We start from the raw sequence: 230,686 nt of genomic DNA on the forward strand, positions 1-230,686 counted from the left end.
AAAAACCGAGATTCAGCAGCGGGTTGCGGAATTGTTGGAGCTGGTCAGCCTGTCTGAACACGCCACTAAATTCCCATCCCAACTCTCCGGCGGTCAAAAACAGCGAGTGGGCATAGCCCGAGCTCTGGCCTGCCGGCCCACCATTTTGCTGTGCGACGAAGCCACCAGTGCGCTGGACCCGCAAACGACCCAGTCAGTGTTGAAACTGTTGGCCGACATCAATCGCGAGCTGGGTCTGACCATTGTGCTGATCACCCACGAAATGGACGTGGTGCGCCGGGTGTGTGACCGGGTTGCGGTGATGGACGCAGGCCGCGTGGTGGAAATGGGGCCGGTGAGCGATGTGTTTCTGCACCCGCAACACCCCACCACTCGCGACTTTGTCTTCGAAAGTGAAAATGTCGATAGCCTGGAATTGCAGCAGGATTTTAAAAAGGCCAAAGGCCGCATTCTGCGCCTGACCTTCAAAGGCGAGTCTACCTACGACCCGTTACTGGGCAGCGTGGCGCGCAAGTCCGGTGTCGATTTCAGCATCATCTCCGGCCGTATTGACCATATCAAAGACACGCCCTACGGCCAGCTGACTCTAGCGCTGGTCGGTGGCGACCTGGCCGTGGCAATGGCGGCGCTGGAAGCCGCAGATGTGCACGTAGAGGTGATGAACTGATGGAAGCCCTGATGCAGGATTTACTAAGCAACGTAGACTGGGTCGAAATCGGCATTGCCAGCTGGGACACACTGATTATGGTGGCCATGTCGCTGCTGTTCAGCGTGGTGATTGGCCTGCCCATCGGCGTGTTGCTGTTTTTGTTTGGTAAACGCCAGCTGCTGGAACAGCCCCTAGCTTACGCAGTGCTGTCGTTTGTCGTGAACGTATTGCGTTCGGTGCCGTTTATCATTCTGTTGATTGTGATGATTCCGTTCACCGTGATGATGATAGGCACCTCCCTGGGCGTTGCGGGAGCGATACCACCATTGGTCGCCGGCGGTGCACCGTTCTTTGCCCGCCTGGTAGAAACCTCGTTGCGCGAAGTAGACCGCGGCATTATCGAAGCCACCCAAGCTATGGGTGCCAACGTGCGGCAAATCGTCTTCGGCGCCTTGTTGCCGGAAGCGCTCCCGGGCATTATCGCCGGCGTTACCGTCACCGCGATTACCCTGGTGTCCTACGCCGCCATGTCCGGCGTGATTGGCGGTGGCGGCCTGGGCGACCTGGCCATTCGTTTTGGTTATCAACGGTTCCAGACGGATGTGATGGTTATTACGGTGGCATTGCTGGTTATCTTCGTACAGTTGCTGCAAATGCTGGGCGATCGTCTAGTTATACATTTCAGTCGTAAATAGCGGCGAATTAACCTTTAGATTCACCCGAGGAGAACACCGATGACCTTCAACAAGACCCTGATTGCCCTGGCTGCAGCGGCCACTTTCTCTGCCGCTGTCAGCGCCGAAGAGCTCAGCATTGCTGCGACTCCGGTCCCCCACGCTGAAATTCTGGAATTCGTTAAGCCGATGCTGGCCGAACAGGGCGTAGAACTAGACATAAAAGTATTTACCGACTACATCCAGCCCAACGTTCAGGTCGACCAGAAGGCCATGGACGCCAACTTCTTTCAGCACCAGCCGTACCTGGACGAGTTTAACGCCGGTCGTGGCACCACCCTGGTGACGGTTGCCGGTGTTCATGTTGAGCCTTTTGGCGCTTACTCCAGCAAAATTAAATCCCTGGACGAATTGAAAGACGGCGGCGTGGTTGCCATTCCTAACGACCCCACCAACGGCGGCCGTGCCCTTTTGCTGCTGCAAAAAGCCGGACTGATCACCTTGAAGGAAGGCAGCAAAATCACCGCGACACCGCGTGATATCGCCGACAACCCGAAGAATCTGGAATTCAAGGAACTTGAGGCCGCTACCCTGCCGCGGATCCTGAATCAGGTAGACGTTGCGCTGATCAACACCAACTACGCGCTGGAAGCTGGCCTGAACCCGACCAAAGATGCGTTGATTATCGAAGGTTCGGATTCACCTTACGTCAACATTTTGGTGGCACGCCCAGACAACAAAGACAGCGATGCGATGAAGAAGCTGTCAGCTGCGCTGACATCTGAAGACGTGAAAGACTTTATTTACGAGAAGTATCAGGGAGCTGTGGTTCCCATTTTTTAAGAGCACATGCATTCTGATGTGTTATTGATATAAAAAAAGGCCGGGCTGCGTTAGCAGCCCGGCCTTTTTGCATTTATAGAAATGCAAACAGCGCTGTTTAATCGCCAGATCAGTTGGAGGTCGGGTCTGGAGTCATATGCAGCTACTCACCGCTGCTCGAAATGCTCTCGCGTCAAACGGAAAACCACGGGGCTCAGCAGCAACAGCGCAATCAGGTTTGGCAGTGCCATCATCGCATTCAGGGTGTCTGCCACCAGCCATACAAACCCCAGATTCAGGGTAGCGCCAACGGGTAATGCCAGAATCCAGGCGATACGATAGGGCACAACGGCGCGGGCGCCGAACAGGAACTCCATACAGCGCTCACCATAGAACGACCAACCCAAAATAGTGGTAAAAGCGAAAACCGCCAAGGCAATGGCGACCACGTAGTTACCGACGCCTGGCAAGGCAGATTCGAACGCCATAGAGGTCAGTTCGGCGCCGGATACACCAGAGGTCCATACACCAGAAGTGATAATCACCATGCCGGTGATGGTGCAAATTATGATGGTGTCAATGAAGGTGCCTAGCATGGCCACCATGCCCTGATTAACGGGGCTATTGGTTTTTGCTGAAGCGTGGGCGATGGGTGCGGAACCCAGACCAGCCTCGTTGGAGAAAATGCCCCGAGCCACACCAAAGCGTAACGCTGCCCATACCGCGGCGCCGGCAAAACCACCCTCGGCGGCAATCGGACTGAACGCGTGCTTGAACACCAGCGCAAAAGCCGCAGGCAGTTCGGCGGCGTTAATAGCCAGCACAGTAAGGCCCGCCATCAGGTAAAAAATTGCCATCAACGGCACCAGGGCACTGGCGACTTGGCCGATACGCTTGATGCCCCCAATCAGCACCATACCCACCAGTACCATCAACACCAGGCCTGTTACCCAGTGGGGTACGCCAAAGCTCGCTTCTATCACGTCGGCCACCGAGTTGGCCTGTACCGTATTGCCAATACCAAACCCGGCAATGGCGGCAAATATCGCAAACAGTACGCCCAGCCAGGCCCAGTTCTTACCCAGACCATTGCGGATGTAGTACATGGGGCCGCCCATATAGACTCCACGCCCGTCAGTTTCGCGGAAACGCACGGCCAGCACGGCTTCCGAGTATTTTGTGGCCATGCCCACCAGCGCGGTCAGCCACATCCAGAAGAGCGCGCCTGGGCCACCCAGAAACACTGCGGTTGCCACGCCGGCGATATTGCCGGTGCCTACAGTAGCCGACAGCGCCGTCATCAGCGCCTGGAACGGCGGAATGTCACCCTCTGCGTCGTCGCCGATGGACTTGCGGCCCTGCCACATCAAGCGGAAACCGGCGCCCAGCTTAAATATGGGCATCAGTTTCAGGCCGAGGCTTAAAAAAAGCCCAACGCCCAAAATCATAATGAGCATGGGCGGGCCCCAAACCAGATTGTTGAGTTGGGACATAAAGGCTTCAATAGCGGGCATTAAGGACTCTCCTGCGAGTGTGCTGTAACTTTTTATTGGGATGGAGGGCATTTTCGTTGGTAGACTATCAACATAAAAAGTTGAATTGCAAGGCAGTGGGCCGTTTGCGTAGGTTGCGTCGGTCTGAGACGAATCTGGGTTCACCACACAGGATTTGATTATGCGTTCAATGAATGTTTCAGACGTAATGTGGAACCACATAGAGCCGGTGCGCGGCGAATGGTTAATCAGTCGCGTGGTTAGTCATTTATCGGAAAATCACGTAACCGGCTTGCCGGTGGTCGACAGTCAGCGCAAATTGATTGGGTTTGTATCTGAGCAAGACTGCATTCATGCGTTGCTGGTAAGCAACTATCACTGCGAAGGCGAACCCGCGGTGCGCGAGGTGATGATCCTCCAACCGGTGACGGTGTCGCCAGACTTGGGCGTTGTCGATCTGGCGCAAAAACTTGGCGCGGGCAAGCCGAAAGTGTACCCGGTTGTGGACAACGGCAAATTGGTGGGCATAGTCACCCGCAGCGCCATTTTAGACCACCTTGTAAAATCAGGCTGTAAGGTGGGTACGCCAAAGTTTGCCAACTCTGATGAATGAGCGTTAGGCTTTTATAAATACTTTGATACAGAGGACACCATGGAACTGCTTTTAACCAATGCCAGCTTTGGCGGCGAGCACCGCCGTTACCGCCACACCGCCGCGACGCTGGAATGCCAGATGGAGTTTTCTATATTCCTACCGCCGCAGTCGCTGGCAGAGCCGGGCCGTAAGGTGCCCGTGTTGTACTGGCTGTCAGGCCTGACGTGTAATGATGAAAATTTCATGCAAAAAGCCGGTGCACAGAAACTGGCCGCTGAGCTTGGCTTGGCGATTGTGTGCCCGGATACCAGCCCGCGGGGCGTCAATTTGCCGGGGGAAGACGACAGCTACGATTTTGGCAGCGGTGCAGGCTTTTATGTGAATGCCACAGAGCAGCCTTGGGCGCCCCACTACCGGATGTACGATTACGTAGTGAAGGAACTGCCCCAACTGGTAGAAAGCGAGTTGCCCGTTAGCGCTGAAAAATCCATCAGCGGCCATTCCATGGGGGGTCACGGAGCGTTGATATGCGCGCTTAAAAACCCGGGGCTTTACCGGTCGGTATCGGCGTTTGCACCCGTTGCCCACCCGGTGGAGTGCCCCTGGGGTCAGAAAGCTTTTGCGGGCTATCTTGGTGGTAACCAAGAGCAGTGGAACCAGTGGGACGCCACCCTGCTTATTGCGGATGCCCAGGAACGCTTGCCATTACTGATTGACCAAGGCACTGCGGACCAATTTCTGGCAGAGCAGCTTAACCCACAGGCGCTGGTGCGGGCTTGCCACAGCGTTAACCATCCGGTAACCCTACGGATGCAGTCCGGCTATGACCACAGCTATTTCTTTATTGCATCTTTTATTGACGATCATCTGCACCATCACGCCGAAGCTTTGGGCTTGGCCCAGCCCCAGTTGTAGCCGAACAGGCGCCAGCCCATTAGTATACTGGCGGAGATCAGCCCGCCGGTAAGACCTAGCCAGAAGCCCGCGGCGCCCATTGCCGGCACCAGAACGCTGGTAAACGCCAGCGCATAGCCCAGCGGCATACCCACCACCCAGAATGAAAACAGCATGATGATCATCGGAATGCGTGTGTCTTTATAGCCTCGCAGGCCACTGATGCAGGTAACCTGAATAACATCCGCCACCTGAAAGAAAGCGGCGTACATCAACAGAGTAACGCTGACCGCCTGCACTTCGGGGTCGCTGGAATAAAGCGCGGCAATGGGCGCGCGGAATACAAACAGCACAATCGCAAACAGCAGCGAAATAAAGGCGGCCAAAATAATCGAACTGCGTGATAGCAGACGCGCAGACTCGGGCGAGCCCGCGCCCACCAGAAAACTCACTCGCAAGGTGATGGCCATGCCCATGCTCAGCGGCAGCATAAACAACAAAGACACCACGTTTAACGCAATCTGGTGCCCGGCCACCACCACTGGCCCTAACGGTGCCAGAAACAGTGCGATCACTGAAAACAGGCTGGCTTCAACAAAGATAGTAAAACCAATGGGCAAACCCAGCCGCAGCACGAAGTGCAGCACCCGCGGATTGGGGCGGGCGACATAGGCCAGCAGACGGAAGTTCTGATAGACCCGGCTGCGATTCAGGTAAACCAGCAGCCCGATCGCCGCGATACCGTTAGACAGTGACGTGGCCCAGCCGCAGCCGACACCCCCCATAGCGGGAATACCCAAACCGCCATAGATAAACAGATAATTCAGTGGCAGGTTGAACAGGGTGCTGATCAGTGAAAACACCATAATTACCCGAGTATGGCCCAAGCCATCCGTCAGCCCGCGCAGAGAGGTCATTAACAGCAGCGCGGGAATACCCCAGGCGAAGGCGTCCAGGTAGCCTTGGGCAATGCCGGCGGTGGCGGGTTCCAGTTTCAGCCGGGTCAGCACCGGGTGCACATTTGTGAGCAAAACAATCATGATCAGCGACGCAGCAGCGGCAATATAAAGCCCTTGCCAAACCGTCGGCATAATTCGCCGAAGTTTGTTGGCGCCTTTATAGCCGGAAATGATCGGCTGCTGGGCGCTTAGAACGCCCCAAAAAAACAGGAACAATGGCATCCACAAGCTGGAACCAATACCCACGGCGGCCAGATCCTGGGCGCTGGCGTGGCCGGCCATGACGGTGTCAATCACGCCGTTTGCCATCTGTGCAACCTGCGCGACCAGAATCGGCCCGCCAAGTACCGCCAAGGTTTTCCATTCCAGCAGTACCCGCGTAGCGAGAGGCTGGCGGACAGCGGGCAGTGGCTGGTGCAGTTCATCCATAACAGTTGTCCGGAATACGGTCGAATTCGGTGGCGGCTCTGAATGACCAGTCAGGGGCCGTCTATCGGGGAGCGGATGTTACCGGATCTGGATGCTCAGGGGCATTGCGCATTATCCGCATAGTTTTTTTGCCTCCTGTAATCGATCGCAAAAGTGGGTAACATGTTGTCCATCATTTTTGCAGGCGTAACGGGCATGGGCTTTCTAGTATTTGTTACTGTTCTCTGGGCATTTTCGTTCAGTTTGATCGGCGAGTTTCTGGCGGGCAGGGTAGACAGCTACTTCGCAGTTCTTACCCGGGTGTTTCTGGCGGCGCTGGTATTTTTACCGCTTACCCGCTGGCGCGGTGTGCCCGCTGGGCTGAAAAAAGGCATTTTGGTCAGCGGTATGCTGCAGTTCGGCATTACCTACGTGTGCCTGTATCAAGCTTTTAGCTATCTGTCGGTGCCAGAGGTACTGTTGTTTACCATCTTCACTCCTCTGTATGTGACCCTGGCGGACGACGCCCTGAACCGACGCTTTTCCCCGGCGGGGCTGGTGGCGGCCGTACTGGCTACCTTGGGCGCTGGCGTTATTCGTTATGATGGCCTGAGTGAAGACTTTATCACCGGCTTTTTATTGCTGCAGGTGGCCAATATCACCTTTGCCGCGGGCCAAGTGGGTTACAAACACGTAATGGCACGCTACCCTTTGCCCATCCCACCTTGGCGCACCTTTGGTTATTTTTTCTTTGGCGCTTTAATTGTGGCGCTGCCATCGTTTCTGATTTTTGGCAACGCTGACAAGCTGCCCGCCACGCCCACGCAATGGGGCATTCTGGTCTGGCTAGGGCTGGCGGCGTCGGGCCTGGGTCTGTTTCTGTGGAACCGTGGCGCTTGCTACGTCGACGCCGGCACTCTGGCGGTGATGAATAATGCTCTGGTGCCTGCCGGTTTACTAGTGAATCTGCTGATTTGGAACCGCGATGCGGATATTCTTCGCCTGGCTGTAGGCGGCGCTATCATTCTGGCGTCTTTGTGGCTGAACTCGTGGCTACGGGCTCGCTGGAGCGGGGCTAGAGGCATAATTTGAGTGATTGGTTGGCATCAGCTGGCCAGTGCTGGCAAAATCCCGTCCCCAGAGCCCTGGCCTGACCCAGGGCGATCCTTTTTAAACGCATTCCTTAGCCCAAAGCACAGGACAAGAACATGACTCAGTCGAAAACGACCTCGGGCAGTAACGCAGGTTTGTCCCGTGGTCTCTGGTCTTCCCGCTTCGCCTTTATTCTGGCGGCAACCGGTTCTGCCGTTGGCCTTGGCAACATTTGGAAATTCCCTTATGTAACCGGTGAGAACGGCGGCGGTGCCTTTGTACTGGTGTACTTATTGTGTATCGCTGTTATTGGTGTGCCCATCATGATGGCGGAGGTGTTCATTGGCCGCAACGGCCGTCACAACCCGATAACCAGCATGCGCCTGGTCGCTGAGCGCAATCTGAAATCGCCAGTCTGGCGCATTTCAGCGGTGATCGGCATGATCGCGGCTTTTGCCATTCTGTCGTTCTATTCGGTGATCGGTGGCTGGGCGGCGTCTTATGTTGGCCATGCGGCCATGGGCGACTTCACCGGCGGCACGGCGGAGTCCATTGGTGATCTGTTCGGCGGCCTGTTGGCCAGCCCTGTGCAGTTGCTGGCTTGGCACACCGTGTTTATGGCGTTGGTGATACTGGTGGTGTCGCAGGGCTTGAAGGGTGGCCTGGAGCGCGCCGTGACCGTTTTGATGCCGGCACTGTTTCTGCTGTTGCTGGTTGCGGTGGGTTATGCGACGACGACCGGCCATTTCGGCGAAGCCGTCAGTTTTCTGTTTACGCCAGACTTTTCCAAGCTGACCATTGAAGGCGTGCTGATTGCTTTGGGCCACGCGTTCTTTACCCTCAGTCTTGGTATGGCCATTATGATGGCCTACGGTTCCTACCTTGGTAACGATGTTCCAGTGGGCCGCACGATGGTTTTCGTAGCGCTGATGGACACCGCGGTCGCCCTGCTGGCGGGACTTGCCATCTTTCCGGTGGTCTTTGCTAACGGCTTGGAGCCCAGCGCCGGCCCCGGGCTGATTTTCCAGACCTTGCCGCTGGCGTTCGGCAATATGCCGATGGGCGACCTGTTTGGCACACTGTTTTTTGTGTTGCTGCTGTTTGCTGCCTGGACCTCAGGCATCTCGCTGCTGGAGCCTGTGGTGGAATGGGCGGAAGAAAATACCAATATGAGCCGCACTGGCAGTGCCATTGTGGTGGGCATGCTGTGCTGGCTGTTGGGTATTGCCTCGATTTTGTCGCTGAACGTGTGGTCAGATGTGACCCCGCTGGGTATGTTCGCAGCGTTTGAAGGCAAAACCATTTTCGACTTGCTGGATTACTTCACCGCCAACTTCCTGCTGCCGCTGTCTGGTTTGTTAACCGCCATCTTTGTAGGCTGGTTTGTGGCGAAAGAGTCGCTGAAAGCAGACTTGAATTTGCACGGCGCCACGTTTGCGTTGTGGCTGAATCTGCTGCGTTATGTAACGCCCATCGCGGTTGTCATTGTGTTTGTTTATAACCTGTTAGGGTAAATAGCGGAAAAGTGAAAAGCCCGGAAGGCAGCGATGCTTTGCGGGCTTTTTTATGCGCTGGAATTAGTCTTCTTGTAAACCGCCAAACATTGGCTTTCTATTGGTGGCCTGCCTGCGTGACGAGTTTGTGACGTTTTCGGGTTAGACTGAAAAATCGTCACTCCTTAGTCCTGCAGTCCAGACAAACGAGCCATAGCACCATGACACGCAGCGTACTGATTATTGAAGACAACCCTGCCATCGCCGAATTGGTGAGTATGCAGGTGAGTGACCTGGGCATGACGCCGGTGCTGGCCAATCGCGGCGACGACGGCCTGGCGCGTTTTCGCCAGGGCGGTATCGATCTGGTGGTTCTGGACCTTATGCTGCCGGGCCTTGATGGCCTGGCGGTGTGCCGTGAAATCCGCACCGCGCCAGATTACGTGCCTGTGCTGATGCTGACAGCTAAAAGCACCGAGTTGGACAGGGTGTTGGGGCTGGAAATGGGCGCCGACGATTACCTGACCAAGCCTTTCAGCGTGGCCGAACTGGGGGCCCGCATAAAAGCCTTGTTTCGCCGAGTGGATGCCTTGTCAGCCCGCGCCACAGCTGCCCCAGAGAACCGTGAAATCGCAGTAGACGGCCTGCGCATAGATCCGCTGCGGCGGCGAGTGTTTGTCAACAATGCAGAGGTAGAGCTGACCGCCCGTGAGTTTGATTTGTTGTGGCATTTCGCCAGCCATCGCGGCCGGGTGTTCAGCCGCGCTCAGCTATTGGATGCGGTGTGGGGCTACAATCATCAGGGTTACGAGCATACGGTGAATACCCACATTAACCGTTTGCGTAACAAAATCGAAACCGATCCCGCCGAACCGCGCTATGTGCAAACGGTGTGGGGTGTTGGTTACAGGTTCCAGGACTGACTATGGCTCTACCTCTGTTGCGAACACTCTATGCCCGTCTGGCCCTGGGTCTGTTTCTGCTGCTGCTGGTGATTGGCACCTTGTTCAGCGCCCTGAGTTTTTACTCAGTCCGTGAATACAGTGCCGCGGTAAACCACCAGCTCAACCGTGATTTGGCCAGTCGTTTAGTCGCTGACCGTAATCTGGTGACCGGTGACCGAATTGACTATGGCGAGCTGGAGCGCCTGTTTGATTTGTACATGAGCATCAATCCCAGCATTGAAATCTACCTGCTGGATTTGCAGGGCCGGATTGTTTCGTTTTCTGCCAATCCCGACAAGATCAAACGTAATCAGGTGTCCTTGCAGCCGATTCAGACATTGCTGACCAACCCTGACATGTACCCATTGCCCGGCGATGACCCCCGCAGCCACGATCGCCGTAAAGTGTTCTCGGTGACGCCAGTGCCCAGTGCCGACAACCCCAGCGGTTACCTCTATGTGGTGCTGCGGGGCCAGCAGTACGATTTTGCCGAAAGCATGGTGCACGGCAACCGCTTGCTAAAAATGGCTGCGGGCGCCCTGACCTTGAGCCTGGCGGTTGGCCTGCTGGCAGGGCTGGTGTTTTTCCGCCTGCTGACCCGGCGGTTGACCCGGCTGACTGCCCGGGTAGAAGGCTTTGAAGCAAAAACAGATAGAGATTCAGAACCGCAGCCGTCGCAGGTGCCCGGCGAGCGGGGTGACGATCTGGACTACCTGAGCTTGCGCTTTGACGCCATGGCACAGCGTATTGCCGGTCAGCTTGAGTTGTTGAAAGATAAAGACCATCAGCGCCGCCAGCTTGTAGCCCAGGTATCACACGATTTGCGCACGCCTTTGGCCGCTGTGCAGGGCTATCTGGAAACCCTAAGCCTCAAGCAAGACTCCTTGGACTTGGATCAGCGCCGCCGTTTCCTGGCGATTGCCCTGGGGGAAACCCGCCGCCTTGGCCAACTGGTTGACGAGCTGTTTGAGCTGGCCGCCCTGGACGCTCGCGAAAAACAGCCCAATCTGGAGCGCTTTATCGTCGCCGAACTGGTGCACGATGTGCTGCAAAAGCATACGCCCGGTGCTGTGCAAAACGACGTCAGCCTGAGCATAGGCGCGATCGAGCCAGCCATTGTGAACGCTGATATCGCGATGACCGAACGGGTGCTGGATAACCTGATCAGCAACGCTATTAGCCACTCACCGGCGGGCACTAAAGTGCGGGTGAGCGTAGCGGCAGACGCAAGCGGTGTGAGTATTCACGTGGCCGACTCTGGCCCGGGAATTAATGAACAGGCTCTGGCACACATTTTTACTCCGTTCTATCAGGCCCCCGGTGCTAACCGCAGCGGCCACGCCGGGCTTGGGCTAGCCATAGCCCGGCGCATGGCAGAACTGCATCAGGGCCGCATTACGGTAAAAAATCGCTCCGCTGGCGGCGCAGAATTTTTATTCTGGCTGCCTTTGGCCGACGAAAAATAATCCATGCCGTTATAAATTCGTAACAATATAGGAACGTTTTGGTGATGCCTCAGGGTTAGGATAATCATCGAACACTACTTTCTAGGAGCTTTTTTATGAATCGCAAATTACAAGCTGTGCTTGTTGCGGTGGTCATAGCGGCCAGCGGCGCGTTTTACGCAGCCTTTGCCTCCGCTCAAAAGAACACCGTCTTAGGCAACCCCTATGCGCCCACCGACTCGAACCTGGCCGTGGCGACTGTGGCCGGTGGCTGTTTCTGGTGCGTGGAAGCGGGTTTCGAGAAAATCCCTGGCGTAGTAGAGGCCGTCTCTGGCTACACTGGTGGTGAAACCACAAACCCGACCTATCGCTCGGTGTCTTCTGGCGGTACCGGTCATACCGAAGCCGTGCAGGTGTATTACGACCCGCAGCAGATTACCTATGAAGGGCTGTTGCAGGGCTTGTGGCGGATGATGGACCCAACTGACGATCAGGGCCAATTTGTAGACCGTGGTACCCATTATCGCCCGGCCATTTTCTACCACAACCAGGAAGAAAAGCAGAAAGCTGAAGCAGCCAAAAAAGCCCTGCAGGAATCCGGCGTTTACGACAACCCGGTGGTGATCGAGATAGTTCCGGCGGGCACTTTTTACCCGGCGGAAGACTACCACCAGGATTACTACAAAAAGAATCCAGTGCGCTATAACCTCTACACCTTCAATTCTGGCCGCTACCAGTTTATTGAAAGCGTGTATGGCAAAGACTACGAGCTGGACTTTAGCCAGTTCAAACCGGCTGTCAGTAGCAATAGCAGCAACGCGGGCGCAGAGCCGAGCGCGGAACAAGCACCTGGCTCGATCGCAGGGTTCAACCCTGCGGCTTTTCTAAAGCCGCAGCAGGACGAGCTGAAAAAGTTGCTTAGCAGCGTTCAGTACAACGTGACTCAGGAAGACGGCACCGAGCGCCCGTTTAACAACGCCTACTGGGATAACAAAGAGCCCGGGCTTTATGTAGACGTGGTATCTGGCGAGCCGCTGTTTTCTTCCCGTGACCAGTACAAGTCTGGCACCGGCTGGCCCAGCTTTACCCGCCCGCTGGCCCCGGAAATGGTGAAGGAGCATGAAGATCGCGCTTTCTTTATGACTCGCGTTGAAATCCGCAGCCGCTATGCAGATTCCCACTTAGGGCACGTGTTTGATGACGGCCCGGCGCCCACCGGTAAGCGTTACTGCATGAACTCAGCGTCTATGCGTTTCATTCCGCTGGCGCTGATGGCCGACGCTGGCTACGGCGATTTTATTGACGCAGTAGAATCCGTTAACTAAGGCTTTCAGCCTGACGTCACCGTCAAGCCTGACCTTAAAACGTGAACTTAAAGCCATAGATCGCTCACCGGTGTTTGCGCACCAAAATGGTGGGCGATTTGTGCCTGTAGCAACTCTGCGGTGGCAATGGCGTCCATCAACGCGTTGTGCGCGGCATAGTGGGGCAACCCATAACGTAAACGGCTGTCTGACAGGCGAATAGAAAGCGGTTTTTTGCCCCGCCAGGTTTGCCAAAAGTTGGGCCGGCGGTTTGGGTGCAGGTGGGCTTCTATGGCCATAGTATCCAGCAGCGGAAACTGAATCCCCTCCTGCAATCGGTGAAGCAAAGCCACATCCAGAAACGGCCGTTCGATATCGCGGTAATGAACCACCGGCAGCCGCCCCGCCAGGCATCCCAGTAGTTCCGGCAAAATGTCGACCAGATCTGGTGCCTGTTCCAGATCAGCGTGGGTAATACCGTGAATCGTCACCGACGTTTGGCGCAAGGCAAGCTTGGGCTTCACCAGCCAGTGGCGGGCGGCGCTGAGCTGAATACCCTCCAGAGTAAACGGCACCAGGCCAACGCTGATGATGGAATGTTCTGTGGCGCTCAGACCGGTGGTTTCAAAGTCTATCGCCACCATCGGCACCTGTGACAAAGGCGTATTCGCGTCGCAGCAGCCGGCCTGGTAAAAAGCCTTCAATAGGGGGTTGCTAGTGGCCTCTGTCAGGGTCTGATAGCGGTCAGGCCAAGGCACATTGGCAAAGGGCTGGGATGGTGGTGTATCCATGTATTCAAGTGGCATTGCGTGCAATCTGGGCGTTATAGCGATATTTCAGAAATTTCTGGGCGTCGCTGAGCACCTGAAAGGCGTCTTTCAGATGGTTCCGCTCGAAAGGCGAAAGATCCTGCGGGCGCACGTTGTTGTCGGGCTCGCGCCCGGCTTCAATGGCCAGCGCCTGATGGCGAATACGCACAATGGCGATAAACTCCAGAGCATCTCGTAGGTTACCAATGCCATCGTCCAGAATCAGGCGGGTTTTGCCGATGGCGTCCAGGCGCTCGAACGAATTCTGAGCCTTGGAGCCACAAGCCAAAGCGTGTATGCGAATAAGGTCTGACAGTGGCGCCGTGCCACGGCGTTTCAGATTGAAGGTCTTGCCGTGCTTGCCGTCTTCTTCCATCACGAAATTACGGAAGAAGCCCAAAGGTGGCGTGCGATTCAGAGCATTGCGCGCCATCATTGCCAAAAAACGCTGGCTGTTTGAAGCCTTTTGCGCCACCAGAGTTTTTAGCTGTTCGGCAAAATCGGTTTCCCCGTAAATACCGTCAAGATCGAAAAAGATATTGCTGTTAAGCAGGGCCCTGGCCTGGGGGTTATCGATCCAGTCGCTGAAGTAGGCTTTCCAGGCCCTCAGTGGCTGGCGCCAGCGCTCATTGGTAGCCATGATGTCACCTGTGCAGTAGGTGTAGTTGCACTCAGCCAGGCCGTCGCTGACAAACTTCGCTAATTCCAGAAAATAGACGTCGTGTTCCTCTGCGACAAAGCTGTCGTCCAGAATCATGGCGTTGTCTTGATCGGTCACCACCAACTGTTCATCCCGCGCCATAGAGCCCAGGGCCATAAAGCAGTAGGGCACGGGCGGCGGTCCCAGCTTCTCCTCACCCAGTTCCAGCAGCCGTTGGGTGAAACTACGGCCAATCCCCGCTAGGGCACTGCCAATCATGTGCGAGTTTGCGTCTTCATTCACCATGCGTACGAAGCTGTCGCGCACTTCCAGGCTGATTTTCTTCAGGCCTTTTACGCTGGTTTGGTGGTAAATGTTGCTGACCAGATACAGGCTGCTTTGGCTTTCATATTTCACGATGTCAGACAGCGCAATCACTCCGCGCACTTCGTGATCGTCCATTACCGGCAAATGGTGCACGTTATTGTGCAACATGGTCAGCATGGCTTCGAAAATATAGTGGCTGGCTGGTATGGTGATCAGCCCTTCGGTCATAATGTCGCTAATCGGTGTTTCTGACGGCAGTGCTTCAGTCAACGCGCGGATGCGCAGATCGCGATCGGTGATAATGCCTTTCAGTCGCGCCTGGTCGCCTTCCCCTTCCATCAGAAGTAGCGCTGACACGCTGTTTTCGGTCATGATTCGGGCCGCTTCCTGCAGCCGAACCGTATAAGGTGCAGACACGGTTTTGCGTGAAATTAGCCGGCTTACCCGCGAGGTCATCAGCTGGTTGGATTTTTCACGCCGCGATACCGCGGAGCGCAAACGGCTTCGGTCTTCAATTTCCACATAGTCCGCAAAACCTTCGTCCTGTTCGAACAGATAATGGAAGGTTTCTGCCGGAATACGGTAAATCAGGCTGTCCTCAAGCACGGTAGCTGGAAAACGCACGTGTTTGTTCATCATCAGGCCAAATTGGCCAAAGATGTCACCCTCACCAATCCGGTTATACAGCTCGCCCGAGCGTCGAAAAATCTCTACTGCGCCGCTGCGCACGTAATACAGGGCCTTGCTGGGATCATTTATGCGCAAAAGCTCGGTGCCGGCACGGGCATAAACGATCTCGATGGTTTCGGTCACACGGTTGACCAACTCCTCTGGCATCTCGTTAAACGGCGAATGCTGTAGAAGATGGTTACGAATGTCGATCAGTTCAGCCTGCATGCAGCCCCCAAAGTGGATTGAATAGTGCTTGGCCAAAACTATAGCAGAAAGCACTCTTTGATCGTGGGTGATAGCGCTAAAGCGGTTGGCGGTGAGGAATACAGCCATAAAATCGCTGTCCTTCGCCGGCTTGAAGCCGGATCGCCTGCCCGATGGAGTCGCACTTCTCGGGCCTGACATTTTCTGGAGGGTCTTGGCGCCAACATCTATTGTTAGGGTTTAGACTAACGCTAGATATGTGTCTGTGCCGTTTAACTTAAAGGCAACCAAATTAGAAGTAGGTTACTTCACCAAGCAGCTACAAGGGATGCTCTCCGTCAGTTGTTTGATTTGAATGAAGTTAGGCAGGCTTGGGCCAAAGCTATTATTAAAGAAAATATGCTGCAAGCAGTATGAAAAGCGATCCCCCGACGTTTCTTCTTAATGGAAGAGCCGCTGAACAGCGCGCTAAAGTAGAATGAATTTGAAGTATATTATCAGCCTAAAGTTGATAAAAAATATGGAAATGCTATTGGCGCAGGGTGTTCTCCAGTAAGTTATTTGCGGAAATATTCATTCGATGTAGTAAAAATAGATCGAAGCTTTGCCAACGGTATAACGCTAAAAAATCAGATTGTGATCTGGCTCAGGGCGACTATTTTATAAACCGATACCGGCTAAAGAACGGATTGATTTTCAGTACCCTGCAAATCGCTCTTAACATCTAAGCCGATAAGACCCACCAGCGGATTGCAGTCCAGCTGTCAGTCGCTGATTAAACCGTGCCCGATCAGGCTTTGAAAACGGCCGTAGCTGGAGGTATTTACCTGAATGCGGCTGCGGCAGGCGTAGGGTGTGCTCAGCCCGGAAAATGCATGCTCCAACGGTATGTGCAGCACATCGGCTGCTATCATCCGCACAATCCCGCCGTGACAAACGATCAACACCCGCTTGCCGGCGAGTTGCTCCTGCCAGTGATACCAACGCGCCACTACCCGAGTCTGAAAGTCGCTGACGGGTTCGCCTGAGGGGGGAGTGTTGGCAACCGGATTGGCCCAGAATTGGCTCAGGCGTTCGCCATCGCTGGCCATGACTTCTTCAGCAGTGCGGCCTTCCCAGTCGCCGAAGCTGATTTCCCGCAGGTCGTCATCAAGGTGCAGGGGGATTTGATAGCGGTCCGCCAGTTCCCGCGCAAAATGAACGCAGCGCAGCATGGGTGAGCTCACAATAACGTCCCAATGATCTGCGCTGGTAATGGCATCGCGCATTTGCTGCCACCCGGCGGTGCTAAGAGGATCGTCTTTACTGCCCCGATACATAGGCCCGCCTTCCGGTTCGCCATGGCGGATTACATCAAAAATTGTGGTGGTGTCAGTCATTGCGGTTGGTCGCTCCGGATTGAGGTGCATCATTCTGGCCAACATTTACGCCCGCGGAGTCAAAACTGGCCATATTATTGTGCAGAGCGCAGGCTGCGCGTATCAACGGAACCGCCACCGCCGCACCGCTGCCCTCGCCCAGCCGCATGCCCATGTCCAAAAGCGGTGTGGCCTTCAATGCATCCAGAATAGCTTGGTGGCCTGGCTCGGCCGAGCGATGGGAAAACAACAGCCAGGCGCGAATATCCGGCTGTTCACTCACCGCGATCAGCGCGGCGACCGACACAATAAAGCCGTCTATCAATACCGGTATGCCCCGGGCAGCACAGCCCGCAATGGCGCCGGCCAGAGCGGCAATTTCGAAGCCGCCAAAGGCTTTAAGTACCGCCATGGGGGTTTGGTCATCGTTGTGGCGTTGCAGCGCCCGAATAATCACTTCGGCTTTGTGCCGCACCCCGGCACTGTCCAGGCCTGTACCCGGCCCGGCCAGGCGTATCGGGTTTTTGTTCAGCAGCGCGCAGGCGATAGCCGCCGCAGACGTGGTGTTGCCAATGCCCATTTCGCCACCAATAAACAGGTGGCAACCAGCGCGAGCCGCGCGTTGGGCGGCCTCATCGCCAAAGTGTATGGCCTTGGTGACCTGCTGGCTGGTCATTGCGTCTATTTCTACAAAGTTACGGGTGCTGGGCGCAATACGAGCGTTAATGACACTCGGTAGATCCGGTGTGTCGGTAACAGTACCCAAGTTGATCACTTCCAGCGTTGCACCTAAGAGTTTTGCCAGCACACTGATGGCGGCGCCGCCGCTGGCGAAATTAGCAATCATTTGAGCGGTGACGGCTTGTGGGTAGGCAGAAATGGCTTCCGCGCAAACGCCATGGTCGCCGGCAAATATGCTGATGTGAATCTTGTCGGCTGTTGGCAGCTCGGAGCCTTGCATGCTGGCCAACTGCGTCGCAATGGCCTCAAGCTGGCCCAATGATCCCGCGGGCTTGGTCAGCGTGTTCTGGCGCTGCATGGCAAGTTCCAGAAAATGGGCGGAAGGAAGCGCGGGAGGGTTGGTCCAACTGACGGGAAATAACATGATAAATACCTGTAAACTGCAAACGCGTAGCGCCACGGAAATGGCCAATAATATAAAAACCGATGTCGAGGCAGCAAAAGTTGGATGATACTCTGAGTCGTCCAGATCCGGTAGAGTTCAAAGTCCACCAGTTTGCCGGCTACCACCTACTTTTCCACCCCGAGGACTGAAACCAACATGCACACTCTGGTTATTGGTGGCGTTCGCTCCGGTAAAACCGCGTTGGCAGAACGCCTTGCCTGCAACACTGACGACGAGGTGGTGTACCTCGCCACCGCCACCGCCGGTGACGACGAAATGCGCAGGCGCATTGATCGCCATCAGCGGCAACGTCCTGTTAACTGGGGCTTAAGTGAAGAGCCATTGGCCCTTGCCTCGGTGCTTGCCCTCTATGCCAGCGCCGGCCAAAAAGCGCCGTGCATACTGGTGGATTGCATGAGCCTGTGGGTGAGTAATCTGTTGCACGCCGGCGAGACGGTTTTTGCGTGGGAGCGGGAACAGTTTTTAACTCAGCTGGCCCAGTACCCGGGCAAGCTGATTATTGTTAGCAACGAAGTGGGGCTGGGTATTATTGGCATGGACCCTCTTACCCGACGCTTTGGCGACGAACTGGGCTGGTTGAATCAGGCCCTGACCGAGCGTTGCGACACGGTGGTTATGAGCGTCGCCGGTTTGGCGGTGACTTTAAAGTCATAATGGCTGCTTTTCTTTCTCCCTTTTTTGCGCCTTTTCTGGTTTGCCTGCTGGGCCTCACTCTGGACCGATTATTGGGTGAACCCCGCCGACTGCACCCACTGGCGGGTTTTGGCGCTCTGGCCAGTGCTTTGGAACGGCTGCTTAACGGCGCGCCACAAAAGGCTTGGCGTAGCCTTATTCTGGGTACTTTAGCCCTGTGTTCACTGGTGCTGCCCCTGTTGCTTTTAACAATCTGGTTGTCTGCTGTGCTCAGCGGCTTTTGGTTGCTGCTGGTCCAGGCTACTGCATTGTACTTTGCGCTTTCTCTCAGGGGCTTGGCAGAACACGGCCTGGCGGTGGCACAGCCGCTGCAAAGAGGCGAGCTGAATGTGGCGAGGGAACAGGTCAGCCGCATTGTCAGCCGCCAGGCCAGTGCGCTGGATCAACAGGGCGTGGCAGCTGCGGCCACCGAGTCTATGTTGGAAAATGGCGCGGATGCGGTGTTTGCCAGCCTGTTCTGGTTTTTAGTGGGTGGTATTCCTGGTGTGATTGTGCATCGTGCTGTAAATACGTTGGACGCCATGTGGGGTTATCGCAACCCGCAGTTTTTATATTTTGGTCGTGCGGCTGCACGGCTGGACGACGTCATGGGCTGGCTGCCTGCGCGGCTTACGGCGCTAACGTACACGCTGCTAGGTAATCGTAAGCTTGCGTGGCGCTGCTGGCGACAGCAGGCGTCCCAATGGGACAGCCCCAACGCTGGCCCGGTGATGGCGGCAGGCGCGGGTGCACTAAATGTTCAACTCGGTGGTCCGTCACCTTATCCGCAAGGCGTAAAGCAGCGCCCGCACCTGGGCGGTACTAACCCGGCCAGTGCCGACACTGTTCAGGCGGCTATTGCACTGGTACGCCACGGCACCTGGCTTTGGTTGGCGGTTATATTCGCCATAAGCGGCCTTGTTGCCGCGGTGGCGGGATTGTGATGCTACAGCACGGCGGGCGTTTGAATGACGCGGTAAAGCGCTGGGGTATTCCCCGTGAACAGTGGCTGGATTTATCGACCGGTATCAACCCATCGGGGTGGCCGGTGCCGGAGTTGCCGGCGGAAGTTTGGCAGCGTCTGCCAGAACAAGACGACGGCCTGGAAGAGATTATTCGTCATTGGTCAGACGCCCCTTTGGCTTCTGGCTGTGTGCCGGTTGCAGGCAGTCAAGCGGCCATTATGGCGCTGCCCGGCTTACGCAAACCCTGTCGTGTAGGCATACCGGTACCTGGCTATCGCGAGCATGGGCACCATTGGCGCTCTGCTGGCCACAAGATTGTTCTCATTGAGCCTGTGCAGACCAAAGGCGGTGCCTCGGGTTGCGATGATCGTTGGTTGGATCAGCTTGACGTGCTGGTATGGATCAATCCTAACAACCCCACGGGTGCAATTATTCCTCCTTCCACGCTATTGCGTTGGCACCGGCGTTTGCAAAAACGCGGTGGTTGGCTGGTGCTGGACGAAGCGTTTATGGACCCTACGCCCGCTTTTAGCCTGGCCTGCCAGAGCGGCCGCCCGGGCCTGATTGTTCTGCGCTCACTGGGGAAGTTCTTTGGTTTGGCCGGGATACGCGCCGGCTTCGTGCTTGCCGATAAGAATGTTGCGGGTGCGCTGACGGAAAAGCTGGGGCCATGGGCGGTGAATGGTCCCGCGCGCCACGTAATGGCGCAGGCACTGCTGGATATAAACTGGCAGCAACAAGCCTGTGCTCGCTTGCAGAACGGCGCTCAAAGGCTAAGAGGCATATTGCATTCAGCCGGATTGAATCCGATGGGTGGAAGCGCGTTGTTCCATACCGTTCGCACCGAAGCCCCAACTTTGTTGGCGGACTGTCTTGCCGCGCAAGGCGTGCTGGTAAGAGTATTCGAACAACCAAGTATGGTGCGCTTCGGCCTGGCGCCAGACGAGAACGAATGGTGCCGCCTGGACAAGGCATTGGCGGGCGCCGTCGGTGATTAATCATTGACCAGACATTAACGCATTGTTAGCCTTGCACTCGTTTTCAGGTGTTGTTCGAGCGTTATCATCATCGCGACAACAGTGAAACGGGAAGCCGGTTAAAGTCCGGCACTGCCCCCGCAACGGTAAGTGAGTGAACGGCTAAGAAAGGTGCCACTGTGCAAACGCATGGGAAGGCTTGCGCCGTTCAGTAATACAGCTCACAAGTCCGGAGACCGGCCTGTCAACACACCGAACGCTGCGGAGGGCAGTTGCGGTGGGTAAACACCGATTCTGTTTCACGGCATTTCCCCACCTTTTGGAAGGCGCCCGCTTTGCTTGCGGCCGGCTTTCGCTTTCCTTTGCAGCACCAAAAAATCAGCCATGCGGGTGCGCGTGGTGTGCCTTTGAGTGCATTTTATGAAAGTTTTTCGCTTTGTTGCCAGCAGTCTGCTGGCGCCTTTTGCATTAAGTCCTCTTTCAATTGCGGTTGCCCAAGAATCTACCGGCGCGACTCTTGATCCGATTGTTGTGACCGCTACGCTTGGCCCTAAAACTGTGGGTGAGAGCCTGGCTTCCTTCACGGTGATTGACGAAGAAGAAATCCGCTCAAAAGCGCCTGCTGATGTTTCCGATCTTCTGCGAGGCCAGCCGGGTATTAACGTGACGGGAAATGGTTCTTTTGGCAAGACAACGAACGTCAATATTCGCGGCGTTCAGAGTGCCGGCACGGTTTTTCTAGTTGATGGCATTAAGCTGCACTCAGCGACCAGCGGAGGGGCCCCTTGGCAGTTTTTTCCGACAGAGCTTATTCAACGAGTGGAAATCGTTCGTGGGCCCAGAAGTTCGCTGTACGGCGCAGATGCTATGGGTGGTGTGATTCAGGCTTTTACGTTGGATCCGAAACAGGGTGAGCGCGGCTGGGTTGAGGCCGGTGCGGGTAACTTTGATACTCAAAAAGTGAATGCGGGTGTCTCCGGATCCGCTGGGAGCACACGTTTCAGTCTGAGTGGTTTGCACAAGGAGACCGACGGCACAGCAGTCCGTAAGAATATTAAAAATCTGGAGCAGGACCAAGAAAAAGGCTTCCGCCAAACTGCCGGGTTGGGCCGGGTTGTACATGAACTAGAAAACGGGGGTGAGGCCAGCGCAATATTGCTGCAGTCTGAAGGAAACACCGAATATGAAGGCGGCAATACGGACTACACAATTCGGACTGTTGGCCTAGGCTTGGTGGCTCCGCTGAGTGATTATTGGCAAACCGGGATCCAGTTTTCAGAGTCACAAGATGACGAGAAAACATTATCGAGCAGTGGTGAGAGTTATTATGACACGCGTTTGCGACAGGCTAGATGGGAAAACACTTTTTCCTACAATGTTCACGAACTGGTTGTTGGTGCAGAGTTGCAGCAAGATGAAGTTGAAAGCACTGAAAAGTTTACTGAAACCAGTAGAACTAATACGGCCATTTTTAGCCAACTACGCTTAAACTTCGGCCCACTTGATACTCAGCTGAGTCTTCGCAGCGACGATAATGAAGCCTATGGAACTAATGAAACTGGTGGTTTAGCGCTGGGTTACAAATTTGATCAATCTCACCGTGTTCGCGCTAGTTATGGTACAGCGTTTCGAGCACCAACTTTTAATGATTTGTACTTTCCGTATATAAAGTATCCAAGTGGATATGAGTACCAAGGTAATCCCAATGTAAAGCCGGAAGAGTCAGAAAGCTACGAATTAGGCGTTAGGGGAAACTACCGGGTATGGTTCTGGGATCTGGCGGTTTATCAGATGGACATTGAAGATCTCATCATTACTGACAAAATTGGGACGATTAATACAAAAATCAATGTTAGCGAAGCCCGAATCCGTGGAGCTGAGTTTGGTGGCGGTTATGAGCTTGATGGTTGGCGAACATCGCTTGGTCTCACTTATATGAACCCGGAAGATCGTGAAACGGGTAATCAGTTAAGACGATTGACAACCAGGACTGCGCGAGTTGATTTGGACAAGACAATCAATAGTTTTGTGGTCGGCGGTTCTGTAATTGCGGAAGGTGATCGTTATGACGACACCAAAAATAAAAATCGGTTGCCCGGTTTTGCTACTCTCGATCTGCGTACCAAGTGGAATTTTGCTCCGAACTGGAGCAGCCGCGTGACCGTTGCCAACGTGTTTGACAAAGAGTATTCCACAGCGAAGAACTACGTCTCGGCGGGCCGAACAGCCATGCTGTCCGTTCGCTATGATATTCAGTAAGTCATAAAGACGGGAGTAAAAACGTGGTTTCTCACTGGCTGAATTTGAGGTTTGCTTTAGGGTTTCTAGTAGCATTCTTGGCGCATCCGATATCAGCCAGCGAGATCCAGCGTTGCGCTGTCGACGACACCGGGAAAAAGCTTTGTCTAGCAGCCCCGGCACAGCGAGTTATCACCTTGTCCCCCGGCGCTACAGAGCTGATGTACGCAGCCGGCGCCGGTGACAAAGTGATGGCCGTAGTCAACTACAGTGACTATCCCCCAGCCGCCCTTGAACTTCCTCTGATCGGCAGCCACACCCGTGTCGACATGGAAGCCTTGATGGCACTCAATCCTGATCTGGTGGTGACCTGGGTAACGGGCAACCCGCCAGCACAGGTTGAGCTGCTTCAAGAGTTGGGCGTGTCCACTTTTGCTATAGAACCCCGCACCTTTGCGGGGGTTTCCAGTGTTATCGAACGGCTTGCCACGCTTGCGGGCACCGAGCCGGAAGGTTTTGCAGAGGCCGAACGCTTCCGTGTTGGCATTGCTGCTTTAACACAGCAGTATGCGGGCGTTGAACCCATACCGGTGTTTTATCAAGTGTGGGAAAAACCGTTAATGACCGTCAATAATGAGCACCTGATTGGCAAAGTGCTGAAGTTGTGCGGCGGTGTGAATGTGTTTGGCGACATGCAAAGGCTAATACCCAGAATCAGCGCAGAAGTTGTATTACAGGCAGACCCCGATGCCATTCTTACCGGCAGCGTTGCCGGTGTTAGCGACGACCAGCTGGATGAATGGAAGAAATATGCAGGGCTGACCGCGGTGGAAAAAAACAATCTGTTTTTCGTGCCTGCGTCGCCTATTTCACGGCCTACGCCGAGATTGCTTGATGCTATTCAAACGGTGTGTGGGAAATTGGCAATTGCCCGTGAGAATTTGGCAAGAGCCCGCGACAAGTTGGAAAGTGCTCGTGAAAATGTGGAAAGTGCTCGTGAAAATTTGTAAGCCAGAGGTCAACGCTCAGGTTCTGAATCAATGACCCGCTCTTTGCTCAGCCTTGGCGTGTTGGCTCTGGCATCCATGGCGCTGGCGCTGGCGCTGGGTAGTGTGACGGTGTCGCCTGGGGATTTATGGCAGGTTATTCAGGGCGAAGGCAGCACGCTGCACCGAACCCTGTTGCTGGATTTGCGCTTGCCGCGCACGCTTGCGGCGTTTGGTACGGGTGGGCTCTTGGCAGTGGCGGGCGCCCTGATGCAAGTGTTGCTGCGTAACCCGTTGGCAGATCCTTACGTGCTTGGGCTTTCAGGCGGCGCGGCGGTTGGCGCACTACTGGCCATGCTGATGGGAATGGGCACGTTGATAATATCGGGCTCGGCCTTTGCTGGCGCCATGCTGGCAACCGTGTTGGTGTTTGGCCTTGCCCACGGCACCGGCAGCTGGACACCGTCACGCCTGTTGCTGACTGGTGTTGTCGTCGCGGCCGGCTGGGGCGCAATGATTACCCTCATGTTGGCCATTACTCCTTCCTACAAACTGCCCGGTATGCTGTATTGGCTGATGGGCGATGTGTCCTACGCCCGCTCGCCCTGGCCGGCAGTGGTGGTGCTGGCGGTGGCCGTGGTGTTGATTATGCCCCTGGCCCGTAACCTGAACGTGCTGGCACGAGGCCCCATGCAGGCGGCGGCGCTTGGCGTGTCGGTGCGACCGCTGGAGTGGACAATTTACGTTCTGGCCAGTTTGTTGACAGCAACAGCGGTAACTACCGCAGGCAGTATCGGATTTGTGGGTTTGATTGTGCCCCACATGCTGCGACTGATTCTGGGCAACGACCAGCGCATAATTCTTCCTGCCAGCGCACTGGCTGGCGGTACCTTGCTGGTATTGGCAGACACCCTGGCCCGCACCATGATTGCGCCCGAACAGCTGCCCGTTGGTGTGATTACCGCTTTATTAGGCGTGCCGACGTTCCTGTACCTGCTGCACCGGAGCCGCTGATGAGTACGCTGAGCACCCGTGATCTGGTCATCAACGTACCTGGCCGCCCCGATGGTTTTGCTTTGAACATGAGCATAGAGCCCGGTCAGATCTGGGGTGTGCTGGGCCCCAACGGCGCCGGTAAAACCACGTTATTGCACACATTGGCCGGATTACTGCCCGCTCGCAGTGGCCAGGTGCAACTAAACAGCGCGCCGCTCACCGCACTGAAACGTCGCGATATTGCCCGACTACTGGGCCTGGTGTTTCAAGATCGCCAGGACAGCTTTCCGGCGACCGTGCTGGAAACCGCTCTGATTGGCCGTCACCCCTGGTTATCGCCCTGGGACAGTGAGCAGGGTGAAGATCAGCGTCGTGCGGAGCAGGCTTTAACCACGCTGGATGTGAACCACCTGTCAGATCGCCTGCTGAACACCCTGTCGGGTGGTGAGCGCCAGCGCGTGGCCATCGCCACCCTGATGACCCAGAACCCTGATATCTTGCTGTTGGACGAACCCACAAATCACCTGGACTTGCACCACCAGGTGAAGGTGATGAATCTGTTGCGCGACCAGGCGGATGCAGGCAAAACCGTGTTTATGTGCCTGCACGATCTGAATTTGGCTGCGCGCTGGTGCACTCACGCACTTTTGCTCTATACCAACGGCGATGCCTGCTGGGGGCCCGCTAAAAACATGCTGGAGCCATCAGCGCTTGAACGGCTCTATAACCAGAAATTAATCACCGTAGAAGCAGATGGTGCACCCGTTTTTGTACCCGTAAGTTTCTAATGAACCATTGGAATCTGGCTGATCAATGACCATAACCGTACCCGCAGTAATGATTACCGCACCCGCCTCCGGGCAGGGCAAATCCTTGGTTACAGCCGCCTTGGCGCGCCTGCATCGCAATGCCGGCCGCAAGGTGCGGGTGTTCAAACACGGTCCGGATTATCTCGACCCCATGGTGCTGGAAGTCGCATCCGGCCAGCCGGTGTATCAGTTACACCCGTGGATGACCGGTGAAAATGAGTGCCGCTGGCGGGTGGCGGAGGCCGCGCAAGATGCCGATCTTATTTTAATTGAAGGCGCCATGGGTTTGTTTGACGGCACCCCGTCCAGCGCCGATCTGGCCAAGCTGCTTGGCATTCCGGCCCTGCCGGTGATTGACGCCAGCGGCATGGCGCAAACCTTCGGTGCCCTGGTGCTGGGGCTGGCAAGCTTTGACCCTGAGCTTTCTGTGTACCAGGTTATTGCCAACAAAGTTGGCAGCCCGCGTCATGGCGACATGCTGAAAGAACGCTTGCCGGATGGCATCAGCCTGCTGGGCGCTATTCCACGGGATGACGCCATGAGCATTCCGGACCGGAATCTGGGTCTAGTGCAGGCGGCAGAGCTGGAAGGTTTGGATCAACAGCTTGATCAAGCGGCCGAAGTGCTCAAAGCTGCGGGCCTCGATGTGTTGCCAAAAGCGGTGGCCATCGCTGCATTAGAGCGCTCAAAACCAGAGGCCTTGCTAGCAGGTGTGCGCATTGCCATTGCCCGCGATCTGGCTTTCAGTTTTATCTATCGCGCAAACACAGAACTGCTGGAAGCGATGGGCGCAGAACTCCATTACTTTTCACCCCTGGTCGATGCGCAGTTACCGCTTGCAGACGCCCTCTGGCTTCCCGGTGGCTATCCCGAGCTGCATGGCAGTACCTTGGCAAATAACACCTCTATGCTGAACTGCATCCGTGCTTTTTATCACGCCGGCAAGCCAATACTGGCTGAATGTGGTGGCTTTATGGCGTGTGCGGAAGAGCTGGCAGACAAGGAAGGCGTTGTGCATTCCCTGCTTGGCTTGATACCGGGTCGCGCGGCCATGGCCAAGCGCTTACAGGGTTTGGGCATGCACAGCCTGACGGCACAGGAAGGCGAACTGCGCGGCCACACCTATCACCGGTCTACCCTTGAAACCTCCTGGAAGCCTGCCGCCCATACCTACAAACAAGCGGGTACCGGCAGCGAAGCTGTATTCTGCGAGAAGGGCCTGGTTGGTAGCTACTTCCACGGTTATTTCCCATCGGCACCCGCATTAGTGGCTGCTGTTTTTCGCGGTCAGCCATTGAGGTTTCCTAGCGCCTCGGAGAAAACTCATGCATGAGGATTTCTGCTGATGCGATATTTGAAGACCTTTTTGATCGCCCTGACGATGTCAGTTTTGGCTCCGCCACTGATGGCTGCCACTGTTATGGGTATTGTTTCGGAGCGTTCAGCTGCGGAAATGGCCGCAGGCGCCCATCGCTTTCTGGATCGAAACCCTGATCACCAAGTGGTGTTACGAACCCCGGAACAGCTTGCCATCCAGAGCGACCAGCACGTGCTTGAGCTGCTTGAGAGCGCAGATGCAGTGGTGCTGGCCGCGGTATTTGGCGATCAGGTCGACCGTCTTGCAACATTAATAGAGCAAGTAGTTGCGGATGACCCCGCCAGGCAGATGCCCGTGTTGGGTATCAACAGTGATTGGCGTATTTCTCGGCTATCGCAGATTAATGGTCGCCAGCCATTGGCGTCGCTGGATGATGCCGGGCTCAGAATGCTGGTGGCTGCGCCAGCAGCGGGTGTTGACGCCAGTGATGACCTGGCAGACCGGCAGGCGGTATTTCCGGACCAGGCCACCTGGCTGGAGGGCAGGGCCTTCTATCAGGGCAGAACGCCACAGCACCTTGATGGTCTGATGCGTTGGCTGTTGGCCCGAGCGGGTCATGATATGGATTATGAAAAGCCCGAACCCCGTGCCAGCATCCGCTACTATCAGAACGGTGAAGCCAACGCTGACGCTTCCCGATTAGAGCTAGCAGACGGCCCTGTGGTGGCGATTCTCGATCTTGATAGCGGTGATCGGCCCGGCGACCGGGATTTGCTGAACGATATGTGTGCAGCTCTGAAAGCCCGAGAACTGCAGTGCTTCGCTATTCTCTCCCGCTGGGGCGGTGCCAGCCTTGACGCCTTAAGCGCCCTGGAAGCGACGATTCAGCCAGCGACGCTGGCGGGCATTGTCAGCCTGCAGGATTTTACCATCGGTGGTGGCGAGGGCCGTCTGCAGGTAACTCAGGAGCTCATTCGCCTCAACGTCCCGGTGATCAAAGGGCTCAGGCTGGCTTCCCGAACCCGCAATCAGTGGCAGTTATCCGTTGACGGGATTCCCGCCGACAAAGTGCATTACAAGCTTGCTATGCCGGAGCTTCAGGGCGTCAGTCAGCCTATGGTGCTGGCAACGGCGGAACCAGAGGTGATTGACACGCTAACAGGTGTTGCACTCACGCTGACACAACCGGTGCCAAACCGCGTTCAAGCGCTGGCCGACCGCCTTAAGCGCTGGCAGGTGCTGCAAACCAAAGCGAACGCTGACAAGCGGGTGGCGATCCTTTACTACAACCATCCCCCTGGACGCCAGAATGTAGGGGCGGACAATCTGGACGTACCGGCCTCACTGTTTGAAATGCTGACCTGGTTGCAAGCTGAGGGCTACAACACCGGCACCCTGCCGGACAGCCCGGAAGCCTTACTCGACCTGATTCAGCAGCGTGGCGTCAGCTTGCCGGATGACCCGCGCGCGCTGCAGGAAATGGCGGGTGAGGTTCCATCGATGAGCGCGGAGACTTACCAGGGTTATCTGCAGTCTCTGCCCGGCGTCGTGCAGCAGGAAATGGTTCATGGTCCTACCGGGTATCTTCATGAACGTCTCGAACAGGCCCATCAACTTGCGGAACAAAGCCTGGCCCTAGGTATTCTGGACCGGGGCGTGAGGGACCTTCGGCATTTGATCGAAAATGTGGAGCACCCCAATCGACCCACAGCCTTGGCCCGTCTTGATGACTACGAAAAATTATGGATCCGCCGGTTGAAAGAAGGCGGCCATAAAAACGAGCTGAACGCTCTGCGAGTGGCACTGACCGATACCGACCTTCCAGGACTGAAGGGTTGGGGTGAGGCGCCAGGGCAGTCGATGGTGGTGAACGATCGCCTGATCTTCCCCGGTCTGCGGTTCGGCAACATCTTTATCGGGCCACAGCCGCCAAGAGGCTGGGAGGTGAATGAAGAACTGCTCCACGCCAACACCACCTTTCCGCCAACGCATCAATATGTGGGTTTCTATCATTGGCTGCGCGATCACTATAAGGCCGATGTGCTGGTGTATGTGGGTCGGCATTCCACCCGTGAATTTCTGCCTCGGCGACGTGCGGGCCTGACCGAGGACGATTATCCGGATCTTCTGGGTGGCGACCTGCCGCTGATCTACCCCTACATTGTGGACGGCGTTGGCGAAGGCATACAGGCAAAGCGTCGGGCGCTGGGCGTGATGATCAGCCATTTGACGCCGCCCCTGGCTGCCACCGAACTGTACGACAATCTGCTTGAAGTAAGGCAGTTAGTGGAGACGTGGCAGTCTGCCACCGAACCCAACAGCCCAACCCGGGAGCGAGCGTTGGCGTTGCTTCGGGAAAAAATAGCGGAACTGGATATTGCCGAAGATATCGAGCATGAAATTGCCAATGAAATGGGTCTTGCGGCCGCCGAGGTCTCGGTCGATGAGTTGTCGCCGGAATTGCTGGTGCATGAAGCCGGGCATTATGTGACGAGCATACAAGAGCATTACATGCCCCTGGGCCTGCACGTGTTTGGTCAGAACTGGACCCCTGAAATGCTGGATACCATGCTGACCTCAATGGCAGGCGACTCCGGTAAACCAAACCCGGGTTGGCGACAGAAGCTGGCCGGTTCGCCGGCGGCGGAACGCAAGAGCTGGCTGAATGCGCTCAATGGTCGTTTTGTGGCACCAGGGCAAGGCAATGACCCGTTACGAACCCCCGAGGTTCTGCCCACCGGGCGAAATTTTCATGCCTTGTCTGACGACCTGATTCCGACACGAGTTGCCTGGTCGCTGGCCGAGGAATTGGTCGCAGAAGCGGAAAAAACCGGTACCCGACAGCGTGATGAAAGTGATGCGTTGGTTCTTTGGGCTTCGGATACGGTGCGCGACGAAGGCGTGATGATCGCTTTTGGTCTGAAACTTATGGGTATCCGGCCGGTCTGGAACAGCCGGGGCATTGTTAACGGCCTGGAGCGGCTGCCGGCCGGGCCGGGCACCGATAACCCGGTGCGGCGTAATGTGGTCTTTACCACGTCCGGGTTGTTCCGGGATCTTTACGGTAGCAAGTTGGAATGGCTGGACCTTGCCTCCCGTTACGCGCTGGCGGGCGCCGCAAAAACGATCGTTAACGACCACCCGGATTTGGCGCCTGCCCTTGATCAGGCGCTGTCGGTGTTGCCGGTTACCCTGCGTGAGCGCGGCATTGAATCGCTTGCAACCAACGGCGTGGCCGCGCGCTGGGTTGCCGATGTTCGGGTTCTGCTGGCGGCCGGGCAGTCGGGGCGCGACGCCGGCACACAGGCGGCCTACCGGGTGTTTGGTACAGCGCCGGGGGCTTACGGAGCCGGTGTTAATACTCTGGCTACGCGCACCGGAGCATGGCAGAGCCGACAACAACTAGGGGATGCCTATCGCCGCCGAATGGGCCATGTTTACGGTAAAGAAAGCAACGGTGAGCCGGCTCACGAGGCGTTTGACCTCCAGTTGCTGTCCGTAGACAAAACCTATCTTGGCCGGTCAAGCCATTTGTACGGCCTGCTTGATAACGACGACGGTTTCGACTTTCAGGGCGGCCTCTCCAATGCAGTGGAGCATCTGCGGGGTGAACCGCCGGAAAATCGGGTTTTGCAGTACGAGGATCCAAAGAACCCGCGTGTCGATTCACTTCAACGCGCGTTGCAGGTTGAACTTCGCGCCCGCAATTTGAATCCGCAGTGGCTGGCACCGTTAATGGAGCATGGTTATGCCGGTGCCCGCACCATGGGCAGCGATTTTCTGGATAACCTTTGGGGCTGGCAGATAACCAGCCCGCAGGTGCTTCGCTCAAGCGTTTGGGATGAGGTTAATGACGTGTATTTTCAGGATCGCCACGGGCTTGGCTTGGATGATTTTCTGGCTGAGGGGCACAACGTCCACGTCAAGACGCACATGCAGGCAATCGCTCTGCTGGCAGCCAAACGTGGGTTCTGGGAGGTGGATATCTTTACCCTGAAACCGCTGTTAAGTGATTTCGCTAACAATATTATCAACCATGGCCTGCCCGGGAGCGGTCATACTCGTCCGGACCACCCGTTGATGGATTGGGTGGCAGGCCAGCTGGATCCGCAACAGCGGGAAGCTTTCGGTTCTGCCCGCAGGGGCGGCACCGCTGCGTATCCGTCCGTGCGTGCGGCGAACGATGACTGCCAGACATCGGTGATCCTGACGCGCTCAGGCTGCCGTTAGTGAATCTGGCCAGGGCCAGACATTTCATCCGTTAACTGAGAAGGAACCATTACATGCGTGAACGCGCCAAAGACCCCGAACGCCACGCCCGCCGTATGGCGGCCAAGCAAAAAATGATGCATGAACGCATTGCCCGCGCCCAGAAAGAACAAGGTGTCTTGCTGGTGCTGACGGGCCCGGGCAAGGGCAAAAGCAGCTCCGGCTTTGGCATGGTTGCCCGCGCCCTGGGCCACGGCATGAAAGTGGGCGTGGTGCAGTTCATCAAAGGTGCTTTCAGCACCGGCGAAGAAGCCTTTTTCCGCAATCTGCCTAACGTGGATTACCACGTGATGGGACAGGGCTACACCTGGGAAACTCAAAACCGGGAACAGGATGTGGCCTCTGCCACGGCCGCTTGGGAGATTGTTGCCACCATGCTGAAAGACGACAGCTACGACATGATTCTGTTGGATGAATTGAACATTGCGCTGAAGTACGAGTATCTGGACCTGGATCGGGTACTGGACGATCTGCAAAGCCGGCCCGAGATGCAGCACGTGGTGGTTACCGGTCGCCATGCGCCGCAGGAACTGATTGACCTGGCAGACACCGTTACCGAGATGGGCGTGGTGAAGCACGCATTCAAAGATCAGGGCATCAAAGCCCAAAAAGGCGTTGAGTTGTAGATTATGGTCACACTGATGATTCAGGGCACCACGTCTGACGCCGGCAAAACCACCGTGGTGGCGGCCCTGTGCCGCTGGCTAGCACGCCAGGGTGTGTCGGTGGCGCCGTTCAAGCCGCAGAATATGGCCCTGAACAGCGCGGTGACCATAGACGGCGGCGAAATTGGCCGCTCGACAGCATTACAAGCGCTGGCGTGTGGTCTTGAACCCCACAGTGATATGAACCCGGTGTTATTGAAGCCACAAAGCGACTGCGGCGCCCAAGTGATTCTGCGCGGTCAGGTGCACGGCAATATGGACGCGCTGGATTATCATGCCTACAAAGCCGAGGCCATGGTGGCGGTTATGGACGCCTGGCGTGCGCTCAGTGAACGCTATGACGTGATCATTGCTGAAGGCGCTGGCAGCCCCGCTGAAATCAACCTGCGCGTCAACGACATCGCCAATATGGGCTTTGCCGAAGCGGCGGATTGCCCGGTGCTGTTGGTCGGTGATATCGAACGCGGTGGGGTGTTTGCCCAGCTGGTAGGCACCCTGGAGTTGGTTTCTGCGAGCGAACAGAACCGCACAAAAGGCTTTATCATTAATCGCTTTCGCGGCGATATTGCTCTGCTGGAACCGGGCCTGGACTGGCTGACCGAACGCACTGGGAAACCGGTCATTGGCGTGCTGCCTTATCTCCACGGCTTGATTGTGGACTCCGAAGACAGCATTGGCACCAGCGGCGTAAGCGAAGCCGGCGCGCTGAATGTCATTGTGCCGGTGCTGCCGCGCATCAGTAACCACAACGATTTTGACCCGCTGCGCCTGCACCCTGGGGTAAACCTGCAATTTATTGGCCCAAACCAAGCCATTCCAGCGGCTGACCTGATTATTCTGCCCGGCAGCAAAAGCACCCGCACGGACATGGCCTTTCTTCACGCTCAGGGCTGGACGCAGGCCATCCAAAAACACCTGCGCTACGGCGGCAAGGTGTTTGGTATTTGCGGTGGTTTTCAGATGTTGGGTGATCGCGTGGATGATCCGGCTGGGCTGGAAGGCAGCAGCGGCACAACCGAAGGCTTGGGCCTGCTGGATATGACGACCACCATGGTCGCCGGTAAACAGCTGAAAAACGTTTGCGGAACACTGACGTTACCAAACCGGAATTCTGGCCAGACAGAGGCGGGTTTCAGCGGTTACGAAATGCACAATGGTGTGAGCGAAGGCGCGGCTCTGGCGCGCCCGTTAGGTCGGATGAACGGCAAAAATGAAGGAGCTATTAGTGCCGACAGTCAGGTAGCGGGTACCTATGTACACGGAATTTTTGATGAGCCTGGGGCTTGTGAAGCCTTGCTGCATTGGGCCGGGCTGGACCACTCAGGTGAAGCAATAGACTATCAGCAACATCGCCTGGCCCAGCTTGACCGGCTGGCGGATCAGGTGGAGCAACATCTTGATACGCACTGGTTGCGCGACTTGCTGGGGCTGGAGTCAGTGACAACCACGCCTGGGCCAACGAGGCAGCCATGAGTGATCCCAATCGTCCTTTCACTGACGAAGAACGCGCGGGCCTGTATCGCGCTATTTTCGAGCGCCGCGACGTGCGCTCCCAGTTTTTGCCAGACCCCATCCCCCGGCCGGTATTGGCTCGGCTGCTGAAAGCCGCTCACCATGCGCCGTCGGTGGGGTTTATGCAGCCTTGGGATTTTATCCTGATCGACAGCCTGGACGTGCGCCAACAGGTGTTGGCCAGCTACCACGAAGAAAACGCCAAAGCGGCAAACAACTACAGTGGTGAGCGGCAGGAAACTTATCGCAGCTTGAAACTGCAGGGCATTATCGAAAGCCCCATGAACCTGTGCATTACCTGTGATCGCAGCCGTGGCGGTAGCCATGTGCTGGGGCGCAGTTCTATTGTCGAGATGGATCTGTTCAGCACCTGCCTGGCGGTACAGAACTTATGGCTGGCGGCGCGGGCAGAAGGCATAGGCGTAGGCTGGGTGAGCATTGTGGATCAAACCAAACTGGCAGGCATTCTGAACCTGCCGGATAACGTGTATCCGCTGGCTTATTTGTGCCTTGGCTACGTCAGCGAGTTTCTGGACCAGCCCGAGCTTCAGGCAAAGGGCTGGCGTTCGCGCCTGCCGCTGACCGAGCTGATGCACGGCAATCGCTGGGGGCAGCCGATGGACGATGAAACGCTTTTGAATGCGCTGAAGTCTTAAAGCCCGGTTGAGCTTAACGCCCACTGTCGCCGCTCACCATTGCGGTATTGTTGCAAAGCGCCGTGCGCGCCGGTAGCCAAAGGCTGACACAGAGCCCGGTCTGGCCGTCGGGTCTCGTGTTCAGGGTCAGTTGGCCGCCGTGGAGTTCGGCAATTCGCCGTGCAATGGCTAATCCCAACCCTGCGCCGCCGCCAATCCTTTGGTCAAGCCGCACAAAGCGGCTAAGCGCCCGCTCCCGGTCCGCAGTTGCAATGCCGGGGCCCTGATCGCAAACAGTAACGTGATAGCCGTCGGCGGAAGGCGCCAGGCGGGTTTCCACCACCGTGTGTTGCGGGCTGTATTGAATCGCGTTGGCCAGAAGGGATCGCATCAGGGTGGTGACCAGGGCGTTGTGGCAACACATCAGGGCTTCGCCGACATCGTCCTGTAAAACCGGCTCAATGTGCTTTTTCAGAGCCAGCGGTGCCACATCGGCAATACTCTGCTCGAGTATCTCAGACAAATTATGATATTGCGGTGAAAAATCGGCGCCCGAGTCGACCCGGTTCAGCAACAACATCTGCTCTACTAAATGAGTCATGCGGTCAACGGATTGGATCAAGGTGTTGAACTGCTGCGGATTGTCATCACAGGCTTTTTCAAGGTTCAGTCGCAGGGCTGCCAGCGGTGTTCGTAGTTCATGGGCGGCATCGGCTGAAAAGCGCCGTTCCCGTTCCAGTGCCTGATTCAGTCGCTTGAGCATACTGTTCACGGCCTGCACCAGGCCTGCTACTTCTTTTGGTGCTTGCCGGTCATCAAGGGGATGGATACGTTCCGGCGCCATATTGCGTATCGGCCGCTCCAGCCTGAGCAAGGGGCGAAGACCAATTTGAATCGCAGCGCTTGCCGCCAATAGCAGTAACGGCAGCGCGACGAGTAAGGGCAGAACGTTACCCAAGGCCAGTTCCTGGCTCAGCTCCTCACGAATTTCCTCGTGCTGGGCGGTGCGGATCCAAAAGCCCGTGGCCGCGTCTTTAAGTGTGAACACCCGCCAACGATAGCCCTGGGAATCGGCCCATGAATAGCCCGGAGCCAAACTTTCGGCGTCATCGGCGTTGAGCGTACTCAGCAGGGGTACGCGGTCGGGCGTCCAAACCTCAAAGGCCAGTTTCTTCTCGTATTTGTGTCCTGCACCGTCGGGCAGAATTTCGTCACCATCTGCTTTTGGGTTGATGTCTTCAGCAACCGATAGTGTCAGCGTTTTGCGCAGGGTTTGCGGTAGCTGCTCCAGTGACTGGGTGTCTGCGAGGTGGCGAACCAGCCCTTGCACAATGCGTGTACTTTGCGCCAGTTCGGCATCAAACAGCTCTTCCAGCTCGTGATTGCTTTCAACATAACTCCAGGTGGCGGCGATAAGAGCAATTAACAGCACCGTTGAGGTGACCAGCAGAGTGAGGGTGCGAGTCAGAGACATTCCGGCACTCCAGAGGCCGCTTGGCTGTCCAGAAAATACCCTACGCCGCGTATCGTTCTGATGGTGGCCTTGCCTACCCGACGCCGCAGATGGTGAATGTGCACTTCCAGGGCATTACTCTCTGCGCCCGGTTCCCAGCCATAGAGCTGCTCTTCCAAGCGCCTGCGGGTGGCAACCTGGTCAGGGTGACGCATCATGTACTGAAGAATTTGAAACTCGCTGCGCGGCAGAGTTGCGGTGCCTGTGCCACAGGTCAGCTGTGCTGAAGCCGGGTCCAGTTTTAGCTGGCCCACAATCAGCTGATCCCGGTTTGTGGATGATCTGCGGCGGGTAACGGCACGAATCCGGGCCTTGAGTTCGGCCATGGCGAAGGGTTTGGTCAGGTAATCGTCTGCGCCTGCATCCAGGCCCTGCAGTTTTTCCTCAAGTTCAGCCCTGGCGGTCAGAATGATAATGGGCAGTTGATTGCCCTGTTGCCGGGTATGTCGAACGATATCGAGGCCGTCTACCCTGGGCAGGGTCAAATCCAGTATGGCCAGGTCAAAATGCTCATCCACCAGGGCATTCAGCGCCTGCTGGCCATCATTCAGCCAGTCTACGGTGTGCTGGTCTGCCCTCAGCATGCCCAGTAGGGTGCTGCCTAAAAGAGGGTCGTCTTCTACCAGTAATATGCGCATCAAGCGGAACCCGTGTTGGGAAAATCGTCAAAACCTTAAGGCAGGTTTAAGAATTCTGCTGCCAGAGCTTAAGGTTGGGTTAAGGCTTGCAGGCTAATCTGATGGCTCACGATGTCGGGCGCCCTGCCCAAAAGCTGTTGGAGAGCGCATATGAGCGACCCACTTACAATGTCCATACACTGCCCACCGGATTCGCCGGAACTAGTTCCGGCTCTTCGTTGTGCCGGGCGCTGGTTGAGCGAGATTACACCCGATACCGCACTGGCGGCTACAGTTGCACAATTTATTCGGCGGCGGTTTTTGCAGGCCTATGGCGCCGAACCTTCGTTGCGGATACCGCTATTGCTGGCGTTGACCTCGGCTCAGGGCACGCTTTTAGCCGCGGTGGGCGTTCGTAGTGCGGCCCGGGAACGCCTTTTTCTTGAAGACTACCTGTCTGTTCCGGTCGAATCGGTCATGCCGTCGGCGGGAATTGCGCGCAGCAAAATTGCAGAGATTGCACACTTGGCCGGAGTAGAGGCCGGTGTCAGCAGACACTTGTTTGCCTCATTGACGGTGTGGCTGCAGGGCGCGGGTTATGACTGGGTAGTGTGTACCGGCACCGATCAGTTGCGTAACAGTTTTCACCGAATGGGCATTGCCACTCAGGTGCTGGCTAACGCGAACCCGGCGAGTTTACCCGATGGTGGCGCTGGTTGGGGTCGCTATTACGATCATCAACCCGTGGTGATGGCGATCAAAGTGGCCGACAGCCTTGGTGCTTTGCAGCAGGTGGGAATGTTACGGCGGATTCAGTCGGCGTCATCCGACCTCGGCTCAGGCGGTTCTGACAGCTTGCAGCAGGGAGATGCTTATGGCCGCCTTGCCTGAATTGCTTAAACGTCAGGCAATGGCGTACCCGTCACGTATAGCCTTACGTGGGCCCGAAGCGGAGTTTAGCTATCAGCAGCTGATGCAGGCGGTAGAAGCGGTGGCCGAACAGCTAAACGTGCGGGGTATAAAGCGTGCCGGTGTGTGCGGCGACAACACCATTGCCTGGGTACTGGCCGACCTTGCCTGCCTGCTGGCGGGTGTGGTTTGTGTGCCAGTACCTGTGTTCTTTTCTGAATCCCAGACCGCCCACCTGATCGAACGGGCGGGCTTGGACGGCTTGCTGAGCAGTGAAGAGGCAAGCGGCAGCGAGCCATTGGGCCAGGGCGTCTGGCTGCGCCCGCTGCCGGCGTTTGCAGCAGTGCCGCCGATGGCTCATCTGCCGCCGATACCGAAAGACACGGCGAAAATTACCTTTACCTCCGGCAGTACCGGCACCCCCAAAGGTGTGTGTCTGTCGGTGGCGCAGATGACCGCAACGACTTTGGCCCTGAAAGAACGGCTGTCGGGTGTCGAATTACAAACGCATTTGTGCATTCTGCCCCTGGCGACCCTTCTGGAGAATATTGCCGGCGTTTACTTGCCGTTGCTTATGGGGGCTACGGTCATGGTGGCGCCGTTGGCGCAGTTGGGTATGACTGGCAGCAGCGGCTTAAACCTGAGCCAACTGGTTGCGGGAATCAATCAACACCAACCCCAATCACTGATTTCGGTGCCGGAGCTGGCGATGGCACTGGTCAGTGCCGCCGAACAGGGGCAGCTGAACAGTCGCTCATTGCGCTTTATGGCCGTTGGCGGTGGCCGGGTTTCTGCCGAGTTGCTGGCCCGTGGCCGCGCTGCTGGCCTGCCACTGTACGAAGGTTATGGCTTGTCGGAGTGCTGTTCGGTGGTGGCGTTGAACGTGCCGGCTGCCGAGTGTGTGGGCAGTGTGGGTAAACCTCTGTCTCATATCGAGATCAAGGTGGATTCGGACGGCCACATTCTGGTTCGAGGCAATACCCATTTGGGCTATCTGGGTGACGAATCGGGGCAGGACGAGTGGTTGGAGACCGGTGACCTGGGTGCGCTCAACCCAAGCGGCTTTCTGTCGGTTAATGGCCGTTCGAAGAATCTGCTGATCACCAGCTTTGGTCGCAATATCAGCCCGGAGTGGCTGGAAAGTGAGCTTGTTCAGAGCTTGGGTATTTGCCAGGCCGTGGTGTTTGGCGACGGTGAACGGCAGCCAATGGCACTGATAATAGTGACAGACGGGCGTTCGTCAGACGAACTTGCCGGCGCATTGCGTCAACTCAATCAACGCCTGCCGGATTACGCCCGCCTGGCCACGGTGTATATCCGCCGCCAGCCGCTGAGCCAGTCCGAAGGTTACATCACCGCAAATGGCCGCCCGGTGCGGTTACACATTCAGACCCATCTGCCGACCCTGTTGGCAAAAGCCTTTTCTTTATCTATGTCGACATCGTTAGCCAACCAATCAGGAGAATTTCACATGGCATTTTTTGACAGATTGCAGCAAGAAACAGCACAAGCACGGGCCCATGTTAGCGGCGCGCCGGTTGTGAAAGCGATTGGCGAAGGCTGTTTCAGCCTGGAGTCCTATACCTGGTTTCTGACCCAAGCCTTTCACCACGTTAAGCACACGGTGCCGTTAATGATGGCTTGTGGCGCAAAACTGCCCTCGCGAATGGAGTTCGTTCGCAAGGCGCTGGTTGAATACATTGACGAGGAGTACGGCCACGACGAGTGGATACTGAATGATCTGGACGCCTGCAACGCCGACAAGGAAACGATTCGCACGGGCAAGCCGGATGTGTCCATAGAGCTTATGGTGGCGTACCTGTATGACCAGATTAACCGGGGCAATCCGGCGGCGTTCTTTGGCATGGTTCAAGTGCTTGAAGGCACCTCAGTAGAGCTGGCCACGCCGCTGGCCGAGCAGATTCAGAAAATCCTTGGGCTTCCGAATCAGGCGTTCAGTTATCTGTACTCCCACGGCGCTCTCGATCAGGACCACTTCGAGTTTTTCCGCAATCTGATGGACGGCATTACCGACCCGACCGATCAGCAGGCCATTATTGATTCTGCACGCGTGGTATACCGGCTCTACGGCGATATGTTGCACAGCATTCCGCTGCCAGTCACGCGCAAGGAGAAGCAGCATGAAGTTGCATGATCGGGTTTTTCTGCTGCTGGGAGGAACCGGGGGTATTGGCAAGGCACTGGTGGAGCCGCTGGTTCGGGCAGGCAGCCGTGTCATCGTAGCCTCCCGCCACCCGGAACGTATTGGCCATCTGGAAGGTGTGTCGCCGGTGTGTCTGGACCTGGCGGCCGTCGATCTGGACCAACAGTTGGCGCGCCTGACGGAGGCCTACCCGGAGATCGACGGCGTGATCCATTGCGCCGGCCAGAATCGCTTTGCCGGATTGGCGAGGATGTCGGTAGACGAGCTCGATGCCCAGCTTAACGTAAACCTGCGTTCGGCCATGCTGGTGGCCAGACATTTTGCCCCCAGGTTCGAGACGGCGGGCAGCGGTGCGCTGGTGTTTGTGGGGTCGACCTTTGGCAGCATAGGCTTCCCCGGCTATACCGCCTATTGCGCCACCAAATTTGGCCTGCGGGGGTTTACCGAAGCTCTGCGCCGGGAGTTGGCGGATACCGCTGTGCAGGTGGTGTACGTGGCCCCCAGGGCCACTGCTACCGACATGAATGCGGAAGCTGTGAACGAGTTGAATCGTGCGCTTGGTAATAGCGTGGATACGCCCCAAGCGGTGGCAGCCGCCATTCTGAAAGCGATGGAAAACGGCGATCGCCGCCGGTTCCTTGGCTGGCCCGAGAAATTGTTTGTGGTGATTAACGGGATACTGCCGCGCATTGTCGATAAAGCGATGCTTAAGCAGCTGCCGGTGATTCGGCGTTTTCTTAATACAAAGGTTGCGTCATGAGGTAATGGACGGTCTCGCCGAAAAAGTCACCTGTATTAACTTTGAAAGGCGATTAATCGTTCTCTTTAAAAGAACATAATGATCTAAAATAACTATTTTTGTTTATGATAAAAGATTCGGATACTAGGAGCACCTAATGGCTATCCGACTCCGAGGTTCAATGAATGGTCGATGTTAAGTTAATCGAGCCACTGTTTTTGATTCTGGTACCGCTGCTTTACTTTATTGGAGCAATCACCAGCTCACTAAAAATCCCGCTTAACAGCTCCCCTGGGAGCCCCCTTAAAAGCCCCTTGATTTGCAATCTTGCCTTTGTCGCAGCCTTGGCAGGTGCCATGAGCGGCTGGCTTTTGCCGGGGTCCGCGAGCTGGCTGAATCTGGCGCCGCTGGCCTATATTATGCTGCTTCTGATTACCCTGTTGGGAGCGGTTCTGGCCCGGTTCTCCATGAGGTATCTTGCGGGTGATCCGGGGCAGAGGCGTTTTATGGTCTGGTTACAGATCATACTGGGAGCCGTTTCTCTGATTGTTACAACCAATCACCTGTTGGTTTTTCTCGCCAGTTGGATTGTGATCAGCATCAGCCTTCACCAGCTGCTGATGTTCTTCCCGGACAGGCCCAGGGCTGCCTTGGCGGCTCATAAAAAGTTCATTTTTGCGAGACTCGCGGAGCTTTGCCTCGGGCTCGGGTTTGCGCTGCTGTATTTTCAGTACAACACTCTCTTTATTGACCAGATTCTTGCCGCTTCAGCAGAGACCGATGCTATTCCGGTTGTGGCGCAGTTTGCAGCGGTTCTGATGGCCGTTGCGGCGCTGCTCAAGTGCGCTCAGTTGCCGTTTCATGGCTGGCTGATGCAGGTTGTGGAGTCGCCCACGCCTGTGTCGGCCTTACTTCACGCTGGTGTTGTCAATCTTGGCGGCTTTTTGATGATCCTGATGGCGCCGTTGATCTCTCAGGTGAGTGCTGCACAGTGGCTTCTGTTGTTGGTTGCTGGCCCAACGGCGGTTTTTGCCAGCCTGGTGATGATGACCCGTATCTCTGTGAAGGTCCGCTTGGCCTGGTCTACCTGTGCCCAGATGGGGTGGATGCTGGTTGAGTGCGCTCTTGGCCTCTATGAACTGGCGCTTTTACACCTGGTTGCCCACTCCGCCTACAAGGCGCACAGTTTTCTCAACGCTGGAAATGCGGTGGAACTGTCTCTCAGAAAACGCCTGGTGGTTATCAAGACCCCTAGCGCAATTCAATGGCTGATTGCGGCGTTTTTGGCCTTTGGGCTTGCCGTAACAAGCGTTGTTGTTTCCGCCGGATCCACGCCTGCGCAGATGTTCTCTTGGGTTGTGCCCGGCATTGCGCTCACTATTTTGTTGTCGGAAGTGTTGGCGGCCGGTGGTGGCAAGCAATCAATTGTTCGGGGTTTGCTGATCGGTGCGGCCTTCTGGGGCATTTATTGGGCCCAGAAATCGGTTTTCCATGTGCTATTGGCGCCACCAGAAAGCCAGGCAGATGCGGTTGCTGTGAGCTTTGTCGCGTTGCTCCTGATTCTCTTGATGACTGGCTATTACCGAGTTCGCTACCAGCGCTACTCACCCTCGGGTGCCAGATTCTACCGGTTCCTTTTTGCTGCCGCCTATCTGGATGAATGGGCAACGCGCTTCACTCTTAAAGTCTGGCCGGCAAAACTGCCCGATGTGGTCAAACCGCATTTTGTTTCGAACCACTTTGAAATCAAGGAGTCTGTCTAGTGTTAGCCTCGAGCGTAAAGGATCTTGATGAAAAAAGCGGCTCCGCACCGGATTGGTTCCGGGCCGTTGCCGATGCGGGTGATCGGATTGCGCCTACTTGGCCTTTGGACCAGATGATCGCCGTTAATCCCTTCTGGGAAATGCGAGGCCTTTCTTTCACCAAAGTGTCAGCACGTATGGCGGCCCTTAACGGTGTTGGCAGCCAAAGGCCATCGGCGCTGGGTGAAAGCCCTGTGGATAAGGCTCCGGCGAAGTTGGCCAGAATGCCGGAGCACTGGCAAAACCTCAGTGCACAGCTTGACCGCCATCGCGATACCTGGCATCAGTTGGGGTGGCAGGATGAGATTGTTCAGCAGATCAGCCAGTTTTGCGGCGATTATTTCCAGCGGCTTGATGCCGGTGAATTCAAAGCCGATGCCCAGCATCTTTATCAAAGCTGGCTTGGGATGACCCGCGCTGATCGGGGCATTGCGATTGTTATGGGCGAGCCAACGCTGACGTCGCAGTTCGATTTGCTGCCGGGTCAATTCGATACGCTTTTATTGGACGCTTTCAACACCTTGGCTCCGCATCCGGCGTCCGCAGCAGATTACGCCCATGCGCTGTTGCTGGATGTTAATGGCTGGGCCTCCTGGGTTGCGTATTTGCGTTGGCAAGATCGGTTGCAAGGCAAAGAAGGTGAAGACGCTGCCGATTTGCTGCCCGGCCTTTTGGCTATTCGTTTGGGTTGGGAACTGGCGTTGTGGCGCCACGTTCAGCACGCGGGCGGTGGTATTTTTGCAGACTTGAAACAGCGCTGGATCAAGCAATGGGAAGATCTGCCAGCGATGCTGGAAATCCACGAGATTTTTCAGCAGCCCGCATGGGCGGCTCATAAAGAGGTGGAAGTAGCGTATCAGGCCGCCATGGCCGAGAAGTTGCTTTCTCGACCAAAACCACAGGCTCCGGAGGAGCAACCTCTTAAGCTGCAGGCGGCCTTCTGTATTGATGTTCGCTCAGAAGTATATCGTCGCGCTCTGGAAGCGCAGGACACGGCCATCCAGACCCTGGGCTTTGCGGGTTTTTTTGGGTTGCCCATCGCTTATCATCCTAAAAACACTGACTTTACGCGGCCTCAGCTACCGGGGTTATTGGCTCCTGCTTTTGATGTAACCGAGCTTGAACCTACCAGTGAATCTGCTCGGCAAGCGCTGGCTAACCAGTCTCATTGGTCGAGGTTCTCCAGTGCCAGCCCGGCGAGTTTCAGCTTTATTGAGAGCCTGGGACTTGCAGATCTGGGTCGCATGGTGAAAAAGACGTTTAGGGGGCAGCCCCGGAATAACCCCGTTGATGGCCTCCATGAAACTCAGATTAACTTCGAGATTTCGAAAGCGGGTGTTCCCTTAACCCTGGAAGAAAAAGCCGAACTGGCGGGTGGCATTCTCAAAGCCATGACGCTAACAGAGCATTTCGCGCCGGTTGTTTTGCTGGTGGGCCACGGTAGCAGTACTCGCAACAACCCTCATGCAGCTGGCCTGGATTGCGGCGCCTGTGGCGGGCAAACGGGTACTGTTAACGTGCGCGTGCTGGCCGGGCTGCTTAACGACCCGAGCGTGCGAGGTGTTTTGGCGGAGCAGGGTTTAGTGATTCCAGAAGGCACCCGATTTATGGGTGCTTTGCATAACACCACAACGGACGACGTCGATTGCGCCGAGCCGATTCCGCAAAACATCAAGGTATTTCTTCAGGCCGCAGGCGCTCGGGCGCGCCGTGAGAGGGCTGTTCGCCTTGGCGTCAGCAAGGCAGCCGACGTGGATCAGGCCGTTAAACAGCGCAGCCAGGATTGGTCAGAAGTGCGGCCTGAATGGGGGTTGGCGGGTAACGCCAGTTTTATTGTTGCACCGCGGTCATTCACCAGGCATCTGGACTTGGGCGGCCGGAGTTTTCTCCATGATTACCGCTGGCGTGACGATGCAGGCTTTCAGATCCTGGAACTGATTATGACCGCTCCCATGGTGGTCACTCACTGGATCAACCTTCAGTACTACGCCTCGGTAACAGACAACCTGCACTACGGCAGCGGCAACAAAGTGCTGCATAACGTGGTTGGCGGTCATCTGGGCGTTTTTGAGGGCAATGGCGGCGATTTGCGAATCGGCTTGCCCTTGCAGTCACTGCATAACGGCGAGCAATGGATGCACGAACCCCTACGCCTGAGCGTTTATCTGGCAGCGCCAAGGGAGGCGATTGCTGACATTGCCCGGCGCCACAGTGCCGTGGGAGATCTGATCGACAACGACTGGCTGTATCTGTTCCGGATTGACGAGGAGAATAAGTCGGTTGAGCAGTTCTATCAGGGCAAGTGGACAACGAAAGCTGAAGGAATCGATTGAGCTGACTGAGGACTACAGCAGCCCAATACTCCGGCCTGTTCGATGATGCCTATGAACAGGCCGGCCTGAAAAGGGGTTTTTTCGGCTTTTTCTTCAATGCCTCAAAGCCAATAATCACATCCATCAATTCGTTGGTGATTTCGGTCTGGCGCACAGAACGCAAATCGCCCGTTACAACGCCAATACGCTCATCCACCGACTGCTCGGCCTGCTGCATCAGCGCCAGGCGCTCAGCGTTCTCAGTCACCATGGCTTCGGCCGAGGCGCGAAATACGCTGGCAAAGATGTGGCTGCGAATCAGCGACGACAGGAGTGCATCAGCGGCCATGGTGTAATCCGGCAGCGCCCTAGAGTTCCAGCGCTTGGTGCTTTGCAACAGTGCCGGTTCCAGTGGCAGCAGGCGCCGGGTGACGGGTTCTCGGGTGCCGTGTTCACCGCGTTGAGTGAACGCCAGGGTAACACCGACGCCTGATAGAGACTGGCCATGGCTGAGAGCGTCAATGCGGCTGACAATGTCGCCGGCCAGACGGCCAATGCCGTCGGCGGAGGCGGGTGGTAGTAACGTGGCTTCCGGTTTCAAGTCCTGATCGGTGAGGGCATCCTGCATTTGCGCGCCAATGCACAACAGGCGCGGCTTGCCAGCGCTTTGGGCGTTCTGGTGCTGCTTCACCAGCTGCGCCAGGCTTTCGTTGTAGTTGCCGCACAGACCGTGGTCTGTGCCAAACACTACGATTAGCTGTTCGGCGTTGGCGTCCTGTTGCAGGCTGAGCCCACCGGTACGGTACGCAAATGCGGCAAAGCCCTGCAAAATAGTCTGGTGGTAGGCCTCTATGGAACGCGCTGCGCGCTCGTAAGGCGAGGCGTTAATGGCCGACAGCGTTTTCATGGTGTGCACAATGCCACGGATGCTGGTCAGCGTGTCGTTGTGGCGCTCCAGCGCTTCAAGAGATTGGGCCATTGCTGTTCTCCAAGTCAGTCCCCAAATCAGCTTCCAGAGCCGCGCGAACCATAGCGATCACCCGCTCGCTGTCCTCTGGCCGTAACTCTTTGTTGTCCGCTATGCGTTGCTCAATCTCCTGCAACTGCTTCTTGGCCAGCGTGCGTATGCGCTGCATGGTATCTACCAGCAGCTGCTCTTCCAAACCGTCAAGTAAGCCTTCCATGGCCGCAATCAGCACTGCAAGTTGCTCAACCGCCGGCATCGGATCGCGCTCGGCCTGGCGCAGGGAATTGCGCACTGCCGCGCCGCGCTTCAGGCGGGCGCGGGTCGCGTCATCCAGCCGCGTACCAAAGCGGGCAAAGTCTTCCAGTTCTTCAAATTGCGACAGAGTCACCCGCAGGTTGCCGGCAACCTTGCGCAGGGCCCGGCTCTGAGCCTTGCTACCCACGCGGGATACCGACAATCCCTGATGCACCGCCGGGAACTGGTTCTTTTGCACCAGCTGTGGTGACAGGTAAATTTGGCCATCGGTGATAGAGATCAGGTTGGTGGAAATGTACGCAGACAGGTTCTCGGCCTGGGTTTCTACCACTGGCAGAGCGGTAATAGAGCCACCGCCTACCTCTTCGGTAAACTGGCCGGCCCGTTCCAGCAGGCGGGCGTGAACGTAGAAGATGTCCCCCGGGAACGCCTCGCGCCCCGGTGGCCGGCGCAGCAGTAACGACAGCTCGCGGTAGGAGCGGGCGTGGTGGGTCAAATCATCAAATATGATCAATACATCGCGGCCCTGATCGCAAAAATACTCCGCCATGGTCATCGCGGCATAGGGGGCGATGTAGGCCAGACCGGGTGTTTCCTCATCGCCGGCGGACATTACGACGCTGCGGGCCATCATGTCGCCTTTTTTTAGCGCGCCGATAACCCGTGACACAGCATCGCCGCGCTGGCCGATCGCGCAATAGATACAAATCACGTCGGACCGTATCTGGTTGAGCATGGTGTCCACTGCGATCGATGTTTTTCCGGTTTGGCGATCACCGATGATCAGTTCGCGCTGGCCCAGGCCCACCGGCACAGCGGCGTCTATGGCTTTGATGCCGGTCGCCAGCGGCTTGAAAATGGCCGAGCGGCTCAACACGCCAGGCGCCTCGGCTTCCACCGGGTGCTCGGCGACCGCCGCGATGACCCCAAGGCCGTCGCGGGGAAGGCCGATGGCACTCACAACGCGGCCCAACAGAGCCGGGCCAACGGGCACGCTGATAACCTTGCGAGTACGCCGCACGTCTTCGCCAAGGCGGATGTGTTCCGACGGTCCAAGCAGAATAACGCCCAGCCGGCCGGGCTCAAGGTCCAGCACAATGCCGCGTACACCGGACGCAAATATCAGCAACTCATCCGCCAGGGCGCGAGCCAGGCCGGTCACTACGGCCACGCCATCGCCCACTTCAATAACGCGACCCACCTCAGTCAGCACCGGTGCGGGTGTCTGTGTGGCCAGCAGGTCTTGCTGCCAGCGCTGGAACTGCTGTTCGAAATTCTGGCTCTGGTCTTGGCTCTGGCTCTGGACCTGAACCCGAGGCTGCGCGCTGGCAGGGATTTGCGCCTGGCTGTTGTTGACGTTGTTGATGTCGCTGCTGCTGTCTCTATCGCTCATAGTGAATCATTCAGCCTCAGCTTGCGCCCGGCCTGAAGCGCCGTCGGTCAGGCGTTGGTTCAGCAAAGCATTAAATTCGTCGGTATAACTGTCAACCGTCCACGCCACCTGGGCGCCGCCCATTCGCAGAATCAGTCCGGGCGCCTGGTCTGCGTCGGCCTCAAAACTCAGTGCCATGGCTGGCAAAAGTTTGTTGAGATCGGTTTCCAGTTGTGATTGCGCGGCTTCTGGCAAGGGCTCGCGGGTGGTCGCGATGGCTTGGATGCTGCCCGCTGCCGCTTTTTTCAATTCGTCTACTAACGGTTCCAGACGTTTGCTCACATGGCGCACAATGGCCTGTTCCAGAGTTTCATCGGCGAGGTCACGAAGGGCTTTGCGGGTGAGTTCTAATAGGGTTTCCTGCCCGGCACGCTGCAGCCTGGCGGCGAATCGTTCCCGCTCCCGTTCCAGGTGTTTGCGCCAGTCTTGTTGTTCCTGCTCCAGCCGGGCGCGGGCTTCGGCCAGCAAGCTGTCGCGCTGGTCTTCAGTATCGCGCAGCGCTTTCTGAATCATGGCGTTTTGGTCAGACATCAGCTGTTTTTTCTGCTGCTGGAAGTCGGCTTGTGCGGCTTGTGCTTTTTGCTGAGCTTCACCGGCGGCGGCCATGCTTTTGGTGATTTCAGCCTCGCGCGCGTCAATACCGTCCAGAATAGGGCGGTACAAGAAGCGTTTCAGCAGCCACACCAGCACCAAAAAGTTGGCGAGTTGTGCCAGAACGGTAATCCAGTCAATGGACATAATGGTTGACCTGTTGGGTGAATCAGCCAAAGGGGAGGCTATCCGGCAGTTACCGTCGCTGCCTTTACCGCCGCATCCCAAAACGGGTTGGCGAAGATAAGAATCATCGCCACGACGAAACAGTAAATGGCGGTGGATTCAATCATCGCCAGGCTGACGAACAGGGTACGGGACAGAGTAGGCGCCGCGTCTGGCTGCTGGGCAATGGCGGCAATAGCGGCCGCGGCCGCGCGCCCTTCAGCCAGGGAAGGCCCTATGCAGCCAATCGCTATGGTGAAACCGGCGGTAAAAATAGAGATTGCCGCGATAATGGCAAGATCGGTCATGATTTTTCCTCGTTGGGGGACGACGGCTGTGTTTGTTTGGGTGACGTTGTGTGCTCTTTATTTAAAGCTGATGGCTCTCTATTCAAAGCTGATGGCTCTTTTTCCGCGGTAGCAGAAGAAATATAGACGGTGGCTAAAATGGCGAAGATGTAGGCCTGGATCATGCCGGTGAGAAGGCCCAACATGTCCATCAGCACCGGGAAGAAAAACGGTGCGACGGTGAGTAGAATGGCGGCAATAACAGCCCCGCTCATCACGTTTCCGTAAAGGCGGATAGCCAGCGAGATACCACGGGAAAATTCGCTGATGATGTTGAACGGCAGCATGATGACCGAGGGTTCAATAAAGGTTCGCAGGTAGCTTTTTACGCCGCCGCTGGCAATGCTGAATACCGGAACGGCGACCAGCACCGACAGTGCCAGAGCCATGGTGGTCGACAACGACGAGGTAGGCGGCGAAAAGCCGGGAATCACCAGCATCAGATTCGACAACGCAATAAACAAAAACAGAGTGCCGGCGAAGTACATCACGTGGCGGGCTGAATTCTGGGTGACTTCCTCAATCTGGCCCTGAATCAGTTTTACGATCACTTCCAGTGCCGTACGCAGGCGGTCGGGCGGCACGTCGGCGCGCAGGTTGCGAGTCACAAACCAGGAAATGCCCACCAGCAACACCATCACAATCCAGGTATTCACGATGGTCGCGTTCAAGCCCCAGCCACCGAGGGTGAGCACAATGATGTTGTCCGGTGAAAACTGCATTACGCGCCCTCTTGTTCTGCTAAAGGTGTGGTGTCGCGTTTTCTGGCCCAAAGCAGCGCAACCATACGCACTAACAGAAATGCCAGGGCGAAACCGGCCATGGGCCAGGCTGTGGCACTGCTGGTGGCAAGCCAGAAACCGACGCCCAGCAGCATGACGATGCGCACGGTTGCGCTGAGCAATAACAGGGCTTCGGGCTGGCGCGAACGCAGAGCGCGTTTCATACCCCAGGCTAGCCCGACAAAAAACAGGCTGCTGACGGCCACCCCTACGGCCAATCCCAGCAGTACAGCTGACCAGTCAACCGTCATGTTTGTCTCCTTCGTTGGCGTCTGTGTGGTTATTATCGCCGCCGGCTTTTGGGGTTTCATTATCAATCCAGTTCCAGGCGATCATGGCGCCCACCACAATACCGCCCAGAATCAGCGCGATGGGCCAGGAAAAATTCTGCGGCGCTACCTTGTTCAGCCACAACCCCAGAAACGCCCCCGCAACGGCAGGTACCGCTACTGACCAGCCAATCATGCCAAAGGCGCCGATGCCTCTTAATGGGCTGGCTCCGGGCTGTTTGCGGGCACGCTGAAGTCGTTCAGTACTGCGCCGGATATCGTCGGCAGAGCGGTCTTTGCGGCTTCTCATAGCGCGGGTTTCCGTAAGTCGCCAAAGCGTCGCACAATGTTGGCTTCCAGCCGTGATAGCGCTGACCGGGCCACCCGCTCTTCTTCGTCTACCTCCACAAAGGCCTTTTGTATGGTGTCGTTCAGGGTGTCCAGACTGTCGCCCTGAACACCCCGACGAATGGCGATGTCTACCTGATGGCCGGTTTTCACCAGCAGGCCCTCGTCGATGCCAAAAAACAGCTCTCCACCGGTTCCGTCCGTCAGAATCAGCACCGACGGCACCAGCGCGGTGACAAAGTCGGTATGGTTGGGCAGCATGCCAAAGGCACCGTTGAAGGCGGTGGCAAATAGCCGCTGTGCGCGGCCTTCGAACAGAGTGCGGGTAGGTAGTCTTAGCGTAACCGTCATCACGTTTGCCAGGCTCATGACGATGACGCCAAATCTTTCAGCGAGCCAATCATGTAATAGTCGCTTTCGTTATCGTTGAATTCAGTCTGGTTGAGTATGGTTTCGCAGTCGTTCAGCGTGTCTTTGATGGGCACTCGCCTGCCGTTGGCGCCGTCGACCGAACCCATAGTGAAAAATGGCTGGGTCAGATAGCGCTCCAAACGTCGCGCCCGCGCCACGACAGCGCGATCGGCGGCCGACAGTTCTTCCATGCCCAGCATGGAAATAATGTCTCGTAGGTCCTCGTAATCGGCCAGGGTACGCCGCACCGCACGGGCGATGTCGTAGTGGCGCTGGCCGACAACCGCGGGCGTCAGCATCACAGAAGCCGAGGCAAGAGGGTCGACGGCCGGGTACAAGCCTTCGCTGGCGCGCTTGCGCGACAGCACCACCGAAGCGGACAGGTGCGAAAAAATATGTGCAGCGGCAGGGTCGGTGAAGTCATCCGCCGGCACGTATACCGCCTGAATAGAGGTGATGGAACCGTTGCGGGTGGAGGTGATGCGCTCCTCCAAGGTGGCCAGTTCGGTGGCCAGTGTGGGTTGGTAGCCCACCCGTGACGGCATACGGCCCATCAAACCGGACACTTCCGAGCCTGCCTGAACAAAGCGAAAAATGTTGTCGATTAGCAGCAGAACGTCCTGCTTTTTATCGTCACGGAAATATTCGGCCATGGTGAGCGCTGTTTTGCCCACCAGAAAGCGCACACCGGGAGCCTCATTCATCTGCCCGAACACCATCACGGTTTTGTCGCGCACGCCGGCGTCGCCCATTTCCCGGTAGAGTTCTTCGGCTTCACGGGAGCGTTCGCCAATACCGCAAAACAGGCTGACGCCCTCGTATTCCTGCACGGTGTTGTTGATCAGCTCGGTAATCAGCACGGTTTTGCCCACACCGGCGCCGCCAAACAACCCGGTTTTGCCGCCGCGCTCGATAGGCGACAACAGATCAATGGCTTTGATGCCGGTTTCCAGAATATCGCTGTGCACCACGCGGTCCTCCAGTGCCGGTGGTGGCTGGTGAATAGAGCGGCGAATGTCGGTAGCAGGGGCGGGTTTGTTATCAATGGGTTCGCCAAAGACGTTCAGCATGCGGCCCAGAACAGCGTCTCCTACCGGAACCTGGATGGGAGCGCCGGTAGCACGCACAGAGACTCCCAGGCCCAACCCGCGTACCGGTGCCAGCGCCATACAGCGCACGGCGCCGCTTTCCAGCAGGGACATGACTTCCAGCGCCAGATTGCCGGCGTAAAGCAAATCGTGAATACGTGGAGAGTCTTGCGGAAAAAGAACGTCAACAACGCCACCGCGAATGCCGACGACCTCTCCATCAAGTTCGCCGTTTGCGAGGTGCTCATTAACAGAAGTAGGCTCCGGGCTACCCTGATCTGAGCCCGAAACAGCTTGATTCAACATGACGAAGCGCCTGAACAGTTAACCGTTGCGAGTGGCTGACGCTGTGATGAGTGTTCCCGCCCGCGCCTCCAGAATGGCAAGCGCATCTTCTAACCGGCCAATGCCGCTAATGCCGCCGGTATCTGCAAAGTCGCAGGCCGCCGTTACCTTTGGCCCCATGGACCCGGCGGGAACGTTCAGCGTTCTTGCCTGGGCCGGTGTAACGGTGCGAACCGGCGTGGCAGTGGATTTACCAAAGTCACGATAGACAGCATCCACGTCGGTCAGTAATAGCAGCGCGTCAGCATCCAACTCCCGCGCCAGCAACGCACTGGCGGCATCTTTGTCGATAACCGCTTCAACACCGGTCATGCTGCCGTCGTTGCGGCGCAGCACGGGAATGCCGCCACCTCCAGTACAAATTATGACCACCTGCTGATCCAGCAGCAGTTTCAGTACCCGCATATCCGGAATTTCTTTGGGTGCAGGGGAGGGCACTACCCTGCGCCACTTGTCGCCATCGGCTGCGATTTGCCAGCCAGCGGCCGCGGCGCGGGATTCCGCTTCTGCCTTATCGTACACCGGGCCAATAAATTTGGTCGGATGGGCAAAGGCAGGATCATTCGGATCGACAACAACTTGGGTGAGCAGGGTTGCCACTGGGCGATCATGGCCCAGAGCATTTTCCAGTTCTTGCTCAATCATGTAGCCGATCATACCTCCGGTCTCGGCACCCAGCACATCCAGCGGGTAGGCTTCTTCAGGCTTATAGGCGGCACCCTGCAACGCCAGCAAGCCCACTTGGGGGCCGTTACCATGGGTAATCACCAGTCGGTGCCCGGCGCGCACCAGTTCCGCCAGGGATGTCGCGGCTTTTCGAACATTGGTGCGCTGGGCTTCGGCGGTCAGTGGTTCGCCGCGTTTCAACAGGGCGTTACCGCCCAGTGCTGCAACAATCAACATCGTGTGTGTCCTTCTTCATCAATCCGCGCCAGAGTCAGGCCCCAAGGGTGGCTACCAGCACCGCCTTGATGGTGTGCATACGGTTCTCGGCCTGGTCGAAAACAATCGATGCCGGGCTTTCAAAAACCTCATCGGTTACCTCCATTGCACTGATTCCGAATTCTGCCTGAATTTCTTTGCCAATGATGGTGTCGGTATTGTGAAACGCTGGCAGGCAGTGCATGAAGCGGGCGCGGGGGTTGCCGGTTTTTTCCATCACCGCCGCGTTCACCTGGTAGGGCATCAACAGCTTTATCCGGTCGCCCCACTTTTCTTTCGGCTCGCCCATAGACACCCAAACGTCGGTGTAAACAAAGTCGACCCCGGCCACCGCCGTATCCACATCTTCGGTAATGGTAATGCGGGCACCGGTTCCCCGCGCGATCGCCTGGGCTTCGTCCTGAATGGATTGCTGAGGCCAGCAGACTTTGGGTGCACACAGGCGCACATCCATGCCCATCTTGGCGCCACCGATCAGCAGGCTATCGCCCATGTTGTTAGCGGCGTCACCAAGAAAAGCGAAGGCAACCCGGTGCAGCGGCTTCTCAACATGCTCTTGCATAGTTAAAAAGTCAGCGAGAATTTGTGTTGGGTGGAACTCGTCGGTCAGGCCGTTGTAGACCGGTACTCCGGCATATTCGGCCAATTGCTCGACAATCTTCTGCCCGAAGCCGCGGTACTCGATGGCATCGTAAACCCGGCCCAGTACTCGAGCAGTGTCTTTTACCGATTCCTTGTGGCCGATGTGGGTTCCAGAGGGCCCAAGGTAGGTAACCCGGGCGCCCTGATCGTAAGCGGCCACTTCGAACCCAACCCGTGTGCGGGTGGAGTTCTTTTCAAAGATAAGCGCGATTTCTTTGCCGGCAAGCTGCGGTACCTCGGTGCCGGCGTATTTCGCCGCCTTCAGATCGGTCGACAGCTTAAGCAGAAAGCTGATCTCACGGGGGGAGAAATCTCGCAGGGTCAGGAAGTGGCGGTTCTTCAGATTAAAAGCCATGGTTTTATCCTTTCCGGTCAGATGGGGTCACGAATCGTGGGGCAGCTCATGCAGCGTCCGCCACCCCGACCACGGCCCAGCTCAGCGCCGGGTATGGCCAACACTTCGATTCCCGCCGCTTTGAGTGCCGCGTTGGTGTCATCATTTCGGTCGTAGCCAATCACCACGCCCGGACTTATGGCCAGCACGTTGTTGCCATCGTTCCACTGCTCGCGCTCGCGCTCGGCCGGGTCGTCGCCACCGGTTGGAACCACTTCCAGGGATTTGTAGCCAAGAACCTCGGCCACTACATCAAACAGCGGCCGTGAGTCCTGGCGGAAAGACAGGTGTTTTTTGCCCTCACCGGCGCGCAAGTCATAGCAGATCACTTCGTCCGCTACTTCTTTGAACGCTGTAACCACGTTGCCGCCGCAGAAAGTGAATATGGTGTCCAGATGCATGGCTGTGCGGGATTTTGGGATCTGGCAGGCAATAACCCGCTCTGCGGTGCCTTTTTCAAACAAAGCGTTGGCTAATTGTCCTACGGCTTGTGGTGATGAACGTTCGCCCATTCCTACAAGCACGGTGCCATTACCCACGGGCATGATGTCTCCGCCTTCGAGCGTTGCCAGGCCATGATTCTTGGTAGGGTCGCCCCAAAGCACATCTGCTTTTCCAGCAAACGTCGGGTGGAAACGGTAAATGCCGGCCATCAGCAGGGTTTCGGGTTTCCTCGCGGCCCAGTGCATGGGGTTAAGTGTGACGCCACCGTAGATCCAGGCACTGTTATCGCGGGTGAAAAGAAAGTTTGGCAATGGCGGCAGCACAAATCCGTAGTGCCCCAAGTGGTTACCAAAAAGACCGGTTGGGTCAAAGGGCAAGTCGGTCACTTCCAGGCCACCCATCAGGTATTCCGCAAGCTTGGAGCCTGGAAGCTCGTCCATCCATGCGCGAAGGTCGGAAATCATCCCGACTCCGATGTCGTTCCAGGTGATTCGATGATCGAGAATCCATTTGCGGGCTTCGGGTATGTCTAACGTTTCTGCCAATAGTTCGTTGACGTCTAAAACCTCAATACCCCGTGACCGCATAAGCTCGGAAAATACGTCATGATCTTTCTGAGCCTGTTTTACCCAGAACACGTCGTCAAATAGCAGGTCATCACAGTTAGACGGTGTGAGCCTGCGATGAGCCAGACCAGGGCGGCAGACAATAACCTGCCGCAGTGTTCCGGCTTCAGAATGCACGCCAAGTGTTAGTTCAGACATGGTTAATCTCCAATGTGTATGGCTTCGTCATTACTTCGAAAGATGTCAAAGTAACGCCGCAGCACTGATGACCACCGAAATGAAAATTGTAAGAATCAGCAACAAGGGCCAGATAAATACGAGCCAGCGGTCGTACGACACTCGCGCAATGGCCAAGCCGCCAATGACAACGGCGAAGGTGGGGTTGATCAGGTTGACCAGACCGTTGGCTGATTGAAAGGCGGTCACAACAAGGTCGCGCCCGACATTGGCGAAGTCCGCCAGCGGTGCAAGAATCGGCATAGACAACACGGCCAGGCCTGAAGACGACGGCACAAAGAAACTCATGCCCACTTCAATCCAGAACATCAGGTTGATAAACGCAAGCTCGGGCAGCCCGCCAAGAGAGTTTTCGGCGCTGTGTAGAATGGTGTCAGCAATCATGCCCTGGTCCATCATAACCACGATGCCGCGGGCCAGTCCGACCACCAGCGCAACACCCAGAAGATCACGAGCGCCATCGACAAAGCTGCTGGCCAGTTTTTTCTCGCCAAGGCGGGCAACAATACCAATCACAATGGCCGAACCAAAAAACAGCGCGCCCATGCGGGCCATCCACCAACCCTGCGAAGACACACCCCAGATCATAAACACAAAGGTTGCAGCGAAAATCATCAGGGCGACAATCTGGGTTTTGTCGAGTGTGGAATCATCAACTCCCTCATGCCGCTTGTTGAGGAAAAGGCGGCGGTGAGCATCCCATTGTTTGGCCACAACAGAGCGGGATGGATCCGCTTTAACGCGCATTGCGTAACGCATGACATACGCGGCACAAATAAGCAGCCCGCCAATCAGCAAAATAAAACGCACCACAATGCCATCGGTAAACGGAATGTCGGCTGCATTGGCGGCGATAACGGTGGCAAACGGGTTGATGGTGGAGCCCAGCACGCCGATACCTGACCCCACCAGAATAATGGCGACCCCGGTGACAGCATCGTATCCGGCTGCCATCATGACCGGAATCAAAATGGCATAAAAAGCCAAGGTCTCTTCGGCCATGCCATAGGTTGTGCCGCCGATGGCAAAAAGGGTCATTAGTATCGGAATCATCCAGATTTCATGGCCCTTGAGGTGGCGCATAGCGCTGCGTATGCCGGTATCAATGGCGCCGGTGGCATTCATTACACCCAGAAATCCACCCAAGAAAATGACGAACAGGGCAACATCTATCGCATTAGCCACGTAGCTGTCCGGATCATAAAACCCGGCGGTGGGCGCGAGCATTATGTCCACGAAACCCTGAGGGTTGGCATCAACAACCTTGTAGGTGCCCGGCACGGCCACGTCGCGGCCGACCTCTTCGTTCATCACCCGGTCGTATTGGCCGGCAGGTATAATCCAGGTCAACGCAGCCACAAATATAATCAGCAGAAACAAAATGGTGTAGGCGGTAGGAAACCGCGTTGCCAGATCGTGTTCCGGATTATTTGAAGCGTTATTTGGAGAGAGATCCGGAGAGTTATTGACAGGATCTGAAAAATCGTCAGAAGGGGCTTTTGGGGGGTAGTTTTTATTGCTCACAGCATTTCTCCTTTATCCACATCGACAGCGATAAATAGAGCCAATGAAAGATCCCGGTCCTGGCTGTGAATGTTTTACCTTTGCCCAGCCGGGTGGGACTTCGGTTTCTGAGTTGTTCGCCCTCACAGTAGTTGAAAAATGGCCAATCGAAATTGAGTTAGGTCAGTCTTAAATGAATGATCCGTTAATTTTCAGCAACCCGTTCACACCCCAGAAGACAAGATGCTATGCGTTTTTCAGAGATTCATGAGCGCGCAATTGCGCGCAAAGGTGGCGTTGAAGAATTAGACGCCCGGTTACCCACGCCGCCGCCGGCCAGCGCGCTGGAACAGCGCAGTGACGATCGCTATTTGGCAGAAATGACCTGCTGTGTGTTTAAAGCGGGTTTTGTATGGCGGGTGATTGATAAAAAATGGCCGGATTTTGAAGTCGCCTTTCACGGCTTTGTGCCAGCCTACTGGCAGCAGGTGCCGCCGGACGTGCTGGAAACCCTGGCCTGCGACGAACGCATTGTGCGCAACCTGCAAAAAATCCGCACGGTGCCGGAAAACGCCCGCATGATTATGGACAAGGTTCACACGCACGGCAGTTTTGGTGCATTTCTACGTCAGTGGCCGTCATCTGACCAAGCCGGACTGCTGCTGTGGTTCAAGCGCCATGGTTCGCGTCTGGGCGGCAACAGCGCCCAGTACTTTCTGCGCCGGGTGGGCTGGGACGGCTTTATTATGTCCAACGATGTCATTCAGGTGCTGCGCCAAGCCAAGCTTTTAGACGCATCAACGAGCAGTAAAAAAGGCTTGTACCAGGTGCAGGAGGCATTCAATGCCTGGCACGAAGAAACCGGCCTGCCTTACAGTCAACTGTCGCGAATAACCTCTTATTCAATCGATGGTTAAGGCAAGTCAATGGATGGTCAAGGCAATGTGTCCCAGCTTTAACGGTGGGTCTTCAGCCAACGATCTATAGTTTGGTGAACACTCAGGAGGACTGTGTCATGAATCGTTTGGGTAAAACCTTTTTTGGCTTTGTATTCGCACTGACGTCCGCCATGGTAATGACCGTTGCGAACCCTGTTCTGGCGGCGAGCGCTGAAGATCTTGACCGCAATGCGATGCAGGCTTTAAATACGTTGTATAAAGTGCATCCGGTGGCTGAAACCCTATCAAAAAGTGCCAAAGGTATTTTGGTGTTCCCCAATATCGTAAAAGCTGGCCTGGTATTTGGCGGCAGCTATGGCGAAGGTGTGTTAATGAAAGGCCCGGCGGTGGCTGATTACTACAATTCCATCACCGGCTCCTGGGGCTTGCAGGCTGGTGCACAGTCGTACGCATACGCGGTGTTTCTGATGACGGATGCCGCTGTGACGTATCTGGAGAAAACCAACGGCTGGGAAATTGGCGTGGGTCCGACTGTTGTCCTGGTTGACGAAGGCGTTGCCAGAAACCTGTCGACTTCGTCCCTTAAAGACGATGCCTATGCATTTATTTTTAGCCAGCAAGGCCTGATGGCCGGGCTGAGTATTGAGGGTACGAAAATATCCCGCATTGACCGCTAGAAGCCAGAGTGGCGTTACTGCAAGCGGCTGCAGTAACGTCAAACTGTCGGCGATTAAATCAGCAGTAACAACACCAGCTCACAAAACACCACGCTGGCCCCGAGCGTATCGCCGGTGTAGCCGCCCAGCTGGCGTTTGAGATACCAACCCCACAGCAGAGCAACCCCGGCGACCGCGATCGGTGCCAGCAGCCATAAGCCTGGCAGCCAGGCGCTGAACACCAATGCCACCAGCAGTGTAAACCCAGTGCTGTACCCGAGCCGCCGGCGGGAAAAGCCTTCAGCCACCGGTTTGCTTTTACTTTTGTCGGGATCGGTCACGTAATTCAGGAATGACATCAACAAAAGTGGTGTTTGCCGACTAATAGCCGGTGCCAGAAGCAGTGCCAGCATGATGTGATGGCTCTCCACCAACAGGGCGACTTTGAGCGCTAACGCCAGCACCAGTGCTACCGTGCCATAGGTGCCAATGCGGCTGTCTTTCATGATTTCCAGGCGCTTTTCAACGGTATAGCCACCGCCAAATGCGTCCACGCTATCCGCCAGCCCGTCTTCGTGAAAAGCGCCGGTAATGAAAAGATGAAAACACAGCACCAGCAGAATGCTGACCAGCGGGCTGCAGAAAAGCCCCAGTAGCGCAAACAGTCCGACGTACAGGGCGCCCAGCAACAAACCGACGAGTGGAAAGTAAACGCTGCACTGGTTCATCAGTTTTTGGGAATAATCAATCGACACCAGCATGGGTATGCGGGTTAAAAATCCGACGGCCAGCCAGAATGCCTGCCACTCGCGGGCAGCGGCTGTTGTGGTCTGTTTATGTGTTGGGTTTGGGCCTGTCAAAGCGAACTCCGTATGTGAGTCAGTCCGGGGATAATACCGGATTGGTTGCGCGGTATGTGGCGTAACGCACGTTGTGGCTGACGAATTGCCTCAGCTTGCGCAGTGCAGCCTGTGCTTGCAGTGGTTAAAAAATGTCGGTGCCTATAACTATGTCATAATCATCAAACGCACGAATGAGATAAAAAACGAGGCAATCCGATGACATTATTTAACAATCGATGGACAAAAACTCTGGCACTGGCACTCGCAGTGTTTGTTTCAGCCGGTGTCGCTCAGGCCGATACGCTTGAACAGCGAATTTCGGAAGGTGAGTCGATTCGCCTGGGTTTTTCTGCAGCACCGCCCTGGGCTTACGCCGGGAACGACGGTACGGCCAAAGGTTTTGTTAACGGCATCGCCATCGACGTGCTCAAGCGCATGGGATACACCAACGTCGAGCCTGTTCTAACCAACTGGTCCAGCCTGATTCCCAGCCTGAAAGCTGGCCGCGTGGACATAGTGACTGGCGGGATGTACATCGTTAAGGCACGTTGTGAAAACATGGATTTTTCAGACCCGATTGGCGCTTTTGGAGACACCTTCGTGGTGCCCAAGGGCAATCCCAAAAATCTTGAAACCTATCAGGATTTGATCGACCAGAATCTGACCATGGTAGCGCCGTCCGGTTACAACACACTGACTGATGCCAGAGACGCTGGCGTCCCTAAGAACAGCATCACGGAAGTACCGGGTACCACGGAAGCCCTGGCTGCGCTGCGTACCGGTCGCACCGATGCCGTTCCCATTAACGTGCTGGAAGCAAAGCACGCCGCAGACCTGGATGATAGCTTTGGCATCTCTGACCCAGAGGCGTTTGTAGGGCGTGCAAAGCAGGTTGTTGGCATCGGTTTCCGACCTGAAGACAGTGCTTTTCGTGCCGAATTCAACAAGGCCCTCAAAGACTATATGGGCTCTGATGAAATGATGGCAACGGTAACGCCCGACGAATACATCAAAGCGTTTTTACCGGGTGAACTGACAACTGAAGACGCCTGCAAATCTAACTAAAGGCCAGAGCAGAGACAGATTTCAAATCTGTCTCTTTTTACCGGGCTTAGTTTGCTTCCAGAACCGCGCTCAGGAACTGCTGGGTGCGTTCGTTCTGGGGGTTGTCCAACAGCATTTCTGGCGACCCCTGCTCTTCAATCTTTCCATCAAAGAACAGGCAGATCCGGTCTGAGATTTCCCGAGCGAAGCCAATCTGGTGCGTTACCATCAGCATGGTCAGGTTGTGCTGATCGACCAGGCGGCGTATTACGCTGGTAACTTCGCTGATGACCTCTGGGTCCAGTGCAGAGGTCACTTCGTCAAACAACATCACTTTCGGGCGCATGGCCAGAGCGCGGGCGATGGCGACACGCTGCTGTTGTCCGCCCGACAGTCGCGACGGGTGCTGGTCGCGTTTTTCAGCCATACCCACCAAATCCAGCAATTCCAGTGCGCGCTCTTCCGCTTCCTGTTTCGACAGACCCAGAACCTGCATCGGCCCCTCAATGCAGTTGCCAAGCGCTGTCATGTGCGGGAACAAGTTGAAATGTTGGAAGCACATGCCGATTTTAGAACGAATTAGCCGCAGGTGGGCAGCGTTGGCGCGGACCAGGCGACCGTTTTTTTCCATGTGAGTTAACGGTTCGCCGTCGACATAGATCACGCCGCTGTCGATGGTTTCCAGCGTCATCAGCATTCGCAGCACGGTGGTTTTGCCCGAACCGGAAGGGCCGATGATGGTGACCATTTCGCCTTCTGCGACATCCAGATTCAGGCCGTCGAGTACTACCAGGCTGCCATATTTTTTAGTCACGTTCTGAAACCGCACCATGGGTACATTGTCGCCCTCTAGTCGTAATGCGTATTGGGTTAGATCCTGTCCCTTGTCGTGTTTCATCTAGTCAGTCCCATTTTGCGGCGTAATGCCGTCTCGAATCGGCGGATGAGCCAAGCGGTTGGCAGTGAAATAGCCAGAAAGATAAGGCCGACGATGGTGTAGGGTTCCAGATAGCGGAAATTCTCCGCACCAATAGAATTGGCGGTGTGCATCAGCTCTGCCACCCCAATCACCGACAGCATTGGGGTGTCTTTAAAGATACCAACCAGATAGTTGCCCATGCCCGCAAGCGCCGGCGGCAGTGCCTGCGGAATGATGATGCGGCGATAGGTTGTGACGGTTGACAAGTTGATAGCCTTGGCAGCTTCCCACTGACCTTTTGGCACGTTTTCAATGCCGCCTCGATACACTTCGGAAAGGTAGGCGGCGTAATGAAGGCCGATAGCGATTAGCCCTGCGGCCCAGGGCGACAGGCGCAGGCCGAACTGCGGGCCCACGTAAAAAATGAAGAAAATCTGCAACAGCAATGGCGTCGAGCGGACAAACTCTACCAGCTCGCGTACGACGAAGGTCAGTGTGCGGGAGCGCGTGCGTTGTGCCAGTGCAAACACCAGTCCCAGCACGACCGCCACAGCGTAACCGCCACCTGCCGCCAGCATTGTGTTGCCCGCTGCGAGTAGCAGGCGGGGCAGAATTTCCCAAGTAAAGTCCATTTTCCAGTCAAGCATGATTTACATTCGTCCGATTTTGCGGGCCATCACCCGTTCTAGCCAGCGCATGACGGGTGTCACCATAAATCGTGCAAAAATATAGTAAATGATAAGCGCGGTCCCAAAGGCCTGGGCTGACAGGTAGGTATTGTTGTTGACCTGGCGTGTTTCAAACATCAGGTCGGCGACTGAAATCAATGCCACCAGAGCGGTGCCCTTCAGGATTTCGATCATAAGGTTGCCCCAGGGTGGCAGTATGGCCACCAGTGCCTGTGGCAATATAATTCGTTGCATGCGCTTTGCCGGTGACATATTCAGTGCCAGTGCGGCTTCCCATTGGCCCCGTGGAACCGACTGGATTGCGCCGCGCACCAGTTCGGCACCGTAGGCCCCATAACACAGCCCGACGGTAAGAAAGCCTACGGTAAACTTTTCCAGGGTGAAACCAAACAGCGGCAGCACGAAGTAAAACCAATAAAGCTGCACCAGAAGCGATGTGCCGCGGAAAATCTCAATATAAGTAATAGCGACAGCGCGCATGGTTTTTGAATGCGCCATTTTCATCAGCCCCGAAACCAGTGCAGCGACAATCGCGACCAAAGCGGCCAGCCCGAACTGACCCAGTGTGATCAGCGTACCGTCAATGAAGCGGCTGCTGTAGGTCATGAGAAAATCTAAATAGGGCATCGTTAGATAAGGCCTCGGGCACGTTGCGGGCTGATTTTGGGGTAGGAGGTAATGAATTATTGTTGCACATATTCGGTGGTGGTAGTGATTGCTCTAATAATTTGATGTCAAAGTTTGCAGTGCGGCAACATTCTTCTTTCAGCTGGGCTGCTTAGAAGAAAACATTACTTCAATATATATTCTATATTAGTATATGCTTAGAGCTTATTCACAGGTTCGATGTTTGCGAATTCGAAAGGAGTTTAGTGATGACCACGACCAATCCAACCGTTCAGCATTTTTTTGACGAGCCTACCAATACTTTCAGCTACGTGGTGCAAGACCCTGCGTCCAACGCCTGTGCCATCATCGACTCGGTACTGGATTTCGATTACGCCGCTGGCAGCACCAGCACGGCCAGTGCAGACGCTATCATTGCTTACGTGCACAAGCACAGTTTACAGGTGGCGTGGATTCTGGAAACTCACGTGCACGCAGACCACTTATCGGCGGCACCTTATCTGCACGAGCAGTTGGGCGGGCAAACCGGCATTGGCGCACATATTTGTCAGGTGCAGGAGATTTTCGGCAAGGCGTTTAACGCCGGATCGGAATTCGCCCGCGATGGCAGTCAGTTCGACAGGCTGTTTAAAGACAACGACAGCTTCGCTATTGGTGGGTTACAGGCTCAGGTCATGCACACACCCGGCCACACACCCGCGTGCCTGACCTATGTTGTCGGCAATGCGGCGTTTGTAGGGGACACGTTGTTTATGCCTGACTACGGTACGGCGCGCTGTGATTTTCCCGGTGGCGATGCCCATGTACTGTATCGCTCAATCCGCCGGGTTCTGGCTTTGCCAGACACAACCCGTCTGTTCCTGTGCCACGATTACAAGGCGCCCGGCCGGGACAGCTACGCCCATGAAACAACGGTTGCGGAGCAACGCGAGTCCAACATTCACGTGCACGACGGAGTCAGCGAAGACGACTTCGCAACGATGCGCAATGAACGTGACGCCACCCTGGACATGCCACGGCTGATTCTGCCTTCGGTGCAGATTAACATGCGCGCCGGCGAGTTTCCGCCAGCGGAAGACAACGGCCAAGTCTACGTGAAAATTCCTTTAAATCTGTTCTGAGCCGCTGATGAACCTATCTCGTTACCTGCCCGTATTACAATGGAGCTGGCGGTATAACCGCCAGCAAGCGGGCAGCGATCTGGTTGCTGCGCTAATCGTGACGGTGATGCTGATACCGCAATCATTGGCATATGCTTTGTTGGCAGGCCTTCCCGCTCAAATCGGGCTGTACGCGAGCATATTGCCGCTGGTTGTATACGCTTTGTTCGGTACCAGCCGCACCTTGTCGGTGGGACCTGTCGCGGTCGCGTCACTGATGACGGCGGCGGCGCTCGCGCCTTTGGCGCAGGCAGGCAGTGCCGAGTATATAGTGGGTGCCGTGGTATTAGCGCTGATGTCCGGGTTGATGCTGGTACTGATGGGCGTGTTACGTCTGGGGTTTTTGGCCAATTTTCTTAGCCATCCGGTTATCTCGGGCTTTATTACGGCTTCCGGCATTGTCATCGCGGCGAGCCAACTTAAGCACGTATTTGGTATAACCGGGTCGGGCCATAACCTGTTTGATATAGGTCGTTCGCTTTGGGCATCGGCGAGTAGCATCAATTTGGCCACCTTGGCCGTTGGTGTGAGTACTTTGGTGTTTTTGGTGTTGGCGCGTACTCGCCTTAAACCTGGCTTGTTGGCGTTAGGAGTGGCGCCGCAGATGGCCGATGTAGCGACCAAAACAGCGCCTATACTGGCGGTAGTGTTGACGACTCTGGCGGCCTGGTTCTGGCAATTGCAGCTTCAGGGCGTAAAGCTGGTGGGGCATGTTCCCTCTGGGTTGCCACAGTTAACTTGGCCACAGGCTGACTGGGCGCTTTGGCAGCAGTTAGCGGTGAGCGCATTGCTGATCAGCGTGGTGGGATTTGTGGAGTCGATATCGGTGGGCCAGACACTGGCGGCTAAACGCCGCCAACGGATTGACCCTGACCAGGAACTGATCGGACTGGGCGCGGCGAACCTCGGTTCGGGTATTTCCGGTGGTATGCCGGTAACCGGCGGGTTTTCCCGCTCGGTGGTGAATTTTGACGCCGGTGCCGAAACGCCGGCGGCGGGCATCTATACGGCGGTGGGCATTGCAGTAGCGACCCTGTTTCTGACTCCGGCTATTGCCTGGTTGCCGCAGGCCACGCTGGCGGCAACGATTATAGTGGCGGTGTCTACGTTGATTGATATTCCGGCACTGCGCCGCACCTTGCGCTATTCACGCACGGATTTCGGTGCGATGCTGGCCACCATTGTGCTTACTCTAGGGCACAGCGTAGAGGCCGGTATTATCACCGGGGTGGCTTTGTCTCTGGGGCTTTTTTTATATCGTACCAGCCGGCCCCACTGTGCCGTGGTTGGACGGGTGCCAGGCAGCGAGCATTTCCGTAATGTGCTACGCCATAAAGTAGACGTATGTCCAACGGTGACATTTTTGCGGGTAGACGAGAGCCTGTATTTTGCCAACGCCCGATTCCTGGAAGAAACGGTGCTAGACATTGTGACCAGCGAACCACAGCTGACAGATTTGGTGTTGGTCTGCCCGGCAGTGAATTTGGTGGATGCATCGGCGCTTGAAAGCCTGGAGGCGATTAATGAACGCCTGAAAGATGCTGGTGTACGCTTACATATGTCAGATGTGAAGGGGCCGGTGATGGACCGGCTGAAACGCACGGAGTTTTGTCAGCACTTGAGTGGTGACGTGTTTTTGAGCGCCCACGAAGGCTGGAAAGCGCTGGTAACGGGCGCCAAAAACGATGATTTATAGCCGATAGAAATCAGCACGGCGGGTGTCCCGATCGCTGCTGACTACGCAGACGGGCCAGACATATGGGCATGACCGAAAACTTGCTTTCTACGACCCAATGGGTGATTACGGCCCTTCTGTTCGCCGTTATTTTGCTGGCGGCTGTGCGCAGTGTTGATTGGCATAAGTTACGGCAAGACACCTCGTTGCAGCACACCTTTTTTGGCGCTGCCGTTGCGCTTGGGTTTTTGTGGCAGTTGCGCGCCGGTATATCACCGGGGCTGTCCATTCACGTTTTCGGCATAACCCTTGTTACGCTGATGTTAGGCTGGGGCCTGGCGGTATTGGCTGGCTTGCTGGCACTGGTGATTATGGTGATTACTGGCCGTGAACCGCTGATCATGTTTGCGGCCAATGGCCTGATAACAGTGATGGTGCCGGCGCTGATCAGTTACGCCATCATGCTGTGGGAGCGCCATCGTGATTTTAATAATTTCTTTGCTTATATTTTTGTCTGCGGATTTTTTGGTTCGGCCATTGCAGTGGCTGTAGCGGGTGTGGTGATGTGCCTGATGCTATGGACCAGTGGCGTATACACTTTCGCCGAACTGGTGCATGAGTATCTTAGCTATCTTCCGCTGTTCATGATTCCGGAGGGCTTTGCCAATGGTGCGTTTGTAACCGGGATGATGGTGTTTAACCCAGACCGCCTGACCACCCTGGATCAGCGTCGTTACCGCTAAATCGCGGTGAAGCGTTCACAAAGAAAACCTGTGCTCAACTGCGCCTTTCTTGCGTTCCCATGAACAGGTCTTGAAGTGCGCAGGGCTTTCCGAAGAGGTAACCTTGATACGCATCGCAGCCCAAACCTTGAAGCATTGCGCGCTGTGCTTCTGTTTCAACACCTTCGGCGATCACACTTAGGTGCATCGCGGTGGCAAGGGTGATTACCGCCTGTGCAATCGCTTGATCGTTGGGGCTATCAATAATATCACTGACAAAGCTTTGGTCGATTTTTAGCTGGTGTATTGGTAGCTGCTTAAGATAAAGCAAGGAGGAGTAACCGGTACCGAAATCATCAATGGAAAAGGTAACTCCGTGGCGCTGCAACTCCAACATCTTGGCTTTAACGTTCTCGACGTCGCTCGCCAGAAGACTTTCGGTAATTTCCAGCTTGAGATTATGCGGTTTGGCGCCCGACGCGTTTAGCGCTTTGAGCACCGTATGAACAATATCCTTTTTATTAAACTGCACAACACTGATGTTGACAGCCATCGTCAAATTAGCTTTTGCTGGATCGGAGGCCCATTGGGCCAGAGTTTCGCATGCCTCGCGTAAAACCCATTCACCAATAGGCACAATAAGGCCGGTTTCTTCCGCTAATGGTATGAACTGTGCAGGAGAAATGAAGCCCTTTGTAGGATGAGCCCAACGCAGAAGTGCTTCAACTCCGATCAGTTGCTCGTGCTGGTCAACCTGTTTTTGGTAGTAAAGCTGAAACTGATTATTCCGAAGAGCTTCATACAGGTCTTGCCGCATCGCTGCACGTAAACTAGCTACAACTTGCATTTGTGGATCAAAAAAATGCACGCTACTACGGTCGGCTGCTTTGGCTTTGTACAAAGCCATATCCGCTTGTTTGAACAAGTCCTCAAGCGGTGAAAGGTTACTATTGAACGTGGTTACGCCAATACTTGCCGATCCGTTGTAAGGAGAGCCGTCTAAATCAAATTCCTGCGTCAACTGAGCATTGATTTTTCCAGCTGTGGCTTCAACCTCAACGGCCGCTTCATTCCGATCGGAACTGAGTCCTTCGATAAGCACCACAAACTCATCACCGCTTAAACGCGAAACCGTATCCCCGTGCCCAACTGACTTAATAAGACGTGCTGCGACCTGGCATAGCAACAGGTCGCCTTTGGTGTGACCTAAGCTATCGTTAAGGCTCTTAAAATTATCCAGGTCCAGAAATAACAGAGCAGCGTGGTGATTTTGCCGAGTACAATTCGCAATAACCTGCTGCAGCCGGTCTATAAGCAAGCGGCGGTTAGGCAGTAGCGTCAACGGATCATAAAACGCCAACTGACGTATCTCGTCTTCACGCTTCTTGCGTTGGGTGACATCCCTTACAATACCAATAAAGTTAATATCGCCCAATTGCTGTACTTCGGTCGTTCCGACTTCGATGGGAAAAACAGTGCCATCTTTATTCAGCGCTTTGAACTCTTGATAGCGGGGGATATCGTTTTCTGTGCTACCAAGCGTATAGTTTGATATATAGTTATTGAGTGCCTCTCGGTACGGTGTATGTATTAACACATTTGCGTCTAGACCTATCACCTCGTCGCGCCCGTATCCAAAAATGCATTCGGCACCATGGTTGAACGTGCGAATTATTCTTTCGTTGCTAATAGTGACGACGCCGTCTTTCATGTTCTCAACAATCGCGTGCATCTGTTTTGATTGTTCATCAAGTTTTTGTCGCGCCGTTACTCGATCATTAATGTCAAAATGTGTGCCTAGTAACCATTCTGCTTTGCTATCTTCAGTGCTGGATAATATTCGACCACGAGTATTTATCCAAACCCACTCGCCATTCTTATGTTTCATTCGAATATCCGCTTCGTATGCGGGTATTTGCCCCGTGGCGTACTTGTCCAAAGCTGAAGTGCAGTAGGCGAGATCTTCTGGGTGAGTTAGGTTTTCCCAGGTTCTACGGTCCGTCGGCATTAACTCATAGAGTTCGTAACCCAGTAAATGTGCCCATTTCTCGTTGATTGTAAGTTCGCCACTCTGCAGGTTAAGCCGCCATGTGCCAATGTTGTTAGCGTCAATCACCGACTTGAGCAAGTATTCATTATAGCTGATCAAATCTGCATCACGTTTTTCTTTTGTAATGTCAGTCTCGATAGCAATGTAGCCTTTAAATTTTCCGTCATCATCCCAGAGAGGATCACAAGCAATTCTGACCCAGTAAGGTGTACCAGATTTTGTATAGTTAAGCACATCAACATTGTAATTTTCACGGCTGGCTGCGGCTTTACGCATTGCTTCTACAGTGGCTGGATCAGTGTCTTTTCCATGAAGTAGGGCGCCAGGCTGGATCCCGATCATTTCATCCGAACTGTGACCCGTAATTTCACTATAAGATTCGTTAATCCATAAAATAAAGCCGCTTTGATCCGTTATAACGACACCGTTTGTGGTTTTTTTGACCACATCTGAAAGGCGGCTAAGCTCGGCACTATTCAAGGTTTGCTCCGTCGTATTGCGGATAACAACCAGCACTTCATTCTGATCAATCTTTACATAGCGCGCTTCAAATGACGCACTCTTCGCGAGGGTATAATTGTGCTGAATCACTTCTTTAGAGCTGAACGCCTTTTGCACATTCATTGTAAGCTGCACACCTAGTTCACCAGGTAGCACTTCTTCAATGGTTTGCCCCAATACCTTGTGCCTCGGTTGTAGCAGGTCTGGATGTTCGTTGCACGCCAGAAAACGAAAGTGGCGATCGATCACAAACACCATATCAGGCATAGCCGCGAGTATAGATGACGCTCTGATCGTGCTGGCGGCCAACCTTTGCTGAGATTCATCAGCTTGACCGATGCGAGCAATTTCGTGCTCAACCATATCCGCAAAGTCACGCAGCGCTTGCTCTTGATCGTCAGAAAAATAGCGAGGTGAGGGATCAAAGATACACAAGGTTCCGATCGGTAGACCACCTGAATCCCGCACCGGCGCACCGGCGTAGAAACGTATGTGTGGAGCACTTGTTACTAATGGATTCGTAGAAAAACGTGCATCCTGAAGCGCATCTGTAACGGTAAGGATCCCACGACCCAATATTGCGTGGCCGCAAAAAGAAATATCGCGACCCAGCTGGTTTTCCTTCAGACCTACTCTGGACTTAAACCATTGCCTGTCTTTGTCCACCAAAGACAGCAAGCAAGTCTCAACATCGAAATAGCGCGCGGCTAGGCGAGTGATGCGATCAAAACGTTCCTCCGGTGGCGTATCAAGAAGTCCTGTACTCTGCAGTGCGCGCAAGCGCTCAGACTCATTAACAGGAAAGGCAGGTGCGCTCACAAGGCCTCCAAAGGTTATTCTGGTTCTTGAGAAAGAATCACGAGGCTCACCAAAAAAGTGAGACTGAGATCGCGCTATTTACCTTTAAATCTTATTGGCATAAAACGTATACGTACTTACACGCATGATGGTTCTGGATCGGAAACGACGGCCTGTTCAGAGCCTGGAGCATGGCGATGCATCGTCAAGAACGTGATGAGGGCGGTTGCCACAACGACAATCCTGATGCGTGCTCCATAAATCATCGACCAATTTCTTGACAACATTGTATAAGGGCTAGCACAAGCGGTTTACCTGGAATGCGACTAATGGATGTTGAACCGTCGTCGCGGTAAGGAGTGTAGAGAGAAAGCCCGTGCTCAGTTGCGCCAGTGGGAGTGCTTCTGCAACTTGCGTTGAAGTGTCCGGCGATGCATGTGCAACGCTCTTGCCGTGGCGGATATGTTGCCGTCGTGCTCGTTGAGAACGCGCTGTATGTGTTCGCGCTCCATTTCCTCCACTGAAGGCGGTTCCGAGCGCACCTCAGGTGCTTTGCTCAAGAACCCAAAACCGGCGATCAGCTGGTTCACCGTTACCGGTTTGCACAAACAATTCACGGCGCCGCGGCGCATTGCCTCAACCGAGGTTGCAATACTGCCGTAACCGGTTAACACAAGAACAGCCAGGTCCGGCTTGCAACTCAGCAACTCAGGCAGCAACTGCAACCCACTTTCGCCAGCTAGGTTAAGGTCTAGAACGCAGTGACTGAAATGGTGGTCGGCAAGCGCTGCGATTGCTTGTTGGGCCGTTTGTGCGGTTGTGGCTTCGATATTCTGGCGCGACAGTGAGCGTTGCAGAACCTGTAAAAACGCTTCGTCGTCGTCAATTAATAACCACAGTGGCTGGTTGCTCATGACGGCTGACCCATCCGGTTGTTCATAAAGAATACTCCGCGGCCGGCAACTCAATGATCATGGTGGTGCCGCGTCCGTTGGCGTCGTTTGGGCGCGCCTTCAGCTTGCCACCAAGGCGGCCGATAGTGGCGTTTGACAAAAATAACCCAACGCCCATGCCGGTTTCTGAATTTACGATATTGGCGCCGGGTGAGTCCAGCAGCGCCGATGCCAAGCCGGCACCCTGATCTTCCACAATGATTTCTACGCAGTCTACGCCGGGGGCTTTTGCGCTGACGGCAACCCACTGCGGGCTGGCAGTAATGGCATTGGCCAGCAGGTTTAGCACGGCCTGGTCCAGAGTGGCATCTACCTGCACGTTAAATGGCGGAAACGGTCGTTGCCAGTGTATGTTTGCTTCTGGCCAGAGCAAGGTTGTGGATTCCTGCAGGCGTTGCAGCCACAGCTCCAGGCTCAGAGTTTCCAGCTGCGACAGTTTGGCCTGCATGGCGGAGGCAGATAGCTGTCGCAAATGTTGGCTGCACAGCGCCAGCTGTGATGACATCAGTTCCAGGTCGGCATTGATATCAGCGTCGGGTGGCAGGGTCTTAAGCTCTTCTACTAGCAGTGATAGCGTGTTCATTGGAGTACCCAAGCGGTGGGCAATAGCGGCGGATGACAGCCCCAGTGAAATAATCTGTTCATCCCGCAGGCGCGTTTCTCGGCTTTGGGATAACCGCAGTTGTTGGCCTCGTAACTGGTGCGCCAAGGTGCCGACTGCCAGCACCAGAATAACCGCGGTCAGCACGAACGTGACCCACATGCCTATTAGGTGCAGCTGGGCCAGGTTTGCACCGTGATTGTGGGCCATGGCAGAGATGGCGCCGGAGCGAGTGGCAAAGATAGTGTCTGAACTGATGGGCTGGTGCCACAGCATTAGCAGGGTGTATATCAACACACTGCCTATCGTCAGGCCAATGGCGTGATTCAGGGGCACCAATACCAGGGCGATAGCCAGTGGCAACAAGAGTAATGATACCAATGGGTTGGTGTAGCCCCCGGTGTTATAAAGCCAGCAGCCTATCAACAACAGATCGAGCCCAAGTGTCATGGTGGCCGGCAGTATGGATTGAGGCGGGCGCCGGGTGAACCAAAGCCAGGCCAGAGTCGCCAGCACGCCATAGGCCAGACATAGCAGCAGGGCCTCGGCTCGGTGGCTCAAGGTTATAAAAGTTTCGGTGACCGCAATGGCCAGTAACATGATGGTCACTATAGCCAGGCGCATACCCAGCAAATAGCGGGCGGCACCTTGAAATCCAGTTTGGGAGAGTGTCAGCCATTCCATAGGGCGTTGGTTACCAGTTAGCGCGTGAAGTCAGTCTTGGCGGTAGCATACCAGAGCCTGGGTGAGCAGATCGCCTGCCAGTTTTCGCCGCGGTGTCATCGCAGCTCTTGTGGATTTCGATCTGATTTCTTCTAGGTGGTTCTAAGATGTAGTCGAAGGCTCAGGAATAGTGCCTGGCCCTCTGCTGCATCTTCAGCCCGAAGGTGGCAACCCCGCCGACGTTAGCCGCTTCACCCAAAAGAGTTACCTCTTTCGAGCTGCGGCAACGTGCCACAGGCGGGCTGGCGCGCAGATGGTTACCATTGGCCGTCAATTTTCAACGCGTGCTGATGTGAAGGACGAAAAATGAGAAAAAAACCACTGCCACGTCTAATTGTATGCTCACTGGGGGGTCTGACCCTGTTACCACTGTATGCACATGGCCAGCAGACGGACCCGGTTGACCAGTTGCTGATTCAGGTTACCGAGGGTCAGCGGACCGAGGTTGGCATCACCCATATAGTGAGTGAACCTGTACGGCGTTTGGCCAGTGATCCGGCGGTTTCTCTTTCACGCATGGGTGGCCGCGGGCTAGAGCCGGTTATACGGGGCCAAAGCCAGGAACGGGTCGGTGTGCTGCTGGATGGCATTCGGGTGGAAGGTGCGTGTCCTAACCGCATGGACCCGCCCACCAGCCGTCTGAGTTCGGCACTGGCGCCCACGTTACAGGTTCTTACGAATAATCGGACGCTGCGCTGGGGGCCGGTAGCCGGAGGCCAGATCGTCGCTACCACAGCCGATCCTGCGTTCAACGGCCGGACAACTACTGGCCAGATCACCGTGGGTGGGACCGATAATGGTAACGGCAAATTAGCCAATGCGGCGGCTGCAGTGGGCAGCGACGATGCCTGGCTAAGGCTGTCTGGCGGTTACGACGAGGCCAACGATTACGAAGACGGCAGTGGTAATGAGGTGCGCAGTGCCTATAAAAACGCCGAAGGCAGGGTAGAGGGAGGGTGGCGCAGTGCAAGCGATGTTTATGTGAAAACCATGGCCAGTCGCCAGGAGGAGCGTGATGTGAAATACGCCGGCTCCGGCATGGATGCACCGAAAACCGATACCGATTTTTACCGCCTTGAATTGGGTGCGCCAGTGGCTAAGGGTGAATGGTCACTGCTGGCCTGGCAGGCAGATGTTGACCACATTATGGACAACTTCAGCCTACGATCGGCGGGTATGATGAAAATGCAAACCAACTCCACCACCGAAACCCGTGGCTTGCGATTTATTCTGGACCAAAGTCCTACTAGCCGCATTGATTGGGCTGCCGGCGTGGACGTGGAAACGAACGATTGGGATGCCACGCTGCTGAATGTGAACGGTGCTATGCCGATGACGGCTTCTTTGATGTGGCCAGGTGTGGAGCGGGAGCGAGCTGGTGTGTTTGCAGAAGCCTTCATGCGCTTTGGCTCCGCAGCCAAAGTAGGTGCCGGGTTGCGTTACGACCGGGTGGAGATGGATGCGACCAAGGCAAATCAATCTGTTGGTATGAGCTCCCCAGCAGCTCTGTATAGCAAAGAATACAATGTAGATGCGGTGCCAGTGAATGACGACAACGTCAGCGGCTTTGCCAGTGCCGAATGGCGCCTGCCTCATCAGCAAGCGCTTACATTAACCGCCAGCCGTAGCGTGCGCAGCCCCGGTGTGACCGAGCGTTATATTGCTCGCAGTACAATGGCTGACAGTTGGATAGGCAATCCGCAGCTGGATACTGAGAAGCACTACAAGTTGGAGCTGGCTTTGAAGGGCCAAAGCAGTCAGTGGCATTGGAAACCGGTGATTTGGATGGATCAGGTTGCCGACTTTGTGCGGCGCTACAAAACCAACACGTCAGGCTGCAGTAAATCCAATGGCTGCACTCGTTATGAAAATATTGACGCTCGGCTGCTTGGAGTAGAAGCCAGCCTGGGCTGGAGCGACGGCACTTGGAGCAGCAACAGCGCCCTGGCCGCTGTTCGTGGCGAAAATCGCGACGATAATAAAGCTCTGGCGCAGATTCCGCCGCTACAGTTTGTCCAGACTCTGGCCTGGCAGCAGCAAGGCCACAGCATCGAAGCTCAATGGCAGCTAGCACGTTCCCAGGATCGCATTGATCTGGCTTCTGGCCTGGACGCAGGAACATCAGCCGGTTACGGCGTATTTAACCTGTTTGGTAGCCACCCATTAACCAGATACCTCACCTTTAACTGGGCGTTGGACAACCTGTTTGACAACACCTGGGCGCCCCACGTCAGTCGCCGTAACAGTGATCCTTTCAATACCGAGGCGGTTCGTGTAAATGAGCCAGGCCGCACGGTTCGGGCCGCGTTAACGGCACGCTGGTAGTGGATGAAATTAGGGGTTGTCCGCTTTCATAGCCAGTGGATGACCATTTTTACCCCGTGCCGGTGCGAAACGCTGCGCACGGGGTTTTTTTATGGCGGGCCGTGTGCCTTTGTTGTTGGCGTCATGGGCTATGCTTTTTACCAGCCAACCTTGCCGGGTTGCAGTGTTCCTGAGGATCGTTTTCTGATAACCTAATGTTATTAGCTAATAACTTTTGTAATTTTTTATTCGCTGCTGAACAAGCTGTGAAACAAGGAGTATCCGGTGGTGAACAATCAGCTGATCAGCCGCCCGTTGCGGGCTTATGTGGGCGTTGTTGTCGGCGTGCTGTTGTGGGGTTTTACGTGCAGCGCGCAAGCGCAGCCAGTGCCTGGCGAGCTGGCCATGGCAGCGGTAGAAAGCCGCTCTTTGGCCGAAAACGTATTGCTAGACGGCGTCATTGAAGCCGTGCAGCAAAGCACGGTATCGGCCCAGACCAGCGGCAAGGTGCTGCAAATGCCGTTCGATGTGGACGATTCTGTTCGCCCTGGTGATCTGATTGTGCAGTTGGAAGACAGCGAACAGCGGGCTCGGGTTAGCCAGGCGCAAGCTGCCGTTAACGAAGCCGGGGCCGTATTGTTGGATGCGAACCAGCGGTTTGCCCGTATCGAAAGCGTGCATAAACGAGGTTTGGTATCGGTCCAGGAGTTTGATCAGGCCCGCAATAATCTGGCTGGCGCCCAGGCCCGCGTCGAGCGTGCCGAAGCGGGCCTGGTTGAGGCCCGCGAACAGCTCAGTTACACCCGTATTGAAGCGCCTTACGGCGGTATTTTGACCGAACGCCATGTAGAAGTTGGTGAGTCGGTTAGCCCCGGTCAGGCTCTGCTCAGCGGTCTGTCACTGGAGCAGTTGCGGGTGGTGGTGGATTTGCCTCAACGCTACGCCGCCAGCGCCCGCGCCGAGCGCCAGGCCACCGTTACTCTGGCTGATGGCCGGGTGCTGAAAACCGGCGAAATGACTTTCTACCCCTACGCCAATGCAAAAACCCATACCTTTCGCTTACGTATGGCACTCAACGAGCCCAATGGTTCACTGTTTCCGGGGATGCTGGTAAAAGTGGAGGTGCCGGTAAGCCGTTCGGAAACACTTTTGGTGCCGGCCAGCAGTCTGGTGCAGCACAGTGAGCTGCGCGCTGTGTATGTGATGGACAGTAACGGCAAGCCGCGCCTGCGTCAGGTTCGCACGGGTAAAATAGTCGATAACCAGATCGAAATTCTAGCGGGCGTCAGCGCTGGCGAGCAAGTCGTGCTCAATGCCATCGAATTACTGGGTAGCGCACTCCTTTCGATCCCGCCAGCGCAGCAGCGAGCGCTGTGAGCCAGTCGCTGCCGCCGAAGTCACCTTCGGGCTTTTCCTCGCAGCCTGCTCCCGCTGGGCTACCTGCACCTTCGGTGGGGGTTGGCCTATCGGGTGCAATAGCCAGGTTGTTTCAGGACAATCACCTGACCCCGCTGATTATGCTGTTGTCCATCATCCTGGGTGTTCTGGCAGTGGTGGCTACACCCAAAGAAGAAGAGCCGCAGATTGATGTCACCATGGCCGATATCATGGTGGCGTTTCCCGGTGCCAGCGCCCGCGAAGTGGAAAGCGCGATTGCCACGCCTGCCGAACAGGTAATGAGTGAAATTGCCGGTGTAAAGCATGTGTATTCGGTATCGCGCCAGGGTCAGGCTGTGATTACCGTGCAATTTGAAGTGGGCATACCGCGCCGGGAGGCGCTGGTGCGGCTCTACAACCAGGTGTATTTCAATCAGGACTGGCTGCCCGCAAATCTGGGTGCCAGTCAACCGTTGGTCAAACCTAAAGGCATAGATGATGTGCCAGTGATGACACTCACCCTGTATGACCCACAGCAGGGCCACAGTGGCGAGGAACTCACCCGCCTTGCACACATGTTGGAAGTGGCTTTGAAGCGGTTGCCGGGTACCCGGAATGTATACACCGTGGGCGGCATACCCGACCGGGTGGATATTCGTTTTGATCCGGCCCTGCTGGCCGGTTTTGGCCTGACCGTTGACGATCTGCAACAGGCCCTGCTGGCGGCGAACAGCAGTTCACAGGAAGTCCGAATTACCCGTAACAATTTATCGATCCCTATTCAGGTCGGTGCGCTGCTTACCCATGTAGATGAAGTGCGCCGCCTGGTTGTGGGTATGGATCAGGGCGCGGCGGTTTATCTGGAAGATGTCGCTAGCATCAGCCGCGGTAATACGGTTGCTGACCAAAGCGTGATGACCGGTTTTGGGCCGGCCCATCAGGGTTCCTATCTAAAGAGTACTCGTCAGAATGATAACAACTCGGCGTTCATAGGCCAGCCCGGGCAAGTCTTTCCGGCGGTCACCCTGGCCATCGCTAAAAAGCCGGGCGAAAATGCGGTGGACATTACTCGCGCTATTGAGCGGCGAGTAGAGCAATTACGCAATCGCGCTCTGCCGGTCGATGTGGAGGTACTGGTAACCCGTGATTACGGCGAAACCGCCTCGCAAAAAGCCCTCAAACTGATTTCCGATCTGATATCGGCCACTCTGTGCGTGGTGCTGCTGGTATTGGTCGCCATGGGCTGGCGCCAGGCGCTGATTGTGGGTGTCGCGGTATTGATTACCTTGCTGCTAACCCTGGTGTTTTCCTGGGCCTGGGGTTTTACCCTGAACCGGGTGTCGCTGTTTGCGCTGATTTTCTCCATCGGGATTCTGGTGGACGACGGCATCGTGATTACCGAAAACATCAACCGCCGTATTCAGAACTCGCGCCGCCCGATCAAAGAGATAATCCCGCTGGCGGTGGACGAAGTGGGTACGCCCACCATTATGGCCAGCCTGACGATTATGGCGGCCTTGCTGCCTATGGCGTTTGTCAGCGGCCTGATGGGACCCTACATGAGCCCGATTCCCATTAACGCCTCGGCCGGTATGGCGCTGTCGCAGATTGTGGCCTTCATAGTGGTGCCCTGGCTGGCCCTGCGGCTGCTGCGCCACAAAAAAGGCGAGCTGGCGCAGCCGGAAAACGAATCTAAAGTCTCCGCTAACAGTTCTTCTGACAGCTCTTTTGAAACTTCGGCCGAAGGCGTGAATCCCCGCATACTGGGCCTGTTCAGCCGCGTACTGGTGCCGTTTTTAGGGGGCCATCGCTTGCGCCGTGGCCTGCTGGCATCGGGTGTTATTCTGCTGACCCTGGGTGCGACTGCTCTGCCAGTTTTTCAGGCAGTGATTCTGAAAATGCTGCCGTTTGACGACAAATCTGAACTGCAGGTGGTGGTGGATATGCCCGAAGACACGCCTGTTGAAGTGACTGCGCGAGTGTTGATGGAAATGGGTCACTATCTGGAAACGGTAGAAGACGTCGACAACTGGCAGACCTACGCCGGCACAGCGGCACCGATCAACTTCAACGGTCTGATTCGTCAATACTATCTGCGCTCTGACCCATACCAGGGCGATATTCAGGTCAATTTCAGTAGCGGTGACCGGCGTGATCAGCAATCTCATAATATCGCCCAGTCGCTGCGCCAGCCGCTGACTGCCATTGGCGAGCGTTATGGTGCCAGTGTGAAAATTGTGGAAGTGCCGCCGGGTCCTCCGGTACTGTCGCCGCTGGTGGCAGAGATTTACGCGGTAGATCCTCGGCAGCGGTCAACACTGGCGCGCTCTGTGGCCGCCGGTATGCAAGAAGTGAACGGCCTGGTAGACATCGACACCACGCTTGAAACGCCTCTTCGCCAGTGGGAAGTGGTGGTTGATCGAGACCGAGCTGCTCGCTTGGGTGTGTCGCAGCAGCAGGTGGTAACGGCCTTGCAAACGGCTCTGGGTGGCAGTGGTGTGAGTTATCTGCACGACGATCACGCCAAATATCCGGTGCCCATCCGGGTGATTCTGTCGGACGCCAATAAAGCCCGCCCCGCGGCTTTGCTGTCGCTGAATCTGCGCAGCCGCGACGGCGGGCTGGTGCCGCTTGCCAGCATTGTGGACATACGTGAGGCAGACTGGCAGGGTGCGATTTATCACAAAGACTTGTTGCCGGTTACCTACGTGACCGCGGACATGGCAGGTGCTATTGATTCACCGCTCTACGGTATGTTTGCCATGGTCGACCAGCTGCAGCAACGAGCAGGCGCGCCCGAGCAGTTTTTCATTCGCCAGCCGGACTTACCCGAAGCTGGCGCCCTGAAATGGGACGGCGAGTGGCAGATTACCTACGAGACTTTCCGCGATATGGGCATGGCCTACAGCGTGGGTCTTTTTATGATTTTTGTGCTGCTGGTGGCGCAGTTTCGTTCCTATCTGCTGCCGCTGGTGATCATGGCGCCCATACCTCTGACGCTGATGGGCATTATGCCGGGCCACGCGCTTTTGGGGCGTGAATTCACCGCCACCAGCATGATTGGCATGATCGCGCTGGCCGGCATTATCGTACGTAACTCCATATTGCTGGTGGTGTTTATTCGCCAGCTGCTGGACGAAGGCATGAGTTTGGAAGACGCTGTAGTCCAAGCCGGTGCGGTGCGGATCAAGCCGATTGCGTTGACCGCAGTGTCGGCGATGATCGGCGCCTACTTTATACTGAATGATCCGATCTTTAATGGCTTGGCTATATCACTGGTATTTGGCCTTGCCGTGTCTACTCTTCTGACCGTGATTGTGGTGCCCTTGTCGTATTATGCGATGGCGCGGCGGCGGTGGATTTGAACAGGAAATTTTACCCGATGATAAAACGACTTTTGCCCTGGCTGGTTTTGTTGCTGGCCATTATTGTGTTTATGGTGCTCCGAATGACCCGCCCGGAGCTGGCTCAGGCCGAAGCCCAGGAACGCGCATGGTTGGTGGCAGTGCAACGTGCTGAATTAATTAACGCCACGCCGTTGCTGCCTTTGTACGGCCAGGTCGTTGCCCCGCACCAGTTGACCGTAACAGCGGCTTTGCCCGGGCAGATCGTCCAACGCCCTGTGTCTGAAGGCCAGGCAGTTGCCGCAGGCACTCTGTTGGTGGCCTTGGATGATGCCGATGTGGCGCCGATTCTTGCCCAGGCGCAAGCCGAAGTGGCGGACTTGCAAGCGCAGATTGAGGCCGAACAGCTGCGCCACGGTAACGATCAGCGTGCACTGAAAAGCGAAGAGTCCATTCTGGCCAGCGCTCAACGTCAACTTGAACGCAACCAGTCGTTGCTCAAGCGCAACCTCACCTCCCGCGAAGCCCTGGACGCCGTTACCGACGCTTATGCCCGCGCTGAACTGACTGTCAGCACGCGCCAGCGCGCGCTAGGCGAGCATCCAGCGCGCCTGGCCAGCTTGCAGGCACGGCTGGCCAATGCCAAGGCGAACCTGCAAGGGATTGAACGTGATGCCGGCAGGGCGCGGGTTATTGCTCCGTTTGACGGCGTGATTACCGATGTACAAGTGGCCGCGGGTGACCGGGTGAGCAAAAATCAGGCGTTATTGAGCCTGTATCCGCGTTTGGGACTAGAGTTGCGAGCGCGGGTGCCAGAAGTCTTTGTGGCCGAGCTGCAACAAGCGTTAAACCGCGGTGAAAAGCTGCAGGCGATCACTGGCGACGGCCGCTACCGCTTCACTCTGCAACGCTTTGCAGGCACTGGCAGCGCCGCGGGCACCGAAGCGATACTGGTCGCTGATGGGCCAGCGGATGGCTTGCGTCCGGGCAGCTTGCTGCCAGTGACATTGCAGCGCCCGGCTCAGCAACAGGTCGTTAGTGTGCCGTTTAGCGCTCTTTACGGCGCCGACACGCTGTACGTTGTGGGCGAAGACTTCCGGCTGCAACGGCTGCGGGTAGAACGGGTAGGTGAAGCCCGTGCCGGTGCCGATCGTAACCTTTTGGTACGCGCGGATAAGTTGCAGCCTGGTCTGCGTATTATTACCACCCACCTGCCTAACGCCATGAGCGGGCTAAAAGTGGACATCGCCGGAGTGCAGAGCGAGTGACCGACCAGCCCGCTATTGAAAAGCCTGAAATTAACGGCTCTGAAGCCCCACCACCGCGACGCGGCGTGATCGGGTTTTTCGTGCATCACAAACTGGCGGCCAACCTGGTGATGCTGGTGATGCTGCTGGGCGGCGTGTTGGCACTGACTCGGATGAATGTGCAGTTCTTTCCCACATTTGCTCTGGATGTGGTCAGCGTGCGCGTGGTGTGGAGCGGTGCCTCCGCGGAAGACATCGAGCAGGGTATTACCAACCCTCTGGAGCAGCGCTTACGCAGCGTACAGAGCCTGAAAAAGATGACGTCCACTTCGGCTCAGGGTGTGTCGTCCATTACACTGGAGTTTCAGGAGGGCAGTGACCCGATTCAGACGCTCGACGACACCCGCCAGCGGGTGGACGAATTCAATAATTTTCCGGCCGATGCCGAAGAACCGCGAGTCTCGCGAATTGAACGCTATGAGCCGGTGGCGCGTCTGCTGTTGTACGGCGATGTGGACGCGGATGAACTGCGCTATCTGACCTACCGTTTTGAAGACGAATTGCTGCAACGCGGCATCGATAACGTATCAATTCGCGGCCTGCCGGAACAGCAGATCAGCATTGATGTGCCGGTGGAGCGACTGGAAACCCTGGGTCTGTCGCTGGAGCAGATTGCCGAGCGTGTGGCCGCCGTATCGCGGGATTTGCCCGCCGGTCTGTTGGGCCAGCAAGACGCCACCCGGGAATTGCGCGCGGTAGAGCAGGCCCGTAGTCCTCAGCAGTTCGGCGAAATTCCGTTGCTCAGTGGTGATCGCATCCAGTTGCGCCTGGGGGACATTGCCAGTATCCGCCAGGAATCCCGCGACAACCCGCTCACTCTAACCCGCGATGATTTTCCTGCGGTCGAGCTGCAGCTGCGGCGGGCCGAGGACGGCGATTCCCTGGCAGCCGCTAAAGTGCTGAAAGACTGGCTGGCGGATACCCGCGCTACCTTGCCTCCGAATCTGCAACTGGAAGTGTACGACGAAACCTGGCAACTGCTGGATGATCGTATTTCGCTGCTGACAACCAATGGCCTGGGCGGTTTAGTGCTGGTCGTACTGTTGTTGTATCTTTTTCTGCCCGGGCGTGTTGCCTTGTGGGTAGCTGTCGGCATTCCCACAGCCTTTCTAGCGGCTTTGGCTATTTTGTGGCTGGTGGGTGGCTCTATTAACATGATCTCGCTATTTGCGCTGATTATGGCGCTGGGTGTGATTGTGGACGACGCCATAGTGGTAGGTGAAGATGCCGATGCCCACGCCCGGCTGGGGCAGCCATCAATGGCTGCCGCTGAAGGTGCGGCAAAGCGCATGGTGTGGCCGGTTCTGGCGTCGTCACTGACCACGGTTGCGGCGTTTACACCTCTGCTGATTGTGGGTGGGGTGATCGGTAATATTCTTGGCGATATTCCGCTGGTGATGATTTGTGTGCTCATCGCGTCGTTGCTGGAATGTTTTGTGGTGTTGCCGGCGCACTTGCGCCACGCCTTTGTGCCGCGTAAAGCCAAAGCGTTCAGCAATAGCGCCGGGGCTAGGCTGGTGCGGGCGCCGGCGGAGGGGATCAGGCGCCTGCGGTCTGGCTTTGAACAGGGCTTCGATCGATTCCGCGAAGGCCGCTTTCGGCGTTTCTCCCACTACAGCCTGCACCATCGGGGGTTTACGCTTGCCGTTGCCTTGGGCCTCGCCATTATGACGGTCGGGTTGCTCAGCGGAGGCCGTATTGGCTTCAACTTTTTCCCCACGCCCGAACCTTCGGTGCTTTATGCCAACGCCAGCTTTGTTGCCGGCACGGATAGCCGCCGGGTAGACCAGTTTATGGCCACCATGGCGAAAAGTTTGAACGCTAACGAGGAGGCCCTGGGTGGCAATCTGCTGTTACACGCGGTTACCACGCGCGGCGGTACCTTGGGCGCCGGTGGTAGTTCCCGCAAGGGCGAAGAGTTGGGCTCGATGATGATCGAAATGGTCCCCTCCGACGAACGCAGCGTGCGCAACGCTGAATTTATCAGTGAACTGCGCGCGCGCCTACCATTGCCAGCGGGGCTGGAGAATCTAAGCATTACTGAACGTGAAGCTGGCCCCCCTGGCAGCGACATTAACGTGCGCCTGACCGGCCCGGATGCGACCAATCTGAAGCGCGCCGCTGAAGAAGTGGTGCAGGCACTGTCCGTGTTACCGGGGGTGCTGGACGCAGAAGACGATATGCCGTGGGGTCGCGAACAGTTGATCTATCAGGTCAGCCCTTGGGGTGAGGCAATGGGCCTCACCACCACCGATCTTGGGCGCCAACTGAGAGCTGCTTTTGATGGTCGGGTTGCACAGATCTATCAGGACGGTCGCGATGAAATGGAGGTGCGGGTGCAGCTGCCGAGATATCAGCGCGAGCGCCTGGCCACCCTGTCGCAAATCACCATCCGCGTGCCTGATGGTCGTTTTGTGCCGCTTACTCAGGTGGTGATGCTTGACCACCGGCAGGGCTTTGAGGCCCTGCGCCACGCCGATGGTTTGCTGGCGATAGAAGTGTCAGCGTCGCTGAACACAGACGTCAGCACCACCAGCGACGTTATTGCCAGCCTGGAAGCCAAAGCGCTGCCTGCCATCGTCAGCCGCTATAACGTGCGTTACAGCTTCGAAGGCCGCTCCGCGGACCAGCGTGAAACCATCGACGATATGAAAACCGGCCTGATCATTGGTTTGGCGCTGATGTATGTGGTGCTGGCCTGGGTGTTTGCGTCCTGGAGCCTGCCGTTGATCGTGATGGCAATTATTCCTTTTGCTTTGGTGGGCGCCATTCTGGGCCACTGGTTGATGGGAATGCAGTTAACGGTGCTGTCGCTGTTTGGGCTATTTGGTTTGTCCGGCATTGTGGTGAACAACGCCATCATACTGGTGTCGTTTTACAATCAGCAGCGGGAAGCGGGGCTGGGCGTCGATGCAGCCCTGAACGAAGCCGTGGTGCAGCGGGTACGTGCGGTATTGCTGACCTCGTTGACCACTATCGGTGGGCTGTTGCCACTGCTGTTTGAAACCTCCTTGCAGGCCCAGTTCCTGATTCCGATGGCCACCTCCATTGCCTTTGGCTTGGGCCTGTCGACCTTGTTGGTGCTGCTGGTGATTCCGGCGTTGCTGTCATACCTTGAGCAACTGAGGGCCTGGTGGGCCAAGGAGCCCACGTGACTGAACCATTACTGAAAGTACGCGGCCTGGGTAAGCACTTTGTGAACGCTGGGCAAACTGTAGACGTGCTATCTGGGCTTGAGCTAACTCTGGCGCAGGGCGAATCCCTGGCGCTGATGGGCCGCTCCGGCTCTGGAAAAAGCACCCTGTTGAATATTCTGTGCGGCTTGGAGCAGCCCGACGCCGGCTTTTTGAGCATTGCGGGTGAACACTTTGCGGCAGATTTGAGCGCAAGCGGGCCAAACCAGCAACGCTGGGCTATGCTGCGGCGTCAGCGCATTGGCGTGGTGTTTCAGGAAGCTAACTTAATGCCGGCGTTGTCGTTGCTGGACAATGTGCGTCTGCGGGCCAGGCTTGCAGGGCAAAGCGACCAGCATTGCGGTGACTGGCTAAAGCGCTTGGGGATTGGCGAGCTGGCGCAGCGCTACCCGGATCAGGTCTCCGGTGGCCAGCGCCAGCGCGCGGCTTTGGCCATGGTGTTTGCCATGCGCCCGTCACTGATACTGGCAGACGAGCCTACCGGTAGCCTGGACGCCCGCACAGCACTTGAGGTGGTCGATGAGCTGTTTCACCAGCAAGCTGCCAGTGGTTGTGCGTTGATACTGGCCACCCACGATTCAACATTGGCTGCCCGCTGTGGCCAGCGTTTGGACCTCGCTCAAATGGGAGCTTAGCGTTTATGTTCCTGTTTCCAGCCTCCCAGTTTTCAACTCTGTTCTCCGCTCTGTTCAGCCATTATCGCCGCCATCCCCTGCAACTGCTGGCGCTGGCGCTGATGATTATGCTGGCCACCATGTTGTGGACCGGCGTGAATCACCTGACGACTCAGGCGCGAGCCAGTCTGGGCCAGAGCGAGCAGGCCGTGGCCGCACGCAGTCAGTTAGAGCGCATTGATGGCCAGGCACTGACGGTGGCTGATTTTGTAACCCTGCGCCGTGCCGGCCTGTGCGTAACGCCCTGGCTGGAAGTGGAGCGCCCGGGGCAGGGCGGCCGGTTGGTGGGGGTAGACCCGCTGGCCGCTGGTTGCTTTGCGCAAGCTGCCCCTGCTGGCAGTAACAACAGCCCTGAACCAATAGACAGTCCTGAGTCGTCAAAAGAACCTGCGCCGGCCTGGGTCCCAGTGTTAAACGGGGAGCCTTTTATCGACATCAGCGAAGCCGTGGCGCTGGCGCAGAATGTCGCCCCGGGCAAGGTAAGCCTGAGCCTGTTAATCGTGCCGCCTGAGCCGGCATCTGCTTTGCCCGCAGATTATCGGATGACGGGTTTCTCATTGGGCCCTGACACCGGCGAGTTGGGCGACAGCTTTCTGTTGAATCTAGACGCTCTGGGATTTTTAGTGTTGTTGATTACGGCCTTGCTGCTGCGCAGCGTTTACCAATTGGGCATAGCCCAGCGCCGTGACAGCTTTGCCCTGCTGCAGCGGTTTGGCGTTATGCCGTCAGCCATTAACCAAGTATTACTGGTCGAAATTCTGCTGTTGGCGCTGCTGAGCGTGGTACCGGGTGTGTGGCTTGGGCGCCTGCTGGCGGGTACCGTGAGCGGTGGTTTTGGTCAAGCTTTGGACAGCCTGTTCGATACTCCGCTGTACGCCAGCCAATCAGAAAACTGGCTTACGCCGATAGCGACCATGATGGCCATCGTGCTGTTGGTGTGCCTGGCGCAGAATGTGCGGGCGCTGCTGTTGCGCTCGGCGGCCATGTTGCCGTTCGCTTTACCGGCGAAGTTTTTGACTGGATTTGGAGTGAGGCCGTGGCCTTGGTTGGCGATGTCTTTGGCTGCGGCCGGCCTGGCGATGGCGCTGATGGCGCAGTCACTGCCGCTGGTGTTTTTTGCGGTCGCGCTGGTGTTTGCCGCTACCGGTATTGCCGCGCCATTTACCATTGCCGCGCTGTCTGCAACCCTTGCCCGGAAAACGCAGGAGCCATTAGCGCGCTGGCGCCACACCGAGCTTGGGGTTATGGCGCGCAGGCTGGCATTGCCTTTGGTTGCGTTGCAGTTTGCGCTGGCGATGGTGTTGGCGGTGCAGGCATTGGTAACTGTGTTTGAAGCCACCTTTGATGAGTGGCTGGGCCAGCGCTTAGCCGCCGATTATTTTATTGAAGTGCCTGCCGGTGCCAGCGCAGATGCGGCGGCGCAGTGGCTGGCTGCGCAGCCAGAGCTGGCGCAAAGCGGCGACTGGCATCAAGTGGTGAGCGGCGTAGCGCAATTGCCGGCAGCGGCGGATCCAAAAATGAATGACCCGAAAGTGGCTGATTCAAAAATAGGCAGAAAAGCGCAGTCGGTTGACTTGCTCGCGTTGGGGCCTGTTGGCCCGCTACTGACCATGTGGAGCCTGCAGGCTGCGGATGACCAGCCCTGGCAGGGTTTTGCAGCGGGTGAAGGCGTTATGGTGAACGAGCAGTTGGCGCGTCGTTACCCGTTGGCGGTAGGGGATACCTTGGTGCTGACATTGGCGAACACTCGGCTTGAACTGCCGGTGCTGGCGATTTATGCGGATTACGGCCGCCCCGCCGGGGAAGTGTTGGTCAATATTGAGCTCTTGCCGGACGAGTTTGTGCCGGCGTTTGAAAGTTTTTCGATCAGCACAGGCGCAAGCGACATGACGACGATAACCGATGGCCTTCAGCGGCTATGGCAGGTAGAAAGCGTGCGGGTACGTGATAATAAGCGAATCCGCGAGTTGGCCGATGCGGTGTTCGACCAGACGTTTTTGCTGACCCGCGCCATGACCTTTGTCACTCTGGTGCTGGCGGCGGTTGCCTTACTGATTATGGGCTGGGTGTTTTTCAGCACCCGGGCCTGGTATTTTCGCTTGCTTCAGGTGTGGGGACTCACCAAACGCCAGGTTCTGGCGCAGCTGGGCCAGCTGGCGCTTACCCTGACTCTGTCGATTACCCTGTTGGCATTGCCGCTCGGCGTCTGGTTGACCTGGGTTCTGGTGCATCGAATTAATCCATTGGCTTTTGGCTGGTCTTTACCGATGGCGATCTACCCAGGATTCTGGCTTCAGTTGGGGGTTGTGAGTGTCTTGATCGGGCTTAGCATTACGCTGCTGATGCGCAGCCAGCTTGGCGGAAGTGGCCCAAAACCGGTTTCCGCCGCCAGCCTGCGAGGTGATGAACGATGATAAAAACACAAAAATGGCCCACAGGTTTTTTTCAAAAAGTCGCAACTCTTGTGTTGCTATCCGCCTCTGTGCTGTTGGCAGGGTGCTCGCAAGAGCAAGACACCGGTGGTTTTGCCGGCCTGGCTCAGGCCATCGACAGCAGTCAGAGTGAGCCCTTCTTACAGCCAGGGCCGGGGGATCGGCTGCGTTTTCCCGATGACTGGGGCCCGCACCCGCAACATCGTATTGAATGGTGGTATTTAACGGCCAATCTGAAAACCGCAGACGGCGAGCCGGTAGGCGTGCAGTGGACCCAGTTTCGCCAGGCTATTGAACCACGCCCTGCATCAGAACAGCCGCCGGCAGCAGAACTGTGGCCGTTGCAGGCAGCCTGGATGGCTCATGCGGCGGTCAGCCTTAAAGGTGAACATCGATTTGCCGAAAAATTCGCTCGCGGCGACATTGGCCAGGCCGGGGCCGTGGCCAGCCCATTGGATATCTGGCTTGATGACTGGCGGCTGACCGAGCAGCCTGACGGCGCCTTACGCCTGCAGGTGAACACGTCCGAGTGGGGTTACGATCTGCTGTTGCAAGTTCAGGGCGAACCAGTGGCTCATGGTGACCAGGGTTTCAGCGCGAAGTCTGCAAGCGGCGAGGGCTCAATGTATTTTAGCCTGGTTGACATTGCCATCAGCGGTGAGCTGACACTTGAGGGCGAAACCCAAACGGTGACTGGCAGAGGATGGTTTGATCGGGAGTGGAGCAGCCAGTTTTTGAAAACCGGGCAGCAGGGCTGGGATTGGTTTGCTCTTCACCTGGAAAGTGGAGACAAGCTGATGGCATTCCGTTTGCGGGATGGCAGCGGCAGCTTCCAGTCTGGCACCTGGATTCCTGAAAACGGTGACCCTGTGGCGCTGAGCCCTGAGGAGCTGAGCCTGCAGGAACTTGATTGGCGCAACAATGTGCCGGTGCGCTGGCGGCTGAGTATTCCGGCTCATCAGGTAGACCTGGAACTGAGCGCGCCGTCCGGTGATTATCTCAATCGGGGGCTTTTCCCCTATTGGGAAAGTCCGGTCAGTGTGTCAGGCAGTCACTCTGGCGAGGGTTACATGGAACTGACCGGTTATTAAGGCGCAGTGAGTCGGCTAGTCCAGATGTGGCGGCTCCAAACCGACCATTAAATCCTGGATGCCTCGGTGCCATTGCTGTCTGAGGGTAAGGAAATACTCGCACTGTTCTTCCACACGGTCTACAAAACAGGGCTTCAAGCCGTCCTTACGATAGATCGCAACGTCTAACGGCATCCCTACGGACAGATTGCTTTTCATGGTGGAGTCGAATGAAATCAGGGCACACTGGTAGGCACGGTCCAGAGAGGTGTGATAATTCATCACTCGATCGAGAATCGGCTTGCCGTACTTGGATTCGCCGATCTGGAAATAGGGGGTTTCTTCCGTCGCCTCAATGAAGTTACCTTCCGGGTAGATATTAAAAAGGCGCGGTTCTTCTCCCTGGATCTGGCCGCCAAGAATGAGGGAACAGCTAAAATCCACATGACTCAGTTTGCCATCGGGGTTATCCCGGCGGATCACTTCGCGCATGGTCTGGCCGACAATCTCGGCGGTTTCAAACATGCATTTGGTGTTGAGTACGTTCGTTACGTCTGTAATTGCCCGTCGTTCAAGCAGGCTGATCACACTCTGGCTGGTCGCCAGGTTGCCGGCCGATAACAGAACCAGTTCGCGTTCCCCCGGCTGCTCAAAGATATGCATCTTTCGAAATGTGGAAATCTGGTCAAAACCGGCGTTGGTCCGAGAGTCGGATGCGAACAACAAACCGTCGGCAAGTCGCATCGCTACGCAATAGGTCATGTAGCCCTCCTGATAAGGCTTTGTATAGCGCGCGTAGTCTAATCACAACTCTCGGCCAGGTGTGAGTAATTTATTTTCGCATTTTTATAATTCTGTTACTGACTGCCTGTCGCTTCCGTTACCCATGCGCGGGTTTCCATCAGCTCCATGCCGCCGCCGCTGCGTACGCCCCTGACCGGCGCAGCATCCCGGTAATCAAGCCCCACCGCCAGTTTTATGTGGCTTTCAGCCACAATCAGGGTGTTGACCACATCAAAGGTCAGCCAGTTGCTACCGATCCACGCTTCTGCCCAGGCATGAGTGACGACATGATCAGTGCTGGCGGAATGAATGTAGCCGCTGACGTAGCGGGCAGGAACGCCAATATGGCGGCAACAGGCAATAAAAATATGGGTGTGATCCTGGCACACGCCGGCACCCAGCTTGAAGGCTTCGCTGGCGGTATGGGTAACCGTAGTCGCACCGGGCATAAACGCAATATGCTCACGAAGGTGTGTCATCAGACGCACCAGGCTGCGCTTGTTGCATGAGTATTGACTGGCGAATTTTTTGAGGGCCTCGTCTGTCTCTGTCAGGGCCGTGTGCCTCAGGAATACCTGGGGCGGAAAGGGTGAGTCGTCACGGGTCAGTGGTTTACCGGTCAGGTCCACTACGCCTTCTGCCGTCAAAACAATCTCCGGGACAGCCTCATCAAGGGTCATCACGGTCACCGGATTGCCGAACCCGTCCATCATCTGGCTGGTTTCGCCCGGCGTGTGAAGCTTCCAGTCATGAATCCGTTGCTGGGGTGTGTTCTTCGGTGTCAAACGGATATATTGAGTACTGTTCTGAACCGGGGTTTCGTAGGTGTATCGTGTCTCATGATGAATTTTGAGTCTCATTGCTGCCACCCCATATAGTCCTTCTGGATTTGTCCGGCAATACCCTGAATGCGATCTAAAAAGTCCACCAGATACGCATTCAGCCCGCGCTCTTCTATAAAATCACGGTCGCCAAAGTGAATATTGGCGTACAGGCTGGAAGCCAGGCGGCGGGAACGCTTTGCGCTGCCGCTTTCAATCCGTTCGAGCAGGCTGGAAATTTCTTTCAGGCAGCCGTGCAGCGAGCGGGGCACATCAGGCTTTAAAATGAGCAGTTCTGCCACATTCATCGGCTCCAGATTGTGGCCGTAGGTATTCTGATAGGCCTCGAAGGCCGCCAGTGAGTGCAGAACGGCAGTCCACTCGAAAAATGCTCGGGTGGCTTGTTCTTCCATGGCTTTCATCGCCATTACATGACGGATGTCGAGCACCCGGGCGGTGGTGTCAGCCCGTTCGATAAAAGTGCCCAGGCGCAAAAAGTGAAAAGCGTCATTGCGCAGCAAAGTGCCGTAGGCCGCGCCTCTGAACATGTGAGAACGTTCCCGAACCCAGTCAAAAACACTGCTGGCATTGGATTCGGTTACGCCTTTCTTTTGCAGCTCTTTGAGCTCAAGCCAGGCCTGGTTGATGCTTTCCCATACGTCAGCTGACAGGTTGCCCCGAACGTGCAGGGCATTATCACGTGCGCTTCGGATAATATTGAATACGCTGGCCGGATGGCGATCATCCAGCAGCAGAAAGTCAATCAGGTTCTGGGGTGTGATGTCATCATAGTATTCAAAGAAGACCTCCCGGGTTCCGGAAACCAATAATGGGACCGATAGCTGTTCAATCCGGTCTTCTGGTACATCAATCAGGGCCATGGTCAGACTGACATCAAGGAGTCTTGCCTGGCTTTCTGCCCGTTCGAGATAACGGGCCATCCAGAACAGACTGGAGGCAGCGCGGCTCAGCATAAATCATCCTCCATTACCCAGGTGTCTTTGGTGCCGCCACCCTGAGACGAATTCACCACCAGTGAACCCTCTTTCAGGGCCACGCGGGTCAAGCCGCCAGGGACCATCTGTATTTTCTTGCCCGAAAGCACAAACGGGCGAAGGTCCAGGTGTCGGGGTGCAACGCCCTCATTCACAAAAGTTGGGCAAGTGGACAGGCTCAGAGTGGGTTGGGCAATGTAATCCTGCGGCCGGGCTTTGAGTAGGCTGCGGAAGGTGGAAAGCTCTTCTTTGCTGGCCATGGGGCCAATCAGCATGCCGAAGCCACCGGCTCCCTGAGCCTCTTTCACCACCAATTCTGGCAGGTGGTCCAGAACGTATTGCAAATCTTTTTCCTTACGACACTGCCAGGTGGGGACGTTTTTCAGGATAGGTTCTTCATCCAGGTAGAAACGAATCATGTCGGGTACGTAAGGATAGATAGACTTGTCGTCTGCAACCCCGGTACCCATGGCATTGGTCAGCACGACATTGCCGGTACGATAGGCCGCGTAAAGCCCGGGGACTCCGATCATAGAATCTGGGTTGCCTGCCAGAGGGTCCAAGAAGTCGTCGTCGATGCGGCGGTAAATAACGTCTACCTGCTGAGGACCAATCGTCGTTTTCATAAAGACCTTGTTCTGGTGAACAAACAGGTCTGCACCTTCCACCAGTTCCACGCCCATTTGCCGTGCCAGGAAAGCGTGCTCGAAATAGGCACTGTTGAAACGACCGGGGGTTAACACCACTACCGTGGGGTTCGGCTTGAGGGACGCTGCCCGCAGGGTTTCGCTCAGCAGGTTAGGGTAATGGTCAATTGGAGCGACCGGTGAGTGGGCAAACAGATGCGGGAAAAGCCGCATCATCATTCTCCGGTTCTCGAGCATGTAGGACACGCCGCTGGGGCAGCGAAGGTTGTCCTCCAGTACATAGAAATCGCCGTCGTTGTGGCGGATCAGGTCAATACCGGCAATATGGGCGTACAGGTTGCGAGGCAGTTTCAGATCCTGCATGCCGGGCTGGTACTGAGGGTTTGAAAAGACTTGTTCCGCACTGATAACCCCGGCCCGAACGATGTCATAACCGTGGTAGATATCGAACAGGAAACGATTGAGTGCCTGCACTCTCTGGCGCAGTCCGGCCTGAAGCTTCTGCCAGTCGCTGGAAGATATAACGCGTGGGATAAGGTCAAACGGAATGAGTCGGTCTGCGCCCTGATCTTCGCCATAGACATTGAAAGTGATGCCCAGTCGCTGGAATAACACGTCGGCTTCCCGTCGCTTGTCTGCGATCAGGCTTTCATCCGAGTTTGCGAGCCAATCTTCGAGTATCTTGCAATGTGGCCGTATTTGATTGTTTTGATCGAATAATTCGTCATACAGGCCTTTGCCTGGTGTCTGAATTAGCATGGTTCTGCTCGTCTCTCTGGCCCGTGCCGATGAAGTTAGCACCTCTACTAGTATTGATTAGCAAAAGACGGGCCAGTCGATGAAGGTTGATAAATATTGTGCCCCTTAATAAAGGCGACGGTTGGGAATCTGTCGATTCAGAGCGGGCAAAATTCAACAGGCGGCTATAGAACCGCCAGTTGAAAGGTACGAGCAAGTGAAGTGTCCAATTCGGAGGGCGTGACGCCTGTGCAGTGGACACTGACGTCGGCGCCGCTGAACGCTTATTTCTCGATCAGATCCAGCAGAGGCTTCAATCGCGCCTTCAGCGGGGTTGTATTATTGCACTAATAAAGTGCAATAAAGTCAGATTCTGCGCAAAAACCGATCAGGCCGGCTACCAGATGATACTTTCTACCGGAACCGGCCCGGATTGCATATCGATTACCGTATCTTGGCCCGGTAGCTGGCCGTCGATGATGTCACGGAGCTGAATTTCCTGTTCCGCCTGATGGCCCGACAGGTCAATAATGATCTCAACCCGTCGGTTTTTTGCTCTGTTCTCGGCCGAATCGTTATCTACCCGTGGCGCGGTATCTGACAAGCCTTTTACCGCCAGTCGTTTGGCCTCGACGGTTCCGCTGGTCAGCAACGCGTTGGCCACAGAGGCGGCGCGGGCGGCAGACAGATCCCAGTTGCTGTAAAACCGGTCGGTACGGATGGGGATGTCGTCTGTGTGGCCTTCTATCGTCAATTTGCCGGGAATAATGGCCAGTACTTCGGCCATTTCTAGCAGCAGGCTTTGGAAATCTCTGGTGAGCTTGGCCGATCCAGACGGAAACGAGCCTTTTTCTTCCACTCGAATCACAATACGGTACTGGTCCTGAGTCACAGCTATGTGGCCATCTTTGAGTGCCGGCCCGAGTACCTTGCGCAGTTGTTCCAACTGCACCTGTATTTTTTCCTGCTCGGCAGTTTCGGTAGCACTGTCGACGGCACCCTTCAAGGTATCCAATTCCGGTTTCTGATCGGTAGTAGCCTGCTTTATTTCATTGATTACGGTGGGCTCGGGCGGCGCCGACGAGAAATTGTCGAATATGATGCTGGTGCCCAGAGGAATTTCCACAGCGGGCACATCGCGCTGAACACCGAAGGCTGCGGACAGTTCGCCGGCAATCTGTTTGAATTTCTGAGCGTCGATTTCAGAAAACGACAGTAACAGCACAAAAAAGCACATCAACAGCGACATCAGGTCGGCAAATGTCACAACCCACGCCGGGATGCCAGGCTTCTCTTCTTCCGGGAAGTCTTCCATCGGTTAGCTGTCTGCCGCGGCAGCACTGGCTTCTTCAGATACCTTGTCGCGCTCTTTGGGAGACAGATAACTGGACAGCATCTGCTCGATAATTCGCGGGTTGACACCTTCTTGAATAGCGCCCAGTGCGTCTATATAAAGCGACTGCATGCGGGCTTCCTGGGTCATTCGCAATGACAGTTTGTCCGCAATCGGTGAGGCAATCATGGTCGCTATCATGGCACCGTATAATGTAGTTAGAAGCGCAACCGCCATGGCAGGGCCAATGGATTTCGGGTCTTCCATATTGGACAGCATTTGGACCAGGCCAATCAGCGTGCCAATCATGCCCATGGCGGGGCCAACGTCTGCGAAGGCGGTGAATACCTTGGCGCCAGAGCGGTTGTGCTCCAGGGTCATCAGTTGCTCTTTGCTGAGCAGTTGTTTGATGGTGGCACCGTCCTGGCCGTCGACCAACATCTGAATGCCGTTACTAAGAAACGGCGAACTTACCTCGCGCCCTTCCAGGCCCAGCACGCCCTGGCGCCGCGCCACATTCGCAATATCTACCAGTTCATCGATGGCTGCGCGGGTTTCTGGAAGTTTGAACTTGAAAGCGCGAATCGCTGCTTTAAATGCGCCTAGAAACTGCTGAAAACTGAATTTGGCCAAAACCACCAAAAGACTACCGCCAATAACAATCAGCAGCGCTGGGGCGTTGAGGAAAACGTCTGGTGACACGCCTAAAATAACCGCCGAGGCGATCAACATCATCGCCCCAACCAGGCCAATCAGAGTGGCAAAATCCACAGTAACTCCAGAATACTCAAGTTGTTGTTATAGAGAGAGCCGGTGTTACCGACTCGTTTTTGCGCGGGCTTTGTTAGTTTGTGTCTTGTAGTTCTTTCCATGCTGCATAACGGTGTAGGTCTGACTCCACCAGTTTCAGGCACAAGGCAACCACGCCTAAGTCGTCTACGAAGCCGATGGACAAAATCAGGTCTGGAATCAGGTCCAGCGGGTTTAAAACGTAAATCAATGCGCCAACAATGGCGGCGATGCTTTTCCACGGTATGCTGCGATAACGACCGTTATAGTAATCTCGCACCAATAAAAACATCAGCTCAATGTCTGTTGTGAACCGTTTAAGCTTACCACTGTTTTTGACCTTTTCCTCTATCGTCTGCTGCTTTTCTAACAGGCGTTGAATATCCGCTTGTTTGACCTTGTCAGACTCCGATTTCAGCTGTCTGCTGGCGGTGCGTTCACTAATAGATGCCATAGCATGTCTCGGCTGAAGGTCGATGGGTCAGGACAGCGGCCAGTCAGCTGCATCAACGGTGTGCAGCCCCACGGGCTGCTCGGCGTGGCCGTTCCAGCGGTCAACAAAGGTACCGTTGGGGTCGTGTTGCTGGGCTTGCTTGTCCAGGTTAAACCGCCGCAAACCGCGGGGATCGGCGCCCACGCCCGCCAGATACTGCCAATTCCCGTAATTGCTGGCGACATCATAATCAATTAATTGTTGTTCAAACCAGGCTGCACCATAGCGCCAGTCCAGCTCTAGCTCATTAATAAAACAGCTGGCGACCAGTTGGCGGCTGCGGTTGCTGATATAACCGGTCTCCCGCAGTTGGTTCATCGCCGCGTTTACCAGCGGATAAGAGGTGTTTCCTTCGCACCAGGCCTTGAAACGGTGGCCGTAGAAAGTCACAGACTGGCGCTTGCCTTGCACACCGTCACGGCGGAATAACTCAGATCCGTGCCGCAGGGCATACCAGTAAAAATATTCGCGCCAAAGAACTTCAAACCACAGCCAGTATGTGGATTCGTTGCTGGTATGTTGCTGCTCATACAAGCTGATGCTGTCTGCGATCTCGCGCGCTGATAGGCAACCATGAGCAAGCCAGGGCGAGAACTTGGAGGATGAATTCCAGTCGTCCAATGCGTTGCGGGTCTCTTTGTAGGTGTCGATCGCGTGAGTACCCGCTAAAAAATCTCGCAAGCGTGCCAGGCCAGCCTGTTCACCGCCGCTGAATGGTGACGGCTGTGTGGGTTCCTGGATGGCAGGGCATTCACCGCGGTTATCGTCTGGTAAACCGGGCGCCGGCGGCAGCATTTTTACCGTTGGGATGCGTAATCGCTCAGGTCCTCTGTCGCCCTTTTTTTCAATCAGTTTGCGAAACTGGGAAAAAGTCGCCGGCAAGTCCTGTAAGGGCATCGGTAGCAAACTTTCGGTAAACAGGCTTAGGGTTTCGTATTGCGTGAACGCTATTTTCGGGAGCTTGTCCTGAAGAGTTTGCCACTGCACGGCTTCACGGGTACCGGGCTGGCGCGAACGCATAATTCGGCTGACGGCGTGGCCGTGGGCCAACGCAGGAATCACGGTTTCCGGGTCGCCCCAGGCGATGTGCAGGCGCTGGCCCAAAGCGCGCAGGCTGCGTTCCAGCCCGATCAGGCTCTGCCACAAAAACCGCCAGCGGTGGTGGCCCATGGTTTTACACTGTAACGGCCCGGGCTTGAACCATCGTGGTTCCACGACGTACACGCACAGCAGCATGTCCGACTTGGACGCTGCCAGCAAGGCGGCGTTGTCGTGTAAGCGAAGATCTCTAGTAAACCAGTAAAGCGTGCGCAACGTAGACTCCTTCTTAAACCCAATATGGTTATAACACTACGCTTCCATGGGTTAAAAGGATTATCCACAACGCTTCCATGAAGGTTCGTTTAAGCCCGGCGGCTCTCTTCTGAATGTGAGCCAGATCGGCTTGGATAGGGCGGGGTATTGTCGGGCGCCAACAGGGTTGGCGCCCGGAATGTCACCCGTTCGAAAGCGGGTTTACAGTTCTTGAGCCGTAGGGCGCAAGATAATTTCGTTGATGTCTACATCATGGGGTTGCTCAATCGCGAAGACAATGGCGCGGGCAACCGAATCAGCGTTAATAGCGACCTTGTAAAGCTCCTCCGCTGCTTTGGCTGCATCGGGGTCGGTGATGGTGCTGGTCAGCTCGGTAGCAATCGCACCCGGCGAAATGTTGGTGCTGCGGATTTCGTCACCGGCTTCCATACGCAAGCCTTCAGACAGGGCTCTGACTGCGTATTTGGTCGCGCAATAAACTGCACCGCCCGGAAACACTTTGTGTCCGGCTACTGAAGATAAATTGATCACGTGTCCGCTGTGTTGTTCGCGCATGGTCGGTAGCACGGCCGCAATGCCATACAAAACGCCCTTGATGTTAACGTCTATCATCTGTTCCCACTCGTCTACCTTTAGAGCATCTAGTGGCGCCAGGGGCATAAGGCCGGCGTTATTGATCAGAACATCGATGCGGCCAAATTTGTTCTTGGCTGCTGCAGCGAGGCTTTCGACCTGTTTGCGATCGGTAACATCGGTGACCTGCCATAAGACCTCTGCACCTTTTGCTTCCAGCTCTTCGGCCAAAGACTTCAAACGGTCTTCCCTGCGGGCTGCCAATACCAGTTTGGCACCAAGGTCGGCCAGGTGGCGGGCGGTGGATTCGCCCAGACCGCTGCTAGCGCCTGTAATGATGACAATCTTGCCGTTAATCGGATCGTTGGTGCTACTCAAAGTTATTCTCCTGTTTTGATTAAAAATTCTGATTAGGCTTCAATAGTGAGCTTTTGCAATGTGGGGTAATCGATATAGCCGTGCTCATCGCCACCGTAGAAGGTGCTGTCATCCCAGATGTTGAGCGGTGCATTCTGGCGGAATCGCTCGGGCAGGTCCGGGTTGGCAATAAACGGGCGGCCGAAGGTCACCAGATCGCAACGGCCTTCGCGAATGCGCGTGCGGGCTTCTTCGGCTGTGTAGGCGCCGTTGGCGATGTAAGTACCTTTGTACACAGCCCGGATCGCATCGATGATGTCTTCCGGGCGGCCGTTGGCGTGATTGCCCTGGAACGAGTCCTCTACGACTTCGAGATAAGCGATCCCCAGGTCGTTCAGGTGTTTGGCAAAAGTACTAAAAGTCTCGGCCGGATTTTCATCGTGCATGTCATTGAAGCTGCCGGTCGGACCAACACGAACGCCCACTTTGTCTTTGCCCCAGACATCGATGACAGCCTGGATGACCATCAGCGGCAGACGCAGGCGATTCTCCAACGAGCCACCGTATTCGTCGGTGCGGTGGTTGCTGCCACTCTTTATAAATTGATCCAGCAGATAACCATTGGCGGCATGGACTTCAACACCATCAAATCCCGCTTCTTTCGCGTTCAGTGCACCTTGGCGATACTGCTCGACAATGCCAGCCATCTCGTGAGTGTCGAGCGCCCGGGGCTCAAGTACATCGACCATGCCAGAATCGACACTGATAAAGGTTCTGGCGCCTTCTGGCTTGATCGCGGAAGGTGCGACCGGCAGCTTGCCATCCGGTTGCAGTTCGGGGCGGGAGATGCGACCAACGTGCCACAGTTGCATGTGGATACGACCGCCGGCCAGGTGCACCGCCTCAGTTACCTTTTTCCAGCCATCAATTTGTTCCTGAGAATGAATTCCCGGCGTGAAGGCGTAACCCTTGCCCTGGGGAGAAATCTGCGTGGCTTCACTCAGGATCAGTCCAGCACTGGCTCGTTGCTGGTAATATTGGGTGTTCATGTCGTTCGGAACATCGCCTGGTTGGCTTGAACGTGAGCGGGTTAACGGTGACATCAGAACCCTGTTGGGCAGTGTGAGGCCACCCATAATCAAAGGCTGAAACAGCGGATCGTTCGGTTGTTGATTGCTCATCAAATATACTCATTTTAGATTAATTAATATTAATTAGACCAGTCTACTAGCGACTGCGTGAAAAAAAATCAGCCAACGCCAAGATATTGAGTGAAAAATACACGTGCAAACCGTTCCATGGGATCCGTTGATTTCACAACTTTTGACCTCAGAAGGGCGCCTTCCCAGCCAGACAGCAAAACACTGGCAGCATCTGAAGGGTTAATGTTGGAGTCAATGTCACCTGCAGTTTGTGCGTCGGATATACAGCGTTCAAAGCGTTTTTCCCAGCCGGTGAACACCTTATCCAGTCGAACGCGGAAGGTCTCGTTTTGTCCTGCAAGCTCCTGTCCTAAGTTACCCATCAGGCAACCACGGGTACAGTCGCAGTCAGTCATGCTCTCAAAGCCGGTATCGAAGTAGGCGCGCAGGCGATCCACGCAGGAACGACTACTGTCGTTGAGAATTCGGTCCAGCTTCGCATCATATTCGTCGGCGAAGGTATCAATGATCGCGAGGCCGAAGTCATTTTTGCTGCTAAAATAATGATAGAACGACCCTTTAGGTACGCCTGCAACCGTAAGAATGCCATTGATGCCGGTTGCACCAAAGCCCTTCGTGCCGATAAGGTCAGCGCCGGTTTGGATAATAAGATTGCGTGTGTCGTTTGTCGTCATGGCAACCATACTAGACCGATCGTCTAGAATACGTCAAACTCTTGGTATCCGGAATAACCGTAACTCTCTATTTTTAACTCTTTAACGTTAACTCTGCCTGCAAGGAGATATCCCGTGATTAAATCCCGTGCCGCCGTGGCCTTCGCTGCCAATCAGCCGTTGGAAATTGTAGAAGTGGATGTCGCACCGCCTCAGGAAGGCGAGGTTCTGGTGCGTATTGTGGCCACCGGTGTCTGCCATACTGATGCCTACACCCTGTCAGGCGCCGACCCCGAGGGCCTGTTTCCGACCATTTTGGGCCATGAGGGTGGCGGTATTGTTGAAGCTGTGGGCCTGGGTGTGAAAAACCTGAAAGTGGGCGACCATGTGATCCCGCTTTACACCGCCGAATGCGGTGAGTGTAAATTTTGTACCTCTGGCAAGACCAACCTTTGCGGCGCCGTGCGCGCAACACAGGGTAAAGGTGTGATGCCAGACGGCACCTCGCGCTTCAGCTACAAAGGCGAGCCTATTTACCACTACATGGGCTGCTCAACTTTCTCTGAATACACCGTGCTGCCGGAAATCTCGCTGGCTAAAATTCCTAAAGAAGCACCGTTGGAAAAAGTGTGCCTACTGGGCTGCGGTGTAACCACCGGTATCGGCGCCGTGCTGAACACCGCCAAGGTAGAAGAAGGGGCCACGGTCGCAATCTTCGGTTTGGGTGGTATTGGCCTGGCGGCTATTATCGGCGCCAAAATGGCCAAAGCCGGTCGTATTATTGCTGTTGACATTAACCCGGGAAAGTTCGATATCGCGAAGCAGTTGGGTGCCACCGATGTTGTCAACCCGAAAGATCACGACAAGCCAATTCAGGACGTGATCATCGAAATGACCGACGGGGGTGTGGACTATTCCTTCGAATGCGTGGGCAATGTACAGCTAATGCGCGCTGCGCTGGAGTGTTGCCACAAGGGCTGGGGTGAATCCATCATCATCGGCGTGGCTGGTGCCGGCCAGGAAATTAGCACTCGCCCGTTCCAGCTGGTGACCGGCCGAGTCTGGAAAGGCTCTGCTTTTGGCGGTGTAAAAGGCCGTACCGAACTGCCTGGTTACGTGGCAAAAGCCGAGAGCGGCGACATTCCGCTAGACGTATTTATTACCCACAACATGCCGCTGGAAGACATCAATAAAGCGTTTGATCTGATGCATGAGGGCAAGAGCATTCGGACAGTGATTCATTTCTGACGCGGTGAACATCTGATGCTGACGGCACGAGTAATTTTGCTCCAACACCGCTAGCAAGTTCACAAAAAAACCCGATTGAGTTTCTCAATCGGGTTTTTTTGTATCCAAGATCAAACAGTTTTGCATGTTCAGGCAATAGATTTGAGTGTTGATCGCAGCTATTCATTCATATAAGGTAAACTCGTTAACAATAAATACAATGGTGTCGATCATGTTCTCTCAATCGCTTGCTACGTCAACAATATTTCACGGTGTGCATCCTGAAGAAGTTTCAGCGTTCGTGAATCAGCATATTGGAGGCCACAGCTTGGACATGTTGGGTGGTGATAACCGCGCTGCAAGCCTGAGTTTCGGCGAATTTGCAGGCCTCGGGTTATCAAAAATTAGCTACGGTAACTCTGTCAGAGTGAAAACCCCTGCATTGGATGACATTTACCATCTTCAGGTGGTTACCCGAGGGGAGTGCCGCTGGCGTCAAGGGGGCGAGAGTTTAAAAGTACGTCTTGGGCAGGCGCTGATGGTGAATCCAGATGAAGCTATTGATCTGGAATACACTCAGGAATGCGAAAAGGTTATTATCAAAATCCCTGTGGACTTGATGAAATCGGTTTGCAGCAGTGGAGCCTCTGCCGGGGTACAGCCGGTGCGTTTCAGTCGGATTCCAGTTGATATGAGGTTAAGTCCATCTCTCACCAACTTGCTTGCTGCGGTATTTTCAGAGTTCGATGAGTCTGGTGATACAGGTTTTGGGCCTATCTCTTTGTCGTATCGCGAAATTGTATTGAGGAAGCTGCTCAACGTATTTCCCAATGATTGGAGCGCTTCAGACAATGCTCAACCAATTCCCCCTTCGATGGAGCGAATTGTTGCTTATATTGAAAAAAATATAAAAGAAGATATTGACCTTGAAGCGCTTGCACACGTTTCGAATATGAGCGTTCGTTCTATTTACAATGGTTTTTCCCGAGCGTTTTCAACGACACCTAAAAGTTATGTGAAGCTCCTCAAGCTTAGAAGTCTGAGGAACGACTTACTGCAGGGGCATTGCCGTAACGTCACCGAAGTAGCTTTAGATTACGGCTTCAGTCACCTCGGTCGTTTTTCGTCCGATTACCGCAAGTTGTTCGGTGAATTGCCGTCTGAAACCATGCGCTTAGTGGGCTGACCACAAATTTGACGGGTGACCTTGTTCACGCACAGACGTACTTGATTGAACAGTTCAAAGCCTTCCCTTATGTCTGTATCTCGTTCAAGGCCAAGCAGCGTGATGACGGTAACAATGTTCCCATTCAAATCGAATATTGGCATGCTAAGAACATTGATTTCGGGCAGATAGTCGCTGAAAAATGCGCAGTAGCCATTTTCACGCACCATTTCTAAATGACTTCCGAGTTTCTCCCGGGGTATGTCTTTTTTGTTGTGTTTGGGAAGTGTGCGAGACTGCCGGTAACAATTACTAATTAGCTCCTGGCGCCTGTCCAGTGGCATGTGGGCTAGATATATACGGCCAGAAGCCGAGTTTAAAGCTGAAAGCTCAGCTCCCAGGCGCACGTTAACGGCTATCGGCTGACTGGAATCGAGCCACTTGATAACTAAAGGCCCATTGCCGTTCCAAACGGTGACAGAGACTGTCTTGTCAGTTTCTTCGTTTAACAGGTCAACAGCTTCGTAGGACAACTGTATTGGGTTGATTCGGCGCAGTGCTGAGATGCCAAGCGTGAGGCTTGAGTTCCCCAGCGTATACTGCGTTTGATTGACATGGTTAATGTAGCCCTCGCGTAGAAGACTCACTAGATATTTGTGGGCACGGCTTGGGGACAAATTCAAAGCCCCTGACAGTTCTTTCAAAGTAGGTGGTTTTGCGGCCGTAGATATGTAGTCAAGAACACGAAGACCGATCTCTAGGGAGCTAATTCCTTGTCTTTTTGGACTTTCCTCTGCCATGAATAGTGCCGTCGTAAAGTTGCTAGCTTGATTCGGATATAAAATGATAACAGACGCCGGAAAGATAGTCGGCGTCTGTTATTTCAAACCGATAACTTATGATTCTAACTTTCTGATCTAGAATGCGTATTTTGCCATTACCTCGACTTGTTGGCCTTTGGGGAGGAGGGGGCCAAACGCCAGATTGTATTTGCGCCACTCAACTCCAACTTCAAGACCTTGTGCAACGGTATGGATCAGGTTGACTCGTTGAGCTTCATAATCCGTGTTGGCGATGTCATCCACTTCCACCGCCGTATAGGCCACGTTTGCTCGCCATTCAGGGTTTATCACATAGCGGAAGCCGATATCGAAACCTGCTTGGCTAACAGCTTCGCCGTTCTCGGTGTCGGGTGAGCTCAGGCTATTGTTGACGCCGACACCAGTAAAGGCACCCAAGCCCCTGCCATAGTGAGCATTCAGGTTAATACTGTGGGGCCCAAGCATAAACTTGGAGCCAATAGCACCGCCACCGACAAAATCACCATTAACCAGCTCACGACCAGAAGCAGTCAGAATTACACGATGGCCACCGTCGAAATTCAGGTTATAGTTTACAGCCAGGTCGGGAGTGTCGGCATCGTTATTCACAGGATCTTGAGCGGTCAGGCGAAAACCTGCAACTTCATGGCTTATCAGGTTTGTGCGGAAATTAAAGCCGCCAAGGGTGCCTCGAGGGCCGCCCAGAAAGTCTAGATAGTCATGATAGGCGACTGCCCAGAACTGACCGGTCCAAGTTTGTCCTACCGTTGTTTGATCAATCTTGATGAATGCATGGCGCAAACGAAGGTCGTTATTTTCACCGGGATATGTGCCGCCATAAAAATCACTCTCAACAAAACCGACAATTGTGTGGCCCTGTTTTTCTGTAACAGTTTTGAGGTTAACACGGCTTTGATTGGAGCGGCCGAAGATGCGGGAGTCACCGTCATCTACTTTTTCATAGATAGCCTCAGCCTTGAAATACCCTCCGATGCTGAATGTTGTGTCGTTAAATTCGCCAAGTTCGATAGCATAAGCGGAAGGTGCAACGCTGACGGTGGATGCAACCGCCATCGCCAACAGTGAGTTACGATAGTTCATTTGTTGTTTCCTTATTGTTTGACGTCTGAACTATCGGCTATTAACTCTTCGTCAAATATCCAGGAAATGAACACTCCTATCCATTTCTTGTATGTTTAAACACTAAGCGCTGTTTCAACTTCCTGTAGATTCTGAGCGAGCTCTTCAGAACTGCCAGAAAAGTGCACTTTACCCTTAACAACTACAACATGATGGTCACACAATTTTCTAAGGGCTCTGATGTTCTTGTCCACCACCAGTGTCGAAATGCCAGACTCCCTGATGGTGGCGATTACATTCCAGATGTCTTCGCGGATCAGTGGTGCAAGCCCTTCTGTGGCTTCATCAAGGATCATCAATCGCGGGTTGGTTGCGAGCGCCCGACCTATGGCCAGCATTTGCTGTTCGCCTCCAGAAAGCTCCGTACCTAGGTTCGATAGCCTTTCCTGAAGCCGAGGGAAAGTGGCCATTACCCTATCAAAATCCCAGCTTTTGTCGCCGTTACTGCTCGGACGGGCTGCCATTTGCAGATGTTCTTTCACTGTCAGGTTGTGAAACATGCCTCTACCTTCTGGCACGTATGCAATATCGCGTCGCATTCGCTTCCAGGTAGGCAGTTTGGTGATGTCTTCACCATCGAAATAAACGTGGCCACTGCGGGGCGAAACAATGCCGAGAATTGACTTGAGCGTAGTGGTTTTGCCCATGCCGTTACGGCCCATCAGACTCATTGACTTGCCTTTGTCCAAGCAAAATGACAAGTCATGGAGGATATGGCTGCGACCGTAAAGAGTATTGAGGTTTTTAACTTCCAACAAGCTATTATTCATGCTGTTTCCTCTTCCTCTTTGCCCAGGTAAGCCTCTTTTACTCGTGGTTCATTGCGTACTTCATCTACTGTGCCAGTAATCAAGTGCGTGCCGTTATCAAGCACAGTCAGCTGATCCGAAAGTTCGAAAATGGCATCCATATCGTGCTCGACTAGCACAATGCTGTATGACTTCTTGAGTTCGTTTAACAATTCGATAATGCGTAAAGACTCTTCGTGCCCCATGCCGGCCATAGGTTCGTCCAGCAGCAGGATGCAAGGATCAGTCGCTAACACCATAGCCAACTCAAGTTGCCGCTGCTCGCCGTAGGAAATCTCAGCGGCAATGGAGCTAATCCGATTGCTCAGGCCAACTTGGAGGAGAGCTTTTTCAGCCGCTTCTGTGACCATTTTATTGGAATGACGTGATGCAAATAGGTTAAAGCTGCCGGTAAAGCGGCGTTGGGTCGCAATGGCGCAGTTTTCCAAGCACGTTATATCGGCGTAGATATTAGTTTTTTGAAAGCTGCGGCCAATACCGCGGCGCACAAAATTCCATGGCTTCATGCCTTCAATTTGTTCGCCGTTGTGAAAAATACAGCCGCTGCTTGGTTTCAAAGCTCCGCACAGCATATTTAACAACGTGCTCTTTCCGGCGCCGTTGGGACCCACCACGCCGTGTAGTTGCTTGTCATGAAACTGCAGCGAAATGTCGTTCAACGCTTTAATGCCGCCCCAGTGTTTGCTCAGAGATTCGGTTTCCAAAATAATTTTGTTAGCCATGGTCACTTCTCCAGCAATTTTTCAAGGTAGCCGGTAAGGCCTTTGCGTAATAACAGAACCATTAAGATGATGGAACCACCCATAAACAACATCCAGTTTTCGCTCATATGCTCGAAGAAATACTGCAGGCCTTCGTATGTGATTGTGCCAAGAATGGCACCATAAATAGTTCCTATACCGCCCAGAATAGACATCACCAGAGCTGTGCCGGACATTTCCCACGTCATAAACTGAGGATTGACATAGCCGTACTGCAGAGCAAACAGAAGCCCTGCGTAGGCCGCTAAGGTGCTGCCTATGACATAACTGATTAATTTAAAGCTGAAGATGTTGTAGCCCAGAGCTTCAGTTCGTGCCGGATTTAGCCTGCTTGCTTCGACAATACGACCAAAGCGTGAGCGCAAAACAATTTTGATGGTCAGTAGCGTGATCAACACGCCGAGTAGTGCCAAATAATAGAAGTGTGTCGGATTGTCTAGGTTCAGAAAGCTAAGGCCAAAAATGCTGGTGTCAGGTTTTATGAAAATAAACAAGCCGTCACCACCACCAAAATGCAGGGAATCGAAGAAAAAGTAATAGGCCATTTGTGATATCGCGAGGGTAATCATGATGAAGTAAATGCCAGAGGTGCGCAGCACTACGACTCCGACTACCAGCGCCACAAAAGCACTGACACACATGATATAGATGGCGTATATCCAAAAGTTAACCGCTTCATACTCCGGGGTGAGAATAACGAAAAGGTACCCGCCTAGTCCGTAGAACAGTGCGTGGCCCAACGTAACCAAGCCCACTCGTCCCACCAGAAAATCCAGCGACATTACAAAGATGGCGAGGATCAGAACAGTTGTGGCCTTACCTACAAAGAAGGAGTTGGACTCCAGAAAAAGCGGGATACAGAGCGCGATTACAAAAAAAGTTGCCAGGAAAATACGTTCAGTGCGTTTTTCGAAAATCATGGTCGGCTCCCGCCTACTTGGAAAATAGGCCCTGGGGCTTAACCAGCAGCACCAGGATCATAAAGATGTAGATAATCATGTTGGACATGCTCGGTATGAGCACTGCAGCGAAGGTGCTGATCACGCCGACCAGCAGCGCACCTACGAAAGCACCTTTAATAGAGCCCATGCCGCCAATCACGACGACCACAAAGCAGGTAATCAGTACGCTTTCGCCCATGCCCGGCACAATTGACCTCATTGGAGCGGCGATAATTCCCGAAATGGCGGCGAGCATAACGCCGATGGCGAACACGATGGTGTAAAGGTTTTTGATATTCACGCCGAGTGCTTCTACCATCTCGCGGTTTGATTCTCCTGCGCGTATCAGCATTCCTAGCCGCGTTTTGCTGACGACAAAATACAGAGCCGCCGCAATGCCGATGCAGATTAGAGCCGCAAAAATGCGATAGATGGGGTAGCTCGAGTTGTCGGTAAAGGGAATAGAACCGCTTAATGCATCCGGCACGCTAACGCCGTGAGGGTCGTTACCCCAGAGAATGCTTTGTAGGGCGTTGAATACAAAAATCATACCGATCGTAAGCAGTACTTGATCCAAGTGATTTCGATTGTAAAGCCGCTGTATCAAGAGCCTTTCTATAAGAATTCCTAAGCCAAGAGCGATCACGGCGGAAAGAGCAGCTGCAGCGGTAAAACTGCCGGTGACAGCCGCGAAATACCATACAAGATAAGCACCCACCATATACATTGAACCATGAGCAAGATTGAGAATGCCCATGACGCCGAAGATCAAGGTGAGACCAGAGGCAATCAGAAAAAGGAGAAGCCCGTACTGAACACCATTAACGAGTTGTACAAAAAACAGTTCGGCAGACATATTGAAATCCAAAGATTATTCGGAGGCTACTTTGCGTGGGCTGGAAGTCAGTTTCGATAACCTCCCCGGCGCAAGCCGGGGAGCAATAACAAAGTCCGGGGTCAGAGTTTGCAGCCGCGCGCCGGGTCTTCCAGTGCTTCGGCGGCAATGCTTTGAACCACGTTTACGCCATCTTTCACTTCGCGCAGGTAAATGTTCTGAATCGGGTTGTGGGCTTTTGAGAACGTGAATGCGCCTCTGGGGCTATCGATGGTAAGGCCCTCCATGGTGCTGATGACGGCCTGTTTGTCAGAGATGTCACCCTTCAAAAGATTGACGGTGTTGGTGATCGCTTGTCCCGCGTCGTAGCCTTGAACGGCATAGATGTCGGGGTAGTGCCCGTATTCCGTGTTGAAGGCCTCGCGAAACTCGTGGTTTTTGGGAATATCAAGTTGCTCGGCGTAGTGAAGACCCGTCATAACGCCTTCCGCTGCGTCGCCTTGGGCTGTCAAGGTTCCCTCGGTGAGGAAGCCGGAGCCCATCAGCGGGATTTTTCCGCGCAGCCCCATGGCATCAAAGTCCTTCACGAACTTGATGGCGCCACCACCGGCAAAGAAGGTGAATACTGCATCAGGATTCTGGTCTGCAATGTCGCTAACGTTAGGTTGGAAGTTCGTCGACGGGAAGGGCAATAAGACCTTTTTGACTATCTCACCACCACCGGCGGTAAAGGACTCTTCAAACGCATCCAGGCTCTCTTGGCCCATGCCATAGTTCCAGCTAATGGCGTAAACTTTCTTGTAGCCTTTTTCTAGGGCGATTTTGCCCATCGGGTAAGATGGCTGCCAAGAAGAAAAGGACGTGCGGAAAATATTTGGTGAGCACAGTGGGCCGGTTGCGGCTGCTGAGCCGGCGTTTGGGATGATCATGATGGTGTCTTTGCCTCGCAGCATTTTGATCATGCCCATGGCCACGCCCGAGTGAACAGGGCCAATTACAAAATCCGCCTCATGTTGATTCAACAAAGAAGACGCCAGTTCAGGCGCTCGCGACGGCTTGGCTTCGGTATCCAGTTCAACAAATTCTATAGGTGAACCGTGCAATTCTGAGGCTTTTTCCTTCAGTGCCAGTTTCAGACCGTCGCGGCCAGCTTCGCCGAGCTGTGCATAGATACCGCTAAAGGGGAGCATAAGGCCAATTTTTATCGGATCTCCAGCAGCAGCAAGGGCAGAGGTCGAAAGCCCTGCGCAAAGAGTTGTCGCCAGTATAGCGCGGGCTAGGGTTTTGGTTCTGTTCATCTGTGCACCTCAGATTATTGTTGTGGGTATCATGATTAGAGGCGTGAAAGCGATGTAGAAATATCCGTTTTCTGCACAGCGGTGTCCGGTGCTTGCAGGGCATCATTGGCACGTTGAATTTTGGGCAGTTGGCCAATAAAAAATGCGAAAAGCCGGAGAAGCTCTTCGCGCAATTGTAGATCTTTAGCTCTGAGACAGACCTTTAACAAGGATTGATCCGGTATCAGGTCTGTAATCAGAACGGGTACTGTATTCCTTCTTCCATCACGCTTATCCATTGACTGGTGGTGAATTCCTCGATATTGGCACGGCATGTTAGTCTACTGCGCTGAGGTCCGTGTAAAGTTGACGGGTGAGGTTGCGCTGAACCTGCAACCGGTCAGTAATTCCCTGCACCACTCCCATGCGAGCCACCGCTCCGGCCTGAATATCCTTCATTGCCTGCAGCGCTTCGCCCGACTGGCTTAGGCACTGGTTGCACGACTCCCGGATTCTATCCATGCCGTTGCCAGCCTCGACCGAGGTTGTATTGAGGCTGTTAGCGATGGCGCGAATACTCTCGCTAGATTCGTTAGCGCGCACCGCCAGATTGCGCACTTCGTCGGCGACCACGGCAAAACCACGACCGTGTTCCCCTGCGCGAGCGGCCTCAATGGAGGCATTCAAAGCCAACAGGTTGGTCTGTTTTGCAATGTCTTGAATGTTACCCACGATGCTTCCAATCTCTCCGGACTGCTTGCCAAGCTGGGTGAAGACCTCATCAATGCGACTCATGAAGTTGACGAGTTCTCGGATAGAGGCCTCGGATTCGGAAATGCAGTTCGCGCTTTGGGCTACCTTGGTGCCAGACGCTTTCGCGAGTTTTCCGGCCTCGTCCATTTCCTCAAGTATGACCTCTACGTTGCTGCGCAGGTCATTCAGGTGGCTGACCAGCATGGGATCTGGTGATTCCAAAGTTGTGGGCGAAGCTTGTATCTCTGGCTCTTGTATAGGTTCGGGTATCGGTTCCGGGGCAGGCGCTTGTTCTCGGATGGTAACCGTCACTGGCTTCAGTTTGGCGCAGAGTGTCAGCGCGGTGGCGGCCAGACCGAGGGTCAGGGCTGCGAGAATGACCTGGATCGAATCGTCAGCTATGACCAGCAGCGCAGCGGAGCTGGCAATTGCTAGAATAAGTACTCCGCAGACCAGAGACTTGGAAGGCCTGGGGTTAGAGATTTCCGGTTCGAGGACGACGGTATTGGTCATGATTTTGTTTCCGCTGGGCAAGAATTCGCATCGTGGAGGAATGCTAAAGCTTTTTGCACGAAAATCCTGTCCGCGGAGTGCAGAGATTTGTCCTTATTCTGAAAAGGGAGATTAAAAGGCGGAAGCCAGACCTCGGACGATGAGATCTGACTTCAGGGCTGGCGGTCAGGCCAAGTTTTCAAACAGAATTTGATTAAGCTTTTCCGGACATTCCACGGAGGGCACGTGACCAACCCGCGCCAGGATGACTGGCGCGGCGGCGCCGCTGAATTGGGCTAGAGCTTGCAGTGCCTCTGGCGGTGTCGCGACATCGTCGGTTCCGCCCACCAGTACCAAGGGGGCGCGATGGTTTTGCAATTTTTCTCTGAAATCACACTGGCCCAACATTTCGCATAGCAACGCATAGCTCCGTTTATCGCCGCGCCCCATAACTACGCGCCAGCCTTCTACCAAAGCTGGCTGCTGATCACAGGCGGCAGGGCCAAACCAGCGTGGCACGATGTCTACCGCCATAGTATTAAGGCCGAATTTCATAACACTCGCCGAGCGGCTGCTCCAGGCCTCAGGCGTGCCGATCACGGCACCGGTGTTAGTTAGCGTGGTGGAGATCAACCGGTCTGAATGCTGGCTGACGAGCTGCTGGCCAATCACGCCGCCAATAGATGTGCCGATAAAGTGGAAGCTCTCAGCGCCAGCAACTGCGGTCAGCGCCAGTGCTTCCTGTGCCAGGTCTTCCGGGGTGATTTGGCTGGAATCTTCCGGCCAGGCACTGCTCGCACCGTGTCCCGGCAGGTCCCAGGTCAGTACCCGGAATTTGCCTAGCAATGTTGACAGCATGTCGTCCCATACCCCCTGGGTCATACCCAGGGGGTGCGCCATGAGCAGCATCGGTTTCGCGCTATCACCTAACAAACGATAACAGATCGTGCGGCCGTTGTGTTTGAGAAATGCCATGTGCTCTCCTTACTTTAGTCTGTTTTAGGCCCGTTCGATGAGTGTAGCAATACCCTGGCCGACACCTACACACATGGTGCAGATGGCGTAACGGCCATTGGTGCGTTGGAGCTGATGGGCCGCTGTCAGTAATAACCGGGCGCCGGACATGCCAAGAGGGTGTCCTAGGGCAATGGCCCCGCCGTTCGGGTTCACCCGTGGATCGTCATCGGCGACGCCCAGTTCACGCAGCACCGCGAGGCCTTGGGCGGCAAAGGCTTCGTTCAGTTCGATCACGTCGATGTCATTGATGCTGATGCCGTGCTTCGCCAGCAGTTTGCGAACGGCGGGCACCGGGCCAATGCCCATCACGCATGGCTCCACGCCGGCCGTGGCCATGCCCAGGATGCGAGCCATTGGCTTCAGCCCATGGGCCTTAACTGCGCGCTCGCTAGCGACCAGCATAGCGGCGGCGCCGTCGTTCACACCGGAGGCATTGCCAGCGGTGACGCTGCCACCTTCACGAAACGGTGTAGGCAGGGCGGCCAGTTTTTTCAGGGTGGTGCTGCGAAGGTGCTCGTCGGTGTCGAACACCAGCGCTTCTTGCTTGCCACGCGGAATGCTAATGGCAACGATTTCTTCGGCGAAGATACCTCGTTCTTGTGCAGTAGCCGCTTTTTGCTGCGAGCGCAGAGCGAATAAATCTTGTTCTTCGCGTGTCACATTGAACTGCTCTGCCACATTTTCGGCTGTTTCGGGCATTGCGTCGGTGCCGTACTGGTTCTGCATCAGCGGGTTAACAAAGCGCCAGCCAATGGTTGTATCTTCAATGCGTTGGTTCCGCGAAAACGCAGAGTCGGCTTTGCCCATTACGTAGGGCGCGCGCGACATAGACTCCACTCCGCCCGCCAGCACAAGTTCCATTTCATCGGCGCGGATAGCGCGAAAAGCGGTGCCTACGGCATCCATACCCGAGCCGCAGAGCCGATTCATTGTAGTGCCGGGAACAGATGTGGGTAAGCCAGCGAGCAAGGCGGACATTCTTGCCACATTGCGGTTGTCTTCACCGGCTTGGTTGGCACACCCCATGATCACTTCGTCGATGGCAGCTGGGTCCAGGTCAGGAGCCTGGTTGAGGATGGCCTTAAAAATATCAGCGGCCAGATTATCTGGCCGAACACTGGCAAGTGTTCCACCGAAGCGGCCGATGGCGGAGCGGCGCGGATGGCACAGGAATACGTCAGTCATGTTGTTTTCTCATTGCTGGCCGGCATGATGGGCATGGGTGCGAGCTTTGAGGTCACGTAAGACTTTTAGCTCTCTGGCTGTTGGTTCCGGTGTTGTTTTGACGTCGTCTGCGAAGCGGACGTTCCAGCCCGTAGCATCAATAACATCTTTTCGGGTAACTGATGGATGGAGGGAGGTAACCACCAGCTCTTTGGTTTCCGGGTCTGGTTTAAGAATGCACAGATCGGTAATGACAACGGTTGGGCCTTGGCCGATGTTAGGCACGTTATCCCGGGCTTTTCCGTCACGGCCAAAGCCAACGGTTGTTACGAAGTCGACGTCTTTGACAAACGTGCGTTTGGAGTGTTTTACCGTAACGAACACTTCTTGTGCATTTGTTGCAATTTCTGGTGCGCCGCCGCCGCCGGGCAATCGAACCTTGGGTTCGCGATAGTCGCCGATCAGGGTCGTGTTGAGGTTGGCATAGCGGTCGATTTGGGCGGTGCCCAGAAAGCCAACGCTGATGTGTCCGCCCTGTAGCCAGTAGCGGAACATTTCAGGCACCGATACCGTTGTAAGCGCAGACTCACACAGCTCGCCGTCACCGATCGATAGGGGTAGCACATCGGGTTTGGTTTGTAACGTGCCGGATTCGTAGATTAAAGTAACATCCGGCGCGTGCGTCAGCCTTGCCAGGTTGGAGGCTTCACTGGGTACTCCGATGCCGACAAAACAGGTCATGCTGTTATTTAGAGCACGAGCGGCAGTGACGCTCATCATCTCCGAAGAGGTAAATTCAAGACTCATCACGCAACTCCTTTTTCAAACACATTGTCGTTTAGCCAGGCAGTAAAGGTGTCACGATCACGTGCAATGGTGTCCCACTCCTTGTAGAAAGCGTTGTCGCGGTCATAATATCCCAGCGCGTAGGAAGGGCTGGCGCCTCCCGGTGCCTCCACAATGGCTGTGATAGCCCACGATGGAATAACGCAGGCATTCACTCCGGCGCCTAGATCATCCACAATTTCTTCAACGGTCACGATGCTGCGTTTGGCGGCTAAAACCACTTCCTTCTGGATACCGATAATTCCCTCGACCAACACGTTGCCCTTATGGTCGGCACGCTGGGCGTGAATCACCCCCACATCCGGACGAATGGCGGGCACGGCGGCCAGGCGCTCACCAGTGAACGGACATTCGATGAATTTGATCTGATCGTTCACCTTCGGTAAGTCACTGCCAATGTAGCCTCGCATAACGGCCAGCGGGAGTCCGGCGGCACCGGCTTCATAAGCGCAGGCCATGGCGGCATGACTGTGTTCCAGAATTTCCAGTTTGTTCGGCCAGCTCTTTTCTACCGCGTCTCGAAGACGGTGGAGCGAGCCAACACCGGGGTTGCCGCCCCAGGAAAAAATAAGTTTTTTGGCGCAGCCGGCGCCTATCATCTGGTCATAAACCAAATCTGGTGTCATACGAATTAGCGTAAGGTCACGTTTGCCTTGGCGGATGACCTCGTGGCCTGCTGCGAATGGGATCAGGTGTGTGAAACCCTCCAAACAGACCGTATCGCCGTTGCTTATGTGGCGACTCACGGCCTCCTGAAGGGAGAGAAATTCAGCCATGACACTATCTCCAATGTGGTTTCTATAAGTTCGTTATGCGAATATATGTTTTATATGTGAACATGATTGCTTGAAGATTTTGCCGCCGTCAAGTATAAATTTTCACCAGATGGAAAAGCGCACGGATGTTCGGCCACCGAACTAGCTGCTAAGATATGCGGCAAGTTTGTCTTTTGAGCTATGAGGTAGAAGAAATGAACGATCAGGTTCTCAAGTCCGGTGACAGAGACTATGTTGGCGCGCTCGCCTCCGGGCTGGCGGTTTTACAGGCTTTCGATGCTGAGCGCTGCCGTATGACCCTCAGCGAAGTGGCAACCCGAACCGGGATGGACCGAGCCAAGGCGCGACGTTTACTGCTGACTCTTCATGCTCTAGGGTTTGTAAAGCGAAACGGCAGGCAGTTTGAGCTGACGCCCCGGGTGCTGGAACTTGGCTACGCCTACCAGGCATCGAATCAGTATCGAGTTGTTATTCAGCAGCAACTTGAAGACATAACCGAAGAGCTTGGCGAGTCCTCATCGCTGGCGGTGTTGGACGCTGACGATGTGGTCTATGTCGTTCGTTCGTCGGCACGGCACCGGTTGATGGCCATTACACTTTCCGTCGGTACTCGCTTGCCGGCGGTCTACACCTCCATGGGGCGTGTACTGTTGGCACAATTGTCGGAAGCTGATGTGGGAGCTTTCTTCGAGCGCGTAAAACTAGAAGCGTTTACGGCATTCTCAATAACGAACCCTGCTGCTCTAAAACAGGAAATTGACAGAGTTCGCAAAAATGGTTATGCCATAGTAGATCAGGAGCTGGATTCAGGGCTCCGTTCCGTTGCGGTGCCGGTTTTTGCGAGAAGTGGCGAATTACTCGGGGCTATTAATATCAGTACCAACGCAGCTCGGGTAGATATGGCAAGGCTTGCGGATGTGTATCTTCCCCGGTTACAGGAAGCAGCCGCTGCTGTGAGCAAAATGGCGCACTGAAATGGCAGGCACTTTAACTACGGATAGCGTCCGGCAAGCCGATTTTCTACTAGTTCTGCTAAAATCGTATTGGCTAGCCGCATGACCGAGTTTGGATTCTCACCTTGCCGACGAGAAGCAATCACCGGGACATTGATGTTGTCGTCTTCAAGGGACATGTAGACGACGCCTTCTCGCTGCAGTCGCTTAACCTGTTCCGGCACCAGAGTAAATCCCATATCTGAGGCCACCAATGACAGAGCTGTTTGCAAGTCATTAACTCGCTGTATCACATTGATGCGCAAGCCGCGTCTGTGAAACAGCCCTTGAGTTAGTTCCGTAAAGTTTGGGCCGACACTGGAGGGGAAGGCAATCATCGGCCATTCCGATAGCTCTGTCATAGACGGCGGGTGCCGTGTGATCGGGCTACCTGCAGGTACGGCGGCGATCAGTGGTTCATCAAAGAGCAGTTCTTGCTCTACATCCGGGTCTTCAATGCGTACTCGACCGAAGCCGATATCGATCTTGCCGGCTTTGAGCGCGTCGACTTGTTCCTGTGTTTTCATTTCATGCAGGATAATTTCGAGATTCTTGTTACGACGCAGGCGCCTCACCATTAGCGGTAGCTGCCCATAAAATACAGAGGGTACAAATCCGATTGCGAATACGGTTTTTCGATTTTCGGCAATTCGCCTAGTGTCGTTCACCGCGGCATTTGCTTTATCCAAAATTTGTCGCGCCTGCTCCAAAAAGTAGACACCGCCGGTGGTTAACTCAAGGCCGCGAGGCTTGCGAATGAACAATTCCGCACCTATCTCCTGTTCCAGCTGTTTGATCGCCCGGGTTAGTGGTGGCTGGGCGATAAAAAGCTTTTCCGCCGCCCGAGTGAAATTCAAGCCTTCTGCAACGGCCACAAAATAGCGCAAGTGTCTAAGTTCCACTCATACCCCCAGGGTATCGGTTGTTACTTAATCAATATTGGTTGATGTTCGTAAAACTGCGTACGTTAGTGATCAAAGGTTCTTTCACTTGCGATTCGGAGAGCACATGTCCGCAGCCATTCAGTCCATCGAGGCCATTTTGGTCGATATCCCGACCATTAGGCCGCACAAGCTATCTATGACAACTATGGGTGTTCAAACCATGGTAATTGTGCGAATCAAGGATAGCGCTGGCCTTGAGGGATTGGGTGAAGCCACGACGATTGGCGGTCTTGCTTACGGGCCTGAAAGCCCAGAAAGTGTGAAACTTACCATCGACACCTATTTCAAGCCACTTCTGATTGATCAGCCGGCGGATGCAATCAATACCTTAAGGGTAAGGCTGAATTGCGCCGTTCGCGGAAACAACCTTGCCAAGTCGGCCATTGAAACTGCGCTGCTAGACATGCAAGGCAAGCGACTGAGCCGCCCGCTTTGTGATTTGTTGGGTGGTGCCCTGCATCAGCATATTCCGGTTCTGTGGACTTTGGCCAGTGGCGATACCGAAAAAGATATAGAGGAGGCGCACAGCATTCTGGCCCAAAATCGCCACCGCGATTTCAAGTTGAAAATTGGTTCCCGCGCTTTGATGGACGACGTCCGCCATGTGGCCGCCATTAAAGAAGCCGTTGGTGACCGTGCCAGTGTTCGTGTGGATGTAAACCAAGCGTGGGATGAAGCAACAGCCGTTAAGGGAATGGCTGAATTACAAGCTGCGGGCATAGATTTGGTTGAACAGCCTACCCCAATGAAAGATTTTGCTGCGCTGGTGCGGCTGTCCAAGAAATTTCACATCCCGATTTTGGCAGATGAATCTGTTGCCGATGCTAAAGACATGTTCGCACTTGCAGCCGCAGGGTTCTCAGGTGCGGTAGCCATGAAAATCGCAAAAGCGGGCGGTCCAGCGCGTGCGTTAGAGCAGGCAATGGTTGCGCAGGCTTCTGGCATCGGCCTTTACGGCGGCACATTGCTGGAAGGAACGATTGGTAGCGCTGCGTCATTGCACGCCTGGTCGACCCTGGAAACCCTGCATTGGGGAACTGAAATGTTTGGTCCGCTGTTGATGAGAGACGACATCGTCGTCACGCCACTGAACTTTCATGACAACGGTGTCGATTTGCCGTCAGGTCCGGGCCTGGGTGTCGAAATCGACGAAGACAAACTGACACATTACAGACGTAAATAATCACACCGCAAGACGACGAAGTGGAGAATCTGACATGTTGTTTAAAGTCGAAATGAAAGTGAACTTGCCGACCGATATGCCGGCTGATATCGCGGCCGACATCAAATTCCGTGAAAAGGCGTATGCCCAGCGTCTGCAAGAGAATGGCAAGTGGCGTCATTTGTGGCGGGTGGCCGGTAGTTACGCAAATGTGAGTATTTTTGACGTTGCGGACAACACCGAGTTGCAGGATCTGATCAGCAATCTTCCGCTATTTCCTTACATGGACATAGCCGTTGCCCCTTTGTGCCGCCATCCGTCTTCAGTTCGTGACGACGACAGCTGATTGGGTGCATTCGTTATCGGCGCCAAGCTTTATTGTTTGGGCAAACCACAACATGTTGCGTATTGAAAAAAAGCTTTGAGCAACAAAAACAAAAGAATGAGGAAATCACAATGACCGTCAAAATTATGCAATCCGATGAAGTTAAAGCGCTGTTGGGCAAAGTTGCCGGCTTCGACATGAACGGTGGCAACGAACGTACGAAAAAAATCGTTCACCGCGTTATGCACGATATTTTCCAGATCGTTGAGGACTTTGACGTCACACCGGAAGAATTCTGGAGCGCGGTTTACTACGTGGGTGAGTTGGGTGCCAACGGTGAAGCTGCCTTGCTGGCGCCAGGCTTGGGGATGGACCGTTATCTCGACATTCGCCAAGACGCTGAAGACGAACAGGCCGGCCTGGCCGGAGGCACTCCACGTACGATTGAAGGACCTCTGTACGTTGCAGGCGCCCCGGTCAGCGACAGCTTTTCCCGTATGGACGATGGTTCCGACACAGAGGCCGAGATTGTTCTGATTAAGGGGCAAGTTACCGACGAAAACGGTGTGCCGCTGGCCCAAGCTGTTGTCGATATCTGGCACGCAGACACCAAAGGCGCCTATTCCTATTTTGATCAGTCGCAAAGTGAGTACAACCTGCGTCGCCGCATTACCACCGATGCGGAAGGCCGTTACGCAGCGCAAAGCATTATGCCTTCGGGTTACGGTTGCCCACCGGAAGGCTCCACTCAGAAGCTGCTGAATCATCTTGGCCGTCACGGCCAGCGGCCGGCACACATTCACTATTTTGTGTCTAAACCGGGTTATAAGCACCTGACCACGCAAATCAACATTGCCGGCGACAAGTACACCTACGACGATTTCGCCTTTGCAACCCGCGAAGAGCTGGTGGTCACGGCCAATCAGGTCGAGCAGTCAGAAACCGCATGTCAGCACGGTGTTAGCGGGCCGGTCACCGAAGTTGAATTTAATGTGACTCTGGTCGCTACAGACAAGCCTGAACTTCAGGCGCGCCACGCACGTTTGCGCGCCCTTGAATCAGCTGCAGTCTGAGTTTTATTCAAGGTCAATTGGAGCCTAATGATATGAATAATAAATTTGAGAAACTCGCCGACAAGGTTCGCAATGCTGTTGTTGCAGATCCGGCTGCCGGCCGTTATCAGTGCGATCGCGGCATTTTTACCGACCGCGAACTGTTTGATCTTGAGATGAAGTACATCTATGAAGGCAACTGGGTGTATCTGGCTCATGAAAGTCAGATTTCAGAGCCGGGTGATTACTACACGGTAACTGTGGGCCGCCAGCCAGTGGTGATCACCCGTACCAAAGACAATGAGCTCAAGGCAATCCTGAACACCTGTTCGCATCGTGGTGCCGTGCTGTGCCGCAAAAAGCGTGGTAACAAGGCGTCCTTTACCTGCCCATTCCATGGTTGGACATTCCGTAACGACGGCGAACTGTTAAAAGCCAAAGATCAGAAAAAAGGCGGATACCCGGAACAGTTTAATACCGACGGTTCGCACGATTTGAAGCAGATGGCCAAGTTCGGCAACTATCGTGGTTTCCTGTTTGGCAGCTTGAGTGCAGACGTACTTCCTCTTGAAGAGCATCTGGGTGAAACCACCAAGATTATCGATAATATTGTAGACCAGTCTGAAGACGGCCTCGAAATCCTGCGTGGCAGCTCAACCTATACTTATGAAGGTAACTGGAAGATGACGGCAGAAAACGGTGCCGACGGTTATCACGTTGGTACGGTGCACTGGAACTACCTGTCTACCATGGGGCAGCGAAACTACGATAAGGGCGGTACGGAAGCAGTTGACGCCAAAAGTTGGTCAGCTGATGGTGGATTCTATTCTTTCGAGCAAGGTCACATGATGCTGTGGACTCGCTTGCTGAACCCGGAAGTTCGACCGATCTTTGGTCAGTTAGAACGACTGGAAAAAACTTACGGCAAAGACCGCGCAGACTCTATTGTGCGAACAACGAAAAACCTGTGCCTGTATCCGAACGTCTATCTGATGGATCAGTTTTCGACGCAAATTCGCGTGACTAGGCCTATCGACGTTAATAAGACTGAAGTGACCATATATGCCTTCGGGCCAAAAAACGAAGCGGCCGATCTGCGCGCTAAACGTATTCGCCAGTATGAAGACTTCTTCAACGTAACGGGTATGGGTACCCCAGATGATCTAGAAGAGTTCCGCGCCTGCCAGAACGGTTATGAAGCCACAGATATGCGTTGGAACGATTTAAGCCGCGGTGCAGCGCACTGGATTGACGGCCCAGACGACAACGCAAATAAGATTAACTTGAAGCCCACGATGAGCGGCGCAAGGCCTGACGATGAAGGCTTGTATGTGAATCATTACAAACATTGGCAGGTTGAAATGCTTCGCGCTATTGAAGCCGAAAGCGCTCGTTTCATTCCGGTTATGTCAGAGGAAACGTCGGTATGAGCCTGAGCCACCACGATATCGAACAATTTATCATCCGCGAGACGCGTTTTCTGGACGATCGCGATTGGAGCAATTGGTTGGCGTGCTATCACGAAGACGCGACTTATTGGATGCCCGCGTGGGACGACAATGACGAGCTCACGGAAGATCCACAGAGCGAGATCTCGCTGATCTACTATCCCAACAAAGAAGGTCTGGAAGACCGGATTTACCGGATCGAGACCGAGCGCTCTGGAGCAAGCTCCATGCCAGAGCCGCGCACTACTCATTTTATCAGCAATCTGGAAGTGCTGTCTCAGGACGATAATAAAGTGACGCTACGGTTTAACTGGCTGACGAAAGCTTACCGTTATAAAAAGTCAGCGGAATTTTTTGGAACGTCTTTTTACACCTTGGACGTCACCGGCGAGCAACCGCTAATCCGCGAGAAACGGATTGTTTTGAACAACGACTGCATCAATCAGGTGCTCGACGTATATCACCTGTAGTGGATGGGGAACGCATCACAATGAGTTACAACATCGCACTTAACTTCGAAGATGGCGTGACACGGTTTGTGTCCTGCAACGAAGGCGAAACTGTCTTGGACGCGGCTTACCGCGCTCAGATAAACCTACCGATGGACTGTTCTGATGGCGTATGTGGCACCTGTAAAGGTGCTTGCCATCAGGGGAAGTTTGACATGGGTGAAGAGTACCTTGATGAAGCGCTGTCTGGGAGCGAGGCCGAACAGGGCATGGTGCTGACCTGCCAGATGATACCCTCCAGCGACTGCGTGGTAGAAGTGCCCGTTGCTTCGAGCATGTGCAAAACCGGTAATGCTCAGGTTGCGGGCACCGTAGCCGAGGTGAACCTGATTTCGCCGACGTCGATTGAATTGAAGATTACCGCGGATGAGGATCTGGCATTCTTGCCCGGCCAATACGTCAACATAAAAATTCCGGGCACGGAAGAAACCCGCGCGTATTCTTTTAGTTCAAATCCTGGTAGCCGAGATCTTAGCTTTCTGATTCGAAACATTCCGGGTGGTCTGATGAGTTCTTGGCTGGTTGGCAAAGCGCGCACTGGTGACAAGGTCGCTTTGACTGGCCCCATGGGCAGTTTTTACCTGCGTCCTATCGAACGTCCGGTGCTTATGCTTGCGGGCGGCACCGGCTTAGCGCCTTTCCTGGCCAAACTTGAATATATGAAGGCCAAAGGAAGTAAAACACCGACACATCTGATTTACGGCGTCAGTAATGATGATGACCTGGTGTACTTGAGTGCACTGGATCAATTTGTTCAAGAGCTGAAAGGCTTTAGCTATGTGACCTGTGTGTCCGGAGCAGAAAGTGATCATCCGCGTAAGGGTTACGTAACCCACCACATAGATGATACGTCGCTCAACGAAGGTGATGTCGATGTCTACCTTTGTGGGCCACCTCCGATGGTCGATTCGGTGCTCGGATTTTTCCGTGAAAAAGGTATCAAGCCGAACTCTTTCCACTACGAAAAATTCACAGCGAGCGCGCCTGGACCTGTAGAGAAAGTGGCATGAATGCCCGCTTCACAAATAAGGTGATTGTGGTTACCGGTTCGGCCCAAGGCATTGGCAAACGTGTTGCCGAGCGGGCAGCCGCCGAAGGCGCCAGCTTGCTATTGGTAGATATTGCGGATTACGTGCATGACGTTGCCGCTGAATTGCGTGAGCAAGGCGCGAGTGCAGTTTCCATCCAGACCAACCTAGAGACTTGGGTCGGCGCCGAAAAAATTATGGCAGAGGCCCAAGAACACTTCGGTCGCATTGACATTCTGATCAACAATGTGGGTGGTACAATTTGGGCTCAGCCTTTTGACCAATACACTCCTGAGCAGATTGAAAAAGAAATTCAACGCTCACTATTCACTACGCTGTGGTGTTGCCGTGCTGTTCTGCCTTATATGCTGGAGCAGAAGGGCGGGGTGATTGTAAATGTATCATCGGTGGCGACCCGCGGGCTTATGCGCGTTCCTTATGGAGCGGCTAAAGGCGGAGTGAATGCCATGACCGTGAATATGGCGTTTGAGTACGCGGAGCACAACATTCGCGTCAATGCCGCAGCACCGGGCGGCACTGAAGCGCCTCCACGCCTGACCCCGCGGAACAATGATGAGCAAAGTGAGCAAGACAAAGCCTGGTATCAGACTCTGATTGACCAGACAAAGGCGACCAGTTTAATGAAACGCTACGGTACGCTGGATGAACAGGCAGATCCTATTCTGTTTCTAGCATCGGATGCCGCCAGTTACATCACTGGAACAATACTTCCAATAGCGGGCGGCGACCTAGGTTGATGTAGATATTATCGCCCTTAGTGATGAGCTGATTAAAGCACCTATACTTCCCGGGTTGGACATTTAGTCATGCCTTTTTTGGCCCCCACTTCTGTGCGAGGGCCTTTTTTTGTGAACCGAATCTACAACAATTAACAATGGATTCAAGCCTATGTCCAAATTTCTAAAAGATATCTCTATGCCAGCTGTGGTTGCGGGCTTCCTCGCTGTACTTGTGTCCTATTCAGGGCCACTGGCTATCTTTTTCCAGGCTGGTGAAAGCTCCGGTATTTCGCCAGACATGATGACGTCTTGGGTGTGGGCTATTTCGGTAGGGGCGGCCGTGTCAGGAATTGTTTTGTCCTTGTGGCTAAAAGTGCCGGTGATTACAGCGTGGTCTGCGCCCGGAACCGCTCTGCTTGTGTCGCTGTTTCCCGAGCTGTCACTGAATGAAGCTGTTGGTGCTTATATTACAGCAGCTATTATCATCTTTATTATTGGTGTTTCTGGCACTTTTGATGCGTTTGTACGAATTATTCCGAAGGGCATCGCGGCTGGCATGATGGCGGGCATTATTTTCCAATTCGGCGTAGGCGCTTTTACGGCTATTGAGTCTACGCCGGCCTTGGCCGTTGGAATGTTGTTATTTTATGTTGTATTTCGCCGCTTTGTTCCAAAATATACATTGGTTTTGCTGTTAGTGGTTGGCGTCATTCTAGCTGTGGTTTTGGAAGGTGCATCACTGTCGGGCGTACGCTGGGGTATGGCGTTGCCGCAATACATTCAGCCCGAATGGACGATTGCATCTACGCTCAGCCTTGCGATTCCGCTGGTACTCGTCAGCCTGAGTGGACAGTTTTTGCCAGGCATGGCAATTATTCAGGGTGCGGGCTATTCCATAAAAGCGAAGCCGGTTATCACCGTTACCAGCCTAGCATCGCTACCGATGGCCTTTTTTGGTGGTATCACCATTGTGGTGGCGGCCATTACAGCGGCTATCTGTACCGGAAAAGACGTTCACTCAGACCCGTCACGGCGGTATGTCGCCGGTGTTTTTAACGGTTTTTTTATCTGGTCGGTGGTCTGTTCGCCGGCACTATCGTCAGCCTTTTCACCTCCTTGCCTTCCGCATTTGTTGCGGTGCTTGCGGGCCTGGCGCTGCTCGGCGCGATCGCCGGAAACTTGTTCACGGCTATGGAAAATGCCGGCGATCGCGAGGCTTCGCTGATTACATTTATCGTAACGGCATCGGGTATGTCTTTATATGGCCTGTCTTCTGCTTTTTGGGGCGTGGTTATCGGCTACGCCTGCCATCTGATATTAAGTCAAAACCTTGCTCGTGTTCAGCAAAAGGACAAATAAATAGGCCTATTTTGTTATACACATGATCAGCTCAGCTGGTGTTAGCGAATTAACGATCGGTCAGCTTTATTTCGATGCGGCGGTTTTCTTGTAAGGCTGCTGGTGTTGTTCCGTCAGCAACCGGGAAAAACTCACCAAAACCCGCCGCAACCATGCGGTTTTGCGGCACGCTCTGATCGGCCAGGTAGCGCACTACCGCGACCGCGCGAGCGGTTGAGAGCTCCCAGTTGGAAGGGAATTGCGGTGTGTTGATGGGAATTCGATCGGTATGGCCATCAATGCGCAGAATCCACTCAAGATCTGCGGGAATGGTTTCAACCACATCCAGAAGAACTCCGGCAAGCTTGTCGAGTTCGCGTTTGCCTTCCGCGCCGAGAAGAGCCGAACCGGAAGCGAACAGCAATTCGGATGGCAGCAGGAATCGATCGCCGACTATGCGGATGTTTTTATTGGCAGCCAGAAGGTCTCTTAACCGTGAGAAAAATTCAGACTGGTACTGCTCCAACTGGTTGATCCGCTCTGCCAGTAGTGTGTTCAGGCGCCGGCTGACATTTTCCAGCTCGTCTTCCTTATCAACGGTCATTTCTTTTTGCAGTCTAAGTGCAGCGGTTATCTGTCGCAGTTGGTTTTGAAGCGACGCAATCTGATTGGACAGTCTCATGATCATGGTCTGCTGGCTGTTGGAAAGCTCATCCTTGTTTTCCAGCTTTTGGTTCATACCCGCCAGATTTTCAGCTCGGGCTTCGGCATCGGCGGTTTGCCGCATTAATTGGTCGCGAGACGCTTCCAGCCGTTGCTCTAGGTCTTCGTTCTCGGCCAGGCTATCGCTAAAGCTGTTTTGAACGATGAGCATTTGCTGTTCCAGAGCGGCCGTTGTGTTCTGTTCCAGGCCCAATAATTGTGACAGTTCGCTTAGCCGCAGGTTCAGCCGGGCCAGTTCGGAATTGCGGTCAGACAGTGTCTGCGCCAGAAAAAGCTGGCTTACCACGTAAATCAGCAACATGAATATTACCAGCATCAGCAGCGCCGAGAGGGCGTCTACGTACCCCGGCCACACGTTGGTGGTGCTTCGGCTACGGCGTCTGGACCCAATCATCGCTGGCGTTCATTGCTGGTGAACGGGTCCAGCAGGTTGGTAACGCCGGTCAGCCATTCTTCCAACCCGTCATAGAACCGGTTTTGGGCATGGCCGGCCTGAATATCAAGAAAACCGAGTATCAGGGAGCCACCAAGGCCAAACAGTGATGAGCTGAAGGCTGTGCCCATACCCTGCAAGGGCGTTAGCAGCCCGGCTTGGAGGTCTGCAAACACCTTACTTAAATCACCTTGGCCCATGTCCAGGTTTGTAATCACCGCACCCACCGCATTGATGGTGCCCAGTAAACCCCAGAAGGTGCCGAGAAGCCCCAGAAAAACCAAAAGGTTGATAAAGTAACGGGTGATCTCACGCTGCTCATCCATACGGGAATGAATGCCATCCAGAACCGTCCGTAGTGACATGGTAGAGAGCGTAAAACGGTCACGTTTGGAATCTTCGCCCAGCTGCCTGGCCAGCGGCTTGAGCAAGCGGGGTTCTTCCAGCACTGACAGGCCTGATTGGCCAGTGCGGAACTGGGAAATCCAGCGCAGTTCGGGAAACAATACGAACACCTGACGATAGGTGAGGCCGATGCCAATAATGAGTACGCAAAGAATCAACAGGTTGAAAACCCAGTTGGCCATGAAGGCGGTTATCAGCGGTTGGTGAATCAATACGCCGACGGCGGCGACAATCGCCAGAAAAAACGTCATCCAGAAAAGGGTATGCCTTGGATTGCTCATGAAAAAAATCACCCTGTTGAGATTTTCCTCAAAACGTTAGCACAGACTGGCAGATGTTAATGCTTAATTGGCGGGAAATTATGGGAGTGAAGATTCCCCGGCAAGGCAAAATGCCAAGCCAGGGCTGGGCATTACGAGTTTTAGCCTTCGAGAAGGGTCTGCACCACAGCTTTGGCCGCGCCTTCGGAGGAAGCCGGGTTCTGGCCGGTGATCAGTTTGCCGTCAACCACCACATAAGGTGCCCAGTCGTCGCCACAGCTGTAATCGCCGGCGTTCTCTTTCAACATGTCTTCCACCAGAAAAGGCACCAGTTTGGTCAGCTGAACCGCTTCTTCCTCGGAATTGGAAAAGCCGGTGACTTTTCGACCGCCGACGATATTCTGGTTGGGCTTCACTTCTACGTTTTTGAACACGCCAGGCGCATGGCAAACCGCGCTGATGACTTTATCCTGCTCGTAAGCGCTTTTGATCAGCGCTATGGAATGCTTGTCGTTGGCCAAATCCCAAAGCGGGCCATGGCCGCCGGGGTAAAAGATGGCGTCGTAATCGTTCATGTCCACGTCGGCAAGTTTGCGAGTGCTGGCCAGAGACTCTTTACAGTGTGCATCCTCTGAAAAGCGCTTTGTGGTCTCTGTTAAGGCACCTTCGGCTTCGCTGGCCGGATCGACCGGCGGCTGGCCGCCTTTAGGCGAAGCAATAGTAATGTGAGCGCCGGCGTCTTTGAATACGTAATAAGGAGCGGTGAACTCTTCCAGCCAGAAACCGGTTTTTTTGCCGGTATCGCCGAGTTGATCGTGAGACGTCAAAACTATCAGGATATTCATAAACATCCGCCCTTGGTAAGCAATAAGTGAGTTACGGTGTGTTATCCGTATAACAATAGTTTGTGCCATAACGGCGCGAATTCAACCTGAGAGAGTTTTAATCATGATGCCGGATTCCAATGACCTGTGGTTTTTACCCCTTGGTGGCACCGGCGAGATTGGCATGAACCTGAATTTGTATGGTCACGACGGCCGTTGGCTCATGGTGGACTGCGGTGTGACCTTCCCAAAACCGGGTCGTTTGGCGGCAGACGGCAGCATGCACCATCACGGCGAACCGCCGGTACAAATGGCAGACCCCGCATTTATCGCCGAACGCCGCGAAACACTCTGTGGCCTGGTGATTACCCACGCCCACGAAGACCACGTGGGTGCCGTGCCTTACCTTTGGCCATTGTTGCAATGCCCGATTTACACCAACCGCTTTACCGCAGAGATTTTGCGTCGCAAATTGGCCGAGTTCAACATGCTGCACCGGGTTCCCATTGTGGTGATGGAAACCAATGATCGGCGTCAAATCGGGCCTTTCAACGTGCAATGGTTGGCGTTAACCCATTCCATACCCGATCCCAACGCGCTGATGATTCGCACGCCGGTGGGCAATATTTTCCATAGCGGCGACTGGAAGCTGGACGACCAGCCGCTGATTGGCCATGGCTATAGCAAACAGACATTCACGGATTTGGCGATTGAGGGCGTAGCTGCCATGGTGTGTGATTCCACCAACGCGACGGTCAAGGGCCATTCGGTGTCTGAAGGCGCCCTGCACAAAGGTCTTTTAAGTGCGGTGAAGACCGCGGAGGGCCGTGTGGTGGTGGCGTGTTTTGGCAGCAACATTGCTCGTCTGCATACTTTGGCGGCGGTTGCCCGCGAGACCGGGCGCTATATGGGATTGCTTGGCCGTTCGCTGGTGAATATGAGTTCGGCCGCCAAAGCCGCAGGCCTGTGGCACAATGCCGACGAGTTAATCAACCCTGCCCACTTGGGGTACTTGCCGCCACACGAGGTGTTGGTGGTGGCGACGGGTAGCCAGGGCGAGCCGCGCACGGCCTTGCGCCGTCTGGCCAATGGCAGTCACCCCGATGTTGAACTGGAAGCCGGTGACACGGTGATTTTCAGCGCCCGCGCTATTCCCGGTAATGAAGAGTTGATTGCAGCGTTGATCGGCCAACTGCAGGGAATGGGGGTTAAGGTTATTACTGCCGAGCAGTGCGACCTACCGATACACGCGTCTGGCCATCCGGCGCAGGAGGAGCTTGAGGCGATGTATCGCTGGGTTCAGCCCGCCATTGCCATTCCGGTGCACGGGGAAGAGGAGCACATGGCCGTTCACGCACGGTTGGCAAAGCAAACCGGTGTACCCAAAACCCTGGTAGGACGCAACGGCGACTTGTTCATGATTCGCCCGGTGCCCGGCATGCGTCGTCAAATTACCGAAACAGGGCGCCTTGGTTGGCTCAAGCAGGCGTTGGTGCGAGTGGTTTAGGTACCATGAGCAATCTTGATGCACGCATGGTGTTCCTTTCTTGGTTGGCATCTATATCAGTTTGCAAGGCACTTGTGGGCGCTCGCAGTCTGGCTGTTCGCTTGCTATCTGGATAGACTGCTTCTAGATCTTGCGAATACAAAAATACTCACTCACACAAGGCGCAAATCGTGGCGATATGGATTCGGATTCCGACCAAAGAAGATTTGCTCAAGAGCTGCCAGAACACTGCTATTAGCCACATGGGCATCGAATTTTTGGAAGTAGGTGACGATTTTATTAAGGGTCGTATGCCCGTTGACGAGCGCACTGTTCAGCCTTTTGGCGTTCTGCACGGTGGCTCCTCGGTTCTGCTGGCCGAGACCTTGGGTAGCATGGCTGCTAACTACTGCCTGCGAGATCAGGGTACCGTGGCGGTGGGCCTTGAAATCAATGCGAACCATCTTCGCTCCGTCACCAACGGCTGGGTTTACGGCACTGCGACAGCGATTCATCTTGGCAGCACTACCCAGGTATGGGACATAGTGATTGAAAACGAACAAGGTAAAAAAACCTGCGTTTCCCGCCTGACCATGGCCGTTACCAGGGCTCGCTAAGCCTGCCTGTTACATCCAGGCCCATTGCCTGCGCCCGGCGGCTAATCGAAGCTGGGCATTTCTGGCTTGGCCTGCGGCTTGTCCGCTGCCTGCCAGGCTTCAAAACCGCCTTCTATAATCTGCACATTCCTATAGCCCAATTCTTGTAAAGCCTTGGCTGCCAAAGCCGAGCGTCCTGAGTTCTTGCAGTAAAGCACAATGCCCAGACCACGGTTATCCAGTGCGGGGTCGTTGCTGAATTTGAACTAGAGCAAACCACGGGAAATATTCATGGCGTGGGGAATATGGCTTTGGCGGTACTCGTCGCCATCGCGGACGTCAATCAGCAAATCTGCATTCTGGATAGCTTCATCGGCATTGGCCAGTGGCGTTTCCTGAATGTGTAATTTGGCCTCGGCGACAAGGTTGTGAACGGTTTTCATGGTGAATCCTCGTTTTGGAATAAGGTTATTCTAAAATTGAAATAATCGATATTGTGCCACTTTTATCCTTGTAACTCAAAGTGCGCCTGACTCCAAAAAATTTGGGTTAATTCCATAGTTGTTGCAGCCGGCGTGTTTGGCCTGGTGCTGGCTGCGAAACACTTTGCCGCTGTCCAAAACACTCAGTATCGGGCAGCGCCCTTGCGGGTCGAGATCCGCGCTACGGTGAAAATTCAGAGCCTGACTATACTAAATAACAGGTTTACGCCGTGTAGCTAACGAGGACAGTACTATGGCCAAACGGATTGTTATTTGCGCAGACGGCACCTGGAACAGGCCAGAAGAAGACCTGCAACAGGATTTTCCAACCAGCGTTTTGCGGTTGGCCAGAGCGATAATGCCTATCGCAGCGGACGGCCTGCCACAGCAGGTGTTTTATGACTGGGGCATAGGTTCGTATCATAACGCACTGATTGGCGGAGTAACGGGCCAGGGCCTGCACAAGAACATTCTGGATGGCTATCGCTACCTGGTTCAGAACTACGCCCCGGGTGACGAAATCTATTTGTTCGGTTTTAGTCGCGGGGCTTACACCTTGCGGGCGCTGTGTGGGCTGATTAACAACTGCGGCATTCTCAAACGGGTAGACGCAGCGCGCATTCAGCAGGGATTTGAACACTACAAAAAGTCAGGAAAAGACTACGCTCCTGAAGGCGCGCAGTCTTTGGCTTTTCGCGCAGCGCACAGCCATCCGTCTCGGCAGGTTCGTTTTGTTGGCGTGTGGGATACGGTCGGTGCCCTGGGTGTGCCTTTTTCCCTGATGGGTCTGTTTGACAGAAAAGACGAATTCTACGACACCAAACTGGGTAGTAACGTGAGTTTTGCCCGCCACGCGCTGGCCATTGACGAGCGCCGTGAAGACTTTGAACCGACGCTCTGGTTGCCACGGCCTAAGCTGGACTTGCAACAGGTATGGTTTGCCGGCTCCCACAGCGATATTGGCGGTGGTTACGGGCCAGATGACAAGGGCTTGTGTGCCGCGGACTCGCCGCTTGAATGGATGTTAAAAGAAGCAGAGGCTACGGGCCTGGGGGTGGAAAACCACCTGGTTGAAGCGCTCAATCCGAGCGCCAGCGCCAAGCTACATAATTCGCGACGTCATGTGTTTCGTTTTGCCCGGCCATTAATTCGGCCTTTGCAGGTGCCAGACATCAAAACCCGACTTCACGAGTCGGTTGGCGAACGCTGGCGGCAAGATTCGGATTACCGGCCGCCAAACCTGAAAATAGTTGGCTTTGCAGGCTAAGCACTTTATCGTACGACTAAAATTAACGTATGGTTATACATTAAGGATATCTTTTAATGGGATTGTTAAGCCGTCTCAGCATTCGCACGCGTTTACTTCTTGCCACTCTGGTTCCCGTTTTGTTGACTGCTGCGGCGATTAGTTTCATCACCGTTGAACAGCTTCGTAGCAACGAACAACGCCAACTTGCGCAGCTGGAAGAGAGCCTGCTTGAATCCCGAAAAGACGGGCTAAAAACGCTGGTAGATGTAGCCAAGATCGTAGCTCTGGAGGCTAAAAAAAACCCTTTACTGAGTGAGCGTGAGGCCAAAGAGGCGGTCGCAAACCAGCTGCGAGCCATCCGTTTTGGCAGCAATAACTATATTTATGCCTACGAGCGCACGGGCTCTAGCCAGTTTATAAATCTTGCTTATGCCCCTGACCCAAGTAAAGAAGGTGTTGTGTCTAGTCCGACCACCATTAGTATTGTGCGGTCTTTGTTTGATGCGACCAACGGCGATGGTTTTCATGGTTATGACTGGCCGAACCCGGCCAGTGGTGAGAAGGAGCCAAAGCTCTCTTACACCGTGACTATACCTGACTGGGACTGGATGCTGGGTGGCGGCGTTTACGTGACCGACATCGATCAGCAATTGGCCATTGTAAAGACCAAAATCGATGCCAAACTGGCTAAGACCCTTGGGTTTATTGCCCTTGCCACGGTGGTTATTGTGCTGCTGGGCGTATTTGTGGGTGTTTTTGTCGGGCGTACGGTTACCCGCCCGCTGAAAACCGTGAGCGACCTGATGGAAGACATCGCCAACGGCGATGGTGATCTGCGCAAGCGTCTGCCCGCCGAGGGCGACGACGAGCTGGCGGAACTGGGGCGCTGTTTTAACACCTTTGTGATCAAAATCCAGGAAACCGTTCGCCAGGTATCGGCCACCACTGATCAGGTGGCTTCAGCTGCGGAAGAGCTGAGCAGCGTGGCCAACGAAACCCGCGCATCGGTTCAGCGGCAGGGTTCGGAAACCGATCAGATTGCATCGGCGATCCATGAAATGGTGGCGACTATCCAGCAGATTTCCGGCAATGCCAACGATGTTGAAAGTTCCGCATCCGATGCCGATCGCATGGCTAGGGAAGGCGGTAAGACCATCGCTTCCGCGCAGCAGGCAGTGCATCAGCTTTCCGATGAAATCCAGGCCAGTGCCACCACTATTAACTCACTCGCGGAGCGCTCAGACAATATTCAGCAAGTGCTGGATGTGATTCATGCGGTGACCGCACAGACCAATCTGTTAGCGCTGAACGCGGCTATTGAAGCAGCTCGGGCCGGTGAACACGGCCGCGGTTTTTCGGTAGTGGCTGACGAAGTGCGCCAGTTGGCCCGGCGCAGTGCCGAATCGGCCGACCAGATTCGCGAGATGATTGACGGATTCGTGACTGAATCCCGTGCCGCCGTCGAGCGTATGAACCAGTCGCGGGAGCGTTCGGCTGAAACCATCGAGCGTATCAGCCATGCCGCTCAGGCTTTAGCCACCATTGAAACCTCGGTTGGGCAGATACACGATCAGGTCACTCAGATTGCCACCGCTTCCGAGCAACAAAGCCAGGTGGCCGAAGAAATAAATCAAAACGTGGTGCGTATTGTTGATGCGGCCCAGCAAAGCGATACTGGGGTTGGCCAGACCCACGAGGCCAGCCATGAACTGGCGCGTTTGAGTGAGTCTTTGCGACATTTGATCGGAAACTTCAAAGTTTAAACACAACAATAAGGTGACATAACAATGCGTAAACTGATCGTGGCCACTTTGGCCTTGGCCGCAACCCTGGCCACCGCCTCAGCATTGGCTGAGGAAACTTATAACCTGCGACTGGCGGAGACCTGGGGCCCCAACTCGCCCATATTGGGGGACACCACCAAACACATGGCAGAAATGGCAGAAACCATGTCTGGCGGACGGCTGAAAATCCGCATCGATTCGTCCAATAAGCACAAAGCGCCTTTTGGCATTTTTGACCTGGTGCGCAACGGCCAATACGACATGGGCCATACGGCCTCTTATTACTATAAGGGCAGCATTCCTAACGCCATGTACTTCACCACCACGCCTTTTGGCATGATAGCGCCAGAGCAGTACGCCTGGTTCTATCACGGTGGCGGCATGGAGCTGGCGCAGAAGGTCTATCAGCCTTTTGGCCTGCTGTCGTTTCCTGGTGGCAACACCGGCAACCAGATGGGTGGCTGGTTTCGTGAGGAAATCACCTCACTGGATGACCTGAAGGGCATCAAGATGCGCACCCCGGGGTTTGCTGGTGAAGTGATGTCAGAGCTCGGTGTTGCGGTAACCAACATTCCACCGGGCGAGCTTTATAGCGCCTTGGAACGTGGCACCATTGACGCCCTTGAATGGGTAGGCCCAGCTCTGGACCTGCAAATGGGCTTTCACCAGATTGCCAAATACTATTATTCCGGCTGGCAGGAACCCGGCGCCGAAACCCAGTTTCTGATTAACGAAAAAACCTGGAACAAGCTGCCAGAAGACCTGCAGGAAATTCTGCGTGTGGCGATGCGCACTGCGGCCTATGACATGTACATCCAGAGCACCCATGAAAGCGGCGTGGCCTGGAGCCGTATGCAGCAGGATTACCCGGACGTTACCCATAAAATCTTCCCGCCGGAAGTCATCAGCGCTCTGCGCGATGTCACCGAAAGGCTGTTGAAAGAGGCCAGCGACGCAGACCCGCTGGCGAAAGAAATCATTACCTCCCAGCATGAGTACCTGAAGCAGGTGCGCCAGTGGACTAACATTTCTGATAAGGCGTATCTGAACTCAGTTGTTAACGAATAAACAGGCGGAACACCAGGATTTGGCAGAATCAAAAACTGGTTAAAAAGAATGCAACTGCGGGCGTTGTGGATTATCCTCACGCCCCTTTTGCTTTTTGTGATCATCCACGGTGACACCGTTTCGATTTAGGCTGGTTTGATGGAAAAAACGTTACTTTCGCTGAGCACAATCAGCAAACAGTTCGACGGCAAAACCGTATTGGATTCGCTCACGCTGGATATTTTTGACGGTGAGTTCATCACCCTGCTAGGCCCCTCCGGTTGCGGCAAAACCACACTATTGAGAATGATGGCGGGTTTTGAGCTTCCCGACTCAGGCACGGTTACCCTCGCCGGAGTCGACATTACTGACCAGCCTCCCGAGCAGCGCCCCCTCAATACCGTATTCCAGAGTTACGCCCTTTTTCCCCACATGTCAGTGTATGACAACGTAGCCTATGGCTTGAAAATGGAAAATCGGCCAAAGGCGGAAATCCGTGAACGGGTAGAAGAAGTCTTGGCGATGGTGCAGCTGGAAGATTTCGTCTCGCGTAAGCCGCACCAGTTATCTGGCGGCCAACAGCAGCGGGTAGCGATCGCACGCGCGGTGGTAAAGCGGCCCAAAATGCTGTTGCTGGACGAACCCCTGTCGGCACTGGATTACAAGCTGCGCCGCACCATGCAGGTAGAACTCAAGCGCTTGCAGCGTGAACTGGGCATTACCTTTGTGTTCGTGACTCACGATCAGGAGGAAGCGCTGTCTATGTCAGACCGCGTTGTGGTGCTGAAAGACGGTTATATCCAGCAGCTGGGCACACCGCGAGAAGTTTATGAGCGCCCGGCCAACTTATTTACCGCGCGCTTTGTGGGGCAAACCAATTTTTTCCCGGGGCAGGTCACCAGCATAATCGATCACGAGATCAGCGTGGATGTGTTCGGCCTGAAAAGGGTACTGAGTAAACCCTCTTTTCGTGTAACCGTGAACCAGTCATTACACGTATTGCTGCGCCCGGAAGACATCCGTGTGCTGGCGCCAGGCGACAGCGAAGGCGTGGCCGGCGAGATTGTCGAGCGTAATTACAAAGGCAGCACTTTGGATTCGGTGATTGAGCTGGAAGACGGCAGCCAAGTGATGGCCAGCGAGTTTTTCGATGAAGACGACCCAACCTTCGATTACAACATTGGCGAGAAAGTTCGGGTTAGCTGGGTAGATGGCTGGGAATGGCTGTTGGCCGAAGAACAAGACCAACCGTTGACCGACGAAGAGGAGCAGGCAGCCGATGATGCTGAGCATTAGGCAACAGCCCTTTAGAACCGCTGTTCTGGTGCTGGTGTGGGGTTGGCTGCTGTTTCTAGTGCTGGCGCCCAACCTGCTGGTGGTGGGCGCTAGTGTGATGACCCGCGACCCATCCACGTTTATCGCCTTGCCACTGAACCTGGATGCCTATCGCCAGTTGTTCAATCCGCTGTATCTGGACGTTTTTTTACACTCCTTATGGATGGCAACATTGACCACGGCGATATGCCTGCTGATTGGCTATCCATTTGCCTGGGCGCTGTCGAAAGTGCAGAAACGCCGGCAGATGCTGCTGATATTTTTATTGATCATTCCCTTCTGGACCAATTCGCTGGTGCGGGTTTACGCTTTGAAACTGATTCTAGCCACCAATGGCCTGCTGAACACAGCACTGCTGTGGCTGGGTTGGATTTCTGAGCCTATACAAATGCTGTACACCCAGGGTGCGGTTATTATCGGACTGGTGTATCTGTTGCTGCCGTTTATGATTCTGCCTTTATACGCGGTGTTTGATGATTTACGTCAGGACGTGCTGTTAGCCTCTCACGATCTGGGTGCAGGACACCTTGCCACCTTCAGAAATGTGATTATTCCGCTCACCCTGCCGGGTGTTCTGGCTGGCGTTATGCTGGTGTTGCTGCCGGCCATGGGGCTGTTTTTTGTGCCGGACATACTCGGTGGCTCGCGCAGCCTTCTGGTGGGCAACGTGATTAAAAATCAGTTTCTGGATGCCCGCAACTGGCCGCTTGGTGCGGCTGCCAGCATCGTGCTGACCCTGACCATGGCGTTGTTGATGTTCGCCCACCGCCTGAGCAAACAACGCCTGGGCGAGGAGAGCTCCTGATGCGCTGGCTACCGCGGACTTACCTGGCACTGATCTACCTTCTGCTGTATATCCCCATCGCCGTGTTGGTGGTGTTTTCGTTTAACGATTCCCGCACCGGCTATAGCTGGGGCGGGCTTAGCCTGCGCTGGTATGAGTCGCTGTTCAGCAATTACGCCATGATGAAAGCCTTGGGCAACTCGCTGTTCCTAGCGCTTACGGCTGCTACCGTGTCTACCCTGATTGGCGCGTTGACCGCACTGGCGCTTCATCGCTATCGTTTTCGCGGCAAAAAAGCGCTAAAAGGCATGTTGTTTGTGGTGATGATGTCTCCGGAGATCGTACTGGCTATATCCTTGCTGGGTCTGTTTTTGCTGGCGGGTATCCAGCTGGGCTATGTGTCGTTACTGCTGGCCCACGTCACCTTCTGCTTACCGTTTGTCGTGATTACCGTCATGGCGCGGCTTAGCGGATTTGACGAGCGTTTGCCGGAAGCTGCACGGGATTTGGGCGCCAGCGACTTCACCATGACTCGCACCGTGCTGATTCCGGCTATTATGCCGGCGCTGATGGCGGGTTGGCTGCTGGGCTTTACACTGTCCATGGATGATGTGGTCGTCAGCACCTTTGTTAGTGGACCCAGTTACGAAATATTGCCCCTGCGCATCTACTCTATGGTGCGGGTGGGCCTAAAACCTGAAGTAAACGCTTTAGGCACTTTGTTACTGGTGTTTTCACTGGTGATGCTGTTGTTGTCGCAATGGATATTGATGAGGAACAAACAATGAAAAAATTGGCATTGGCGGGAATACTGACGGCTGGCCTTGTCGGCTGTAGTTCGGAAGAGCCCAAGGTACTGAACCTGTACAACTGGTCTGAATATATGCCTCAGGAAGTGATGACCCGCTTCGAGGAAGAAACCGGTATACAAGTGGTATACACCACCTATGACAGCAACGAGGCTATGTACGCCCGCTTGAAATTGCTGGACGACAGCGCCGCTTACGATCTGGCCGTGCCGTCTACCTACTTCGTGAGCAAAATGCGTAACGAAGGCCTGCTGATGCCAATCGATCGCAGCAAGATTGAGGGCTTTGACCAGCTTGACCCGGAGCTGATTAATCTGGATATCGATAAAGGTAACGAATACAGCGTGCCTTACATGTGGGGCACCACCGGGCTGGGCGTAGATACTGCCACCATCGACGGTGAGCCGGTCACTGCCTGGGCAGATTTGTGGGAGGAGCGCTTTAACGGCCGGGTTATTCTGACCAATGACATGCGCGAAGTGTTCCACCTGGCGCTGCGGGTGTTGGGTTACTCCGGTAATAGCACCGACCCGCAGCAGATTAAAGAGGCTTATGAAAAGCTCACCGAACTGATGCCTTCGGTAAGAACCTTCAACTCCGATGCCCCGCGCATGCCGTTTCTGGAAGGCGAAGTGGATATTGGCATGATCTGGAACGGTGAAGCGGTAATGGGTAAAGACGTTCTGGAATCGCTGGAATACGTGTATCCGGAAGAAGGCATTATTGTGTGGCTCGACAGCTTCGTGATTCCGAAGAATGCCAAGAACCCAGATGCCGCCCACAAGTTCATCAGCTTTGTGCTGCGCCCGGAAATTGCTGCTCTGATCAGTACAGAAATCGGCTATGCCACACCGGTGCTGCCTGCGCGTGAGCTGCTAGACGATTCGGTTGCTAAAGATCGCGCCAGCTACCCCACGGCGGCAGACATGGTGAACGCTGAATTCCAGACCGACATTGGCGATGAAGCGATGCAGATTTACGCCAAGTATTGGGAAAAACTGAAGTCGGGTCGTTAATCTGACCTGCTATAAGCGGTCTGCCTGGGGGCAATTGCGGCCGGGCAGGCCGATGAGTATAAAAGCGAACTCGCAGCCGTTTATGTGTCGTAAATGCAGGTGTCAGACATGGCAATGATCTACAAACAACTGATCGACACAGCTGGAAGGTCGCTTTCTTCGATGTTCTTGGCACCCCTCCTTCTGACACTGCCGTGCCTCATGGTTGCTGCCCTGTGTTGGTTGGCGATAGGTTCTTCAGTTGCCTCTGCGGCCAGTCAACCGGTCACCGAAGGCTAGGAATATCGCTGGGGCGACTCCCCGATAGACGCCAACGGTATCCCTACATGGACAGAAACGTCCGCTCCGGATCAGTGGTCCGCCATCGATTTCCCCTCAAATCCGCCCGACCGGAATGGCCGTAACAACGTGTGGTACCGGGTCAAACTGCCGGCCACTGGCACGATCCGATGCTCTATATATTTAGCATTGATCTGATTGTGCAGGTCTGGCAAGGCGACCGGCAGATTTACCAGTTTGGTGAGTTCGATGCCGAGGGCCGCGGCGAGTTTGCTGGGTGGCCCTGGCATGCTATTGCACTGCCGCCGGATTATCACGACAAGCCCCTGTATTTCAGAATTTATTCCAACTATATCGATATTGGTTTATGGGGCAAAGTGGCTGTTATGGAACAGCAGGCCCTGGTGCCTTATATTCTGAAAAATTCGGTTAAATCATTGATCGTGGCTGGAATGTGCGCGTTTCTGGCACTACTGGCTGCAATTTTTGCGTTCTTGCGCAAAGACGACCAGGGTTTTAGTGGCATTGCTTTATTTTCCTCCAGCTCATCACTCCTGCTGCTTGCCGGCACTGATGCGAGCCAGCTGCTGTGGCACCAGCCGTTAGTGTGGGAGTATCTGGAAGCCATCTCTTATTACATGGTGCCGGTTGCCCTGGGAGTGATGCTGGTGCAAGGGCGTGGAGCAAGGTCGGCGCGCTTGCTCAGACGGCTGTGGCAGCTGCATCTGCTGTACTTGTTGTTGGCGCTGGGGGCATCGCTTTTGGGGTTGGTCACTCTGGCAGCTACCTATCCTGTGTTTGACGGTCTGTTTTGGGTGTCCTTGATCGTCATGTCGGGCATGGCGTTGTTCAATTTCCGCCAGATGTCTGGTGCGCAGCGACTGTTGCTGGCGGTATTTAGTGTTTATTGTCTTCTGTTAATAGCCGATATGGTGGTGGCTCACGGATTTTTGCCTTGGGTAAGAGTGCCCGTTAGCTGGGGTGTTTTGCTATTTCTGCTGGCGGTTGTCAGCATTTCAGTGGTGCATTACCGTCAGATTCAGATTCAGATTCAGCTTCAGCAAATGAACTCGCGCCTTGAACAGGAGGTGGCTGAACGCACCGCAAAAGCCGAGGCATTGACCCTCCGTGAGCGCCGGCGAGTTAAATTGTTGACCTTTGAAAATGAGAAGAACCACCTGTCCGATGTGGTTGTCGCGAGCTTGCAGAGCTGCGTTTCGTTAACCCAGGCCATGGAATTGCTGGTGCTCGAACTTCCTGACTTGACCAGCCCGCTACGGGGTGTCCTGTACCAGCCGGATGCGCTATGCACCTACTTGCCTGAGGACTGCTGGCGCCAGGTTGTGAGCTGGGGTTACAACTCTAACCCTTCCAGCCCTTTCACCAACTCCAGCACGTTGCCAGAGACGTTTGATGGCTTGATAAACCTGCCGCCGCCCACTCGTCTGTTTGCGGATATCCGGGACTTGCCGTTAGACGATACCGATTTGCCCACCGCTCTGCACAACCTGTGTTTATGGATTAACGTGCAAAAGGCTGAGAGCGGGAGACACACGATTGGTTTGTTGCAGCTGGTAATGCCGGAATACTTTTCTGCCAACACAACGGAATACGGCATCGCCCGTTTGTATTTTTCAATGGATCAGATTATCCAGAAAATAGGGCTTACGCTGTCCGGTGTATTATTACAGGATGATTTACAAAAATTTTCTTACGAAGACGCGCTCACTGGGCTGCACAATCGCCGCTTTTTTGATCGATTCATAAAGCACGAGCGGGCGGTGTGTTTGCGCAGTCAACGCCCGCAGACGTTATTGATTGCGGATGTGGACCACTTTAAACGCTTTAATGACGATTACGGCCATGAAGTTGGCGATCTGGTGCTGCAACGCATTGCCAGTGAGTTGGCGCCAGCGTTTCGCGAAAGCGATGTGGTTTGCCGCTATGGCGGCGAGGCATTTGTGATAATCATGGCCGGTGCCAGCAGCGCTCAGGCGAAAGCAAAAGCGACGGGGTTGTGTGAGCGGGTACAGAGCCTCAGGCTTGAGCATGAGGGTGTGGCTTTGCGGCCTTTGACGATTTCAGTGGGGGTAGCCAATTGGCCGGACAGTACCCTCAATCCAGAAAAGCTGATGGGGTTGGCTGACAAGGCGCTTTATCGAGCGAAACGGAACGGCCGCAACCGCGTGGAGGTGTCTTACAGCGGTTGAGGTAGGGCTGGTCAGACTACCAACACCGGGCACTTGGCGTGGCTGGTTACCCGGTGCGACACGCTGCCCAGCAACATGCCGTCTTTGTCGCTATGGGTGCCGCGTGTGCCCACCACAATCAGGTCAGCTTCTTTGTCCCGGGCGAACTGTACAATCACTTTGGAAGGCCGCCCGCTTTTGACAAAACCGCGCACATGAGTGGCCTCATGCCCCTTGGCATGTTCTTTGGCGTGATTCACAATCTCTTTGGCGTACTCTGAAAGCACTTTGTCGGGGATGTCCATGCTGTCTGGACGGTTGATGGACAAAGAGGCCTCAAACAGGCTGTGGTGCTTGTACACGCATAGCAGAAAGATCTCGACGTCAGGAATCAGCCTTTGTAAGCCGATGGCTTTATCCAGTGCGTTCATTGAGTTTTTGGAACCATCTACGGCGACTAATATGCGTTTGAACATTCCGCAGTCTCCTGATTAGGCCGGAAAAGCCAGGTCGCGCAAGAACAATGCAATCTGCGGGAACGCGATAATCAATCCGGCAGCGACGATCAGCATCGCAATGAACGGCGGTGTGCCGCGAATTACATCCATATAGGGCCGTTTGAAAATGGCGATAGCGGTAAATATGTCGCAGCCAAATGGCGGTGTGGCAGAGCCAATGGCCACCTGCAGGGTGATGAGTACGCCCACTAAGACAGGGTCTAGCCCTGTGGCCTGAATGGCCGGCGCAAATATCGGCGTCAGCACCAGAATTACCACAATCGGGTCGACAAACATGCAGGCTATAAAGAACGCGACACAGATGGTAACCAAAACGCCAACCGGGCCTGCCTCATTGATACCCACCGATTCCAGAATGGCTTGAGGGATCTGTGCAAACGACAGAATCCATGAAAAACCATTACCCACGGCCACCAGAATAAACACCACGGCGGTGATCAGGCCGGTGGATTTAGCGATGCGGTAAATGTCCGTGAGCTTGAGTGAACGAAAAATCAGAAATTCCAGCAAGAAAGCATAGAGCACGCATACTGCGGCTGCTTCGGTGGGGCTGAAGATACCGCCGTAGATACCACCAACAATAATCACCGGGAAAAATAGTGGCCACAGAGCCTCGCGCACGGCGCGCCCGCGCTCGCCCCAGGTAGCTTTAGGCTCGGTGGGCACGTTGTTCTTATAGGCGTATAACAGGCAATAGAGTGAAAACATGAACAGAATCATTAGGCCCGGGCCAATGCCGGCGATAAACAGTTCAGCTATAGAGGTTTGCGAGACAACCCCGTAAATAATCATACCAATGCTGGGGGGAATCAAAAACGCAATATCACTGGCGTTAATAATCAGCGCCAGGGTAAAAGAATCGGAATACCCTGCTTTCAACATTTTCGGCCGCAACGGTGAACCTACAGCTACCACGGTGGCCTGGGTAGAGCCCGAAACCGCCCCAAATAGGGTGCAGGAGGTGGCCGCGCTAATAGCCAGCCCGCCCTTGATGTGGCCAATAAACGCCATCACCATATTAATGAGGCGATCAGCCGACTGGCCGCGGGTCATAATGTCTGCGGCTAGAATGAACATCGGCACCGCAATCAGCGACGCGGGGCGAATACCGCCCATCATTTGCTGAATAAAAGTGCCCATCTGGCCGAAGCCGTCGAACATCATTACAAAGCCGACAACAGCAGCGGTTGTCAGCGGGATCATCATCGGGAAACCCATTAGCAGGAGTCCGATCATAATGACCATCAGTATTGTTGCCATGATTCTTGCCTTTTATGGTCTGCTCAGAGTCTGGTCTGATTCATGCTGCTTTAAACTTCGGTTTCGGTCTCTGCATAGCCGTCCACCAAACCGGTGGATAAGTACACGTCTTTACTGGTTAAATTCTTGACGGCGGTTAGCAAATACTGAATGCCGGTAACGGCAAAACCGATGGGTGCCCAAACATAGATCGTCCAAATTTCTATGCCCAACGCGGGTAGAATCCGACCGCGATCGTACAAAGTAACGATGTAGCCGTAGGAGTGGTAGCACAAGAAGAACATCATCGCGGCGGTGAACAGAGCGATAACGATCATCAACACCTTTCGGCCCCTAGCGGGAATGGCGTCGTAAATCGCTGACATGCGAATGTGGCGCCCGTGGCGGGCGGCGTAGCCAATGCCGGCGAAGGTAACCAAAATAATGAGAATACGGTTGATCTCGCCGGAAAAAAACATGCCTTCGCCGAATACAAAGCGGGCAATCACGTTCACGCAGGTGTTCAGTGCCATCAAAATGACGCCAGCAGCAAGCATTACTGCTTCGATTTTGGCAATCCACTCATCGATGGTTCCCAGAAAACCGGGCAGTCCCGAATCATAGTGGCCAGTGTCGTCTAAGTCCGGGGAGTTCTCGGTCATGAGCTATGCTCCGGAGTGGCAAAGTCCCAGCCGGAAGGAGAAATGCCCCGGCTGGGCGGGGTTAGTCGTTGAACCCCGCAGGCAAGTACCCGCGGGGCTAGGGACTGCAAAAGAATATCAATCCGTTATTTTTTAATGTCTTCCAGGTCTTGCTTGAACTGGTTCAGCAGTTGTTGACCACTGTCGCCGGCCATTTCAACAAACTTCGCCTCAACCTGTGGGGCACGCTTGCGGAACTCGGCAATCTGTTCTTCGTTCAGGCGTGTAACGGTAACTTCATCACTGCTTTCCTGAATTTTTGCCAACGCCTCATCGGCCAAGCCGTCGATATGGTCAAGAATTTCTTCAAAGGCGAAATCAGATGCTTTGCGCACTAACTCTTTATCGGCATCCGACAGGCCTTCGTAGAAATTCTGGTTGGCCATCATTGCGGTGGTGAACCAGCCATGACCAGTGAAGATTAGGTGAGGTGACACTTCGTAGAGACCGCCAGACTGGATCCAAAAAATCGGGTTTTCCTGGCCCTGAACCATGTTGGTCTGCAGTGCGCCGTAAACTTCACCCCAAGGCAGAGGTGTAGGGGTGGCACCAAAGGCTGAATAGGTTTCTGACAGCAGAGGGTTAGTCATCACACGAATTTTTTTGTTTTTCAGTTCTTCCGGTGTGGTGATGGCCTCGTCAAGAGTGATTACCATTTCACCTTCCGGATACATTTTCAGCAACTCTAGGCCTTTCTCCGCATACAATTTAGGGAAGTCGTCGTTAATGGCCTTACTTTCACGAAAAAAGGTTACTACCGATTCCATGTCGGTGGGCATCAGGTAAGGGATGAAGAAAATTTGCGCTTCTGGAATCAGGGCACCAGTAAAGCCGGGAGACTGGTTTACAAAATTCAGAATGCCGGCCTGGGTCTGTTCCATGATGTCATCAGACTCGCCGAGTTCACCGAAGCGGTAGACCTGTACCGTGTTATCGGAATTGTCTTCGATGTACTCTTTAAACTTGTAAGCGAAAACGTCTTGAACATCGCCTTCGTATTCTTCATGGGCGTAGCGCCAGTTGGCAGCGTTCACCGAGTTGGCTGCGGTCAGGGCCGCAAACATCAGCGCAGAAAGGCCTGCCAGTTTCTTGAATTTACTCATGCTGCTCATCGCGTAATCTCCGCTTCTTTTTCTGAATTGGTTCTTCTTCTTCCTTTAGACTGGCAAAACAAAGAGTGAAGCGCAAGTTTACAGATAAAAACCTAAGCTTCGCTTGCTATCTTTTTCTGATCAATAACCTATTGGAATTAAGGCGTATTCCGATTTTCCAGACATGCTTTTAAAAAATGTTCAAATTCTTGGGTTATTCGCGCTACGCTATTTTCGAGCCGATGGCCATCGTTCAGTATAAGGGCGCTGATGCGTTGCTGCTGTGCCAACTCCAGCACAGGCATGACCGGTACAACGTCATCTTCCCAACCATGAATGATCTGGCTGAAAGTGGCAGAAATCTGCGGTCTGGATTGTGGATAGCGTATCAGTGCCAGCGCGGGGGCTAATAAAAAACAGCCTAGTACCGGGGTCATCGCACTCGTTTGAGCGCACACCCAGCCGCCCATGCTAGACCCTGCTAAAACGGTGCGCTGAGGGTCAGCCCCAGCTCGTTCCATAGCGGCCTGCATCTGCTTCAGGCGGGTTGTTGGGTCTTTACTGCTGCGATGGTCTATCGCCTCGGCCACCACATCCGGGTATTTTTCCGAGATTGTTTTCATAGCTTGAATCTTAGTACTGTCGGGGCCACTTTCCAGTCCGTGGGACAGAAATACATGAATAATTGGTAATGTCATTGTTTGGCTCCTGAATGTTTATGGATTCCCGGCCGCAAAGAACGGCGGCGCAGCAAACCGTTGCGGTCATCGCGGCGTAACTTCGTCTATTATTATTGAGAATAACAGGAGACACATTATGTTCAGATGGCCAATAAGCGTTGCACTGGTTTTGCTGTGGGGAGCTGGGCCGGTTGTGGCAGACGAAACAGCGCGTTGCCCGACGTTTTTGGATCACGACCTGCCGAAACTTCATTCTAGCGAAACCGTCAATCTGTGCGAATTGGCTGCTGGAAAACCAATGTTGGTGGTGAATACCGCCAGTTTTTGCGGTTTTACTAACCAGTTCAAAGGCCTTGAACAGCTGCATCAGCGCTACGGTAAAGAAGGCCTAGTGGTGGTTGGTTTTGCCAGCAATGACTTCCGTCAGGAGGCGGACACCGAAGAGGAAGCGGCCACCATCTGTTTCAAAAATTTCGGCGTTACCTTCACCATGATCGCCCCCGGACCGGTTACCGGTGTGGGCGCAACGCCGGTGTTCGCCCACATTAATCAACAGAGCCAGGCGCCGCGGTGGAATTTCACGAAATACCTGTTGAACGATCTCGGCGAGGTGGTGGAGTCTTTTCCCAGCAGCGTCCGCCCTGGCGACAAACAGGTAACGCAGGCCGTGGAATTGGTACTGTAAGTCTGAGGGGGCATAATCCACGGAAGGCGGTCGTTATTCTGGCGCCAAGGGTCATGGTGGACAGCCTCAGTGCGTTGTCGGTCAATCTTAAAATCCAGATGTGGATTAGCCCAGACAGTCTGGATGTGCCGCCGTGCATCATTGCCGAATTGCTTGAACGAGTGAAACAGGCGCTGGACGACGTCGGTATTGAAATACCTTTCCCTCATCTCCAGTTACTTATATAACACGCGCTTGGCCTGAATCTGTTATCGGGATCTTGGCATCCGGCCCAGGGGCAAAAAATCCAGGGCGAATGAAGCTGTTTGCCTAGCATCAGCGTACATCCCCCCCATATCAACACTTGCCCCCGGGCGGTTCGGTGGTTGTACCCATGCCGTTTAGATAATCAGAAATAGAAAGGAATCAGGAGAGAACCGTGATTGAAAAAACCGCAGAGTTGGCTGCCGAGCCGAACCTTACCACAAAGTCGGCTAAGCCGTTTAGCCGCACGGTCAATCTGGCCGAAGGTGATGTACAGCAGAAGCGTGAGGAAATCGAGCGTTGTTTTTGCGACACTTTTGACACCTACGAATCCCTGTTTACAACATTGGCCGGTGACGACGCCTACTTTAAGAAGTCGATACCTCTGCGCCACCCGCTAATGTTTTATTTGGGCCATACCGCCACCTTTTTTGTTAATAAGCTGGTGCTGGCAAAAATTCTGCCCGAGCGTATTGATCCTGTGATGGAGTCGACCTTTGCGGTGGGCGTGGATGAAATGAGCTGGGACGATCTGAACGAAGGCAACTACGCCTGGCCTAAAGTGTCGGCGGTTATGGCCTATCGCCAAATAGTCCGGGCCATGATGGTGGATCTTATTCGCACCTTGCCTTTGCAGTTTCCGGTGAATTGGAAGAGTCCGTTCTGGCCGATTTTGATGGGTATTGATCACGAACGTATTCATCTGGAAACTTCATCGGTGCTGATCCGTCAGCAAAAGCTGGAGTACGTGCAGCCGCAGCCAGAGTGGGCGCCCAATACCCAGAGCGGGCAAGCACCGCAGAACGAACTGCTGCCGGTGGCGGCGGGCGATGTGTCTTTGGGCCTGCCGGTTGGTGGTGAATATTACGGTTGGGACAACGAATATGGCAGCCACGAAGCCAATGTAGACATGTTCGATGCATCAAAATATTTGGTGAGCAATCAAGAGTTTTTAGAATTTGTTGAAGACGGTGGCTACAGCCAAGATGCCTACTGGAGCGAAGAGGGCTTGGGCTGGAGAGCATTTGTCAAAGCCAGTCACCCCACTTTCTGGGTGTGGCATAATCAATGGTTTTTGCGATTGATGACCGAAGAAGTGGAAATGCGCTGGGATTGGCCAGCGGAGGTGAATTACCACGAAGCCAAAGCCTTCTGCGAATGGAAAACGGTGGATAGTGGCCGCCCTGTGCGACTGCCCACCGAAGACGAATGGCACCGCCTGGCCGAAGTGGCTCAGGTAGCGGAAGTAGGCGTCGAGCCTGCTGCGGCCAACTTGCACCTGGATCATGGCGCGTCTGCATGCTCGGTTACTCGCTTCCGCCATGGCCAGTGGTTTGATGTTGTTGGTAACGTGTGGCAGTGGACTGAAACGCCGATGTACCCATTTGCCGGGTTTGAAGTGCATCCGTTGTACGATGATTTCACCACACCTACATTTGATAATCGCCACAACCTGATTAAAGGCGGGTCGTGGATTTCTTGCGGTAACGAGGCGCGGCTCAGTGCCCGCTATGCGTTCCGCCGTCATTTCTTCCAGCATGCGGGATTCCGCTATGTGGCCTCGGAGGCCGAATTGAAGCACCCCAGCGCATATTACGAAAACGATGTAATCCTTGCCCAGTACTCGGAATTTAATTTCGGCGAAAACTGGCACGGCGAAGCCAACTTTCCTAAAGAATTGGCGATGGCGGGCATTGCCGCCCTCGACGAGCGCTCTACGGCTGACCAAAGTGGCGTAAGCTACGGTCGCGCCCTGGATATTGGTTGTGCTTGTGGTCGAACCAGTTTTGAACTGGCTACCCGCTTCGAGCATGTGGATGGCATCGACTTTTCAGCCAATTTCATCCAGAAAGGGGTAGAGATGGCAGAACAGAAAGTGATTCGCTACGCCCTTCCCGAAGAGGGCGATCTGGTGAGCTACCACGAGCGCACACTAGAGGAATTAGGCTTGACCGAGTCCGCCGGGCGTGTGGCGTTCCATCAGGGCGACGCTTGTAACCTGAAAACGTTGTTTAATAACTATGACCTGATTGTGGCCGGCAACCTGATTGACCGCTTATACGATCCGGCGCAGTTTCTGACTCACATTCACGAGCGTCTGAACGACAATGGCGTGCTGGTGATCGCCTCACCCTATACCTGGTTGGAGGAATACACTCCGCGGGAAAAATGGGTCGGTGGTTACAAGAAAGACGGTGAAAATTACAGCACTCTTGACGGATTGAAAGACTTGCTGGCGCCGCACTTCCGTTTGATGAGCGAGCCGCGCAGCCTGCCATTCGTGATTCGTGAGACCCGTAATAAATATCAGCACAGCCTGTCAGAGCTGACAGTGTGGGAAAAGGTCACGCCCTGATACGCATCACATCAGGATTCAGGGACAGATTTCAAATCTGTCCCTGAATGCCACGCCTATATCTCCAAAGGGGACAGATTTCAAATCTGTCCCCGATTTACCACCATTCCGAAGTACCGCCTATTGCCGGCCCAAGCCGCGCTTTTCCAAAAACTCCTTCAGATGCAGGCGCAGCTTGCTGGTGAACAGGGGTTTAAGCTGCTTCGACCAGTTGCTGGACTTATTACCGCCGAGGCGCTCGCTATAATAGGTTTCCATAGTGGCGTCGAAGCCATCAATCAGCGCGTTGTCCTGTTCGCTGTTGTAACTGTCCGTTTTCACGATAACGCTAAGTGGCAAGCGTGGCTTCACCTGGGAATCCTGGTCCGGATAGCCCAGACACAGGCCGAATACCGGATACACCTGATCGGGCAGGGTCAGCAGGTCACTAACAGCAGCCGGGTCATTACGGATACCACCGATGTAGCAAATGCCCAGCCCTTCAGATTCTGCTGCCACCACAAGGTTCTGCGCCATCATTGCTGCGTCTATGCTGGCCACCAGCAACTGCTCGGTGGTGCCGGTAATTATTTCGGCGCCAGCTCTAGCGGCAGCTTCGGTCGGGCGCTTCATATCAGCGCAGAACACGAAAAAATCCGAGGCGGAAGCCACGTAACCTTGTCCACCGGTCAGCTCGACCAAACGCTCACGCTTTGCAGTATCAACCACGTGAATCAGCGTGTAAGCCTGAACATGGCTGGAGGTAGCAGCGCATTGGCCGGCGTGCAGCAGATCAGATAGCAGCTGCGCCGGAATCTTCTGTTCAGTGAACTTGCGGATGGAGCGGTGGCGGCTGAGTAAGTCAATTACCGGATTGCCTGCTGCATTAAATGTGGGGTTTGCGGTAATAGTCATGAGGCCTCGTACGCTAAAAAAATCGCTGTGTCATACTCGCTTTCACGGGCTGCACAGCGGTATTTATGGGTTCTTGGAACCCCTTTAGCTTACTACGGCCGGTCTACCGTGTCATGGAATCATGTCTTGCGGACGCGGGGTGGAATCTGTGCTTGGCGGCAATTCTGGATACTGCACGACAGGAATGTTTCCGGTCAGAGTTTTCAGAAATGTGGTAATGGATGCCACATCGCTTTCTTCAAGCTTGGAACCCAGTTGAGCGGTACCCATAACGGCAACCGCTTCTTCCAGACTCCAGACCGCCCCGGAGTGGAAGTAAGGCGCTGTCAATTCAATGTTACGCAGTGGCGCCGCTCGAAACACATACTCGTCGGTTGCCGTTGCTGTAACGGCAAAACGACCCTTATCGCCGGGGGGCAGAATATCGTCGCCCGGCCTGGTTACCAGGCCAAACGGATAATAGTCTTGGCCGCCCAGATTGGTGCCAGCGTGACAGGCCACGCAGCCCTTATTCATAAACAACGCCAAACCTTCTTGCTCTTCCGCATTCAGGGCGTCAGTGTTGCCGCGCAGGTATTTGTCGAAGTTGGAATCCGGAGTGATCAGGGTGGCCTCGAAAGCTTCAATGGCGGTAGCCATGTTATCGAACGATACCGGGCTGCCTTGACCCGGGAAGGCCTGACGGAAGCGCTCAACGTAATCGGGCATGCTATTCAGCGTGTCTTCCACCCGTTCTGGCGTACTGTTCATTTCTACACCAGCCTGCACCGGGCCTTTAGCCTGCTCGGCCAGATCCACAGCGCGGCCGTCCCAGAATTGAGCTGCGTTGAATACCGCGTTGAATACGGTGGGAGAGTTACGCGGGCCTTTTTGCCAGCCGTGGCCGATAGACACTGGCAGGTAGTCGTGTCCGCCCATGCCAACGTTGTGACAGGTGTTACAACTGATCAGATGGCTGGCCGACAGGCGCGGTTCAAAAAACAGCATCTTGCCCAGCTCAATCTTGGCGTCGGTCATTTCGTTGCCGTCAATTACCGGAGGGTACTGGGGAATGGCACTGAACATAGCGGCGGCTTTTTGCTGCAGGTCATCAGCGGCAGAGGCATCCGCCATTATACCCAAGCCCGCAATTACAGCGATTGCTAATAGACGCTTTTTCATAAGACGACTCCTCGTTGCGTGTTGATTTCTTATCGCCGGTTTTTGTAACCGATCTGTCTTATTTATTAATCTAACAAAATGGTAAGAAAGCGCTACATGTGAGCGTTGAAAGATAGCGTGGAGTTGATAGGCATCAATTTATGCAAACCTCGTACTGTTGGGCTCTGCCCGCAGGTCGTATGTGTGACTGTTTGTTGTGCTTCTTGCGGTGAAACTTAATAGTGGTCAAACAAAGCGTTGAGCCAAATGGTGGCTTGCTGATCAAGCGTTGCCGTCAGCTTTGGCTGCACGCCGGAGAACTCATGGATACCCTGCGCCGAGCCCTGATGGTGCAAATAGCCAAGTTGACTGCGTGCGCCGCTCTTATGCCGCTGAGCAGCACTGCTGCTGCCGGTATTGATGATTAGCCATCGAGGCTCGAGTAAGACACCACTAAGCGCTACGCCATGGCCTTATTGGTCTGGCGCCCTGCGATGCAGGAACAGATTGAGAAAGACAGCTGGATGGCTAGATTATCTGGCTGGGTTGCACCGGATCAGTGGCAGGCGCCGCGTTGGATGCTGGAGTTGGGGCTGGAGCTGGTTGGTTTGTGCGCTCTGGTATTTTTGCTTGGCATCATGCTTTACACCGGCACTGAAGTGGCCGTTCTGAAATACCGCCTGCTTTGGCACACGGAATGGCTGCCAGTAAAGTTGGTGATCAGCGGACTGTTTGCCGCTGAAACCTATTAAAAACGGGGGGATGCCGCGTTACCGCATGGCTTTCAGGCCCTTGGCCCATTTTTCCAGCTCGGCCAGCAGGTCAGGGGCAGACGAGCCAATCAGCTCGTTGGAATGAAACACTTTGCTGTCGTCAATCTGGTTCCAGGCCATGGGTACCATGACCCATTCCACCATGGGCATCAACAACCGGCAGTCAAAATCAGATTATTCCCGGGCGTACTCCAAAAGCCACTGGCCAATCAGCGGCCCTATGCGGCCGGGGCGAGTGCTACAGGTTACAATGCTCAGCATCAGTGTCTAAAAACTCCCTGTGAGCGTGTAGCGTGAAGTAATCAATATATCTATTGAGCCTAGCCATCAAACCGAGACTGCTTAAGGGTCAGGAACAAACAACGAACCGTATCAAAGCACGGCTCACTGACGATAAAACACTACTGCAAAACCGTTAGGGCTGGGCGCTCCCCATTACTATTTGCATGTCTTCTGGGCGCGGTAAGCCTTGTTGCATTTGTATTTGGCCATTTTCATCTTTGTAATAGGTGCTGGGGGTAGCACTCAGCCCCAGTTCGCTCATTAAACGGTTGTTGGCGGTGATGCGTTTGTTGTTGGCACTGACCAGCTCGCGGTTCACCTCTATGCCGCCGTTGCTGTAACTTTGCTGGTTGTTACGCAAGGCGGCTTGGGGGTCGTCTGCGCCTAGAATGGTGGCGGCTTTAGACAGGCTATCCTCGCGCAGTATGCCCACCATCACGTGGCGCAGCTGTACTTTGCCGGCGTCAATCCAGGGCTCTGCGGCTTGGCGGAAACGGTGGCAGTAGGGGCAGTTGGGATCGGTAAAGGTATACACGATGACCGGCGCATCGGCGCTGCCATCAAGTACCCAGGCGCTGTCTTCCATTTGTGCCCAGGCTTTCTGGTTCAGCGGGCCCTGTACCAGTTCCTGTAGTTTTGGTTCGGTGAGGTTGTCACCACTGGCATTCAGCATCGGGCCCACAATAATATGGTTGCCGTCAGGCGTCAGGTAAAACGCGACTGGCCGACCCTGCATATCGCCGGCGTAGCCGGTCAGGCCACCGGGCGCTTCGAAACTGTCGGCAATGGATACGCCGCGGTCAATCAACAGTTGCACCGCAGGCGGGTAGCTTTCCTGGGCGAAGGCGATGCCACTGGCGCTCAGAGTGGCTGCGGCCAAAGCCGCCATTAGCAATGGCTGCCAGCGGCCTGGTTTATGGATTGCAAGTGCGCTGGCTGTAATGGTGGCGGGTGAAGCCATAACGATTTTCTCCTATAAGGTCAGATACGTTGATTACGGCTCAGGGAGCCTCAAGCTGTTCCAGATTGCTGGCCAGGGAGGCATTAGACAGCTCGCCCATATGAGCATCTACCTGTTTGCCTTCAGCGTTATAAAACAGGGTAGTAGGCAGGCCGTGGCTGCCGGTATTGCGGCCCAGACTGCCACCAAAATCGGTCATCAGGTTCGTCAAGCTTAGGCCTTGCTCTTGCATAAAACGGCGAATCGTTTCCGGTTGTTCACCCTGATTGACAAAAACAAAGGCCACACCGGGATTATCTTTCTGCGCCTGCTCCAATATCGGCATTTCCCGAATGCAGGGTGGGCACCAGGTGGCCCACAGATTCACCACCATGGGCGTGCCCGGAGCCAGTTCAGATAACTGTACAGGCTTGCCATCAAGAGTGGCGAGGCTGGCTTGGGGCAAGCTGGAGGTTTGTTGCTCCATCAGGGCGATTAGCCCGGCAATCGCGCCCCAACTGATCAGGCCCGCTGTCATGGCAATGGCCAGTGGGCGGCGTATTCGTGCGTGCCGGCGCATGCGCCAGGCGATAAACACCAACGCTCCGGCAATACCGGCCAGCACACTGAAACCGCCATCGCGAATATCAATAATGCCCAGCAGGTCACCGCGGTAATATTCAAAGTAAAGCGCAACAAAGCCAATGCGCGCTGTCAGCAGCGCCATCAGAAAAATATCCGCTAGGGTGCCAGCGATGGGGACACCCTCTTTACGCCCGGCTATAGCACCGGTTATTAGCGCCACTATAAAGGCGAATATCAGCAGCAGATGGCCCATGGGCAAGTTAAGTGGCCCCAGATTCACGGAAAGCATCCTCACTCCTCAAAATGACAGCGGTTGGCGCGGTGTGACTCGCAACGGCGCGGGGAGTTCCCCGCTGGATGCGGTCGCCTTTAATCGAAACTCTATAAAAATAGTAAAAACAACGAGTTGACGATTAGCAGCGCAGGCTCCATATTAGTCGTGGATCCAGCGAGACCCCATGCTCCCACTCCATTGCCAAACTTTGCAGCCAGTTGCACGTTTCGGTTACGGGTTGTCGTTGAGTGACAGCCGCATGACTGCGTGAACCAATGATGCGCTCGAGCGCAGTTTGGAAGTGGTACACCAGTGATTGGACGAAAGCGGTTTGGAAGAACCCAGCATCACCCGCCAGGGAAACGATGGCATTCTAGTGCAGAAGCCCTGCGTGGCCGACCCCGGCAGTATTCGTAAACTGCTCGATACTACCGCAAAAATGACCTTTCACTGAGTCGCCAATAGCAAGAACAAAGCGCTAATGAATCTGCCGGGCAGCTCGGAAGGCGAGCGCTACAGCCTGGAGCGGCGGGTGGCGATGGAAGGCCAGCACACCAGCGATGTCCAGCTGGTGTTCATTCCTTAATAAGAGGGGAATTCCAGGCTGAAGCAAACCCCGTGGGCGCTGTTAGCCATTCCAGCAGCGCGTCCACCGCTCGAAAGCGAACTCGGTGCGGGTGGACACACTACTTGACGAGCGCGCGATCTCAATCGATCAACTTCAGTCCCTGTGTCGGACTTATGGACCCGATGCCTTGCGCAACGCCTACAGATGGACAGGTAAGCTGGCCTTTCACTACGTTTAGCCCATTCAGTAGGTGTTCATTGTCTTCCAGGGCCTTGCGTGGGCCTTTATTGGCGATCTGCAACACATAAGGCAGCGTCGCATTGTTAAGGGCATAAGTAGATGTTCGGGCAACGGCTCCGGGCATATTGGCAACGCAGTAATGCACCACACCGTCCACCACATAAGTCGGATCGGCATGAGTGGTCGGTTTTGATGTTTCAAAACAGCCGCCCTGATCAATGGCAACATCCACGACTACTGAACCTGGCTTCATTTTCGATATCAGCTCACGAGTCACCAGCTTAGGCGCCGCCGCCCCTGGAATCAGCACACCACCAATGACAACATCCGCTTGCAGTACCGTTTCCTCAATTGTCTTGGCACAGGAAAATAAGGTCTGAACCCGGTTTCCAAAAATCGCATCAAAGCGTCTTAGCACTTCCATGGACTTATCCAGCACCACTACGCGAGCGCCCATGCCCACCGCCATCTGCGTCGCAGCGAAGCCCACCACTCCACCACCAATGATCGCCACCATCGCCGCCTGCACTCCGGGCACGCCACCCAACAACATACCTCGACCATTCTGAGATTTTTCCAGACACCGAGCCCCGGCTTGGATGCTCATACGCCCGGCAACTTCCGACATGGGGGCCAGCAACGGCAAACCGCCTTTTCCGTCGGTCACGGTCTCATACGCAATGCAGGTGGCTCCGCTCTTCAACAGCTCTTTGGTTTGCGCAACATCTGGGGCAAGGTGCAGGTAGGTAAACAACGTATGGTGAGGGCGAAGCAAAGCTCGCTCGCTGGCCTGGGGTTCTTTTACTTTTACGATCAGTTCAGCCTGCTTAAACACTTCCTCCGCAGAAACCACAAGACTTGCACCGGCAGCCAGGTATTGCTCATCCGTAAAATCAATGCCAGCACCGGCGCTGGCCTGAACCACTACCTGATGACCGTGGGCAACTAACTCCTGGACAGCTTCGGGCCCTAAACCAACGCGGAATTCATTGTTCTTAATTTCCTTTGGTATACCAATAATCATATTCACTCTCCTGTTCGGGCCACGTTTAACGATGACCCATGAGCCATAGCAAAAGTATAAGTGTATATAGACACGGCAAAATTAAATGCTCATTATCCTCAAGAAACCGATAGATTCATCTTTATTTTCACGTAAAACAGCATGACTAACTGTTTTTAAACTATGTCTAGGCGAAAGGTAAGGTGACATGAGAAAACTCGATCGCATCGATTTGGCCATTTTAGACGAACTGCAGACCAATGCCCGAGTTACTAACCATGAGTTGTCCAATCGCGTAAATCTGAGCCCAACACCGTGTCTTGAAAGAGTTCGCAAGCTCGAAAGGGATGGCTATATCAAGCACTACCGAGCCATCCTGCACGCAGGAAGATTGGGAATGGGGCTCGTGGTCTTTGTTGAGGTCTGTCTGACCCGAACTGGCCCCGACGTGTTTGCCCAGTTCAAACAAGCCGCCATCCGCGTGCCGGAAATTCAGGAGTGTCATCTAGTTTCGGGCAACTTTGACTACCTCATCAAAGCCCGCGTCGCCGATATTGAACAATACCGGACCTTGCTTGGTGAGACGATACTGGCGTTGCCCGGCGTTAAAGACTCACGCAGCTATATCGTTATGGAAACCTGTAAAGAAGGTCAGGAGCTGGACATCAAATCCTTGACCGACCGAGCGGGCAGTTAAAGGTCCGATCAAACAGTGGACTTGCGCCAATTGAGTCACTCCCGTTCTAGTTGCCAGCTCCTCTGCTCCTCGGCCCGAGGGAGTGCTCGATTCAATGGCGGTGCCTGGCACCATCATTTTGCGGTGCTTGCTGGATAACTGTGTCCAACGGCACCCGTCACTTCGGCACAGGACATAGTTATGACAGTGAAAAAAATCGCGGACAGATTAAAAACGAAGGTGCTAGTGCTACGATTCAATGAAGCATTAACAGCCCTTAGGCGTTCTTAACCGCCGGGTTGTCACTTACTGCAGGTTGGGCCGTTTTGCGATGGTTGTTGGCCTCCTTTAGAAATTCGTCAGCTACGGCAGTGGGGGCCTCGGTGAGCAGGCTGACACCAACAAACAAAAACGTTGAGAGCGGAACGCCCCAGATACCTGCTGGAATTTCCAGTACCTTGCCGCCATTGATGTACGCATAGACCACGAACAGACCGGCACCGATCACGCTGACGAGCACGCCAGCGGCAGTACCGCGACGCCAGTAGAAGGCGCCAATGATCGCCGGAACCATGACTGCCAGACCCGAAGAGGCTGCAACGGACAATATCGCGATGAGGTTAAGTTCAAGTTGGGCAAAGCCGTACGCTAATATTGCGATGACCGGGAGGACGATCTTACCGATGGTAAGCTGGCGCTTTTCGCTGGTGCCAGGCTTGACGTTGGCATAGACGTCCCGGGACAACATGGACGCTAGCGTTAGCATGATGGAGTCAATAGTCGACACGGCGGCCGCCATGATGCCAATCATCACAAGAACGCTCAGCACCGGTGGAATCATGTCAGAAGCGAGCAGCGTTGGCGTGGCCATGTCGGCGTTAGACAGGTTTGGAAAGGCTGCCAGCGCAGTAAAGCCCCAGAGGATGGAAACCAGGGTATAAACGAAGCCAAATGCCAGGAAGCCTATTAGCATCTGACGCATGGCCTTCAGTGACGAAGGTATAAACAAACGCTGGCTGACTTGGGGGTTCGTCAGTGCGAAAAAGAACCAGGGAATGGTCAGGCCGAGGAACGTTACGAAGCTGAACAGTCCGCTGCCGGGGACCGACAAGGACTGCGGATGCTCGGTTTCAAGGATGTGGAACAGACCCGAAAAGCCGCCAAGCTCCGAAATCGCCAGCAGGGCAACCAGAGTCGAAACAACGATCATCAGAACTGCCTGCAAGGAGTCGGTCCACATGACCGAGCGAATACCTGCGACGTAAGAGAACAGGATAGCCAGGGCGGTTGCGACCATGAGACCGGTAGTAAAGGGAATCGCGCCACCGGTCATGCCCTGCATCAGATAGCCTACGCCAGACAGTTGAACGGCAGCATAAGGAATCAGAAACAAGCAACTGGCGATGGAGATGGCCCCTGCCACCGGTTTGGATTTGTAGCGGTGGCCAAGCATTTCGCTGGGTGTGACAAAGCCGAACTTCTTACCCACAGCCCAGAACTTGGGTCCGAAGATTGCCACCAATGAAACGCCGGCGAAGTAGATGATTTCGAAACCCAAGGCGCCCACGCCACCTTTATAGGTCAGACCGGCAAGGCCCACCATCATGAAAGCGCTGTAGGTGGTTGCGCTATAGCTCAGCGCAGAGACGAAACCGTTCATTTGTCTGTCACCAAGAAAATAGCTCGACATGCTTCCGGCTTTGCCCTGACGAGACAGCACGGCGATGGTGAGGGCGACAAGCACATAAATGCCGACTGACCACCAGATCAATGACTCGCTCATGATCAGTACTCCTCGAAGTCCTTTGTCATGAAAATGTTAGCGCCGATAATCAGTAAACCGGTCAGGCTCCAGAATAGAAAACTGCCGTACCAAGCCTGCACGTCGGACAAAAAACCGTAGGGAACGGCGTAGCACAACACCACCAATAACCAGACAAACCATATCCACTTACTTGTTTTCATGAGCTTCCTCGCTGCTGAACCGAATCAACATAATTGCTTTGTGTGACAAATTTCTGTAATCGCTCAGGGCTACTTCTAGGTCCTGAGCCTGACAACGATTGACAAAGGATCAAGCATTGTTACGACCTGTTGAATTCAAACGCTCAGGTAGCCATAGCCGTCGGTGAAACAGCCAATCAATACCAGAGTGTCCATGCCTTGTGCGATCTGCGTTGCGGCCAGATTCGTGCTAAAAATGCACTGGCGTATTACTTGCTGGTCCCCCGTTCGGTTTCCAGTGGTATAACGTCGTCACAACACTCTGTCAGAGGCTGTTGACGATGCACATCGGCAGCCAGAGAAATGCGCAAGCCAATGATACGATGCTCTCATGATGACGAGTCAATTTGTCATACCGGGTGGCGGCGGCCCGGTCATGCTGATGAATGCTGTGACTTTGCAGCGTTTGAAACCGGCCGCCTTGACGGATATACGATAGAGCCAGCCTTACAATATGCACGGCAACTTCGGCCTTAACGGGTGCTTAAGCTAGAACTATAGGTTTTAGCTCGGCATTTCTTTGATCGGAGTCAGAAGTTTGGGCGGATTGGGTTGCAATCAGCAGTGGTTACGGTGTCCAATTCCAGCGTACTTAAGGTGCATCTTGTGCGCCAAAACCAGTGATAAGGACATGTTGAATGCCGACCGCCATGAATTCTCTGACCGCTCGTGCTGTGAAAGGAATTAGCTACGGCTTATTGTCGCTGCTGTTATTCAGCGCGACAGCGACAGCTGTAGGTGCTGAGAAAATATACATTTTTACTGAAAAATACCCGCCTTATAACGACACCTTTTCTGGCAAAGCGGTTGCCCATAATGAAGAAGACATCACCGGTATTTGCACGGACATGGTTAAAGCTGCACTGGCTCGGGTTGATTATGATTACATGATGAAAATGCGGGCCTGGAGTTACGCGTACAACTGGGTTCAGGGCCGAAAAAATCACGCGTTATTTTGTACTGCAAAAACCGAAGAGCGCGCCAATCAGTTCCAGTGGGTGGGCCCGCTGGCTTCCATTCAGTGGACCTTGTTCGCAGCTCCGGATTCTGACATTACTTTGAATTCGCTGAACGACGCCAAAGACCTGCAGATTGCCGGTTACAAAGGCGATGTGATGTCGGATTATTTAACCGCCCAAGGCTTTAACGTGATTATGGCAGCCTCGGGTGAGGTTAATACCCGCCGCTTGGTGCTGGGCCAGGCCGATCTTTGGGTAACGGACGGTTTGGTGGGCCCACTGGTGGCCAAGAAAGAATTTGGCGTTAGCGGCTTGAAGCCGGTTCTTACGTTCCGTGAAACACCCATGTACCTGGCGTTCAGCAATGAAACCGACCCGGCCATTGTGGCAGACCTGCAGCAAGCGTTAGACGAAGCCCGCGCCGCGGGTGAACTGGAGCGTATTGTACAGCGTTACCAGTAAACGGCAGGATACCCGGCTGAGCTTTACCTGCGGCTATCGTTTGCTATATGCGCGTTGCGACAACAATCCTATTTACGATAGCCGAAGCACTGGTTGTTCTGCCTGGAAAACTATAGCAAGCTTTGTATTAGTTTTTTTCTTCACAGGGCTGGGCAATGAACGTTTTTTTCAATGCATTGGTGCCGGTTGTTCTGCTGATCACCCTCGGGCACCTTTTCCGCCGCTGGAATTTTCCCGGGCCTGAGTTCTGGCCCCAGGCAGAACGCTTTACCTATTACGTTCTGTTCCCCGCCATGCTCGTGTACAAGTTGGGGCAGGCGCATGTGGCGCCGTCGGTTTACGCCGATGTTGCCGTACTGGTTGGTGCAACGCTGGTGTCCATGACTCTGATACTGGCCATTATCCAGCGCTTCTGGCGCTGGAGTGGCCCGGTGTTTTCGTCGGTTTTTCAAGGCGCCACCCGCTTCAATTCCTACGTCGCTCTGGCGGCGGGGGGAATGCTGCTGGGCGATGAGGGCCTGGCGCTGACAGCCATCGTGGTGGCTATTATGGTGCCCATGCTGAATTTGCTGTGCATCGTTATGTTTTCGCTGACGACTGCGGGCCAGCGGATACGGCTTCTGCCGGTGCTACGGATGATCATTACCAATCCATTGATTGTCGGATCGCTGCTGGGTATTGCCTGGAGTTACTTCGAGCTGGGCTTTCACCCGCTGTTGGCCGGCACTCTGGGGCCACTGAGCAGCCTGGCTTTACCTATGGGCTTGATGACGGTGGGTGCTGGCCTGCAACTGAACGTGTTACGCGGCGCTTCAATGCCGTTTGTGATGTCGTCAATTCTTAAGCTGCTGGTGATGCCTGTGATTGCTGCCGGCATCGGCTATTTTTTAGGCTTCGAGCTCTTGCTGGTGCAGGTCATGATTCTGCTGGCGGCTTTGCCAACAGCCACCTCGGCTTATATTCTTGCGCGTCAGCTAGGCGGCGATGCACCGCTGATGGCGGGTATCATTAGCGGGCAAACCCTGTTGGCCGTGTTGTCTATCCCGCTGGTTCTTAATTTCCTCTGGTAGGATGGAGTGGTTTACTTGACGCTGACGATGATGGCTAATATCGGTGCGTTTTTTGCGTTTTAATGATCTTTTTAGGGGGCGCGAAGCAATGAATACAAACGCAGGCAGTGGTTACACCTTGGTGGATTTTTCTGTGACCTCACCCGCGCCTGAGTGGTACGCCGTAAATGACGGTGTGATGGGTGGCGAATCCCGCGGTGGACCAGAAATTGTGGATGGCCAGCTGGTTTTTTCCGGACAGATATCGCTGGAGAACAACGGTGGTTTTTCGTCGGTGAAAAGCAGCGGCCACGAGTTTGATGTGAGCGCCTTTCACACCCTGCGACTGCGGGTGAAAGGCGATGGTCGCAGTTACCAGCTCAGGCTATACACCGACGCCCGTTATGGCCATTCCCCTATTGCTTATACCGCCGAGTTCCCGACACTCGCAGGCGAGTGGACAGAGTCGGTTATAGTGATTTCCCAGCTGAGTCCGCGTTTTCGTGGCCGCGCGCTTTCCGGCCCACCTCTGGATGTTGAACATGTAGAAGCCATTGGCTTGCTACTGGGCGACAAGCGCGCTGGTGAGTTCGAGTTGCGGGTAGAGTGGATCAGGGCGGAATAAGCCCGCCCACGCTATTGTGTGGGTGCCATACGGTAAAGCTTGCCTTGGCGGGCATCGCTCAGCAGCCACAAAGCGCCATCAGGGCCAAACCGGACATCGCGAATGCGCTCGTTCAGATCAAGCAGCAAGTCTTCCTCCGCAATCACTTTGTCATTTTCGTTTGTCCCTAGTCGTACCAGTTTGCGCAGTTTCAATGCGCCCACAAACACATCACCCTGCCATTGTGGAAACAGCTCGCCGCTGTAAAGCGCCATACCTGACGGTGCGATGGACGGATCCCAATAGTGCAACGGCTGGGCCATGCCTTCTTTATGGGTATCCGAAGTGATCGGTAGCCCCGAATAACCGATGCCGTAGGTGATTTCCGGCCAGCCGTAATTAGTGCCGGCGTAAAGGATATTCACTTCATCGCCGCCGCGGGGGCCGTGTTCGTGAGTCCAGATTTCGCCGGTCTGTGGGTGAACGGTCATACCCTGAATATTGCGGTTGCCCCAAGTGTAGAACGTGTCACGGATAGCGGAGCTTCCCAAACCCGGATTGCCCGGTGCAGGTTCGCCGTCGATGGTAATGCGGTGCACACCGCCAGCGTCATCGCGGGTGTCTTGAGCGCGATCTTTTTCACCGCGATCGCCCACGGCGATGTAAAGATAGCCGCTGCTGTCAAAAGCCATGCGCCCGCCAAAGTGGCGTGTGCCGTTCGAACGGGGCAATGCTTCGAAGATGACCTTAAGGGTTTTGAGTTCGTTGTTATCCAGCACAGCGCGGGCCACCCGGGTGGTCATCCCCTCTGACGAGTCATGAGCGTAGCTAAGAAACAAGGTGTTGTTGCTGGCAAAATCCGGGTGCAGTATGACGTCAAATAGCCCTCCCTGGCCGGCTGCGGCCACCTGGGGCACACCATGAATAGCCTTCGTCGCCAACGAGCTGTTCTGGATTATTCGTAATCTTCCGGGCCGCTCGGTGACCAGGGCTGAACCGTCTGGCAGAAACGCCAGGCTCCAGGGATGCTCCAGCCCCTCTGCGATGGTTTCAAGCTGAAAGGGGCCTGCGTCAGACGGGAAGGTCTGGCTGAACGCCAGCGGCAGAAACCCTACCAGTAAGGCAAAACCGATAACAGCCTGCTGTAAAACCCGCATAAAGATCTCCTGTTTCAATCTTCGACCAGCAACTACCGATTACGTTGCAGCCAGCGGTCCAGTTTGTCTGCAAATTCTTTGCGGTCGCTCTGGCCGAAGGGCGCCGGGCCGCCGGTAACCTGGCCGGCGTTGCGCATTTCTTCCATAAAATTACGCATCGCCAGGCGTTGGCGAATATTCTCTTTTGTAAATGCCTGGCCTCTGGGGTTGAAGACATCTGCCCCCTTTTCAATGGCTTCTGCGGCCAAGGGGATATCTTGTGTGATTACCAGATCCCCAGCTTTGAGCTGATCCATAATTTCATTGTCTGCCACGTCAAACCCCTGCATCACTTGGCGGGTGTGAATAAACGGACCTGGTGGCAATGGAACAACGTGGTTGGCAATAAACGTGGCATGTACCTTCCAGCGCGCTGCCGCGCGGCAGATAATTTCGCGAATGGGCACCGGGCAGGCATCGGCATCAACCCAGATGGACATGGCAGGCTCCTAAGTGTGTGAACGCTGTTCGTGAGTGGTTCAGAATCTAGCTTTGCAGATCGACAAACTTAGTTTAATCCGGGGCCGATTTATTTGCAGGAAATGGGACACCTTGTTGATATGGACACGATTGTTAATAGTACCACCAGCCCGGGCGTGCGAGCTGAAACCAAAACATGCTCGAACCCGGGATTTAATAGTTAAGTATCAGTCCATTTTCAATAAAATGCTGAATGAACACGTCGAAGGTGCCATCTGGCAATTCTTTGGAGATGGTGAATAGTTCGCCGTTGTCGGCTTTCGGATGAAGGTCTAAATCCAGCGTCGCGTATTTTGATATACGTTTTTTGTTGGCCGTTCTGACCAGCATAATCCGCGGTTTGCGCCGGTTTTTGGGGTTGCTGGTGAGTACGATTGCGACTTCGCCGGTTTTCAGTTCTACGATGGAGCCGGGCGGGTAAATGCCGATCATCAGGATGAACTCCCTAGCAAGCTCCGAATCAAACTGCGTACCGCGAAATCGGTGAATCGTTTTGAGTGCGCTCATGGATGAACGGGCGCTATCATAAGCCCGGTTGCTGGTGATGGCATCGTAGGTGTCGGCGATGGCTACGATTTTCGCATTATAGGGGATCTGATGATCCACCAGACCGCGAGGGTAACCGCGGCCATCCAGACGTTCGTGATGGTTGTAGGCAACATCGATTGTGGCATGAACCACTTTTGGTAGCGCCATTAACATGTCGCGCCCCCAGTTAGCGTGGTTCTGCATTATGCAGTACTCCTGGGGTGTCAGCCCGCCTGACTTTTGAAGAATTTCCAAGGGTACTTTTGTTTTGCCAATGTCGTGTAGCAAACCGCACAGTCCGAGCGTACGGATCTCTTCTTCAAGCAATCCAAGGCGCTTGCCAAATGCCGCAGACAGAATCGACACGTTCAAACAGTGCTCTGCGGTGTAGCCATCCTTCTGCTTTAACTTAGTCAGCAACAGCAGGGCATCTTTGTTTCTCAGAATACTGTCAACGCAGTTATTTACCACCTCGCGCGCACGATTGATATCAAGAGCTCGCCCTACTCGCAAGCCGGCCATTATGCCGGCAGCAACGGATTTTGCTTCAGAGTAGTGATTGGTGACTGTGCGAATTTCGGTGTTTACATCCACCTTGTTGATGTAGATAGCGCGCCTGGCGCTGCGCTGGGCGTTCGGGTGTGATTTTTTTCCTGATTTTTTGGTGGTGCCCGTGTTCCCGGAATCTGTTGAGAACCGTTGGAAATAGGCTGTATCGGGCTTATCTAAAGGGCCTTGAGAAATCTTGTCAAGTTCACGTTTCACTTTACCTTCGATAACGACCTTGCGGCACTGTATCTGGAGAGCGTCGATCTCGTCACGACTTTGAATAACGAATCCCTGAAAGAGAAAAGCGGTATCCTCCCAGGCGCAATCAAGGCGAATAACGTGCATGCCCAGCCGAAGCTCAGAGACGTCGATCTCAAGTTCTACGGTTTCGTCGCGCATCAAAAAAAACCCGTATCCAATGTATCCATATAATTGCACAAGTTGCTTCGTGGCGATAGAACGCAAGGCTGGTAATCATGGGCTCGGTAAAAGTGAGTCGGTTTTACGGCTTACTCTACTCTATGCCGCCGTATTGACAGGTAAGAGGCCCGGCGGCTTCTTTAATTCAGCTATAGGCTCGGGTGCACGATCTGGCCAGGTACCCACAGCCCAAAACTATCCCAATCCAGCCTCGCAACGGTCACCTTTAGCATCATCAGAGCAGTCTGGCGCTGGCCAGTGGTCATGAGTATTTGGTCGCCTAAGCGATGTCGGTGTTCAGAGCGACAGACATAAGGATAGCCATCAGTGCGGGGTTTCGCACACCGTTTTTCATTGCGTACTCCTTACGGTTGATTGTGCCCACCTAGTTGGAACCTCTTCAGGATGTGCCACTGACCGCTACGGGTTGGCAATGGCGAAGTTTCAGGAGGCGCTGATTTTTTTCAGGTCGTGTGGGTTACTATGGCTGGCGACGGCTCCACAGGTTCAACGGCGGAATGTCGCCAATTGTGGTTGAAGGCAAACGTAGAGTATTGTCTGAAATGAATTAATAACGGTATTGTCGCCGGTGATTGGTGGGGAAGGTTATGTGTCTTCGTAAGGCTAAAGTGATCACACTTTTTTTGCTCTTTACCGCTGTTTTTGCGCAAGCGGCAGAATCGAAGGAACTGGTGTTCCTTAACTGGCCAAATTATATGGATCCGGAAATTATCGCGGAATTTGAACAGCGCACTGGTATCGCGGTAAAACAAAGTTATTTCGATTCCGATACTGCCCGGGACGAACTTCTGCTTGAGACCGAGGGAAAAGGCTTCGACGTGGCGCTCATCAATGGCGCTTCAATCAGAATTCTGGCGAAACGCGGTTGGCTCGAGCGCCTCAATGAGTCGAGTGTCCCTAATCTGAAACACATCGATCCACGTCGACGTAGCGAATTTGAAAAAGCCGAAGACTTCGGCGTGCCCTATTTCTGGGGTACGATTGGCATTGTTTATCGTCGGGACCTAGTTCCCTTCGCGGTTTCAAGCTGGATGGACCTGTTGCAGCCGACAGAGGAACTGCACGGTAAAATCAGCATGATTGGCGATAGCGCGGATATGATCGGCGCGGCTCTCAAGGCTCTGGGTTACTCGCTCAACAGCACCAACGAAGATGAGATGAAAGAGGCCGAGGCACTGTTAGAAGCACAGGCTCCGGCGGTTAACACCTACCGCTACCTCTCTCTGAACGAAGATTCCGCGCTGTTAAACGGCCAAGTTGTCATGAGCATGATGTACAACGGCGATACCCGGATGTTGCAGGAATATAACGACAATATTGCGTTTGTACTTCCCAAAGAGGGTGGCAATATCTGGACCGATTATCTGAGCGTTCTGAGCGCCTCCCCCCGAAAGGCTGAAGCCAAACGGTTCATCAATTTTCTTAATGAGCCGGAGATCGCCGCGCGGCTTGCGCAGTATGTCTATTATGCGACTCCCAACCTGGCCGCTGAAGCATTGCTACCGGCGGATTTCAGGAATGATCCTGTGATCTACCCGAGTGGCGAGGCACTGGAAAACTCGGAAGCCTATCGTCGCTTGCCACCTCGAGCTCATAAAAATCGCGCGGCCATTTTCTCGAGGATTGTCTACTGATCGCCGTACCTTCATCTTAATGGCCTGTTATTATGAATAAAAATAAAGCCTGCATCAGCAAACACAAGGCCTTGTGTTTGGCACTTACTTTGATTGTACTCAGCTGCCCGCTGCAGGCGTCAGAGCCAACGGAACTGTTGTTCCTTAATTGGTCGGATTATATGGACCCGCAGATTCTGGAGGAGTTCAAACAACGCACCGGCGTTGCGGTGAAACAAACCTTTTTCGAGTCTGACGCTGCGCGGGATGAGCTTTTGCTTGGAACGGGGGGTAGAGGCTTTGATCTGGCCATTATCGACGGTACTGCGATTCGGATCCTGGCAAAACGCGGCTGGCTAGAGCCTATTGATGAAACGGATATTCCCAACCTGACGCATATCGATCCGCGCTGGCGCACTGTCCATGAGGAGGCGGAATTGTACAGCGTGCCTTACTTCTGGGGAACGCTGGGTATAGCCTACCGCCAAGACCTGGTAGCTTTTCCGGTTACAAGCTGGATGGATTTGTTGCAGCCCGCCGAGGAACTGCATGACAGGGTGGCGATGATCAGCGGCACCAGAGACCTGATTGGCGTGGCACTGAAGGCATTGGGTTATTCGCTCAACAGCACCGACGTACAAGAGCTCAAAGAAGCTGAGGCGTTACTCCAGGCGCAGGCGCCTGCCGTTAAAACCTACAAAGCCGTTTCCCGGGATGCAAATTCTGCTTTGGTGAATGGCCAGGTCGCCATGAGCATGATGTATAGTTCCTACGCCTCGATGGTCCAGGAACACCATGACGAGATTGCATTTGTTCTCCCGAAGGAAGGCAGTAATATCTGGGTCGATTATATAAGTGTTCTCAGTGGCTCCACCAATAAAGCCGCGGCCAAACAGTTTATCAATTTTCTCAACGAGCCGGAGATCGCTGCGCGGCTGGCGCTGTTCGTCTGCTCTGCCACGCCGAATCTTGCCGCCGAAGCATTGCTTCCAGCTGAGTTCAAGAGCGATCCGGTTATCTACCCGAACGATAAGGCGCTGGAAAAGTCGGAAACCAATCAACGCCTGCCTGTCCGGACGCAAAAAATCCGTGCAGAGATTTTTTCGCGCCTCGTTAACTGGACTTGGTACTAGCACATGCGTCTTCACGCCAAGGTGCTGTTGGTTGTGGTACCCCTCGCGGTGATTCCGCTGTTGATAATAGGGTGGCTCGCTTATGAACAGCTGCGTTCAACCGCGGTAGAGCGCAGTTCGATCCAGATGACAACGTTAATGGACCAAATGGCGCGCAATTTTCAGATGCATCAGGACGTTGCCAAAGCGAACGCCAAACTGTTTGCCGATGCTTCGTTGATGCGTGCCTACGCGCTGACGGAAGACGAGGAAGAGCGCTATGTCTTGATGCTGCCTTCGTTGTTAAAGTTGTTTTCCAGCTATTTGCGCGCCTATCCTGATTACACCGAAATCCGCTTCCTGCTACCAGATGGTTATGAAGACGCTCGTACCACCCTGATACCGATACCTAATATCACCGAAGAAGAGGGCGATACTCCGTTCTTTCAACAACTCAGCCGGTTCAAGGGTGATGCATTTGTTCAGGTTTCTACTCCCCCTGACAGCCATACGGTATCGCTACAGGTCGCGCGGCCCGTTCGTCTGATCGACCTGGCTACTCAAGACCCGTTAAACGGCAAGCCGACGCTGCGAGGTTATCTGGTAGTTACCATGGGGCTGGATTTCATGGCGGAGCAGATGGCCAACAGCCGGGCCGGCGAAAAAGCTCATACCCTAATTGTTAATGAAAATGGGGAGATTCTTTTCCATCAGGACCCCTCCCAGCTGGGCCAATATATATCAGTGCCGCTGTTGAAGAAGGCTTTAGAGACAGGAAAAGACGATCAGCTTGTGCCTGCGGTTTATCAAGAAACGGACAGTCTGTTAGCGACCCGGCGCTTGCACGAGGGCTTGCTGCTGATTGGCATACTGCCGAAGGAAGAGCTACTCAAAGAAAGCCAGCGGCTGGGCAATAGTGTTGCCTGGATCGTACTTGGCACCATAGTGCTGTTGATTTTTGCGCTGTTGATTTCCATGAATTTTCTTATGGTTCGCCCATTAAAACAGCTGATGGGCGCCGTTCGCGAGATCGGGCGTGGAAACCTGGCACCCACGATTGCGTTATCGACCAGTGACGAGCTGGGCAAGTTGGGGTTGAGTTTTCAGGAAATGGCCGGCAACCTGGAAAAATCACGCGTCAAAGTCGAGCATTTAGCCTATCACGACAGCCTGACCGGTTTGCCCAATCGATTTCGCGCTCACGAGACATTGCGCCGGATGATCTCTCTAGCTCACCGCGAGAGCCGCAAGATGGCCGTATTGTTCCTTGATCTGGACAACTTCAAGCGAGTTAACGACACCCTGGGGCACCAAGTGGGCGACCAACTCCTTATGGAAATGGCAATCCGTCTTCAAGTCGTTCTGCGGGCGGAAGATGTTATCCATCAGGAAGTCTCTCAACATACGTCGGATGTGCTCGCTCGCCTTGGCGGCGACGAGTTTGTTGTTTTGCTATCGAACGTTAGCAATTCCCGGGATGCGGCTAAGGTTGCCTCGCGTATTTTGGATATCATGAAGCTGCCGTTTTATTTTAATGACAATGAAATATACAGCGGTTGCAGTATCGGGATTTCGCTGTTCCCCAGTGACGGCAGTGATGTGGATGACCTGATAAAACGCGCCGATGCTGCCATGTACCAGGCCAAGTCACAGGGGCGTAACAATTTTCAGTTTTATTCTGCGTCTTACAACCTTGTGGCGCTCGAACACATATCGCTGGAAGGCAGGCTGAGGCGTGCATTAAAAAACAACGAGCTGGTACTTTATTATCAGCCGCTGGTACAGGCCAGAACAGGCAAAATTGTTGGGCTTGAGGCCCTGCTGCGTTGGAATGATCCGCTTGAGGGTATTATTCCGCCCGACAAGTTTATTCCTGTCGCCGAGGAGAGCGGTTTAATCCTACCGCTGGGTGAGTGGGTTCTGCGTGAGGCGGGGCGTCAATTGAGCGTCTGGCAGGCTGCGGGGTTCACCGATGCGTGTGTTTCCGTGAATGTCTCCGCGATACAGTTACAGCGCCAAGACCTAGTCACGATTGTTGACCAGGTATTGAAGGACAACGGGCTGCACCCCTGGCAGCTGGAACTCGAAATTACAGAAACCGCTCTGATGAGAATTCGGCCGGAAGTCATCGGCGATTTGAACGCAATGCGCCGAAAAGGTGTCACTATTTCACTGGACGATTTTGGTACCGGTTACTCTTCTTTGAGCCTTTTGCAGGAGTTGCCCATAGGCAAACTCAAAATCGATAAAAGCTTCGTGCGAGACATGCTTGTAGACCCGAAAGATGCAGCCATCGTTTCGGCTGTTCTGTTTATTGCTAAAAGTTTGGGGCTACGGTCAACCGCTGAGGGTGTCGAAACGCCCGAGCAAGCGGCTCGTCTGGCGGAAGAGGGGTGTGATCAGCTCCAGGGCTACCTGCTATGCCGGCCGTTGCCGGTGGCAGAGATGACCGAGTTTTTGAAGAGCAGAAAAGCCATTGAACTCCGCGAACAATACTAAAACCGGATTGAAGTGGTTGAGCGCCTAATTTAAATCTCCAGAGTAATTCTGAGCCGATCGGATGATCCAATACTTACCTGATTTAAAGCAAAGGGAGGTTAGGTAAACTTTTGTAAAATAATTCTATTCGTGGTTTTGATTAGACAGCAAGGCTGACATAACGAGCATATTATGGCTAATAAAGTTGATCCACATCAAATAGAAAACCAGGGATACCTGACAGGATTATGTAGTGAAAAGAGACCCATACTGACTTGAAAGTTTGCTTCTGACGATTCCTGAGTAAGGAGAGGCTCAAGCGCGTTCTTGTCTCGCTATGTCGAGCTTTGTATGGCTCCCAACTCGCACGGCTAAGTGAAGAATCACATCTGTCAATGTGACTTCCTGTAAAGTTTATAGCTGCATACAGAGTAGTATGCGTATTAACCGGAGGTTCAACAGTAATGTGTGCCGGCGATGCCCAAAATTTTTTGCTCGAACACTACCTTCGCATCACAACTAAAAAACCGCGAAGTTGGTTGTCAGCGCTTCAGGTGCTCACTAGCTTTTCACGACTGTCTCAGGAGGTGAACGTGTCACCTGGTGAAGGTGATTTTGATTCGCGCCTGTCATTTCTTGAGGTGGGAAACATTAACGTATGTGGTGTTTACCTTCGTTCCGCATGCAGTGTCGTCGGTTGCAATGATGGCCGAACGGCGATCATTATGCCAGCACACGGAAGCGTTGATTTTGAGGTTGAAGGCCTGCATTTTTACAGCGTCCCCGGGGTTCCCTGTATACTCAAACCAGACGCAGAGTTTCGAGCCCGAATGTCATCGGAGGCTAATCTTTTTATTGTTCAGATTAGCAACTCAGCTTGGAAATACGCGAACGGATTGCTGGAAAGCGCTGACTTTGAACTGGCAAAAATACTTGTAAGTTATTTGCGTGAGACTCCTTTTTTTTGGGATCATCATCACGCAATGGAACGAACCCGGTTGCTTGAGGAAACCCTGAACCGGTATCTGGCTGGCGAAAGTCCGGTGGTTGCAACGGTTGAGAATAAGATTCTGATTGAAGATGACCGAAGGTTGCTTACGGCCATTGAATTGATCAATGACCGATTAGCCACAGACATTAAACTGGAAAAAATCGCCCGAGATTCGGGTATGAGCTTGAGGAATTTCTATTACCTCATGAAAAAACGTACAGGGATGACACCGTATAGTTACTGCCAGTCACGCCGATTGATCAAGGCAAGGGAGTCCCTGATTAGCTTCCATCGTGATGACCCGGTAATTGCAAATCATGCGCTGAAATGGGGGTTTAATCATGCGGGTCGCTTTTCATCGTATTATTTTGACCATTTCGGTGAGTATCCCAGTGACACCATTCAGGGGGTGAAGCTATTGGAACAGCATTCTGAACAGGTAGTTTCAATCAATACCGGCGTTGTAGGACAAAAAACTGTGTGGTGCACTTCCAGGGCTTCTTCCGCGCAAGAAGTATTGGCGGGCTAGCCTTATCCCATGAGGCATTTCACTAATTCGCTGAAAAAACCCTTAACGTGCTGTTTGTGAAAGGTTTTCGAATGCTCCGGTGTCGAGTGTCTAATGCAGTGCCTTTCCACCGTGTCACAGTGGTAAAAACAATGTCGGCTGCTCTCGGGTTGGCACTGACAATCGTCCGGTCTGGATTGACGGGAATTGTCGCATCGGTAGTCGGATTGATCATCCATATCTGGTTTTTGAAAGTCATTGGCTTAAGTGGTCTGACTAGTCCTGATAGACATCCATGATTCTTACAAAGCTGGCAACATCGGCCAGGAACAGATCAACCAGCTCTGGATCAAAGTGTGCACCCCGATTTTCTCGGATTAATTCCACTGCATCTTCTACCGGCCAGGCTTTTTTGTAGGGGCGCGCGGACGTCAACGCATCGAATACGTCGGCCAGTGCGGCAATTCTTCCGGAGAAAGGAATACCTTCTCCTCGCAGTCCGTCAGGATAGCCGCTACCATCCCACTTTTCGTGGTGATTAAGGGCAATCTCCCGGGCCATCACAAAGAGTTCGTTGCTATTGCCCTCCAGCAGCCGTCCACCGATTTCGGCATGGGTTTTCATGGTTTGCCATTCCTGCGGGTCCAACTTTCCGGGTTTCAACAGGATAGCGTCGGGAATTCCAATTTTACCGATGTCATGCATCGGGCTGGCTTGCAAGATCAAGTCGCATTGCTCTTCAGACCAGCCCGCTTTGCTGGCAAGAAGGGCGCACACTTTGCTCATTCTTATAATGTGATTTCCTGTTTCTTCATCTCGCCACTCTGCTGCATGTCCAAGCCGTTGAATAATTTCTAGTCTGCTTTCGCGTAATTCCTTTGTGCGCTCTTCCACCAATATTTCCAGGTGAGCTTTCTGGTTTTGCAACAGCAGATGGGCAACATGCGCACTCAGAAGATTGTGGACGCGCATCAGCAACTCTCGTCGATCAAATGGCTTGCTGATAAAGTCCCGAGCCCCCGCCTCCAGAGCGCGAAGCAGGTAGTCCTGTTGATGCTGGGCTGTCAGGATAACAATAGGCGGCAGCAATGGGTCACCCAGGTTGCCTAGTTGGTTCATAACCTGATACCCGTCAACGCCTGGCATATTCAGATCTAGAAGAATCAGTGCAGGGTGATGCTTATGGTAGGCTGAAATAACTTGGTGCGGATCGCTGATCAAAGTCAGATTGGTGTAGCCTGCAAATGTGAGGATTTTTCCCAGAAGCTTCAGGTTTGCCGGTTCGTCATCGACAATAAAAATGCTTTGTTGGTGAAAATCTATTTCTGAAAAGGCGGACATGAGTGGGTTATCCCAAGTATTTTTTAAGCGTATTCGTTAATTCTGCAATATTGATCGGCTTAGTCAGATAGTCATTAAAACCGGCGTTTTTCCCTCTCCGAACTTCACAGTCCATGGCGCTTGCCGTCAAAGCGATAACAGGGGCATTGTTTGGAGGAGCCTGAGTCTCTAACTTATGTAGTATTGTGTAGCCGTTCATATCCGGCAGATTGATATCGAGAAGAATGAGGTCTGGTTGACAGGTTCTTGCGAGGTTCAACCCTTCTTCGGCGGTGGTCGCCGAAATCAGAGAAAAATCGGGTTGCCGCTGGACAATTCTTTCGACAAGCTTCAAGTTCGCCGGATTATCCTCAATATAAAGAATGGACTTGGTGTTGGTGACTTTTTGCTTGCCAGATTGAATTTTGCTTTGACCGGAATCGATTGAAGGCTTGGCGTTAGTGCTCATATGCCCTTGTTCAACTGGCAGGCGGATCCAGAATGTAGAGCCTTCGTCAACGGCACTTGTGAGCCCAATACTACCCCCCATCAACTCAACGAGCCGGTGGGTCAGCGATAGCCCTATGCCAGTACCTTCGATATGGCTAAGCTCTGCACCCAAGCGGTTGAACGGCTGGAATAATTCAGGTATTCGGAACTCTGGGATGCCAGGACCAGTGTCTGTAACCCGAATATCGACCCATGCAGTTCCGTGGGGTTTCGCCTCGATCAGGATGTTACCTTCACTTCTATTGTATTTGACGGCATTGGAGAGAAGATTCAACAACGCCTGTTTTAAGCGGGTCCAGTCGGCGGTGACCCGGAGGTTTGCACTTTTTCTGATAGAAATCTGGATACCACGTTTTTCAGCGGATAGCCTGATCAACGTGAGCGCTTCGTCAATGATTGCGCGCACGGGAATGGTCTCGAGCGAAAGGTCCAGTTTTCCCGACTCGATCCTTGCCAAGTCCAGTACTTCGTTGATGAGTGCAAGTAGGTGATTGCTCGCGGACAGGATTTCGTTGGCACTGTCCCGTTGGTCTTCATTAAGCGCTGGATCGCTCTCAAGTAGTTGGCCAAAGCCCAGGATGGCATTTAATGGCGTGCGCAATTCATGGCTCATGCTGGAGAGGAATTCGGATTTTGCCCGGTTTGCCTGGTCTGCCCTTTGTTTTTCTCGAACCAAGCTCCTGCGATTGTTGCTCTCCATGTCAATCATGCGCTGAGAGTTGATGATCACGCCATAAGTTGCGGTAAAGGGCCGTAAAAAACTGATCAGTGACTGGTTGTAACCGGAATCACGATTTGCAATGGCGAAAATTCCGACCAGGTCGGAGCCGACTAGGATTGGCACGCTGAGAAACGTCCTTATTTCGGGATGCCCTTCCGGGAGCCCGGCGAACAGTTCCACTGACTGAGTTTCGTCGACACTCACAACTTTCTTGTTTCGGATTAATTCGCCCATGACGTTATTTAGGCTGGGGAGCTCGAATCTATCTGTTCCAACCCGGCTGCACATTTCTTCCGAGGGCAAACTCCAAGGGAGGTTGGCAATGGATTGGACCCGAAGATAGGGAGCTTCCTCTTCGTCCTGAAGCACCTCGGCCAGAAAGCCAAATTCGCTGTTGGTCAGTTCCAACAGGTTCTCCAACATGGTGTCAAGGGTGGCTCGAAATTTTCCCTCACGAATGAACGTGGTGAGGGACTCATGAAGCATGTTCAACAAGCTCGCTTGGTTGGCCAGTTGCTGCTCCGCTTCATGAACTTGCGTTACGTCCTCAACAACACTTAGCATTTGTTTTGCAGTGCCGTCATCGCTTCGGACTACCGCCCCCGTCTCAAGAAGCCATCTTACCGTGCCGTCGGGCCATACCGCTCGATGCTCAACCCGATAGGGCTCGTCATATTCAATCGCGGCTGCTATTCCAGCCTCAACTTTTGTGCGGTCGTCGGGATGAACAGCGGCCATAAAGTTTGCATAGGATGTTTCCAAGCCTCCTTCAGGATAACCGAAAAGTACTGGGATGATTTCTGTCCAGATCATTTCGTTTGTTTCAAGGTTCCACTCCCAAGTACCAATGTTTGCAAACGCTTGGGCCTTATAAAGCCGCTTCCGATCCCGCTCCTGATCGAACTCGGAGAACCAGCGGGCCAAGGAATGGGAAATGACACTGGCAAGTATATCGATCAAACCCTGATCGCAGAAGGTGTCGGCCAGGGTGCCCTGCCGTGTAACGAGTTTCAGTGACCCGAGCTCTGTCTGGTCGGCCCAGAGCGGAACTTCAATCTTTTGGCTGTCACCCACTTGACTTTCGCTTTCAGCTGTATCGAAGTTCGTGATCGAAAGGGACGTATTATGAACGGAGTTGCCGATAAGTTGTCGCCAGATTGCAACAAGGGAATGATTGTGGCAAAGCTTTATGGCTACATGATGAATGCCAAGAAACCCGCAAAGGGGTTGCAGTGCGGACTGGAGTGTTTCCGGGGCACTTGCCCAGTGGCCGGAAAGAGCGTGGGCGCTGGCCTCACTGACCAGTCTTGCAAGCTGGCCGTGCCGTTTTACTCGGTGTTCAGCTGTTTTAACTTGGGAGATATTTTTGCGAATAGCAATATACTTGTACGGGCGCTGTCTACTGTCCAAAAATGGAACGATCGTTGATGAGACCCAATAGAGACTGCCGTCCTTAGCGCGATTGCAGATCTCACCCTTCCATATATCGCCTTGGGATATCGTTTTCCACATGTCTCGGTAAAAATCGGGTGAATGACAGCCGGATTTTAGAAGGCGGTGACTCTGGCCGAGCAGTTCGGTCTCGGAATATTGGCTGGTGTTACAAAAACGTCGGTTAACTTCGGTAATTTTCCCTGTGCTGTCAGCCATACTGACGATGGCGTGATGGTTCAGTGCAAAGTGTTCCTGTTCTCGTTTGTGCAGGACGTCATAGAATCGTCCACCCGATGTTGCTCGCCCGATCTGTTGATGTGTCAACTCATGAATAAGCCGGGGCACCTCGGCATAAGTTGCGTAGTGGATGTTGGTTCCAGTCAGGCTCAGGAAGTCCCTAGCGTCGCTATTGGTAATGTCGTCGGTCGTGAAAATAACGGGTATACCCGAGCTATCCGGAAAAAAACGGAGCAGTTTAGAAAACTCACGATAGCTCATTAGGGCGCTGTAATGGCTTATAACGATGACATCAGAATCGCGCTTTCTGAGCAAGTCGAAAGCTGCCTGAATAGAGCCTGCTTGCAATGACTCAATAGACCGGGTCGCCAGATGTTCCCGGATTACCTCATAGATTGCTTGCCGGTCCTCAACAATCAGGGCGGTTCTGGCCATCAGTGAGTGAGATATGCCTAGCTCCTGACAGGTACTGGCCAGCATTCGGGATGTGAGCGGTTTAACCAGAAAGCGTCTGGCTCCCACTGCCATTACTTCACTGGCTAATTCGGTTGTCATAGATTTTCCGACAACTATGATCTGGGTGCCGGCCATTTCGCCATTGGCGTGTAGTTGGGTTATTACATCTATCAAGCGCAGTGCTTCAGAACCGTCGGCATCAATAAGCCAGATATCGGGTGGCTCAGTCGCTTCGACGGGAGCCGTTATCGATGAGAACCGACAGTTGAAATCTGAGGAAAGCAGGGTGTCCTGCTGCCGTTGCAACCAGCTTTCCGTTTCTTTATTCCCGACAATCCTGATGTCAATCATTTGGCTAACCATCAGGCACTGTTGCGCCCTCTCAGCCGGGAAACCAATCCATCAACTTCACCAATCTGTCGCTTTAATTCGTGCATGGATTCCTGAGCCTCTTTGACCACCTTTATTGCCGTTTCACCCAAGTCATTAATGCTGACAATTTTTCCAGAGATTTCGCCGGAGGCGTTGTGTTGTTGCTCTGCCGCAACCGATGTGCCGTCACAGGCTTCGGAGATACGCTCTATAAAGGTTACTAGCTCCGACAAGGTGTGCTCGGAACTGATGGCATTATCGACTGTCTTTTGTGCATAGCTACCACAAAGCCCCATGGCCTGGGTTGCATTGGAAACAGTCTCGTGAAAGCGGCCGAGGGTGGCATTGATCTGTTCAGTCGTCGTTTTGGTTCGCAATGCAAGGCTGCGAACTTCGTCTGCGACTACGGCAAAGCCTCGGCCTGCATCCCCGGCCCTGGCCGCTTCAATCGACGCATTGAGAGCCAGAAGGTTGGTTTGTTCAGTGATGTCACCGATTATACTCAGCGCCTGACTAACCCCCTTGCTGGCTTCGGTAAGTTGCCCGACAGCATGCGATGCCTGGTTAAGCTCCTTGGATAGGGCATCCATACTGTGGCGGGTTTCCCGAGTCAGATCCTGTCCGCTGGCGACGCGCTCGCTGGCCAGTCGAACTTGCTCGAGCATACCGGTTGCATTGCTGGCAACCTCTTTAGATGTGGCAGACATCTGCTCGCTTGCTGAGGCAATGGTATCGGTTGCTGTAGCCTGTTCTTGAACCGCAGAATGAGCATCGTTACTCCGGGAAATAGTGTTCTCAGCACCGCGGTTAAGCTTGCCGATAACGTCGTCCATGCGTTTAACAACGGCATCGAGCTCGGCGCGCTGCTGGGTAATCACCAGGTCAAGACTGCCGATATCGTCTACACGACCTGTAAAGATTTTCTCGGCTACCGTATCGTTAATCATGCCCCTGGCTCTTTGAACACATCTCTTCAGTGGGCTGGTAAAGCCGCTAATGGTGGCTGTACTGACAACTAAGGCGGCAACCCATACACCAAAGGCGGAGTACCAGGCTTCCATGAAATACTGGGCAGCTCCTGCGCCACCCATAATGACAGCCATGGCGAGAATCAGTTTAAGTTGCAGAGGCATTGCTCTGCGGAGCTTTGGCGGCTCAACGGGGCCTTTGGTGGCCTGAGTTTTGCTCAAGGTGGCATAAAGTTTTTCTGCGCGTGCCTCGGCCGCAGGTGAGAGATGCGAGCGTATGGATTGCAGTTCAAGAAGCTCGCCATTCTTCCCGGTAACGGGTGTCGCATAGGCCTGGACCCAGTAGTGATCGCCGTTCTTGCACCGGTTTTTAACCGCACCAAACCAGGTGTTCCCTGATTTTAACCGGCGCCACATTTCTTCATAAGCTGCCCTGGGCATATCGGGGTGGCGAATGATGTTGTGCGGTTGCCCAATCAATTCTTCCCGTGAGAACCCACTGATACCGATAAATTCTTCGTTAATGTGGGTAATTTGCCCTTTAGGGTTGGTGGTAGAAAGGATACTTGCGTCAGAATGGACCGGCACATTTCGATTGGATAAGGGGTGGTTCACGCGCACGTTGGCATTTCTCTTTGAGTGGGGCTTGAAAAAATATTGTTAGATTCATCTAAGAAGATATTAATGCATTAGTTCTATTATTTCAGGGCGTAAAAGTATTTTCTGGACGAGCCTGGTTTTGTATTAAATATCTTATAGCTATGATTTTTATGACAAAATTTTATTTGATTTCGAGATTTTTTGTTGCTTCTTGGGTGTTTTTTTTGCAGAATTTGGATAAGGGCATGTTGTTTTTTGCAGAATTTGGATAAACGGTTTCAAAAGATATTTAGGTGCTATATCGTAAGTTCTCTCAAATCTACCCGCTAGCCCTCAGTCGATTTGCGACACTTTTTTTGAATCCCGCTCCAGATCCATGCTCTATGGCAATAGTGCTTTCAGCTTCTCCAGCGTGTCAGCCTTGACAGGGAGTAACACGTTGCACTGGAGCTGGGGCCCTGCGAGGTATCCGCAAGCAGCCACGCTTTTCGACCCAGTGCGAATGGACGGATGGCATTTTCGTCCAGCAACCAGTTGATCGGCTCCCGCATCAGACACTTGCTCCTGTTGTAGACAGTCTTCAGCCGGGGCCAGCTTCCGGCACCAGCAAACAAATTGATGATAGATCAGTGACTGTTACTTGCAGTAAGCACTGCCTGACACGCCGTGTTTGCCATTCAGTAATATACTGCTGTCAGACCTGTGCTCGTTCGGTTGGAGTCATGCTGATTCCTCATGGAGTTGATGAGGAAGTCAATGTGTGCAGTTGGCGTGCCGAGATGTAGGTGCTAATTTACTGGCGCATACGGGATATCAGGGAGGTTCTGATTGCAGGACCAGCAATGCATTAGTACGCAAGTGTTCGATTGTCGCACTTTGTCAGAGGCCTCATGTGCCAGGGCACTCCCCAATGATTAGTGGGAAAATAATCTCAGCTTTGCACCAGATCATTTTCTGTACACTCATCCAGCTCAAACGAGACACCTAAACCCCGGCAACACCGAGGCTTCAGGGGCGCTGATTATTGTTCAGGGCTGGTGCTCGCGGCCATCTCCGGAAGGGTACAAATAGCGGTGAATGGCTCGCCCGGATGGCTGCCCGGCGGACGAGCCGCCAAGGCTTCCACCGTCGGTGTTAAAGAACCTGGAGGCATGAAGTAAACACACACCGGCACAGATTGAGGGGACGAGTGTGGCCTATGCTCGAACGCCAAGCGAATAATAAGTGTGTCCCGCTTGACGTGTGATTAGCCGGTGCCTAGGTAATACGTTTAAGCCTCGCCTTTTTCCAATTCCCGCCTGTTGTCCCTGGCGGTAAAGGCCCAACCAACGGCTGCCAGTAACATCAAACCTGTGATGATTGGCGAGACATCACCGAAACTGACCACTGCGCCAATGACAGAAGCTATGGACAGCACCGCCGAGATCTTCCAGGAGTAAACACTGGTGCCACTCCCTCTTTCAGACATGCTCATGTTTTGCCTCCGAGAAAAGTCTTTACTATAGCCGGTTCGCAGCCACTAGGCGCGGTTCTTTGGCATAACAAAAAACGGCCATCACGGAAAAGACGTGACAGCCGTATGACTAGCGTTTGAATAGCTTGAAACGCTTGAATAGAAGCGTGAGCTTAATCCGTAAGCTCTGTAACCTTTGCAGTCTCTACGACTTCTGCCACTTCTGTAAGCTCTGAAAGGCATGCCTTGACAATCGCCAGGCCTTCGTTGAGCACTTCATCTTCAATGGTGACTGGCATCAGGAAACGAAGCGTGTTGCCGTAAAAACCACAAGCAATCAGAATCAATCCCTTCTCGCGCGCTAGCTTGCACATGGCAGCCGTCAGTTCTGCGTTTGGTTTATGGTCTGCTGTCAACAGATCGAAGGCCGCCATGGAACCCAGATGACGTACATTCTCAACGCAGGCAAAACGCTCTTGCCATTGGGAAAAGTGCTGCATTAGTTTTTCACCGAGAGCGATGCTCCTCTCAAGGATTTTTTCCTCTTCAAACACTTCAAGTACTGCTAATACAGCTGCGCAGGATGCGGGGCTGCCAGAGTAGGTTCCGCCCAGCGAGTTCGGGCCAGAGGCATCCATATACTTGTCAGTACCCACAATCGCAGAGAAAGGCATGCCGGCTGCCATGCTTTTTGCCATAGTTATCAGATCAGGCTGTACGCCACTGTGTTCGATGGCGAACATTTTACCGGTACGGCCAAAGCCGGACTGAACTTCATCGACGATCATTAGCATGCCGTGCTCATCGCAGATGTCACGAATCGCTTTGAGAAAGCTCGCTGGCGCGGGGTGGAAGCCACCTTCGCCGAGAACCGGCTCAATAACGATCGCGGCTGTGTCGCGCGGGTTAGCATCGGTCTTGAGCGTCGTGTGCAATCTGCGAATAGCTTCTTCCTCGCTGACGCCAAGAGATGGCACCGGGTAGGGCGCACGGAACACGTTACCGGGCATGGTGCCAAAATCGCCGGCATAGGGTGCAACTTTACCGTTCATTGCCATCGTAAAAAGCGTACGGCCGTGGTAACCGCCGTCAAAGCAGATAACGTTGTTTTTACCGGTCGCTGCCCGCGCAATTTTGACCGCATTCTCCAGAGCTTCTGCACCGGAGTTCACCAGCATAACTTTGCCGTGGCCGCGCACTGGAGCCAGCTGGTTCAGTTTCTCAGCAAAGTTGATATACCCTGCATAGGGAATTACGATCTGATACGTGTGCATCAACTTTGCTACCCGGGCGTGTACCGCCGCCACAACTTTCGGGTGGCAATGGCCAGTGTTCAACATCTCGATACCACCGGCGAAGTCGACAATGCGATTGCCATCCTCATCTCAAATCACAGGATTCTCTGCACGATCCGCAAAGTGTGTGGCGGGGCTGGCCGCGCCGTTAGCGACGTATTTGTTTTTCAGTTCATTCAACTGCGCGTTGTTCATCAACTTTCCCTTATTAGTCGGCAGCGGTGCTTAAAGACCGCCTACACACACGTATTTCAGCTCCGTAAACTCGTCTAGCCCGTGACGGGAACCTTCACGCCCAAGCCCAGACTCTTTTACTCCGCCGAAAGGCGCCAGCTCCGTTGAAAGAATACCTTCGTTCACGGCCACCATGCCGTACTCCAGTCCTTCCATAACGTGCCAGATACGCCGGTAATCTTTTGCGTAAAAGTAAGCGGCCAGACCAGAGTTTGTGGCATTGGCCATAGCAATGGCCTGTTCGTCGGTGTCAAAGCGGAATACCGGTGCTAGCGGACCAAAGGTCTCTTCCTGGGCCACACGCATGTCACTGGTGGCATCTGCAATGATGCTCGGCTCAAAGAAGGTTCCGCCCAGGGCATGTGCTTTGCCGCCGCATATCAAACGCGCGCCCTTTTCCAGTGCATCAGCAATATGTGCTTCGATTTTCTCGACCGCGGCCTGGTTGATCAGCGGCCCTTGCAACACACCTGCGTCTAATCCATTGCCAACTTTTAGCTGCTTGACGCGTGCTGCAAGCTTTTCGATGAAGACATCATAAACACCGGACTGGACCAGAAAACGGTTGGTACAGACACAAGTCTGTCCGGAATTTCTGTACTTTGAAGCGATGGCACCTTCTACCGCAGCATCAAGGTCGGCATCATCAAACACGATGAATGGTGCGTTGCCACCCAATTCCATAGACGCTTTTTTAACGGTACCCGCGCACTGGGCGAGTAGCTTTTTGCCAACCGCCGTAGAACCTGTGAACGAAAATTTGCGTACCCGGGGGTCGGTGGTCAATACATCGCCCACGGCAGCCGGCTGGCTGGCCGTGATCACGTTAATGACGCCGGCAGGAAGCCCGGCAAGTTCCGCTAAGCGAACAAGCGCCAAAGCTGTTAGGGGTGTCGCTTCTGCGGGTTTGATCACGACCGTGCAGCCTGCGGCCAACGCCGGAGCACATTTGCGGGTAATCATTGCCAGTGGAAAGTTCCAGGGCGTTACCGCCGCGACCACGCCGATTGATTCGCGAAACACCAGAATACGCTTATCAACACCGTGGCTTTGCAAGGTTTCGCCGGCCATACGCTTTGCTTCTTCAGCGTAGAATTCCACGAAGGAGGCCCCATAGGCAACCTCACCTCGTGACTCTGCAATTGGCTTACCTTGCTCCAAAGTCATCAGCCGAGCGAGGTCTTCCTGGTGAGCCATGATGGCTTCAAACCAAGCGCGCAACAGGTTCGCCCGTTCTTTGGCTGTTCGCCGCTTCCAGTTCGGCCAGGCGGCTTCTGCCGCTGCTACGGCTTCCAGCGTTTCTTCACGGCCTAAATCGGGTACTTCCGCCAATACTTTGCCATTGGCTGGGTTTGTAACAGAAAAATGCGTCTTCGCATTGCGCCACTCACCGCCAATAAAGGCCTTTGTTATCAGAATATCGGGCAACGTCTCCATGGTCTTTTCCTTTGTCTTTATTCAAGCGGGCAAACGCTTTAGGCGCTAAACCACGCCCTTTGTTTTTAGTGCTTCTATCTCGCTGGCGGACTTTTGCAGCACACGCTCAAGCACTGCGTCAGTGTCTTCCCCCAGCGCCGGCGGCGCTTTGTGGTATTCAAGCGTCGTTTTCGAGTACTTGATCGGATTGGCCACCCCTTTCACCGGGCCATGAGCGGAATCAAGTGTCACCTGCATTCCGCGTGCCTGAACCTGGGGATCATCGAATACTTGAGCAATATCCTGAATCGGGCCGCAGGGTACGCCAATCTCGTTGAGAAGCACTGTCCACTGCTTGAGCGTGCGTGTTTTAGTTACATTCACCAACAGCTTGATCAGCTCAACGCGGTGTTTCACGCGCTCAGCGTTAGTCGCAAAACGCACATCTTGGGCAAGCTCGCCGAGGCCAATGGTCTCGCACCAGCGCTGAAACTGTCCGTTATTCCCGATGGCAATAATGATCTGTTGACCGTCAGCGGTGGGAAACGGCTGATAGGGCACGAGGTTGGGGTGGTAATCACCGGTGCGTACCGGGGGTTTGCCGCTGCAGAAGTAGTTTTGCGCCTGATTGGCTAACCAGCTCACTTGAACATCAAGCAGCGCTATATCGATATGCTGCCCTTCACCTGTTTGCGTTCTGTGGTACAACGCGCCCAGGATGGCAATGGTAGCATTCATGCCGGTGGTTAAATCCGCCACCGCCACACCAACGCGTTTGGGGCCGGCCCCAGGCTCACCGTCTGCGGCCCCGGTAATGCTCATTAATCCGCCCTGGGCCTGAATCAGGTAGTCGTAGCCCGGCATTTCTGCCATAGGCCCGGTATGCCCGAAGCCCGTGATCGAGCAATAGATTAAGCCTGGGTTGAGCGCCGAGAGCGTGGCGTAGTCCAATCCCTTCTTCGCAAGACCACCGCTTTTGAAGTTCTCGACCAAGATGTCACTTTGGCAAACGAGTTCGCGGATCAACTCCTGACCTTCAGGTTGACTGATATCCACCGTTAGTGAGTGTTTACCGCGATTGGCTGCGAGATAATAAGCAGACTCGCTGGTTTCGTGACCATCTTCGGCCCGGAGCCAAGGCGGCCCCCAGTGGCGCGTATCATCGCCGCTATCGGGCTTTTCGATTTTGATCACCTCGGCCCCCATGTCCGCCAGAATCTGGGTTGTCCAGGGGCCAGCCAACACGCGGCTAAGATCAAGTACGCGCAACTCTTTTAAGGGACCTGCCATGGTGCACACCTGCTGTTACAAAAATCAGAAAAAGGCTTGGAGTCCGGTTTGAGCCCGGCCCAAGATTAACGCATGTATATCGTGCGTGCCTTCGTAGGTGTTGACCGACTCCAGATTCACCATGTGGCGAATCACGCCGTATTCATCTGATACGCCGTTGCCACCGTGCATATCACGCGCTACGCGGGTAATGTCCAGCGCTTTACCACAGTTGTTGCGCTTAATAAGCGAAATCATCTCTGGCGCCCAGTTGCCGCTATCGAGAAGACGGCCCACCTGAAGTGCCGCTTGCACGCCCAGGGTGATTTCGGTTTGCATATCCGCAAGTTTTTTCTGGATCAGTTGGTTAGCGGCTAGCGGGCGACCGAATTGCTTACGATCCAGCGTGTACTGACGCGCGGCGTGCCAGCAAAACTCAGCGCTGCCCATAACGCCCCAGGCGATGCCATAGCGTGCTTTGTTCAAGCAACCGAAAGGTCCTTTCAGGCCGCTGACGTTCGGCAGTAAATTCTCTTCTGGTACAAACGCATTATCCAACACGATCTCGCCGGTAACCGATGCACGAAGAGACACTTTGCCTTCGATTTTCGGCGTGCTGAACCCTTTAGCGCTACGCTCGACAATAAAGCCTTTAATTTGGTTGTCATGGGCAGCGGATTTGGCCCATACCACCGCAATATCGGCAATCGGACTGTTGGTGATCCAGATTTTCGCGCCGGTGAGAGAATAGCCACCGTCTACTTTTACCGCACGGGTGATCATCGAGCCGGGGTCGGAACCGTGGTCTGGTTCTGTCAGACCGAAACAGCCAACAAGTTCGCCGCTGGCAAGTTTGGGTAAGTACTTGTGCTTCTGCTCTTCCGTGCCATACGCTTCGATGGGGTACATCACCAACGATGACTGCACGCTCATGGCCGAGCGGTAGCCGGAGTCAACGCGCTCGACTTCGCGCGCAATCAATCCATAAGAAACGTGATTGACGCCCGAACCACCGTATTCCGGTGATACCGTTGCACCCAACAAGCCGAGTTCACCCATCTCGCTCATGATCTCGCGGTCAAAACGTTCCTCGCGAAATGCTGACAAAACTCGTGGTTTGAGTCTTTCCTGGCAGTAGTCATGGGCAGCGTCGCGAATTTGGCGCTCTTCATCAGTCAACTGTTGCTCCAGAAATAGTGGGTCGTCCCAATTAAAATGACTCATCGTCAAAACTCCTAAACAAACAATGGCGGTTAGTGGTGCTTAAAGCATCTGAACAAAATATCTACATTCTAACAAAACGTCAAAATAATTTTGATTTCGCGAAGTCCGGTTGGGCTCTTTAACGCCGGATGGAGATAACGCCCTCGGGTGTAAAGTCACCAAAATCAGGGATAGACTGTCTATTGAAGCGATTTATTCGAACGTCTGAATGATGTTGGTATTTTCCAAATTCGTCGAAATTTTGCGGAATTTTTAATTCACATGGAATTACACTGAACACATGCAACGCGCTCTGGATGATTTTGCCATCCTGTTCATCACTATCCCGATTTACGTGCCAATCGTGCGCGATCTGGGTTTCGATATCACCTGCTTTGCGATGCTGTTTATTCTCAGCATGCGATCAGCATATTTAAGGCTCCCTTTTGGCTACAATCTCTTCTACATGCGATCGCTGGCGCAAAAATCCATCACCATTGTGGAGTATTTATTACTCGGCGCTGCCTTACATTGGTTTTCAGCTTGTTGGCTTTGCACTGGTTGTCGCTTTTTCGGCCATTGCGCTGTTGCTATCCCGTTTGTTGTCTTAACAAACGCATCGCCTGTTTTACAGGCTGATACATATTAAAAGGGGGGGAGAACGATATCGTTCTCCCCCCCTTTTAATATGTATCAGCCGCTATTTCAAACTTCTGTTTTTAGGCAATGCCTTGTTGCTTCATGACGGCTGTAATAATCGGTACAGGCGTCATCAGGTGTTCGCGCATCATCGTTTCGGCCTCTTCTTTGCGGCGTGCAAGAGTAACCTCCACAAGCGCAGCGTGCTCCTGGCGTTTTTTTTCTAAAGCTTCGCTGGAAAAAACGGTTTCTTTGAGCCAGACATGGCGATAGCGCTGAACTTTATCAAAAAGCCCGTCGCGCACTTTCATTAGCTGAGGAGAACGGCAGCCACAAACCAGAGCGATATGAAACTGGCTATGGCGGGCATCCCATACTTCCAACAGTGAGCCGGGGATATGGGTTTCGCTCACTTTAGCGAGCTGATAGTTTCGGGCCAGTATCTCCGCTTCCCAGTTGTCATCGCCCCGTTCAATCGCCAGGCCAAGCATCATGGCTTCAAGTTCTGCACGCGCATCGTAAATATCATGCAATTCTGCAAGCGACATAGGAGAAACGCGATAGCCTCTCTGGCTGATAGCTACGACTAATTGCTCGGCTACCAATTGCGATAGGGCTTCGCGTAATGGCCCGATACCGAGGTCATAACGCTCCTTCAAGATGCTCATACGCAGCTTCTCGTCGGGGCGAAACTGACCCTTGATAATGTCATTCTTTAGCAACTTGTATGCGCGGACACCGAGGTTCTCTCTGATATCCGCCAGCTCTTCTTGGCGCGTGTTCGGATTCATGATTGATTCATGGTTAGCAGATTCGAAAAATTGTCTTTAAACCATAACATAATTCGGTTGAAAACAATGGAGTGGGCTCACCGGTCCAGCAGTTCCACCCAATGCTGTACTGGCACATGGGCCTTGCTTTCAAGATGCAGCTGGCAGCCAATGTTAGCGGTGACTATGCGGTCAGGTTGGTCCAGAGTGAGCGCCTCGAGTTTGTTCTTCAACAGCTTCTGGCTCATTTTCGGCTGCATGATCGAGTAGGTGCCTGCGGAACCACAGCACAGGTGCTTGTCTTTAGTTTTGGCCAGGTTAAATCCGACTTTGGTTAACACCTGTTCTACCAAGCCATTTTTTTGCATCGCGTGCTGCAGGGTGCAGGGGCAGTGGAAGGCTATTTTGTCGGTGGATGCCTGCAGATCGAGTTTGCTGAGGTCTTCGGCTAGCAATACTTCACTGATGTCTTTCATCAGTTCACTGACACGCTTTGCTTTTTGGGCGTATACCGGGTCGTCGCGAAGCAGATGGCCGTAGTCTTGCACCATGGCGCCACAGCCAGAGGCGGTCATTACAATGGCCTCGGCGCCGGCTTCGATGGAGGGCCACCAGGCGTCGATGTTGTTGCGCATGAAGTTCAAACCCTCCTCATGGGCCGACAGGTGATAACTCACGGCACCGCAACATCCGGCTTTCGGAGCCTCTATCAGAGTAATTCCAAACTTGTCGAGCACCCGCGCCGTTGACGCATTGGTCGTGGGAGCAGCAGAGGATTGCGCGCAACCGGCTAGCCCCATCATCACCCGGGGGTGGCTGGCCGTGGGCCAGGGTGAGGCTTTGCGTCGCGGTGGCACCTTGGCTTTAAGGACCTCTGGAAGTAGGGGCCTGAACGTTTGCCCAAGCAGCAATAGCGGCCCGAATCGGCTGCTGTACGGCAGTATTTTACGCAATGCCAGGCGCATTAATCTCTCGTTACGTGGTCGTTCAAGCTTTTCTTCAATCACGCCACGGCCAATGTCTACCAGGCGGCCGTATTGAACACCGGAGGGGCAGGTGGTTTCGCAGGCGCGGCAGGTCAAGCAGCGGTCCAGGTGGTCTCGGGTTTTGCTGGTAACTTCAGCACCTTCTAGCAGTTCTTTAATCAGGTAGATGCGACCCCGAGGGCCGTCACGCTCGTCATTGAGCTCCTGGTAGGTCGGGCAGGTTGCGGTGCAAAAACCGCAATGAACGCACGCCTGCAATATGGATTCAGCTTCCAGGCCTTCCGCAGTGTTCTTAAATTCAGCAACAAGGTTGGTCTTCATAAAGCACCTGCTAGGTTACAACCAGCTGTAGAGCCGCCCGGGATTGAAAAGGGCGTCAGGATCAAAGGAATGTTTCAGTCGTTTCTGGATGGTTTGCAGGGCGGGCTGCTGGTGGTGCATGACTTCGCCGGTGCGGTTACCGCCGCGATACAGGCTGACCTGTCCGCCGGCTTTCTCGGCAAGGGCTTCCATGGTCGCCATTTCGCTATCGCCTCGGTACCAGCGTTGGGAGCCAGCCCAGTCCAGAAGCCAGGGGCCTTTTAGCGGCGGCGTTGCCGCACTAGAGTTTATGGAAAAGCGCCACAGCGGCTGCTCGCCTGCAAAGAAGTCTAGCTGCTGATTGCGCAATTGCCGCCAGAAGGTGTCGCCGTCGGTCATTACCGGTATATCCCAGTGCTTGGCCGTGGCTTCCACTGCAGAATGGGCGCCGGACAATCGCAAATACAGCGTGCCGTCAAGCCAGCAGGCGCCGGATAATGGCTTGGGCTCGGCAGCTCGAGCGTTCATAAAACGTATGGCCTCGGAGTGTTCCATTTCCCGAGACAGGGTCATGGTGATTGCTGGTCTTGGTAAAACCTTGAGGCTGATTTCTGTCATCACGCCAAGCGTGCCCATGGCGCCTGCCTGGGTGCGTGAGACGTCGTAGCCCGCGACGTTTTTCATCACCTGTCCGCCAAAACGCAGCTTTTCACCTTTACCGTTAATTAGGTTGACGCCCAGCACTTGGTCACGTACCGAGTTCCACCAGGGGCGGCCCGGGCCTGATTGGTTGCAGGCCAGGGTGCCACCGATGGTGGAGCGGTCGCCAAAGCACGGCGGTTCGAACGACAACATCTGGTTTTTCTCCGCCAGTGCGGTTTCAATTTCACTCAGCGGCGTGCCGGCGCGGACGGTTAAAACCAACTCTAACGGTTGATAGTCAACAATGCCGGTATGGCCGCCAACGTCCAGTTGCACGGCGTTGATCTTGCGACCCATAAACTGCTTGCTGCCACCGCCCACGATGGCCAGTTTATGGCCTTGGTTACGGGCTTCGCTGATCTGTTGCTGAAGGTGCTTGGTGATGTCAGGCATGCTGCACTTCCGGGGCCTGTGGTTTGGCGTTGATGGCTCGGTACTCCTGACAATTGCGCAGGGTGGGTACACCCTTGCCCGGGTTCAAGGTCCCCAGAGGATCGAATGCGCTTTTGACGGCATTGAGCTGCTCAATTTCGGGGTCAGTAAACTGCATGGGCATCTGGCGGATTTTCTCCACGCCAACGCCGTGTTCGCCGGTAATGCAGCCGCCTACTTTAACGCAGAGCTCGAGGATGTCGCTGCCGAAGGCTTCTGCACGCTCCAGTTCGCCCTCTTTGTTGGCATCGAACAGGATCAGTGGGTGCAGGTTGCCGTCACCGGCGTGGAATACGTTGGCGACGCGCAAGCCAAACCGCTTTGACATGTCTTGCATCTCGTTCAGTACCTGACCGAGGTGCGCCCTGGGAATAGTGCCGTCCATGCAGTAGTAGTCCGGAGAAATCCGGCCCATGGCAGGAAAAGCGTTCTTGCGGCCTTTCCAGAGTAGAGCCCTTTCGGCATCGTCTTTTGAGGTACGAATGGAGGTGGCGCCAAAATCCCGGAACAGGGCTTCGGCCTTTTCGATGTGCTCCTGCACTTCTTCCTTGGTACCGTCTACCTCACACAGCAGCAGGGCGGCGGCCTCTACCGGGTAGCCCGCGCCGGTAAAGGCTTCCACGGCTATGATGGCATGGCTGTCCATCATTTCCAGCCCGGCGGGGATAATGCCCTGGGCAATAATGCCGCCGACAGCCGCGCCTGCTTCATCCACTGTGCCGAATCCAGCCATAACGACTCGTGCAATTTCCTGGGTTGGCAGCAGTTTTACCTGTACTTCGGTGATGATGCCCAGCAGGCCTTCAGACCCGGTAATCAGGGCCAGTAGGTCCATGCCACAGCTGTCCAGACCATCGCTGCCGATCATCACACGCTCGCCGTCTACGGTAACCATCTCGACGCTCAGAATGTTGTGGGTGGTAAGCCCGTACTTAAGGCAATGCACACCGCCGGAGTTTTCACCCACATTGCCGCCGATGGTGCAGGCGATCTGGGAGGATGGGTCTGGACCGTAGTAGAGACCATAGTCGGCGGCGGCTTCACTGATGGCCAGGTTACGTACACCGGATTGCAGGCGGGCCGAACGCGCGAGCGGATCGATATGCAGAATGCGGTTGAACTTGGCCAGCGACAACACTACACCTCCAGCGTCGGGCATGGCGCCCGCACTCAGGCCGGTGCCTGCGCCACGGGCAACCACCGGAATTGCGAACTGGTGGCACAGGCGCATCACCTGTTGCACTTGCTCAACGGTCTCTGGCAACACCACCAGCAGCGGCATAACGCAATACATTGACAGGCCGTCACACTCGTAGGGCTTGAGCGTCTCTTCGTCGGTAATGACGAATTGTGGATCAATGAATTTCCGAAACATCTCTGCCAACTCGGTTTTTCCAGGTTTGCTGGCGGCCGTGTTTAACGGCTTGCTATCAGTGTTCATAACGCGACTCCGGCCCCGTGTGGGGCAGTCCTGTTTACGGGGCAGTTCTATTGATAATTACGTCCTGTTCACCGCAAAGTGCTGTTAACAGTTCAGTGCCGTTCAAAATGACGCGCTACGCACGATCAGAATTGAAGTGATCAATACCGGCCTGGGCACAATCCATATCCTGTTGCGGTGAACCAGAGCTCAGGCCAATGCCGCCGACCACTTCGCCATCTACCACAACAGGCAGACCGCCACCGACCACGCACAAACGCCCACCCTGCGAGGTATGAATGCCGAACACTAGGTTGCCGGGTACGCAGGCGGCGTTGTATTCGTGGGTAGCCTTGCGGGCAGCAGCGGCGGTGTAAGCCTTGTCTTGAGAAACAATGACACTGCTGATTTTGCCGCCGTCCATGCGTTCAAAAGCGATCAGGTTGCCGGATTCGTCAGTGATGGCAATGCACATCGGGATGCCGATTTCCCGGGCTTTGGCGGCGGCGCCTTCGATCAACAGGCGGGCGTCTTGCTGGTCTAGTCTTTTCAGTGTGATCATTTTACATTCTCCTTAAGCGGTTAAGTTGGCCGCTGTCTAGCGGCCTTGGTTTTCTCAGGTGCCAGCCGTCAGCCGTACACCAGGTTCGGCAGATAGGTCACAATGGCCGGGAAGACTACACACAGGAACAGACCCAGTGCCTGCAGCCCCAGGAACACCAGTGCCGACCGGAAGATGGTTGCCATCGAGATTTCCGGGGGGCACACCCCGCGGATATAGAAGAGCGCATACCCAAAGGGCGGACTCAGGAACGACATCTGCATATTCACCAGATATAACACCCCGAACCAGAGCACCACGTCTGAGCTGTCGATGCCCGGGAAGCCGAACAGACCGTCGAACGTCAGTGCTTCAACAATCGGAATAAAGATCGGCACGGCCAGCAAAAGTATACCCACCCAGTCCAGGAACATGCCCAGAACCACCAACAGCAGCATCAACAGGAACAATACAGCATACGGAGACAGGCCAATGCCAAGAATGGTTTCAGTGATAAACACCTGGCCACCTTGCAGGATGTAGAAGCCTACAAATACCGAGGCGCCAAACATGATCCATAGCACCATGGCAGAGGCTTTGGTGGTGGTAACAGACGCATCCCGCAGCGCAGCAATAGACAGTGCGCCGTGTTTCCAGGCCACAATCATGGCGCCGAATGAGCCAATACCCGCAGCTTCCACCGGTGTTGCCACACCGCCAAACAATAGGCCCAGCACCAGAAATACCAGCACCAGCGGCGCAATCAGGCTTTTCAGAAGGCGCAGTTTCTCAAGGGTAGACACCCGCTCTTCCAACGGCACCGGGGGCCCCAGTTTTGGGTTAAGCCAGCTACGGACCAGTACATAGACGATGTAGGTCGTTGCCAGCATTAAGCCCGGTATGATCGAGCCTAAGTAGAGTTCGCCTACGGATTGCTGAGCGACCACGGCATAGAGAATGGCCAGGATTGAAGGCGGTATCAGAATGCCCAGCGTACCGCCAGCCATGATTGAACCCAGTGCGATCTTCTGATCGTAACCGCGTTTTAGCATGGCAGGCAAAGCAATGATGCCCATGGTAACCACCGCGGCACCGATAACACCGACCATCGCAGCCAGAATGGTAGAGGCCAAAATAGTGGCTACCGCAAGGCCGCCACTCAGGCCGCCCATCCATTTATAGACCACACTGAACATTTCCTCGATCAGCCCGGCTCGTTCCAGCATAGAGGCCATAAAGATGAACAGAGGAATGGCCGCCAGGTCAGAGTTGGTCATCATCGGAAAGATACGGCTTGGCACAATGTTAAGCATTGCCGTGTCGCCCACCAGATACACAAACATCACGCCTAGGCCGCCGGTTACAAACGCCAGCGGCAGGCCCATCATCAGGGCAACCATCAGCGATCCAAACATTAAATAAGTCAGTGGCCCGATTTCAACGCTGGCCAGGCTCCCGGCAAGGCGGAACAGAAAAAATTCATCACTGTATGGGTCGAAAAACAGGATGTTGATCATTTCAATACAAATAACAAAGCCGATCCCGACAGTCGCCAGGATCATCAGCCAGGTGCCCAGCTTACCGATAAGAGGATTCTTTGGCGCGGGGTTGGCGTTGGCAGCTTGAGTGGACATTAAGATGCCTCCCGGCCAAGACGAATGAAGACTGAAATGTCTTTCAGCAGTTTTGAAATACCGGCCAGTAGAATCAGCACCGAGCCTAGCAGCATCACGCCCTTGACCGGCCAATACTGGATACCCCAGGTTTCAACGGTGGTTTCGCCCATGGTGTAAGAGTTGCTGAAGTAGGTCCAGGAGGTTAATACCAGCACCAACGCAAACATGAAGAAGAACATGGATGTGAAAATATCCATACCCACTCGGCCGCGCATGGGCAAGTAGTTGTAGACCACGTCTACCCGCACATGGGAACCATGCAACAGGGCAAAGCCGCCCGCTAGAAGGTATTGCATGCCCAGTAGCAGATAACTGGCCTCATGCACCCAGATGGTCGGGGTATTGAAAATGTAGCGCATGACAACTTCGAAGAAATAGAAGCACACCGCGTTAACGGTCCAGAAAGAAATGAACAGACCGGTTTTGTCACTCATCCAATCTATGGATCGAGTGAGCAGGCTCTCGTCTGAGGGCCGGTAGGCAGATGCGGAAGGATGTTCCTGGAGTTCCCCTCCAACCGGAATCTCCGGTCCTGCTGCGGGTTGTGAGTCGGTATCGCGCCAGCTACCCAGTGCAATCATTATAAGTGGCATAAACGCAAGCCAGCCCCAATACAGCCAATGGGGCATTACAAAGCCAAAGCCTTCCAGGTCAGACATAATGAACTACCTCTGGCTATAACCAGATGTTGTAATTGAAAAAAGGGAGAGCACATGCTCTCCCTGGATTGGACGCTAAGAGTGTTACTTCATGCCCTTGATGTCTTCCTCAGTGATGTAACCAACGGTGTCGTTCATCATGTAATTGAGCTGCATGTCGAAGATTTCGCGGGCGTCTTCGTTCTTGTCAGCCCAACGATACCAAACCGGGATCGCGGCACGACGGAATTCCTGCAGGTCTTCCTGGCTCAGGCGGGTGACGGTGGTACCCGCTGCCTTGAACTTTTCCATCGCCTCGATGTTGCGCTTTTGGATGGCCAGGTAGTGTTTCTGGGAATAGATACGAACTTCGTCTTCCACCATTTGCTGCAGCTTGGGATCCAGTGCGTTCCAAGCCCGCAGGTTAACGGTCAGGTCCATCAGATCAACCGGCTGGTAGACTGACATAACCCCGGGAGGCCCCATAAGGATGTACTTGGTGACCTGAGAAAAACCCAGTTCCCAATTTACTGCTGGCCCTACATAGTCAGCGGCGTCAATGGTGCCTTTCTCCAGCGCCGGGAAGATGTCTGAGCCGGGCAGGCTGACTGCCGCCACACCGAATTCAGCAAACACTTCTGCCACCATGCCGCCGGGCAGGCGCATTTTCAGGCCTTTCAGATCGGCAAGACTGTTAATCGGCTCCTTGGAGTGAATGATGTTGGCGTCGTGCTGAATCGGTCCGACATAAAAAAGGCCAAATTTCTTATAAATTTCACGGGTTTTTTCCAGCATGCCCAGGGAATAGAACATGGTGTCCCACTGGTGTGGCTGATCGGGGCCGGCCGGATACGACGACAGGAATACCGACGCTGGAATTTTGCCCGACCAATACAGAGTAAACGGGTTCATGCCCTGCAATACGCCGTTACGCACGGCGTCGAACAGGCCATTATTGTCGGCTGCAACCGCTTTGGCAGGGAAACAAGTGAACTTGAGTTCACCGCCCGTTTTCTCTTCCATGCCGTCACACCATTCTTTAAACAGGTCGTAACCGACCGTGCCAGCGTCCCAAACGGACTGGATTTTCCAGGTAGTCGCTGCCTGAACACTGCTGGCCAGCATTGTTACACTTACGGCGGCGGACACTGCGAGGGTTCTCAGGAAGCCACGGCGGCGCGCCGAGCCTTTGTTCTCGATCTTAGAGGTGATGTCAGTCATCTTAGAAACTCCAGATGCAGGATTTTGTTGTTGTTGGAACCACTCTGTAGGACGAGTGCCGATCCAATTATGTGAGGGCACAGCACTTTACAAGGTGACTTACATCCTATTTATCGTTCGAAATGGCATTCAAGTCCAGTTTTTGCTTACTGGTCAGACCAGTTTTTATAGACAGGCATGCAGGCATCAGCCATATTCCTTGATAGATGCGTTATTCGCTAACCTACACGTTTTTCATGGAGAACTGGTCCGACCAGTTAATTTGAGTGATGCAGGAAAAACCCATTCCCATGTCGCGGGCAGTTGCGCACCGCCTTGAACAATTGGTTCTCGACGGCAGTCTTGCGCCGGGGCAAATGATTCCCTCCGAACGGCAGTTGGCAAGCCGCTTTGGGGTTTCTCGCGCCATCGTTCGGGAAGCCCTTCATGAGCTTCAGGGTAGCGGCATCATTCGAACACAGCATGGTAAAGGTTCCTTCGTGTCGCACATGGTGCCTGAGCCCGAGGGGGACAGCCCCTTGATGCAGATGTTCATGCAGCATTCCCGCACCCTTTATGATCTGTTCGAGGTACGACAGGAACTGGAGGGGAAGGCCGCGTATCTGGCGGCAGAGCGCGCTACAGCAAAAGACCAGTATCAAATTACCAAAGCCTTCGACGCAATGGAGAAAGCCGACCCGCTCACCAATGCAGACCTTGATCATGCCTTTCATCGGGCCATTGTGAACGCTTGCCATAACCCGGTGCTGATTCACGTGCTCAACAGCTTGAAAGACCTTATGTTGAGCTCGGTGCAGGCGTCGGTGGCCAATCTTAGCCACCGGGATGCATTCAAGCAGCAGATCGACAAACATCACCGCCAGATCTACCATTCGGTCATCAGCCGGCAAGCCAAGTGGGCCCAAAAAGCCGCTATGGCGCATGTGGCTCATGTTGCCGAAGCGCTCAGAGCCATTGAAATGAAGGAGAATGGTTTGATCCGGTCTTCTATCACGCCACCCACCGCTCGTTAATTCTGATATTCCTGGATGACATTTAATGCAGTTAATTAATGGAATCACTCTGCTACTGATCTACCAGCTGGCCGGCGAAGTAAGTGTCCGGTTGCTGGGGTTGCCGGTGCCCGGCCCGGTGATGGGCATGGTCATGCTGTTTATAACGTTGATGATACGGGGTCAGATGGCCAAGGCCGTTGAACCTGCGTGTACTGCCCTTCTGGGCCACCTTTCTCTGCTGTTCGTGCCAGCCGGGGTGGGGCTTATTGTTCACTTCAACCGCCTTGGCAACGAGTGGTTGCCAATCAGTGTCACCCTGCTACTCAGCACCATTATCACTATGGCAGTCACCGCTCTGGTGATGCAGTGGGTCACCCGGCTGACGGCCAGGCGAGAACCGAACCATGATTGAACCAGACTTGAACAGGATATGGGTTTATCTGTCTGCGTCACCTCTGTTGGGCTTGACCATGACCTTGGTGGCCTACAGCCTGGCGCACCGCCTTTACATTCGCTCGGATTCCAACCCTTTGCTGAACCCGGTGGTCACGTCGGTTACGGCACTCATCCTGTTTCTGCTGGCGACGGACACGTCCTACGATGATTATTTTGATGGCGCCCAGTTCGTTCACTTCCTGCTGGGCCCCGCCACCGTGGCGCTGGCGATTCCTCTATACCAGCAATTCAACAAGCTGAAACAGGTCTGGCTGCCGGTCACCGTGGCGCTGGTAACCGGGGTGGTCGTTGGTGCGTTCAGCTCGGTGGCCGTTGCCCGACTGCTGGGCGCCAGCCTTGAAACCCAGTTGTCGCTGGCCCCTAAGTCGGTAACGGCACCGGTGGGTATGGCGATATCGGAACAGATCGGAGGCCTGCCTTCGCTAACAGCGGCTTTGGTGGTGGTTACCGGTATTATTGGCGCCGTTATCGGCTCTAAGCTATTCGACTTAATAGGTATTCGAGACGACAGTGTGAAAGGTATTGCTATGGGCATGACGTCTCACGGTATTGGCACCGCGCGGGCTTTTCAGGTAAGCGCCCAAATGGGAGCATTCTCTGGTCTTGCGATGGCGCTGTCGGCTTTTCTTTACTCGGTTTTTCTGCCGTGGCTGTTGAGTATTACTGGTGTGCTTGGCTGACTGGATACGTCATTATGATAATAGGCTTCATCAATCTCTTAGCGCTGCTGCTGTCACTGAGTTTTCTACACGGTTTTATCTTTCGGTTCTTACACAAAAAGCACCACGTTGAAAAAGTGCTCCACAAAGCAGTCGGAGCCGTCTAAAGGGCAAAGCCCCCGGGGCGAAAGACCCGGGGGCTTTTTGTGTTCGTTGGAACGGAACCGTAAACAATGACCGATCAGCGGTACGGGTAGCCCGCTTTTTGCATAAGAGCCGAGTAGTCCTTGAAAATCTGCACGACTCGACCCGCGCGCGGGCTGGTGTCGGCTATTTTGTCCCAGAATACTTCGGCGTCGCCGGTCACTTTTTCCCACTCTTCTTTGGGCAGGGACGTGAGCTCAAGCTTCCCGCCTTCTACACGGAGTCTTGCTTCTCCCGCCCAGTACCATACGTTGCGGTAATAGTGTGACTGGTCGATTGTGGACCGGAAGAGTGCCTGTAAATGTGGTGGCACCTTATTCCAGCTTTCAGTGTTGGCAAAGTAAGAACCACACCAGGCACCGGTTATCGAATTGGTGAGTGCGTAGTTGCAAACGTCTGCCCAGCCAACTTCATAGGCCTCTGTGAAACCGCACCAGGCAACGCCATCAAGCTCGCCTGTCTGCAGTGCTACTTCAACGTCATCCCAGGGCACCGTCACCGGAATCAATCCGTACTGTGACAGGAACTTACCCGCTGTTGGTACGCCAAAAACGCGTTTGCCTTTCATGTCGGCGAGCGACCGAATTGGCTCCTTGCTAAAGATGTGTAGCGGATCCCAGGCTCCAGCAGAGAGCCAGGTGACGTTGTCGACCTCGCCGTAGGCTTCTTCCCAGATCTCATTAAGCCCGTGATACTTGAACATGGCTGCCATATCTAGGCTAAAGCGACTGTTGAATGGAAAATAGCCGCCGAAAACAGAGATGTCGACGGGCGAGGCCATGGTAGCGTCGTCAGACTGAACAGCATCGATCGTGCCACGTTGCATGGCTCGAAACAGTTCCGCCGTTGGCACGAGTTGGTCGGCATAGTAGAGCTCGATTTCCATCTCGCCATTCGCCGCTTCGTTGAATGCGTCTATCTGGGGTTTGATGACGTGCGCACCTAGTGGCGCTCCTGAATAGGTCTGTAATCTCCACTTGATGGGCTTTGGCTGGGCATTGACGTAAGGGGCACCGATACCTGTTGCGATGGCGGCGCCACCAATTCCAGCGGTTTTTATAAATTTGCGGCGTGACGAAAGTATCTTGTCCGGTGGGCTCTGGTTCGACGGACTCTGATCTACTGATGATTTTTCTGTCGGTTTAGCCATTTTCATGTGACTCCTGTGAACGGTCGAAGTACGGTCATTGCTTTAATCTGGCGCCAGCCTGCTTCAGCCTCCGCGCACCAGTTCCGGTAACCACAGTGCTACCTGTGGGAAAATCATCACGATCACGACGGTGATCACCATCATCGCCACAAAGGGCCAGATCGATCGATAAATGTCGAGTAGACCGATTTCTTTCGGGGCCATCGCCCTCATTAGAAACAGGTTGTAGCCGAAAGGCGGTGTGATGTATGCGATCTGGCAGGTCATCGTGTACAGCACGCCAAACCAGATCAGATCGAAACCCAATAAATCGACTAAAGGTATGTAGAGCGGTGCCACGATCACGAGCATGGCGGTATCGTCCAGAAACATTCCCATGATGATAAAGCTGACCTGCATCATGATAATGATTTCCCATGGCGACAGATCCCAGCGAGTGATGAACAGTGACTCGATTGCACGCACCGCGCCGAGGCCGTCGAAAACCGCTCCGAATGCCAAAGCAGCCAAGATGAGCCAGAGAAACATGCACGAAATAGCCAGCGTCTTACGCGAGATTTCATGGATGACCTTAAAGCTGAGCCTACGTTTGAAGGCGGCCGCCAGAGTTGCCGCTGTCGCTCCTACCGCCGAACTTTCTACCAGGCTGATATAGCCAAGTACGAACAGCCCGGTCATGGAGAAAAAGATCAAGAACGGAATGATACCGGCGCGCAGCAGGGCGAGTTTTTCACGCAGGGGCATGTCTAGCTCTTCATCAGAAACCACTGGAGCCAGCGCGGGATTGATTTTGCAGCGGACAACAACATAGATAACAAACATCGTGGCCATCATCAGGCCCGGTATGACTCCGGCAAGCCACAGTTGGCTCACCGGCTCTCTTGCGATCATGCCGTATAGCACCATCACAACGCTGGGCGGAACCAATATGCCGAGAGACGATCCGCCCTGAACGACGCCCGTAATCAGGATTTTGTCGTAACCTCTGCGCAACATCTCCGGCAGCGCGATGGTTGCACCGATGGCCATACCCGCAACAGAGAGTCCGTTCATGGCCGAAATAATCACCATGAGGAAGATTGTTCCAATCGCCAGACCGCCGGGCATTCGCCCGCACCAGACGTGAAGCATCCGGTACAGGTCCTCAGCGATACCTGATTCCGACATAACGTAGCCCATGTAAATGAACAGCGGCAACGTCAGCATCGGGAACCAATTGAAAAGCTTGAAGGCTGCAGTGAACGGCATTTCAATGGCACCGTCACCATAGAGCAACAAACCTGCGGCTGCGGCTACGAAGCCGATTGCGGCGAATACGCGCTGCCCGGTCATGAGCAGCACCATCATGGAAGCGAACATCAGGAGTGCAATCAGCTCATAGCTCATTTAAGTTCGAACTCCCAAATCGTGGCGACGTGTTTGAAGATGAGCGAGACGCTCTGCAGCAACATCAGCACGATGCAACCGACCATGAGGGTCTTAATTGGAATCATTGAAGGATTCCACATAGAGAAGCGGGTTTCGTTGGTATCGATGGCGTATTCGAGACTGGACATTGAACCAATTAGAAGAACGGCAAGGTAAAATATGAGGCATGTTATGGTAACTAGGTCGAGCTTTGCTTTGCCTTTGGCTGAGAGGCCTTCGTAGAATAAGTCCATCCGAACGTGATCGTTGTTTTTCAACGTCATCGCGCCACCCATGAAGTAGTAGGCAGCCAGCGTGAATTGCGCCGCTTCGATACACCAGTGAAGTGGAATTTCGATGATGTTGCGGGTGACAGCATCGAGTAGCAAGATAGCGACCATGGCGAAAATGAGATACATCGCAATAAGCCCGATGAAATCTGAAACGCGATCGACAACCCGAACGTGAAACCGAACCGCGTTTAACAGCCAATGACCACCCATATCATCCTCCTTGCAATGCAGTGCCAGTTGGAATTCCGGTCACCGGAATTCGATCCCCTTTGTTTTTATGGCTGCAGCGAAGCCGGATCCGACGTCACTGCCACTAACAAGTATGTCGATGTCTTCGGTTTTCGCGACATTAAATGCCGCTATTCGCCCGAGTTTGCTGGAGTCCGCCAGCACGATGGTGCGCCTTGCGCGGCTGATCATTGCTCTTGCAACCTGGGCCTCATCAAAATCAGAGTCCATGGCACCGATTTCGGTATCAAAAGCCGCGACGGTAATGACCGCGGTATCCGCTTGAAAACGTTGTATCTGCTCTATAACCAGAGGGCCGACCGTCTCTGAGTTGTCGGCTCCAAAACAGCCTCCAAGCAGAAAGGTTTTCGCACCTCTTGAGCTCGCACCACTGGCTTGAGCAATCATCACCGAATTAGTGATCACGGTAAGACCTTCGATCGCACCTAGCTCCTCGGCGCAGATTAGAGTGCTTGACCCGGTATCCAGAAACACGGTCTCGTTCGGCTCAATCAGTTTGGCTACTTTTTCCGCGATGACACGTTTTTCGGCGGTGCGCTCCGACATGCGCTCGTGAAAACTCTTCTCAGAGTGCAATCTGACCCGCGCTGCGCCGCCGTGAATCTTTTTGATGACACCCAATGTGTCCAAAGCCCCAAGATCTCTGCGTATTGTTTCGGCAGAAACGCCAAAGTGCTCTGCGAGCTTGTCGACACTCGCCTCTCCCCGCGCAATGATCAGTTCCTGAATAATTTGCTGTCGCTGTCTTGGCTTCAAAGAATTAATTCCCCTGATACGATGTTAGTAAATACACTGATAAATATTCATGTCAACAAAATAGTAACGTATAAACGATCAAGTGGTCATTACATGGGCATAAAGTTGACTGAATGACCATAAACGTGCAATAAGTTCGACCATAGTGCAAAGAAATATCGTTACGGATTGAAAACTGGAGGTGCAATGAGCACTGATCACCGGAGTTCTCAGTTTGATATTGCTGTCATCGGCGCGGGTGTTATTGGTTGTGCGATCGCCAGGCAGTTCACTCTCGAGGGCGCGCGGGTGGTCGTCATCGAGAAAGCCCCCGACATACTCGATGGCGCCTCTAAAGCCAACAGCGCAATCCTGCACACCGGATTTGATGCACCACCCGGCTCCATAGAGGCCTCATGCGTTGCAGCGGGCCATGCTGAATACCTCAAAATCCACGAACGTCTGGGCTTGCCACTGATCAAATCAGGAGCTCTGGTCATTGCCTGGACAGAGAGTGAGGAACAGCGCCTGCCAATGCTGATGGAGCGCGCACGCGAAAATGGTGTGGAAGACGTTCAGTTACTGAGCGCTGGGCAAACCCATGAACTTGAGCCGGAACTTGCAGAACACGCCAAGGCGAGTTTTATCGTTCCTCGTGAGTACGTCATAGATCCTTGGTCTGCGCCTTACGGTTATCTATTGCAGGGTCTGGCTAACGGCGCTGTTATTAAGCGGAATTGTGAGGTGAAAGGCGGTTGCTTCGACGGTGTTCGCTGGAAACTCGACACGGTTCAGGGACAGATCTCAGCCACGACGGTGATCAATGCCGCTGGCCTGTATGGCGATATTATTGATCAGAAACTGACGGGCAGCACTCGGTTCTCCATCAAGCCAAGAAAAGGTCAGTTTATTGTTTATGACAAGCCTGCATCGGCATTGGTAAAGCATATTCTTCTGCCGGTGCCGAATGACGTCACAAAAGGCGTGGTGATCTGCAGGACAGCCTACGGCAACCTGCTTGTTGGCCCTACGGCGGAGGCTCAGGACGATCGCGTTAATGCGGCCCTTTCGGAAACAGCAATGACCGCGTTGCGGCAGCGCGGTGAAGAAATTCTTCCGGCGTTGGCCGACCATGATGTGACCGCCGTTTATGCGGGGCTGCGCCCGGCCACCGAGTTCAAGGATTATCAGATTCATGCGCACGAAGGACTCAACTACATCACTGTTGGCGGCATACGGTCTACCGGGCTGAGCTCAGCGCTTGGCACTGCAAAACTTATTTACCAGCGGTATCTCGAATCGGGTGAAGCGTTTCAGCCACCGGCAACTATCCATTGGCCCAAGGTCAGTAATATTGCCGAGAACTACCCGCGTGACTGGCAGTGTGAGGGAAACCAGGGCATCGTCTGCCATTGTGAACTGGTCACTCGGCGCGAAATCACCGAGGCGCTTGAGGGGCCGCTTGCGGTGCGCTCGATCGGCGGGCTCAAACGCAGGACACGGGCAACAATGGGCCGGTGTCAGGGGTTCTACTGCTCAGCCGAGCTTGCCAAGATGACCCAGCCGTATTTCGATGCTGCAGGCAGCACAGTGAGGTCTCATGTCGGGGCTAACTGAACAGCCAACTGAACAACTGTCCGCCCAAGGGCCGACGCGCGGCGACGAGCTTTCTGGAATGTATGGGCCAGAGAACAAGGCCGATGTGGTGATCATTGGTGCCGGACCTGCCGGCCTGTCGGCTGCGACTGAACTCAGGCGCTGCGGCGTACAGTCGGTTGTTGTGCTCGACAGAGAGCCTGTCGCCGGGGGTATTCCGCGGCACTGCGATCACTATCCTTATGGGCTGCGGGAGTTTTCCCGGCTGCTGCGTGGGCCGGCCTATGCTCGGCGGCTGGTTGTGGCAGCTTTGGCGGCCGGTGTCAGAATTCACACCGGCGTAAGCATTCAGTCGCTAACTATTGGCCCGGTGTTAACGGTGACCAGCGATGCGGGCGTCAGGGTTGTTCATGCGCGGCGGGTGCTAATCGCGACCGGCGCGCGTGAAACCTCCAGAGCAGCCCGCTTCATTGGTGGCACCAAACCCGGCGGCGTCGTTTCTACCGGCGCCCTGCAGGGCCTGGTTCATCTTGAGGGCATCAACCCGTTCCGTGCACCCGTGGTTCTTGGCACGGAACTGGTGTCTTTTTCAGCCTTGCTGACCTGCAGGCATCTTGGTATTCGGCCTGTCGCCATGATTGAGCCGGGCGCTTCAACGACGGCTTTCTGGCCGGCAAGGTGGCTGCCCAGGATCCTCGGTATCCCGCTACTGTTAAAAACTGAATTGCTCACCATCGAAGGTGAAAGTACCGTTAGCGGAGTCACAATTCGCAGGCCTAACGGCGATATCGAGCGACTCAACGCAGACGGCGTAATTGTCAGCGGCCATTTTCGGCCGGAATCAGCGATTCTGGCCAGGAGTCACATCGAGCTTGACCGTCATACCGGCGGCCCGGTGGTCGATCAGTTTGGACGCTGCTCCGACCCTGATTTTTTTGCGGCAGGCAATCTGCTTCGGCCGGTCGAAACGGCAGGCTGGAGCTGGCAGGAAGGCAAAGCCGTAGGCCATGCGATTGCCCAAAGTCTGCAGGGTAAGCTGCCCAGCCCAGCCACAGGCATCGCGGTTGAACTGGCGGGCAGGTCGCTCAAATACGTGGTGCCGCAGCGAATAGTTCCGACCGATGTGCCGCCCGCGCTGGACAGTTTTCAGTTTCGCGTCTCTCACAAGGCACAGGGTCGTTTGTGTCTCTCGATTAATGGAACTCGTAAAACCGTTAAATCACTTTCCACGGTGCCGGAGCGCCGAATCCGGGTGCCGCTGACGGTACTGCCACGTTCACCTTCCGGCACAGCGACGTTCGAACTGGTCGAGAGTGACAGATGACCACAATCGTCGCCATTGATCAGGGCACCACGAGTACCCGTGCGATTGCGCTCGGAAGCGATGGCCAGTCCAGACTGCTTCTGAGCCGCGAACACCAGCAGTTCTATCCAAAGCCCGGGTGGGTTGAACACGATCCGCGGGAACTCATGGCGATATTAGAGGATTGCTGCGCCGCTGCCGGAGAATGCGTTGATCTCGCCGCCCTGGGGCTGGACAACCAGGGTGAGAGCTGTCTTGCCTGGGATGCCAGAACCGGGGAAGCCGTCACCCCGGTTATTGTCTGGCAAGACGCTCGCACCGAGCCGGCAATCGAAGCGCTTAAACTGCAAGGCGCCGAGGCAATGGTGCGGCAGAAAAGCGGTTTGCCGCTCGATGCCTATTTTTCGGCATCAAAACTGGGCTGGATGCTTGCCGAGCTGCCGCAAGTTCGGCGTTTGCACAAACACGGCCACCTGCGGATGGGCACAACAGATGCTTTTTTTCGGGATCGGCTGACCGGGCGCTTCGAAACAGACGTGACGACCGCATCAAGAACGGCGCTGATGAATCTCGAGACCTTGAACTGGGACCCGGAGTTGTGCCGTCTTTTTGGCGTGCCTCTAGACGCACTGCCGGTCATCGGCCCGAGCTCCGGCGATCTGGGCCTGATTAGGTGTGGCGCAAAGCAGGTGACTCTCACCGCGAGCCTGGTTGATCAGCAGGCATCCCTTTATGGCCACGGCTGTCGTCGTCCGGGCGACCTCAAAATGACCTTTGGGACAGGTGCTTTTTTGCTCGGAATCAACCGCTTTGACGGTAGTCAACTCAGCAACGAAGCAACGCAGACCGTTGGCTGGCAGAAATCCGGAGAGCCGCCAGTCTTTGCGTTGGAGGGCGGTGTGTATTCGGCAGCCTCGGCGCTGAACTGGTGCCGCGGTTTGGGGCTGTTCAAGGATTTCTCGGAGCTGGCGGTCACATATACAAGTTCGGCAGCCTCCAAAGGGCTGGTGTTCGTGCCTGCTCTTTCTGGTCTCGCCTGTCCACATTGGGATAGAAGTGCCAGGGGGAGCTGGATGGGGCTGTCGCTGCATACAACGGCGACTGATATGGTGCAGGCCGTTCTGGAGGGTGTTGCTTTTCGCACCGCGGAAGTGTTTCTGGCTCTTGAGCGCAACCAACCCGTCACCGGAAAAATTTCACTTGATGGCCGGATGACCGAGAATGCTTTTTTCGTGCAGTTTTTATCGAATGTGCTGCAGCGGGAACTGTCGTTATCGTCTGAGCCAGAGCTGACCGCTATAGGCACTGCAACCCTGGCCGCTGAAGCCACCGGAATAGATTCAGGCTACGTGGCTCGGCAGCAAGTTATCACCCCGGGCGAGTCTTGCGCTTCGCTTCAGGAATTGTTCACTGCGGCCCGCACGGCTACTGCAGCGTTCGCGGGATCGGCCCGGAAACCCACCTCGATAATTTCGAAATGACCTACTCTTGCCTCCAGGATCGGTTCATGGGAAAGTCGAAAGGATTAGGGAATTGCTCACCGGTTTGTCGAATAAGCGTATTCAGGGGCAAGCCCCTGAGATCGGCAACCGCCTTGAAAATCAGTTAAAGAAGGTGGCATTCTGATGCGTAACTACCAATCAGCACCCCTTCCTATTTGCAACAGAGGCTGATATGGCAAGTTTTTCCCATACTGTCGGTGTCATGACTTACCGCTTCGACGACCTTAAAGAGGTTATGGCCAAGGCCAGTCCAGCTCGCTCTGGAGATTTTCTGGCGGGTGTTGCGGCAGTAAACGATGGCGAACGAGTTGCGGCACAAATGGCGCTGGCAGACATTGAGCTGAAGCGCTTTTTGCACGAAGCACTGGTTCCCTACGAAACCGATGAAGTTACCCGACTTATCATCGATACACACGACAAAGCCGCATTTTCTACTGTCAGCCACATGACAGTGGGAGGCTTTCGCGACTGGCTACTCAGCGAAGCCGCTGATGAGAAAAGTCTGCGTGCCCTGACTCCGGGCCTGACGCCGGAGATGGCCGCTGCTGTATCGAAGATCATGCGCGTGCAAGACCTGATCCTGGTAGCGCAGAAAATCTGCGTAGTGACCCAGTTCCGCAGCACTGTTGGCCTGCGTGGTCGGCTCTCGACACGCTTGCAGCCCAATCATCCCACCGACGATCCGGCAGGGATTGCGGCAAGCATTCTTGACGGTCTGCTTTATGGTAACGGCGATGCGATGATAGGGATCAACCCGGCCACTGACAGCACCTCTTCAATCTGCGCCATGCTGGAAATGCTCAATGCGGTGATTCAGCGTTACGAAATTCCCACCCAGGCCTGCGTGCTGGCTCACGTTACCACTTCCATCGAAGTGATCAACCGCGGCGTGCCATTGGACCTTGTGTTTCAATCGATTGCTGGCACCGAGGCCGCAAACGCAAGTTTCGGTGTGAGTCTGAACATTTTGCAGGAAGGTTACGAGGCGGGGCTGTCATTAAACCGCGGCACGCTTGGGCGAAACCTCATGTACTTCGAAACTGGCCAGGGCAGTGCGTTATCGGCCAACGCCCACCACGGTCTGGACCAGCAGACCTGCGAAGCCCGAGCTTATGCCGTTGCCAGGCATTTCAACCCGTTTTTAGTTAACACCGTGGTCGGCTTCATCGGCCCGGAATATCTTTACAACGGTAAGCAGATCATCCGCGCAGGCCTTGAAGACCACTTCTGCGGAAAATTGCTGGGTGTGCCTATGGGTTGCGATATTTGCTATACCAACCATGCCGAGGCCGATCAGGATGATATGGACACTCTGTTGACTCTGTTAGGCGTAGCCGGAATCAACTTCATTATGGGCATTCCTGGCTCTGATGACATCATGCTCAACTACCAGACAACGTCCTTCCACGACGCCCTCTATGCACGCCAGACCTTGGGCCTGAAACCCGCGCCAGAATTCGAAGAATGGCTGGCGAAGATGGGTATTTTTACCCAAGCTGATGGAAAAGTGCACTTTGGCAACAGCCTGCCACCGGCTTTCCGCAAGGCTCTAGCGCAATTGAAATGAGCGAGCACGTCATGGACAAACCGACCACTGATAACCAGAACAGGAACCAGAGCCCTTGGCGGCAACTGCGCAACCTTACGTCGGCACGGATCGCTTTGGGTCGCGCTGGCACCAGCATGCCTACAGCCGCGCAACTGGAGTTCCAGTACGCCCATGCTCAGGCCCGTGATGCTGTGCACCTGCCCTTCGATCACGCAGGGCTCAGCGCTCAACTTGCCGAGCATGGGCGTGACAGTCTGCTGCTACACAGCGCCGCCAGTGACCGCCACAGCTACCTGCAGCGTCCAGACCTTGGGCGCCGTTTGGATGATGAATCTGCTCAGTTACTGAATCAGCATCGTGCGGACAACCCAGCGGGTTACGATTTGGCTATTGTCGTGGCCGATGGCCTCTCCGCCCTGGCAGTACATCGCAATGCCATGCCCATGCTGAAGCACATTGAAGAACAGGCCTTGGCTGAAGGCTGGAACTTATCGCCCGTCGCCCTTGTCAGTCAGGGCCGGGTAGCCGTGGCTGACGAGGTGGCTGAACGGCTCGGCGCGCGTATGGTGGTTGTCCTGATTGGTGAGCGACCGGGTCTGAGCTCACCAGACAGCCTGGGGTTGTACTTTACCTACGCACCCAAGGTCGGCCTGACCGACGCCTACCGCAACTGCATCTCTAATATCCGCTTGGAAGGTTTGAGCTATCCGATGGCCCGTCATCGTCTGTTTTATTTGATGCGCGAGGCCTGTCGCCGTCAGTTGTCGGGGGTAAACTTAAAGGATGACGCTGAAGAACCACTGTTGGCAGGTGCCGGCAAGAGCGGGAACTTTCTACTTGGTTGAGTGCTAGTGAGCGTCTGATTATTGACCCGGCAAAATCATTGCAAGTTCTGAAAGGCACTTTTTACGTGGGCAGCCAAAGCGTTATTGAGGGGGTTGGAGCCTCTGCGCACGAGTGCCAGCTGATAACGGCCTATCTCTGGCAGGTCGTCGCTGACAATCTGTTTGAGCGGTAACCGCACAAGGCTCAGAGGGAAAGGTGCAACGGCAAGGTCTGCAAGCATCGCAGCTTCCTGACCGGAGCAGTGCTCGCAGGTGTAGGCAATTCGGTATGGCGTGCCAGCGTTTTCAAGGGCAAGTAATGTCATCTGGCGCCATGCGCATCCCTCGTGAGCCACCGCAATCGGCAGGGGCCTGCTCAGATGCGCAGATGAACCCTCTTTGCCTGCCCAAACCAGTGGTTCCTCATGTACAACTTCACCACGAATGCCCCTAACGCGCTCTGACACAGTCACCAGCACCATATCGAGTTCTCCCGCATCCAGCTTTGTCAGATTCTGCTTGCTTGAACCGACAACAACATTGACCAACACAGCCGGATAGGAACGCGCAAACTGGGCGAGTACCTCGGGTAGAATTCGGGTACCCACATCATCGGAGGTACCAAAACCCACCTTGCCTTCCAGCGCGGGTGCGATGAAATGCTCTACCGCCTCCTGGTTGAGTCGCAATAACCGACGGCTATACGCCAGTAATACCTCACCGTCGTTGGTCAACCGAACCTGACGCGGCTCGCGAACAAACAGACTTTTGCCCAGAGTTTTTTCAAGTTGCTTGATTTGCATGCTCAACGCAGAAGGCGTTCGGTGCACGACTTTTGCCGCAGCAGTAAACGTTCCGCACTCTGCAATCGCGACAAACGTTCGAAGCACTTCATTATCGAGCAGTGGCATCGTCACCTGATTATATCTCCGAAAAAAGCATGGGCATCTGGCTTAAGTGTATTTGAAGGCAGAGTTAAATTCTTTTCGTTTGATTGAAGGCAAAGAAGCCCCCATTATACTTGCATAAACCGATGAGGTAAGCGCGTTTGCAGACCTCAACCATTCATTTGGGTTAAATACTCATACAAGGACGAATAGCGATGCTAGGCTCCCGCAAGAATGATCAGACAATTAGAATGCACACCGCTACCTTGGTGGGTAGCTTTTCCCGGCGCCAACAGTTCCGGCGCATGGCGTTGACGCTGTTGGCCGAGAAAGACGACACACTGTCGGACCTGGGTTATAAACGTTGGGAAATCAATGTAGCACTCAAACTGCCGCTTCGGACCGATGCGATGGCTTTTTTGGAGCAGAACCGGCAAGCCTCTGGGCTCGAACACGACAACGAGAGCTTACGCTTTATGAAAGCGGGCAAACACCCTCGCGGTGTTTATCAATACGCTTGAGGCAAACTCAATCTACAGCGTGACTCGCTGAGCAAGCCCCCGCACTTCGGCAAGACTAGCGGCTGCTGAGGCAACCGCTAAGTCTTGAAGCCCTACACCGGTGCCGTCAAATAAAGTGATCTCCTGCTCTGATTGACGTCCTTGGTGTAAGCCATTAATAACCTCTCCAATGGGTGTGATTTGCTCGGCGCTTAAGATCCGTGCGGTCACAGCATGCTGGGCTTCACCGATACTGATCGACTGGTCGATTTCGTCAGTGAAGACCGTTGCTTGCGCTAAAATCCGGTGATCGATTTCTTGCTTTCCCTTGGTATCGGTACCCATGCAAGCGAGGTGTGTGCCGGGTTTTACCCAAGCGGCCTGCAGCAGAGGTTCTGAGGCGGAGGTGATGGTAATAATAACATCGGACTGAGACCCTAGGGCCTGTAAGGACACAGCTTCGAAGGGTAGGTTATGTTCCCTGCACACGTCAGCCAGCCGCGTCAGGTGCTCAGGGTGGGTGTTCCAAGCCACTACTTTTTCGAAGTCGCGCTGCTCCAGCGCGGCGTGAAGCTGGAAGGTCGACTGAAAGCCTGCACCTATCATGCCTAACACTTTGGCGTTCTTTCGGGCTAGATGGGCAATCGAGACCGCGGACGATGCGGCGGTGCGAATGGCGGTCAGATAATTTCCACTTACCAGAGCCTTGAGTTGCCCGGTATCCGGGTCGAACAGCGCCACGATTGATTGATGATTGGTCCGCCCCTGAACGACATTGCCGGGCCAGTAGCCGCCCGCTTTTACACCTAAGACCAACCCTTCGCGGTCGAAACCAGATTTGAAGCCGTAGAGTGCATTTGCATGTCCGATCGCTTCCCGCACCACGGGGAAATTGTAGGCGCTCCCCTTGGCCATGGATGAGAAGACCGACTCAACTGCCTGAAAGGCTTCATGGCGGCCAATCACTTTCTGGCAGGCGTCTTCGCTTACGATCAGAATCTGATGCGGTTGAGTTAATGCTTCGGATGAAGTGTCCATCGTTAGTCTCCTTTGTCATTTTAGCCAGCCCCCAAATCGCGTTCGGAGGCCTGGCGCAAGCTGAATCAGAACATTTTGCCGCGGGCGCTGACGGGCCAGAGCGTTTCGACCTTGCCGTTGCGAACGCCGACGTACCAATCGTGGACGTTGCAAGTCGGGTCGCAGTGCCCCGGTACCAGTTTGAGTTTTTCGTTGATTTTGAGTACACCCTGGGGGTCACTGATGACGCCATGCTCGTCTGAGCACTTGACGTATTCGACGTCGTCGCGGCCAAAGATAAACGGCAGGCCACTGTCCACAGATTGAGCTTTGAGACCTGCATCGCAGATAGCTTTATCGGCCTTGGTATGACTCATAACGCTGGTCAGGATAAAAAGTGCGTTCTCCCATTCGCCCTGATCGATGCGCTTGCCGTCTTTGTCAAGAATGCGGCCATAATCGGCGTCCATGAAGGCGTAGGAGCCGCATTGAAGTTCGTTGTAAACGTCCGAGTTGCTCTCGAAATAGTAAGAGCCGGTGCCACCGCCAGAGACAATTTCTGGCTTCAGGCCCACCGCCGTCAAACCATCCACTGCGTCTTCCACCATGGCAATGGCTGCCTCCAGTTTTGCCTGGCGTTCGTGGTAGGACGCCATGTGCTGCATGGCGCCCTGATAGGCCTGGATGCCGGTGAACGTAAGGTTTTTTGCGGCATTGATCGCTTGGGCGATCGTGACCACATCCTCAGTGGAGTTCACCCCGCAGCGGCCCGCACCGCAGTCAATTTCGACGAAGCAGTGCAGTTCGGTACCATGCTTTTGGCACGCCATTGATAGATCCGAAACGTTAGCAACGTCGTCGACGCACACAATAATGCGTCCGCCATAGTTTGGCAGTTGTGCAAGGCGATCAATTTTTAGTGGATCACGCACCTGGTTGGAGACCAGCACGTCTTTGATCCCTGCACGGGCGAACACTTCGGCTTCAGAGGGTTTTTGGCAACAGACCCCAGTGGCGCCCCCCAGGTCTTCTTGGAGTCGTGCCACATCAACGGACTTGTGCATCTTGCCGTGTACTCGGTGGCGCATACCGTGCGCCTTGGCGTAATCGCCCATTTTCTTGATGTTGCGCTCCAGTGCGTCCAGATCGAGGATCAGACATGGGGTCTGAATCTCGCTTTCATCCATGCCAATGGCGGCAGGAATGTTGTAACCAACTTCCAGTTCTTCAGTGTGAATAAACGTTGTCATGGTAGGGCTCCTAATCAATGTCTGTTTCAGGTCCAGGGAAGTGTATCCATATCCACATTGCCGCCGGTGATGATCACGCCCACCCGTTTACCCCGGAAGATCTCGGGGTTTTTCAGGATGGCCGCCAGGGGTACTGCACAGCTGGGCTCAATAACAATCTTCATTCGTTTCCAGGTCAGCTTCATGGCGTCGATGATTTCCTCCTCGGTCGCCGTAAAAATGTCTGAGACGAAGTGGCTCACAAAATGCCAGGTCAGCTCCTTCAGCGGCACTTTCAAACCGTCTGCTACGGTATTGGGCGCATCATCGGCAATGATGTAACCGGCCTTGAGGGAGCGGGCGGCGTCGTCGGCATTGAGTGGCTCAGCTGCATAAATTGTCACCTTCGGTGCCAAGTTCGAAAGGGTCAGGCAAGTGCCGGAAACCATGCCGCCGCCACCAATCGGTGCGATCACCATGTCCAGGTCCGGCACCTGATCCAGCAATTCCAGTGAGCAGGTGGCCTGCCCTGCGATGACCCTGGGGTCGTTATAAGGATGGACAAAATCGGCACCTGACGCGGCCATTACATCGGCAAAGACTGCTTCGCGGGAGCTGGTAGAGGGCTCGCACTCAATGATTTTGCCGCCGTAGCCGCGTACCGCGTCTTTTTTGGCCTGGGGTGCGGTATGAGGCATGACGACTGTTACCGGGATACCTCGCCGGCCAGCCGCATAAGACAGCGACAGAGCATGATTGCCGGAAGAGTGGGTGGCGACGCCAAGGGCCGCCTTCTCTTCACTCAAGCTAAAGACGGCGTTGCAGGCACCGCGCACTTTGAAAGCCCCGGCTTTTTGAAAGTTCTCACACTTAAAAAAGAGTTCGGCCCCGGTCAGTTCGTTCAGATAACGGGATGTCAGGACGGGCGTTTTGTGGATGTAGGGTTTGATCCGTTCGTGGGCGGACAAAACATCGTCAAATGTGGGTATCTGGTTCCTGTGATCACTCATGGTTCACCTCGTCAGTCTGTGTCTGCCGGTTACGCGGTGGTGGCGCGAAAATGGTTTTGGGCGGCGCGGACGCCCGAGCCCAGTTCAATGGGGTAGTCGAGATCCGCCATGGCCATCTCAATGGTGGCCAGTCCAGACAGCACCATGCTGTCTGTCAACGAACCCAGGTGGCCGATACGGAAGGCTTTGCCGTGCATTTCGCCAAGGCCAATGCCGAAGGAAACGCCGTACTTTGCAAGCGTGTGGTCGGTCAGCTCGTTGCTGTCGAATCCTTCGGGCACATAAATGGCGGTAACGGTATTGGAATACAAATCAGGAGACTGTGCGCACAGCGCCATGCCCCAGGCATGTGTCGCCTGCCGCACGCCCTCGGCCAGCCGGAAGTGACGGGCGTAAACATTGTCTAATCCTTCTTCAAACAGCATTTTCAGACTTTCTTTCAGGCCGCAGATCAGCTGCAAGGGCGGCGTGTAGGGAAAGCCGCCTTGGGCGTTGGCCGTCATCATGGCGCGAAAATCGAAGAAGGCACACGACAGCTTGGCGGTTTCCATTTCGGCCAGTGCTTTTTGGCTGACCGCGAGTATGGCCATGCCGGTTATCAGCATGAAGCCTTTTTGAGAGCCCGACACGGCAATATCAACACCCCAGTTGTCCATCTCGAACGGCATTGAGGCCAGCGAGCTGACGCAGTCAACCAGTAAAAGGGCAGGGTGAGAGCAGCTGTCCATGGCTTGACGAACAGCATCAATATCGCTTTTTACGCCGGTTGCTGTCTCGTTGTGGACAACCAGAACCGCCTTGATCTTGTGTTGAGTGTCGGCGCTTAACGCTCGCTTAAACTCATTCGCCGGAGCACCGCTGCCCCACGGACATTCAATGATCTGAACATCCAGTCCGTGACGCTGACACATATCAATCCAGCGACGGGAGAACATACCGTAGCGGGCGATTAATACCTTATCTCCAGGTGACAGGGTGTTGCAGATAGCCGCTTCCCAGCCACCGGTGCCGCTGGCGGGGAATAGGATGACTTCGCCAGATTGGGTGTTGAAAACCTTTTTGCAATCCTGCAAAAGCGGGGAGAGTGTTTCCACGAAGCCCGGCGAGCGGTGGTCGCTGCTCTGCACGTTCATCGCGAAGCGCAACCGATCGGGGATATTCGTGGGGCCCGGAATAAAGATTGGGTTTTGATCAGACATAAGGCGTTCTCTCTCCGTAATTGCGATTACCAGAAGCCCCGTCACCGGACTGCCTCCTCCGCTTCATGTCTTCACTCTAGATTCCTCGGTTTTATTTGCGCAATATGAAATAATTCCACTATGTGGAATTTAAAGGATAAATACCGCCTGAAATTTCAAGTATCTGGTTTATATAAGGTAAATATTTAGAACAGGCATTATTATAATTTCCACATTGTGGAAATGTAGTATCCGTATAATAGAATATTTACTAGTCGTACCTCTGATCTCACCTGACCGTTACACTCGGAGTTCCTGATGACTGACACCAAAACTGAATCCCGGATCCAGGTCATTGACCGGGCCGCGCGGCTAATGGATGCGATTGGGCGTTATTCCAAGCCGGTCAAACTGAAAACGCTAGGCGCCGAGACTGGGCTTGCGCCTTCCACAGCTTATCGAATTCTTCAGTCATTGATCAGCAATCGTTTTGTTGAGCGAGATTCCAACGGGGGTTACCGTCTGGGCCAGAAATTGCTGCAATTGAGCAATCGCCTGCATTCGGATATTGACCTGCGGGGGGTCTCGCTCCCTTACATGCGGGAATTGTGTGACCGATTGAGTGAAACCATCAACCTCACGATTCGTGAGGGTGATGTGGTGATTTATTTTGAAAAGGTGACGCCGAATCGCATGATGCATGTAAACCAGATCGTAGGTAGTCGCGCACCCTTGCATGTTACCGCTGTGGGTAAGCTCATGCTGGGCCTTGCGGGAGAGGATGAGATTGAGAGTTACGCCCGGCGAACCAATCTGCCCGCTTATACACGCAATACACTGTCTTCACTGAGCAAGCTTGAGGAGGTCTGTATGACCAGCATTCGACAGGGCTACTCACTGGATAATGAAGAAGCTGAGATTGGCGTGGGTTGTATTGGCGTGCTGCTGTTCGAAAAGTCTGGAAATGTGAGCGCGGGACTCTCAATTTCCGCGCCGATTGAGCGGAGAAAAAATGAATGGATCGGTGAATTGAAGAAAGCCGGTGAGGAAATTTCCCGGCATTTAGGGTATCGGCCCGGTTAACGCCCTGGTGGGTCAGCGAAGGCTAAGAGGCGAGGTGGCCGGGAGAGTGGCTCTGGATTAGTCAGTTTTCATCCCCGTCAGGTTGGCAGCCTCCAGCTTACGACTTAAGTGACACCGGAGAATGTTGCCAAGACGCTCTCCATCGCGATCTTGAAGAGCCTCAATCATCTGTTCATGGTCTTTCACTGCTTTGTGCCAGTAGTCGTCGGTCATCTGAGCGGAATATCGAATTCGTACAATACGTTGACTAAGGTTGTTATACATTTCCAGAAGCACGTCATTCTTTGACGCCAGCATGATGCATTCGTGAATTGCCTGGTTGGCGCGGAAGTATTCCTTGAGTTCACCGCGGTGAAAATGCTCGACCATTTTAATGTGAAGTGCACGTATGTGGGTAATTTCAGCATCACTGATGTATTGGCAGGCAGTTTCACCGGACAACCCCTCTAGGGCGCCCATGATGTTGTAGGTATGCTCGACGTCCTTCGCGGTTAAACGGGTTACTCGAGCACCGCGATTTGGCAGCATTTCAATCAGCCCTTCAGATTTCAGAACTTTCAACGCTTCGCGGAGAGGCGTTCTGGAAATGCCGAATTTCTCGCAGAGCCCTTTTTCGGAAATTTTCTCTCCAGACGCCAGCGTGCCAAGTTCGATCAACTCTCTGATTCTGTCGGCAGCTTCTTGATAAAGAACTTTCTGTTGTATCTTTTCCATGTGACCTTTTCTTAACATAAGTAGTGAGCTGCCGACAATTTTCATGGGGCAGTCGTATCTCAGGCGCCAGCCGCCCAAGGGAGATCTATTGGTTCAAACAGTCCACAGGCTCCGATACGCTTTCGATCAAATCTCTCTGTATGGCCGAATCGATATTTGTATTCTTAAGCCAACAGGTCGACAAAAAATATAGAAAGGTATGCCCGCAATCTGGGAAGCCAGGTACAGCGCTAGCGCGATCGGTGGGGCAATATACGCCATGGATAGGTAAGTCGTCATAACTGCGCCAAAATGAATAACGTCAAACCCAACGGCCTTCACTGCAGGACGAAACAACGGAACGAGTCAGTAAATCGTGGATACAGGATCGAGGCGTTCGCAATCACACCATAGAGCATCAGATTTATGCTTGGGTGTATGACCACGCTGAACATCCAGCCCTCCGCCGCCGTTGCGCACGCAAAGCCTATCGGATAAACGAATCGTCCGATTCGTTATAAAAAAATTGTGGGCCGCGCGTTTACCGAGCGCGCGGCGGGCAACACAAAGAAGGATGTGAGAATCAAAACGAGATTTTTCAAAACATATAACGGTCAAATTATCGGTTTTATGTTCGTATTATGCATTACTCAATGTCACTCCCGTCTTGTGTTGTGAGCATGACAGCCTTTGCGATAGACAATAGTTTTGCATCGGCCCCTTCCGCGCCGATGAACTGCATACCAATGGGCATGCCGTGGATACCTTTGCCTATGGGAAGAGAAATACAGGGCAGACCTAGAAGTGTCCAGGCTCGGCAATAGAGTGGGTCGCCTGTAACATCGTGGCCCAGAGGTGCTTCGCCGTTCACGCTGGGCGCCAAAATGACGTCCAAATCAAAAGTGAATCGCTTTGCGATCTCACGTCGGTGCCAGGCTGTTGCCTGAATGGCTGCTCGATAATCCTCGGGAGCCACGGCCAAGCCCTGCTCAATGATGGCCACAAGCTTTGGCCCCATTTGATCCCGGTACGTGTCATATTCGAAAGCGAGGGTTCGGGCGGCTTCATAAGCCATGACGCATTTTTGTACGTCGACCAAGGCATCGAAGTTGGCGGGTAAATCAAGTTCGAAGACTTGGGCGCCGGCTTTCAATAGCATGCGGCGGGTGGCACCCATTACGCTGACGGTGTCGACAGTGAGAGGGCCATCCAAGGGTAAAGCTCTGACACCGACCCGCAAACCATAAAGATTTAAGCCCTCAATCTTGGGCGGTGGCGACGCGGTGAGGACAGCAAACGCCAAGGCGATATCGTCAACGCTGCGAGCGAACCAGCCAACCGTGTCCAGGGACGGGCTAAAACCTTTAACACCCGCCAGTGGGACCGTGTTAAATGTGGGCTTGAAGCCGATGACTCCGCAGAAGCTCGCCGGGCGTATAATACTGCCGGCGGTTTGAGTGCCAAGAGCCAGCGGAACCATGCCAGCTGCAACCGCGGCTGCTGAACCGCTGGACGACCCGCCCGGGGTTCGTCTGTAGTCCAGCGGATTGCGTGTTTTACCCGGTGTAAAGTAGGCAAGCTCTGTACTGACCGTCTTACCCACGATGGTTGCTCCAGCGCGTCGGAGCAGAGTAATGGCGGCGGCATCCCAAGGGGAGCGCTCCGAGCGGAGATACGACGTTCCCCATGTTGTCGGCATATCTTGGGTATCGAAATTATCTTTTACGCCAATCGGAATGCCTGATAAAGCCGCTCCGTGCGACGCGTTCAGACCGTTCAGGCACTCTGTTTTCTCCTGCAGGTGCTGCCAAGCACGAACGTCCTCCTCGCGATCGGCTATGCGCGCAAAGCAAGCGTCAATCAGAGCCGCTGGCTCATCATCGCCTGCTGCGACTCGTTGTTGGAAATCAACGGCGGAAATCGTATTGAGATCTGAACAGGGCATAAAATGTAAACCTCCTTGGACGGATGAAGACCATGGTTTCAACGCGGCCGAATCAACCAAACACGAAGTTTGGGAGCGCCAGGCTGATTGCCGGGATGTAGGCAATTAACAGGAGTAAAACGAGCATACCGATCAAGAACGGCATGACAGTCCGAACGAAATCGTAGATCCGAATTTCAGCAATAGCGCTCACTATGTACATAGCCATTCCGATGGGAGGCGTGATGAGTCCAACTTGAAGCCCAAAGATCACAATCACCCCCAGATGCACAGGATCGATTCCGAGAAGCACTGTGAGTGGAGCGAGAATCGGAACGATCAGAGCCAGGGCTGATATCGTCTCCATAAAGCAACCGATGATGAGGACGCCGGCAAGGATCGCAAGCATCGCTACCCAATATTGCGAGCCTTCTCCCAAGTCAAAGATAATCCCGCCGACTTGCTCACGGATAAGAATCCAACTGAACGCGCTAGCCATCATTACAATAAACATGAAAATACCAGTGTACTTAACCGTGTCGCGCACAACTCCGACCAGCTCCTCCTTCGTGAGTTCTCGACGAATCGCTATAAGTATCAGCCCATACGCTACGGCGACACCCGATGCCTCTGTTGGCGTAAAGAAGCCACTGAGTAAGCCACCCATCAGAATTACCGGCATCATCAGTTCTGGGATAGCCCCCATCGCCGCCTTCCAGAGTTCGCTAAAACGGAATTTGGACTTTTCGGACGCATGCTGTTTGGCCATTATGCGCACGATGAGCATAAAGACCAGCCCCAACAACACGCCTGGCACCGCACCGGCAAGGAACAGGCGTCCAACCGAAACCTGAGCCATTGCGCCGTAAATGATGAAGGGGATACTTGGCGGGATAAGTGGTCCAATACAAGCAGATGCTCCGGTCACAGCCGCAGCGAACCGTGGCGTATAGCCCGCCTGTTTCATGAGCCGGATCTCTACTGCGCCGAGCCCCGCCGCGTCTGCGGACGAGGAACCCGACATGCCCGAAAAAAGCATGCTCGCCGCCACGTTGACCTGCGCCAATCCACCGGTTAAATGTCCTACTAGCGCCTTTGCAAAATTCAGCAAGCGCATCGCCATCGGCCCCGTCGTCATAAGCAGGCCGACAAAGATGAACATAGGGATTGCCATCAGCGTAAACGAGTCCGCTGTAGCAACGGCCCGCTGCAGTAAAGCAGAGAGAGGAATGCCTGTTTGCCAGAAGTAAAAAATTCCGGCCAAGCCAAATGCGAACGGTACGGGGATTCTGAGTAGAAGCCCGATCAGGAGAACCAGTATTCCAAGTCCAAGTTCGAACTCAGACAGCATGAGACGCCCTCCTACCCAGGTATTTGTCGACCGCATCAAGGGCGACAAAGGTCAGCATAATGAATGCGGCGACCGGAGCGCTTGCGTACACGTACACCATTTGGATATTCAGCGCGGGTGAGTATGAAGTGGCAAACTCCAGGGCCTGCCAACCGTACGTCAGAAGAAAGATCAGGATTGCGACACAGACAACCTTCACGAAGAACTCATGCAAACCCTTGAGGCGATCCGGCATGATAGCGTTGATCGCATCAATGGTTACATGCTGTCCTTTGCGAAACACAACGGCTGCACTTAGCCATGCCAGCCAGACAAATACATAGCGAGTAAGTTCTTCGGTCCAGGTGGGTGGAGCCTGGAGAACGTAACGGGAAAAAACCTGAGCGATGATGAGAGCCGCAATGATGACGAAGGCGCTTCCGGCAACGAAAATCAATGCGTCTTCTATTTTATCCGCAGTCAGGCTCGCCCAATTTTGCGATTGCCGATCTTTGCTTGGTTGCGCAGCTATAGCCATAACCGATCCTCACACAGCACTCGATCCAAGTATGGAAAGCCGAAGAACCTCTATTAGGATTTCCATTTCCTCAGGCTTCGTCTGTTTTCAATGATGGCCATAGCGCTTGAGAGCCCTATGGCCTGATTCACCAATCACCGAAGGCGCACGATTTCCTCATAGACACCCTCTTTCCACTTGTCGGCGTATTCAGTAGCGACAGACTCGACCAGGGAAGAAAATTCATTGAGGGTTTCTTTATCCAGCTCGATGATATTGACTCCCGCAGCTTCGAATTCCGCTAGGTACTTGCCATCGGCTTCAAATTCCCACTGGTTCGCGAGGGAGATCGCTTCGTCAATATTGTTATCGAATGCGGCTTGTATTTCGGGGGATAAGTTCTGCCAGACGCGGTCACTGATTTCCCACCAGAAAGCCTCTCTTATGTGGGCGGTTAGGGTCACGTTGTCCTGCACTTCCTGAAAATTGTTAGCGACCATAATCGAGGCGGGATTTTCCTGCGCGTCAATGGTCCCGGTCTGCAGAGCCGTATAGACTTCGGGGAATGCCATCGGGACAGGTCGGGCTCCCAGCGCGCGGAAGGCATCAATTTGTACAGGGATTTCGCGGATTCTTATTCGCAGATCTTTCATATCCGCCGGACTCTGGACTTTTTTCTCGCTCGTGGTCAGGTGCCGAGGTGCACGGTGGGCCCATCCCAGGATGCGAATGCCCTTTTGATCCAGAAACTGTTGATGCATCTCTTTGCCAATCTTTCCGTTTAATACTTTTGTAACGTGATCCGCATCAGCGAACACATAGGGGAGCAGGAGTGCACCGTATTCAGGTGCCAGGACCGAGATTATCTGGGCTCCGCTGACGCCCATTTGAATGGCGCCAGACTGGAGCATGTCGTAGGTTTCTCGCTCGCTTCCGAGTTCGTGTGTATGGAAGTAACGAAACTTGACGGCACCGTCTGTTTCTTCTGTTACTGCATTGCCGAACCATTCCAGAGCTCGGGCGGTGGGCGTGCCCACCCCCATTTCGTGATTGACCTGAATCGTGGTCACGTCGGCTTTTACGGTTGCGGCGAACGAGATCGAAATGGCAATGGCAATCTGGACTATGGTTAACTTATGGAACAGTGAAATTTTCATTGGCTCTCCCAATATATTTATGTTCATAGATTTAGAAGTCCGATACGAGCATTTAGGTCAACCTCATTCTCTCTGTTTTTTTGCAATGTCTCCGTACAAGTCTGGCCGTCGCGCTTTCATGTAGCCGAGCTTCGCTTGGGCCAGTTCGACAACTGATGTATCGATTTCCCAACCGAAATCGACGCCTGGTTCACGGTCTTTTTGTACAGTGATCTCGCCTTCGGGCGTGATTACGCAGGAACTACCGTAGAAGTCAGCCGGATTGACTTTGTCGACAGTGAGTTCATCCCCGCCTTTGTTTACTGCAACTACCCATACCCCGTTTTCAATCGCTCTGATTTGGAGCTCTTGAACGAACATTGCGGAACGGAAGCCACTTGAGGACGCAGGAACAATGACCACCGAAGCGCCATTAAGGGTCAGTGCTCGCCAAGCTTCAGGGAAGGACCGGTCATAACAGATCAATATGCCGACCCGCACGCCTTTGATGTCCCAAATGGCGAAGTTGTTACCCGCAGAGAAATAAAAACGTTCAAAGCCACGGGTTTTTCCATGGTTAATATTCGGAATGTGGGTCTTGCTGTATTGACCTTTGACACCCCCGTCTGTACCCATCAGGACAGCGGTGTTCAGATATTTCTCGTCGTCTTTGTGGAACAGCGTTCCCACTACCTCGCAAGCCCCCTGTACCGCCAATTTGGAAAGGCATTCTGTTGTCGGGCCAGGAATAGACTCTGCCAGCGCAAACCACTTGTTGTCTTTCTCCAACGGGAAGTAAGGCGTTGATATGAGCTCAGGAAAAATCAACAGGTCCGGCGAGTGCCGTTCGACAGCTTGCATTCCAAGCGTCTCGATTGCGTCGAGTTGAACCTCCAGGGAACCTGCATAGGGCCCAAGCTGTACGCAGGCAATTTTTAAAATCATTGATAAATGTCCATTTTCGGCGTTGGCTATATCTTATAGTAGAAATGAATAATGAATGCAATAGTTGACCGACTCGTTAAACGGTGGCCAGACGATCACAAATATGGTGCCCAGAGATCTTCAACACCGACCAAGGCAGCCAGCTTGCTAGCGACGGTTTCACCAGCATTTTCGATGAATATCAAATCAAGGCCAGCAAGGATGATAACGGTAGGAGAATTGACAACGGCATCGTGGAGAGGCTTTGGCGCAGCGTGAAGTATGAAGAGGTCTATCTGAATGCATACGATGATGTGGTAATGGCCCGACGATCTCGAAACATCGGAACGTGTCAATTTGCAGTTCGTCGCCTAAAAGACATGGCTCGACCTGTTTACCGTCGGCAAGTGTGGTGGACAGGAGAAGGTCAAATGGCGACAGGCCAGCTACTTCCATCCGGGGACCTGATGGGCGCCGCCGTCGAATTTATTGATAAGCTGCGCGTGGGTAAGATTTCCTTTGAACGCTGTAAAAGCCACTTTGGCGGTGCTAAGTGACCTAGAGTACGTTCTGGTATTCCTGAACCTCGATAACGGACGCCTAGAAGTGCTCGGCGTCCAGCGCCCGGGTGCGGCTAAGAAAGCAGCCCTGTATTAGTCGGTTACCATCCCTGTCAGATTTGCGGCTTCCAGCTTGTGATCCAAGTGATTCCGGAGAATGTTGCCAAGACGTTTTCCATCGCGGTCTTGAAGTGCCTCAAGCATGTTTTCATGATCATTTACTGCTTTATGCCAGTAATCGTCGGTCATCCGAGAGGAATAGCGAATCTGTTTTATACGCTGACTCAAGTTACTAAATATTTCCAGCAACAAATCGTTTTTTGAAGCAAGCATGATGCATTCGTGAATTTGCTGGTTAGCGCGGAAGTATTCTTTCAGTTCGTTACGATGAAAATGCTCTACCATTGTAATATGGAGCGCACGTATATGGGCAACTTCAGCGTCACTGATGTTTTGGCAGGCGGCTTCACCGGACAACCCTTCCAGCGCGCCCATGATGTTGTAGGTGTGCTCGACGTCCTTAGCGGTCAATTGAGTTACTCGAGCACCGCGATTAGGTAGCATTTCAATCAGACCTTCGGATTTCAGAACTTTCAATGCTTCGCGGAGGGGTGTTCTGGAGATGCCGAACTTTTCGCAGAGGCCCTTTTCGGAAATTTTCTCTCCCGGCGCCAGTGTGCCGAGTTCGATCAATCCTCTGATTCTGTCGGCAGCTTCTTGATAAAGAACTCTCTGTTGTATCTTTTCCATGTGACCTTGTCTTAAGAGAAATGGTGAGCTGCCGGCAGTTTTCGTGTGGCAGTTGTATCTCAGGATGGAATCCTGCCCTAAACTATACGTTGAATTTAGAATTCAAAATAAGGTGCGGCGCGCCGCTTTGCAAGGCTCAAAGGCCTTTAATGCCCTCTTTCGGTGATGATGCTCCATCCGTTCTGAATGTTCTGGGGAAGGAACAGCTGGGCCATTCCCCGAGACCGGAAACTTCTATGTAGATTTTCTCATCTTGAACGATCCAGGAGAATTATATGGCAGGTAAAGTTTTTCGATCCAGTGTAAAAATTTCAAGGGCGCAGGCTCGCCAAATCGTAGACGGTGCATTTGCTATGGCACGAGCCCGGGATATGGATCCGCTGACGGCGTTTGTTATGGATGGGGGCGGCAACATGATTGCCGCCGAACGGGAAGATGGCTGCGCACCGCTGCGCCTTCCGGTTTCAAGGGGCAAGGCGTTTGCTGCTCTGGGGAATGGTGCTTCCAGCCGAACGGTGGGCGAGCGCAATGAGCAACGACCCGCTTTTTTAGCGTCAGTTGCGGCGGCGGCAGACGGTCAGTTTGTCCCGGTAGCGGGTGGTGTGTTGATTCTAGACTTAAACGATGAAGTGATCGGCGCAGTGGGAATTAGCGGTGCTTCTTCAGATGAGGATGAGCGGGTAGCGATTGCCGGAATTGAAGCGGCAGGGTTTAAGGTAGGAACCGCTCCTGGCTGAGACTGGGGGCGGCTATCGCTCGTTTTTAAAGCGCAACGTGGCCGCGTCCATTCCGTTCATTTTCAACAAGAGGACGGGCGCTACCGTGTGCCCAATTTTTTGCACTCAATGCTCACCGATGCCTCTATTCTATCCTTCACCCAGCTCAGTCTGAGTGTCTAGCCCCGTAATTTAGCCGAATTATCCAATCTCTATCTACGCAGCGAAGCCCGTTGGCACTGGTCTCGCGTCGTTATTAGACTAAAGTCTAATACATAATTATGAATTATGAATTCATATTCGAAGTGTGGTTGATTCGAACGTCTCACCGGAACAATGGATTTCGGTGTAGAAACCGACGGGTCAGACTCACTGATCATTTTTGAAGGTGGCATGAAACGGCAACACGGTCATTTTGGAGAGATTTAACTATCGACGGTTTTGCTAACAAATAAAAACAATGAAATATCGGAGATCAGTATGAAAATCTTGAAGACAGCATTGCTCGCTTCCGTGTTTGCGCTGGGTGTATCCGCCGCGCAGGCAGCAGAGACCCAAATCAAGTTTGGTCATGTAGGGGGCCCGGGATCTTTATTCGAAAAATCAGTCAACGAATTTGCAAGAATTGCTAATGCAAAGCTGGAAGGTAAGGCTGAAGTCATACCTTTTGGTTCCAGCCAGTTAGGCAGTGACGCCCAGATGCTTAATAAATTGAAGCTGGGTACGTTGGATTTGGCTTTGCCCTCGTCCGTCATGAGCAGTGTTTCTCCCGAATTTTCGGTGTTTGAAATGCCCTATCTGATTGAAGACAGGGGCCATATGGAGCGTGTGCGAGATGAACTTGTGCGGGACGTGCTTTACCAGGCAGCAGAAGGCAAAGGCTACAGAGTTATTGGCGTTTGGGAGAACGGCTTCCGGCAAATAACCAACAATGTCCGGCCTATCGTTGTACCTGCGGATCTGGATGGCATCAAACTAAGGACCCCCAACGGGGTGTGGCGCGTTGAGATGTTTAAAAGCTATGGCGCGAGTCCAGCCCCCATGGCACTTTCCGAAGCTTTTGTTGCGTTGCAAACAGGCGCGATGGACGGTCAAGAGAATCCTCTGGTCCAAATCTACTCGCAACGATTCCACGAGGTTCAGGATTATCTGTCGATAACCAATCACGTTTACACACCCGCCTACGTGCTGGCTGGCGCCCGCTGGAGCAGACTGCCGGAAGACGTCAGAAATGTGCTGATTGAGACAGCTCAAGAAGTGGAAGCGTTTGCACTTGCACAAGGTGAAATGCTTGATAACAGTCTAGTGGAAAAAATGAAATCCGAAGGGATGCAGATCAACAACGCAGATCAGAAAGCGTTTGTTGCCGGCTCAGACACGATCTACAAAAAGTTCGCTGATGAAGTAGAAGGCGGTCAGGAAATGCTGGATAAGGTTAGTCAGCTCCGTAAGCAATAAAGGACGATTCCCGCTTGCTGTGCATGGTTCGCGATCACTGTGCGGATCATGTATTGCACGCAGGTACTAACCGGCTTTGGTGTTTCAGGGGATATCAATGAATTCACTTACAATTTTTAAAAACGCCTATTTCAAGTTTCTTGAAGTTATTGTCGTTGCCATAATGATTGCTTTGGCATCGGTTGTTACCGTCGGTTTTCTTTCGAGGCTTTTTGGATCACCGTTTAGTTGGTATGACGAAGTCGCCTCTGTGGGCCTGGCCTGGCTGACTTACTATGGTGCCGCGCTTGCTGCAGCCAAGGGTGCTCACATTGGGTGTCCGACCGTGGTTAACTATTTTCCTCCCTCAATTCGGTTGCCTATAGCATTGCTTGCTGAGGCAATCACTATTGGTTTCTTTGTTTTACTCGCCTACACCGGCACTCAAGTCGTTCTAATACTTGAAGGGTCAACGCTTATCAGTCTGACCAGCGTGTCCGTGCAGCTAACACAATCTGCAATTCCTATCGGGGCTGTCCTCTTTATAATCGCCGAGCTCTTACATCTGCCAGAAGTGATCGCCAGTGCCAAGGGTAAAGGGTTTACAGACCATGAGTTGGAAGAAGCGGGCCTCAGCTACGACAAGGCTTCAATAACCACTAAGCAGTAGCATTGAGCGAGCCCAGGAGAATAATAAGATGATCATTTTTTTAATGTTTGTTGGTTTGATATGCCTGATCCTAATTAATGTGCCTGTAGCGATAGCATTAGGTATTGTTGGTGCTGTGGCGACCGTCAGTAGTTACGGAGTCGCAGCATTGCCCAATGTCGCGATGGTAATGTTTGATGGTGCAACGAAGTTCCCGCTCATTGCAATTCCACTCTTTATTTTGGCAGGCGCCATTATGAACGCCTCCAGCATATCCCGTCGCTTGATTGATCTTGCGTCGGCACTGCTCGGTTTTATTAAGGGTGGGCTGTCGATGGTTACCATAGGCGCCTCAATATTTTTTGCAGAAATTTCGGGTTCAGCTGTCGCAGGGGTTTCTGCCATCGGCAGTATTATGATTCCGGCGATGAAAAAGAAAGGTTATACGAAGGAGTTTTCGGCAGCTATTTCATCCTCGGCGGCGAGCCTTGCAATTATATTGCCGCCGTCCATTCCGATGATTCTTTATGCCGTAATGTCCGGTGTTTCTGTGGTCAAAATGTTTGTCGCTGGCATTTTGCCCGGGATATTGGGCGCCCTGGGTTTAGCTGCCATGTGTTACTACCTGGCTAAAAAGAATAACTTTCCGTCGGAAGGTGAGTTCCGGGCCAAAAAACTCTGGGAAGCGTTCAAGGGTGCCATTTGGGCATTATTTATTCCGGTCATTATTTTGGGCGGTATATTTGGCGGGATCGTAACTGCGACAGAGGGTGCTGCACTGGCCGTTGTTGTTGCCATCTTCATTAGCACAATTGTTTACCGCGAATTTAACCTGCGTATTTTCTACAAATCCTGTCTCGATGCGGGCGTTCAAACGGCTGTGGTTATGCTTCTGGTTGCGAGCTCTGCTGTCGTGGGGCTTTATCTGACCGAGACTCAACTCCCACAACAGCTCGCCAATTCCATCAGTGACATGACTGACAACAAGTACATCATCTTGGCGTTGCTCAATGTCATTTTCCTGATTCTAGGCATATTCCTGCATTCTGCCGCTGCCATCATCCTGGTGGTTCCAATCGTTCTTCCGCTGATTCTTGCGGTGGGTATTGACCCGGTTCACTTTGGTTTGATCGTTACACTGAACCTGGCCATAGGCCAACAAACACCCCCTGTCGCGAGTGTGCTGATTGCTTCGTGCTCTATTGCAAAATCCGATATTTGGGCGACGTCACGCACCAACCTCTGGTTCTTGGCTGTGCTGTTCGTGATTCTCATCATAAATACTTATATTCCAGCCTTTGCCTTGTCATTGGTGAATCTGGTCTATGGCACCTGATAGCTGAAAGGAATACGAGATGAGTAAACCTGACCAAGGCAGTGTCGACTGCAAGGTAAAACAAGGGGTGGCCTGGGTTGGCTTCAATCGCCCGGCAAGCCGCAATGCAATGACCTGGAGTATGTACGACGCACTGGAGCGCATTTGTGAAGAGATTGATGGGAAAGCCGACGTCAGCGCTGCGGTCTTTTATGGCTATGGCGGGGAAGCCTTCGTGGCCGGAACGGACATCAAGCAATTTGCTGACTTTCACCTCGGAGATCAGGGCATTGCTTATGAACGTCGTATTGACAGTGTGGTCTATAGCTTGGAAACCATGAGAACGCCGACCATCGCGATGCTCGAAGGCTTTTGCGTCGGCGGTGGAGCCGCTATTGCGCTTGCTTGCGACTTTCGCTATTGCACGCCCTCGTTGAAGTTTGGGGTGCCCATTGCCAAAACCTTGGGCAATTGCCTGTCAGTCACCAACGTTTCACGCTTGATGGATATTGTTGGCATCCCCAGAACCAAGGAAATTCTGATGGCAGCAAAGCTGATCGAGGCACCGGAAGCCGTCTCCTGTGGATTAGTCAGCGAAGTTTTTGAGGCAGATGCCATTAAAGATGAGGTCGACCAAAAGGCACAAGCCTTCAGTCAGCGAGCGCCGTTGACGGTTCTCGCTGCCAAAGAAGTGATCAACCGCGTGCTGGCATACAGACGGACGGCTGCAGATGTCAGCGATGACTGGGTGAGAACCTGCTATGCCAGTGCCGACTTCAAAGCAGCGGTAAATAAGTTTGTCACCAAAACACCGTTTGAATGGACCGGAAAATAGCTGGCTTACCGAACAGCTTTTCCGACATGGAGAAAACACATGCTTCCCTTGAAAAACATAAAAGTTCTGGATGTCTCGCAAATCATGGCTGGGCCCTATTGCACCATGGTACTGGGTGACATGGGGGCTGAGGTCATTAAAGTAGAAAAAGCCAATGGTGGCGATGACAGTCGACAAATGGGTCCTTACGTTAACGACGAATCTACTTGTTTTTCCCAGATCAACAGAAACAAGAAAAGCATTTCCTTAAACCTCAAAGATGAACGCGCGAGGGAGGTATTCTATCGGCTCGCCAAAGACGCAGATGTCATTGTCGAGAACTATCGGCCGGGAGTGACAAAATCTCTGGGGATCGATTATGAAACCATTAAAATGATCAACCCCGGCATAATTTACTGCTCTATTTCAGGCTATGGCTTAACGGGTCCGTACAGCAATAAAGGGGGTTTTGATCTGGTGGCCCAAGGCATGAGTGGTTTGATGTCGATGACGGGCGAGCCGGGTCGACGGCCGGTAAAAACCGGCATTGCCGTTTACGATATCGGTGCAGGCATCACGGCGGTCTATTCGATTCTGGCGGCGTGCATCCACAAAATGAACACCGGTGAAGGTCAACAGATTGATGTAGCCATTACCGAATGTGGCTTGCCTTGGTTCAGTTGGGAGGCGGCGGCGTACTTCACCGAAGGCACTGTGCCGGGAGCCACCGGCTGGCGTCATCGCGTATCAGCCCCTTATCAAGCCGTCAAAACCTTGGATGGTTACATGATGCTGGGTTGCGCTAACCAGCGAACTTGGGAACGCTTCTGTCAGGACGTCATCGCACGAGACGATTTGATTATCGATGAGCGGTTTTTGACCAATAGCGACCGTGGACGCAATGTCGACCAACTCGAACGTGTTCTGGAAGACATTCTGTCCCTCCGTGAAACAACGCACTGGCTGGACCGATGTGACATTGCAGGCGTGCCCGCTGGACCGATCAATAATTTCGCACAGGCCATGCAGGATGAGCATTTTCTTGCCAGAGGTATGGTAGAGGAAATCGATCATCCGGTGATCGGTAAGATGAAAACGATCGGTTTTCCCAGCAAATTTTCCCGCACGCCCTCACAGATTCGTTTTCCGGCGCCCCTCTTTGCACAACACACTGATGAAATCTTGTACAGCGCTGGTTTGAGCGAAGAAGAGGTTAGTAATCTCCGCCAGGAGGGATGCATTAAATAGTTCATTAACGCGATATCCACCCATAATGCGGTTCTAATATGAATTCAAAATTCAGAATTTGCAGACACGACAGACTCACGGAGTATTCCCCATGTTGAAACTTGACTTTCATCCCTCAGGTCGGCATTTCCTTCAAATACCTGGCCCGTCTCCGGTACCGGACCGTATTCTGCGCGCCATGAGCCTCCCGACGATTGACCATCGCGGGCCGGAATTTGGCGCCCTGGGGCTGGAGTTGCTGGCGAAGGTTAAGGTCATCTTTAAAACTACCCAGCCCGTTATTATCTACCCGGCATCCGGGACCGGTGCGTGGGAAGCCGCTCTTATTAATACGATGTCTACCGGTGACCGGGTGTTGATGTTTGAAACCGGCCACTTTGCAACGCTGTGGGAAAAAATGGCACTTCGGCTTGGCCTGGAACCGGAATTTCTGGGGCTCCCCGGGTATGAGGGCTGGCGTGCGGGTGTGCAGGCCAACATGATTGAAGATCGCCTCAGAAAAGATACAGGCCACACAATCAAGGCGGTGTGTGTGGTTCACAATGAAACCTCAACCGGTGTAACAAGCAATATCCCTGCAGTACGCCGCGCTATCGACGCTGCTGGCCATCCAGCACTGCTGTTGGTCGATACGATTTCAGGCCTGGCGTGCGCCGACTATCAACACGATGCATGGGGAGTGGACGTAACCATTTCCGGTTCCCAGAAAGGTTTGATGCTGCCGCCGGGTATCAGTTTTAACGCTTTGTCGGATAACGCCATCGCTGCCAGCAAAACCTCAAATTTGCCTAAAAGCTTCTGGGCTTGGGATGAGATCCTTGAGGCTAACAAAAACGGCTATTGGCCCTACACGCCCAACACGAACTTGCTTTACGGCCTGAATGAAGCGTTGGATATGTTGCTGGAGGAAGGGTTGGAACAGGTGATCGCACGCCACCAGCGCTGGGCTGTCGGTGTGCGTACAGCTGTAGAAGCCTGGGGCCTGGAAGTTCAGTGTCAGGAGCCAGATGTCTATTCTCCGGTTTTGACGGGTGTCGTCATGCCTGAGGGTGTGGATGCGGATGCGGTTCGGCGACTGATCTACGAGCGGTTCGATTTGTCGCTGGGCATGGGACTGGGCAAGTCGAAAGGCAAGATGTTCCGAATAGGACACCTCGGCGACTGCAATGATCTGACGTTGATTGCCGCGCTAGGCGGTTGCGAGGCGGGTCTGAAGTTGTCTGGCGTGAACCTCAAAGGCAGTGGCGTTTTGGCAGCGTTGGAGTACTTCTCCCAGAACCGGCCGCACCACGTAAATTAACAGCGGTGTTTATAACGGTATAGACCAGGAGTAAACGATGAACGCGTTTTCAGAGCCAAAAATACAATCGCAAAATGCGCGGGTAAGACCGATGTCTGACGTTGCCACTCGTTTGAGACATGAACTTGCGGGCGATGTGCTTTTTGACGACGCCTCGCGTGGACGGTACTCCACGGACGCTTCCATCTACCAGATTATGCCGGTCGGCGTCGTAATACCCCGCAATCAGGCGGACTTGCAACTTGCTGTTGATATAGCAAGGGATGCAAAAATTCCGATACTTGCGCGCGGGGCGGGCACCAGCCAGTGTGGCCAGACTGTTGGCGACGCGATCATTCTGGATACCAGCCGCTGGTTAAACCAGATTGGCGAGTTTGACGAAGAGCAACAGACAGTGGTCGTTGAACCCGGGCTGGTTCTTGATCACCTGAACCGCTGGCTCAAGCCTTATGGGCTTTGGTTCCCGGTTGACGTGTCTACAGGGGCCCAGTGCACCATTGGTGGTATGGCGGGCAATAACTCCTGTGGTTCAAGGTCTATCAAGTACGGCAACATGGTCCACAATGTTCTAGGTATCGAGGCCTTACTTGCGGATGGTTCGCAAGGGTATTTTGGTTTAACCAGCGACCTATCTGACAATGCAAGAATTCGCACAATAGCCCAGCACGTAAGGCGTATTGCAGAGCGGGAAAACGCCAACATAATGGAGAGTTTCCCCAAGGTTCTCCGTCGCGTGGGTGGTTATAATCTTGATATCTTCAACTGTCAGAATTCGCGTCCTTATAATCTGGACGGCCAGGTTAATCTCGCTCATTTGTTAGTCGGTTCGGAAGGAACTCTCGGGCTTACGCAGCGAATCAAGCTTCAGCTTTCACCGCTACCGGTACACAAAGTGCTGGCTGTGGTTAACTTTGCCCAGTTCTACCAGGCCATGGACCTGACCCAGCACATTGTTACTTTAAAACCATCAGCGGTAGAACTGGTGGATCGCACCATGATAGACCTTGCGATTGAAAATGCAGCGTTTCGACCAGTGATCGAGAAAGCGTTAATTGGCAAACCCAAGGCCATTCTGCTGGTTGAGTTCTCCGGTGAAGATACGCAAAAGCTGCTGAGTGATTTGGCAAAGCTCAATGAATTAATGGGGGACCTGGGTCTACCCGATTGTGTTGTTAGTATGACCGGCGCCGCCGAACAGACCGCTTTGTGGAATGTGCGCAAGGCAGGTTTAAACATCATGATGAGCATGAAAGGTGACGGCAAGCCTGTTTCCTTTATTGAGGACTGCGCCGTACCGCTTGAAAGCCTTGCAGAATATACCAACAAGCTGACCGAAGTATTTCATAAGCATGGCACTGAAGGGACCTGGTATGCCCACGCCAGTGTTGGCACTTTGCACGTTCGGCCGATTCTGGATATGCGTCGTGACGGAGCGAAAAAAATGCGTGCGATCGCCGAAGAAGCATCAGCGCTGGTTCGCGAATACAAAGGTGCGTTTTCAGGCGAGCATGGCGACGGTATCTGTCGCGGAGAGTGGGTGGCCTGGCAGTTTGGGCCACAGCTCAATGCCGCATTCAAGGAGATTAAACAGCTTTTCGATCCTGAGAATTTGCTGAATCCCGGCAAAATAGTCGATACCCCGCGAATGGATGATCCAGACTACTTCCGGTTTAGCAAAGGCTATGAGGGCATACCAATAACGCCGGCGCTCGACTGGTCAGGCTGGGATGTACTTCGCGATCCGTTAACCGGCGAACAAAGTGCGCCGGGCAGTGCGGGTGACCCGACATCCGGGTTGATCAAAGCGGTTGAAATGTGCAACAACAACGGCCATTGTCGGAAATTCGACGCCGGCACCATGTGTCCGAGCTTTCGCATTACCCGGGAAGAACAACACCTGACACGGGGGCGCGCCAACACACTGCGACTGGCGCTGTCCGGGCAGTTGGGGTCAGAAGGCCTGGCCAGCAACGATGTCAAAGAGGCTCTGGATCTGTGTGTGTCTTGCAAGGGCTGTAAGCGTGATTGCCCAACCGGTGTGGACATGGCCAAGATGAAGATTGAGGCACGTTCGGCCTGGTCAAAAACACACGGGATTTCACTTCGAGATCGATGTGTAGCGGAAATGCCTCGTTACGCTGCATACGCCCGGCATTTTTCAATCGTAATCGCGGCAGTTGAACGGGTACCTGTTTTGTCAAACTGGGTTAAGCGCACCCTAGGCTTGGCAGAACAGCGCGCCTTTCCGAACTTTTGCGGTAATTATCTGGCCAGCGCTGCGGCGAAGCCTGGTAACACAGTCTGTGAAAAAGAAGTTCTGCTATTTGTCGACACCTTCAATAACTACCTTGAGCCTTCTAATGCGGAAGCCGCTCAACGGGTTCTCACGGCCGCTGGTTACCACGTGCACTTCAACAAAGCGCCAAGTGAGCGACCGTTGTGTTGCGGCAGAACCTATCTTGCCTCCGGCCAAGTCGATAAAGCCAAGGCTGAAGCAAAGCGCACACTTGAGTACCTGATGCCGTTCGTTGAACGGGGTATCAGCATCGTTGGGCTGGAGCCTTCCTGCCTTTTAACTCTACGTGATGAGTTTTTGCAGTATGGCTATGGGACGCAGGCCGTCGCTTTATCGAAGGCGTCTTTCCTGTTTGAGGAGTTTCTGGTCAAAGAACACGAAGCTGGTCGTTTGAAGCTCAATTTAAAAGCTCTGGAAACACCCAGAGTTCTTCTGCACGGCCACTGTCATCAGAAAGCTTTTGATGCTCTTCGGCCAGTAGAGCAGGTGCTTTGCTGGATACCGGAACTGGAGGTTAAACACATTGAAGGCTCATGCTGCGGAATGGCCGGTAGCTTTGGATACGAGCGTGAACACTACGATGCCTCAATGCAGATGGCCGAGCTTTCACTGCTCCCGGCGGTTCGTAAGGCCGAGGCAACGGATCTTGTGGTTGCCGACGGCACCAGCTGTCGACATCAAATTCACGACGGTGCCAATAAAACTGCCCTGCATGTTGCAAAGGTCCTGGAAAGAGCCTTGGCCTGACCAACCCTGTGCATAGCGCCTCTGAAACGTGTCAATACCGACACGCTTTTTTGGTAATGAGCGGAAACACTGTTGTTATTGCGACCGTGTTTTCGCTCAGTGGCGAGGCAGCTATCTTGTCTTGAATCGGTCAATTTTGAGTCGACGCTAATGGGCTAATACTGCTCAGGCGGTTTCATGCCTGACCACGCTGTTGTGAAATTGAAAATATCGATACCATGAATTGAGCATTACATGTCTCTTCGAAAACCACCACTCTCAATATATTAGCTATACTTATATTCGATATAATTTTATATCGTTTGACTACCAATATTCAGTGCCATATATTTATAAGTTAACGCCTATATAAAATCTTAAAATACTCTCTAAGTAAAATAGCGTAGCCGAATTTATATTACTATTATATAAATAATATAGTTTAAACGTTGCTATGAGAGTTTTAAAGTAATATTAAATTGCATTAAAATAGAATTCGACAGAAAAATGGAACGAAGAAGATGAAAATATACAGTCACGAAAAACAAAAGCTTCATCATCCCAAAAGCTATTTTTCTAGAGGGAAGATGCGCCAACCGCAAGAAACACCCGAGAGATTGACTGAGCTATTAAAAGCCCCACAGATAATGGGCTTAGAAGTAACGACTGCCAAAGAAATAGGGATTGAACCAATCTTAGCAGTACATGACTTTGACTATGTTGAATTTTTAAAGCATGGCTATGAAGAATGGATGGCTTCGGGTGAAGAAATGGGAGAGGAGGTACAAACCACAGTCTATATGCCGAATAACAATTCCGGGCTTGGTATTTTGGCAAAAGCGGCTAAATATCAAGCTGATGGTAGTGCTCCAATTGGCAAGCATTCATGGACCTCTATTTATTGGTCCGCTCAAACGGCACTCAATGCTGCCGATTCGTTGTTAAATGATCAGACTCATCAAAGCGATATTCAAATATGCCTGACGAGGCCCGCAGGGCATCACGCCAGAAAAAATTCAGCAGGTGGTTTTTGTTATCTCAATAACGCAGCAATTATTGCTGAGCACCTGCTCCAGAAGTTTCAAAAAATCGCTATTTTAGATACCGACATGCATCATGGTCAGGGCATTCAAGAAATATTTTATGACCGCAAAGATGTGCTATATACTTCGGTGCATGGCAACCCTGTTAATTTTTACCCCGTGGTCGCAGGTCACGAGCACGAAAGAGGCTATGGAGAGGGCTACGGTTATAATATTAACTTTCCAATGCCACATGGTACAGATGAAACAGGTTTCTTTAATCATGTGGATAAATCGATTGAAATTGTAAAGCTGTTCAATCCAGATGTCATTGTCCATGTGCTAGGGTTCGATGTTTATAAAGACGATCCACAAGCTAAATGTCATGTCAGTACACAGGGTTTCAAAACGCTAGCAAAAAAGGTGAAGGCACTGAACAAGCCCGTGATTATTTTAGTAGAAGGCGGTTACTGCATAGAAAAGCTCAACGAAAACCTGCAAGCATTTTTATCTGGACTTATTTCAAAAGACTAAAATAAATAACCAGTAAAACTGGAAGTAAAAATTTTTCTACAACAATCATTAATTCAGATAATTGCTCACTTTAGACTACCTTTACCCACTTACTGATCAGCGAAAAATCGGGCGTTAATGAAATCTTTCTCATGTTGAAAGAAACATAGTATTTTATATACCTATCGTGAAGAGGAGCTGGTATGCGATACAAAGTCATCGTGATTGGTGCTGGTATGGTTGGAACGTCTATTGCCTGGCATCTACAAAAGAACAATTCTCAGGTTCTGCTGTTAGACAAGAAATCACCGGGATTAGAAACGTCATACGGTAATGCCGGGTTGATTCAGCGGGAAGCGATTCATGTTCATCCTTTTCCTAGAAAGCTGATTGAACTGATAAAAATGTTACCGAACAAGAAGACGGATATTCGTTATCGCTGGCCTGCCGTCCTACGTTATCAACACGCGCTACGACAGTACTGGCGGTTTTCTGCACCATTCTCGGTCCAGAAAATAGAAAAAGAGTGGCAGACTCTCATTGAGCATTGTACCAGTGAGCACCAGAAAATGATCACGGCTGCCGACGTTGAGGATTTGATCAGACGTGACGGTTGGATCGAAATGCATCGAACTGAAGATAAATTCAAAACGGCCGTGGCGGTCGCTAAAAAAGCTCGGGAACAGGGGGTTGAGCACAAAGTACTTTCCCTTGCGGAATTGAAAGAGCTAGAACCTAACGGAAATTTTGCAGGGTTTGTCGGTGCGATTCATTGGTTAAATTCCTGGCAAGTCTCAAATCCGGGTGCGTTGGTGAATGCGTATGCTAAAAGCTATCAAGATATGCAAGGTACGATAGCCAAGTGTAGTGTCAAAACAATTCTTCCGGATGACAATGGTTGGCAGGTGGTGACCGACGATGAAATTTTTTATAGTGATCATTTAGTTGTTGCTGCCGGTCCTTGGTCTAGCCAACTGATAAAGCCCTTGGGATATAATCTACCCTTATTTCCAATGCGTGGTTATCACCAGCATTTTGAAACGACTGAGAAAAATTCTATCAATCACAGTTTGATAGATATGGACAAAGGATTTGTTATGGGGCCGATGCAGCAAGGTATTCGTATTACCACCGGCGCAGAAGTTAGCGTAATGGATGCGGAAAAAGATTTCGGACAACTACAGGCTGTATTGGATATTGCTAAAAATATTCTGCCATTGAAAGATACAGTAGAGAGTGACCCATGGTGCGGATCTAGACCCTGTATGCCCGACATGAAGCCGGTTATCGGCGCTTCCGGGAAACACAATAATTTGTGGTTTGCGTTTGGGCATGGTCATCAAGGCTTTACGTTAGGACCGATTACAGGGCGTATCATTGAGGAGTTAATACATAATAAAACCTTAACGGTTAATGTTGAACCTTTTAACGCCCAACGATTTTCTAAGTCGTAATTAAAATTTTTCAAAAACTGAGAAAATGAATATGTTGAAATTAAATAGTAATGAACGTATGAGCCAGATTGTTATTCACAATCAGACAATTTACTTATCGGGTCAAGTTGGGGCTGTCGATGAGGATGTATCTGCCCAAACCTTAACGTGCTTGAATAAAGCCAAAAATTTGCTGGAAGAAGTGGGTAGTGATAAATCAAAAATGTTATCAGCAACGGTGTGGCTGAAAAGCATGAATGATTTCGCGGCGATGAATAAGGTATGGGATCAATGGTTTGAAGACACCTTGCCCCCAGCTCGAGCGTGCGGAGAGTCCACCTTGGCGCACCCCGATTTATTGGTGGAAATCACCATAATTGCCGCTGAGTAGTCGCTAAAAAATATCGGGAAAAAGTCATAACTCGCACTTGGAGAAGGGAACAACGATGGATAATGCAATTCATGGTGGTCAAGCGATTGTTGATAGCCTTCAATTACATGGAGTTAGTCGCGCGTATGTGGTTCCAGGCGAGAGCTATTTATCGGTATTAGATGGTCTATACAATACCGAAATTCAAACAGTGGTGTGTCGTCATGAAGCGGCGTGTACGTACATGGCGGATGCACACGGTAAATTTACAGGT

203 protein-coding genes, 3 pseudogenes and 1 riboswitch (2 of these 207 running past the window's edge) are annotated in these 230,686 nt (G+C 53.9%); of the genes and pseudogenes, 100 read left to right on the forward strand and 106 right to left on the reverse strand.

The genetic code is table 11. The annotated features are described in order from the left end of the window. The 3 genes in view from ABA45_RS00740 to ABA45_RS00750 are tightly spaced (at most 39 nt apart) and all read left to right on the forward strand, a layout consistent with a single transcriptional unit that may run on beyond the window. Positions 1-667, forward strand: partial view of a methionine ABC transporter ATP-binding protein gene (locus tag ABA45_RS00740; protein WP_048383646.1) — the 3' portion only. It extends 341 nt beyond the left edge of the window; only the last 667 of its 1,008 coding nucleotides appear in the window; its start codon lies off the left edge, out of view; the stop codon is at positions 665-667. Continuing rightward, complete coding sequence (locus ABA45_RS00745) at positions 667-1,344, forward strand: methionine ABC transporter permease (protein WP_007349191.1); 678 nt, start codon at positions 667-669, stop codon at positions 1,342-1,344. The genes ABA45_RS00740 and ABA45_RS00745 overlap by 1 nt, the downstream gene beginning before the upstream one ends. 39 nt (positions 1,345-1,383) lie before the next feature. Then, positions 1,384-2,166: a MetQ/NlpA family ABC transporter substrate-binding protein gene (locus ABA45_RS00750; RefSeq protein WP_048383647.1), complete on the forward strand. Its 783-nt coding sequence runs from the start codon at positions 1,384-1,386 to the stop codon at positions 2,164-2,166. Between the two features lie 146 nt (positions 2,167-2,312). Here the strand turns inward: ABA45_RS00750 and ABA45_RS00755 are convergent, their stop codons facing one another. Continuing rightward, positions 2,313-3,659 carry an alanine/glycine:cation symporter family protein gene (locus ABA45_RS00755; RefSeq protein WP_048383648.1) on the reverse strand — a complete coding sequence of 449 codons (1,347 nt, stop codon included), beginning with the start codon at positions 3,657-3,659 and terminating at the stop codon, positions 2,313-2,315. 160 nt (positions 3,660-3,819) lie between these two features. Here ABA45_RS00755 and ABA45_RS00760 point away from each other — a divergent pair, with 160 nt between their 5' ends. Together ABA45_RS00760 and fghA are read left to right on the forward strand one after the other, a co-directional pair. After that, positions 3,820-4,251: a CBS domain-containing protein gene (locus ABA45_RS00760; protein ID WP_048383649.1), complete on the forward strand. Its 432-nt coding sequence runs from the start codon at positions 3,820-3,822 to the stop codon at positions 4,249-4,251. A 39-nt stretch (positions 4,252-4,290) separates the two neighbouring features. Beyond that, positions 4,291-5,148, forward strand: a complete 858-nt coding sequence (gene fghA / locus ABA45_RS00765; protein WP_048383650.1) for an S-formylglutathione hydrolase — start codon at positions 4,291-4,293, stop codon at positions 5,146-5,148. On the opposite strand, the gene ABA45_RS00770 is transcribed toward fghA, so the two are convergent. Then, positions 5,109-6,515 (reverse strand): MATE family efflux transporter, encoded by a 1,407-nt coding sequence (locus ABA45_RS00770; RefSeq protein WP_048383651.1) that lies wholly within the window; start codon positions 6,513-6,515, stop codon positions 5,109-5,111. The two genes, fghA and ABA45_RS00770, sit on opposite strands and share 40 nt — an antisense overlap. A gap of 195 nt (positions 6,516-6,710) precedes the next feature. Between ABA45_RS00770 and ABA45_RS00775 the strand changes: the two genes are divergently transcribed. The 5 genes from ABA45_RS00775 (at position 6,711) to msrB (ending at position 12,793) form a co-directional block, all read left to right on the forward strand. Beyond that, complete coding sequence (locus tag ABA45_RS00775) at positions 6,711-7,586, forward strand: carboxylate/amino acid/amine transporter (protein WP_048388533.1); 876 nt, start codon at positions 6,711-6,713, stop codon at positions 7,584-7,586. 116 nt (positions 7,587-7,702) lie between these two features. After that, positions 7,703-9,100, forward strand: a complete 1,398-nt coding sequence (locus ABA45_RS00780) for a sodium-dependent transporter (protein ID WP_048383652.1) — start codon at positions 7,703-7,705, stop codon at positions 9,098-9,100. A 200-nt stretch (positions 9,101-9,300) separates the two neighbouring features. After that, a complete protein-coding gene (locus ABA45_RS00785) occupies positions 9,301-10,002 on the forward strand; it encodes a response regulator transcription factor (protein ID WP_048383654.1) in 702 nt (233 codons plus the stop codon). A gap of 2 nt (positions 10,003-10,004) precedes the next feature. Beyond that, positions 10,005-11,489, forward strand: a complete 1,485-nt coding sequence (locus tag ABA45_RS00790) for a sensor histidine kinase (RefSeq protein WP_048383655.1) — start codon at positions 10,005-10,007, stop codon at positions 11,487-11,489. A gap of 95 nt (positions 11,490-11,584) precedes the next feature. Next, positions 11,585-12,793: a peptide-methionine (R)-S-oxide reductase MsrB gene (gene msrB / locus ABA45_RS00795; RefSeq protein ID WP_048383656.1), complete on the forward strand. Its 1,209-nt coding sequence runs from the start codon at positions 11,585-11,587 to the stop codon at positions 12,791-12,793. 47 nt (positions 12,794-12,840) lie between these two features. Here msrB and ABA45_RS00800 read toward each other — a convergent pair whose 3' ends face one another. From ABA45_RS00800 to cobT, 4 genes are all read right to left on the reverse strand, one after another. Further along, positions 12,841-13,578: a 3'-5' exonuclease gene (locus tag ABA45_RS00800; RefSeq protein WP_048383657.1), complete on the reverse strand. Its 738-nt coding sequence runs from the start codon at positions 13,576-13,578 to the stop codon at positions 12,841-12,843. Continuing rightward, complete coding sequence (locus ABA45_RS00805; protein WP_048388535.1) at positions 13,568-15,445, reverse strand: putative nucleotidyltransferase substrate binding domain-containing protein; 1,878 nt, start codon at positions 15,443-15,445, stop codon at positions 13,568-13,570. The genes ABA45_RS00800 and ABA45_RS00805 overlap by 11 nt, the downstream gene beginning before the upstream one ends. 743 nt (positions 15,446-16,188) lie before the next feature. Beyond that, the gene (locus ABA45_RS00810) at positions 16,189-16,803 is read right to left on the reverse strand and encodes a histidine phosphatase family protein (protein ID WP_048383658.1); all 615 of its coding nucleotides are present in this window, start codon (positions 16,801-16,803) and stop codon (positions 16,189-16,191) included. Continuing rightward, complete coding sequence (gene cobT / locus ABA45_RS00815) at positions 16,796-17,887, reverse strand: nicotinate-nucleotide--dimethylbenzimidazole phosphoribosyltransferase (RefSeq protein ID WP_048383659.1); 1,092 nt, start codon at positions 17,885-17,887, stop codon at positions 16,796-16,798. The genes ABA45_RS00810 and cobT overlap by 8 nt, the downstream gene beginning before the upstream one ends. Positions 17,888-18,064: 177 nt before the next feature. Between cobT and cobU the strand changes: the two genes are divergently transcribed. The 12 genes from cobU to bluB all read left to right on the forward strand — a co-directional run bounded on the left by cobU (position 18,065) and on the right by bluB (position 33,992). Further along, positions 18,065-18,583: a bifunctional adenosylcobinamide kinase/adenosylcobinamide-phosphate guanylyltransferase gene (cobU, locus tag ABA45_RS00820; protein WP_048383660.1), complete on the forward strand. Its 519-nt coding sequence runs from the start codon at positions 18,065-18,067 to the stop codon at positions 18,581-18,583. Next, positions 18,583-19,545 (forward strand): adenosylcobinamide-phosphate synthase CbiB, encoded by a 963-nt coding sequence (gene cbiB, locus ABA45_RS00825; protein WP_048383661.1) that lies wholly within the window; start codon positions 18,583-18,585, stop codon positions 19,543-19,545. The genes cobU and cbiB overlap by 1 nt, the downstream gene beginning before the upstream one ends. Then, positions 19,545-20,564, forward strand: coding sequence for a threonine-phosphate decarboxylase CobD (gene cobD, locus ABA45_RS00830; protein WP_048383663.1), 1,020 nt, complete (start codon positions 19,545-19,547; stop codon positions 20,562-20,564). Before cbiB ends, cobD begins: the two co-directional genes overlap by 1 nt. A 28-nt stretch (positions 20,565-20,592) precedes the next feature. After that, positions 20,593-20,802: riboswitch (cobalamin riboswitch) on the forward strand. A 161-nt stretch (positions 20,803-20,963) separates the two neighbouring features. After that, positions 20,964-22,802 carry a TonB-dependent receptor domain-containing protein gene (locus tag ABA45_RS00835; RefSeq protein ID WP_048383664.1) on the forward strand — a complete coding sequence of 613 codons (1,839 nt, stop codon included), beginning with the start codon at positions 20,964-20,966 and terminating at the stop codon, positions 22,800-22,802. A 23-nt stretch (positions 22,803-22,825) separates the two neighbouring features. Continuing rightward, the gene (locus ABA45_RS00840; RefSeq protein WP_084708241.1) at positions 22,826-23,791 is read left to right on the forward strand and encodes a cobalamin-binding protein; all 966 of its coding nucleotides are present in this window, start codon (positions 22,826-22,828) and stop codon (positions 23,789-23,791) included. Positions 23,792-23,821: 30 nt separating this feature from the next. Further along, positions 23,822-24,781 (forward strand): FecCD family ABC transporter permease, encoded by a 960-nt coding sequence (locus ABA45_RS00845; RefSeq protein WP_014869534.1) that lies wholly within the window; start codon positions 23,822-23,824, stop codon positions 24,779-24,781. After that, positions 24,781-25,551, forward strand: coding sequence for an ABC transporter ATP-binding protein (locus tag ABA45_RS00850; RefSeq protein WP_048383665.1), 771 nt, complete (start codon positions 24,781-24,783; stop codon positions 25,549-25,551). The genes ABA45_RS00845 and ABA45_RS00850 overlap by 1 nt, the downstream gene beginning before the upstream one ends. Positions 25,552-25,576: 25 nt before the next feature. Continuing rightward, positions 25,577-26,905 (forward strand): cobyrinate a,c-diamide synthase, encoded by a 1,329-nt coding sequence (locus tag ABA45_RS00855; RefSeq protein ID WP_048383666.1) that lies wholly within the window; start codon positions 25,577-25,579, stop codon positions 26,903-26,905. A 12-nt stretch (positions 26,906-26,917) separates the two neighbouring features. Further along, positions 26,918-31,120, forward strand: a complete 4,203-nt coding sequence (locus ABA45_RS00860; protein WP_048383667.1) for a cobaltochelatase subunit CobN — start codon at positions 26,918-26,920, stop codon at positions 31,118-31,120. Positions 31,121-31,173: 53 nt separating this feature from the next. Continuing rightward, positions 31,174-31,785, forward strand: coding sequence for a cob(I)yrinic acid a,c-diamide adenosyltransferase (gene cobO, locus ABA45_RS00865; RefSeq protein WP_014869538.1), 612 nt, complete (start codon positions 31,174-31,176; stop codon positions 31,783-31,785). Positions 31,786-31,788: 3 nt separating this feature from the next. Further along, a complete protein-coding gene (locus tag ABA45_RS00870) occupies positions 31,789-33,297 on the forward strand; it encodes a cobyric acid synthase (RefSeq protein ID WP_048383668.1) in 1,509 nt (502 codons plus the stop codon). Beyond that, a complete protein-coding gene (bluB, locus tag ABA45_RS00875; RefSeq protein ID WP_048383669.1) occupies positions 33,294-33,992 on the forward strand; it encodes a 5,6-dimethylbenzimidazole synthase in 699 nt (232 codons plus the stop codon). Before ABA45_RS00870 ends, bluB begins: the two co-directional genes overlap by 4 nt. Before the next feature lie 13 nt (positions 33,993-34,005). Here the strand turns inward: bluB and ABA45_RS00880 are convergent, their stop codons facing one another. Together ABA45_RS00880 and ABA45_RS00885 are read right to left on the reverse strand one after the other, a co-directional pair. Further along, positions 34,006-35,445, reverse strand: a complete 1,440-nt coding sequence (locus ABA45_RS00880; RefSeq protein ID WP_048383670.1) for an ATP-binding protein — start codon at positions 35,443-35,445, stop codon at positions 34,006-34,008. Beyond that, a complete protein-coding gene (locus ABA45_RS00885; RefSeq protein ID WP_048383671.1) occupies positions 35,436-36,122 on the reverse strand; it encodes a response regulator transcription factor in 687 nt (228 codons plus the stop codon). Before ABA45_RS00885 ends, ABA45_RS00880 begins: the two co-directional genes overlap by 10 nt. Before the next feature lie 150 nt (positions 36,123-36,272). Between ABA45_RS00885 and ABA45_RS00890 the strand changes: the two genes are divergently transcribed. The 5 genes from ABA45_RS00890 to ABA45_RS00910 all read left to right on the forward strand — a co-directional run bounded on the left by ABA45_RS00890 (position 36,273) and on the right by ABA45_RS00910 (position 44,048). Continuing rightward, complete coding sequence (locus tag ABA45_RS00890; RefSeq protein WP_227497556.1) at positions 36,273-36,992, forward strand: thermostable hemolysin; 720 nt, start codon at positions 36,273-36,275, stop codon at positions 36,990-36,992. Beyond that, positions 36,976-39,165: an AMP-binding protein gene (locus tag ABA45_RS00895; protein WP_048383673.1), complete on the forward strand. Its 2,190-nt coding sequence runs from the start codon at positions 36,976-36,978 to the stop codon at positions 39,163-39,165. Before ABA45_RS00890 ends, ABA45_RS00895 begins: the two co-directional genes overlap by 17 nt. Then, positions 39,152-39,934, forward strand: a complete 783-nt coding sequence (locus ABA45_RS00900) for an SDR family oxidoreductase (protein ID WP_048383674.1) — start codon at positions 39,152-39,154, stop codon at positions 39,932-39,934. The genes ABA45_RS00895 and ABA45_RS00900 overlap by 14 nt, the downstream gene beginning before the upstream one ends. 164 nt (positions 39,935-40,098) lie before the next feature. Continuing rightward, on the forward strand, positions 40,099-41,676 hold the full coding sequence (locus ABA45_RS00905; protein ID WP_048383675.1) for an NADH-quinone oxidoreductase subunit L: 1,578 nt from the start codon (positions 40,099-40,101) through the stop codon (positions 41,674-41,676). After that, positions 41,676-44,048, forward strand: coding sequence for a YbcC family protein (locus tag ABA45_RS00910; RefSeq protein ID WP_048383676.1), 2,373 nt, complete (start codon positions 41,676-41,678; stop codon positions 44,046-44,048). The genes ABA45_RS00905 and ABA45_RS00910 overlap by 1 nt, the downstream gene beginning before the upstream one ends. Positions 44,049-44,097: 49 nt before the next feature. Here the strand turns inward: ABA45_RS00910 and ABA45_RS00915 are convergent, their stop codons facing one another. Genes ABA45_RS00915 through ABA45_RS00975 form a run of 13 tightly spaced genes read right to left on the reverse strand, consistent with a single transcriptional unit; the run spans position 44,098 to position 55,776 of the window. Beyond that, complete coding sequence (locus tag ABA45_RS00915) at positions 44,098-45,006, reverse strand: F0F1 ATP synthase subunit gamma (RefSeq protein ID WP_048383677.1); 909 nt, start codon at positions 45,004-45,006, stop codon at positions 44,098-44,100. Next, complete coding sequence (locus tag ABA45_RS00920; RefSeq protein ID WP_084708242.1) at positions 44,990-46,642, reverse strand: F0F1 ATP synthase subunit alpha; 1,653 nt, start codon at positions 46,640-46,642, stop codon at positions 44,990-44,992. Before ABA45_RS00920 ends, ABA45_RS00915 begins: the two co-directional genes overlap by 17 nt. 6 nt (positions 46,643-46,648) lie before the next feature. After that, positions 46,649-47,419, reverse strand: coding sequence for a F0F1 ATP synthase subunit B family protein (locus ABA45_RS00925; protein ID WP_048383678.1), 771 nt, complete (start codon positions 47,417-47,419; stop codon positions 46,649-46,651). A 38-nt stretch (positions 47,420-47,457) separates the two neighbouring features. Further along, positions 47,458-47,745, reverse strand: coding sequence for a F0F1 ATP synthase subunit C (locus ABA45_RS00930; RefSeq protein ID WP_048383679.1), 288 nt, complete (start codon positions 47,743-47,745; stop codon positions 47,458-47,460). Next, positions 47,742-48,506, reverse strand: coding sequence for a F0F1 ATP synthase subunit A (locus ABA45_RS00935; protein ID WP_014869550.1), 765 nt, complete (start codon positions 48,504-48,506; stop codon positions 47,742-47,744). Before ABA45_RS00935 ends, ABA45_RS00930 begins: the two co-directional genes overlap by 4 nt. Beyond that, positions 48,506-48,817 (reverse strand): N-ATPase subunit AtpR, encoded by a 312-nt coding sequence (locus ABA45_RS00940; RefSeq protein ID WP_048383680.1) that lies wholly within the window; start codon positions 48,815-48,817, stop codon positions 48,506-48,508. Before ABA45_RS00940 ends, ABA45_RS00935 begins: the two co-directional genes overlap by 1 nt. After that, positions 48,807-49,145, reverse strand: coding sequence for an AtpZ/AtpI family protein (locus ABA45_RS00945; protein WP_048383681.1), 339 nt, complete (start codon positions 49,143-49,145; stop codon positions 48,807-48,809). Before ABA45_RS00945 ends, ABA45_RS00940 begins: the two co-directional genes overlap by 11 nt. Further along, the gene (locus ABA45_RS00950; RefSeq protein WP_048383683.1) at positions 49,142-49,552 is read right to left on the reverse strand and encodes an ATPase; all 411 of its coding nucleotides are present in this window, start codon (positions 49,550-49,552) and stop codon (positions 49,142-49,144) included. The genes ABA45_RS00945 and ABA45_RS00950 overlap by 4 nt, the downstream gene beginning before the upstream one ends. Continuing rightward, a complete protein-coding gene (gene atpD, locus ABA45_RS00955; protein WP_048383685.1) occupies positions 49,549-50,988 on the reverse strand; it encodes a F0F1 ATP synthase subunit beta in 1,440 nt (479 codons plus the stop codon). Before atpD ends, ABA45_RS00950 begins: the two co-directional genes overlap by 4 nt. 18 nt (positions 50,989-51,006) lie before the next feature. Further along, the gene (gene arcC, locus ABA45_RS00960; protein WP_048383687.1) at positions 51,007-51,930 is read right to left on the reverse strand and encodes a carbamate kinase; all 924 of its coding nucleotides are present in this window, start codon (positions 51,928-51,930) and stop codon (positions 51,007-51,009) included. Between the two features lie 34 nt (positions 51,931-51,964). After that, complete coding sequence (gene argF / locus ABA45_RS00965; RefSeq protein WP_048383689.1) at positions 51,965-52,966, reverse strand: ornithine carbamoyltransferase; 1,002 nt, start codon at positions 52,964-52,966, stop codon at positions 51,965-51,967. Between the two features lie 17 nt (positions 52,967-52,983). Beyond that, positions 52,984-54,213, reverse strand: a complete 1,230-nt coding sequence (locus tag ABA45_RS00970; protein ID WP_048383691.1) for an arginine deiminase — start codon at positions 54,211-54,213, stop codon at positions 52,984-52,986. A 45-nt stretch (positions 54,214-54,258) separates the two neighbouring features. Beyond that, positions 54,259-55,776, reverse strand: a complete 1,518-nt coding sequence (locus ABA45_RS00975) for a YfcC family protein (RefSeq protein WP_084708243.1) — start codon at positions 55,774-55,776, stop codon at positions 54,259-54,261. A 227-nt stretch (positions 55,777-56,003) separates the two neighbouring features. On the opposite strand from ABA45_RS00975, the gene ABA45_RS00980 reads away from it, so the two are divergent. Next, a complete protein-coding gene (locus ABA45_RS00980) occupies positions 56,004-56,672 on the forward strand; it encodes a DNA-3-methyladenine glycosylase I (protein ID WP_048383692.1) in 669 nt (222 codons plus the stop codon). Between the two features lie 152 nt (positions 56,673-56,824). After that, positions 56,825-57,331: a lipid-binding SYLF domain-containing protein gene (locus tag ABA45_RS00985; protein WP_227506176.1), complete on the forward strand. Its 507-nt coding sequence runs from the start codon at positions 56,825-56,827 to the stop codon at positions 57,329-57,331. Between the two features lie 53 nt (positions 57,332-57,384). Here ABA45_RS00985 and cobS read toward each other — a convergent pair whose 3' ends face one another. After that, positions 57,385-58,170, reverse strand: coding sequence for an adenosylcobinamide-GDP ribazoletransferase (cobS, locus tag ABA45_RS00990; RefSeq protein WP_048383695.1), 786 nt, complete (start codon positions 58,168-58,170; stop codon positions 57,385-57,387). Between the two features lie 198 nt (positions 58,171-58,368). On the opposite strand from cobS, the gene ABA45_RS00995 reads away from it, so the two are divergent. Then, positions 58,369-59,217 carry a transporter substrate-binding domain-containing protein gene (locus ABA45_RS00995; protein ID WP_048383697.1) on the forward strand — a complete coding sequence of 283 codons (849 nt, stop codon included), beginning with the start codon at positions 58,369-58,371 and terminating at the stop codon, positions 59,215-59,217. 46 nt (positions 59,218-59,263) lie between these two features. On the opposite strand, the gene ehuA is transcribed toward ABA45_RS00995, so the two are convergent. From ehuA to ehuC, 3 genes are all read right to left on the reverse strand, one after another. Further along, entirely contained in the window at positions 59,264-60,028 is a 765-nt protein-coding gene (ehuA, locus tag ABA45_RS01000; protein ID WP_198147108.1) for an ectoine/hydroxyectoine ABC transporter ATP-binding protein EhuA, read from the reverse strand. 62 nt (positions 60,029-60,090) lie between these two features. After that, entirely contained in the window at positions 60,091-60,762 is a 672-nt protein-coding gene (gene ehuD / locus ABA45_RS01005) for an ectoine/hydroxyectoine ABC transporter permease subunit EhuD (protein ID WP_014869565.1), read from the reverse strand. Positions 60,763-60,765: 3 nt separating this feature from the next. Next, positions 60,766-61,431: an ectoine/hydroxyectoine ABC transporter permease subunit EhuC gene (gene ehuC / locus ABA45_RS01010; RefSeq protein WP_048383702.1), complete on the reverse strand. Its 666-nt coding sequence runs from the start codon at positions 61,429-61,431 to the stop codon at positions 60,766-60,768. A 248-nt stretch (positions 61,432-61,679) separates the two neighbouring features. Here ehuC and ABA45_RS01015 point away from each other — a divergent pair, with 248 nt between their 5' ends. The 3 genes from ABA45_RS01015 (at position 61,680) to ABA45_RS01025 (ending at position 65,009) form a co-directional block, all read left to right on the forward strand. Beyond that, positions 61,680-62,552: an MBL fold metallo-hydrolase gene (locus ABA45_RS01015; RefSeq protein WP_048383703.1), complete on the forward strand. Its 873-nt coding sequence runs from the start codon at positions 61,680-61,682 to the stop codon at positions 62,550-62,552. Positions 62,553-62,559: 7 nt separating this feature from the next. Further along, positions 62,560-64,287, forward strand: a complete 1,728-nt coding sequence (locus tag ABA45_RS01020) for a SulP family inorganic anion transporter (RefSeq protein ID WP_048383705.1) — start codon at positions 62,560-62,562, stop codon at positions 64,285-64,287. A 62-nt stretch (positions 64,288-64,349) separates the two neighbouring features. Beyond that, positions 64,350-65,009 carry an energy-coupling factor ABC transporter permease gene (locus ABA45_RS01025; RefSeq protein WP_048383706.1) on the forward strand — a complete coding sequence of 220 codons (660 nt, stop codon included), beginning with the start codon at positions 64,350-64,352 and terminating at the stop codon, positions 65,007-65,009. Between the two features lie 34 nt (positions 65,010-65,043). On the opposite strand, the gene ABA45_RS01030 is transcribed toward ABA45_RS01025, so the two are convergent. The 3 genes from ABA45_RS01030 to ABA45_RS01040 form a co-directional block, all read right to left on the reverse strand. Continuing rightward, a complete protein-coding gene (locus ABA45_RS01030) occupies positions 65,044-68,358 on the reverse strand; it encodes an EAL domain-containing protein (protein WP_048383707.1) in 3,315 nt (1,104 codons plus the stop codon). A gap of 359 nt (positions 68,359-68,717) precedes the next feature. Further along, complete coding sequence (locus ABA45_RS01035) at positions 68,718-69,251, reverse strand: response regulator transcription factor (RefSeq protein ID WP_048383709.1); 534 nt, start codon at positions 69,249-69,251, stop codon at positions 68,718-68,720. A 22-nt stretch (positions 69,252-69,273) separates the two neighbouring features. Continuing rightward, on the reverse strand, positions 69,274-70,575 hold the full coding sequence (locus ABA45_RS01040; protein WP_048383711.1) for a sensor histidine kinase: 1,302 nt from the start codon (positions 70,573-70,575) through the stop codon (positions 69,274-69,276). 345 nt (positions 70,576-70,920) lie between these two features. On the opposite strand from ABA45_RS01040, the gene ABA45_RS01050 reads away from it, so the two are divergent. The 8 genes from ABA45_RS01050 (at position 70,921) to ABA45_RS01090 (ending at position 86,337) form a co-directional block, all read left to right on the forward strand. Then, entirely contained in the window at positions 70,921-72,939 is a 2,019-nt protein-coding gene (locus tag ABA45_RS01050; protein ID WP_157035509.1) for a TonB-dependent receptor domain-containing protein, read from the forward strand. Between the two features lie 264 nt (positions 72,940-73,203). Then, entirely contained in the window at positions 73,204-74,295 is a 1,092-nt protein-coding gene (locus ABA45_RS01060) for an efflux RND transporter periplasmic adaptor subunit (RefSeq protein WP_048383716.1), read from the forward strand. Beyond that, positions 74,292-77,660 (forward strand): efflux RND transporter permease subunit, encoded by a 3,369-nt coding sequence (locus ABA45_RS01065; RefSeq protein WP_227506095.1) that lies wholly within the window; start codon positions 74,292-74,294, stop codon positions 77,658-77,660. The genes ABA45_RS01060 and ABA45_RS01065 overlap by 4 nt, the downstream gene beginning before the upstream one ends. Positions 77,661-77,677: 17 nt before the next feature. Then, positions 77,678-78,907 (forward strand): efflux RND transporter periplasmic adaptor subunit, encoded by a 1,230-nt coding sequence (locus tag ABA45_RS01070; protein ID WP_048383718.1) that lies wholly within the window; start codon positions 77,678-77,680, stop codon positions 78,905-78,907. Continuing rightward, positions 78,904-82,101, forward strand: a complete 3,198-nt coding sequence (locus ABA45_RS01075; protein ID WP_048383720.1) for an efflux RND transporter permease subunit — start codon at positions 78,904-78,906, stop codon at positions 82,099-82,101. Before ABA45_RS01070 ends, ABA45_RS01075 begins: the two co-directional genes overlap by 4 nt. Continuing rightward, positions 82,098-82,775, forward strand: coding sequence for an ABC transporter ATP-binding protein (locus ABA45_RS01080; RefSeq protein WP_048383722.1), 678 nt, complete (start codon positions 82,098-82,100; stop codon positions 82,773-82,775). The genes ABA45_RS01075 and ABA45_RS01080 overlap by 4 nt, the downstream gene beginning before the upstream one ends. A 5-nt stretch (positions 82,776-82,780) precedes the next feature. After that, positions 82,781-85,228, forward strand: a complete 2,448-nt coding sequence (locus ABA45_RS01085; RefSeq protein WP_048383724.1) for an ABC transporter permease — start codon at positions 82,781-82,783, stop codon at positions 85,226-85,228. Next, positions 85,225-86,337, forward strand: coding sequence for a lipocalin-like domain-containing protein (locus ABA45_RS01090; RefSeq protein ID WP_048383726.1), 1,113 nt, complete (start codon positions 85,225-85,227; stop codon positions 86,335-86,337). The genes ABA45_RS01085 and ABA45_RS01090 overlap by 4 nt, the downstream gene beginning before the upstream one ends. 15 nt (positions 86,338-86,352) lie before the next feature. On the opposite strand, the gene ABA45_RS01095 is transcribed toward ABA45_RS01090, so the two are convergent. The 11 genes from ABA45_RS01095 to ABA45_RS01145 all read right to left on the reverse strand — a co-directional run bounded on the left by ABA45_RS01095 (position 86,353) and on the right by ABA45_RS01145 (position 96,996). Then, positions 86,353-87,078 carry a proteasome-type protease gene (locus ABA45_RS01095; RefSeq protein WP_048383729.1) on the reverse strand — a complete coding sequence of 242 codons (726 nt, stop codon included), beginning with the start codon at positions 87,076-87,078 and terminating at the stop codon, positions 86,353-86,355. Positions 87,079-87,173: 95 nt separating this feature from the next. Next, the gene (locus ABA45_RS01100) at positions 87,174-87,959 is read right to left on the reverse strand and encodes a transglutaminase family protein (RefSeq protein ID WP_048383730.1); all 786 of its coding nucleotides are present in this window, start codon (positions 87,957-87,959) and stop codon (positions 87,174-87,176) included. Further along, positions 87,956-88,894 carry an alpha-E domain-containing protein gene (locus ABA45_RS01105; protein ID WP_048383732.1) on the reverse strand — a complete coding sequence of 313 codons (939 nt, stop codon included), beginning with the start codon at positions 88,892-88,894 and terminating at the stop codon, positions 87,956-87,958. Before ABA45_RS01105 ends, ABA45_RS01100 begins: the two co-directional genes overlap by 4 nt. Next, on the reverse strand, positions 88,888-90,321 hold the full coding sequence (locus tag ABA45_RS01110) for a circularly permuted type 2 ATP-grasp protein (RefSeq protein ID WP_048383734.1): 1,434 nt from the start codon (positions 90,319-90,321) through the stop codon (positions 88,888-88,890). The genes ABA45_RS01105 and ABA45_RS01110 overlap by 7 nt, the downstream gene beginning before the upstream one ends. 376 nt (positions 90,322-90,697) lie before the next feature. Next, positions 90,698-91,615 (reverse strand): MotB family protein, encoded by a 918-nt coding sequence (locus ABA45_RS01115; RefSeq protein WP_048383736.1) that lies wholly within the window; start codon positions 91,613-91,615, stop codon positions 90,698-90,700. A 3-nt stretch (positions 91,616-91,618) separates the two neighbouring features. Next, the gene (locus ABA45_RS01120) at positions 91,619-92,404 is read right to left on the reverse strand and encodes a MotA/TolQ/ExbB proton channel family protein (protein ID WP_048383738.1); all 786 of its coding nucleotides are present in this window, start codon (positions 92,402-92,404) and stop codon (positions 91,619-91,621) included. Positions 92,405-92,477: 73 nt separating this feature from the next. Continuing rightward, positions 92,478-92,876, reverse strand: coding sequence for a YkvA family protein (locus ABA45_RS01125; RefSeq protein ID WP_048383740.1), 399 nt, complete (start codon positions 92,874-92,876; stop codon positions 92,478-92,480). 27 nt (positions 92,877-92,903) lie between these two features. Beyond that, entirely contained in the window at positions 92,904-94,229 is a 1,326-nt protein-coding gene (locus ABA45_RS01130; RefSeq protein ID WP_048383744.1) for a DASH family cryptochrome, read from the reverse strand. Between the two features lie 201 nt (positions 94,230-94,430). After that, positions 94,431-95,180 carry an SDR family oxidoreductase gene (locus tag ABA45_RS01135; RefSeq protein ID WP_048383746.1) on the reverse strand — a complete coding sequence of 250 codons (750 nt, stop codon included), beginning with the start codon at positions 95,178-95,180 and terminating at the stop codon, positions 94,431-94,433. A gap of 32 nt (positions 95,181-95,212) precedes the next feature. Beyond that, entirely contained in the window at positions 95,213-96,340 is a 1,128-nt protein-coding gene (locus ABA45_RS01140) for an alkene reductase (protein ID WP_048383748.1), read from the reverse strand. 68 nt (positions 96,341-96,408) lie between these two features. After that, entirely contained in the window at positions 96,409-96,996 is a 588-nt protein-coding gene (locus ABA45_RS01145; RefSeq protein ID WP_048388545.1) for a TetR/AcrR family transcriptional regulator, read from the reverse strand. A 114-nt stretch (positions 96,997-97,110) separates the two neighbouring features. On the opposite strand from ABA45_RS01145, the gene ABA45_RS01150 reads away from it, so the two are divergent. After that, a complete protein-coding gene (locus ABA45_RS01150; protein ID WP_048383750.1) occupies positions 97,111-98,223 on the forward strand; it encodes an S-(hydroxymethyl)glutathione dehydrogenase/class III alcohol dehydrogenase in 1,113 nt (370 codons plus the stop codon). 211 nt (positions 98,224-98,434) lie between these two features. After that, positions 98,435-99,388, forward strand: a complete 954-nt coding sequence (locus ABA45_RS01155) for an AraC family transcriptional regulator (RefSeq protein ID WP_048383752.1) — start codon at positions 98,435-98,437, stop codon at positions 99,386-99,388. Here the strand turns inward: ABA45_RS01155 and ABA45_RS18365 are convergent. From ABA45_RS18365 to ABA45_RS01210, 13 genes are all read right to left on the reverse strand, one after another. Then, the gene (locus tag ABA45_RS18365) at positions 99,334-100,167 is read right to left on the reverse strand and encodes an IclR family transcriptional regulator (RefSeq protein WP_084708244.1); all 834 of its coding nucleotides are present in this window, start codon (positions 100,165-100,167) and stop codon (positions 99,334-99,336) included. The two genes, ABA45_RS01155 and ABA45_RS18365, sit on opposite strands and share 55 nt — an antisense overlap. 117 nt (positions 100,168-100,284) lie before the next feature. After that, positions 100,285-101,289: a porin gene (locus ABA45_RS01160; RefSeq protein WP_048383754.1), complete on the reverse strand. Its 1,005-nt coding sequence runs from the start codon at positions 101,287-101,289 to the stop codon at positions 100,285-100,287. Positions 101,290-101,384: 95 nt separating this feature from the next. After that, a complete protein-coding gene (locus ABA45_RS01165) occupies positions 101,385-102,098 on the reverse strand; it encodes an ABC transporter ATP-binding protein (protein ID WP_048383756.1) in 714 nt (237 codons plus the stop codon). Continuing rightward, complete coding sequence (locus ABA45_RS01170; RefSeq protein WP_048383758.1) at positions 102,095-102,859, reverse strand: ABC transporter ATP-binding protein; 765 nt, start codon at positions 102,857-102,859, stop codon at positions 102,095-102,097. The genes ABA45_RS01165 and ABA45_RS01170 overlap by 4 nt, the downstream gene beginning before the upstream one ends. Before the next feature lie 2 nt (positions 102,860-102,861). Further along, complete coding sequence (locus ABA45_RS01175; RefSeq protein ID WP_048383760.1) at positions 102,862-103,818, reverse strand: branched-chain amino acid ABC transporter permease; 957 nt, start codon at positions 103,816-103,818, stop codon at positions 102,862-102,864. Between the two features lie 13 nt (positions 103,819-103,831). Beyond that, the gene (locus tag ABA45_RS01180; protein ID WP_048383761.1) at positions 103,832-104,695 is read right to left on the reverse strand and encodes a branched-chain amino acid ABC transporter permease; all 864 of its coding nucleotides are present in this window, start codon (positions 104,693-104,695) and stop codon (positions 103,832-103,834) included. 101 nt (positions 104,696-104,796) lie between these two features. Beyond that, on the reverse strand, positions 104,797-105,972 hold the full coding sequence (locus ABA45_RS01185) for an ABC transporter substrate-binding protein (RefSeq protein ID WP_048383764.1): 1,176 nt from the start codon (positions 105,970-105,972) through the stop codon (positions 104,797-104,799). Between the two features lie 35 nt (positions 105,973-106,007). Continuing rightward, complete coding sequence (locus ABA45_RS18820) at positions 106,008-106,250, reverse strand: hypothetical protein (protein WP_157035510.1); 243 nt, start codon at positions 106,248-106,250, stop codon at positions 106,008-106,010. A 37-nt stretch (positions 106,251-106,287) separates the two neighbouring features. Then, on the reverse strand, positions 106,288-107,217 hold the full coding sequence (locus ABA45_RS19645) for a methyl-accepting chemotaxis protein (RefSeq protein ID WP_048383766.1): 930 nt from the start codon (positions 107,215-107,217) through the stop codon (positions 106,288-106,290). Positions 107,218-107,382: 165 nt separating this feature from the next. Then, on the reverse strand, positions 107,383-108,171 hold the full coding sequence (locus ABA45_RS01195) for an alpha/beta fold hydrolase (protein ID WP_048383776.1): 789 nt from the start codon (positions 108,169-108,171) through the stop codon (positions 107,383-107,385). 24 nt (positions 108,172-108,195) lie between these two features. Then, positions 108,196-109,398 (reverse strand): 3-oxoadipyl-CoA thiolase, encoded by a 1,203-nt coding sequence (gene pcaF / locus ABA45_RS01200; RefSeq protein ID WP_048383787.1) that lies wholly within the window; start codon positions 109,396-109,398, stop codon positions 108,196-108,198. A 9-nt stretch (positions 109,399-109,407) separates the two neighbouring features. Continuing rightward, positions 109,408-110,184, reverse strand: coding sequence for a CoA-transferase subunit beta (locus tag ABA45_RS01205; protein WP_048383796.1), 777 nt, complete (start codon positions 110,182-110,184; stop codon positions 109,408-109,410). Next, positions 110,184-110,999, reverse strand: coding sequence for a CoA transferase subunit A (locus ABA45_RS01210; protein WP_048383804.1), 816 nt, complete (start codon positions 110,997-110,999; stop codon positions 110,184-110,186). The genes ABA45_RS01205 and ABA45_RS01210 overlap by 1 nt, the downstream gene beginning before the upstream one ends. A 194-nt stretch (positions 111,000-111,193) precedes the next feature. Between ABA45_RS01210 and ABA45_RS01215 the strand changes: the two genes are divergently transcribed. Beyond that, positions 111,194-111,973 carry an IclR family transcriptional regulator domain-containing protein gene (locus ABA45_RS01215; RefSeq protein WP_048388546.1) on the forward strand — a complete coding sequence of 260 codons (780 nt, stop codon included), beginning with the start codon at positions 111,194-111,196 and terminating at the stop codon, positions 111,971-111,973. Positions 111,974-111,990: 17 nt separating this feature from the next. On the opposite strand, the gene ABA45_RS01220 is transcribed toward ABA45_RS01215, so the two are convergent. Continuing rightward, positions 111,991-112,893: a LysR family transcriptional regulator gene (locus ABA45_RS01220; RefSeq protein WP_048383814.1), complete on the reverse strand. Its 903-nt coding sequence runs from the start codon at positions 112,891-112,893 to the stop codon at positions 111,991-111,993. 106 nt (positions 112,894-112,999) lie between these two features. On the opposite strand from ABA45_RS01220, the gene ABA45_RS01225 reads away from it, so the two are divergent. From ABA45_RS01225 to ABA45_RS01260, 8 genes and pseudogenes are all read left to right on the forward strand, one after another. Further along, positions 113,000-114,118 (forward strand): muconate/chloromuconate family cycloisomerase, encoded by a 1,119-nt coding sequence (locus ABA45_RS01225; protein ID WP_048383815.1) that lies wholly within the window; start codon positions 113,000-113,002, stop codon positions 114,116-114,118. Positions 114,119-114,152: 34 nt separating this feature from the next. After that, positions 114,153-114,443 carry a muconolactone Delta-isomerase gene (gene catC / locus ABA45_RS01230; protein ID WP_048383816.1) on the forward strand — a complete coding sequence of 97 codons (291 nt, stop codon included), beginning with the start codon at positions 114,153-114,155 and terminating at the stop codon, positions 114,441-114,443. Positions 114,444-114,553: 110 nt separating this feature from the next. Beyond that, a complete protein-coding gene (gene catA, locus ABA45_RS01235) occupies positions 114,554-115,495 on the forward strand; it encodes a catechol 1,2-dioxygenase (RefSeq protein ID WP_048383817.1) in 942 nt (313 codons plus the stop codon). A gap of 32 nt (positions 115,496-115,527) precedes the next feature. Next, on the forward strand, positions 115,528-116,904 hold the full coding sequence (locus ABA45_RS01240) for a Rieske 2Fe-2S domain-containing protein (RefSeq protein WP_048383819.1): 1,377 nt from the start codon (positions 115,528-115,530) through the stop codon (positions 116,902-116,904). Then, a complete protein-coding gene (gene benB, locus ABA45_RS01245; RefSeq protein ID WP_048383821.1) occupies positions 116,901-117,392 on the forward strand; it encodes a benzoate 1,2-dioxygenase small subunit in 492 nt (163 codons plus the stop codon). Before ABA45_RS01240 ends, benB begins: the two co-directional genes overlap by 4 nt. A 20-nt stretch (positions 117,393-117,412) precedes the next feature. Beyond that, positions 117,413-118,441: a benzoate 1,2-dioxygenase electron transfer component BenC gene (gene benC / locus ABA45_RS01250; protein ID WP_048383823.1), complete on the forward strand. Its 1,029-nt coding sequence runs from the start codon at positions 117,413-117,415 to the stop codon at positions 118,439-118,441. Then, positions 118,438-119,217 carry a benzoate diol dehydrogenase BenD gene (gene benD / locus ABA45_RS01255; RefSeq protein WP_048383825.1) on the forward strand — a complete coding sequence of 260 codons (780 nt, stop codon included), beginning with the start codon at positions 118,438-118,440 and terminating at the stop codon, positions 119,215-119,217. Before benC ends, benD begins: the two co-directional genes overlap by 4 nt. 178 nt (positions 119,218-119,395) lie before the next feature. Beyond that, a pseudogene (locus ABA45_RS01260) lies at positions 119,396-120,558 on the forward strand (benzoate/H(+) symporter BenE family transporter). Positions 120,559-120,607: 49 nt separating this feature from the next. Here ABA45_RS01260 and ABA45_RS01265 read toward each other — a convergent pair. From ABA45_RS01265 to ABA45_RS01275, 3 genes are all read right to left on the reverse strand, one after another. Then, positions 120,608-121,654, reverse strand: coding sequence for a peptidoglycan -binding protein (locus ABA45_RS01265; RefSeq protein WP_048383826.1), 1,047 nt, complete (start codon positions 121,652-121,654; stop codon positions 120,608-120,610). Then, positions 121,651-122,379: a MotA/TolQ/ExbB proton channel family protein gene (locus ABA45_RS01270; protein ID WP_048388548.1), complete on the reverse strand. Its 729-nt coding sequence runs from the start codon at positions 122,377-122,379 to the stop codon at positions 121,651-121,653. The genes ABA45_RS01265 and ABA45_RS01270 overlap by 4 nt, the downstream gene beginning before the upstream one ends. Positions 122,380-122,519: 140 nt before the next feature. After that, positions 122,520-123,203, reverse strand: coding sequence for a type 1 glutamine amidotransferase domain-containing protein (locus tag ABA45_RS01275; protein WP_048383828.1), 684 nt, complete (start codon positions 123,201-123,203; stop codon positions 122,520-122,522). Between the two features lie 103 nt (positions 123,204-123,306). On the opposite strand from ABA45_RS01275, the gene ABA45_RS01280 reads away from it, so the two are divergent. Continuing rightward, on the forward strand, positions 123,307-124,689 hold the full coding sequence (locus tag ABA45_RS01280) for a ribonuclease J (protein WP_048383830.1): 1,383 nt from the start codon (positions 123,307-123,309) through the stop codon (positions 124,687-124,689). A gap of 170 nt (positions 124,690-124,859) precedes the next feature. After that, positions 124,860-125,285: a hotdog fold thioesterase gene (locus ABA45_RS01285; RefSeq protein WP_048383832.1), complete on the forward strand. Its 426-nt coding sequence runs from the start codon at positions 124,860-124,862 to the stop codon at positions 125,283-125,285. Between the two features lie 41 nt (positions 125,286-125,326). Here ABA45_RS01285 and ABA45_RS01290 read toward each other — a convergent pair. Then, a pseudogene (locus tag ABA45_RS01290) lies at positions 125,327-125,707 on the reverse strand (rhodanese-like domain-containing protein). Positions 125,708-125,999: 292 nt separating this feature from the next. Between ABA45_RS01290 and ABA45_RS01295 the strand changes: the two are divergent. From ABA45_RS01295 to ABA45_RS01330, 8 genes are all read left to right on the forward strand, one after another. Beyond that, a complete protein-coding gene (locus tag ABA45_RS01295) occupies positions 126,000-127,013 on the forward strand; it encodes a DUF2235 domain-containing protein (RefSeq protein WP_048383834.1) in 1,014 nt (337 codons plus the stop codon). A gap of 56 nt (positions 127,014-127,069) precedes the next feature. Continuing rightward, complete coding sequence (locus tag ABA45_RS01300; RefSeq protein ID WP_048383836.1) at positions 127,070-128,758, forward strand: methyl-accepting chemotaxis protein; 1,689 nt, start codon at positions 127,070-127,072, stop codon at positions 128,756-128,758. 24 nt (positions 128,759-128,782) lie between these two features. Beyond that, the gene (locus ABA45_RS01305; protein ID WP_048383838.1) at positions 128,783-129,847 is read left to right on the forward strand and encodes a TRAP transporter substrate-binding protein; all 1,065 of its coding nucleotides are present in this window, start codon (positions 128,783-128,785) and stop codon (positions 129,845-129,847) included. Between the two features lie 138 nt (positions 129,848-129,985). Next, positions 129,986-131,122, forward strand: a complete 1,137-nt coding sequence (potA, locus tag ABA45_RS01310; RefSeq protein ID WP_048383839.1) for a spermidine/putrescine ABC transporter ATP-binding protein PotA — start codon at positions 129,986-129,988, stop codon at positions 131,120-131,122. Next, complete coding sequence (potB, locus tag ABA45_RS01315; RefSeq protein WP_048383840.1) at positions 131,106-131,966, forward strand: spermidine/putrescine ABC transporter permease PotB; 861 nt, start codon at positions 131,106-131,108, stop codon at positions 131,964-131,966. Before potA ends, potB begins: the two co-directional genes overlap by 17 nt. Next, positions 131,966-132,733 carry a spermidine/putrescine ABC transporter permease PotC gene (potC, locus tag ABA45_RS01320; RefSeq protein ID WP_048383841.1) on the forward strand — a complete coding sequence of 256 codons (768 nt, stop codon included), beginning with the start codon at positions 131,966-131,968 and terminating at the stop codon, positions 132,731-132,733. The genes potB and potC overlap by 1 nt, the downstream gene beginning before the upstream one ends. Then, the gene (locus ABA45_RS01325; RefSeq protein WP_048383842.1) at positions 132,730-133,770 is read left to right on the forward strand and encodes an extracellular solute-binding protein; all 1,041 of its coding nucleotides are present in this window, start codon (positions 132,730-132,732) and stop codon (positions 133,768-133,770) included. Before potC ends, ABA45_RS01325 begins: the two co-directional genes overlap by 4 nt. Before the next feature lie 449 nt (positions 133,771-134,219). Continuing rightward, positions 134,220-136,259 (forward strand): GGDEF domain-containing protein, encoded by a 2,040-nt coding sequence (locus ABA45_RS01330; RefSeq protein ID WP_227506096.1) that lies wholly within the window; start codon positions 134,220-134,222, stop codon positions 136,257-136,259. 11 nt (positions 136,260-136,270) lie between these two features. On the opposite strand, the gene ABA45_RS01335 is transcribed toward ABA45_RS01330, so the two are convergent. From ABA45_RS01335 to ABA45_RS01355, 5 genes are all read right to left on the reverse strand, one after another. Further along, a complete protein-coding gene (locus tag ABA45_RS01335; RefSeq protein ID WP_048383843.1) occupies positions 136,271-136,714 on the reverse strand; it encodes a universal stress protein in 444 nt (147 codons plus the stop codon). Between the two features lie 15 nt (positions 136,715-136,729). Beyond that, positions 136,730-138,016, reverse strand: coding sequence for a TRAP transporter large permease (locus ABA45_RS01340; protein WP_048383844.1), 1,287 nt, complete (start codon positions 138,014-138,016; stop codon positions 136,730-136,732). A gap of 50 nt (positions 138,017-138,066) precedes the next feature. Further along, on the reverse strand, positions 138,067-138,657 hold the full coding sequence (locus ABA45_RS01345) for a TRAP transporter small permease (protein WP_048383846.1): 591 nt from the start codon (positions 138,655-138,657) through the stop codon (positions 138,067-138,069). Between the two features lie 125 nt (positions 138,658-138,782). Continuing rightward, positions 138,783-139,808 carry a TRAP transporter substrate-binding protein gene (locus tag ABA45_RS01350; protein ID WP_048383849.1) on the reverse strand — a complete coding sequence of 342 codons (1,026 nt, stop codon included), beginning with the start codon at positions 139,806-139,808 and terminating at the stop codon, positions 138,783-138,785. Positions 139,809-139,945: 137 nt separating this feature from the next. Beyond that, entirely contained in the window at positions 139,946-140,485 is a 540-nt protein-coding gene (locus ABA45_RS01355; RefSeq protein WP_048383850.1) for a YqiA/YcfP family alpha/beta fold hydrolase, read from the reverse strand. 118 nt (positions 140,486-140,603) lie between these two features. Between ABA45_RS01355 and ABA45_RS01360 the strand changes: the two genes are divergently transcribed. The 3 genes from ABA45_RS01360 (at position 140,604) to ovoA (ending at position 143,751) form a co-directional block, all read left to right on the forward strand. Continuing rightward, complete coding sequence (locus ABA45_RS01360; protein ID WP_048383851.1) at positions 140,604-141,152, forward strand: glutathione peroxidase; 549 nt, start codon at positions 140,604-140,606, stop codon at positions 141,150-141,152. 53 nt (positions 141,153-141,205) lie between these two features. Further along, on the forward strand, positions 141,206-141,379 hold the full coding sequence (locus ABA45_RS18825; RefSeq protein ID WP_157035511.1) for a mechanosensitive ion channel family protein: 174 nt from the start codon (positions 141,206-141,208) through the stop codon (positions 141,377-141,379). Between the two features lie 191 nt (positions 141,380-141,570). Further along, positions 141,571-143,751 carry a 5-histidylcysteine sulfoxide synthase gene (gene ovoA, locus ABA45_RS01365; protein ID WP_048383852.1) on the forward strand — a complete coding sequence of 727 codons (2,181 nt, stop codon included), beginning with the start codon at positions 141,571-141,573 and terminating at the stop codon, positions 143,749-143,751. Positions 143,752-143,871: 120 nt separating this feature from the next. Here ovoA and nfsA read toward each other — a convergent pair whose 3' ends face one another. Both nfsA and ABA45_RS01375 read right to left on the reverse strand, forming a co-directional pair. Continuing rightward, on the reverse strand, positions 143,872-144,645 hold the full coding sequence (nfsA, locus tag ABA45_RS01370) for an oxygen-insensitive NADPH nitroreductase (RefSeq protein ID WP_048383853.1): 774 nt from the start codon (positions 144,643-144,645) through the stop codon (positions 143,872-143,874). Between the two features lie 111 nt (positions 144,646-144,756). Next, entirely contained in the window at positions 144,757-145,806 is a 1,050-nt protein-coding gene (locus ABA45_RS01375) for a cytochrome-c peroxidase (protein ID WP_048383855.1), read from the reverse strand. Between the two features lie 221 nt (positions 145,807-146,027). On the opposite strand from ABA45_RS01375, the gene ABA45_RS01380 reads away from it, so the two are divergent. Then, on the forward strand, positions 146,028-146,213 hold the full coding sequence (locus tag ABA45_RS01380) for a hypothetical protein (RefSeq protein WP_048383856.1): 186 nt from the start codon (positions 146,028-146,030) through the stop codon (positions 146,211-146,213). Positions 146,214-146,252: 39 nt separating this feature from the next. Further along, positions 146,253-146,537: a hypothetical protein gene (locus ABA45_RS01385; protein WP_157035512.1), complete on the forward strand. Its 285-nt coding sequence runs from the start codon at positions 146,253-146,255 to the stop codon at positions 146,535-146,537. Between the two features lie 18 nt (positions 146,538-146,555). Here the strand turns inward: ABA45_RS01385 and ABA45_RS18830 are convergent, their stop codons facing one another. The 3 genes from ABA45_RS18830 to ABA45_RS01395 all read right to left on the reverse strand — a co-directional run bounded on the left by ABA45_RS18830 (position 146,556) and on the right by ABA45_RS01395 (position 148,654). Beyond that, positions 146,556-146,702: a hypothetical protein gene (locus ABA45_RS18830; RefSeq protein WP_157035513.1), complete on the reverse strand. Its 147-nt coding sequence runs from the start codon at positions 146,700-146,702 to the stop codon at positions 146,556-146,558. Positions 146,703-146,973: 271 nt separating this feature from the next. Next, positions 146,974-147,801: a thiol:disulfide interchange protein DsbG gene (gene dsbG, locus ABA45_RS01390; protein ID WP_053076094.1), complete on the reverse strand. Its 828-nt coding sequence runs from the start codon at positions 147,799-147,801 to the stop codon at positions 146,974-146,976. Between the two features lie 40 nt (positions 147,802-147,841). Beyond that, a complete protein-coding gene (locus ABA45_RS01395) occupies positions 147,842-148,654 on the reverse strand; it encodes a TlpA disulfide reductase family protein (protein WP_048383864.1) in 813 nt (270 codons plus the stop codon). Between the two features lie 301 nt (positions 148,655-148,955). Here ABA45_RS01395 and ABA45_RS18835 point away from each other — a divergent pair, with 301 nt between their 5' ends. Then, positions 148,956-149,093 carry a hypothetical protein gene (locus ABA45_RS18835; RefSeq protein ID WP_157035514.1) on the forward strand — a complete coding sequence of 46 codons (138 nt, stop codon included), beginning with the start codon at positions 148,956-148,958 and terminating at the stop codon, positions 149,091-149,093. 253 nt (positions 149,094-149,346) lie between these two features. Here ABA45_RS18835 and ald read toward each other — a convergent pair whose 3' ends face one another. After that, a complete protein-coding gene (gene ald / locus ABA45_RS01400; RefSeq protein WP_048383866.1) occupies positions 149,347-150,471 on the reverse strand; it encodes an alanine dehydrogenase in 1,125 nt (374 codons plus the stop codon). 187 nt (positions 150,472-150,658) lie between these two features. Between ald and ABA45_RS01405 the strand changes: the two genes are divergently transcribed. Then, positions 150,659-151,147, forward strand: coding sequence for an Lrp/AsnC ligand binding domain-containing protein (locus tag ABA45_RS01405; protein ID WP_048383868.1), 489 nt, complete (start codon positions 150,659-150,661; stop codon positions 151,145-151,147). Positions 151,148-151,403: 256 nt separating this feature from the next. On the opposite strand, the gene ABA45_RS01410 is transcribed toward ABA45_RS01405, so the two are convergent. Both ABA45_RS01410 and ABA45_RS01415 read right to left on the reverse strand, forming a co-directional pair. Next, positions 151,404-152,909: a sodium:solute symporter family protein gene (locus tag ABA45_RS01410; protein WP_048383869.1), complete on the reverse strand. Its 1,506-nt coding sequence runs from the start codon at positions 152,907-152,909 to the stop codon at positions 151,404-151,406. A 2-nt stretch (positions 152,910-152,911) separates the two neighbouring features. Next, positions 152,912-153,091: a hypothetical protein gene (locus ABA45_RS01415; RefSeq protein WP_048383871.1), complete on the reverse strand. Its 180-nt coding sequence runs from the start codon at positions 153,089-153,091 to the stop codon at positions 152,912-152,914. Between the two features lie 677 nt (positions 153,092-153,768). Between ABA45_RS01415 and ABA45_RS01420 the strand changes: the two genes are divergently transcribed. The 3 genes from ABA45_RS01420 to ABA45_RS01430 all read left to right on the forward strand — a co-directional run bounded on the left by ABA45_RS01420 (position 153,769) and on the right by ABA45_RS01430 (position 156,225). Continuing rightward, the gene (locus ABA45_RS01420) at positions 153,769-154,551 is read left to right on the forward strand and encodes a substrate-binding periplasmic protein (protein WP_048383873.1); all 783 of its coding nucleotides are present in this window, start codon (positions 153,769-153,771) and stop codon (positions 154,549-154,551) included. Positions 154,552-154,706: 155 nt separating this feature from the next. Continuing rightward, positions 154,707-155,621 (forward strand): AEC family transporter, encoded by a 915-nt coding sequence (locus ABA45_RS01425; RefSeq protein ID WP_048383875.1) that lies wholly within the window; start codon positions 154,707-154,709, stop codon positions 155,619-155,621. Between the two features lie 88 nt (positions 155,622-155,709). After that, entirely contained in the window at positions 155,710-156,225 is a 516-nt protein-coding gene (locus ABA45_RS01430) for a CIA30 family protein (protein ID WP_041635016.1), read from the forward strand. An 11-nt stretch (positions 156,226-156,236) separates the two neighbouring features. Here the strand turns inward: ABA45_RS01430 and ABA45_RS01435 are convergent, their stop codons facing one another. The 3 genes from ABA45_RS01435 to ABA45_RS01445 form a co-directional block, all read right to left on the reverse strand. Continuing rightward, positions 156,237-157,361 (reverse strand): PQQ-dependent sugar dehydrogenase, encoded by a 1,125-nt coding sequence (locus ABA45_RS01435; protein WP_048383877.1) that lies wholly within the window; start codon positions 157,359-157,361, stop codon positions 156,237-156,239. A gap of 32 nt (positions 157,362-157,393) precedes the next feature. Further along, on the reverse strand, positions 157,394-157,840 hold the full coding sequence (locus tag ABA45_RS01440; RefSeq protein ID WP_014869627.1) for a YaiI/YqxD family protein: 447 nt from the start codon (positions 157,838-157,840) through the stop codon (positions 157,394-157,396). A 193-nt stretch (positions 157,841-158,033) separates the two neighbouring features. Continuing rightward, positions 158,034-159,356: an HD-GYP domain-containing protein gene (locus tag ABA45_RS01445; protein ID WP_048383879.1), complete on the reverse strand. Its 1,323-nt coding sequence runs from the start codon at positions 159,354-159,356 to the stop codon at positions 158,034-158,036. 629 nt (positions 159,357-159,985) lie between these two features. On the opposite strand from ABA45_RS01445, the gene ABA45_RS01450 reads away from it, so the two are divergent. The 4 genes from ABA45_RS01450 to ABA45_RS18190 all read left to right on the forward strand — a co-directional run bounded on the left by ABA45_RS01450 (position 159,986) and on the right by ABA45_RS18190 (position 166,121). Further along, positions 159,986-161,032 carry a polyamine ABC transporter substrate-binding protein gene (locus tag ABA45_RS01450; RefSeq protein ID WP_048383881.1) on the forward strand — a complete coding sequence of 349 codons (1,047 nt, stop codon included), beginning with the start codon at positions 159,986-159,988 and terminating at the stop codon, positions 161,030-161,032. Positions 161,033-161,193: 161 nt separating this feature from the next. Then, positions 161,194-162,144, forward strand: coding sequence for a polyamine ABC transporter substrate-binding protein (locus ABA45_RS01455; protein WP_227506097.1), 951 nt, complete (start codon positions 161,194-161,196; stop codon positions 162,142-162,144). Between the two features lie 3 nt (positions 162,145-162,147). Beyond that, complete coding sequence (locus tag ABA45_RS18185; protein ID WP_053076095.1) at positions 162,148-164,622, forward strand: bifunctional diguanylate cyclase/phosphodiesterase; 2,475 nt, start codon at positions 162,148-162,150, stop codon at positions 164,620-164,622. Positions 164,623-165,065: 443 nt separating this feature from the next. Beyond that, positions 165,066-166,121 (forward strand): AraC family transcriptional regulator, encoded by a 1,056-nt coding sequence (locus ABA45_RS18190; protein ID WP_053076096.1) that lies wholly within the window; start codon positions 165,066-165,068, stop codon positions 166,119-166,121. Between the two features lie 255 nt (positions 166,122-166,376). On the opposite strand, the gene ABA45_RS01470 is transcribed toward ABA45_RS18190, so the two are convergent. The 8 genes and pseudogenes from ABA45_RS01470 to ABA45_RS01505 all read right to left on the reverse strand — a co-directional run bounded on the left by ABA45_RS01470 (position 166,377) and on the right by ABA45_RS01505 (position 179,609). Next, the gene (locus ABA45_RS01470) at positions 166,377-167,441 is read right to left on the reverse strand and encodes an HD domain-containing phosphohydrolase (protein ID WP_048383888.1); all 1,065 of its coding nucleotides are present in this window, start codon (positions 167,439-167,441) and stop codon (positions 166,377-166,379) included. Between the two features lie 7 nt (positions 167,442-167,448). Then, the gene (locus ABA45_RS18195; protein ID WP_198147018.1) at positions 167,449-171,129 is read right to left on the reverse strand and encodes a response regulator; all 3,681 of its coding nucleotides are present in this window, start codon (positions 171,127-171,129) and stop codon (positions 167,449-167,451) included. A gap of 11 nt (positions 171,130-171,140) precedes the next feature. Next, a complete protein-coding gene (locus ABA45_RS01480) occupies positions 171,141-172,739 on the reverse strand; it encodes a methyl-accepting chemotaxis protein (RefSeq protein ID WP_048383889.1) in 1,599 nt (532 codons plus the stop codon). Positions 172,740-173,988: 1,249 nt separating this feature from the next. Beyond that, positions 173,989-174,192 carry a hypothetical protein gene (locus tag ABA45_RS01485; RefSeq protein WP_048383891.1) on the reverse strand — a complete coding sequence of 68 codons (204 nt, stop codon included), beginning with the start codon at positions 174,190-174,192 and terminating at the stop codon, positions 173,989-173,991. Between the two features lie 152 nt (positions 174,193-174,344). Further along, positions 174,345-175,661, reverse strand: a pseudogene (locus tag ABA45_RS01490) (aspartate aminotransferase family protein). A gap of 30 nt (positions 175,662-175,691) precedes the next feature. Continuing rightward, positions 175,692-177,137, reverse strand: coding sequence for an NAD-dependent succinate-semialdehyde dehydrogenase (locus tag ABA45_RS01495; RefSeq protein WP_048383893.1), 1,446 nt, complete (start codon positions 177,135-177,137; stop codon positions 175,692-175,694). A 45-nt stretch (positions 177,138-177,182) separates the two neighbouring features. Further along, positions 177,183-178,406: a CaiB/BaiF CoA transferase family protein gene (locus tag ABA45_RS01500; RefSeq protein WP_048383894.1), complete on the reverse strand. Its 1,224-nt coding sequence runs from the start codon at positions 178,404-178,406 to the stop codon at positions 177,183-177,185. A 24-nt stretch (positions 178,407-178,430) separates the two neighbouring features. Then, positions 178,431-179,609, reverse strand: a complete 1,179-nt coding sequence (locus ABA45_RS01505) for an acyl-CoA dehydrogenase (RefSeq protein WP_048383895.1) — start codon at positions 179,607-179,609, stop codon at positions 178,431-178,433. Between the two features lie 280 nt (positions 179,610-179,889). Here ABA45_RS01505 and ABA45_RS01510 point away from each other — a divergent pair, with 280 nt between their 5' ends. Beyond that, positions 179,890-180,237: a TRAP transporter large permease subunit gene (locus ABA45_RS01510; RefSeq protein WP_048383896.1), complete on the forward strand. Its 348-nt coding sequence runs from the start codon at positions 179,890-179,892 to the stop codon at positions 180,235-180,237. 70 nt (positions 180,238-180,307) lie between these two features. Here ABA45_RS01510 and csiR read toward each other — a convergent pair whose 3' ends face one another. From csiR to dctP (ABA45_RS01550), 8 genes are all read right to left on the reverse strand, one after another. Next, positions 180,308-181,018 carry a DNA-binding transcriptional regulator CsiR gene (gene csiR / locus ABA45_RS01515; protein ID WP_084708246.1) on the reverse strand — a complete coding sequence of 237 codons (711 nt, stop codon included), beginning with the start codon at positions 181,016-181,018 and terminating at the stop codon, positions 180,308-180,310. A 77-nt stretch (positions 181,019-181,095) separates the two neighbouring features. Next, positions 181,096-182,304: a glycolate oxidase subunit GlcF gene (glcF, locus tag ABA45_RS01520; RefSeq protein ID WP_048383897.1), complete on the reverse strand. Its 1,209-nt coding sequence runs from the start codon at positions 182,302-182,304 to the stop codon at positions 181,096-181,098. Between the two features lie 15 nt (positions 182,305-182,319). After that, positions 182,320-183,378, reverse strand: coding sequence for a glycolate oxidase subunit GlcE (gene glcE / locus ABA45_RS01525; RefSeq protein ID WP_048383898.1), 1,059 nt, complete (start codon positions 183,376-183,378; stop codon positions 182,320-182,322). After that, entirely contained in the window at positions 183,371-184,858 is a 1,488-nt protein-coding gene (locus tag ABA45_RS01530) for an FAD-linked oxidase C-terminal domain-containing protein (RefSeq protein WP_048383905.1), read from the reverse strand. The genes glcE and ABA45_RS01530 overlap by 8 nt, the downstream gene beginning before the upstream one ends. A gap of 115 nt (positions 184,859-184,973) precedes the next feature. Continuing rightward, on the reverse strand, positions 184,974-185,399 hold the full coding sequence (locus ABA45_RS01535; RefSeq protein ID WP_048383907.1) for a GlcG/HbpS family heme-binding protein: 426 nt from the start codon (positions 185,397-185,399) through the stop codon (positions 184,974-184,976). 68 nt (positions 185,400-185,467) lie between these two features. Continuing rightward, positions 185,468-187,012, reverse strand: a complete 1,545-nt coding sequence (locus ABA45_RS01540; protein ID WP_048383913.1) for a TRAP transporter large permease — start codon at positions 187,010-187,012, stop codon at positions 185,468-185,470. Further along, positions 187,012-187,713 (reverse strand): TRAP transporter small permease subunit, encoded by a 702-nt coding sequence (locus ABA45_RS01545; protein ID WP_048383915.1) that lies wholly within the window; start codon positions 187,711-187,713, stop codon positions 187,012-187,014. Before ABA45_RS01545 ends, ABA45_RS01540 begins: the two co-directional genes overlap by 1 nt. An 84-nt stretch (positions 187,714-187,797) precedes the next feature. Next, positions 187,798-188,913 (reverse strand): TRAP transporter substrate-binding protein DctP, encoded by a 1,116-nt coding sequence (gene dctP / locus ABA45_RS01550; protein ID WP_048383917.1) that lies wholly within the window; start codon positions 188,911-188,913, stop codon positions 187,798-187,800. A gap of 290 nt (positions 188,914-189,203) precedes the next feature. Here dctP (ABA45_RS01550) and ABA45_RS01555 point away from each other — a divergent pair, with 290 nt between their 5' ends. From ABA45_RS01555 to ABA45_RS01565, 3 genes are read left to right on the forward strand one after another with little or no spacing between them, the layout of a single operon-like run. Then, positions 189,204-189,926, forward strand: coding sequence for an FCD domain-containing protein (locus ABA45_RS01555; RefSeq protein WP_227506098.1), 723 nt, complete (start codon positions 189,204-189,206; stop codon positions 189,924-189,926). Positions 189,927-189,951: 25 nt separating this feature from the next. After that, entirely contained in the window at positions 189,952-190,320 is a 369-nt protein-coding gene (locus tag ABA45_RS01560) for a CidA/LrgA family protein (protein WP_048383919.1), read from the forward strand. Continuing rightward, positions 190,313-191,044, forward strand: a complete 732-nt coding sequence (locus tag ABA45_RS01565) for an LrgB family protein (RefSeq protein ID WP_048383921.1) — start codon at positions 190,313-190,315, stop codon at positions 191,042-191,044. The genes ABA45_RS01560 and ABA45_RS01565 overlap by 8 nt, the downstream gene beginning before the upstream one ends. Before the next feature lie 220 nt (positions 191,045-191,264). Here the strand turns inward: ABA45_RS01565 and dctP (ABA45_RS01570) are convergent, their stop codons facing one another. The 4 genes from dctP (ABA45_RS01570) to ABA45_RS01585 all read right to left on the reverse strand — a co-directional run bounded on the left by dctP (ABA45_RS01570) (position 191,265) and on the right by ABA45_RS01585 (position 195,082). Continuing rightward, on the reverse strand, positions 191,265-192,377 hold the full coding sequence (dctP, locus tag ABA45_RS01570) for a TRAP transporter substrate-binding protein DctP (protein WP_157035515.1): 1,113 nt from the start codon (positions 192,375-192,377) through the stop codon (positions 191,265-191,267). Between the two features lie 63 nt (positions 192,378-192,440). Beyond that, positions 192,441-193,763, reverse strand: a complete 1,323-nt coding sequence (locus ABA45_RS01575) for a TRAP transporter large permease (protein WP_048383923.1) — start codon at positions 193,761-193,763, stop codon at positions 192,441-192,443. After that, entirely contained in the window at positions 193,760-194,287 is a 528-nt protein-coding gene (locus ABA45_RS01580) for a TRAP transporter small permease subunit (protein WP_048383925.1), read from the reverse strand. Before ABA45_RS01580 ends, ABA45_RS01575 begins: the two co-directional genes overlap by 4 nt. A gap of 39 nt (positions 194,288-194,326) precedes the next feature. After that, positions 194,327-195,082 carry a DeoR/GlpR family DNA-binding transcription regulator gene (locus ABA45_RS01585; RefSeq protein WP_048383927.1) on the reverse strand — a complete coding sequence of 252 codons (756 nt, stop codon included), beginning with the start codon at positions 195,080-195,082 and terminating at the stop codon, positions 194,327-194,329. A 186-nt stretch (positions 195,083-195,268) separates the two neighbouring features. On the opposite strand from ABA45_RS01585, the gene ABA45_RS01590 reads away from it, so the two are divergent. From ABA45_RS01590 to eutC, 5 genes are all read left to right on the forward strand, one after another. Beyond that, positions 195,269-196,678: an NAD(P)/FAD-dependent oxidoreductase gene (locus ABA45_RS01590; protein WP_048383929.1), complete on the forward strand. Its 1,410-nt coding sequence runs from the start codon at positions 195,269-195,271 to the stop codon at positions 196,676-196,678. Next, on the forward strand, positions 196,662-197,981 hold the full coding sequence (locus ABA45_RS01595) for an NAD(P)/FAD-dependent oxidoreductase (RefSeq protein ID WP_084708391.1): 1,320 nt from the start codon (positions 196,662-196,664) through the stop codon (positions 197,979-197,981). Before ABA45_RS01590 ends, ABA45_RS01595 begins: the two co-directional genes overlap by 17 nt. After that, entirely contained in the window at positions 197,978-199,441 is a 1,464-nt protein-coding gene (locus ABA45_RS01600) for a glycerol kinase (protein WP_048383932.1), read from the forward strand. The genes ABA45_RS01595 and ABA45_RS01600 overlap by 4 nt, the downstream gene beginning before the upstream one ends. 193 nt (positions 199,442-199,634) lie before the next feature. Next, positions 199,635-201,029, forward strand: a complete 1,395-nt coding sequence (locus ABA45_RS01605) for an ethanolamine ammonia-lyase subunit EutB (RefSeq protein WP_048383933.1) — start codon at positions 199,635-199,637, stop codon at positions 201,027-201,029. Between the two features lie 11 nt (positions 201,030-201,040). Then, positions 201,041-201,856, forward strand: a complete 816-nt coding sequence (eutC, locus tag ABA45_RS01610; RefSeq protein ID WP_048388562.1) for an ethanolamine ammonia-lyase subunit EutC — start codon at positions 201,041-201,043, stop codon at positions 201,854-201,856. A gap of 35 nt (positions 201,857-201,891) precedes the next feature. Here the strand turns inward: eutC and ABA45_RS01615 are convergent, their stop codons facing one another. Then, positions 201,892-202,746 (reverse strand): LysR family transcriptional regulator, encoded by an 855-nt coding sequence (locus ABA45_RS01615; protein ID WP_198147110.1) that lies wholly within the window; start codon positions 202,744-202,746, stop codon positions 201,892-201,894. Positions 202,747-202,937: 191 nt separating this feature from the next. Between ABA45_RS01615 and ABA45_RS01620 the strand changes: the two genes are divergently transcribed. Next, a complete protein-coding gene (locus ABA45_RS01620; protein ID WP_053076099.1) occupies positions 202,938-203,243 on the forward strand; it encodes a hypothetical protein in 306 nt (101 codons plus the stop codon). A gap of 12 nt (positions 203,244-203,255) precedes the next feature. On the opposite strand, the gene bhcD is transcribed toward ABA45_RS01620, so the two are convergent. The 4 genes from bhcD to bhcA all read right to left on the reverse strand — a co-directional run bounded on the left by bhcD (position 203,256) and on the right by bhcA (position 207,677). After that, positions 203,256-204,260 (reverse strand): iminosuccinate reductase BhcD, encoded by a 1,005-nt coding sequence (bhcD, locus tag ABA45_RS01625; RefSeq protein WP_048383939.1) that lies wholly within the window; start codon positions 204,258-204,260, stop codon positions 203,256-203,258. 65 nt (positions 204,261-204,325) lie between these two features. Then, positions 204,326-205,489, reverse strand: a complete 1,164-nt coding sequence (gene bhcC, locus ABA45_RS01630) for a 3-hydroxy-D-aspartate aldolase BhcC (protein ID WP_048383940.1) — start codon at positions 205,487-205,489, stop codon at positions 204,326-204,328. Between the two features lie 26 nt (positions 205,490-205,515). After that, complete coding sequence (gene bhcB, locus ABA45_RS01635; RefSeq protein ID WP_048383942.1) at positions 205,516-206,478, reverse strand: beta-hydroxyaspartate dehydratase BhcB; 963 nt, start codon at positions 206,476-206,478, stop codon at positions 205,516-205,518. 29 nt (positions 206,479-206,507) lie between these two features. Then, complete coding sequence (bhcA, locus tag ABA45_RS01640; protein ID WP_048383944.1) at positions 206,508-207,677, reverse strand: L-aspartate--glyoxylate aminotransferase BhcA; 1,170 nt, start codon at positions 207,675-207,677, stop codon at positions 206,508-206,510. Positions 207,678-207,974: 297 nt separating this feature from the next. Here bhcA and ABA45_RS01645 point away from each other — a divergent pair, with 297 nt between their 5' ends. Then, positions 207,975-208,739 (forward strand): IclR family transcriptional regulator, encoded by a 765-nt coding sequence (locus ABA45_RS01645; RefSeq protein ID WP_048383946.1) that lies wholly within the window; start codon positions 207,975-207,977, stop codon positions 208,737-208,739. A gap of 57 nt (positions 208,740-208,796) precedes the next feature. On the opposite strand, the gene ABA45_RS01650 is transcribed toward ABA45_RS01645, so the two are convergent. From ABA45_RS01650 to ABA45_RS01675, 7 genes are all read right to left on the reverse strand, one after another. Continuing rightward, on the reverse strand, positions 208,797-209,453 hold the full coding sequence (locus ABA45_RS01650) for a GntR family transcriptional regulator (RefSeq protein WP_048383948.1): 657 nt from the start codon (positions 209,451-209,453) through the stop codon (positions 208,797-208,799). A 126-nt stretch (positions 209,454-209,579) separates the two neighbouring features. After that, positions 209,580-209,789, reverse strand: coding sequence for a TRAP transporter large permease subunit (locus ABA45_RS19740; RefSeq protein ID WP_084708248.1), 210 nt, complete (start codon positions 209,787-209,789; stop codon positions 209,580-209,582). A gap of 289 nt (positions 209,790-210,078) precedes the next feature. After that, positions 210,079-211,377 carry an amidase gene (locus tag ABA45_RS01655; protein WP_048383949.1) on the reverse strand — a complete coding sequence of 433 codons (1,299 nt, stop codon included), beginning with the start codon at positions 211,375-211,377 and terminating at the stop codon, positions 210,079-210,081. A 52-nt stretch (positions 211,378-211,429) separates the two neighbouring features. After that, entirely contained in the window at positions 211,430-212,707 is a 1,278-nt protein-coding gene (locus ABA45_RS01660; RefSeq protein WP_053076100.1) for a TRAP transporter large permease, read from the reverse strand. Then, positions 212,697-213,224 carry a TRAP transporter small permease gene (locus ABA45_RS01665; RefSeq protein ID WP_048383951.1) on the reverse strand — a complete coding sequence of 176 codons (528 nt, stop codon included), beginning with the start codon at positions 213,222-213,224 and terminating at the stop codon, positions 212,697-212,699. Before ABA45_RS01665 ends, ABA45_RS01660 begins: the two co-directional genes overlap by 11 nt. A 134-nt stretch (positions 213,225-213,358) precedes the next feature. Then, the gene (locus ABA45_RS18200; protein WP_198147022.1) at positions 213,359-214,360 is read right to left on the reverse strand and encodes a TRAP transporter substrate-binding protein; all 1,002 of its coding nucleotides are present in this window, start codon (positions 214,358-214,360) and stop codon (positions 213,359-213,361) included. A gap of 63 nt (positions 214,361-214,423) precedes the next feature. Next, positions 214,424-215,284 carry a carbon-nitrogen hydrolase family protein gene (locus tag ABA45_RS01675; protein WP_048383953.1) on the reverse strand — a complete coding sequence of 287 codons (861 nt, stop codon included), beginning with the start codon at positions 215,282-215,284 and terminating at the stop codon, positions 214,424-214,426. An 83-nt stretch (positions 215,285-215,367) separates the two neighbouring features. On the opposite strand from ABA45_RS01675, the gene ABA45_RS19745 reads away from it, so the two are divergent. Then, complete coding sequence (locus ABA45_RS19745) at positions 215,368-215,820, forward strand: DDE-type integrase/transposase/recombinase (RefSeq protein WP_053076102.1); 453 nt, start codon at positions 215,368-215,370, stop codon at positions 215,818-215,820. A gap of 96 nt (positions 215,821-215,916) precedes the next feature. Here the strand turns inward: ABA45_RS19745 and ABA45_RS01685 are convergent, their stop codons facing one another. Further along, the gene (locus ABA45_RS01685) at positions 215,917-216,573 is read right to left on the reverse strand and encodes a GntR family transcriptional regulator (RefSeq protein WP_048383955.1); all 657 of its coding nucleotides are present in this window, start codon (positions 216,571-216,573) and stop codon (positions 215,917-215,919) included. Positions 216,574-216,848: 275 nt separating this feature from the next. Between ABA45_RS01685 and ABA45_RS01690 the strand changes: the two genes are divergently transcribed. The 12 genes from ABA45_RS01690 to ABA45_RS01745 all read left to right on the forward strand — a co-directional run. Beyond that, entirely contained in the window at positions 216,849-217,310 is a 462-nt protein-coding gene (locus ABA45_RS01690) for a GlcG/HbpS family heme-binding protein (RefSeq protein ID WP_048383957.1), read from the forward strand. A 459-nt stretch (positions 217,311-217,769) separates the two neighbouring features. Then, positions 217,770-218,747 (forward strand): TRAP transporter substrate-binding protein, encoded by a 978-nt coding sequence (locus ABA45_RS01695; protein WP_048383959.1) that lies wholly within the window; start codon positions 217,770-217,772, stop codon positions 218,745-218,747. Positions 218,748-218,844: 97 nt separating this feature from the next. Further along, the gene (locus tag ABA45_RS01700; RefSeq protein WP_048383961.1) at positions 218,845-219,396 is read left to right on the forward strand and encodes a TRAP transporter small permease; all 552 of its coding nucleotides are present in this window, start codon (positions 218,845-218,847) and stop codon (positions 219,394-219,396) included. Between the two features lie 28 nt (positions 219,397-219,424). Further along, a complete protein-coding gene (locus ABA45_RS01705) occupies positions 219,425-220,711 on the forward strand; it encodes a TRAP transporter large permease (protein WP_014869689.1) in 1,287 nt (428 codons plus the stop codon). Between the two features lie 19 nt (positions 220,712-220,730). Further along, entirely contained in the window at positions 220,731-221,525 is a 795-nt protein-coding gene (locus ABA45_RS01710) for an enoyl-CoA hydratase (RefSeq protein WP_048383962.1), read from the forward strand. Positions 221,526-221,564: 39 nt separating this feature from the next. Continuing rightward, positions 221,565-222,752 (forward strand): CaiB/BaiF CoA transferase family protein, encoded by a 1,188-nt coding sequence (locus ABA45_RS01715; protein ID WP_048383964.1) that lies wholly within the window; start codon positions 221,565-221,567, stop codon positions 222,750-222,752. Between the two features lie 91 nt (positions 222,753-222,843). After that, positions 222,844-224,052 carry a pyridoxal-phosphate-dependent aminotransferase family protein gene (locus ABA45_RS01720; RefSeq protein ID WP_048383965.1) on the forward strand — a complete coding sequence of 403 codons (1,209 nt, stop codon included), beginning with the start codon at positions 222,844-222,846 and terminating at the stop codon, positions 224,050-224,052. Between the two features lie 37 nt (positions 224,053-224,089). Continuing rightward, positions 224,090-227,095 (forward strand): FAD-binding and (Fe-S)-binding domain-containing protein, encoded by a 3,006-nt coding sequence (locus tag ABA45_RS01725; protein WP_048383966.1) that lies wholly within the window; start codon positions 224,090-224,092, stop codon positions 227,093-227,095. A 500-nt stretch (positions 227,096-227,595) separates the two neighbouring features. Further along, complete coding sequence (locus ABA45_RS01730; protein WP_048383970.1) at positions 227,596-228,630, forward strand: histone deacetylase family protein; 1,035 nt, start codon at positions 227,596-227,598, stop codon at positions 228,628-228,630. A gap of 182 nt (positions 228,631-228,812) precedes the next feature. Continuing rightward, positions 228,813-230,063: an NAD(P)/FAD-dependent oxidoreductase gene (locus ABA45_RS01735; protein WP_048383972.1), complete on the forward strand. Its 1,251-nt coding sequence runs from the start codon at positions 228,813-228,815 to the stop codon at positions 230,061-230,063. 31 nt (positions 230,064-230,094) lie between these two features. After that, positions 230,095-230,433, forward strand: a complete 339-nt coding sequence (locus ABA45_RS01740; RefSeq protein WP_041635024.1) for a RidA family protein — start codon at positions 230,095-230,097, stop codon at positions 230,431-230,433. A gap of 55 nt (positions 230,434-230,488) precedes the next feature. Continuing rightward, positions 230,489-230,686 carry the 5' end (the start) of a thiamine pyrophosphate-dependent enzyme gene (locus tag ABA45_RS01745; protein ID WP_048383974.1) on the forward strand. Its footprint extends 1,455 nt past the window's final position, so 198 of the gene's 1,653 nt are visible here — the first part of the coding sequence; its start codon is at positions 230,489-230,491; the stop codon falls past the right edge of the window.

The organism is Marinobacter psychrophilus (genome assembly GCF_001043175.1).
Taxonomy (GTDB): Bacteria; Pseudomonadota; Gammaproteobacteria; order Pseudomonadales; family Oleiphilaceae; genus Marinobacter; species Marinobacter psychrophilus.

Bases quoted from the DNA above. Each gene is read 5' to 3' on its own strand.
- ABA45_RS00915 (WP_048383677.1), bottom strand. From the start codon at position 45,006: ATGGCCCAATCTCTTGAAGCGCTGGAGCGCCACAACGACACGCTGACC.
- ABA45_RS01300 (WP_048383836.1), top strand. From the start codon at position 127,070: ATGGGATTGTTAAGCCGTCTCAGCATTCGCACGCGTTTACTTCTTGCC.
- ABA45_RS00940 (WP_048383680.1), bottom strand. From the start codon at position 48,817: ATGACGGTTGACTGGTCAGCTGTACTGCTGGGATTGGCCGTAGGGGTG.
- ABA45_RS00780 (WP_048383652.1), top strand. From the start codon at position 7,703: ATGACTCAGTCGAAAACGACCTCGGGCAGTAACGCAGGTTTGTCCCGT.
- ehuC (WP_048383702.1), bottom strand. From the start codon at position 61,431: ATGCCCTATTTAGATTTTCTCATGACCTACAGCAGCCGCTTCATTGAC.
- ABA45_RS00845 (WP_014869534.1), top strand. From the start codon at position 23,822: ATGACCCGCTCTTTGCTCAGCCTTGGCGTGTTGGCTCTGGCATCCATG.
- potA (WP_048383839.1), top strand. From the start codon at position 129,986: ATGGAAAAAACGTTACTTTCGCTGAGCACAATCAGCAAACAGTTCGAC.
- ABA45_RS00835 (WP_048383664.1), top strand. From the start codon at position 20,964: ATGAAAGTTTTTCGCTTTGTTGCCAGCAGTCTGCTGGCGCCTTTTGCA.
- ABA45_RS01590 (WP_048383929.1), top strand. From the start codon at position 195,269: ATGAGCACTGATCACCGGAGTTCTCAGTTTGATATTGCTGTCATCGGC.
- ABA45_RS01165 (WP_048383756.1), bottom strand. From the start codon at position 102,098: ATGAATAATAGCTTGTTGGAAGTTAAAAACCTCAATACTCTTTACGGT.
- nfsA (WP_048383853.1), bottom strand. From the start codon at position 144,645: ATGACTATTACCGCAAACCCCACATTTAATGCAGCAGGCAATCCGGTA.
- ABA45_RS01600 (WP_048383932.1), top strand. From the start codon at position 197,978: ATGACCACAATCGTCGCCATTGATCAGGGCACCACGAGTACCCGTGCG.
- ABA45_RS00895 (WP_048383673.1), top strand. From the start codon at position 36,976: ATGGCCGCCTTGCCTGAATTGCTTAAACGTCAGGCAATGGCGTACCCG.
- ABA45_RS01385 (WP_157035512.1), top strand. From the start codon at position 146,253: ATGGCCTTATTGGTCTGGCGCCCTGCGATGCAGGAACAGATTGAGAAA.
- ABA45_RS00790 (WP_048383655.1), top strand. From the start codon at position 10,005: ATGGCTCTACCTCTGTTGCGAACACTCTATGCCCGTCTGGCCCTGGGT.
- ABA45_RS01265 (WP_048383826.1), bottom strand. From the start codon at position 121,654: ATGATTGGGTCCAGACGCCGTAGCCGAAGCACCACCAACGTGTGGCCG.
- dctP (WP_157035515.1), bottom strand. From the start codon at position 192,377: ATGGCTAAACCGACAGAAAAATCATCAGTAGATCAGAGTCCGTCGAAC.
- ABA45_RS01025 (WP_048383706.1), top strand. From the start codon at position 64,350: ATGGGCATGACCGAAAACTTGCTTTCTACGACCCAATGGGTGATTACG.
- ABA45_RS01725 (WP_048383966.1), top strand. From the start codon at position 224,090: ATGAACGCGTTTTCAGAGCCAAAAATACAATCGCAAAATGCGCGGGTA.
- ABA45_RS01145 (WP_048388545.1), bottom strand. From the start codon at position 96,996: ATGACGACAAACGACACACGCAATCTTATTATCCAAACCGGCGCTGAC.
- ABA45_RS01395 (WP_048383864.1), bottom strand. From the start codon at position 148,654: ATGCTTTCCGTGAATCTGGGGCCACTTAACTTGCCCATGGGCCATCTG.
- ABA45_RS00805 (WP_048388535.1), bottom strand. From the start codon at position 15,445: ATGCAGGCTGAACTGATCGACATTCGTAACCATCTTCTACAGCATTCG.
- ABA45_RS01530 (WP_048383905.1), bottom strand. From the start codon at position 184,858: ATGAACACTGATAGCAAGCCGTTAAACACGGCCGCCAGCAAACCTGGA.
- potC (WP_048383841.1), top strand. From the start codon at position 131,966: ATGCGCTGGCTACCGCGGACTTACCTGGCACTGATCTACCTTCTGCTG.
- ABA45_RS00945 (WP_048383681.1), bottom strand. From the start codon at position 49,145: ATGAGAAGCCGCAAAGACCGCTCTGCCGACGATATCCGGCGCAGTACT.
- ABA45_RS01420 (WP_048383873.1), top strand. From the start codon at position 153,769: ATGCCGACCGCCATGAATTCTCTGACCGCTCGTGCTGTGAAAGGAATT.
- ABA45_RS18825 (WP_157035511.1), top strand. From the start codon at position 141,206: ATGGTGGACAGCCTCAGTGCGTTGTCGGTCAATCTTAAAATCCAGATG.
- ABA45_RS01455 (WP_227506097.1), top strand. From the start codon at position 161,194: ATGGACCCGCAGATTCTGGAGGAGTTCAAACAACGCACCGGCGTTGCG.
- ABA45_RS00900 (WP_048383674.1), top strand. From the start codon at position 39,152: ATGAAGTTGCATGATCGGGTTTTTCTGCTGCTGGGAGGAACCGGGGGT.
- ABA45_RS01665 (WP_048383951.1), bottom strand. From the start codon at position 213,224: ATGGCTATAGCTGCGCAACCAAGCAAAGATCGGCAATCGCAAAATTGG.
- ABA45_RS00775 (WP_048388533.1), top strand. From the start codon at position 6,711: ATGGGCTTTCTAGTATTTGTTACTGTTCTCTGGGCATTTTCGTTCAGT.
- ABA45_RS01425 (WP_048383875.1), top strand. From the start codon at position 154,707: ATGAACGTTTTTTTCAATGCATTGGTGCCGGTTGTTCTGCTGATCACC.
- ABA45_RS00850 (WP_048383665.1), top strand. From the start codon at position 24,781: ATGAGTACGCTGAGCACCCGTGATCTGGTCATCAACGTACCTGGCCGC.
- ABA45_RS01495 (WP_048383893.1), bottom strand. From the start codon at position 177,137: ATGGAGACGTTGCCCGATATTCTGATAACAAAGGCCTTTATTGGCGGT.
- ABA45_RS01070 (WP_048383718.1), top strand. From the start codon at position 77,678: ATGATAAAACGACTTTTGCCCTGGCTGGTTTTGTTGCTGGCCATTATT.
- ABA45_RS00755 (WP_048383648.1), bottom strand. From the start codon at position 3,659: ATGCCCGCTATTGAAGCCTTTATGTCCCAACTCAACAATCTGGTTTGG.
- ABA45_RS01280 (WP_048383830.1), top strand. From the start codon at position 123,307: ATGATGCCGGATTCCAATGACCTGTGGTTTTTACCCCTTGGTGGCACC.
- ABA45_RS01650 (WP_048383948.1), bottom strand. From the start codon at position 209,453: ATGGAAAAGATACAACAGAAAGTTCTTTATCAAGAAGCTGCCGACAGA.
- ABA45_RS01440 (WP_014869627.1), bottom strand. From the start codon at position 157,840: ATGTCCATCTGGGTTGATGCCGATGCCTGCCCGGTGCCCATTCGCGAA.
- potB (WP_048383840.1), top strand. From the start codon at position 131,106: ATGATGCTGAGCATTAGGCAACAGCCCTTTAGAACCGCTGTTCTGGTG.
- ABA45_RS01470 (WP_048383888.1), bottom strand. From the start codon at position 167,441: ATGTCCGCCTTTTCAGAAATAGATTTTCACCAACAAAGCATTTTTATT.
- ABA45_RS00890 (WP_227497556.1), top strand. From the start codon at position 36,273: ATGAGCGACCCACTTACAATGTCCATACACTGCCCACCGGATTCGCCG.
- ABA45_RS00750 (WP_048383647.1), top strand. From the start codon at position 1,384: ATGACCTTCAACAAGACCCTGATTGCCCTGGCTGCAGCGGCCACTTTC.
- dsbG (WP_053076094.1), bottom strand. From the start codon at position 147,801: ATGGCTTCACCCGCCACCATTACAGCCAGCGCACTTGCAATCCATAAA.
- ald (WP_048383866.1), bottom strand. From the start codon at position 150,471: ATGATTATTGGTATACCAAAGGAAATTAAGAACAATGAATTCCGCGTT.
- ABA45_RS01340 (WP_048383844.1), bottom strand. From the start codon at position 138,016: ATGGCAACAATACTGATGGTCATTATGATCGGACTCCTGCTAATGGGT.
- ABA45_RS01575 (WP_048383923.1), bottom strand. From the start codon at position 193,763: ATGAGCTATGAGCTGATTGCACTCCTGATGTTCGCTTCCATGATGGTG.
- ABA45_RS01050 (WP_157035509.1), top strand. From the start codon at position 70,921: ATGAGAAAAAAACCACTGCCACGTCTAATTGTATGCTCACTGGGGGGT.
- ABA45_RS01020 (WP_048383705.1), top strand. From the start codon at position 62,560: ATGAACCTATCTCGTTACCTGCCCGTATTACAATGGAGCTGGCGGTAT.
- dctP (WP_048383917.1), bottom strand. From the start codon at position 188,913: ATGACTGACATCACCTCTAAGATCGAGAACAAAGGCTCGGCGCGCCGC.
- ABA45_RS01735 (WP_048383972.1), top strand. From the start codon at position 228,813: ATGCGATACAAAGTCATCGTGATTGGTGCTGGTATGGTTGGAACGTCT.
- ABA45_RS01485 (WP_048383891.1), bottom strand. From the start codon at position 174,192: ATGAGCATGTCTGAAAGAGGGAGTGGCACCAGTGTTTACTCCTGGAAG.
- ABA45_RS01355 (WP_048383850.1), bottom strand. From the start codon at position 140,485: ATGACATTACCAATTATTCATGTATTTCTGTCCCACGGACTGGAAAGT.
- ABA45_RS01535 (WP_048383907.1), bottom strand. From the start codon at position 185,399: ATGATCACACTGAAAAGACTAGACCAGCAAGACGCCCGCCTGTTGATC.
- cobO (WP_014869538.1), top strand. From the start codon at position 31,174: ATGCGTGAACGCGCCAAAGACCCCGAACGCCACGCCCGCCGTATGGCG.
- ABA45_RS01375 (WP_048383855.1), bottom strand. From the start codon at position 145,806: ATGAAAAAGCGTCTATTAGCAATCGCTGTAATTGCGGGCTTGGGTATA.
- ABA45_RS01160 (WP_048383754.1), bottom strand. From the start codon at position 101,289: ATGAACTATCGTAACTCACTGTTGGCGATGGCGGTTGCATCCACCGTC.
- glcF (WP_048383897.1), bottom strand. From the start codon at position 182,304: ATGAAGACCAACCTTGTTGCTGAATTTAAGAACACTGCGGAAGGCCTG.
- ehuA (WP_198147108.1), bottom strand. From the start codon at position 60,028: ATGGTGCGGTTTCAGAACGTGACTAAAAAATATGGCAGCCTGGTAGTA.
- ABA45_RS00760 (WP_048383649.1), top strand. From the start codon at position 3,820: ATGCGTTCAATGAATGTTTCAGACGTAATGTGGAACCACATAGAGCCG.
- ABA45_RS01360 (WP_048383851.1), top strand. From the start codon at position 140,604: ATGTTCAGATGGCCAATAAGCGTTGCACTGGTTTTGCTGTGGGGAGCT.
- ABA45_RS01215 (WP_048388546.1), top strand. From the start codon at position 111,194: ATGAACGATCAGGTTCTCAAGTCCGGTGACAGAGACTATGTTGGCGCG.
- ABA45_RS01505 (WP_048383895.1), bottom strand. From the start codon at position 179,609: ATGAGTCATTTTAATTGGGACGACCCACTATTTCTGGAGCAACAGTTG.
- ABA45_RS00925 (WP_048383678.1), bottom strand. From the start codon at position 47,419: ATGTCCATTGACTGGATTACCGTTCTGGCACAACTCGCCAACTTTTTG.
- ABA45_RS01435 (WP_048383877.1), bottom strand. From the start codon at position 157,361: ATGCGGGTTTTACAGCAGGCTGTTATCGGTTTTGCCTTACTGGTAGGG.
- ABA45_RS00980 (WP_048383692.1), top strand. From the start codon at position 56,004: ATGCGTTTTTCAGAGATTCATGAGCGCGCAATTGCGCGCAAAGGTGGC.
- ABA45_RS18820 (WP_157035510.1), bottom strand. From the start codon at position 106,250: ATGGATAAGCGTGATGGAAGAAGGAATACAGTACCCGTTCTGATTACA.
- ABA45_RS01035 (WP_048383709.1), bottom strand. From the start codon at position 69,251: ATGAGCAACCAGCCACTGTGGTTATTAATTGACGACGACGAAGCGTTT.
- ABA45_RS01085 (WP_048383724.1), top strand. From the start codon at position 82,781: ATGTTCCTGTTTCCAGCCTCCCAGTTTTCAACTCTGTTCTCCGCTCTG.
- ABA45_RS01100 (WP_048383730.1), bottom strand. From the start codon at position 87,959: ATGAGACTCAAAATTCATCATGAGACACGATACACCTACGAAACCCCG.
- ABA45_RS01225 (WP_048383815.1), top strand. From the start codon at position 113,000: ATGTCCGCAGCCATTCAGTCCATCGAGGCCATTTTGGTCGATATCCCG.
- ABA45_RS01690 (WP_048383957.1), top strand. From the start codon at position 216,849: ATGGCAGGTAAAGTTTTTCGATCCAGTGTAAAAATTTCAAGGGCGCAG.
- ABA45_RS01710 (WP_048383962.1), top strand. From the start codon at position 220,731: ATGAGTAAACCTGACCAAGGCAGTGTCGACTGCAAGGTAAAACAAGGG.
- ABA45_RS01125 (WP_048383740.1), bottom strand. From the start codon at position 92,876: ATGGCATCTATTAGTGAACGCACCGCCAGCAGACAGCTGAAATCGGAG.
- ABA45_RS00885 (WP_048383671.1), bottom strand. From the start codon at position 36,122: ATGCGCATATTACTGGTAGAAGACGACCCTCTTTTAGGCAGCACCCTA.
- ABA45_RS01605 (WP_048383933.1), top strand. From the start codon at position 199,635: ATGGCAAGTTTTTCCCATACTGTCGGTGTCATGACTTACCGCTTCGAC.
- ABA45_RS19645 (WP_048383766.1), bottom strand. From the start codon at position 107,217: ATGACCAATACCGTCGTCCTCGAACCGGAAATCTCTAACCCCAGGCCT.
- bhcD (WP_048383939.1), bottom strand. From the start codon at position 204,260: ATGGACACTTCATCCGAAGCATTAACTCAACCGCATCAGATTCTGATC.
- ABA45_RS00920 (WP_084708242.1), bottom strand. From the start codon at position 46,642: ATGAGCGATAGAGACAGCAGCAGCGACATCAACAACGTCAACAACAGC.
- benD (WP_048383825.1), top strand. From the start codon at position 118,438: ATGAATGCCCGCTTCACAAATAAGGTGATTGTGGTTACCGGTTCGGCC.
- ABA45_RS01685 (WP_048383955.1), bottom strand. From the start codon at position 216,573: ATGGAAAAGATACAACAGAGAGTTCTTTATCAAGAAGCTGCCGACAGA.
- ABA45_RS00880 (WP_048383670.1), bottom strand. From the start codon at position 35,445: ATGTCTCTGACTCGCACCCTCACTCTGCTGGTCACCTCAACGGTGCTG.
- ABA45_RS01205 (WP_048383796.1), bottom strand. From the start codon at position 110,184: ATGAGTCTTGAATTTACCTCTTCGGAGATGATGAGCGTCACTGCCGCT.
- cobT (WP_048383659.1), bottom strand. From the start codon at position 17,887: ATGTTATTTCCCGTCAGTTGGACCAACCCTCCCGCGCTTCCTTCCGCC.
- ABA45_RS01240 (WP_048383819.1), top strand. From the start codon at position 115,528: ATGAATAATAAATTTGAGAAACTCGCCGACAAGGTTCGCAATGCTGTT.
- ABA45_RS01645 (WP_048383946.1), top strand. From the start codon at position 207,975: ATGACTGACACCAAAACTGAATCCCGGATCCAGGTCATTGACCGGGCC.
- ABA45_RS01090 (WP_048383726.1), top strand. From the start codon at position 85,225: ATGATAAAAACACAAAAATGGCCCACAGGTTTTTTTCAAAAAGTCGCA.
- eutC (WP_048388562.1), top strand. From the start codon at position 201,041: ATGGACAAACCGACCACTGATAACCAGAACAGGAACCAGAGCCCTTGG.
- ABA45_RS18195 (WP_198147018.1), bottom strand. From the start codon at position 171,129: ATGATTGACATCAGGATTGTCGGGAATAAAGAAACGGAAAGCTGGTTG.
- ABA45_RS01305 (WP_048383838.1), top strand. From the start codon at position 128,783: ATGCGTAAACTGATCGTGGCCACTTTGGCCTTGGCCGCAACCCTGGCC.
- ABA45_RS01295 (WP_048383834.1), top strand. From the start codon at position 126,000: ATGGCCAAACGGATTGTTATTTGCGCAGACGGCACCTGGAACAGGCCA.
- cbiB (WP_048383661.1), top strand. From the start codon at position 18,583: ATGGCTGCTTTTCTTTCTCCCTTTTTTGCGCCTTTTCTGGTTTGCCTG.
- ABA45_RS01195 (WP_048383776.1), bottom strand. From the start codon at position 108,171: ATGGCATTTCTCAAACACAACGGCCGCACGATCTGTTATCGTTTGTTA.
- csiR (WP_084708246.1), bottom strand. From the start codon at position 181,018: ATGAATCCGAACACGCGCCAAGAAGAGCTGGCGGATATCAGAGAGAAC.
- ABA45_RS01560 (WP_048383919.1), top strand. From the start codon at position 189,952: ATGCAGTTAATTAATGGAATCACTCTGCTACTGATCTACCAGCTGGCC.
- ABA45_RS01015 (WP_048383703.1), top strand. From the start codon at position 61,680: ATGACCACGACCAATCCAACCGTTCAGCATTTTTTTGACGAGCCTACC.
- ABA45_RS00785 (WP_048383654.1), top strand. From the start codon at position 9,301: ATGACACGCAGCGTACTGATTATTGAAGACAACCCTGCCATCGCCGAA.
- catA (WP_048383817.1), top strand. From the start codon at position 114,554: ATGACCGTCAAAATTATGCAATCCGATGAAGTTAAAGCGCTGTTGGGC.
- ABA45_RS01040 (WP_048383711.1), bottom strand. From the start codon at position 70,575: ATGGAATGGCTGACACTCTCCCAAACTGGATTTCAAGGTGCCGCCCGC.
- ABA45_RS01565 (WP_048383921.1), top strand. From the start codon at position 190,313: ATGATTGAACCAGACTTGAACAGGATATGGGTTTATCTGTCTGCGTCA.
- ehuD (WP_014869565.1), bottom strand. From the start codon at position 60,762: ATGCTTGACTGGAAAATGGACTTTACTTGGGAAATTCTGCCCCGCCTG.
- msrB (WP_048383656.1), top strand. From the start codon at position 11,585: ATGAATCGCAAATTACAAGCTGTGCTTGTTGCGGTGGTCATAGCGGCC.
- ABA45_RS01660 (WP_053076100.1), bottom strand. From the start codon at position 212,707: ATGCTGTCTGAGTTCGAACTTGGACTTGGAATACTGGTTCTCCTGATC.
- ABA45_RS01720 (WP_048383965.1), top strand. From the start codon at position 222,844: ATGTTGAAACTTGACTTTCATCCCTCAGGTCGGCATTTCCTTCAAATA.
- ABA45_RS01620 (WP_053076099.1), top strand. From the start codon at position 202,938: ATGCTAGGCTCCCGCAAGAATGATCAGACAATTAGAATGCACACCGCT.
- ABA45_RS01655 (WP_048383949.1), bottom strand. From the start codon at position 211,377: ATGCCCTGTTCAGATCTCAATACGATTTCCGCCGTTGATTTCCAACAA.
- ABA45_RS00995 (WP_048383697.1), top strand. From the start codon at position 58,369: ATGACATTATTTAACAATCGATGGACAAAAACTCTGGCACTGGCACTC.
- bhcA (WP_048383944.1), bottom strand. From the start codon at position 207,677: ATGTCTGATCAAAACCCAATCTTTATTCCGGGCCCCACGAATATCCCC.
- ABA45_RS01185 (WP_048383764.1), bottom strand. From the start codon at position 105,972: ATGAACAGAACCAAAACCCTAGCCCGCGCTATACTGGCGACAACTCTT.
- ABA45_RS01335 (WP_048383843.1), bottom strand. From the start codon at position 136,714: ATGTTCAAACGCATATTAGTCGCCGTAGATGGTTCCAAAAACTCAATG.
- ABA45_RS00905 (WP_048383675.1), top strand. From the start codon at position 40,099: ATGGTCGATGTTAAGTTAATCGAGCCACTGTTTTTGATTCTGGTACCG.
- ABA45_RS01540 (WP_048383913.1), bottom strand. From the start codon at position 187,012: ATGTCCACTCAAGCTGCCAACGCCAACCCCGCGCCAAAGAATCCTCTT.
- ABA45_RS01450 (WP_048383881.1), top strand. From the start codon at position 159,986: ATGTGTCTTCGTAAGGCTAAAGTGATCACACTTTTTTTGCTCTTTACC.
- bluB (WP_048383669.1), top strand. From the start codon at position 33,294: ATGAGTGATCCCAATCGTCCTTTCACTGACGAAGAACGCGCGGGCCTG.
- atpD (WP_048383685.1), bottom strand. From the start codon at position 50,988: ATGTTGAATCAAGCTGTTTCGGGCTCAGATCAGGGTAGCCCGGAGCCT.
- ABA45_RS00935 (WP_014869550.1), bottom strand. From the start codon at position 48,506: ATGCAGTTTTCACCGGACAACATCATTGTGCTCACCCTCGGTGGCTGG.
- ABA45_RS01730 (WP_048383970.1), top strand. From the start codon at position 227,596: ATGAAAATATACAGTCACGAAAAACAAAAGCTTCATCATCCCAAAAGC.
- ABA45_RS18830 (WP_157035513.1), bottom strand. From the start codon at position 146,702: ATGGTGGAATGGGTCATGGTACCCATGGCCTGGAACCAGATTGACGAC.
- ABA45_RS01180 (WP_048383761.1), bottom strand. From the start codon at position 104,695: ATGTCTGCCGAACTGTTTTTTGTACAACTCGTTAATGGTGTTCAGTAC.
- ABA45_RS01415 (WP_048383871.1), bottom strand. From the start codon at position 153,091: ATGAAAACAAGTAAGTGGATATGGTTTGTCTGGTTATTGGTGGTGTTG.
- ABA45_RS01430 (WP_041635016.1), top strand. From the start codon at position 155,710: ATGAATACAAACGCAGGCAGTGGTTACACCTTGGTGGATTTTTCTGTG.
- ABA45_RS00800 (WP_048383657.1), bottom strand. From the start codon at position 13,578: ATGCCACTTGAATACATGGATACACCACCATCCCAGCCCTTTGCCAAT.
- benC (WP_048383823.1), top strand. From the start codon at position 117,413: ATGAGTTACAACATCGCACTTAACTTCGAAGATGGCGTGACACGGTTT.
- catC (WP_048383816.1), top strand. From the start codon at position 114,153: ATGTTGTTTAAAGTCGAAATGAAAGTGAACTTGCCGACCGATATGCCG.
- ABA45_RS01345 (WP_048383846.1), bottom strand. From the start codon at position 138,657: ATGACCGAGAACTCCCCGGACTTAGACGACACTGGCCACTATGATTCG.
- ABA45_RS01405 (WP_048383868.1), top strand. From the start codon at position 150,659: ATGAGAAAACTCGATCGCATCGATTTGGCCATTTTAGACGAACTGCAG.
- ABA45_RS00855 (WP_048383666.1), top strand. From the start codon at position 25,577: ATGACCATAACCGTACCCGCAGTAATGATTACCGCACCCGCCTCCGGG.
- ABA45_RS01510 (WP_048383896.1), top strand. From the start codon at position 179,890: ATGCAACGCGCTCTGGATGATTTTGCCATCCTGTTCATCACTATCCCG.
- fghA (WP_048383650.1), top strand. From the start codon at position 4,291: ATGGAACTGCTTTTAACCAATGCCAGCTTTGGCGGCGAGCACCGCCGT.
- ABA45_RS01715 (WP_048383964.1), top strand. From the start codon at position 221,565: ATGCTTCCCTTGAAAAACATAAAAGTTCTGGATGTCTCGCAAATCATG.
- ABA45_RS00860 (WP_048383667.1), top strand. From the start codon at position 26,918: ATGCGATATTTGAAGACCTTTTTGATCGCCCTGACGATGTCAGTTTTG.
- ABA45_RS01210 (WP_048383804.1), bottom strand. From the start codon at position 110,999: ATGGCTGAATTTCTCTCCCTTCAGGAGGCCGTGAGTCGCCACATAAGC.
- ABA45_RS18365 (WP_084708244.1), bottom strand. From the start codon at position 100,167: ATGGCAGAGGAAAGTCCAAAAAGACAAGGAATTAGCTCCCTAGAGATC.
- cobD (WP_048383663.1), top strand. From the start codon at position 19,545: ATGCTACAGCACGGCGGGCGTTTGAATGACGCGGTAAAGCGCTGGGGT.
- ABA45_RS01170 (WP_048383758.1), bottom strand. From the start codon at position 102,859: ATGGCTAACAAAATTATTTTGGAAACCGAATCTCTGAGCAAACACTGG.
- ABA45_RS00930 (WP_048383679.1), bottom strand. From the start codon at position 47,745: ATGACCGATCTTGCCATTATCGCGGCAATCTCTATTTTTACCGCCGGT.
- ABA45_RS01110 (WP_048383734.1), bottom strand. From the start codon at position 90,321: ATGCTAATTCAGACACCAGGCAAAGGCCTGTATGACGAATTATTCGAT.
- ABA45_RS01175 (WP_048383760.1), bottom strand. From the start codon at position 103,818: ATGATTTTCGAAAAACGCACTGAACGTATTTTCCTGGCAACTTTTTTT.
- ABA45_RS01700 (WP_048383961.1), top strand. From the start codon at position 218,845: ATGAATTCACTTACAATTTTTAAAAACGCCTATTTCAAGTTTCTTGAA.
- ABA45_RS01545 (WP_048383915.1), bottom strand. From the start codon at position 187,713: ATGTCTGACCTGGAAGGCTTTGGCTTTGTAATGCCCCATTGGCTGTAT.
- ABA45_RS18190 (WP_053076096.1), top strand. From the start codon at position 165,066: ATGTGTGCCGGCGATGCCCAAAATTTTTTGCTCGAACACTACCTTCGC.
- ABA45_RS01580 (WP_048383925.1), bottom strand. From the start codon at position 194,287: ATGGGTGGTCATTGGCTGTTAAACGCGGTTCGGTTTCACGTTCGGGTT.
- ABA45_RS00970 (WP_048383691.1), bottom strand. From the start codon at position 54,213: ATGTCTGAACTAACACTTGGCGTGCATTCTGAAGCCGGAACACTGCGG.
- ABA45_RS00950 (WP_048383683.1), bottom strand. From the start codon at position 49,552: ATGAGCCTGGCAAACGTGATGACGGTTACGCTAAGACTACCTACCCGC.
- ABA45_RS01095 (WP_048383729.1), bottom strand. From the start codon at position 87,078: ATGACCTATTGCGTAGCGATGCGACTTGCCGACGGTTTGTTGTTCGCA.
- ABA45_RS01155 (WP_048383752.1), top strand. From the start codon at position 98,435: ATGTTCTCTCAATCGCTTGCTACGTCAACAATATTTCACGGTGTGCAT.
- ABA45_RS00745 (WP_007349191.1), top strand. From the start codon at position 667: ATGGAAGCCCTGATGCAGGATTTACTAAGCAACGTAGACTGGGTCGAA.
- ABA45_RS01695 (WP_048383959.1), top strand. From the start codon at position 217,770: ATGAAAATCTTGAAGACAGCATTGCTCGCTTCCGTGTTTGCGCTGGGT.
- glcE (WP_048383898.1), bottom strand. From the start codon at position 183,378: ATGCCTGACATCACCAAGCACCTTCAGCAACAGATCAGCGAAGCCCGT.
- ABA45_RS01555 (WP_227506098.1), top strand. From the start codon at position 189,204: ATGTCGCGGGCAGTTGCGCACCGCCTTGAACAATTGGTTCTCGACGGC.
- ABA45_RS18185 (WP_053076095.1), top strand. From the start codon at position 162,148: ATGCGTCTTCACGCCAAGGTGCTGTTGGTTGTGGTACCCCTCGCGGTG.
- ABA45_RS01675 (WP_048383953.1), bottom strand. From the start codon at position 215,284: ATGATTTTAAAAATTGCCTGCGTACAGCTTGGGCCCTATGCAGGTTCC.
- benB (WP_048383821.1), top strand. From the start codon at position 116,901: ATGAGCCTGAGCCACCACGATATCGAACAATTTATCATCCGCGAGACG.
- ABA45_RS01740 (WP_041635024.1), top strand. From the start codon at position 230,095: ATGTTGAAATTAAATAGTAATGAACGTATGAGCCAGATTGTTATTCAC.
- ABA45_RS01410 (WP_048383869.1), bottom strand. From the start codon at position 152,909: ATGAGCGAGTCATTGATCTGGTGGTCAGTCGGCATTTATGTGCTTGTC.
- ABA45_RS01615 (WP_198147110.1), bottom strand. From the start codon at position 202,746: ATGCCACTGCTCGATAATGAAGTGCTTCGAACGTTTGTCGCGATTGCA.
- arcC (WP_048383687.1), bottom strand. From the start codon at position 51,930: ATGTTGATTGTTGCAGCACTGGGCGGTAACGCCCTGTTGAAACGCGGC.
- ABA45_RS01115 (WP_048383736.1), bottom strand. From the start codon at position 91,615: ATGGAAGACTTCCCGGAAGAAGAGAAGCCTGGCATCCCGGCGTGGGTT.
- pcaF (WP_048383787.1), bottom strand. From the start codon at position 109,398: ATGACTGACGTATTCCTGTGCCATCCGCGCCGCTCCGCCATCGGCCGC.
- cobU (WP_048383660.1), top strand. From the start codon at position 18,065: ATGCACACTCTGGTTATTGGTGGCGTTCGCTCCGGTAAAACCGCGTTG.
- ABA45_RS00985 (WP_227506176.1), top strand. From the start codon at position 56,825: ATGGTAATGACCGTTGCGAACCCTGTTCTGGCGGCGAGCGCTGAAGAT.
- ABA45_RS18200 (WP_198147022.1), bottom strand. From the start codon at position 214,360: ATGAAAATTTCACTGTTCCATAAGTTAACCATAGTCCAGATTGCCATT.
- ABA45_RS01500 (WP_048383894.1), bottom strand. From the start codon at position 178,406: ATGGCAGGTCCCTTAAAAGAGTTGCGCGTACTTGATCTTAGCCGCGTG.
- ABA45_RS01595 (WP_084708391.1), top strand. From the start codon at position 196,662: ATGTCGGGGCTAACTGAACAGCCAACTGAACAACTGTCCGCCCAAGGG.
- bhcC (WP_048383940.1), bottom strand. From the start codon at position 205,489: ATGACAACGTTTATTCACACTGAAGAACTGGAAGTTGGTTACAACATT.
- ABA45_RS01270 (WP_048388548.1), bottom strand. From the start codon at position 122,379: ATGAGCAATCCAAGGCATACCCTTTTCTGGATGACGTTTTTTCTGGCG.
- argF (WP_048383689.1), bottom strand. From the start codon at position 52,966: ATGGCTTTTAATCTGAAGAACCGCCACTTCCTGACCCTGCGAGATTTC.
- ABA45_RS01275 (WP_048383828.1), bottom strand. From the start codon at position 123,203: ATGAATATCCTGATAGTTTTGACGTCTCACGATCAACTCGGCGATACC.
- ABA45_RS00770 (WP_048383651.1), bottom strand. From the start codon at position 6,515: ATGGATGAACTGCACCAGCCACTGCCCGCTGTCCGCCAGCCTCTCGCT.
- ABA45_RS01325 (WP_048383842.1), top strand. From the start codon at position 132,730: ATGAAAAAATTGGCATTGGCGGGAATACTGACGGCTGGCCTTGTCGGC.
- ABA45_RS00810 (WP_048383658.1), bottom strand. From the start codon at position 16,803: ATGACTGACACCACCACAATTTTTGATGTAATCCGCCATGGCGAACCG.
- ABA45_RS01705 (WP_014869689.1), top strand. From the start codon at position 219,425: ATGATCATTTTTTTAATGTTTGTTGGTTTGATATGCCTGATCCTAATT.
- ABA45_RS01105 (WP_048383732.1), bottom strand. From the start codon at position 88,894: ATGCTGAGCCGCGCTGCCTCCAGTCTGTTCTGGATGGCCCGTTATCTC.
- ABA45_RS00870 (WP_048383668.1), top strand. From the start codon at position 31,789: ATGGTCACACTGATGATTCAGGGCACCACGTCTGACGCCGGCAAAACC.
- ABA45_RS01140 (WP_048383748.1), bottom strand. From the start codon at position 96,340: ATGAGCAATCAACAACCGAACGATCCGCTGTTTCAGCCTTTGATTATG.
- bhcB (WP_048383942.1), bottom strand. From the start codon at position 206,478: ATGAGTGATCACAGGAACCAGATACCCACATTTGACGATGTTTTGTCC.
- ABA45_RS01330 (WP_227506096.1), top strand. From the start codon at position 134,220: ATGCTCTATATATTTAGCATTGATCTGATTGTGCAGGTCTGGCAAGGC.
- ABA45_RS01445 (WP_048383879.1), bottom strand. From the start codon at position 159,356: ATGCGCGACGAAACCGTAGAACTTGAGATCGACGTCTCTGAGCTTCGG.
- ABA45_RS01350 (WP_048383849.1), bottom strand. From the start codon at position 139,808: ATGAGCAGCATGAGTAAATTCAAGAAACTGGCAGGCCTTTCTGCGCTG.